Source organism: Flavobacterium covae, from assembly GCF_001534645.1.
GTDB classification, from domain to species: domain Bacteria; phylum Bacteroidota; class Bacteroidia; order Flavobacteriales; family Flavobacteriaceae; genus Flavobacterium; species Flavobacterium covae.
The window spans coordinates 2,530,825-2,761,510 of record NZ_CP013992.1; the positions used below are offsets into that span (position 1 = coordinate 2,530,825).

181 protein-coding genes, 11 tRNA genes and 1 riboswitch (2 of these 193 running past the window's edge) are annotated in these 230,686 nt (G+C 30.9%); of the genes, 70 read left to right on the forward strand and 122 right to left on the reverse strand.

Annotation, left to right across the window (positions count from 1 at the left end; translation table 11 throughout):
- Positions 1 to 1,009 carry the end of a hypothetical protein gene (locus tag AWN65_RS11205; protein WP_060383238.1) on the forward strand. Its footprint begins 1,040 nt before the window's first position, so 1,009 of the gene's 2,049 nt are visible here — the last part of the coding sequence; its start codon lies off the left edge, out of view; the stop codon is at positions 1,007 to 1,009.
- Here the strand turns inward: AWN65_RS11205 and AWN65_RS11210 are convergent.
- From AWN65_RS11210 to AWN65_RS11265, 12 genes are all read right to left on the reverse strand, one after another.
- A complete protein-coding gene (locus AWN65_RS11210) occupies positions 1,006 to 2,061 on the reverse strand; it encodes a DUF3871 family protein (protein WP_060383239.1) in 1,056 nt (351 codons plus the stop codon). The genes AWN65_RS11205 and AWN65_RS11210 overlap by 4 nt on opposite strands.
- Positions 2,039 to 2,905, reverse strand: coding sequence for an AAA family ATPase (locus AWN65_RS11215; RefSeq protein WP_060383240.1), 867 nt, complete (start codon positions 2,903 to 2,905; stop codon positions 2,039 to 2,041). The genes AWN65_RS11210 and AWN65_RS11215 overlap by 23 nt, the downstream gene beginning before the upstream one ends.
- A 142-nt stretch (positions 2,906 to 3,047) precedes the next feature.
- Positions 3,048 to 5,474 carry a DEAD/DEAH box helicase gene (locus AWN65_RS11220; RefSeq protein ID WP_060383241.1) on the reverse strand — a complete coding sequence of 809 codons (2,427 nt, stop codon included), beginning with the start codon at positions 5,472 to 5,474 and terminating at the stop codon, positions 3,048 to 3,050.
- Positions 5,475 to 5,517: 43 nt separating this feature from the next.
- Positions 5,518 to 6,717 carry a site-specific integrase gene (locus tag AWN65_RS11225; RefSeq protein WP_405510640.1) on the reverse strand — a complete coding sequence of 400 codons (1,200 nt, stop codon included), beginning with the start codon at positions 6,715 to 6,717 and terminating at the stop codon, positions 5,518 to 5,520.
- Between the two features lie 261 nt (positions 6,718 to 6,978).
- Positions 6,979 to 7,051: transfer RNA gene (locus AWN65_RS11230), tRNA-Met, on the reverse strand.
- A 36-nt stretch (positions 7,052 to 7,087) separates the two neighbouring features.
- Positions 7,088 to 7,160: transfer RNA gene (locus tag AWN65_RS11235), tRNA-Met, on the reverse strand.
- Positions 7,161 to 7,194: 34 nt separating this feature from the next.
- Positions 7,195 to 7,267 (reverse strand) — tRNA-Met (locus tag AWN65_RS11240).
- A gap of 88 nt (positions 7,268 to 7,355) precedes the next feature.
- Entirely contained in the window at positions 7,356 to 8,474 is a 1,119-nt protein-coding gene (locus AWN65_RS11245) for a histidine decarboxylase (RefSeq protein WP_060383243.1), read from the reverse strand.
- Positions 8,475 to 8,812: 338 nt separating this feature from the next.
- Complete coding sequence (locus AWN65_RS11250; protein ID WP_060383244.1) at positions 8,813 to 11,731, reverse strand: FAD-binding and (Fe-S)-binding domain-containing protein; 2,919 nt, start codon at positions 11,729 to 11,731, stop codon at positions 8,813 to 8,815.
- Positions 11,732 to 11,797: 66 nt separating this feature from the next.
- The gene (gene serA, locus AWN65_RS11255) at positions 11,798 to 13,690 is read right to left on the reverse strand and encodes a phosphoglycerate dehydrogenase (RefSeq protein WP_060383245.1); all 1,893 of its coding nucleotides are present in this window, start codon (positions 13,688 to 13,690) and stop codon (positions 11,798 to 11,800) included.
- Positions 13,691 to 13,740: 50 nt separating this feature from the next.
- The gene (locus tag AWN65_RS11260) at positions 13,741 to 15,105 is read right to left on the reverse strand and encodes a hypothetical protein (protein ID WP_060383246.1); all 1,365 of its coding nucleotides are present in this window, start codon (positions 15,103 to 15,105) and stop codon (positions 13,741 to 13,743) included.
- Between the two features lie 87 nt (positions 15,106 to 15,192).
- Positions 15,193 to 16,011, reverse strand: coding sequence for a DUF1338 domain-containing protein (locus tag AWN65_RS11265; protein WP_060383247.1), 819 nt, complete (start codon positions 16,009 to 16,011; stop codon positions 15,193 to 15,195).
- A 205-nt stretch (positions 16,012 to 16,216) separates the two neighbouring features.
- Here AWN65_RS11265 and AWN65_RS11270 point away from each other — a divergent pair, with 205 nt between their 5' ends.
- The 4 genes from AWN65_RS11270 to AWN65_RS11285 all read left to right on the forward strand — a co-directional run bounded on the left by AWN65_RS11270 (position 16,217) and on the right by AWN65_RS11285 (position 21,467).
- Positions 16,217 to 16,687 (forward strand): Lrp/AsnC family transcriptional regulator, encoded by a 471-nt coding sequence (locus AWN65_RS11270; protein ID WP_060383248.1) that lies wholly within the window; start codon positions 16,217 to 16,219, stop codon positions 16,685 to 16,687.
- Between the two features lie 441 nt (positions 16,688 to 17,128).
- Complete coding sequence (locus AWN65_RS11275; protein WP_060383249.1) at positions 17,129 to 17,989, forward strand: Rpn family recombination-promoting nuclease/putative transposase; 861 nt, start codon at positions 17,129 to 17,131, stop codon at positions 17,987 to 17,989.
- A 707-nt stretch (positions 17,990 to 18,696) separates the two neighbouring features.
- On the forward strand, positions 18,697 to 20,070 hold the full coding sequence (locus AWN65_RS11280) for a right-handed parallel beta-helix repeat-containing protein (protein ID WP_158447610.1): 1,374 nt from the start codon (positions 18,697 to 18,699) through the stop codon (positions 20,068 to 20,070).
- A gap of 251 nt (positions 20,071 to 20,321) precedes the next feature.
- Complete coding sequence (locus tag AWN65_RS11285) at positions 20,322 to 21,467, forward strand: 8-amino-7-oxononanoate synthase (protein ID WP_205729635.1); 1,146 nt, start codon at positions 20,322 to 20,324, stop codon at positions 21,465 to 21,467.
- A gap of 64 nt (positions 21,468 to 21,531) precedes the next feature.
- Here the strand turns inward: AWN65_RS11285 and AWN65_RS11290 are convergent, their stop codons facing one another.
- Positions 21,532 to 23,442 carry an ABC-F family ATP-binding cassette domain-containing protein gene (locus tag AWN65_RS11290; RefSeq protein WP_060383252.1) on the reverse strand — a complete coding sequence of 637 codons (1,911 nt, stop codon included), beginning with the start codon at positions 23,440 to 23,442 and terminating at the stop codon, positions 21,532 to 21,534.
- A gap of 66 nt (positions 23,443 to 23,508) precedes the next feature.
- Between AWN65_RS11290 and AWN65_RS11295 the strand changes: the two genes are divergently transcribed.
- Positions 23,509 to 23,901, forward strand: coding sequence for a DUF983 domain-containing protein (locus AWN65_RS11295; protein WP_060383890.1), 393 nt, complete (start codon positions 23,509 to 23,511; stop codon positions 23,899 to 23,901).
- 88 nt (positions 23,902 to 23,989) lie between these two features.
- Here the strand turns inward: AWN65_RS11295 and AWN65_RS11300 are convergent, their stop codons facing one another.
- The 12 genes from AWN65_RS11300 to topA all read right to left on the reverse strand — a co-directional run bounded on the left by AWN65_RS11300 (position 23,990) and on the right by topA (position 43,477).
- Positions 23,990 to 27,802 (reverse strand): DUF2194 domain-containing protein, encoded by a 3,813-nt coding sequence (locus tag AWN65_RS11300; RefSeq protein WP_060383253.1) that lies wholly within the window; start codon positions 27,800 to 27,802, stop codon positions 23,990 to 23,992.
- Entirely contained in the window at positions 27,750 to 29,693 is a 1,944-nt protein-coding gene (locus AWN65_RS11305; RefSeq protein ID WP_060383254.1) for a hypothetical protein, read from the reverse strand. The genes AWN65_RS11300 and AWN65_RS11305 overlap by 53 nt, the downstream gene beginning before the upstream one ends.
- A gap of 1 nt (position 29,694) precedes the next feature.
- Complete coding sequence (locus AWN65_RS11310) at positions 29,695 to 30,477, reverse strand: endo alpha-1,4 polygalactosaminidase (RefSeq protein WP_060383255.1); 783 nt, start codon at positions 30,475 to 30,477, stop codon at positions 29,695 to 29,697.
- On the reverse strand, positions 30,464 to 32,053 hold the full coding sequence (locus AWN65_RS11315; RefSeq protein WP_060383256.1) for a hypothetical protein: 1,590 nt from the start codon (positions 32,051 to 32,053) through the stop codon (positions 30,464 to 30,466). Before AWN65_RS11315 ends, AWN65_RS11310 begins: the two co-directional genes overlap by 14 nt.
- Complete coding sequence (gene pelF, locus AWN65_RS11320; protein ID WP_235588314.1) at positions 32,053 to 33,537, reverse strand: GT4 family glycosyltransferase PelF; 1,485 nt, start codon at positions 33,535 to 33,537, stop codon at positions 32,053 to 32,055. The genes AWN65_RS11315 and pelF overlap by 1 nt, the downstream gene beginning before the upstream one ends.
- A gap of 24 nt (positions 33,538 to 33,561) precedes the next feature.
- A complete protein-coding gene (locus tag AWN65_RS11325; RefSeq protein WP_060383258.1) occupies positions 33,562 to 34,617 on the reverse strand; it encodes an NAD(P)/FAD-dependent oxidoreductase in 1,056 nt (351 codons plus the stop codon).
- A gap of 394 nt (positions 34,618 to 35,011) precedes the next feature.
- Positions 35,012 to 36,007 carry a type IX secretion system ring subunit PorN/GldN gene (porN, locus tag AWN65_RS11330; protein ID WP_060383259.1) on the reverse strand — a complete coding sequence of 332 codons (996 nt, stop codon included), beginning with the start codon at positions 36,005 to 36,007 and terminating at the stop codon, positions 35,012 to 35,014.
- A gap of 48 nt (positions 36,008 to 36,055) precedes the next feature.
- The gene (gene porM / locus AWN65_RS11335) at positions 36,056 to 37,585 is read right to left on the reverse strand and encodes a type IX secretion system motor protein PorM/GldM (protein ID WP_060383260.1); all 1,530 of its coding nucleotides are present in this window, start codon (positions 37,583 to 37,585) and stop codon (positions 36,056 to 36,058) included.
- Between the two features lie 49 nt (positions 37,586 to 37,634).
- Complete coding sequence (gene porL / locus AWN65_RS11340; RefSeq protein WP_060383261.1) at positions 37,635 to 38,270, reverse strand: type IX secretion system motor protein PorL/GldL; 636 nt, start codon at positions 38,268 to 38,270, stop codon at positions 37,635 to 37,637.
- A 62-nt stretch (positions 38,271 to 38,332) separates the two neighbouring features.
- Entirely contained in the window at positions 38,333 to 39,718 is a 1,386-nt protein-coding gene (porK, locus tag AWN65_RS11345; protein ID WP_060383262.1) for a T9SS ring complex lipoprotein PorK/GldK, read from the reverse strand.
- A gap of 106 nt (positions 39,719 to 39,824) precedes the next feature.
- Positions 39,825 to 40,970 carry a formimidoylglutamase gene (locus tag AWN65_RS11350; protein WP_060383263.1) on the reverse strand — a complete coding sequence of 382 codons (1,146 nt, stop codon included), beginning with the start codon at positions 40,968 to 40,970 and terminating at the stop codon, positions 39,825 to 39,827.
- 2 nt (positions 40,971 to 40,972) lie between these two features.
- Positions 40,973 to 43,477 carry a type I DNA topoisomerase gene (gene topA, locus AWN65_RS11355; protein ID WP_060383264.1) on the reverse strand — a complete coding sequence of 835 codons (2,505 nt, stop codon included), beginning with the start codon at positions 43,475 to 43,477 and terminating at the stop codon, positions 40,973 to 40,975.
- Positions 43,478 to 43,722: 245 nt separating this feature from the next.
- Here topA and miaB point away from each other — a divergent pair, with 245 nt between their 5' ends.
- The 8 genes from miaB to groL all read left to right on the forward strand — a co-directional run bounded on the left by miaB (position 43,723) and on the right by groL (position 51,143).
- On the forward strand, positions 43,723 to 45,174 hold the full coding sequence (gene miaB / locus AWN65_RS11360) for a tRNA (N6-isopentenyl adenosine(37)-C2)-methylthiotransferase MiaB (RefSeq protein ID WP_060383265.1): 1,452 nt from the start codon (positions 43,723 to 43,725) through the stop codon (positions 45,172 to 45,174).
- Between the two features lie 15 nt (positions 45,175 to 45,189).
- The gene (locus AWN65_RS11365) at positions 45,190 to 45,561 is read left to right on the forward strand and encodes a hypothetical protein (protein WP_060383266.1); all 372 of its coding nucleotides are present in this window, start codon (positions 45,190 to 45,192) and stop codon (positions 45,559 to 45,561) included.
- A gap of 3 nt (positions 45,562 to 45,564) precedes the next feature.
- The gene (locus tag AWN65_RS11370; RefSeq protein ID WP_060383267.1) at positions 45,565 to 46,824 is read left to right on the forward strand and encodes a sigma-54 interaction domain-containing protein; all 1,260 of its coding nucleotides are present in this window, start codon (positions 45,565 to 45,567) and stop codon (positions 46,822 to 46,824) included.
- Between the two features lie 71 nt (positions 46,825 to 46,895).
- Positions 46,896 to 47,399: an LptE family protein gene (locus AWN65_RS11375; protein ID WP_060383268.1), complete on the forward strand. Its 504-nt coding sequence runs from the start codon at positions 46,896 to 46,898 to the stop codon at positions 47,397 to 47,399.
- Positions 47,400 to 47,402: 3 nt separating this feature from the next.
- Positions 47,403 to 48,629, forward strand: a complete 1,227-nt coding sequence (locus tag AWN65_RS11380; protein ID WP_060383269.1) for a tetratricopeptide repeat protein — start codon at positions 47,403 to 47,405, stop codon at positions 48,627 to 48,629.
- Between the two features lie 3 nt (positions 48,630 to 48,632).
- The gene (gene secG / locus AWN65_RS11385) at positions 48,633 to 48,995 is read left to right on the forward strand and encodes a preprotein translocase subunit SecG (RefSeq protein ID WP_060383270.1); all 363 of its coding nucleotides are present in this window, start codon (positions 48,633 to 48,635) and stop codon (positions 48,993 to 48,995) included.
- A gap of 149 nt (positions 48,996 to 49,144) precedes the next feature.
- Positions 49,145 to 49,420, forward strand: a complete 276-nt coding sequence (locus AWN65_RS11390; RefSeq protein ID WP_060383891.1) for a co-chaperone GroES — start codon at positions 49,145 to 49,147, stop codon at positions 49,418 to 49,420.
- 91 nt (positions 49,421 to 49,511) lie between these two features.
- A complete protein-coding gene (groL, locus tag AWN65_RS11395; RefSeq protein WP_060383271.1) occupies positions 49,512 to 51,143 on the forward strand; it encodes a chaperonin GroEL in 1,632 nt (543 codons plus the stop codon).
- A 642-nt stretch (positions 51,144 to 51,785) separates the two neighbouring features.
- Here the strand turns inward: groL and AWN65_RS11400 are convergent.
- The 15 genes from AWN65_RS11400 to mraZ form a co-directional block, all read right to left on the reverse strand.
- Positions 51,786 to 51,861 (reverse strand) — tRNA-Arg (locus AWN65_RS11400).
- A gap of 83 nt (positions 51,862 to 51,944) precedes the next feature.
- On the reverse strand, positions 51,945 to 52,394 hold the full coding sequence (locus tag AWN65_RS11405) for a GatB/YqeY domain-containing protein (RefSeq protein WP_060383272.1): 450 nt from the start codon (positions 52,392 to 52,394) through the stop codon (positions 51,945 to 51,947).
- Positions 52,395 to 52,542: 148 nt separating this feature from the next.
- Complete coding sequence (ftsZ, locus tag AWN65_RS11410) at positions 52,543 to 54,576, reverse strand: cell division protein FtsZ (protein ID WP_060383273.1); 2,034 nt, start codon at positions 54,574 to 54,576, stop codon at positions 52,543 to 52,545.
- A gap of 46 nt (positions 54,577 to 54,622) precedes the next feature.
- Entirely contained in the window at positions 54,623 to 55,999 is a 1,377-nt protein-coding gene (ftsA, locus tag AWN65_RS11415) for a cell division protein FtsA (protein ID WP_060383274.1), read from the reverse strand.
- Positions 56,000 to 56,005: 6 nt separating this feature from the next.
- Complete coding sequence (locus AWN65_RS11420; RefSeq protein ID WP_060383275.1) at positions 56,006 to 56,728, reverse strand: cell division protein FtsQ/DivIB; 723 nt, start codon at positions 56,726 to 56,728, stop codon at positions 56,006 to 56,008.
- On the reverse strand, positions 56,721 to 58,061 hold the full coding sequence (gene murC / locus AWN65_RS11425) for a UDP-N-acetylmuramate--L-alanine ligase (RefSeq protein ID WP_060383276.1): 1,341 nt from the start codon (positions 58,059 to 58,061) through the stop codon (positions 56,721 to 56,723). The genes AWN65_RS11420 and murC overlap by 8 nt, the downstream gene beginning before the upstream one ends.
- A 118-nt stretch (positions 58,062 to 58,179) precedes the next feature.
- A complete protein-coding gene (gene murG / locus AWN65_RS11430; RefSeq protein WP_081078481.1) occupies positions 58,180 to 59,274 on the reverse strand; it encodes an undecaprenyldiphospho-muramoylpentapeptide beta-N-acetylglucosaminyltransferase in 1,095 nt (364 codons plus the stop codon).
- Positions 59,275 to 59,277: 3 nt separating this feature from the next.
- On the reverse strand, positions 59,278 to 60,573 hold the full coding sequence (locus AWN65_RS11435) for an FtsW/RodA/SpoVE family cell cycle protein (RefSeq protein ID WP_060383278.1): 1,296 nt from the start codon (positions 60,571 to 60,573) through the stop codon (positions 59,278 to 59,280).
- A 51-nt stretch (positions 60,574 to 60,624) separates the two neighbouring features.
- Entirely contained in the window at positions 60,625 to 61,956 is a 1,332-nt protein-coding gene (murD, locus tag AWN65_RS11440) for a UDP-N-acetylmuramoyl-L-alanine--D-glutamate ligase (RefSeq protein WP_060383279.1), read from the reverse strand.
- A 3-nt stretch (positions 61,957 to 61,959) separates the two neighbouring features.
- A complete protein-coding gene (gene mraY / locus AWN65_RS11445) occupies positions 61,960 to 63,189 on the reverse strand; it encodes a phospho-N-acetylmuramoyl-pentapeptide-transferase (protein ID WP_060383280.1) in 1,230 nt (409 codons plus the stop codon).
- Between the two features lie 73 nt (positions 63,190 to 63,262).
- Positions 63,263 to 64,723 (reverse strand): UDP-N-acetylmuramoyl-L-alanyl-D-glutamate--2,6-diaminopimelate ligase, encoded by a 1,461-nt coding sequence (locus tag AWN65_RS11450; RefSeq protein ID WP_060383281.1) that lies wholly within the window; start codon positions 64,721 to 64,723, stop codon positions 63,263 to 63,265.
- A gap of 49 nt (positions 64,724 to 64,772) precedes the next feature.
- The gene (locus AWN65_RS11455; protein WP_060383282.1) at positions 64,773 to 66,773 is read right to left on the reverse strand and encodes a penicillin-binding protein; all 2,001 of its coding nucleotides are present in this window, start codon (positions 66,771 to 66,773) and stop codon (positions 64,773 to 64,775) included.
- Positions 66,764 to 67,105, reverse strand: a complete 342-nt coding sequence (locus tag AWN65_RS11460; protein ID WP_060383283.1) for an FtsL-like putative cell division protein — start codon at positions 67,103 to 67,105, stop codon at positions 66,764 to 66,766. Before AWN65_RS11460 ends, AWN65_RS11455 begins: the two co-directional genes overlap by 10 nt.
- Before the next feature lie 35 nt (positions 67,106 to 67,140).
- Positions 67,141 to 68,037, reverse strand: a complete 897-nt coding sequence (gene rsmH / locus AWN65_RS11465; protein WP_081078437.1) for a 16S rRNA (cytosine(1402)-N(4))-methyltransferase RsmH — start codon at positions 68,035 to 68,037, stop codon at positions 67,141 to 67,143.
- Positions 68,024 to 68,497: a division/cell wall cluster transcriptional repressor MraZ gene (gene mraZ, locus AWN65_RS11470; RefSeq protein ID WP_060383285.1), complete on the reverse strand. Its 474-nt coding sequence runs from the start codon at positions 68,495 to 68,497 to the stop codon at positions 68,024 to 68,026. Before mraZ ends, rsmH begins: the two co-directional genes overlap by 14 nt.
- Positions 68,498 to 69,100: 603 nt before the next feature.
- On the opposite strand from mraZ, the gene AWN65_RS11475 reads away from it, so the two are divergent.
- From AWN65_RS11475 to yihA, 4 genes are all read left to right on the forward strand, one after another.
- Positions 69,101 to 69,559, forward strand: a complete 459-nt coding sequence (locus AWN65_RS11475; protein WP_060383286.1) for a Fur family transcriptional regulator — start codon at positions 69,101 to 69,103, stop codon at positions 69,557 to 69,559.
- 19 nt (positions 69,560 to 69,578) lie between these two features.
- Positions 69,579 to 70,853: an adenylosuccinate synthase gene (locus AWN65_RS11480; RefSeq protein WP_060383892.1), complete on the forward strand. Its 1,275-nt coding sequence runs from the start codon at positions 69,579 to 69,581 to the stop codon at positions 70,851 to 70,853.
- Between the two features lie 598 nt (positions 70,854 to 71,451).
- Positions 71,452 to 72,219, forward strand: coding sequence for an alpha/beta fold hydrolase (locus AWN65_RS11485; protein ID WP_060383893.1), 768 nt, complete (start codon positions 71,452 to 71,454; stop codon positions 72,217 to 72,219).
- A gap of 39 nt (positions 72,220 to 72,258) precedes the next feature.
- Positions 72,259 to 72,882, forward strand: a complete 624-nt coding sequence (gene yihA / locus AWN65_RS11490) for a ribosome biogenesis GTP-binding protein YihA/YsxC (protein ID WP_060383287.1) — start codon at positions 72,259 to 72,261, stop codon at positions 72,880 to 72,882.
- 134 nt (positions 72,883 to 73,016) lie between these two features.
- Here yihA and AWN65_RS11495 read toward each other — a convergent pair whose 3' ends face one another.
- From AWN65_RS11495 to gldB, 3 genes are all read right to left on the reverse strand, one after another.
- Positions 73,017 to 73,616: a hypothetical protein gene (locus tag AWN65_RS11495; protein WP_060383288.1), complete on the reverse strand. Its 600-nt coding sequence runs from the start codon at positions 73,614 to 73,616 to the stop codon at positions 73,017 to 73,019.
- Positions 73,617 to 73,623: 7 nt separating this feature from the next.
- Positions 73,624 to 73,959, reverse strand: coding sequence for a gliding motility protein GldC (gldC, locus tag AWN65_RS11500; protein WP_060383289.1), 336 nt, complete (start codon positions 73,957 to 73,959; stop codon positions 73,624 to 73,626).
- 73 nt (positions 73,960 to 74,032) lie between these two features.
- Positions 74,033 to 74,998 carry a gliding motility lipoprotein GldB gene (gene gldB, locus AWN65_RS11505; RefSeq protein WP_060383290.1) on the reverse strand — a complete coding sequence of 322 codons (966 nt, stop codon included), beginning with the start codon at positions 74,996 to 74,998 and terminating at the stop codon, positions 74,033 to 74,035.
- A 95-nt stretch (positions 74,999 to 75,093) separates the two neighbouring features.
- On the opposite strand from gldB, the gene nadE reads away from it, so the two are divergent.
- From nadE to AWN65_RS11520, 3 genes are all read left to right on the forward strand, one after another.
- Entirely contained in the window at positions 75,094 to 75,900 is an 807-nt protein-coding gene (gene nadE / locus AWN65_RS11510) for an NAD(+) synthase (protein ID WP_060383291.1), read from the forward strand.
- A gap of 97 nt (positions 75,901 to 75,997) precedes the next feature.
- On the forward strand, positions 75,998 to 76,627 hold the full coding sequence (locus AWN65_RS11515) for a response regulator transcription factor (protein WP_060383292.1): 630 nt from the start codon (positions 75,998 to 76,000) through the stop codon (positions 76,625 to 76,627).
- A gap of 97 nt (positions 76,628 to 76,724) precedes the next feature.
- A complete protein-coding gene (locus AWN65_RS11520) occupies positions 76,725 to 77,669 on the forward strand; it encodes a hypothetical protein (RefSeq protein ID WP_060383293.1) in 945 nt (314 codons plus the stop codon).
- Positions 77,670 to 77,856: 187 nt separating this feature from the next.
- Here the strand turns inward: AWN65_RS11520 and dnaG are convergent, their stop codons facing one another.
- The 4 genes from dnaG to AWN65_RS11535 form a co-directional block, all read right to left on the reverse strand.
- Positions 77,857 to 79,836, reverse strand: a complete 1,980-nt coding sequence (dnaG, locus tag AWN65_RS11525) for a DNA primase (RefSeq protein ID WP_060383294.1) — start codon at positions 79,834 to 79,836, stop codon at positions 77,857 to 77,859.
- Positions 79,837 to 80,023: 187 nt separating this feature from the next.
- A complete protein-coding gene (locus AWN65_RS11530; RefSeq protein ID WP_060383295.1) occupies positions 80,024 to 81,262 on the reverse strand; it encodes a hypothetical protein in 1,239 nt (412 codons plus the stop codon).
- Positions 81,263 to 82,222: 960 nt separating this feature from the next.
- Complete coding sequence (locus AWN65_RS14930; protein WP_158447612.1) at positions 82,223 to 82,399, reverse strand: hypothetical protein; 177 nt, start codon at positions 82,397 to 82,399, stop codon at positions 82,223 to 82,225.
- Positions 82,400 to 82,535: 136 nt separating this feature from the next.
- Complete coding sequence (locus AWN65_RS11535; protein ID WP_060383296.1) at positions 82,536 to 83,516, reverse strand: polyprenyl synthetase family protein; 981 nt, start codon at positions 83,514 to 83,516, stop codon at positions 82,536 to 82,538.
- A 114-nt stretch (positions 83,517 to 83,630) separates the two neighbouring features.
- On the opposite strand from AWN65_RS11535, the gene AWN65_RS11540 reads away from it, so the two are divergent.
- Positions 83,631 to 84,491, forward strand: a complete 861-nt coding sequence (locus AWN65_RS11540) for a hypothetical protein (RefSeq protein WP_060383297.1) — start codon at positions 83,631 to 83,633, stop codon at positions 84,489 to 84,491.
- Between the two features lie 63 nt (positions 84,492 to 84,554).
- On the opposite strand, the gene metF is transcribed toward AWN65_RS11540, so the two are convergent.
- The 4 genes from metF to AWN65_RS11560 form a co-directional block, all read right to left on the reverse strand.
- The gene (gene metF / locus AWN65_RS11545) at positions 84,555 to 85,511 is read right to left on the reverse strand and encodes a methylenetetrahydrofolate reductase [NAD(P)H] (RefSeq protein WP_060383298.1); all 957 of its coding nucleotides are present in this window, start codon (positions 85,509 to 85,511) and stop codon (positions 84,555 to 84,557) included.
- A gap of 168 nt (positions 85,512 to 85,679) precedes the next feature.
- Complete coding sequence (locus tag AWN65_RS11550; protein WP_060383894.1) at positions 85,680 to 89,876, reverse strand: vitamin B12 dependent-methionine synthase activation domain-containing protein; 4,197 nt, start codon at positions 89,874 to 89,876, stop codon at positions 85,680 to 85,682.
- Between the two features lie 101 nt (positions 89,877 to 89,977).
- Positions 89,978 to 90,092: riboswitch (SAM riboswitch) on the reverse strand.
- 290 nt (positions 90,093 to 90,382) lie between these two features.
- Complete coding sequence (locus AWN65_RS11555; RefSeq protein ID WP_060383299.1) at positions 90,383 to 91,480, reverse strand: homoserine dehydrogenase family protein; 1,098 nt, start codon at positions 91,478 to 91,480, stop codon at positions 90,383 to 90,385.
- Positions 91,461 to 92,447 carry an alpha/beta fold hydrolase gene (locus tag AWN65_RS11560; RefSeq protein WP_060383300.1) on the reverse strand — a complete coding sequence of 329 codons (987 nt, stop codon included), beginning with the start codon at positions 92,445 to 92,447 and terminating at the stop codon, positions 91,461 to 91,463. The genes AWN65_RS11555 and AWN65_RS11560 overlap by 20 nt, the downstream gene beginning before the upstream one ends.
- Before the next feature lie 636 nt (positions 92,448 to 93,083).
- Here AWN65_RS11560 and dcm point away from each other — a divergent pair.
- Positions 93,084 to 94,316: a DNA (cytosine-5-)-methyltransferase gene (dcm, locus tag AWN65_RS11565; RefSeq protein WP_060383301.1), complete on the forward strand. Its 1,233-nt coding sequence runs from the start codon at positions 93,084 to 93,086 to the stop codon at positions 94,314 to 94,316.
- On the opposite strand, the gene AWN65_RS11570 is transcribed toward dcm, so the two are convergent.
- The 18 genes from AWN65_RS11570 to AWN65_RS11655 all read right to left on the reverse strand — a co-directional run bounded on the left by AWN65_RS11570 (position 94,292) and on the right by AWN65_RS11655 (position 118,020).
- On the reverse strand, positions 94,292 to 95,056 hold the full coding sequence (locus tag AWN65_RS11570) for an Eco47II family restriction endonuclease (RefSeq protein WP_060383302.1): 765 nt from the start codon (positions 95,054 to 95,056) through the stop codon (positions 94,292 to 94,294). The genes dcm and AWN65_RS11570 overlap by 25 nt on opposite strands.
- A gap of 97 nt (positions 95,057 to 95,153) precedes the next feature.
- Positions 95,154 to 96,638, reverse strand: a complete 1,485-nt coding sequence (locus AWN65_RS11575) for a TSUP family transporter (protein WP_060383303.1) — start codon at positions 96,636 to 96,638, stop codon at positions 95,154 to 95,156.
- A gap of 5 nt (positions 96,639 to 96,643) precedes the next feature.
- Positions 96,644 to 97,372 (reverse strand): DUF2490 domain-containing protein, encoded by a 729-nt coding sequence (locus AWN65_RS11580; RefSeq protein WP_060383304.1) that lies wholly within the window; start codon positions 97,370 to 97,372, stop codon positions 96,644 to 96,646.
- 51 nt (positions 97,373 to 97,423) lie between these two features.
- Positions 97,424 to 99,067 carry an NADPH-dependent assimilatory sulfite reductase hemoprotein subunit gene (locus AWN65_RS11585; RefSeq protein WP_060383305.1) on the reverse strand — a complete coding sequence of 548 codons (1,644 nt, stop codon included), beginning with the start codon at positions 99,065 to 99,067 and terminating at the stop codon, positions 97,424 to 97,426.
- A 104-nt stretch (positions 99,068 to 99,171) separates the two neighbouring features.
- Entirely contained in the window at positions 99,172 to 100,836 is a 1,665-nt protein-coding gene (locus AWN65_RS11590; protein ID WP_060383306.1) for a diflavin oxidoreductase, read from the reverse strand.
- The gene (cobA, locus tag AWN65_RS11595) at positions 100,826 to 101,647 is read right to left on the reverse strand and encodes a uroporphyrinogen-III C-methyltransferase (protein ID WP_060383307.1); all 822 of its coding nucleotides are present in this window, start codon (positions 101,645 to 101,647) and stop codon (positions 100,826 to 100,828) included. Before cobA ends, AWN65_RS11590 begins: the two co-directional genes overlap by 11 nt.
- 157 nt (positions 101,648 to 101,804) lie before the next feature.
- Positions 101,805 to 102,713: a cysteine synthase A gene (gene cysK, locus AWN65_RS11600; RefSeq protein ID WP_060383308.1), complete on the reverse strand. Its 909-nt coding sequence runs from the start codon at positions 102,711 to 102,713 to the stop codon at positions 101,805 to 101,807.
- 48 nt (positions 102,714 to 102,761) lie between these two features.
- Entirely contained in the window at positions 102,762 to 103,514 is a 753-nt protein-coding gene (gene epsC / locus AWN65_RS11605; RefSeq protein ID WP_235588315.1) for a serine O-acetyltransferase EpsC, read from the reverse strand.
- A 64-nt stretch (positions 103,515 to 103,578) separates the two neighbouring features.
- Positions 103,579 to 104,811 (reverse strand): sulfate adenylyltransferase subunit 1, encoded by a 1,233-nt coding sequence (locus AWN65_RS11610; protein WP_060383310.1) that lies wholly within the window; start codon positions 104,809 to 104,811, stop codon positions 103,579 to 103,581.
- 73 nt (positions 104,812 to 104,884) lie between these two features.
- Positions 104,885 to 105,790 carry a sulfate adenylyltransferase subunit CysD gene (cysD, locus tag AWN65_RS11615; RefSeq protein ID WP_060383311.1) on the reverse strand — a complete coding sequence of 302 codons (906 nt, stop codon included), beginning with the start codon at positions 105,788 to 105,790 and terminating at the stop codon, positions 104,885 to 104,887.
- Between the two features lie 154 nt (positions 105,791 to 105,944).
- Complete coding sequence (locus tag AWN65_RS11620) at positions 105,945 to 106,640, reverse strand: phosphoadenylyl-sulfate reductase (protein WP_060383312.1); 696 nt, start codon at positions 106,638 to 106,640, stop codon at positions 105,945 to 105,947.
- 454 nt (positions 106,641 to 107,094) lie between these two features.
- A complete protein-coding gene (locus AWN65_RS11625) occupies positions 107,095 to 107,646 on the reverse strand; it encodes a DUF1573 domain-containing protein (RefSeq protein WP_060383313.1) in 552 nt (183 codons plus the stop codon).
- Complete coding sequence (locus tag AWN65_RS11630) at positions 107,627 to 109,774, reverse strand: DUF4838 domain-containing protein (protein WP_081078440.1); 2,148 nt, start codon at positions 109,772 to 109,774, stop codon at positions 107,627 to 107,629. The genes AWN65_RS11625 and AWN65_RS11630 overlap by 20 nt, the downstream gene beginning before the upstream one ends.
- A 28-nt stretch (positions 109,775 to 109,802) precedes the next feature.
- Positions 109,803 to 112,568 (reverse strand): tetratricopeptide repeat protein, encoded by a 2,766-nt coding sequence (locus AWN65_RS11635; RefSeq protein ID WP_081078441.1) that lies wholly within the window; start codon positions 112,566 to 112,568, stop codon positions 109,803 to 109,805.
- Positions 112,569 to 112,583: 15 nt separating this feature from the next.
- Positions 112,584 to 114,026 carry a glycosyltransferase family 2 protein gene (locus AWN65_RS11640; RefSeq protein ID WP_060383316.1) on the reverse strand — a complete coding sequence of 481 codons (1,443 nt, stop codon included), beginning with the start codon at positions 114,024 to 114,026 and terminating at the stop codon, positions 112,584 to 112,586.
- 65 nt (positions 114,027 to 114,091) lie between these two features.
- The gene (locus AWN65_RS11645; protein WP_123861968.1) at positions 114,092 to 115,093 is read right to left on the reverse strand and encodes a hypothetical protein; all 1,002 of its coding nucleotides are present in this window, start codon (positions 115,091 to 115,093) and stop codon (positions 114,092 to 114,094) included.
- Between the two features lie 268 nt (positions 115,094 to 115,361).
- Positions 115,362 to 116,849 carry a PLP-dependent transferase gene (locus AWN65_RS11650; RefSeq protein ID WP_060383318.1) on the reverse strand — a complete coding sequence of 496 codons (1,488 nt, stop codon included), beginning with the start codon at positions 116,847 to 116,849 and terminating at the stop codon, positions 115,362 to 115,364.
- Complete coding sequence (locus AWN65_RS11655; protein WP_060383319.1) at positions 116,842 to 118,020, reverse strand: trans-sulfuration enzyme family protein; 1,179 nt, start codon at positions 118,018 to 118,020, stop codon at positions 116,842 to 116,844. The genes AWN65_RS11650 and AWN65_RS11655 overlap by 8 nt, the downstream gene beginning before the upstream one ends.
- A gap of 513 nt (positions 118,021 to 118,533) precedes the next feature.
- Here AWN65_RS11655 and metK point away from each other — a divergent pair.
- From metK to AWN65_RS11675, 4 genes are all read left to right on the forward strand, one after another.
- The gene (metK, locus tag AWN65_RS11660; RefSeq protein WP_060383320.1) at positions 118,534 to 119,808 is read left to right on the forward strand and encodes a methionine adenosyltransferase; all 1,275 of its coding nucleotides are present in this window, start codon (positions 118,534 to 118,536) and stop codon (positions 119,806 to 119,808) included.
- Between the two features lie 74 nt (positions 119,809 to 119,882).
- Complete coding sequence (locus AWN65_RS11665) at positions 119,883 to 120,674, forward strand: hypothetical protein (protein WP_060383321.1); 792 nt, start codon at positions 119,883 to 119,885, stop codon at positions 120,672 to 120,674.
- Positions 120,674 to 121,288 carry a deoxynucleoside kinase gene (locus AWN65_RS11670; RefSeq protein ID WP_060383322.1) on the forward strand — a complete coding sequence of 205 codons (615 nt, stop codon included), beginning with the start codon at positions 120,674 to 120,676 and terminating at the stop codon, positions 121,286 to 121,288. Before AWN65_RS11665 ends, AWN65_RS11670 begins: the two co-directional genes overlap by 1 nt.
- 166 nt (positions 121,289 to 121,454) lie before the next feature.
- Positions 121,455 to 122,462: an IS256 family transposase, variant Zn-binding type gene (locus AWN65_RS11675; RefSeq protein WP_424959246.1), complete on the forward strand. Its 1,008-nt coding sequence runs from the start codon at positions 121,455 to 121,457 to the stop codon at positions 122,460 to 122,462.
- A gap of 282 nt (positions 122,463 to 122,744) precedes the next feature.
- Here the strand turns inward: AWN65_RS11675 and AWN65_RS11680 are convergent, their stop codons facing one another.
- The 6 genes from AWN65_RS11680 to AWN65_RS11700 form a co-directional block, all read right to left on the reverse strand.
- Complete coding sequence (locus tag AWN65_RS11680) at positions 122,745 to 123,242, reverse strand: dihydrofolate reductase (RefSeq protein ID WP_060383323.1); 498 nt, start codon at positions 123,240 to 123,242, stop codon at positions 122,745 to 122,747.
- Between the two features lie 76 nt (positions 123,243 to 123,318).
- Entirely contained in the window at positions 123,319 to 123,561 is a 243-nt protein-coding gene (locus AWN65_RS14645) for a 2TM domain-containing protein (protein WP_235588317.1), read from the reverse strand.
- An 11-nt stretch (positions 123,562 to 123,572) separates the two neighbouring features.
- Positions 123,573 to 124,397, reverse strand: a complete 825-nt coding sequence (locus AWN65_RS11685; RefSeq protein WP_060383324.1) for a thymidylate synthase — start codon at positions 124,395 to 124,397, stop codon at positions 123,573 to 123,575.
- Positions 124,398 to 124,453: 56 nt separating this feature from the next.
- Entirely contained in the window at positions 124,454 to 125,071 is a 618-nt protein-coding gene (locus AWN65_RS11690; protein WP_060383325.1) for a bifunctional nuclease family protein, read from the reverse strand.
- A gap of 105 nt (positions 125,072 to 125,176) precedes the next feature.
- Positions 125,177 to 126,145 (reverse strand): electron transfer flavoprotein subunit alpha/FixB family protein, encoded by a 969-nt coding sequence (locus AWN65_RS11695; protein WP_060383326.1) that lies wholly within the window; start codon positions 126,143 to 126,145, stop codon positions 125,177 to 125,179.
- Positions 126,146 to 126,230: 85 nt separating this feature from the next.
- Positions 126,231 to 126,977, reverse strand: a complete 747-nt coding sequence (locus AWN65_RS11700; RefSeq protein ID WP_060383327.1) for an electron transfer flavoprotein subunit beta/FixA family protein — start codon at positions 126,975 to 126,977, stop codon at positions 126,231 to 126,233.
- A 180-nt stretch (positions 126,978 to 127,157) separates the two neighbouring features.
- Here AWN65_RS11700 and AWN65_RS11705 point away from each other — a divergent pair, with 180 nt between their 5' ends.
- From AWN65_RS11705 to AWN65_RS11785, 16 genes are all read left to right on the forward strand, one after another.
- On the forward strand, positions 127,158 to 128,138 hold the full coding sequence (locus tag AWN65_RS11705) for a pyruvate dehydrogenase complex E1 component subunit beta (protein ID WP_060383328.1): 981 nt from the start codon (positions 127,158 to 127,160) through the stop codon (positions 128,136 to 128,138).
- A gap of 90 nt (positions 128,139 to 128,228) precedes the next feature.
- Entirely contained in the window at positions 128,229 to 130,730 is a 2,502-nt protein-coding gene (locus AWN65_RS11710) for a DUF5686 family protein (RefSeq protein WP_060383329.1), read from the forward strand.
- A 996-nt stretch (positions 130,731 to 131,726) separates the two neighbouring features.
- Positions 131,727 to 132,257, forward strand: coding sequence for an inorganic diphosphatase (locus tag AWN65_RS11720; RefSeq protein WP_060383331.1), 531 nt, complete (start codon positions 131,727 to 131,729; stop codon positions 132,255 to 132,257).
- A 1,321-nt stretch (positions 132,258 to 133,578) separates the two neighbouring features.
- Positions 133,579 to 135,057, forward strand: coding sequence for a type VI secretion system Vgr family protein (locus AWN65_RS11725; protein WP_060383332.1), 1,479 nt, complete (start codon positions 133,579 to 133,581; stop codon positions 135,055 to 135,057).
- A 181-nt stretch (positions 135,058 to 135,238) separates the two neighbouring features.
- Positions 135,239 to 135,499, forward strand: a complete 261-nt coding sequence (locus AWN65_RS15275) for a hypothetical protein (RefSeq protein ID WP_060383333.1) — start codon at positions 135,239 to 135,241, stop codon at positions 135,497 to 135,499.
- A 2-nt stretch (positions 135,500 to 135,501) separates the two neighbouring features.
- A complete protein-coding gene (locus tag AWN65_RS11735) occupies positions 135,502 to 135,894 on the forward strand; it encodes a hypothetical protein (RefSeq protein ID WP_060383334.1) in 393 nt (130 codons plus the stop codon).
- A 164-nt stretch (positions 135,895 to 136,058) separates the two neighbouring features.
- Entirely contained in the window at positions 136,059 to 136,850 is a 792-nt protein-coding gene (locus tag AWN65_RS11740) for a hypothetical protein (protein ID WP_158447614.1), read from the forward strand.
- Positions 136,807 to 137,424 (forward strand): hypothetical protein, encoded by a 618-nt coding sequence (locus AWN65_RS11745; protein ID WP_138425104.1) that lies wholly within the window; start codon positions 136,807 to 136,809, stop codon positions 137,422 to 137,424. Before AWN65_RS11740 ends, AWN65_RS11745 begins: the two co-directional genes overlap by 44 nt.
- An 18-nt stretch (positions 137,425 to 137,442) precedes the next feature.
- Complete coding sequence (locus AWN65_RS11750; RefSeq protein WP_060383337.1) at positions 137,443 to 138,162, forward strand: phage baseplate assembly protein V; 720 nt, start codon at positions 137,443 to 137,445, stop codon at positions 138,160 to 138,162.
- Positions 138,163 to 138,164: 2 nt separating this feature from the next.
- On the forward strand, positions 138,165 to 139,796 hold the full coding sequence (locus AWN65_RS11755) for a zinc metalloprotease (protein ID WP_060383338.1): 1,632 nt from the start codon (positions 138,165 to 138,167) through the stop codon (positions 139,794 to 139,796).
- A gap of 3 nt (positions 139,797 to 139,799) precedes the next feature.
- Complete coding sequence (locus AWN65_RS11760; protein WP_060383339.1) at positions 139,800 to 140,222, forward strand: hypothetical protein; 423 nt, start codon at positions 139,800 to 139,802, stop codon at positions 140,220 to 140,222.
- Positions 140,219 to 140,887 carry a hypothetical protein gene (locus AWN65_RS11765; protein WP_060383340.1) on the forward strand — a complete coding sequence of 223 codons (669 nt, stop codon included), beginning with the start codon at positions 140,219 to 140,221 and terminating at the stop codon, positions 140,885 to 140,887. Before AWN65_RS11760 ends, AWN65_RS11765 begins: the two co-directional genes overlap by 4 nt.
- 78 nt (positions 140,888 to 140,965) lie before the next feature.
- Positions 140,966 to 141,235 carry a hypothetical protein gene (locus tag AWN65_RS11770; protein ID WP_060383341.1) on the forward strand — a complete coding sequence of 90 codons (270 nt, stop codon included), beginning with the start codon at positions 140,966 to 140,968 and terminating at the stop codon, positions 141,233 to 141,235.
- On the forward strand, positions 141,232 to 141,906 hold the full coding sequence (locus tag AWN65_RS11775; RefSeq protein ID WP_060383342.1) for a hypothetical protein: 675 nt from the start codon (positions 141,232 to 141,234) through the stop codon (positions 141,904 to 141,906). Before AWN65_RS11770 ends, AWN65_RS11775 begins: the two co-directional genes overlap by 4 nt.
- Before the next feature lie 78 nt (positions 141,907 to 141,984).
- The gene (locus AWN65_RS11780) at positions 141,985 to 142,251 is read left to right on the forward strand and encodes a hypothetical protein (protein ID WP_060383343.1); all 267 of its coding nucleotides are present in this window, start codon (positions 141,985 to 141,987) and stop codon (positions 142,249 to 142,251) included.
- Positions 142,251 to 142,496, forward strand: coding sequence for a hypothetical protein (locus AWN65_RS11785; protein WP_060383344.1), 246 nt, complete (start codon positions 142,251 to 142,253; stop codon positions 142,494 to 142,496). The genes AWN65_RS11780 and AWN65_RS11785 overlap by 1 nt, the downstream gene beginning before the upstream one ends.
- 150 nt (positions 142,497 to 142,646) lie before the next feature.
- On the opposite strand, the gene AWN65_RS11790 is transcribed toward AWN65_RS11785, so the two are convergent.
- Positions 142,647 to 143,531 carry an Rpn family recombination-promoting nuclease/putative transposase gene (locus AWN65_RS11790; protein WP_060383345.1) on the reverse strand — a complete coding sequence of 295 codons (885 nt, stop codon included), beginning with the start codon at positions 143,529 to 143,531 and terminating at the stop codon, positions 142,647 to 142,649.
- A 1,179-nt stretch (positions 143,532 to 144,710) separates the two neighbouring features.
- Positions 144,711 to 145,655: an Rpn family recombination-promoting nuclease/putative transposase gene (locus AWN65_RS11795; protein ID WP_060383346.1), complete on the reverse strand. Its 945-nt coding sequence runs from the start codon at positions 145,653 to 145,655 to the stop codon at positions 144,711 to 144,713.
- A gap of 968 nt (positions 145,656 to 146,623) precedes the next feature.
- Here AWN65_RS11795 and ubiE point away from each other — a divergent pair.
- Both ubiE and porT read left to right on the forward strand, forming a co-directional pair.
- Positions 146,624 to 147,355, forward strand: a complete 732-nt coding sequence (gene ubiE, locus AWN65_RS11800; protein WP_060383347.1) for a bifunctional demethylmenaquinone methyltransferase/2-methoxy-6-polyprenyl-1,4-benzoquinol methylase UbiE — start codon at positions 146,624 to 146,626, stop codon at positions 147,353 to 147,355.
- A 3-nt stretch (positions 147,356 to 147,358) separates the two neighbouring features.
- A complete protein-coding gene (gene porT / locus AWN65_RS11805; protein ID WP_060383348.1) occupies positions 147,359 to 148,063 on the forward strand; it encodes a type IX secretion/gliding motility protein PorT/SprT in 705 nt (234 codons plus the stop codon).
- On the opposite strand, the gene AWN65_RS11810 is transcribed toward porT, so the two are convergent.
- Positions 148,060 to 148,788, reverse strand: a complete 729-nt coding sequence (locus AWN65_RS11810) for a TrmH family RNA methyltransferase (protein WP_060383349.1) — start codon at positions 148,786 to 148,788, stop codon at positions 148,060 to 148,062. The genes porT and AWN65_RS11810 overlap by 4 nt on opposite strands.
- A gap of 29 nt (positions 148,789 to 148,817) precedes the next feature.
- Here AWN65_RS11810 and tamL point away from each other — a divergent pair, with 29 nt between their 5' ends.
- From tamL to accD, 3 genes are all read left to right on the forward strand, one after another.
- Positions 148,818 to 151,385 (forward strand): translocation and assembly module lipoprotein TamL, encoded by a 2,568-nt coding sequence (gene tamL, locus AWN65_RS11815; protein ID WP_060383350.1) that lies wholly within the window; start codon positions 148,818 to 148,820, stop codon positions 151,383 to 151,385.
- 41 nt (positions 151,386 to 151,426) lie between these two features.
- The gene (gene fbaA / locus AWN65_RS11820; protein ID WP_060383351.1) at positions 151,427 to 152,494 is read left to right on the forward strand and encodes a class II fructose-bisphosphate aldolase; all 1,068 of its coding nucleotides are present in this window, start codon (positions 151,427 to 151,429) and stop codon (positions 152,492 to 152,494) included.
- Positions 152,495 to 152,559: 65 nt separating this feature from the next.
- Positions 152,560 to 153,414 (forward strand): acetyl-CoA carboxylase, carboxyltransferase subunit beta, encoded by an 855-nt coding sequence (accD, locus tag AWN65_RS11825; protein WP_060383352.1) that lies wholly within the window; start codon positions 152,560 to 152,562, stop codon positions 153,412 to 153,414.
- Between the two features lie 676 nt (positions 153,415 to 154,090).
- On the opposite strand, the gene AWN65_RS11830 is transcribed toward accD, so the two are convergent.
- Entirely contained in the window at positions 154,091 to 155,347 is a 1,257-nt protein-coding gene (locus AWN65_RS11830; RefSeq protein WP_060383353.1) for an ABC transporter permease, read from the reverse strand.
- Positions 155,348 to 155,457: 110 nt separating this feature from the next.
- On the opposite strand from AWN65_RS11830, the gene purH reads away from it, so the two are divergent.
- The 8 genes from purH to rodA all read left to right on the forward strand — a co-directional run bounded on the left by purH (position 155,458) and on the right by rodA (position 165,508).
- Positions 155,458 to 156,990, forward strand: coding sequence for a bifunctional phosphoribosylaminoimidazolecarboxamide formyltransferase/IMP cyclohydrolase (gene purH, locus AWN65_RS11835; RefSeq protein WP_060383354.1), 1,533 nt, complete (start codon positions 155,458 to 155,460; stop codon positions 156,988 to 156,990).
- A 404-nt stretch (positions 156,991 to 157,394) separates the two neighbouring features.
- Positions 157,395 to 158,993, forward strand: coding sequence for a coiled-coil domain-containing protein (locus tag AWN65_RS15280; RefSeq protein WP_060383355.1), 1,599 nt, complete (start codon positions 157,395 to 157,397; stop codon positions 158,991 to 158,993).
- A 111-nt stretch (positions 158,994 to 159,104) separates the two neighbouring features.
- The gene (locus AWN65_RS11845) at positions 159,105 to 159,755 is read left to right on the forward strand and encodes a peroxiredoxin (protein ID WP_060383356.1); all 651 of its coding nucleotides are present in this window, start codon (positions 159,105 to 159,107) and stop codon (positions 159,753 to 159,755) included.
- A gap of 121 nt (positions 159,756 to 159,876) precedes the next feature.
- Positions 159,877 to 160,905 carry a rod shape-determining protein gene (locus AWN65_RS11850; protein WP_014164948.1) on the forward strand — a complete coding sequence of 343 codons (1,029 nt, stop codon included), beginning with the start codon at positions 159,877 to 159,879 and terminating at the stop codon, positions 160,903 to 160,905.
- 64 nt (positions 160,906 to 160,969) lie between these two features.
- Positions 160,970 to 161,800 (forward strand): rod shape-determining protein MreC, encoded by an 831-nt coding sequence (gene mreC, locus AWN65_RS11855; RefSeq protein ID WP_060383357.1) that lies wholly within the window; start codon positions 160,970 to 160,972, stop codon positions 161,798 to 161,800.
- The gene (locus tag AWN65_RS11860; protein WP_060383358.1) at positions 161,793 to 162,299 is read left to right on the forward strand and encodes a hypothetical protein; all 507 of its coding nucleotides are present in this window, start codon (positions 161,793 to 161,795) and stop codon (positions 162,297 to 162,299) included. The genes mreC and AWN65_RS11860 overlap by 8 nt, the downstream gene beginning before the upstream one ends.
- 3 nt (positions 162,300 to 162,302) lie before the next feature.
- The gene (mrdA, locus tag AWN65_RS11865) at positions 162,303 to 164,252 is read left to right on the forward strand and encodes a penicillin-binding protein 2 (RefSeq protein ID WP_060383359.1); all 1,950 of its coding nucleotides are present in this window, start codon (positions 162,303 to 162,305) and stop codon (positions 164,250 to 164,252) included.
- Entirely contained in the window at positions 164,252 to 165,508 is a 1,257-nt protein-coding gene (rodA, locus tag AWN65_RS11870; RefSeq protein WP_060383360.1) for a rod shape-determining protein RodA, read from the forward strand. Before mrdA ends, rodA begins: the two co-directional genes overlap by 1 nt.
- A 4-nt stretch (positions 165,509 to 165,512) precedes the next feature.
- Here rodA and AWN65_RS11875 read toward each other — a convergent pair whose 3' ends face one another.
- The gene (locus AWN65_RS11875; RefSeq protein ID WP_060383361.1) at positions 165,513 to 166,295 is read right to left on the reverse strand and encodes a DNA/RNA non-specific endonuclease; all 783 of its coding nucleotides are present in this window, start codon (positions 166,293 to 166,295) and stop codon (positions 165,513 to 165,515) included.
- 75 nt (positions 166,296 to 166,370) lie between these two features.
- Between AWN65_RS11875 and AWN65_RS11880 the strand changes: the two genes are divergently transcribed.
- Complete coding sequence (locus AWN65_RS11880) at positions 166,371 to 166,922, forward strand: hypothetical protein (RefSeq protein WP_060383362.1); 552 nt, start codon at positions 166,371 to 166,373, stop codon at positions 166,920 to 166,922.
- Here the strand turns inward: AWN65_RS11880 and AWN65_RS11885 are convergent.
- Positions 166,917 to 167,828: a GYDIA family GHMP kinase gene (locus tag AWN65_RS11885; RefSeq protein WP_060383363.1), complete on the reverse strand. Its 912-nt coding sequence runs from the start codon at positions 167,826 to 167,828 to the stop codon at positions 166,917 to 166,919. The two genes, AWN65_RS11880 and AWN65_RS11885, sit on opposite strands and share 6 nt — an antisense overlap.
- A gap of 21 nt (positions 167,829 to 167,849) precedes the next feature.
- On the reverse strand, positions 167,850 to 169,166 hold the full coding sequence (locus tag AWN65_RS11890) for a hydroxymethylglutaryl-CoA reductase, degradative (RefSeq protein WP_060383364.1): 1,317 nt from the start codon (positions 169,164 to 169,166) through the stop codon (positions 167,850 to 167,852).
- A gap of 472 nt (positions 169,167 to 169,638) precedes the next feature.
- On the opposite strand from AWN65_RS11890, the gene AWN65_RS11895 reads away from it, so the two are divergent.
- The 6 genes from AWN65_RS11895 (at position 169,639) to AWN65_RS11920 (ending at position 177,611) form a co-directional block, all read left to right on the forward strand.
- Positions 169,639 to 171,810, forward strand: a complete 2,172-nt coding sequence (locus tag AWN65_RS11895) for a S9 family peptidase (RefSeq protein ID WP_060383365.1) — start codon at positions 169,639 to 169,641, stop codon at positions 171,808 to 171,810.
- Positions 171,811 to 171,841: 31 nt separating this feature from the next.
- On the forward strand, positions 171,842 to 173,374 hold the full coding sequence (locus AWN65_RS11900; protein WP_060383366.1) for a peptide MFS transporter: 1,533 nt from the start codon (positions 171,842 to 171,844) through the stop codon (positions 173,372 to 173,374).
- A 70-nt stretch (positions 173,375 to 173,444) separates the two neighbouring features.
- The gene (locus AWN65_RS11905) at positions 173,445 to 175,097 is read left to right on the forward strand and encodes a peptide MFS transporter (protein WP_060383367.1); all 1,653 of its coding nucleotides are present in this window, start codon (positions 173,445 to 173,447) and stop codon (positions 175,095 to 175,097) included.
- 16 nt (positions 175,098 to 175,113) lie between these two features.
- Positions 175,114 to 176,592, forward strand: coding sequence for a peptide MFS transporter (locus AWN65_RS11910; protein ID WP_060383368.1), 1,479 nt, complete (start codon positions 175,114 to 175,116; stop codon positions 176,590 to 176,592).
- Between the two features lie 49 nt (positions 176,593 to 176,641).
- Positions 176,642 to 177,100 carry a thioredoxin family protein gene (locus AWN65_RS11915; protein ID WP_060383369.1) on the forward strand — a complete coding sequence of 153 codons (459 nt, stop codon included), beginning with the start codon at positions 176,642 to 176,644 and terminating at the stop codon, positions 177,098 to 177,100.
- A gap of 4 nt (positions 177,101 to 177,104) precedes the next feature.
- Entirely contained in the window at positions 177,105 to 177,611 is a 507-nt protein-coding gene (locus tag AWN65_RS11920; protein ID WP_060383370.1) for a thioredoxin family protein, read from the forward strand.
- A 4-nt stretch (positions 177,612 to 177,615) separates the two neighbouring features.
- Here the strand turns inward: AWN65_RS11920 and AWN65_RS11925 are convergent, their stop codons facing one another.
- From AWN65_RS11925 to surE, 4 genes are all read right to left on the reverse strand, one after another.
- Positions 177,616 to 179,655 carry a ComEC/Rec2 family competence protein gene (locus tag AWN65_RS11925; protein WP_060383371.1) on the reverse strand — a complete coding sequence of 680 codons (2,040 nt, stop codon included), beginning with the start codon at positions 179,653 to 179,655 and terminating at the stop codon, positions 177,616 to 177,618.
- A gap of 76 nt (positions 179,656 to 179,731) precedes the next feature.
- On the reverse strand, positions 179,732 to 180,850 hold the full coding sequence (gene lpxB / locus AWN65_RS11930) for a lipid-A-disaccharide synthase (RefSeq protein WP_060383372.1): 1,119 nt from the start codon (positions 180,848 to 180,850) through the stop codon (positions 179,732 to 179,734).
- Positions 180,851 to 181,123, reverse strand: a complete 273-nt coding sequence (locus tag AWN65_RS11935; RefSeq protein WP_060383373.1) for a hypothetical protein — start codon at positions 181,121 to 181,123, stop codon at positions 180,851 to 180,853.
- A complete protein-coding gene (gene surE, locus AWN65_RS11940; RefSeq protein ID WP_060383374.1) occupies positions 181,116 to 181,889 on the reverse strand; it encodes a 5'/3'-nucleotidase SurE in 774 nt (257 codons plus the stop codon). Before surE ends, AWN65_RS11935 begins: the two co-directional genes overlap by 8 nt.
- A 132-nt stretch (positions 181,890 to 182,021) precedes the next feature.
- Here surE and AWN65_RS11945 point away from each other — a divergent pair, with 132 nt between their 5' ends.
- Both AWN65_RS11945 and AWN65_RS11950 read left to right on the forward strand, forming a co-directional pair.
- The gene (locus AWN65_RS11945) at positions 182,022 to 184,193 is read left to right on the forward strand and encodes a carboxy terminal-processing peptidase (RefSeq protein ID WP_060383375.1); all 2,172 of its coding nucleotides are present in this window, start codon (positions 182,022 to 182,024) and stop codon (positions 184,191 to 184,193) included.
- A 1,182-nt stretch (positions 184,194 to 185,375) separates the two neighbouring features.
- Entirely contained in the window at positions 185,376 to 185,864 is a 489-nt protein-coding gene (locus AWN65_RS11950) for a hypothetical protein (protein ID WP_060383376.1), read from the forward strand.
- A gap of 157 nt (positions 185,865 to 186,021) precedes the next feature.
- Here AWN65_RS11950 and AWN65_RS11955 read toward each other — a convergent pair whose 3' ends face one another.
- The 5 genes from AWN65_RS11955 to AWN65_RS11975 form a co-directional block, all read right to left on the reverse strand.
- Positions 186,022 to 186,852 carry an IS982 family transposase gene (locus AWN65_RS11955; RefSeq protein WP_060383377.1) on the reverse strand — a complete coding sequence of 277 codons (831 nt, stop codon included), beginning with the start codon at positions 186,850 to 186,852 and terminating at the stop codon, positions 186,022 to 186,024.
- A 376-nt stretch (positions 186,853 to 187,228) separates the two neighbouring features.
- Positions 187,229 to 187,603, reverse strand: a complete 375-nt coding sequence (locus AWN65_RS11960) for a hypothetical protein (protein WP_060383378.1) — start codon at positions 187,601 to 187,603, stop codon at positions 187,229 to 187,231.
- A gap of 3 nt (positions 187,604 to 187,606) precedes the next feature.
- On the reverse strand, positions 187,607 to 188,197 hold the full coding sequence (locus AWN65_RS11965) for a hypothetical protein (protein ID WP_145902565.1): 591 nt from the start codon (positions 188,195 to 188,197) through the stop codon (positions 187,607 to 187,609).
- A gap of 1 nt (position 188,198) precedes the next feature.
- Positions 188,199 to 188,900, reverse strand: coding sequence for a hypothetical protein (locus AWN65_RS11970; protein ID WP_060383380.1), 702 nt, complete (start codon positions 188,898 to 188,900; stop codon positions 188,199 to 188,201).
- Between the two features lie 4 nt (positions 188,901 to 188,904).
- Positions 188,905 to 189,099, reverse strand: coding sequence for a hypothetical protein (locus AWN65_RS11975; protein WP_060383381.1), 195 nt, complete (start codon positions 189,097 to 189,099; stop codon positions 188,905 to 188,907).
- A 31-nt stretch (positions 189,100 to 189,130) separates the two neighbouring features.
- Here AWN65_RS11975 and AWN65_RS11980 point away from each other — a divergent pair, with 31 nt between their 5' ends.
- The gene (locus AWN65_RS11980; protein ID WP_060382253.1) at positions 189,131 to 190,228 is read left to right on the forward strand and encodes an IS481 family transposase; all 1,098 of its coding nucleotides are present in this window, start codon (positions 189,131 to 189,133) and stop codon (positions 190,226 to 190,228) included.
- A gap of 5 nt (positions 190,229 to 190,233) precedes the next feature.
- Here AWN65_RS11980 and AWN65_RS11985 read toward each other — a convergent pair whose 3' ends face one another.
- The 11 genes from AWN65_RS11985 to AWN65_RS12035 form a co-directional block, all read right to left on the reverse strand.
- On the reverse strand, positions 190,234 to 191,607 hold the full coding sequence (locus AWN65_RS11985) for a hypothetical protein (protein ID WP_145902566.1): 1,374 nt from the start codon (positions 191,605 to 191,607) through the stop codon (positions 190,234 to 190,236).
- Positions 191,608 to 191,991: 384 nt separating this feature from the next.
- The gene (locus AWN65_RS11990) at positions 191,992 to 192,354 is read right to left on the reverse strand and encodes a YARHG domain-containing protein (RefSeq protein ID WP_060383383.1); all 363 of its coding nucleotides are present in this window, start codon (positions 192,352 to 192,354) and stop codon (positions 191,992 to 191,994) included.
- A 1-nt stretch (position 192,355) separates the two neighbouring features.
- Positions 192,356 to 193,561, reverse strand: a complete 1,206-nt coding sequence (locus AWN65_RS11995) for a hypothetical protein (RefSeq protein ID WP_060383384.1) — start codon at positions 193,559 to 193,561, stop codon at positions 192,356 to 192,358.
- Entirely contained in the window at positions 193,542 to 194,924 is a 1,383-nt protein-coding gene (locus AWN65_RS12000) for a C40 family peptidase (RefSeq protein ID WP_060383385.1), read from the reverse strand. The genes AWN65_RS11995 and AWN65_RS12000 overlap by 20 nt, the downstream gene beginning before the upstream one ends.
- Positions 194,925 to 195,102: 178 nt before the next feature.
- The gene (locus AWN65_RS12005; protein WP_060383386.1) at positions 195,103 to 195,768 is read right to left on the reverse strand and encodes a hypothetical protein; all 666 of its coding nucleotides are present in this window, start codon (positions 195,766 to 195,768) and stop codon (positions 195,103 to 195,105) included.
- Between the two features lie 18 nt (positions 195,769 to 195,786).
- On the reverse strand, positions 195,787 to 196,182 hold the full coding sequence (locus tag AWN65_RS12010) for a PAAR-like protein (RefSeq protein ID WP_060383387.1): 396 nt from the start codon (positions 196,180 to 196,182) through the stop codon (positions 195,787 to 195,789).
- Positions 196,183 to 196,773: 591 nt separating this feature from the next.
- Positions 196,774 to 198,864 (reverse strand): peptidylprolyl isomerase, encoded by a 2,091-nt coding sequence (locus AWN65_RS12015; protein ID WP_060383388.1) that lies wholly within the window; start codon positions 198,862 to 198,864, stop codon positions 196,774 to 196,776.
- Between the two features lie 98 nt (positions 198,865 to 198,962).
- A complete protein-coding gene (locus AWN65_RS12020; RefSeq protein ID WP_060383389.1) occupies positions 198,963 to 199,154 on the reverse strand; it encodes a hypothetical protein in 192 nt (63 codons plus the stop codon).
- Positions 199,155 to 199,254: 100 nt separating this feature from the next.
- A complete protein-coding gene (gene lptC / locus AWN65_RS12025; protein ID WP_235588318.1) occupies positions 199,255 to 199,758 on the reverse strand; it encodes an LPS export ABC transporter periplasmic protein LptC in 504 nt (167 codons plus the stop codon).
- A gap of 43 nt (positions 199,759 to 199,801) precedes the next feature.
- The gene (locus AWN65_RS12030) at positions 199,802 to 201,025 is read right to left on the reverse strand and encodes a porin family protein (RefSeq protein ID WP_060383391.1); all 1,224 of its coding nucleotides are present in this window, start codon (positions 201,023 to 201,025) and stop codon (positions 199,802 to 199,804) included.
- A complete protein-coding gene (locus AWN65_RS12035; protein WP_060383392.1) occupies positions 201,010 to 201,750 on the reverse strand; it encodes a type III pantothenate kinase in 741 nt (246 codons plus the stop codon). Before AWN65_RS12035 ends, AWN65_RS12030 begins: the two co-directional genes overlap by 16 nt.
- Positions 201,751 to 201,869: 119 nt before the next feature.
- Between AWN65_RS12035 and AWN65_RS12040 the strand changes: the two genes are divergently transcribed.
- Together AWN65_RS12040 and AWN65_RS12045 are read left to right on the forward strand one after the other, a co-directional pair.
- Positions 201,870 to 201,942, forward strand: a tRNA-Phe gene (locus tag AWN65_RS12040).
- A 35-nt stretch (positions 201,943 to 201,977) separates the two neighbouring features.
- Positions 201,978 to 202,050, forward strand: a tRNA-Phe gene (locus AWN65_RS12045).
- A 65-nt stretch (positions 202,051 to 202,115) separates the two neighbouring features.
- Here AWN65_RS12045 and AWN65_RS12050 read toward each other — a convergent pair.
- From AWN65_RS12050 to AWN65_RS12095, 10 genes are all read right to left on the reverse strand, one after another.
- Positions 202,116 to 203,864: a DUF885 domain-containing protein gene (locus AWN65_RS12050; RefSeq protein ID WP_060383393.1), complete on the reverse strand. Its 1,749-nt coding sequence runs from the start codon at positions 203,862 to 203,864 to the stop codon at positions 202,116 to 202,118.
- Positions 203,865 to 203,908: 44 nt separating this feature from the next.
- Positions 203,909 to 206,617: an AsmA family protein gene (locus tag AWN65_RS12055; RefSeq protein WP_060383394.1), complete on the reverse strand. Its 2,709-nt coding sequence runs from the start codon at positions 206,615 to 206,617 to the stop codon at positions 203,909 to 203,911.
- 36 nt (positions 206,618 to 206,653) lie between these two features.
- Entirely contained in the window at positions 206,654 to 207,520 is an 867-nt protein-coding gene (locus AWN65_RS12060; RefSeq protein ID WP_060383395.1) for a pseudouridine synthase, read from the reverse strand.
- 67 nt (positions 207,521 to 207,587) lie between these two features.
- Positions 207,588 to 208,505, reverse strand: coding sequence for a geranylgeranylglycerol-phosphate geranylgeranyltransferase (locus tag AWN65_RS12065; protein WP_060383396.1), 918 nt, complete (start codon positions 208,503 to 208,505; stop codon positions 207,588 to 207,590).
- 68 nt (positions 208,506 to 208,573) lie between these two features.
- Positions 208,574 to 209,512, reverse strand: a complete 939-nt coding sequence (locus AWN65_RS12070; protein ID WP_060383397.1) for a mevalonate kinase family protein — start codon at positions 209,510 to 209,512, stop codon at positions 208,574 to 208,576.
- Between the two features lie 286 nt (positions 209,513 to 209,798).
- The gene (locus tag AWN65_RS12075) at positions 209,799 to 210,878 is read right to left on the reverse strand and encodes a diphosphomevalonate/mevalonate 3,5-bisphosphate decarboxylase family protein (protein ID WP_060383398.1); all 1,080 of its coding nucleotides are present in this window, start codon (positions 210,876 to 210,878) and stop codon (positions 209,799 to 209,801) included.
- 42 nt (positions 210,879 to 210,920) lie between these two features.
- Positions 210,921 to 212,135, reverse strand: coding sequence for a BaiN/RdsA family NAD(P)/FAD-dependent oxidoreductase (locus tag AWN65_RS12080; RefSeq protein ID WP_060383399.1), 1,215 nt, complete (start codon positions 212,133 to 212,135; stop codon positions 210,921 to 210,923).
- An 852-nt stretch (positions 212,136 to 212,987) separates the two neighbouring features.
- Entirely contained in the window at positions 212,988 to 214,001 is a 1,014-nt protein-coding gene (locus AWN65_RS12085) for an IS256 family transposase, variant Zn-binding type (protein ID WP_456236274.1), read from the reverse strand.
- A 115-nt stretch (positions 214,002 to 214,116) separates the two neighbouring features.
- Positions 214,117 to 215,520 carry an alpha-amylase family glycosyl hydrolase gene (locus AWN65_RS12090; protein ID WP_081078443.1) on the reverse strand — a complete coding sequence of 468 codons (1,404 nt, stop codon included), beginning with the start codon at positions 215,518 to 215,520 and terminating at the stop codon, positions 214,117 to 214,119.
- A gap of 220 nt (positions 215,521 to 215,740) precedes the next feature.
- Complete coding sequence (locus AWN65_RS12095; RefSeq protein WP_060383401.1) at positions 215,741 to 216,199, reverse strand: hypothetical protein; 459 nt, start codon at positions 216,197 to 216,199, stop codon at positions 215,741 to 215,743.
- Between the two features lie 133 nt (positions 216,200 to 216,332).
- Here AWN65_RS12095 and AWN65_RS12100 point away from each other — a divergent pair, with 133 nt between their 5' ends.
- The gene (locus AWN65_RS12100) at positions 216,333 to 220,358 is read left to right on the forward strand and encodes a LamG-like jellyroll fold domain-containing protein (RefSeq protein WP_060383402.1); all 4,026 of its coding nucleotides are present in this window, start codon (positions 216,333 to 216,335) and stop codon (positions 220,356 to 220,358) included.
- A 295-nt stretch (positions 220,359 to 220,653) separates the two neighbouring features.
- On the opposite strand, the gene AWN65_RS12105 is transcribed toward AWN65_RS12100, so the two are convergent.
- From AWN65_RS12105 to AWN65_RS12120, 4 genes are all read right to left on the reverse strand, one after another.
- Positions 220,654 to 224,058, reverse strand: coding sequence for a hypothetical protein (locus tag AWN65_RS12105; protein ID WP_060383403.1), 3,405 nt, complete (start codon positions 224,056 to 224,058; stop codon positions 220,654 to 220,656).
- Between the two features lie 368 nt (positions 224,059 to 224,426).
- The gene (locus AWN65_RS12110) at positions 224,427 to 225,680 is read right to left on the reverse strand and encodes an aspartate kinase (RefSeq protein WP_060383404.1); all 1,254 of its coding nucleotides are present in this window, start codon (positions 225,678 to 225,680) and stop codon (positions 224,427 to 224,429) included.
- 53 nt (positions 225,681 to 225,733) lie between these two features.
- Entirely contained in the window at positions 225,734 to 226,216 is a 483-nt protein-coding gene (locus AWN65_RS12115) for a GNAT family N-acetyltransferase (protein ID WP_060383405.1), read from the reverse strand.
- On the reverse strand, positions 226,216 to 227,040 hold the full coding sequence (locus tag AWN65_RS12120; RefSeq protein WP_060383406.1) for a M48 family metalloprotease: 825 nt from the start codon (positions 227,038 to 227,040) through the stop codon (positions 226,216 to 226,218). The genes AWN65_RS12115 and AWN65_RS12120 overlap by 1 nt, the downstream gene beginning before the upstream one ends.
- 295 nt (positions 227,041 to 227,335) lie before the next feature.
- Here AWN65_RS12120 and fbp point away from each other — a divergent pair, with 295 nt between their 5' ends.
- Entirely contained in the window at positions 227,336 to 228,343 is a 1,008-nt protein-coding gene (gene fbp, locus AWN65_RS12125; RefSeq protein ID WP_060383407.1) for a class 1 fructose-bisphosphatase, read from the forward strand.
- A gap of 740 nt (positions 228,344 to 229,083) precedes the next feature.
- Here the strand turns inward: fbp and AWN65_RS12130 are convergent.
- The 6 genes from AWN65_RS12130 to mutS all read right to left on the reverse strand — a co-directional run.
- Positions 229,084 to 229,167, reverse strand: a tRNA-Leu gene (locus tag AWN65_RS12130).
- 19 nt (positions 229,168 to 229,186) lie between these two features.
- Positions 229,187 to 229,259: transfer RNA gene (locus AWN65_RS12135), tRNA-Gly, on the reverse strand.
- A gap of 60 nt (positions 229,260 to 229,319) precedes the next feature.
- Positions 229,320 to 229,403: transfer RNA gene (locus AWN65_RS12140), tRNA-Leu, on the reverse strand.
- A gap of 93 nt (positions 229,404 to 229,496) precedes the next feature.
- Positions 229,497 to 229,580: transfer RNA gene (locus AWN65_RS12145), tRNA-Leu, on the reverse strand.
- 19 nt (positions 229,581 to 229,599) lie between these two features.
- Positions 229,600 to 229,672: transfer RNA gene (locus AWN65_RS12150), tRNA-Gly, on the reverse strand.
- 140 nt (positions 229,673 to 229,812) lie between these two features.
- Positions 229,813 to 230,686 carry the end of a DNA mismatch repair protein MutS gene (mutS, locus tag AWN65_RS12155; RefSeq protein ID WP_145902577.1) on the reverse strand. It continues 1,712 nt past the right edge of the window, so the window shows 874 of its 2,586 coding nt (coding positions 1,713-2,586); its start codon lies beyond the right edge, outside the window — the gene reads right to left on this strand; it ends in the stop codon at positions 229,813 to 229,815.

Below are 230,686 nucleotides of genomic sequence, written 5' to 3' on the forward strand. Positions count from 1 at the left end.
GTTTTCTTTATTAATAGAAGAACCTTCTGTAAATGAGCAAGATGTTGTTGATTTAAAAAAGAGAATAGATTCTTTACAAGATAAGACAGGTTTTGACAACTTTTTTGTAGATTTTAAATTTTTAAAATTTAATATAAAAAAACTTGATGAATTAATTACTTCAAGAGATGCTCTTGAAGTAAAATCGGAGATTAACACAAAAATTCATCTTATTAGAAGTTTAATTATTTCTTGTGAAAGAAAGATGAAATGGTCAGAAAACCATCATAATTTACTATACCAATTACCTTATGATGAATCATTGGTAAAGTATAACAATGAAGATTTTGATGAAGTATATTATGCTTCTTCTTTCCTATTACCACTCTCAATAGAACAAAAAGAAAAACAATTTTTAGATTTAAAATTAGAGTTTCAAGAAAAATACAATCATTATGAAATTTTAGGTGCATTAAATAAAGAATTTGCCATTATAAAAGAATTAAAAAATAATACAGAAAATTCAGACAAAAAATCAGTTGAAACATTAACAATTTTTACTGCTATTATTTCATTTATTGTTGGTACAATATCTGGATTCTCATTTATTGATTCTTTTATCAAAGCTATTATTTTCATACTTATTTTTTCCTTTTCTCTAATGTCATTTGTTATGCTTATATTTATTTCTACCAGAGGGATTGAAAAAATTAAAAATTACAAAAAAATAATTATATCAACTTATATAGGTTTTTTAATAGTTTTATCATTGTTGTTTTTGTATAAAAATTTTGTTGATGACAAAAATGAACTTGAAAAAATTAAAACTTCTAAAATCATCGACAACAAGAAATACATTGATTCAATTTACAAAATTCAACAAATTAATATAAAAAAAATTGAAGATGAAAACAAAAAAAATATAGATTCAATAAAAAAAGTTTTTGATTTAAAAATAGAAAGTTTTAAAATTGAACTCAATTATGAAAATAATAAAACCACTCTGAATAAACAGAGTGGTTCAAATTAACTCAAAAACCAATTGTAATCTCCATTACCAATCAGTGCTTTCTGAATACCATTTGTAAAATCATAGGCATTCACATTTCTATCAAGAAAAGTATCTATATAAGAAGATTTATTGGCTTGTGTAAAGAGATTATAAACATTCCAAAGGTTTATATCTCCTTGCTCATTTCTGCAAAAGCTATCATCTTCAAAATAATCTTTCACAATAGTGTTAATATGACCATCTGTGAAGTTTAAATTTGGAATCAATGCTTTATCCTTTTTGGGTAAATGTTGATATAACCTTGTTCTACCAATTAATTGAGCAAACTGAGTTTCTGTTAATGAATGTTTAGCAAACTCTTTCATTCCTAACAAATGCTTTTCAGCATTATAATTTTGAATTACTTCTATAATTTTGGTCTGTAATTCTTGATAAGAACTTACTTTCATATCATCAACAAAACCATCACTCCAAACACATAAATTGCAGCATACTTTATTCTGGAATCCAATAAAGAACTTGAATTTTTCAAAAGTCTTTTTATTGTACAAGTTTTCCAAATTATAGCTTCTAACCCCACCTATTGTAAGAGCAATTTCATTTCCATTTATTTTATCTACAATACTTGGAATCCTAATAATAAAAGCCATTCTTTCAAAATATTGTGTCCTCTCATGGTCTAACAGTTCTTTCACATTTTTATGAATTGCTTCTGGAGTTCTACCTTTAATTTGGTGTGATACTCTAATTTCAGGTTTCTCAAAAGTATGATGTGGAAATACTTTTAAAACTGCATTTTGTGCAATTTCTATAAATTCCTGGTGTGAAATTGTCCTTTCATTATCTTTACTAAACACAGGAATGACACAATCATTTTTCAAATTAGTCAAACTGATTTCTTGTGTATTTGCTTCAATAAATGGTTTGTTTGGAAATTTTAAAATACCAGGAGTTATAACATTATTAATCTGCAAAGTACCAGGATTCATACTATTATCAGTTTGCTTTACAGGAATTAATTTATGTGAATCCTGGTTTATTTTGGATTCAATGGTGAGAAGTGCTTCCATTTGTGCTGAATGTTTTTGGATTTAACAATATTTCTTTTGAATTAATGGTGTCTTTTTGAAGTTTAAAATCATATTCCAATAATTCTCTCCAATTACTGTATTGATTATAAAGAACTTTCAAATCTTCAACTGTTTTGGTTGCTTTAATCTTTTCTCTAGCATCTTGTAGATTAGTACCACTATTACACCATTCTAAAATTTTTCTCCCTGTGGTTGAATTAATAACAAATTCTGGTTTACCCATAAATAAGCCCGTTCTGTCCTTTGAACTTACTGCAAAATGTTTAATATCTACATCAAACACAATAGTAAATTCATAATCCAATCCATCTCTCTGAACTGCTTTTAATCCTACTTTTTCAGGAATAAATTTGCCATCTTTTTGATTTAAAACATAATCTTGTTTAGTTCTCATTGTAGCAATTACATGAGCATCACATTGCAGAATTTTATCCATAAAGGCTTTTTCTAAAGGCTTAATTTTTGCCCAATTGGTAAATGAATTTCCTGCTAATGAGCTATGATAATCTAATAGATAATCCCAACAATGGCTAATGCTGTCAATAATGATAACTTCAATACCTGCTTTCTCACATACATCAATTGCCTTAATGTAATTGTCAGGTGTAAATGGTGGTGTTAAAGTAAGTACATTGTAATTTCCTAAATGTGCATATAAGTCAGCACTTCCATTTTCTGTATCAATAATGGCAACTTTACTTAAATCACCATTAGTCAATCCTTGAGCAAGTAGCAAACTTGAATAAGTTTTTCCTGCACCTGCACTTCCTTGCAAAGCCATTTTTATCTTGGCTTTTCTTCTTTCTGATTGTCTTAATTGCATAGTTTATAATTTTAAATTGATTAATATTTTAGATTCCTGGTTTATACAAAACAAAAAACCAACCTCATTTGATTGAGATTGGTTTTGAGAAAAGTCACATATTTTCCTAAATTATATATATACTATAAGGAAAATGTGTGATTTAATTTATTAGTCTATTTCCAATTATTTCAGAATTACTAAATAGCATATTGACATAAAATTCTTTTTGAAAGTTTTCTATAGAAAATGATTCTTCAATTAGATGAAATCTAACCTTTTTGTCATTAACTATAATTTGTGATTTATTCTTGGATACTTTAAAAAATAAATCAATTAATAACTCATAAAAAGATTGGCTTGCCTCTGAGCTATTTGTATATCTTTTAAAAGTATCATAAAAGGGAAATAAATCAAGATTAATAACTGTATCTTCATTTATAAGTCTAATTAACTGATTGAACATATCAAGCTCATTGAATTTTTGAATAAAAAGACTTGTTGCTTGAGTATTAAGTACACTCCTTCTTCTTTTAATTTCAATACCTCTATTAATAATCTCAATTAATTCTATCCAATTTTTATAGTGATTAAAATAAAAATTTAACTGTTCATTTTCAAATGAAATTGTATCTACTGTTGAACTCAAATTTATTACCTGACTTAAACAAGATTTGAAATAAAGAGGTTTGATTAGTTTTCTATAGTCTCTTACTCTTTCTTCATATATATATTCTCCATAAGTTAACACATTAAGTAAATAATGCATTTTTAACTCTTTAATTTTAACTGAATCAATCAATATGTTATCCAAATAAACTTTTCTTTTGTTTAAAAATGAATCAAATATTGAAAAAAATTGATGCCCTGAATATGCCATTAAATTTGTTTGAGCTAAACTATTTTTGTAGGCTGAATTAGCTAATACGGTATAATGCTGTCTAATACTCTCAACCAAAGTTTCACTATAAAAATAAATATCAGGGTTGAAGTCAATAGTTTTTAATTTACAATTGGGGAGTTGATTTGTAATTGCTGTATAGAACATATAGGTAGATAAGTCTCCATTAAAGAAAATGCTATTAAGAAACTTTTCTCCTTTTTTTAAAATAAACTGTTCTTTTCTTAAATAGTTTAAAGAGTTTAATTCATTTCTATTGACCTCTTCAATATTTTTCTTTGCTTTTTTAATATTATGCGTATATTCTTTATAAGCATTAAATAAGTCAATTTTTTGAATATTAATATCATAATATTCTACTGAACCCAGAGTTTGAAATTTTTGAAATATTTCAATTATTCTGTTTTTATTTTCTATATAAGATGGTAAACTATTTTCTAAAATTCCAAAAGGTTCAGACATTACAATATAAATATCTCCAGTCTTTCTTAATCTTGCTATTGCTTGTAGAATTGACACATAACCTGAAGTAAAAACTCCTTTGTTGTTGAAGTATTTAATATTTGTTCTTGGAGGAAGTATTATAACAAGAGTATGATTTTCATTAGTAATATTAATACCAGTTGAAAAATTTGTTCCAATATTAATTTTACTTTTATTGTACTTTCTTATAAAATTAGGATTAAAAATATCATTATAACAAAAATTTAAAATTGACTTATTTATTCCATTAAAATAAGTCTTTTTCTGCATTTTTTTTAATTGACTTTTAGAATATACAATTACATCAAATTTTTTGTCTTCATAGAGTAATCTTTTAAATAGTCTTTTTAAATCATCATTTTCTACAATATCTTTATTATCTTGATGTAAAATTAAATGTAAGTCACCTTGCTTTTCAGGTATAATAATTCTTTCAGATTCAATGATTTTGATTCTATTATCTGTAAGTTCAGAAAGATATTTTATAATTTCTTTAGATGACTCATTATAAGTTGCACTAACAGCATAGTTTTTATGAACAACATTTTTAAACCTCCAAAGATTAAAAATATATTCTTCTTTAAAAGTGTGGATAGAATCATGTAATTCATCAAATATTAAAACTATTTTTTTATTATGAATTTCACAAAACCTAATTAACTCTTTGAAATAATCTCTTCTCCTTTGAGATTGGAATAAAGCATCTTCTCCTGGGTTTTCAAGTAAAGCGTAAACAGTTAAAATATGAATTTTAAATTGATTTATTTTTGAATTGTTAATAAAGTCTTCTTCATTAATAGCTCCAAAGACAAAATCTGTTTTGGTTTTTGGTTTATTAATATCTAAAAGACTGAAAATTTTATTTTCATCAATAATATTTTTGCATTCATAATAATATTGCTCAATCAAGTTATTGTAAGGCAATGCAAAAACAACAATATAATCCTCTTTATTGGCATATTCTGAGACAATATCAATAATGCATTTTGATTTTCCTTGACCTGTGCCTGCATTTATTACAGTAGTGTTTTTAATATCTAAATCTCTAATAAGAATAGGCATTAACTGTTCAGAAATATATCCAGTTTCAGGATTTGGACTTATGCATTCTTTGGTTGCATTATAGTAATTAGAATCAAAATCTTCTACATTTATTTTTTTGTATTCAACTGGTACATTTACTAAATCAAAATCTATTGCACTCATAAAACTTTTAATAAGACTGTGCTGTAAAGATATTACAACACAGTTAATTTAACTTCTTCTCAAGTTGTAAAATTTGCTCACTAACTTTTTTCTGAACCACTTTAGCATAATGGTCTTGAGTTGTGGAAATTTTAGAATGACCCAAAAGTTCTGAAACTACTTCAATTGGTACATCATTATAAAGTAATACAGTTGTTGCAAATGTTTTTCTTGCAATGTGGTGAGTCAATTTCTTTTCAATTCCAATAATCTCAGCTATTTCTTTGATATAAGAATTGAACTTTTGATTACTTATAATTGGTAATATACATTTAGAATCCTGGTATTTATCCAATATTGAGGTTGCCTTAGGAAGTAAAGGCACTGAAAATTGTTTTTTGGTTTTCTGCCTATACATATCTATCCAAAGTTTACCATCAAACTTTTTCACAATGTTCTTTTTTGTCAAACTTGACATTTCTTGATAGGGCAAACCTGTATAACAGCAGAAAACAAACATATCTCTCACTTGGTCTAATCTTGGTTGTGAAAAGCTATGATTTTCCAACTTAAACAATTCTTCTGTGGTTAAATATGTTACATTATTGATTACCTTTTTAGGTTTATAAAGTATAAAAGGATCTGTCATTAGAAATCCTTCTGAAATAGCCAATTTAATAATCTTCCTAACTCTTTGAATGCTTTTATTAATTGTAATCTGTTTAAATTTCTTTTCTGTTTTCAGATAGTAGTCAAGGTCATTTAAGAATTTCAAACTAATGTCCTCTAAAACTATGTTTCTCTTTTTGTATTTATGTAAAAGGAAATTTTCAATATGCTGTTTGGCTTCTATGAATTTTGAAAATGTTGATTTAGTATATTCAATACCAACTAACTTTTCCATTGCTGAATTATGTAGATTGAATACTTCAATCAAGGTTTTAGATGGTTTAATATCTTCTCCTTTGTATTTTAAATATATATCCTCTACATCAAATTGCTCTTTTTGAACTTGTAGAAATAAAAAAGCCTGATTAATTTCTTGTTTAATCAGGCTCAATTGAGTGTTTATTTGTTTGTGTTCTATATCTTCTGGAATAGCTTTTTGATTTGTATTGTTCCAATTTTCTGGGTTTATAAAAATTCCTGTAGCAAAAGGTTTTCTAATGCCTAAGTAAGTAATCCTACAAACTAATGGAACTAATCCTTTTTTGTTTATCCTGGTTGCAGAAATAACAAATAATATTTTTAATGGTTGTGTCATCATTAGTGTGAATATTAGAATATTGAGTAAATAAAAAATTGCAACCCAGCAAAAAATAGATTGCAACCTAAATGTTAGCCTTTTTGCAACCCATAATTAAAAAAGTTGCAACCTAAAAGTTAGCCTCTTGCAACCCAAATTGCAACCCAAAATATAACTGGTTTAAATTTTAATAGAGAAGTAGATTTAAAGAAAACCCTTGCAGAATAAGCAAGTTTATTCCATAAAAAAAGAGAACCTGTAATCAGATTCTCTTCTTAGTAGCGGGAACAGGACTCGAACCTGTGACCTTCGGGTTATGAGCCCGACGAGCTGCCTACTGCTCTATCCCGCGCTGTGCGATTTGTATTTTTAGTTTTTATAAACTTAGTAGCGGGAACAGGACTCGAACCTGTGACCTTCGGGTTATGAGCCCGACGAGCTGCCTACTGCTCTATCCCGCGCTGTGCGATTTGTATTTTCAGTTTTTCAACTTAGTAGCGGGAACAGGACTCGAACCTGTGACCTTCGGGTTATGAGCCCGACGAGCTGCCTACTGCTCTATCCCGCGCTGTTTCGAGTGCAAATATACAACGTTTATTGACATCTACAAGCACTTTTATCTTTTTTAATTTATTTTATTTTTAAAAAACTATAAATCAATCATTTAAACTTAACACATCTGAAATAAACTCGTCTATTTGCTCAAAAGTAACATTAGGCATACAAATAATATGAGATTGCCCTTTTTCCGTTGCTAGTTGCCATTTTGCTCGAACCTCAATAGAAGGAGACGAAAAAATCACTGTAATAGCATTAGGATTACGCCAAGCCTTTACGCCTATTTCATTTAATCTTTTCTCTGTATAAGCTGCCACTTGCAAACTATGTTGTGTACGTAAAGCAAAACCTTCAAGACCTAATTTTTTAATGGCATACCATAAAAACAAAGGACTATGCCCATTCCTAGATCCTGTAATCGTAGCATCTGAAGAACCTATATAGGCAATTTTTTTAGCTATTCTGTCACGATTCTCTTTTTTTACTACTACTACTCCTGAAGGCATAGGCGAACCAATAAATTTATGCCCACTTACGGATATACTATCACATCCATCTACAAAATCAAAAGCAGGACGAGGCTCTACGAAAGGAGCAAATCCACCCGCTAGAGCAGCATCAGCATGAACATAATGTTTTTCAATTGCCATATCTGTAACAATTTTCTTGATTGTTGGAATATGATCCTTAGCTTCTGTCATAGTAGTACCTATATTTGCTACTACTACTACAGGACGGTGTCTATTATAACGGATAGCTTCTTTTAAATCATTATAATCTATCTCTCCATTTTCTTGAGAACGTACAATAACATATTCCATATTAAGAAGCGTTACATTTTTTTGAATACTATAATGAGTATCTTCAGAAAAATAAACCATAGCATTAAGATACAATTCCCTGGCAACATACAAACCGTATAAATTACCTTCTGAACCTCCATTTGTCACATAACCCCAAACATTTTCAGGATTGGCTCTAAAAAGTTCTGCAAAAAAATGAACGACTTCTCGTTCCATCTCTCGTGAATCTACTTGGTAGGTTGATTTCACAAATGGATCGCCTAAATTGTTCATTGGAAATTGCAAAAAAGGAAGTAGTTCAGAATAATCAAAATCTTTAGAGACTGGATATCCTAAAAAATATTTTGTACGATCTTCTACTTGTGATAATAATTGTTGTAACTGCTGAGAGATTTCTAAATGGGGATTACTCATTGTGTTTATTTTTTAACAAAAATAATATTATCAGAATATTATATTATAAAAAAACCTATATTTAGAAATTAAATCTACCAAAACATTATTATACAAAAATAATCTCTAAATAACAAATAATTCAATAGGGTAAATCCTAATAAATTTCGACTCTCAAAAATAAGAAACCCAAATTAATTTTATTATTTAGATTAATTTGGGTTTCAACTTGTTTTATATATCGTTAAAATGATATTGTTTTCTTTTTTTCAAAAAAAGAGACTGTCCGAAAAGACCAAAATAACAAACCAAACGTTGATTTTTGGCTCCCTCCTCTTCATTTTATAATCGGTTTATTTTTACTTCAATGCTTTATATAAAATTTCTACTGGATGTTGTGCTTCTCTACCAGTTCCATCTGCAATTTGATGACGACAACTTGTTCCTGATGCCGAAATAATTGTTTCTTTTGATTCTTGACGAATAGTTGGAAACAAAACTAATTCTCCTATATTCATTGAAATTTCATAATGTTCCTTTTCATACCCAAATGAACCTGCCATACCACAGCAACCACTTGGTATATTTAAAACCGTATAATTTTTAGGTAATGACAATATTTGTTTCAAGGGCACTAAGGAAGATAAGGCTTTTTGAAAACAGTGTCCGTGCATACGTACACGTTCTTCTTTATCTGTAAAATGATCAGAAGTTATTTTTCCTTTTTCTATTTCTTGTGCTAAAAATTCTTCTATTAAAAAAGTTTTTTCAGCAATTTTCTTTGCTTTATTTTTTAAATCATTTCGACACAAATCGGGATATTCATCTCTAAAGGTTAAGATAGCAGATGGTTCTATTCCTATTAAAACAGCCTCTTTAGGCAGCAAATCGTATACTTTTTCTACATTTTTTTCGGCTATTTCTCGGGCAATTTTTACCATTCCTTTCGATAAATAGGTTCTACCGCTGATTCCTATTGATGGAACGTTAACTTTATAACCTAATTTATTTAATAATTTAACAGCTGTTTGCCCAATAGTTACATCAAAATAATTTAAAAATTCATCGCTATACAGATAAACTTCTCCGTTTTCAAAAGTTCCTTCTTGATTAAATTTAGCAATCCATTTTTCAAAGGTTATTTTATACATTTCAGGAAGAGAGCGTTCTGTAGCAAATCCTGTTGTTTTCTTTACTAGGGTTCCTAAAAATCCTTTGGTTGACAAATTATACAAAAAGGGTACTTGAGCAAACATTTTGTTTACTCGTGGTGTATGACCTATTAATTTAGAACGAAATTTTATTCCATTTTTATCATGATACTGTTGCAGGGCTTCTGCTTTTAACTTAGCCATATCTACATTTGAAGGACATTCTGATTTACATCCTTTACAACTCAAACACAAGTCTAAAACATCTATTATTTCTTCATGATCAAATGGGTTCATTTTTTTAGAGTGTGTGATGGTTTCTCGTAAAATATTGGCTCTTGCTCTTGTGGTATGTTTTTCGTTACGAGTAGCCATATAACTAGGACACATGGTCCCTCCGCTTTTCTCGGTTTTACGACAATCTCCAGAACCGTTACACATTTCTGCAGAACGTACAAATCCGTTTAACTCTGAAAAGTCAAAATATGTTTCTGGCATTGGTGTTACTTGTCCTGCTTGATAACGTAAGGAAGTATCCATAGGAGGAGTATTGACAATTTTACCTGGATTAAAAATTCCCCATGGGTCCCACGTATTTTTTACTTGGATAAACATTTGATAAATTTCTTCGCCTAACATGAATGGTATAAATTCGCCTCGTAAGCGTCCGTCTCCGTGTTCTCCACTTAATGAACCTTTGTATTTCTTCACTAAATGTGCAATATCTGTAGCAATCGTACGGAACATAGCCGTACCTTCTTTTGTTTTTAAATCAATTATAGGACGCAAGTGTAATTCTCCCGTAGCGGCATGTGCATAATGTACACAAAATAGATTTCTACTTTCTAAAATCTGATTGAAATCTTCAATAAAATCAGGTAGATCTTCTACAGCTACTGCTGTATCTTCTATTACGGCTACTGCTTTAGCGTCTCCTGGAATATTAGACAAAAGTCCTAAACCTGCTTTACGAAGATTCCATACTTTATTTGTATCTTCTCCGTAAACAATTGGAAAATGATAACCTAACCCTGCTGCTCGCATTTGCTCTTCCATTTTTTGAGCTGTTTCCTGAATTTCTTCTACTGTATCACGAAGAAATTCTATCACTAAAATAGCTTTAGGATCGCCTTGAACAAAGAAACGATTTTTACTTTGTTCTATATTTTCTTTAGTACAGTCTAGAATGTAATGATCTATTAATTCTACGCTATCTGGATTGTATTCTAATGCGATTAAATTAGCCTTTAAAGAAGCATTGACACTATCGCAGTGCACACACACTAAACCCGCTTTAGGTTTTAAGGCATTCACTAAGTTTAACTTGATTTCTGTAGCAAAAAATAGAGTTCCTTCCGAACCTGCAATAAGCTTACAGAAATTAAATTTTTCTTGAAAGTTTCCAAAAGGTGCTGTATCAGCTAATAAATCTAAAGCATATCCTGTATTACGCCTTGGAATTGTTTTTTTGGGATAATTGGCATTAAACAATTCTTGGTTTACGGGGTTAGATAGTATTTCTTTGGCTTGCAAATAAATTTTTTGTTCTAATTCACTTACAACATTTATACCTTGACACTTAGCTTCAAACTCTTCATTGGTTAATTCTCCAAAAGTAACCTCATTTCCATCTGCTAAATATCCTTTGATTTCTAATAAATGTTCACGAGTAGAACCATAGACAACTGAACGAGCACCACAAGCGTTATTCCCTACCATTCCTCCAATCATACAACGATTACTGGTGGATGTCTCGGGTCCAAAAAATAAACCGTATTTTTTTAGATCTAAATTAAGTTCATCTCGAATGACTCCTGGTTGTACCCAGGCTGATTTTTCTTCTTTATTGACACTTAAAATAGATGTAAATTTTTGGGATATATCTACAACAATACCTTGCCCAACGACTTGACCTGCTAAGGAAGTTCCTGCAGCGCGTGGTATAACACTTAGTTTATTTGTACGAGCAAAATCTATTATTTTCTTTATATCTTCTTTTGATTCTGGCACCGCAACAGCCATAGGCATTTCACGGTATGCACTAGCATCTGTGGCATACAGTGTACGCATGGTTGTATCATGGTATAACTTTCCTTGTAATGATTGTTCTAAAACATCTAATTTCATGCTCACTTTTTAATTCTTTTTAAACAGAAATTTTTAATTTCTTTTGATACGTTATGTTTTTAATGATTAATACAAAATTCTATATCGTATTGTATTGGGTATCATTTTTAATTGTTTTTCTAAATCTGGATCATAAAAACTATCTACATCTGTAATTACGTACCCTATTTGTTCATTTGTTTTTAAATATTGTCCTAAAATGTTGCAATTTGCATTGGAAAATATTGTATTAATTTGTGCCAATATTCCTTTGACGTTTTCGTGTATGTGCATTACTCGATGTGCATTATCAAATTCAGGTAATTGAATTTCGGGCAAATTAACGCTTCCAAAAGTAGTTCCTGTATTGATATACTGTATTATTTTTCTTGACACATAATTTCCTATATCGTGTTGGGCTTCTTCTGTACTACCTCCTATATGTGGTGTTAGTATGACATTATCTCTTCCACGCAGAGCGGAGAGGAATACCTCATCATTATTTTTAGGTTCATAAGGAAAAACATCTATAGCTGCCCCTCTTATCTTACCACTGTCTAAATTAACGATTAGTGCATCCATATCTACTATATGTCCGCGGGACAAATTTAAGAATACTACTCCATTTTTCATCGCACTAAATGTGTTTGCATCCATCAGTTGTTCATTACTTTCTCTTCCATCAACATGCAAAGACACTACATCTGCTACTGCTAATAGTTCTTGTAACGATGCGCATTTTTTAGCATTTCCTAAAGCTAGTTTATCTACCACATCATAAAAGTAGACTTGCATTCCTAGGGCTTCAGCTAAAATAGAAAGTTGAGATCCAATACTACCATATCCAACAATTCCTAATTTTTTCCCTCTAATTTCTACACTACCATTAGCCGACTTATCCCAAATTCCTTGGTGCATTTTTTGACTTTTTTCAAAAGTAGCACGCATTAGCATGATCATTTCTCCTATTGCTAGTTCTACGACTGAACGTGTATTACTATAAGGGGCATTAAAAACAGCTATTCCTTTTTGGCTACAAACTTGTAGATCTACTTGATTGGTTCCTATACAAAAAGTTCCAATTGTATGCAGTTTATGGGCGTTTTCTAAAACACGTGCTGATACGGTTGTCTTAGAACGAATTCCGAGTATGGATACCTCCTTAATCTGTTCACACAACTCCTCTTCTGATAGTGATCCTTTTAAACTTGTAACTTGATACCCTTCGCGTTCGAATTGAGCAACTGCGTCTGGGTGAATGTTTTCTAATAGTAAGACTTGTATTCTATTCTTAGGATAAGAAACGGACGCTTTTACGGACAAATCGTATAAGATCTCATCTAAAGAGGGAGCTACTTTTTCTGCTAAATCTAATACTACTTGACGTTTTATATTTTCGGTAAAAGCATAGAATTTAGATACTACTCCGTATTGTTTTGTTTCATAATCGGTATAGCCATCACCTATCATGATTACTTCACCTTCTAACTTTAAGGATTGTATTTTTAATGCTTTTCCTTTGTTTTCACATAGTTCTTCTTTTTCATCAAATCCTACTATATTTCCATGATGGTCAAAAACGAAGGTATTTGCTAATACATTTTCGGGTTTTATTCCAAACTCTTGGACAATAGGTACTATAATTTCTTTGAATCCGTTTGATATAACGTACACTTCTTCGCTGTGCAGTTTAAAGAAGTTTTTATTTTGAATAACAGATGTGGAAATTTTATCTTTTAATTTTTTTATTAATTCTTCTAGATGATCTCGATGTGCTTGTAATAAATGAATTCGTTTTGATAACGATTCTTTTAAGGTAATACTTCCTTCCATTCCTTGATTGGTTATTTCTTGAATGGTTTTTAGAACTGTTTCGGCTATAGGTGTTTCTCCATGAATAATAGTACACAATTCATCGAGTGCTTCTACTTGTATAAAAGTACTATCGAAATCGAAAATAAAGATTTTGCGTTGTGCCATAACAGATTTAGTGTATTTTAATAATTTGAAAACTAAATTAATAAAAGAATTTACTTGGCTACAGAAACGATCTGAATTAATTCATCTAAATGTTTTAATTCGTACTTTTTCAAGATTTGAGGGTCTATATCTAAGTATTTTAAGATTTGTTTATTTGCTTTATCCTTTTTATTGGATAACCGAACGCCTTTATTTTTTCTTTTGTCTTTTATGATGAATTGTTTAAAATCTAATGCAATATAAAATTTTTGATTTTCATATACTATTTTTCTAAATACAGACCAATCGGGTCTTAATTCTTGTGCACTTTGTATCGTTTCAAAAATTTCAAAAACATCTTTATTAACTACATCAAAAGCAATGTAGGCATTGGATTCGTAATGATTTTCTATAATTACTTTTTCATCATATTTTCCATGAATAACATAGGGTTTCAAATCCGTATCTAATGGTTTAAAGTAAATGTGTTGTTTACCAGTCTTAAAACTAGGGTCATCATTAAATCCTTTTACTAGATCAAAAGTCCCTATTCCCACAATATCTTCATGTCTACACAAGAAATATTCAGAACTTTTGTCAATATATTTCACTTCTTCATTTTGTTCTGAATCGGTCAAAACAGGGGAATAGTTCCTATTGATAAAATGTCCCAAATGATAATTCTGTTGAAAAGCCTTTGTCGCTAAAAATTGCATTATTACTTCTTTTGGCAGTGTGTCATATACATAATTCACACCGTTTCGAACGACTAATCGATCGATTTGCAAAGCTTCTGAAATCCTGAAGAAATCAGGATGTCCATAGGGAGCGGTATCTTCTATTGTGCAATAAGAAGCAATTAAATTACGATCTAAATCAAATAGGATGTATTTAATATAATTTAGTTGATAATTTTTACATTTTAGACTTTCTTGTTTCTGTTCAAAAAAACCAACTTTTTCTCCGTGAACGAGTAAGTCATTTGCTACGATTTTAAATTCTTTAGTACTTATGTTTTCTTCAATTGGTTTCGTTTCAATGGGTTCTAACTTTAATCTTTCTTCATCTATTGTAAAAAGACGTTCTAAATCAAGTCCTTTTTGATTCAATACATGGTACTGACATAGCATCTTGATAAATTCTCTGGAACGACTAAAGGATTCTTCTAAAACTTTTAATCTTTTTACATCTGAGTAGTTAGGGCTAATCAATTCAAATTGAATTTCATTTATTTCTTTACAACCTCTACAAGGTATCATTTTCGCATGAAGCATCAAATTATTATTCAGATCATATAGATCATATTTGAAGCGATTGGATATTACTTTTAGCTGAAGAACTGGAACGCCATCTATAGTTACTTTTTCGTTTTTTATTTGAATAGTTTGCGCGCCTGCTGTTAGAGAAATGAGCAATAGGAAAATTTTTTTAATCATGCTAGTTTCTTTTAATTTTTTGTTTTAAAACAAAAAGAGTTCTCTTATTTTCACAAGAGAACTCTGTATTATTTTTTATATAAAAACTTATTTTGCTTCATTTTGAAGTTTCACGTCTGTACTTTCAAAAATTTTATCTGCTGAAGCAGCTATAAATCCTGAATAAAGCTCTCCATTAGCCATTGGATAACGCAACGCAAATTCATAATAGCAAGAAGGTATCTCTTTAGCTCCTTCATCAAAGTTTACTGTATATAAATCAGCTAATGTACTTGATTGTTCTAGTAGCTCAGCAGGAGTTCCCTTAATTTCACCACCAGAAGTATTTAATTTCCAACCATTATCTTTTAAAAATTGGTTTAAAGACTGTAATGTTGGAAATTGGGTTAAGGCATTCACATTAATTGTAAAGTGATTAGCTCGGAAACCATAAATATACATCCACGCTGCATACTCTGACTCTTCCAATAAATTGGAATAGATTGCGTTAGAAGAATTATTCCATACAGCACCGCTTAAAATTAAATCTTCTTTTTCAAATACTGATTGGTCACAAGCATCTAAAGTTTCTTTTACTGTTTTTTGTAATGATTCCGAACATTTAGCTAATTCTAATTGTGAAATAAAAACGCGTGGCGCGCTTTTATCTGTAGCGTGTTCATAATGCTTTGCAAATAATTTTTTAGATTCAAAAACATATTCGCCTTTTGGCTCATAACCTGCTTTTATAAAAGGTTTTTCTAAAACCGAAATATCGACACGTTTATCATCGTATGTACGAATAGCTATATGATCATTTCCTATTATTTCTCCTTCAGCAGCTAATAATGCGTGAATTTTTTGAGCAGATGGAGTAATAGCGATGTATTGCTCCCATAATTTTGACAATAATTGATCTTTATCCATGGTGTTGTTTTCTTTTAATGTGACACAAAATTAGTGTATTTATAAGTATATTTACAACATCTAAGTAAATTTATTAAAATTTGACTTTTATAGATTCCTAATTATGTTAATTTAACATTTTAAAAACAATATAAAATAGGCAAAAAGATCAATATTATTTTTTTACTTATTTTCTCATTAATACCAAAGTTTAAAAAGGATAAAAATGTCACAAGGGTTAAATAAAATAATAGATTATATCAACAAAAAAATAATTCAAAAGCTAAGTTTAGATGGTCGTTTTGCCTATTCTGAATTGGCTAAGGAATTAAACATTTCTAATTCATTAGTTCACCAACGAATCAAGAAAATGCAAGAAGCAGGTATTATCAAAGGTTTTTCTATTAAGCTTGATGCAAAAGCTATGGGCTACGAAACTATTACCTATACAGGAATTGCTACTAAAGAAGCTCGTTATTCTTATTCTATTGCTGAAAGACTAAAAGAGATTCCAGAAGTTGTAGAATGTCATTTTGTGTCTGGCAAATATGCTTTATTTTTAAAAATTGTAGCTACTAACAATGAAGAGTTTAGGAAAATTTTATACGAAAAAATTCATATCATTGAAGGTGTTGGAAGTACTGATTCATTCATCTCTTTTGGCTCTGCATTTGAAAAAGAGATCCCTATACTTTAAGCTTATCATTTTTGTTTTTGTATATATTCTATAGTACTCAATTTTAAAAATGAATAGGCAAACTCCTTTTATCTATTGCTGTTATTTTACTAAAATCCTGAAATTACTCAAACCTACTTTAATAAGTAAAAAGAGCATCATATTCACTATATAACGCGTATAATTATTAAAAAATACTTACTGACTCAATAATGAAATACTCCATTCTAAAATTTAATAAATATAAAATAGACCTCTTGTTTGAGTAAATAAAGTTTTTATTTCTCCTTATTTTTTTCGACGTTTTTGTGATCATAATATTTATTTTTAGTATTTCTATTAAAAATAGTCTTTCATAAAACTACTGAAAATCTAGTTCTATTAGTCGTTTGTCTATATGACAGCTAAAAACACTCTGTCAAATATTTTTTGTAAATTTGAATCATCAAACCATTTGGAATCATGAAGGCTAAATACATCAATCCGTTTACCGACTTTGGATTTAAAAAAATATTTGGGGAAGAAGCCAGCAAAAATTTGCTTATAGACTTCCTTAACACACTATTGCCTGAACACGACCAAATTAAAGAACTTTCTTTTAAAAACACCGAGCAACTCGGAATTACCGACCTCGACAGAAAAGCCATATACGACATCTATTGCCAAAATGAAAAAGGCGAAAAATTCATCGTAGAACTACAAAAAGCAAAACAAAATTTCTTTAAAGAACGAACCATTTATTACGCCACTTTTCCTATCAGAGAACAAGCCGAAAAAGGAGAATGGAACTATAACCTCAAATCCGTTTACTGTATAGGTATTTTAGATTTTACTTTTGACGATTACGAATCTGAACCCGAAAAAAGCGAAGTCGTACATACCATTAAACTAAAAAACCAAAATGGAAAAGTTTTTTACGATAAACTAACCTATATTTATTTAGAAATGCCCAACTTTAAAAAACAGGAAACCGACTTAAACTCCCGTTTAGACAAGTGGTTGTATTTTATTAAAAACCTAGAAGACTTCCAAAATATACCTACCATTTTCAAAGATGAGGTTTTTACTCAAGCTTTTGAAAAAGCTGAATTAGCTAATTTTGGACAATGGGAATTAGATAAATACGAAAGTAGTTTAAAAGTGTACAGAGACCTAAAAAGTATTATTGATACAGCTTTTGATGACGGTAAAGAAGAAGGAAAGATTGAAGGAAAGATTGAAGGAAAAATTGAAATTGCTAAGCAAGCAAAAACAATGGGGCTTTCAATTCCTGATATAATAAAGCTAACAGGACTATCCGAAAAAGAAATCAACGAGTTATAAAAGTGTACCCAAATAGTATCTAACTATTTCGAGACAGTGCAATCTCTGGCACACATTTTTATTACAGGAGACATTACTCTTCTTATTATTATAAAATTTAAAATTATTTTATCTGTAAAATTTTCAATATATAATTGTTTTTATACCATTTAAACTTTGAAATTTACTCATAATACTATTTTTTTAACCTTGAAACTGTCCAAAAAGTTCGCAATCTTTCATTTCGACCAAAGGGAGAAATCACATAATGTTTGATTTAGAGACTATCCTACAAAAGCAATAGAAATTAGTATTGATTCTCGATGTGCTTCGCGCTCGAGCTAACGATCATTTCAATTATATACTCAACCGTTTGTTAGAGTTGTTTTAAAATAAAAAAGATCGAGAATTTCACTTTTTAATCCAGTATATTTTAAGTTTAAATGGTATTAAAACTTTTTTTTATTTTGTTTCTCTTATTTTTAAATATTTTTTGTGACCATACTAATCATTTTAATATTTTTACAAAATAACGTTTGATTCCCCTTCTAAAGTTTTGGTTAACAAATGTCTACTGGATTAAATTTCAGCTTAATTTAAAATTGATTTTTTACTTACAAACTACTATCTTTAATAAAAACAAAAGCTAATTGGTTCTGTCACCATCAATAAAATGACAGAACATGAATAAAGATCTAACAATATTTTTTCACCTTAAACAAAAAAAAATGAAAAGAATATCAATAACATTGTTTGCTCTAATAGTAATCATTTTTATTATTAATTATTTTTATCAAGTTAATTATTGTGCATCTCCAACTAACTACTATGTATCGCCAAGTGGCAATGATGCCAATCCTGGAACGAAGGATTTCCCTTGGAAAACGATTCAACATAGTTTAAATAATATGCCTGCTAATAGCACACTAAATGTTGGTAGTGGTGTTTACAATGAAAAAATTCAAATTCCAGTTAATAATATTACGATTAAAAATCAAACTTCTACTCTTCCTATTATTGATGCAACGGGTATTACCAATAAAAATTCTATCATTTCTATTTTAAACAAAAAACACATTACAATAGATGGTTTAGAATTAAGAAATAATATTCAAAATGATGCCCAAGGTATTTTAATAGAGGGTTTGTGCAATGAAATAACTATCAAAAATTGTATAATTCATGATATTCATTTTTCTTCAAATCCAAATGCTCCTGTAAATGCGTCGACTAATGCGCAAGGAATTATTGTTTATGGTACCAATCCTACTAAAGCAATACGTAATTTAGTTATAGAAAACAATCAATTATTCAATTGTAGGCTTGGTTATAGTGAGGGAATTGCTATTAATGGTAATGTTGATAATTTTAAAGTTATAAATAATACTGTTCATGATTTAACAAATATTGGAATTGACATAATTGGGTATGAAGGTACGTGTTCTTTTTCTAGGAATGATCAAGCAAGAAATGGTTTGGTAAAAAACAATACCATTTATAATTGTATTTCACCCTCTGCTAGATCTGGTGGAATTTATATAGATGGCGGCAAAAAAATCATCGTTGAAAATAATGAATCACATCATAATGGGTATGGTATTGAAATTGGTTGTGAAAATATTGGCAAAACTACTGATGGGATTATAATTCGTAATAATATATTCCATAACAATCAAGTTTGTGCAATTGCATTAGGAGGTTTTGATTATCCAAATGGATCTGGTAAGGTTACTAATTCAATCATTATAAATAACACTTGTTTTTCAAACGATTTTACCAGTTCTGGCAACGGAGAATTATATTTATCTTATAGTGAAAACTCTATCATAAAAAATAACATTTTTCACACAAATTCAAACAGTAATTTAGTTTATGCTGAATTAAGTCAACCAAATTTAAATTTTAATGATAATATATTTTATTGTCCAGACGGGATTGATAATCTATATGCTAATTGGAACGGATCAAGTTATACTGGCTATTTTTCATTTGTTATAGGGACTTCGTCTAATTTAAATTCTAAATTTGCTAATCCAAACTTTACTAAAACGGATATTACTTCTCCTTGTTTTAATTTATTATCAACTTCTTTAAACAATTAATATTTATTTTTACATTTTAAGGGTTCCTTTTAAAACTCAATTAAATATAAAATTTGAGTAGTTGGTTCTTTCTAGAGTTCTAAAAACTATTAATCATGGATATTTTTCTAAGCGTTTTTCCGTAATATATTTATATTTTTTATTAGTTTGTGTAGAATTTATCAAGTATATCATTATTTATATGCAACAATAAAACATTAACATTTATTTATAAAACAATCGCCTTATATTTAGGCGATTATTTTTTTATTTTGGAATCAATTACGTTTACTATACACGAGGCAATCCAAGATCTTCCTGTTACATGGAATACGATTGCGAAGGACAATGCTTTTTTACAAACGTCTTATTTATCTGTTTTAGGAGAGTCTTCTCCTGTTAATATGCAATGTTTTTATATTGCTATATATGAAAACAATAAACATATAGGTGTTGTCCTAGCTCAATATATCCAATCACAGCAATTATCTTCATTTGGCGATCGAGATAAATGTTTTAGAATTTACACAAGAAATTTTTTGCTTCGTCATTTTGCTTCTAATGTTCTATTTATTGGTAACAATATGATTACGGGACAAAATGGATATGCGTTTAACAAAGAGATGAATTTTTCTTGTATTAGTCAAATTTTACAAGAATGTAAGAATCATGTAATCTTACATTTAAAAAAACAAAATATCAATATACATATTATTGTTTTTAAAGATTTCTATGAGGGTAGCAGTAATGAATTGAAAAAATATTTTTTTAAGGATTTTTTTGAATTTAATATTCAACCTAACATGATTTTTGAGTTAAATCCAGAATGGAAAACGGAGGAGGATTACATGGCTGCTTTGTCAAAAAAATATCGAGATCAATACAAACGTTCTCATAAAAAATTTAGTGGTATTACTACCCGCGAATTATCTTTAGAAGAAATTAAAATATATGAAGAAAGAATATATGAACTTTATCATCATGTAGCTAAAAATGCTCCTTTTAATACCTTTTTCTTATCGAAACATCATTTTTATACTTTTAAAAAACAATGTGGTAATGGTTTTAAACTAACGGGATATTTTTTGAACGATGATTTAATTGGTTTTCATACCTTACTTTTAAATGGTGAATTATTAGAAACCTATTTTTTGGGATATGATGAATATGTACAAAAAGAAAAGATGTTGTATTTAAATATGTTGTACAACATGACTGAATTTGGCATTAAAAATCAGTTTAAGAAGATCATTTTTGGTCGAACAGCTTTAGAGATCAAAAGTTCTATAGGAGCAAAACCCGTTGTTATGTCTGGCTTTATTTATCATAGAAACGCGATTATCAATCGCTTTATCAATAAAATATTTGCTCGTTTAGAACCTCAAATTTCATGGCAAGAACGCCATCCTTTTAAATAATCTACAAGAGTAAGCAATATTTTTGTTATAAAAACAGCATATTGCTTACTAAAAATTTAAGGCACTATCTTTCTAGTTCTATTTGTATATTTTCCCAATTTTCCATTAGCATATCTAGTTCTTTTTTCTTGTTTTCATAAGCCGTAAAAAAGGAAGTGTCTTGTGATAATTTTTCATAATTTTCGGCTAGTGTAAGATCATCTTTTTGTATTTTTTTTTCTAATTCTTGTATTTGGCTTTCTATTTTTGACAGCTTATTTTGTAGTATTTTTTTTAGTTTTTGTTCTTCATAGCTCAAATTTTTAGTTTGAGTATTAAGACCTGAATCGGGTTTAATCTCATCTTTTTTCTCAACTTCACGAAAATTATCTACGTTGCGTTGTTCTAAAAAGAAATTAATATCGCCTAAATATTCTTTAATTTTTTGATCTTTGAACTCGTACACCGTATTTGCCATTCCTTGTAAAAAATCACGATCGTGGGAGACTAATAATAATGTTCCTTCAAACTTTTGTAAAGCTGCTTTTAGTACATTTTTAGACTTAATATCTAAATGATTTGTAGGTTCATCCATTACTAACACATTCAAAGGCTGTAACAATAGTTTACATAATGCTAATCTATTCCTTTCTCCTCCTGAAAGCACTTTTACTTTTTTTTCTACATCATCACCTCGAAATAAAAAGGCTCCTAGCATATCGCGTACTTTAGAACGGTTTGAGTCTGTAGCAGCATCAATCATAGTGTCTAAAAGTGTTTTTTCGCCATCTAAATAGTCTGCTTGGTTTTGGGCGAAATAACCTAATTGTACATTGTGTCCTAATTTAATTATTCCTTCATAAGGAAATTCATTGACAATTGCTTTTATAAAAGTGGATTTTCCTTGTCCATTTTGTCCAACAAATGCAATCTTACTTCCTCTTTCTATATTTAAGGAAATATCTTTTAGAATTGTTTTTTCGCCGTATGCTTTTGTAACTTTATCTGCTTCTATAACCACACGACCAGGAATTACTGAAATAGGAAATGAAATATTCATAACAGAGTTATCATCTTCATCTACCTCAATCACTTCCATTTTATCTAACTTTTTTATAAGAGATTGAGCCATTGATGCTTTAGTGGCTTTGGCACGGAATTTTTCAATTAATTTTTCTGTTTCTTCAACTTTTTTGAGTTGATTTTTTTGGGTTTGTAGTTGTTTTTCACGAATTTCTTCTCTAAGTTCTAAATACTGTGTATATGGCTTATTATAATCATATATTTTTCCTAGTGAAATTTCTATGGTTCTATTGGTTACATTATCTAAAAACATTTTATCATGTGACACGATAACGACTACACCTGGAAAAGTTTTCAGGAAACTTTCTAACCAGATGATACTTTCTATATCCAAATGGTTTGTAGGTTCGTCTAATAACAAAATATCATTGGTTTGTAACAATAATTTAGCTAATTCAATACGCATACGCCACCCTCCAGAAAAAGTATCCGTTTGACTATTAAAATCCTCTCGTTTAAAACCGAGTCCTAATAAAACTCTTTCTGCTTGTCCTACATAACTATATCCTCCTAAAATTTCATAGCGATGTTGAAAATCACTTAATCTTTCTATTAATTCAGTATAGGATTCTGTTTCGTAATCAGTACGAGTGGCTAGTTCTTGATTAATTCTATCAATTTCAAATTCTGCTCGTTTAATATCTTCAAAAGCCATATAAGCTTCTTCTAATACTGTTCTGCCTTTCACAAAATCAATATCTTGACGCAAAAAACCAATTTGTACGTCTTTTTCCGTTGCAATATCTCCAGAATCAGGTTTAAAATCTCCCGAAAGAATTTTTAACAGGGTGGACTTTCCTGCTCCATTTTTTCCTACTAGTCCAACGCGATCACCTGCGCCTAATCTAAAGGTTACTTCTTCAAATAAAAAAGTTCCTCCAAAAGAAATTGATAAATTGTGAATATTTAGCATAAAATGTTAATTAAATTATATATTCAAAAGCATAAAAAAACTACCTTTGATAAAAAATTTTTGCAAATGTTAAAAAAAGGATTGAAAATCAATAGCATTTTAACAGGAAGTTGTCCTAAATGTCAACAAGAAAGCATGTATAAATCAAGCAACCTGTTTAACCCAAAGTATACAATCAAAATGAATGAACATTGCTCACATTGTGGATTACAGTATTCAATGGAACCTTCATTTTTTTATGGTTCTATGTATGTTAGTTACGCCTTAGGTGTTGCGTTTGGTGTGGCTGCATTTATCATTTGTTATGTATTTTTAAAAACTAGCCTAAAAACAGCTTTTATAGGCATTAGTTTAACTCTTGTTATTTTTATGCCTGTTATCATGAGACTTTCTAGAAATATTTGGATTAGTTTCTTTGTTTCTTATGATAAAAATTGGCAATTAAATTCAAAAAAATAATCATTTATGAACGGTCCTAAAAAATTACAATCTAGCATTTGAGTAAAAAATTAAAAGCTAAATTATTTTTTTAGGACCGTTTCCTTTTTTAAAAGATATACTTATATCCCAATCCAAAGGTATTAAAGTTATATTTAGACTGAAAATTAATATCAGCTGAAACTTTTAAATAACTTTTTTTCATTACTTTATAATGAGAATTTACTCTGAAATTTATAAAGTTATTTTCAAAAGAATCAAAATAGTAAGCTCCCGAAGTATGCAATTTAAATTTAGAATAATCATCTCCTAGATTTGCTTCTACACCGGCACCTCCAAAGTATCTACTTTTTATCAAATAGACTGGTGATACTTTCACTTTCTCATCTATATTTGAAAACTGACATAAAACTTCTAAATAGGGGTTTATTTTAAAATTTTTTTCTCTATTTGAGGCTGTTTTTATTTTCGAACTTAATGTAAAATTTAAATTTGAAAGACTTGGATAGTAATCAGTTATAAAATAAGAATCTACTTCTAAAAATTTTAAATATCTATTATAAGTTCCATTCCATTGAAACTGATATATGTTTTCTTTGTAAGCTTCCAAAAAATTAGCTGGGATGTATTCTAAGTTTGTACTTAGATTGTATTTGCTTGTTATTAGATTAATGCCTCCTTTTGCATTATAATAGAGTTTGCCATTCCAATCTTTTTCTAATCCTAATCCGTAAGTATAGAAAAATTTATTAATCTGATCTGTTTGCTTTCTTTTAAACTCATAAGCCAGTTCTAGGATAGTCGCTAAATTATTAGATGTTTGATCTACACTATACAATTCTTTATGTTTAACATAGAAATCGTGAGAATTTCTTTGTTTGTCAAAATGAGCGTATTTTATATGGTTTTGAAAATTAGTTTTCTTATTTACAAAATAACTCAAGGTTGAATTTGCATCAAGATAATCTCCGTATAAATCTTTTAATTTCATTACAATTTTTTCTTTATTGATAGGTGTAAAAATGGTGGGATATTTACGGATTAATTCTTCTTGTGTTTCTATATCAAAATAAAGAATTTGTTCATTCAAATGTTCTTTTATTTCTTCAAATATTTTTTGATCTTTTATTTGTAACAATACTCCACACGCATCATCGTATTTTCCTAATATTTCATATATCTGAAACATTTTTTGTTTCATAGATTCATCATTTGGATTTTGACTTATGTATTTGCGATAATATTGTTCTAGTTCTACATATTGTCTTAATTCAAACATCCATGAAAGACGAGTATCTGCACTTATTAGGGATGTATACTCTGACCAATTAATAGCATTTTGATAATCTTCATTTTCGTTTACATAACTCCAACTAATATCTGAAACTAGATTTTCATTAAAATAAGAGGTTGCTGGGTCTAATGTTTCTAAATATTTAAAAGCTTCGTCCTTTGCATATACGAGGGCATGATAAAGATAGGCTTCTTGATTTTCACAATTAGGTTCTAATTGAAATATTTTGAATAGTACTTTTTTTATTTCATCATAATCTTCTGATGCTGTAATAATTGATAGATATTCTTTTAGTACTGATAGTTTTTCGTTATTCCACTGGTATTGATTGCATATCCATTTTGTATGTAATTCTTCCGAAGAATAACCTAATATATTAGATAATTCAAATGAATAATTGATATTATGTTTTGAAGGATATTTATCGCAGTGTTTTTCTAACAACTTCCAAACTTCATCTCCTTTACCGTCCCAAGACATATAAGTGGCATACTTATTCCATACAGCATAATTAATTTTTGGTTGACTTAGCATTAAAGCTAATAATCTTCGTTTTTCTTCTTCTAATTTTTTAAAATAGTCTTCAGCTCCTAATTTCCCAGATAAAAAGAGTTCTCTATTTTTCCCAAATTGGTTGTATTCTTCTAATACTTTTTTAAAAATTTGAGTTTCATCCATTATTTTTTTCTCAAGGGTAAATGACAATTTATTAGCTGATTTAAGAGATACTAATTTGCCTCCCATAAAATCTGTTATGCTATAGTTTTTAGATTGAGTTGCTAATTCTTCTTTGTTTTTTGGGGTTAATTCATCAAAATATACCCCCCAAGTATTTCCTTTTTCTGTAAATAAATCGGTTTCTTCTCTAACTATATATTTTTCACCTATTATTAAATGTTCGTATTTAGATTCTCTCCATTTCATAACTATAGGTGCAGCGTCTTTTACTGTATAAAATTCGCTTTGCGGATTAATTTCTTTGAACTCGGTCAAAAAATCATCAAAGCAGCTGTACAGTGTTTTTTTTCCTCTTTTCCAGTTTAGACCAAGATCATTTCTTAATTCATAATGGTATTTTTTCTTTTTCTTTTCTTTTTTATTACCAATTTGAAAAACATCATCTGGGTGAACAAAATGCGTCCAAACTCCTGTGTACAAATAAGTTGAATATATATTATAATATTTTTCATCGTTAAAATAAAATCCACTGGACACTCTGGGATAATCAAATAAATCCTTATGATATGGATCAAAATCAAATTCTCTATCTCCTCCTTCCTTTTTGTCTCCTAGGTACAAACTTGAAAAATATTTCAAAGATGACATTCCTCTTTTGAGTTCACTTATTCCATAAGGGTCTATATAATTAGAAGGGGGTACATAGGTAACTGGAAAATCTCCAAAGTCATTTACTAACCATTTTTTTTTAGTTGCTTTTAATGAGAAGAATATATCTTCAGGATCTTTCCATTCTTCTTTTAACAATGATACGTGGTTATAGCCATGAAATCCTAGTTCATGATTTTCTTTAAGTAAATCATGGGTTAAAAAATTAGAAGTTCCTCTTTTAGTATTGTCTTTTCCTTCCATTTTAGCAAAATCCCATTGTTTAAAAGAAAAAGGAGCATGTCTAATATCATCATAATCAAAAGCAAGTAGTGCCGTATATTTAATGTTATACTTTTGAGCTATTTTTTTCATATCGGGCCACCATTTTTTGTATACAAATTCATTCATTGTCAAATTGTATTCTGACCTGATAGGTTCTTGTTTTGAATCGTATAGCGGAGACGGAAAATCGTCTAAAAATACAGTACTTGTATTAGCTAAAGGATATGGTATACCTGAGAGTCCTCTTAAAAGAAATGTAAAAAGTAACCCTCTATCTCTTTTTTCAAACATTTTAGAGGAATTACAGCAAATTACTTTTCCCATACCTATATTATTTTCTATTAATATGGGCATAGTCATTTGATTATCTGACCATATTCCTATATTCAAATCTTTTCTAAAGTTTACTTTAGCAAAAGCAAAATGTTTGGTATCAGTATACAAATTAACTTGTCTCTTACCTCCTAAAGAAATGGTATTCAGACAGATTCCTTTAGATGTAATATCATAACTTAGATCTGAATCATAACGCATTCCCCAGAAAAACAGAAAACGTTGATCTTCTCCTATGTTTGGAAAAATTAAAGTTCCTCCTGTACTAACAAATTTTAGTAAAACAGGTATGGTTTGGTTATTTAATCTTTTTGTATCATTGATAATTAATATTCTGGCTGAACTTTCTATTTTTAATTGTTCATTAAATCTATCTACAATTTTAAAATTAAAAGGTATCTTAGTATAATCACATATCTTTCGAAAATGTTCATAATAGGTCACAGATAAATCGTCTTTAGAATCTAATATATATTCTACGACGGGTTTTTTACTCAGGCTTGATGATTCGTATGGAGATAAAAGATCATGCTGCTGTTTGTTTCTTAAATAATCATTTTTTAATCTGTAAAGCGAGTCAAGACTGTTACAACTAAAGAATATTGAAAAAGACAAACAAAACATTAGAATTTTAAAAAACCATATTGGAAATTTGACTTGAAAACGGTTTATTAATAATTTCATACACTTCTAATTGATTACTATCAAATATTTTTTTTATTTTTCTATTCCTCAATTTCAAACGTTCAATTCTATCTAATATTTCAACATTTAATTCTTTATATTCGTCAGCATTGTATTTGAAGACGAAAATACTTGAGGGTAAAATAAATTCTGGATGTTTAAATAAAAATTTATTTCTTTTTATATTTTTAGCGTAAATATAATCTACTTTCATATAATGGTCGGCAAGAAAATCTTTATAAGGAACAAAATAACGCCTTCCACTACTTAGATTAAAATATTCATCTTTATTGACTACTGCATACGTTCTATCTAGATAATTTCTAAGAATCATTTCATTGACTGCCAAAATATCTTGATGTAGTTTTTTAGTTTCATTCATTGGTAGAAACAATACTGCTTTTTGTAAATAAGCAAAAATAAAAATAGAAAAAACGACAACAGATGCTCCTTCGTATATATGGTATCTATTTTCTGAAAAAATTTTGAGAAAATCTAAAACAATTGCAATATTTATCCCCATTAAAATAGGGATAAAAATAGACAAGACTTTAAATAATAAATCTTTATCTATCCATTCGTTATCTATTTGAGTCAACAAATAGATAGCTGTTACAAACAAAAAAACTAGAATTTTTTTTCTCCAACCTTTTTTAAAAAAGATAGCTGATAATAAATTGAGTATAAAACCTACTATAAATATAATTTGATAATAAAATATTAATCTGTCTATTTCTATTCTTATAAAAGGATTTGAAAAGGATAGTTCTACATCAATTAGAGTTCTTCTAACAATATTTGATAACTTTTCTTGGTGCATAATCAAGAATGTTTTATAAATAAAAACAACTATAATTGATGAAAGGATATACATCTGAAGTACTACCGATGATTTGTTTTTTTTAAAATACACGATTACTAAAAAAAGCACTAAAAAAGGTAATAAGAAAAGAAACGCATATAAGTCTAACAAACCTATAGCGATGAAAGCTATTAAGAACTTAAAATATTGTTCGCTTCTTGTGTAAGGTAACATCTTTAGTTTTGTCATATAAATCACTAATGGTAGAATTAGTGTGAATGACAATAAAAGAGAGCAACTTTGATAAAAATTTGTAATATCTGAAGGAAGGAATGTAAATCCTAAAATATAGTAAACTGTTACAAATATTGGAATAATGATCATAGATTTTGTTATCTTTTGAATAAACCAAAAGACTACAATGGTCATTGATAACAACTGAAAAATAGAGTATACATAAATACTTATTTCTAGAGAAGAATTTGTTATATGAGAAAGAAAGCTTACAAAAGCATAAACTCCTTCTGGGTTTATTTCTTCGGTAAACCATTTATTCATGTCTTTTGCCTTTACTTTTTCGAGTGTATCAAACCAATTACTTGAAAAAAGATAATGATCAAACTTTATAAAGTAAAAGGAAATAAGACAAATTGAAAACAATAAGAATAAAAGAGACGATATAATATAAACGTTTCTTCTTTCTAATTTTAAATGGGCGTTAGATAGAACAAACTTCCAATTAAACTCGTTATTTTCTACTTTTTTTAATACTAAGAGTAAACGTCTTTTAAATTTATTAACAATTATACTTGGTAATTTTAAAGGATTTACAACCCGTAAATAATCACATAATCCAACAGCTACAAGTAAACCTGTAACAACCAAACCATCGTATATTCTTAAATTAATTGTTATAAATAGGATTACTATGAGTAAACTAAAGTACTCAAAATATTTTCTAATAATACAATCTAGTAAGTAATTAAAATCACGACGCAACAATAAGTACTTGCGTGTTGCAAATAAAATTATTAAAACAATGATTAAAATTTTTAGTATTCCTACCCCTATAGCTGTGTAAACATTCATACTAATCTTTTATTTTTTGCAAGGATATTTCTGATATACTGTAAGTTATATTTTGGGTTTTAATTCTTTTTCTTATTTTTTTTATTTGATTTTCATCAACTGCATATTCAAGTAACAAAGGCTTTATTTTGTATTTATCCATAGCTTTTTTTATACTACCTAAACGTTCTGAAAAACTTTCATTATTTCGTATTAAATATTTTTTTTCTCTAAAATCATAATCTGTATAGACTGACTCTACTAAGACATAATCTACTTCTCGATATAAGTTTTTTACTAAATCCAATCCTGCATTTTGGACTAATACTTTATTGGGATATTCTCTTTTAATATCTTTTACGAAGGCTATTAAATTATCTTGTAAATTACGTTGTACTCCATATTCTGTATAATTATCTATATTATCTAAAAAAAGACCATCATATCCCATATAAAAAATGTTTTGTATACGGCTTTTAAGAATTTTTTGAATTTTTGATGATCCAATATCTAAATAGTAACTATTCCAATCTGTATTTTTTTCACTTACAGCACTTTTAAGTAATTTATAGTCCCTTGCTCCTTCATTTATTTCTCCAAGGCTTATATAAGCAATTACTTTTTTATTATTTTTCTTTAAATAAGATACTTCATTGTATGTAAAATGAGCGGATTCAACAATGAGTAAATCATAACCAGAAACTTTTGTTACATCAAATTTCCCATAACAAACTAAAAATTTAGTCTTTGAATGAGAGTTCAAAGAAAAACAAAGAAACAACATAATGAGTTTAAAATGACGCATAATAATAATAATCCATTTTTTTAAAAAACTTGTACAAATGGTATGATGTAAATAACATAAAAAATATGTTTCCTACCAAAAATCCTACAACACTAAGATCATAAGAGAAAAATCTGCTAAAAAATAATCCAAAAATTAAATTAATTACAAAAGAATACAAAATACTTTTAAGTGGTATTTGTGGTTGTCCTAATGTAAAAAAATGTAAAACATTTAGCACAGAACATGAAAAGAAAAAATATCCTAAAGAACCTATAATACAAACTTGTTTATTAATGTTATTTAATTTAATTTCAAAAAAAGCATCATATCCGTGAGGGGAATAGAGTATAAATAATTCTATCACAAAAGCCACAAAACTTGTAATTAATAATAGCAAAAAATTCCCCAAATAGTTATCTATAAATCCTTTCCCGTAGTTTTCTATTCTATTAAGAGTTATCTCAGTCTGTAATCTATCCAGTAATTTTGCAAACCTAACAATCCCAAATTCAAAAACACCAGCTACTAAAAGGTAGGTAAGTAACGCTATATCCATGCCTATTTCATAATCTTTTTCGAAGAATATAAAGTATAAAAAACGTTCTTTTTCATGTACTGACCAAGCTATAATTCGATCTAAAAAAACGTATAGAAAAAACAACATTCCATAAAAAAAATATATGTAATTATTATAAATAATAAACTCTCTTTTTATATCTTTTGTTGTGTAACTTGGATCAAAGGCATTATGTTTCTTAAAAAACCTAACTAAGTATAACCATAAAATTAAAACTACAAAACCTAATCCTATCCAATGGGTAAAATAAATATAGAAAGGTGTAAAAACTTTTAACGCTAGAGAAAAAGCAGAACCTAGTATTATAACAACTGGAATTATAATTCTTTCTTTAAATACATATAAAGGTGCTATCATTAATAACATAGAACCGATAAAGATGGAATATATACCACTCAATATGGCCATCTGAAATGCAAAAAATTCTAATAAATAGGACAATAAAACAAATATAGCATTCACAAAAAATAGAAGTTTGAACCCCATTTTAATTAAATGGACAGTGGTTTGAAAAACCATTTTATTGTTTTTATGATTCCAGTAAAAAGAAATTTGTTTACTAATAACTGTTACAACTCCTCCTGTAAGCACCAAACTAGTTATAACTCCAATAACCACTGAAGTAGATTGTAAAATATTAAAATCTGAATATACCCACAAAGAATATCCAAAAACTATAACACAAAAGACTTGAAAAAAAATGGGAAATACATAAAATATTCCTATCAAATAGTCTTTAAAAAAATCTTTAATATCTTCTTTAGTCAATTTAATTGACAATATATCATTTTTTTCAACTTGTACTTTATCACTATATCTTTCTAAAATTTTGCTATACACTACTTTTGAAAGATTAGCTATTGAAGGAAATCCATAATCATTTTGAACATCTATTTCTCGAATTCCAAAAGATTCTATTATTGCTTGTGTAACATTTACACTCATAGGTTTCCCTACTCGTTTTTGAACTAAAAAAACCAGTTGTTCTACTTTATCACTTTTAACTCCTTCTTCCATTATTTCCTCATTTCTAATAGTTCTTCATATATTTCTTCGTATTGATCAATAAATTTGTCAATTGTAAAAAACTCTTCTACTCTTTTTCTACAAGCTATCTTCATTTTTCCTCTTAAAGTATGGTCTTGTAATAATTTAATAACGGCTCTCCCTATATCTTCAGGATCTTTAGGTTTGCATAATATACCACATTCTTCATTTAAGGCTTCTGCGACCCCACCTACGTCAGTGGATACAACAGGTATACCGCAACTCATTGATTCAATGATTGTATAAGGAAACCCTTCTGAAATAGAAGTTAAAATAGAAATATCTCCTTCACAAAATACAACCTCAGGTTTAGGATTAGGTCCTAAAAAGAAAAAATTCTCTTGAAGTCCTAATTCTTCTATTAGTTTTAAACATTTTGAAGTATATTCAGGTACTGCATCATTTTCGCCATGTATACGGTATTGCACATTGGGTAATACATCAGCTACAACTCTACAGGATCTAATCATTGTTAAAATATCTTTTAACTCGAAAATTCTAGCCATAGCAACCACAGTTGGAATCCCTTCAAATTCTTTTGGTTTTTCAAGAGGTTTAAAACGCAAATGATCGATTCCATTATAAACTACTCTTAATTTACTTTCTTCTGCACCATACATCAATTCCCATTTGAAATTAAATTTATTAACAGACATAATAATATCCGACTGATGATAAGAAGCTCTAGCGGAACATTCAGACAAACGGATTAGAAAATCTTTTAAAAAGTAAGAACTATCAGATTGGCTAATAGCTAAAATTCTTTCTCTTATGTAAACACCATGTTCTGTTAGTAAAATAGGAGTTCCATAGAGATATTTTTGTATGATAGCAGGTAAAACTATAAAGCTAGATATCGTTAAATGAATAATATCTGTTTTTGGAAAATCAATAGAAATAGGTAATAAAAAATGATATATCCAACGCATTGCATAGGTTAAATCTAAAAGAGAAATTTCTTTTATACCATAATATTCTGTATAAGTGATAATCTCTTTTTTAAATACATTCCATATACTTTCATCTTTAAATACAAGTTTGTAATCATTTTCTTGAAAAAAATACCACATTCCGATAAAAACTTCTATTAATTCATCTGCATCAATATGTTCTGAATAAATACATTTTAAAAGTCTTTTAAAAAGGGGAATAAACTTTGTTTCAAGGTCTTCTATAAAAAGAAACTCTTTTTTTATAATAAAATCATAATATGTATCATCAAACCTAATAACTTCTTTAGGTTCTAATGCGTACCAAATAGGCACTTGAACAACGCCTAAAACTGATTCATTAAGCACATATTTAGGTTTAGTTTCGTAGAAGGCATTTACAGAATAAATCTTAAAATTAAATTTATTGATTTTATTACATAATATATGCGCCCAAGTTGACACACCTCCACCATGAAAGGGATAAGTTCCCTCTAAAGCCATAAGGATACTTGATTTGGACATAAAAAAGTTTAGTTTGTTTTCAGGCTATGAAAGTAATTTTTTTTTATGAAATCTTTCTGTAGAAATATTTCTATCTAACTCTATTCCTTTTTCAAGAAAATTAAATAAATTATGTGCTAACCAAGGCCCTAACATAACACCTCTAGTACCTAATCCGTTTAATATATGTAATTTTTTATAAATACAATGGGTTCCTAACAAAGGTCTTCTATCCTTCACTGTAGGTCGAACACCCGCAAAATGTTCAACTATTTCAAAATCACAATCAATTAATTCTTTCAAATTTTCAACTAGTTCTTGTTTTGCGTCTTCTGTAGGAGTATCTGTTTTATCTTTCCAATTATAAGTAGCTCCTACCTTAAACAATTCATTCCCTATAGGTAAAATAAAAATGCTTGATTTTAAAACTACATCTAACTTTAGATTTGGAGCTTTAATTATTAGTAATTCTCCTTTAGTCCCATCTAAAGGGAGATTATTAAAATAAGGATTATTAATTAAACCATATCCCTCAGCAAAAATTATATTTTTATAAGAAATTCCTTTATAAATAACATATTCTTCTAAAATTTCAAGAGTATCATACTCAAATCGCTCATTAATAAAAGCATTTTCTTTTTTCAAATAATTTATGTAAGTGTCTATTAAAAGAGAAATTTCTACATAACCTGTATACAGCACTTCTCCAAAACCAAAGTCAGAAGTAATTTCTTCATATTCTTTATGAATAATTTTTGGAGAAAGAAAATAAGATAAATTAGGTTTATCACAAGCTTGAAACCAGTTATTTTGCTCCTCTATTGAAGCAAATTTTCTAAAAATTGGGATTGGAAAAACAAAATTTGTCTTTAGTTTAATTTCAAGAGTTTTTAAAAAAGGTAAACTAAAATCTATTTGTTCTTTTGCTTTCCAAACTTCGCTAAATCTTTTTAGTATAACAGGATTATAAAGTCCTCCTGCAATTCTAGAAGAATTGGTAGAAAAATCATCTAAAACTCGCACTGACTTTCCATTATTTCTTACTATTTCAGCAAAACTAATACCCGCTATACCAGAACCAACAATTAAATAATCAATCATGGCACAAAGATAAAAAAACTCTTTTTCTAAAAATAAGTTTTATTCATTTATATATATTATAACAGTATAGATTATTATTTTTTAATAAAAAAATAAATTTAACATATTTTTAAACAAAAAAACTAAAGAAAGCGCTCTTATGCAGGAATGAAAATAATTATCTAAACTCAGATTTTATGATGAAGATGAGAAAGACAGAGAAGTAAAACACAAGGATTCTTTTTAGTAGTTATAGTTTTACTTTATCGAATACAAAAAATGAAGTATTCTTTAAATTTAAAATCATTTTTATCTGTATTGAATTTTCAATTCGTAATTTAGTTTAAAATATAAAAAAACTCCTACCTTCTTATTTAAGGCAGGAGTTTTTTTATGTAATTGGAGAAATTTATAATTAATAAGTCCACATATCTTGTTCGAAGTCACGGATTTTATCTCTTACTCTTTGAGCTTCTATTAATTGCATTAAAGAATTATCTTTCATATACTTAGATATATCACGATCATTATAAATATTTTCTTCTTTATAAATAACTGAATTAAATCTTCTTGAATTTAATAAGTGATCAAATGATATTGGCATAGAGGTATTCTTTTCATTAAAAGCTTTCGCATCATGTAGGATTTCCCTTGCATCTGGATAGAATACCCAGAATAAATCAATATAATCTTTTTCTTCTTCTGATTTACCAATGGTGTAAACGTCTGGAATAACAGGACAAATTCCTAAAATACGATAACGCAAATCGGATTGTCTTTTATCAAAATACCACAATCCAACTATTCTATAATCAGAAACATCAATAGAAGCTAGATCTGTTTTATTGATATATTCAGGAGAAATGAACTTTGAAGCTGGGATTACTTTTGTTTCAACACCAACTTTTTTACGTTTTTTTCCTGTTCCTTCATATACAGGTACTTCTACAGTTCTACTTCTATAGGCATTGATATCTGAATTCATTTCTTCTCTACCTGCATCAGTAGTATCAATCTTAGTGAGCGATGCACTAATGTCTTTTAATGTTTTCTTTTCTCTAAAATAACTATCACCGTACACTTCAGTAATCTTACCTGATTTTATACCCTTTACTAATACATCGTAAAGAGATCGACGATCAGAACCTATACTGATTGTATCAATTGGATAGTATAAAGAAAAATTAATACGCTCATCTAAGTCAATTATCTCCCATACTTTCTTAGACATCAAGATATCTCTATCATCTACATAACCATAGTCTAAGGCCTTGTCATTATCCTTAGTTTGTTGAGCTGCAGATTTCAAACCTATTTGTTGAGGTTTTTTTGCATTCAACAAATTTGACTGAGCGAAAGTTGATATACTTCCACTAACAAAAAATGCTAATACTAAATTTCTCCAATTCATACTTTTCTATTTGAGGCGTTTAAAAATTAAACGAAATTTATGCAATTATTATTGTACTTCGTAGGTACAAGATGATACTCGTTTAGCAACTTGATCTATACCTGAGAAAGATGCTTTAATCTCAGAAATTACTACCACGTCACCTCTTTGTGCTTTTTGAATAGCTCCTTTTGCTCTAGCATCCATTTTATTACCAGTAACTACTATGGTTGGTTGGCCTGGAACTTTTACATTAAACTGTGTAACACGTACATCTACTGGAAAGTCAAAATCTTCCATTTCTGCAGTTACTGTACACACTTCTAAGTTAGACTTAGATCCTTTTGCAGAAACTTCTCCACGAACTTTTCCTGTAGGGGCAGGTAACCCTTTTATACGGAATTCTTTTTTATCAGAAACAACTTTGCCATCAGGTAATTTTGCACTTACATTAATCATTAATGATGCACCTGGACCTGGTTTTAATATATATTTACCATTTCCTGTTTTAGTCATACCTGGAGCTGATGCGTTTACACTATTATCAGCTACACCTGCAAAAGAGATTGAAATTGGATTAGGTACACCACGGTACACTACATTCATTTTGTCTGCAGATATTGTAGCGGAATTTGGGCGAGGTACTACTACATAAGAGCCTGCAAATTTTAATGGAATTGTTTTACCGTCTTCTAAGAATGTAAATTGTCCATTAATGTTTTGTTCTCCTACTCCACCTGCAGTGGTTGAAATAACAGCTTGTCCATTTTCTAAACGTCCAGGACCTTGGAATGATGTTGGTTTTGTATTTTCGTCATAACGACCTAATACTACTTTCCCTTTTACTTGTTCTCCTTGAAAATAAGCATTTTTTTCTAATACTACGATTGCTTGATAGTTGCTATAAGATGCTGCTTGTACGGCTGCTTTACCTAGTGCTGCACTAATTACATCAGATTCAGCCTTTTTAGCATCGTTTTGCCAAGCTGACAACTTAGCTAAGGATGCAATTGAAGGGAATCCTTTGAAATGATAGTTTAAAAATTTATCTTTTGATCCATCTGTTTTTACAACATCTTTAGTATCAAATTTGTTTAAAACTTCATTTAAGATATGCGCGTATTTCTTTTCAGATCCTAATGCGCTTTTTAATTCTGATTTATATGTTTCTATGGCATCTAATACGGCTTTTCCTTTAGCTGTATAATTTTCTCCTTGAAACCATGTTTCATCTAATTTATCACCTTTATCCATAGATTCATAAGGCAGCTTCCCATTTTCTAACTCAATATCTTTTGTTAGATCTGCTTTTATTCCATCTACGAAAGAATAAAACTTATTTGAGGCAGCTTCTACTTTATGAGCTGTTGCTGCTGCCATAGCAAATTCTCCTTTAGCTTCAGCTGCTTTCTGATCAAGAGAAGCTAACATTTGCTCATTAGTAGACTTTGCTGATTGATTAGATCCTTCAAATCTTTCATTCATTAAACCAAATGCTGAAAGGACCTCTTTTGACATATTCATTGCCAACATAGCGACGAAAACCAAATACATAAGGTTCACCATCTTCTGTCTAGGACTTAAATTACCTCCTGCCATTCTTTTAGAATTTTTTTAGTTATTAAATTTATTTAAAAAGACAAGAAGATTATCCTCTATTACTCATAGCTGACAACATACCTCCATAAACACTGTTTAATGTTGCAATATTAGTCGTCATAGATTGCATTTGTTCTTTTAATTTAGCTGCATTTTCTGCAATTTCTTGATTTGCTTCTGCATTACGTGAAGCACTTTCTAACTGTGACTTGTATAAATTATTTAAAGATGCCATATTATTAGCTGCAGCTAACATTTCATCTGCATATTTCTTTTGTCCTGCAATAGCATCTACAGTCGGTGCCATATTTTTAGCTGCTCCTTCAAAATTTTTAATACTATTCCCTAAGCTAGCCATTAATTCACCATCAATTTTTGCTTCTTTTAACATAGCATCTAATTTCTGAGATAGTATTCCTTGCGCTTCAACTGGTTCTTCTTTTCTAGCTTTTTTAGCAGTTGGTTGTCCTCCTGCTAATTCAGGATAAACTAGAGTCCAATCTAACTCCTGAGCTGGAGTTTCGAAAGCAGATAAACCGAAAATTAAAGCTTCTGTACCTAAACCAGCGATAAGCATAGCACTTGCTCCTGGCCAGTGCATTAATTTAAATAAAGCTCCAACGATTACTACTGCCGCACCAAACCCGTATGCGAAGTTCATTACTCTAGGTGATAAAATTGCCATAATAATAAATTTTTAGTTAAGTTAATAATTATGATTTGTTTAAAATATATATTTAAAAAATCTTATTTTGATACATTACCCGTTGTTTCTGTCCCCATATAATCTTGAATAGTACGGAACCCAATATAACTTCTAGCAGAATCTGCATATTCAAAATCACGAGTACTAACTTGCAAGAAATATGCTACGTCTTTCCAAGAACCACCACGTGTTACTTTACGCATATTTTTTTGGTCTGAAACATTTGGATTCATTGTTGACAAGAATTCATAAGCTGTTGGATCATAAGAAGAATCTGTCCACTCTGCTACATTACCTGCCATATTATACAGACCATAATCATTTGGTTCATAAGCGTCTACTTCTACTGTGTATAGTGCTTGATCTGCTGCATAATCTCCGCGAGAAGGTTTAAAATTAGCTAAATAGCAACCTCTATCATTTTTTGCATAAGGTCCTCCCCAAGGATATGTTCCTGATTCTAGACCTCCTCTTGCTGCATATTCCCACTCAGCTTCTGTTGGTAAACGATAAGCGTTTACGTTATCTTTATGAGATCTTTTTCTAGCTCCATTATGATACAATGTTCTCCACGCACAGAAAGCTTTTGCTTGTTTCCAAGAAACACCTACTACAGGATAATCTCCGTAAGCTTGATGCCAGAAATAATCATTGTGCATTGGTTCGTTGTAAGAATAAGCAAAATCCTTAATCCAAACTGTTGTATCTGGATAAACAGTAACTTCTTCTTGTTTGATAAATTCCTTACGTTTCCCTACTTTAGCTTTAGCAGCTGCTTGAATATCCATCCAAGTGTATTTAAACTTTAATTTTTCAGAGCGCAAAGTTCTCAATCCGTTGTACGCTTCTGCCGCAGGGATATACATAGAGTCCATTACTTCTGTATAATAAGCATCAGGATACTCACTTGTTTTCCATTTAATTGGAACTTTTTTGTTTAATTTTCTCCCTGAATATGGATCATCTCCTGTACCAATACTGTAATAATTATCATACATATACTTGTCATAAACTGACATTTTAGTTGTATCGGCATCTAAGAAAGCATAATCTGCTATGCTACCACCTTTTGAGGATTTTTTTGCGTCATTTTTTTGACCTAACTCATCAGCCGCTATTGCTAACTTTGTTCTAACAATAGAATCTCTCACCCAATGCACGAACTGACGATACTCACTGTTTGATATTTCAGTCTCATCCATATAAAATGAACGTACTGTCACTGTTTTAGTTGGTGCATCTTGAACATTAGCTAAATCATCATCTGATTTACCCATGATAAAAGAACCTCCAGGAACCAATGTCATTCCATAGGGCTTTTCAGGATGCCAAGCTTTTCCCTTAACACCAACAAGCTGGCCATTGTCTTTTGAACCGCAGCTGTATAAAAACATAACAAGTACTGCTGATAAAATGAACTTCTTCATATAAATTTGGGTTATGTATGTATTCACTTTTACTTTAAGAATGTAAACCTATTTATTTATTTCCTAATTACCAAAAAAACGTTAAAAAAACTTACAAAAAAAAATTCTACAACAAATTTTTACGTTGTGCTTTCCACCATCTTTCGGGCACTATACCTTCACAGGCATCTAAATAATCATCATAGGTACAAGGTAGTAACGTATTTTTTTTTAGTTTATTATAAGAATTTGACAAAAAAGGTATTTCTATCCACCAACGTCCTGTTTTATCGCTCTTATAGAAAATAAGTTCTTCTTCTAAAGGAACTATATATTTTATAAAATTGCTTTTGGTTCCAAAAGGATACTCGTTAGAGCGATAATGATATCCTTCTATGAAATACCAAATTACTTGGGCTATTAAAACGGATTCAGAAGCAGTGTATTTATGATTAAAAATCCCAAAAGTAGTTACCTTATCACTAAGCCCTGCATATCTTGAAAAAGCGCAAATTTCCTTTCCTGAAAATCCATTAGGCATAAAATCTACAAAGTTTCCCGAATTAGAGGACATAACAGATTTCATATCTATAGAAACTAAATCTGCATCTCTTAAAACAGGTTCCGTAATAGTAGGATCATGAGCTACTTCTCCTAGTCGATAGGAATCAAAATATAATTTTTCTATCAAATCAATTTCTTCTTGTGAATTAAAATAGGTTTGATAACCAATATTACTGTAATTGAATAGATTATTAGGCTCATCAACAATCATTTTGGTAAGGTAAGAATCTGCTAAAAGACCATTATCTCTAGCAAAATCAAACTGACTATCAATTGTTACAACATTAACCATTTGTTCTAAACGGTCATAACCTCTATAGATAGCATACGTTAAATCTTGAGACCCTCCTATGACTATTGGGATAATATTATTCTTTACCAATTGTTCTACTATTCCTTTTAGCACAAAATAGGTGTCTTCTAATTCTGCTCCTCCTATTATATCTCCTAGATCTACAATATTCACATTCCAATTCCCTGGATACAAAGAATATAGGGATTTTCTTATTAAAGACAAATCAAGGTTTGTATTATTTTTCCCTCCTCCTCTTTCTTCTAACACTCCTACGATAGCAATTGATACATTTCTTAAATCGGGAAATTCCTCATGTGTATTAAATTGGATTTTTCTTCCTAAAGAGGCTTCTGGAAAATTATAAACATCAATTAAAAAATCAACATCTAAGGGTTTTAAAAAATCAAACACCATTATTACTTATTTTTTTTGATAGTTGTCTTTTTAGGCGTTGCTTTTTTAGTAGCTGTTTTCTTTACTGGAGCTTTTGCTTCAATCATTTCTTGTACTTTTTCTAAAGTTAACTGAGCAGCATCAATATCCTTGCTCAATTCTATTTTGATCTTTCCTTTGAGAATCACGGAACGTCCCCACCTAGCCTTTTCTACTCGAATTCCTTCTGTTTCCCAATTATGAATTAATTTTTCACTTTCTTTTTTCAGTTTATCTTCTATTAATTCTGTAATATCCAAGGATGATAATTGATCAAAATTATATTTTTTATTAACATTTATAAATATTCCATTCCATTTAATAAAGGGGCCAAAACGTCCTACTCCTTTTTGAACATCTATTCCTTGATATTGGCCTATGGGTGCATCGGCTTTATTTTTATCATCTATTAATTGTTTTGCTCTTTCTAGCGTTACATCCAAAGGGTCTTCTCCTTTTGGCAAGGATATAAAAGTTTTACCAAATCTTACATAAGGTCCAAATCTACCATTATTTACCTCGACCTCTTCCCCATTATACTCTCCTAACATTTTAGGCAATAGAAATAAATCCAACGCTTCTTCTAGAGTAACAGTTCCTATATTTTGTTCTGTTCGTAAACTAGCAAATTGCTTTGCATCATCTTCTGCATTTCCTATTTGAACCATAGGACCAAATTTCCCTAAACGAACTGAAACTTGTTTGCCTGTTTTAGGATCAATTCCAAGTATTCGTTCACCGCTTTCTCGCTCTGCATTTTTTTCTACATTTTGAACATTTGGATGAAAATGTTTATAAAAATCATCCATCATGTTTTCCCATTCTTTATTACCTATTGCTATTTCATCAAAATCTTGCTCTACTTTTGCTGTAAAATTATAATCTAGAATAGTTTCAAAATTTTTAACTAAAAAATCATTTACGATTGTCCCTATATCGGTCGGCACTAGTTTTCCTTTATCTGATCCTACATTTTCAGACAATACTTCTGATTTTATTTGATTATTTTTTAAAACCAATTGGTTATATTTACGTTCAGCTCCTTCAAAATTTCCTTTTTCTACATAATTTCTATTTATGATGGTAGAAATAGTAGGAGCATAAGTAGAGGGACGACCAATCCCCAATTCTTCTAATTTTTTCACTAGGGATGCTTCTGTATAACGAGCTGATGGTCTTGAAAAACGCTCTGTGGCGGTAATATAATTATTCTTTAAAATTTCTTTTATTTTAAGAGCAGGCAACATTCCTTCTTCTTTTTCATCTTCGTCATCATTTCCTTCTAAATACACCTTTAGGAAGCCTTCAAACTTAATAACTTCTCCTGTTGCTCCAAAAATTTCTTTATGGGTATCTGCCTCTACCTTTACATTCGTTCGCTCTAATTGCGCATCACTCATTTGAGAAGCAATTGTACGTTTCCAGATCAAATCATACAAACGAGATTGATCTCTATCTAGCTGAACACTATGGCGTGACATATCTGTTGGACGAATTGCCTCATGCGCTTCTTGTGCTCCTTTAGATTTCGTTGCATAATTTCGTGGTTGGCTAAATTCTTTTCCGTAATAATTAGAAATTTCGTCTTGAGCTGCTATCATTGCTTCTTGAGACAAGTTTACACTATCTGTTCTCATGTAAGTAATTAACCCTGCTTCATATAAACGCTGCGCTACTTGCATAGTAATCCCTACTGGCATATACAATTTACGAGCTGCTTCTTGCTGTAAAGTAGATGTTGTAAAGGGAGCCGCGGGTGATTTCTTTGTTGGTTTCGTTTCTAAATCTGCCACCTTAAACGTAGCTCCTATATTTTGTTCTAGAAACTTTCCAGCCTCTTCTTTTGTAACAAAGTGTTTACCTAATTTAGCTCTGAATGTTCTTCCTGATTCATTAGAAAATTCAGCAGAAATACTATACGTTACTTCAGTTTTAAAGTTTTGAATCTCACGTTCACGCTCTACAATTAAACGTACTGAAACAGATTGAACTCTACCTGCTGATAAACCGCTTTTAACTTTTTTCCAAAGTACCGGTGATAATTCATATCCTACTAAACGATCTAGAACACGACGTGCCTGTTGCGCATTAACTAAGTCGTAATTAATGCTTCGTGGATTTTCAATAGCTTTCTGAATTGCTGTTTTAGTAATTTCATGAAAAACAATTCGTTTGGTCTTTGTACTATCTAATTTTAACTCTTCCGCTAAATGCCATGCTATAGCCTCTCCCTCGCGGTCTTCATCGGAAGCTAACCAAACCATTTCAGCGGTTTTAGACAAATCTTTTAGTTTTTTTACTAAAGCTTTTTTATCAGAAGAAACTTCATATTTAGGTTTGAATTTATTTTCTACATCCACCCCCATTTCTTTTGAGGGTAAATCAGCAATATGTCCAAAACTAGACTCCACCTGAAAATCTTTTCCTAAAAACTTCTCTATAGTTTTCGCCTTAGCAGGCGACTCTACGATTACTAAATTCTTTGCCATTTGTAACGTTTATTTCTTCGGCAAAAGTAGAAGTTTTTTTTGAAATCCAATTTTTATAGAATTATATATTACGTAAACTTTTTTCAAAAGCATTAGTAGTACTTCTATTCTTCAACTTTTATTTTAACATGAAAAACTTTTAAAAACATTACTATACAAACTTTTAAACAAACAAATATGACATCCTGTCAGAATAAAAAATTTAGTATTATCTTTGCTAACTGAAAAATACGAATGGCATTTTTATGGAAAAGGTAATTGACGAGAATAAACAGGGAACAAGCTTAATTTTAGAGCAAAATCAAAAAAATACAAAAAAGATGTTCATAGAGAGTTATGGATGTCAGATGAACTTTTCAGATAGTGAAATTGTAGCATCTATCTTAACTGAACAAGGTTACAATACTACGCAAAATCTTGAAGAAGCAGATTTAGTTTTAGTAAATACTTGCTCCATTAGAGATAAAGCGGAGCAAACCGTTCGTAAACGTTTAGAACAATATAATGCAATAAAAAAGATCAACCCTAGTATGAAAGTAGGTGTCTTAGGTTGTATGGCTGAACGTTTAAAAGAAAAGTTCTTAGAAGAAGAAAAAATCGTAGATCTTGTTGTAGGACCTGATGCTTATAAGGATATTCCTAATTTATTAAGTGAAGTAGAAGAAGGTCGTGATGCCATTAATGTTATACTTTCAAAGGAGGAAACCTATGGCGATATTCAACCTGTTCGTTTAAACAGTAATGGTGTAAATGCCTTTGTATCTATTACAAGAGGATGTGATAACATGTGTACATTTTGTGTTGTTCCTTTTACCCGTGGTCGCGAACGTAGTCGTGAACCACAAAGTATCATAGAAGAAATTCAAGATTTGTGGAACAAAGGCTATAAAGAAGTTACTTTATTAGGTCAAAATGTAGATAGTTACCTTTGGTATGGCGGAGGACTCAAAAAAGATTTTGTAAAAGCGAGTGAAATGCAAAAAGCAACCGCTGTAGATTTTGCTCAATTATTAGACCTATGTGCAACCAAGTTTCCTAAAATGCGTTTTCGCTTCTCTACTTCTAATCCACAAGATATGCACATAGAAGTAATTGACACAATGGCCAAACACCATAATATATGCAAATACATTCACTTACCAGTACAATCAGGAAGCACTCGCATATTAAAAGAAATGAATCGTCAGCATACACGTGAAGAATATTTAAAACTTGTTGATAAAATTTACGAAATCATTCCTGATATTTCACTTTCTCAAGATATGATAGCGGGTTTCCCAACTGAAACAGAAGAAGATCATAAAGACACCTTAAGCCTAATGGAACATTGTAAATATGACTTTGGATTCATGTTTGCATATTCTGAAAGACCAGGAACATTAGCCGCTCGAAAAATGGAAGATGATGTTCCTGAAGAAATCAAAAAACGTCGCTTAAACGAAATCATTGATTTACAACAAAAATTAGGCTTACAACGCACACAACGTTTTATTGGACAAACAGTAGAAGTTCTAGTTGAAAAAGACTCTAAACGTTCTAATCAGCACTGGAGTGGAAGAAACTCTCAAAACACAGTAGTAGTATTCCCTAAAGAAAATTATAAACCAGGTGATTTCGTGTTAGTAAAAATAACAGATTGTACTGCTGCCACCTTAATAGGCGAAGCAATCTCGTATTCTAATATTATGCAAGATTAAAAAACACATCCTTTTATGTTTCGATTGTTTCTACATATTCTTTTTTTCTCATTTGCTATAAATTCCTTTAGCCAAGAGAAACTATTTTTTAACACACAAGAAGAAAATTCAGATGTCTTTTTTGGTATGTTAACAAAAAAAAACAATCAATTTTATATAAAAAAATGTTCTATCATCAGTGAAGAAATGTTAATTGTTGATGAAAAAGGAGTTCAAAGTACTGAAATACTTTCAAGATTTAAAGAAATAATAAAAAAAGGATCGAAAATACAATTAGAAACAATAGCAACAGTAAAAGAAAACAAAGGCAATTTTTCAATTCATATCATTAAAATTAAAAACATCATCATCAACAAAAGTTGTTTATTATTAGATTCTTTAGATTAATTTATGGAAAATGTACAAAGCATAAAACAACGATTTGAAATCATCGGTAATGACCCGAAGTTAAATAGAGCTCTTGAAAAAGCAATTCAAGTAGCGCCTACAGACATTTCGGTTTTGGTTATTGGTGAAAGTGGTGTGGGAAAAGAAAGTATTCCTAAAATCATTCATTCTCTTTCACATCGTAAACATGGAAAATACATCGCAGTAAACTGCGGTGCAATTCCTGAAGGAACGATAGACTCTGAATTATTTGGTCATGAGAAAGGGGCTTTTACGGGGGCTACCAATACTCGTGAAGGCTATTTTGAGGTAGCTGACGGTGGAACTATTTTCTTAGACGAAGTAGGAGAACTTCCACTTACAACCCAAGTCCGTCTACTACGTGTCTTAGAAAACGGTGAGTTTATAAAAGTAGGATCCTCTCAGGTTCAAAAAACTAATGTACGTATTGTAGCTGCTACTAATGTTAATATGCAAGAAGCTATTTCTAAAGGTAAATTTAGAGAAGATCTTTATTATAGATTAAGTACCGTTGAAATAGCACTACCCGCTTTGCGCGAACGAAAAGATGATATTCATTTATTATTTAGAAAATTTGCCTCTGATTTTGCACAAAAATACAAAATGCCCCCTATAAAATTAGAAGATAGTGCTGTACAACACTTAATAAAATACAGATGGAGTGGTAACATACGTCAACTACGTAACGTAGCAGAACAAATATCCGTTTTAGAAACTAATCGTAATATTTCCACCAATACACTTATTTCCTATATCCCAAACGAAGGAAATAACCTACCTCAAATTGTAAGTCCAAAATCAGAAAACGATTTTTCATCAGAAAGAGAAATTCTATACAAAATCCTATTTGACATGAAAGCAGACTTAAACGACCTTAAAAAGTTAACTCTAGAACTCATGCAAAATGGTAGCACGAAAGTACAAGAAGCAAATAAAGGATTAATTCAAAGAATTTACGGACAAAAAGAGGAAAACAATCCTTATTTCCAAGAAGAAACAAGAGTACAAACCATCCCGAATACACCTCATATTCAAGAAGAATTCGATGACGATGATGACTCTGATTACATTTTTGCTCACACTATTGAAGAAGAAGAGGACTCTTTACGCCTAGATCAAAAAGAAATTGAGTTAATTAAAAAAGCTTTGGAAAGAAACAAAGGAAAAAGAAAAGCCGCAGCTGATGAATTAGGTATATCAGAAAGGACATTATACCGAAAAATAAAACAATTCGATTTATAATTTTCTATACTTTATCAAAAACGTTTATACAAAAACTTTATTTTTGAAAAAGGATATTCATTATCAACATTATGAAACAATTTAAACATATATTCTTTCTCTTTTCTTCATTAATACTATCTTCTTGTGGTGTCTATAACTTCACAGGTACAGGTAAAATAGAAGCAAAAACATTTCAAGTAAATACCTTTCAAAATGTTTCAGAACTTATTGAACCTGGGATTGAAAGAAAATTCACCTTACGATTACAAGATTTAATTCAAAATCAGACCAATTTAAATCTAACAAATACAAATGGAGACCTCGTATATGAAGGCGAAATAGTAGACTATCGCATTAGTCCTATGACGGCAACTGCTAATCTAACAGCTGCTCAAAATAGACTTTCAATTACTATTAACCTTCGCTTTTCAAATAAAAGCAAATCAGAAGAAAATTTTGAAAAGAAATTTTCTTTCTACTATGACTATCCAGCAGCAGAACAATTAACGGGAAGCAAATTACAAACAGCTTTAGACGAAATATTTGAACGAATTACACAAGATATGTTTAACGAGACCTTAGCTAAATGGTAGTCTATGAATACAACAGAACTTACCTCTTTACTAAAAAACCCTAATATAATCACTCATTCGCAATGTAGTGAGTTAGAATCTGTACTCAAAGAATACCCTTATTTTCAGAGTGCAAGAAGCTTATATTTGAAAGGGCTACATATACAAGACAGTTTTAAATACAACGCCGCTTTAAAACTGACAGCTGCTCACACTACCGATCGAACTATTCTTTTTGATTTCATTACCAATAAAAATTTTGCTCAAGAACGAAACTTTGAAGTGATTACGCCAACAATTCATTCAAAATTTTCTTCATCTGATAAAATTAATGAAGCTATAGAATCTGTCTCTCAAATAAACGAGGCATATACAAAAGAAGAACTCGAATTAACAAAAAAAAATACATCTTCAAACGATTCTATCAATTTAGAAACAGAAATACAAAATTCTAATGTTACAGATGAAGAAAAACTAGAACAATCTGTTTTAAATTCAATTATTATTGCCAATGAGACAATAGAAGATTCTAACAACAATACAATCACAGAAGAATCTATCTCATTAGAAAATCCTTTAGAAAAATCCATTTTGTCTTCTATATCCGAATCAGACCAATCCATAAACAATAAAATCGAAATACCTTCTTCTCATACACCTTCAATTAGAGAAAAAGTATCTTGGCTAGAAGATATTATTGATTTAGATCAAAAACATGAAATCGAAATCAATCTTAGCGAACCTATTATCCTTAACGACAACAAAACACTTTCCTTTCAAGAGTGGTTACTTCTATCCAAAACAACCCCTATTGAAAGACCCGAAAATATTATTACTGTAGAAAAAGAAGAGCCCATAACAAAACCAGCAGAAGAAAACATAACTAACAAAATTTCTATCTCAGACACTATTTCTAAAAATTCTACAACAAATGAAATTTCAAATACAACAAATAAAAAAGAAGATACTGAAGTAAATTCTAAAATGGATCTAATTGATAAATTTATTCATAACAACCCTAAAATTTCACCTCCAAAAGACAATATTCCAGCTCCAAACTATATTTCAAAAAAGAATGATAGCCCTTATTTAATGACTGAAACTCTGGCAAAAATTTATTTAGAGCAAAAAAAATACACAAAAGCAATACAAGCTTATGAAATTTTAATTTTGAAATATCCAGAAAAAAGTAGTTTATTTGCAGACAGAATTTTGGATATAAAAGATTTACAACAAAATAACAACAGATAAACAATGAGTACATTTACAATTTTCTTAGTATTAATCACTATAGTTTGTTTTTTATTAGTGGTAGTAATTATGGTGCAAAACCCTAAGGGAGGAGGATTATCTTCAACTTTTGGTAGTTCACAAATGATGGGAGGTGTTCAAAAAACAACAGATTTCTTAGATAAATCAACTTGGTATTTAGCAGGTGCTTTATTAGTGCTTATCTTATTATCTAGCTTAAGTTTCAATGGAACTAATAGTGATACAGGCTCTAAACTAATTAATGAATCAAATGCTCCAGCTACGGTTCCAGCGGCCTCAAACACTGATGCTAAAACAACTACTCCAGCTACTCCTACCAAACCAGCTATGGAAGAAAAAAAATAATTTTAAACAAAATACTCTAAAATGCCAGCTCTGACAAGCTGGCATTTTCATTTTTATCAAACCTTCCTTTTTTGACAGCTTTTATAAATTGGCATAATTTCTGCAAAAACACTACAGAATTTAATAACATTAAAAATCCAAAAATAATTATGGCATTAAACATTAAACCACTTTCAGACCGCGTTATCGTGGAGCCAGCCGCTGCTGAAACTCAAACAGCTTCTGGCATCATCATCCCTGATACAGCTAAAGAAAAACCTCAAAAAGGAATTGTGGTAGCTGTAGGAAACGGAAAAAAAGACCAACCTATGACTGTTCAAGTTGGCGATACTGTTTTATATGGAAAATATGCTGGAACTGATTTAAAATTTGAAAACAAAGATTATTTAATTATGCGTGAGGATGATATTCTTGCGATTATCTAAATGGAGTAAAAAGTAAAAAGTAAATAGTGAAAAGTAAAATTTAATATCTATTCACTAATTACTTACCACTAATCACTAAAAAAAAATTAAAATGGCAAAAGATATAAAATTTGATATTGAAGCACGTGACGGTTTAAAGCGTGGTGTAGACGCATTAGCAAATGCAGTAAAAGTAACTTTAGGACCTAAAGGTCGCAATGTAATTATATCTAAATCTTTTGGAGCACCTCACGTAACTAAGGACGGTGTTTCTGTAGCAAAAGAAGTAGAATTAAAAGACACTCTTGAAAACATGGGTGCGCAAATGGTAAAAGAAGTAGCTTCTAAAACCAATGATTTAGCAGGTGATGGTACTACTACTGCTACCGTATTAGCACAAGCAATCGTTAAGGAAGGTTTGAAAAACGTAGCTGCGGGCGCTAACCCTATGGATTTAAAACGTGGTATCGACAAAGCAGTTGAGGCTATCGTAACTGATTTAGGCAAGCAAGCAAAAGAAGTAGGTTCATCTACTGATAAAATCAAACAAGTAGCTTCTATTTCAGCTAATAACGATGAAGTTATTGGTGATTTAATTGCAACTGCTTTTGGTAAAGTAGGCAAAGAAGGAGTTATCACTGTAGAGGAAGCAAAAGGTACGGATACTTACGTAGACGTAGTAGAAGGTATGCAGTTTGACAGAGGGTATTTATCACCTTACTTCGTTACAAACACAGAAAAAATGGAGGTTGAATTAGAAAGACCTTACATTTTATTATACGACAAAAAAGTATCTTCTTTAAAAGAATTATTACCAATTTTAGAGCCTGTTGCGCAATCTTCTAAACCATTATTAATCATTGCGGAAGATGTAGATGGGGAAGCTTTATCTACTTTGGTCGTAAACAAATTACGTGGTGCTTTGAAAATTGCTGCGGTAAAAGCACCAGGTTTTGGTGACCGTAGAAAAGCTATGCTAGAAGACATTGCTATCTTAACTGGAGGTACCGTAATTTCAGAAGAAAGCGGGTACACTTTAGAAAACGCTACTTTAGAAATGTTAGGTACTGCTGAAAAAGTTTCTATTGATAAAGATAACACTACCATTGTAAACGGTGCAGGTGACAACGAAATGATTAAAAATCGTGTAAACCAAATCAAAGCACAAATGGAGTCAACAACTTCTGACTACGACCGTGAAAAATTACAAGAACGTTTGGCTAAATTAGCTGGTGGTGTAGCGGTATTATATGTGGGTGCTGCTTCTGAAGTAGAAATGAAAGAGAAGAAAGACCGTGTGGATGATGCGTTACACGCTACTCGTGCTGCGGTTGAAGAAGGTATTGTAGCTGGTGGTGGTGTAGCCTTATTAAGAGCCAAAGCGGTTTTAGCTGACATCAAAGCTGAAAATGGTGACGAAGCTACAGGAATTCAAATTGTTTCTCGTGCTATTGAAGCGCCATTACGTACTATAGTTGAAAATGCTGGTTTAGAAGGCTCTGTAATTGTGGCTAAAGTAGCGGAAGGCAAAGAAAACTTTGGATACAACGCTAAAACTGATGAATACGTAGACATGTTAGAAGCAGGAATCATTGACCCTAAAAAAGTAACACGTGTAGCTTTAGAAAACGCTGCTTCGGTTTCAGGAATGATTCTAACGACCGAGTGTGCTTTAATTGACATTAAGGAAGAAGTTCCTGCTGGTGGTATGCCAATGGGTGGCGGTATGCCAGGAATGATGTAATATCTAAAGATCTTTTTTAAAGATAACAAAGCACTTAAATAAGGCACTAAAGAGACTGTCCAAAATTTTAGACAAATTCAAACTTAATTTTTATAATAATGAGTTCGATATTTTATCGGGCTCATTTTTTTTATTAGACTTGATTCTTTCGATTTAAAGTTTAAACCCAGATTACGCATTAGAAAAAGATACTGTACAAAAAAAGTGTGTAAAGAATTTTTTGTACAGTATCTGCTTATTTTCTCTTATTCCACACTTTATCGTATTGAGGCTTTTGCAGGTTAGACAACGCTTTTTTTTGAAGTTTTCATGAAATAAAAAAAAATTTTGACTATTAAACCTAAATCAACTTGAATAGAAGGTTGAGTATATAATTGAAATCACCGTTAGTTCGAGCGCGAAGCGCATCGAGAACCAACACTAATTTTTATTGCTTTTGTAGGATAGTACCTAAATCAACATGCAGTTTATCACTCCGAAAGAGGAGTCTCATAATCAACATTATATAATTTCTCCCTTTGGTCGAAATGAACAAGGTTGCAAACTTTTTGGACAATCTCAAGGTTAAAAAAATAGTATTATGAGGAAATTTAAAAGTTTGAATGGTATAAAATCAACAATATGTACTATGTAAGTTAAAAATGGAGGCTCTATTGGGATTCGAACCCAAATCGTCAGAACCGGAATCTGATATTCTATCCAATTGAACTATAGAGCCAGTATAATTAAAAAAATTAAGGATTTTATTTATGCGATCAAACTAGAGAACTGGATAAAATCCTTAATTATGTTTCACTTATTTTAAGCTAAAAGTTTTTTCACAATATTTGAAATAGTTTTCCCATCTGCTTGTCCTGCTAAAACTTTAGAAGCTTGTGCCATTACTTGTCCCATAGCAGCCATTCCTGAGAAACCTCCTTCTGCAATAATTTTAGCTACTTCTGCTTCTACTTCTACTTCTGATAATTGAGCAGGTAAAAACTTTTCGATTACTGTTACTTGTGCTAATTCAGGTTCAGCTAAATCTGCTCGATTTTGCTCAACATAAATAGCCGCAGAATCCTTGCGTTGTTTAACTAGACGTTGTAATAATTTTATTTCATCATCAGCTGAAATTTCTTCCTTAGCTCCACTTTCTGTCTGCGCTAATAAAATAGCTGACTTAATAGCTCTTAAAGCCTCTAATGCTACTGAATCTTTAGCTTTCATAGCATTTTTCATTTCATCCATAATTTTTGCTGATAAACTCATAATGATTTTATATTAGATTATTGAAATTTTAGATTTGTTTGACTTTTTTATGTAAAAATAAAAAGGTTTCTTTCGAGACGCGAAATTAAAAAAATAACCCGAAAAATCATCATATTTTTCGGGTAAGATAAAAGCAATTTTATTTTAGCTAATCTACATTATCATGTAAAAAAGAATTATTAGAACGCAATTGTATTTCATCATTATTGTCTAAACCTAAAGACATTCTTGATTGATTATTTTGAATAGGGTTATTAGTTACATCCAATCCCATTCTTTTATATGCAGGTACTTTTTCGTATTCTTCTACACGGGATGCGTTGTTATGAAATTTATAATTAAATTCTTTCATTTTTCGACGGCGTTCTTCTGCTCTTAAACGCAACGATTCTTCAATAGACATTTCTACTGGTGAAATTTCGTTAGAACTTAAGCCATAATTTTGCTCTACTACTGTTTCTTCTGTTTGTTTGATTGTAATATTTAATTCCTCTGGAATCTTTTCTACTACAGGTTCCGTTTTTTTGGTCTGGAAAAATGGATTTTCATTTTCCATATATTCTTCTAGAGAATGACGAATAATTCCATCTTGTGAAACTTCTGTCATAGGTACGAGTTGAACTGCTTGATTAACTTTTATATCTTTAATTTCATCTGTTAGTTCAAAAACATTTTTCTCAGGCGTTATTGCTTCTTTTCTGGCTACTGGCAAATCAAAAGTAAATGCCATGGGATTGGAAACAGAAATCACTTCAGGTGCTACTACTTCCATTGCCTTAACTTCAGGTGTTGTTATAAAAAATTCATTTGCTACGATTTCTTTAGGTGGAACAATTTCAAAAGTAACATTTAAATTTTTAATAAATTCAGAAGTAGGAACTAAATCTAAACCTGACATAACAGCATTATTTACAGCTGTTTGATGTACTACAGGTTCTTGAAAATCTACTTCTAGAGAAGCTGTTGATATAGGATTATTAGGAGTTTCATCTTCTAAATTATACACTATTCTTGAATCTACAGGGGGTATAGGTGTAACTGGAGGTACTGAAACAACAGGTTCAGTAGGGGTAATGATTGTATTAAAATCAAAACCTTGCGCTTCAAATTTTTGAGTTAAATTTTGCACTAATTTTTGCTCATCTTCTAAAGCATGAATTATTTTTTTAGGTTCTGTATTTACAAAACCCGCTTGTTGTTCTATACAAAATCCAGTTGCAATAACTGTTACTGAAATTTTATCTCCAAGTTCTTCATCTTCTCCTACTCCCATGATAATATTAGCATTATAACCTGCTTCTTCTTGGATATAATCATTAATTTCACCTATTTCATCAATAGTAATTTCATTAGCACCTGAAACGATAAGCAACAAAACGTTTTTAGCACCTGTAATCTTATTATCATTTAACAATGGGGAGTCTAGAGCTGCTACAATGGCTTCTTTAGCTCTGTGTTCACCTTCTGCTGTAGCCGATCCCATTATAGCGGTACCACTATTAGATAGAACTGTTTTAGCATCTTTCAAGTCTATATTTTGGGTATAGTGATGGGTAATTACTTCTGCAATACCTCTTGAAGCTGTAGCTAAGACTTCATCAGCTTTAGAAAATCCTGCTTTAAAACCTAAATTACCGTATACTTCACGGAGTTTATTGTTATTAATAACAATCAACGAATCTACTTGTTTTCTTAATTTTTCAACTCCTAGTAAAGCTTGTTCTGAACGAACTTTCCCTTCAAATTGAAAAGGAATTGTTACAATACCAACGGTTAAGATGTCTTTTTCTTTAGCTAATTGGGCTATTACTGGTGCAGCACCTGTACCTGTACCTCCGCCCATACCTGCTGTGATAAAAACCATCTTAGTGTTTGTATCTAACATTTTTTCTATATCTTCTATACTTTCTAAAGCTGCTTGATGTCCTACTTCTGGGTTTGCTCCAGCACCTAGTCCTTCTGTTAAATTAGCTCCTAATTGAATACGATGTGGAACATTACTATTTTGCAAAGCTTGAGAATCTGTATTACACACAATAAAATCAACACCTTTGATTCCTTGTTTATACATGTGATTGATAGCGTTGCTACCACCACCTCCAACACCAATTACTTTTATTACATTGGTTTGCGTTTTAGGCAAATCAAATGATATACTTCCAAATCCTGAGTTGCTTTCCATACTATTTGGTATTTATATTTTCTTCTTTTATTATTGATAACGAAGATTACTCAGCGTTATCTAAAAAATCTTTAATTCTATCTATATACTTATCAAAAAAGGAACGACGAATCGTTTTTTCAGTTGATTTTGATTCAGGGATTTGGGCTTCCTCAATTTCTTTTTTCAACTCCTCTTCTATCATTTTTTGTTCTGCTTCAGTAGGCTTTTGAACTAAAATAGGTTCTGGCACGTAATCTTCTTGAGGGATTGCACTCATTGTATTGTTACGAATACTATTCATAACGAGCCCTACTGCTGTAGCATATAAGGGGCTTGAAATTTCTTCGCCGGAACTACCTGCTAAATGTTCGTTTGGATAACCTATACGGGTATCCATTCCTGTTATATATTCTACTAATTGTTTGATATGTTTTAACTGAGCTCCTCCTCCTGTCAATACAATTCCTGCAATTAATTTTTTTCTTGGATCGTCATGTCCATACGATCTGATTTCACTATAAATTTGCTCTATAATTTCTACTACGCGTGCATGAATAATTTTAGAAAGATTCTTTAATGAAATTTCTTTTGGCTCACGTCCTCTTAATCCTGGAATAGATACTATTTCGTTATCTTTATTTTCTCCTGGCCAAGCAGAACCAAATTTTGTTTTTAATAATTCGGCTTGTTTTTCAATAATTGAGCAACCTTCTTTTATATCTTCTGTTATTACATTACCTCCAAATGGCACGACAGCTGTATGACGAATAATACCGTCTTTAAAAATAGCTAAATCTGTTGTACCTCCTCCAATATCTATTAGAGCAACTCCTGCTTCTTTTTCTTCTTGGCTTAAAACAGCATCAGCCGAAGCTAACGGTTCTAATGTTAATCCCGACAGATCTAGTCCTGCACTTTTTATACAACGTCCTACATTACGAATAGAAGATGCTTGTCCTAGTACAACATGAAAACTCGCTTCTAAACGTCCTCCATACATACCTATAGGTTCCTTTATTCCTTCTTGTCCATCAATTTTAAATTCTTGAGGTAATACATGTATTATCTCTTCACCTGGTAACATCGGTAATTTTTGAACCTGTCCAATAAGCATATTAATGTCTTTTTCACTAATTACTTCTTCGGCATTAGGTCTTGATATATAATCGCTGTGTTGGATACTTCGAATGTGTTGTCCTGCAATACCCACCACCACATCTTTTATTTTATAGCCTGAATCTTTTTCTGCTAAGGAAACAGCTTCTTGTATAGACTGGATGGTTTGAGTTATATTATTTACTACCCCACGAGCCACACCGAGACTTTTAGACTTTCCTACGCCTAAAATTTCAAGCTTACCATATTCATTTTTCTTGCCTAACATGGCTACGATTTTAGTCGTACCTATATCAAGCCCTACTGCTATATTATCTCTTTCCATACTCTTCTATTTTGTGCATACTACTTGTTTGATAAATTTTAGGTTAATGGTTTTGTATGAACCTAAAATTGTATCCTGCACTGCTTTTTGAAAAAAAGCTTTATAATTATTAAATTTTCGTTCCATATAAATGGTTCTTCCAAAAATTATATCATAACCATAATTTCTATTTTTCATTATTACACTTCCATCTGGTTTTATTTTCATTCCTATGATATTTTTTTTCAAAAATTCATCATCATGAATTATTTTTAATAGTGTTACAAAATCCTTACTATAGGAATTTTTCGTAGCACCATAAACTAATGGTACACGCGCACTAAAATTATCAGACAAAGGCATTCTACCACCCTTATAATCAATATAATAAGAGTCGTCATGATTAAAAACTCGAGCAATTGGGGTCTTTTGAGTAACTATAACTTTAAGCTTTCCATCTACGCTTACATAAACTTCTGATTTTTCAACTAGTTTATGTTTGTTTATAGAAGCCTCTATAGCGTTCAAATCTAGCTCTTCTTTTGTAACGGAAAAAGAGCCTCCAAAATTTTCTATTAACAAGTTATTAACCGTTTCGGGTGTTAAAAAGGGGTTATTTTTATCCACAATTTCCACTTGAGTTTTTGCTATTTTCCTAGATTTATTTCTTTTTGAAGCAAAAGAATACAAGAAAATTACAATTCCAAAAATGATTATTAATTGAATGTTTTCTAACCTATTTTTACGCATTTAATGCTTTTTTTATTTTCGGAACCATCTCTCCTATATCACCTGCTCCAATTGTAACAATTATTGGGGCATCTGACAATTTTAATAGATTTATTAGTTCTTCTTTTTGTACTAATTTTTTATTTTCATTTTTTATTTTATCCAACAACCATTGCGATGTAACTCCTTGCATAGGCAATTCACGTGCTGGATAAATTTCCATCAGGTAGATTTCATCAAATTGTGCTAAACTTTCAGCAAAATCTTCTACAAAATCTTTGGTTCTACTGAACAAATGTGGCTGAAATATAGCCAGTACTTTTTTATTTGGATACAATTCTCTTACTGCCTGATGTACGGCATTTATTTCAGTAGGATGATGTGCATAATCGTCTATGTACACAAAATCAGGTTTACGAATTTGAAATGAAAAACGACGTTTTACTCCTTTAAACGTAGCTAGTGCATTTACAATAGACTTCACAGGGGTACCATAAGTACGTGCCATAGCTAAAGCTAATAGAGCATTTGTTAAATTATGTTTTCCTGGCAATCCAAATCTCACGTCTTTAATTTCTTCTTTTGGTGTTTTTACGTCAAAAACATACCATCCATCAACAATTCTTACATTATATGCTACAAATTGAGAATTATCATTAACTCCTACTGTTACTCCTTCTAAAGATAAACCATTGATTACAAATAACTTATTCTTATCTTCAATTTTTGTTGCAAATTCATTAAATGAAGCTTTTATTGCTTCATCATCTCCATAAATATCTAAATGATCTGCATCCATTGATGTTATACAGGCAATATTCGGGTGCAAATGTAAAAAAGATCTATCAAATTCATCTGCTTCTACAACAGTTATTGTCTTTCCTGAACCAATTAAATTAGAATTATAATTTTCTACTATACCTCCTAAAAAGGCGGTTACGTCTAATCCACTTTCATGCAAAATGTGTCCTAAAATACTAGAGGTCGTGGTTTTACCATGAGTCCCTGCTACTGCGAAGCAAAATGTATCTTTTGTTATTATTCCTAAAACTTCAGCCCTTTTTTTTATAGTAAATCCTTTTTCTTTAAAATAATCCCATTCTGAAAGTTGTTTTATAGCGGGTGTATAAACTACTAGGGTATTTTCTGGCGTACAATAATCTGGAATATAATTAGTATTGTCCTCAAAATGAATAGCAATTCCACTTGTGATTAAATCGTTAGTTAGCATAGTAGGTGTCTTATCGTATCCTATTACTTGCTTACCTATATTTTTAAAGTAGCGTGCTAAAGCACTCATTCCGATACCTCCTATACCTATAAAATAAACATTATGTATTTGATTTATATTCATTTTAATCTTTATTTTCAATGTTCAATGGTAATTTCAATATTCAATGGTAATTTCAGCAACCATGTTTATTGATATTTTTTATGTCTTCTAATAATTATTTTTTATTGTTGCTCATCTTTTATTTGACTCTCTTCATTATTTCTTCTACAATTTGTTTTGTTGCATTAGGCAATGCTAATGCTTTTATATTTTTCCCTAGATTTTCTTGTTTTTCTTTGTCATTAAGAAGTGTTGCAAAAACGGGTTCAAATGTATTATCTAATTCAGTTTCTTTTAAAAGTATAGCTCCTTGTTTTTCTACTACGGCTAGTGCATTTTTGGTTTGATGATCTTCCGCTACATTAGGTGACGGGATAAAAATAACAGGTTTGCCAACTAAACATAATTCGGAAACAGACGAAGCTCCTGAGCGGGAAATTATGAAATCGGCTGCTGCATATACGAAATCCATTCTGTCTATAAAAGAAAAGACTTGTACTCCTTTTTTGTCACTAAAGTGTTTATATTCTTCAAAATATAATTTTCCACACTGCCATATTATCTGAATATCTTGTTCTAATAACCAATTGATTTCTTTTGCTATTAATTGATTAATTCTTCTTGCTCCTAAACTACCTCCAAGTATTAGTAGTCTTTTTTTTGAAGGATCTAACTTAAAATAAGTTAAGGCTTCTTCTTTTTTATTTTCAACAGAGATTATATCTTGACGAACTGGATTTCCTGTAAGAATTATATTTTCTTTTGGAAAAAATTGTTCTAAATTTTCATACGCTACACAAATTTTTTGGGCTTTTTTACTTAATATTTTATTTGTAATTCCTGGATATGAATTTTGTTCTTGAATTATTGTTGGAATCCCTAATATAGAAGCTATTTTTAATACTGCTCCACTAGCGAAACCTCCTGTACCCACGACTACATCTGGATTAAATTTTTTGATAATTTGAAATGACTTTAGTAAACTTGATATTAACTTTAAGGGGAACATAATGTTTTGTAAAGTTAATTTTCTTTGAATTCCTGCAATCCATAATCCTTTTATAGGATAACCTGCTTGAGGAACTTTTTGCATTTCCATCTTATCACGGGCTCCTACAAACAAAATATCAGCTTGTGGATAACGTGATTTAATCTCGTTTGCAATTGCAATAGCAGGATAAATATGACCTCCTGTACCGCCTCCACTAATTATTATTTTGGGATTTTGCTTCATCATTTATTTATTTAAAACAGCATTCATAGGATTATCTTTATCTTCTATTGAATAATCTTGTTCTAGTTCCGTATCTATTTTATTTTGTTCTTCAATTTCTCTGTCTATAATACGCTGTAAAGCAGCTTCTCTTTCTTCTTTTTCTTCTTTTTCTTTTACGATTTCCTCTTCTTTTTTTGTTACATTAAGGATGATACCAATGGCTGCGCAGGTCATCCAAATAGAAGTACCTCCGCTACTTATCAATGGTAAAGTTTGTCCTGTAGTGGGCAATAATTCTACTGCTACTCCCATATTAATAAAAGCTTGGAAGATGATTGGAAATCCTAAACCTGCTACTATAAGTTTACCAAATAATGTGGGTGCTTTATAGGATGCTATTACAAAACGTACAAATAACATGAGGTATAGAAAAATAATCGCAAAACCTCCTATTAATCCAAACTCTTCAATAATAATCGCAAAAATAAAATCGGAAGAGGATTGCGGAAGGAAATTTCGTTGTACGCTTTTACCTGGTCCTAATCCGTAAATCCCACCTGTTGCTATAGCCGTTTTTGCTTTTTCAATTTGGTAATCTTCATCTGGATCTGATTTGTCTGATATAAAATTTTCAATACGACTCATCCAGGTATCTACACGATTAGGGAAGGCATCTGGAAAAGCTTTAACCAACAAAATAAAAAACAGTGCTGCTCCTATTCCCATTCCAATAATTATACCACTATTTTTTATAGGATATTGTCCTACAAAAGTGATCATTAAAACCATTGAAAAAATAAGTGCTGCCGTAGAGAAATTGGCTGGAAATATTAGTCCTACGGTAACAAAAACGGGTATCCATAAAGACACAAATGATTTTTGAAAAGTCATTTCTTCTGTATCTGTCTTAGACAAATAGCGTGCTACATACATATATAAGACCATAGCTGCTAAAGCGGATGGTTGAAATGATATACCTCCTGGCAATTGTATCCATCTACTGGCATTAGCACCGTCTATTACAGTTCCTTTAAATAAGGTATAAAGTAACATTAACCATACAAAAGGCAGCAAAACCATTGATAGGTTTCTAAAATAATGATACGGTACTTTATGCGAACCATACATGATGGCAAAACCCAGTCCTAAGTGCATAAAATGTTTGAGTAAATACCCTAATGTATTCCCTGTTCCTCTACCTAGATAAGCTAAATTACTACTTGCGCTGTATACGGGCATAAAGGAAAATAACGCCAGTAGCGCAACAAATGCCCAGATGACTTTATCTCCTTTTAGATTATGTAGTAATTTTTTCATATTTTGTATTAAAGTTTAAGAATTTAGGTTTTATACTTTAAATCCTAGATTTTATAAATTTTGAACTGCTAGTTTAAACTGTCGTCCTCTGTCTTCGTAATTTTGAAATAAATCAAAACTTGCGCAAGCAGGTGACAATAAAACGGTATCTCCTTTTTCGGCTAGGCGATAAGCTTGTTTTACTGCTTCTGCCATTGAGCTAGCTTCTATCATTTCATCTACAATACCTCCAAACGATTCCATTATCTTTTTATTATCTATTCCTAAACAAATAATTGCTTTTACTTTTTCGTTTACCAACGGTAAAAGTTCTGTATAATCATTCCCTTTATCAACTCCTCCTACAATCCATACAGTTGGTGTAGACATACTGTCTAGGGCAAAAAATGCAGCATTTACATTCGTTGCTTTAGAATCATTTATATATTGAACATTGTTTATTTTTAATACTTTTTCAAGACGATGTTCAACCGCTTGAAAGTCTGACAAACTTTCTCTAATGGTTGCTTTTCTTATTTTTAACAATTGTGCAACTGTTGCTGCTGCCATAGCGTTTTTTACATTATGTTTTCCTTCTAAAGATATTTCGTTGGTTGGCATATCAAATACTTCGTTTGTTATATTGAATTTTATTGTATCTTTTTCTAAATAAACTCCAAAATCTAATTTTTTAGAAATGGAGAAGGGTATTAATTTCGCTTTGGTTGTATTTTGACTCAACCAATTATTTATATCTTGATCATCTGCATCGTAAATCAAAAAATCTTCTGTTGTTTGATTCATTGTTATTCTAAACTTTGAAGCAATATAATTTTCGTATTTATATTCATACCGATCTAAATGATCTGGACTAATATTGGTTATAATAGCAATATGTGGTTTATATTTTTCAACTCCATCTAGTTGAAAGCTACTTAATTCTAAAACATAAGTATCAAACTTATCATCTGCTACTTGCCATGCAAAACTCTTTCCTATATTTCCTGCAAGTCCTACATTTAATCCTCCTTGCTTTAAAAGGTGGTAGGTTAGCATAGTGGTCGTAGTCTTTCCATTACTACCTGTTATCCCTACCGTTACCGCATCTGTAAACTTGTTGGTAAATTCAATTTCGGAGAGTATTGGTATTTTTTTTTCTATTATTTTTTTTACAATAGGTGCTTTATCTGGAATACCTGGGCTTTTCATTACCATATCTGCATTCAAGATAAATTCTTCCGTGTGTTTTTCGTCTTCAAATTTAATTTTGTGTAGCAATAATATCTCTTTATATGTATCTTTTATTTTCCCAAAATCAGACACGAATACTTCATATCCTTTTTTCTTTCCAAGGATAGCGGTACCTACACCGCTTTCTCCTCCTCCTAAAACAACTAACTTCATAGATTATCTTAATTTTAGAGTTACAACCGAAACAATAGTTAATAAAATTCCTACAATCCAGAAACGAGTAACTATTTTACTTTCGTGGTATCCTTTCTTTTGATAGTGATGGTGTAATGGTGACATTAAGAAAATACGACGTCCTTCTCCGTATTTCTTTTTTGTATATTTAAAATAGGCTACTTGTAATACTACTGAGAGATTTTCGGCTAAAAATATTCCACAAATAACTGGAATTAGCATTTCTTTACGAACGGCAATTGCCAATACGGCAATCACACCTCCTATGGTTAAACTTCCTGTATCTCCCATAAAAACAGCAGCGGGAAAACTATTATACCATAAAAAACCGACTAATGATCCTATGAAAGCTGCTATAAAAACGGTCATCTCTCCTGAGTGTGGAATGAACATTATGTTTAAATATTTAGAAAAAATAATATTTCCTGAAACAAATGTAAATACTCCCAACCCTATTACTGATATAGCGGAGGTTCCTGCCGCCAGCCCATCAATACCATCAGTAAGATTGGCTCCATTTGAAACCGCTGTAATAATAAAAATAACTACTGGTATAAAAATTAACCAAGCATAATTTTCATATCCTTCTCCCATGAAAGATAATACTTCGGCATAATCAAACTCATTATTTTTGAAAAAAGGTATTGTAGTGGCTGTTGATTTTTCTTCAATCATCATGGGTTTAATTGTATTTTGAGAAGCATCTATTTCAATTTTTGTATGGGCCATCTCTTTACGTACAGTTACTTGTGGATGAAAATATAAAACTGATCCAACAAATAACCCTAATCCTACTTGACCTATCACTTTAAAGATTCCTTTTAGTCCTTCTTTGTCTTTTTTGAATACCTTTATATAATCATCTAAAAAGCCTATTAATCCCATCCATAACATAGATATTATTAATAATATTACATAAATATTATCTAATCTTGCAAATAATAAAACTGGTATTAGAGTAGAAAATATAATGATAATTCCTCCCATAGTTGGCGTTCCTGCTTTTTGAGTTTGTCCTTCTAAGCCTAATTCACGAACTGTCTCACCTATTTGCAAACGTCTTAGATAGCTTATTACTTTTTTTCCGTAAATAGTAGACAATAATAATGACATAATGATGGCCAATGCAGATCGGAAGGTGATGTATTGAAAAACGCCTGTTCCAGGAACGTCCTGAACTTTATCTAAATATTCAAATAGGTAGTATAACATACTTTATAAGATTTTGGATTTTTATTTTAGATTTTTTAGTTTGAAACCATAAATCTATCTTCTAAATCAATTATTATTTGTTTAATTGTTTTAATAATTCTTGTACTATTTTCATATCATCAAAATCGTGACGTATTCCATTGACTTCTTGATAGGTTTCATGTCCTTTGCCAGCGATCAAAATTATATCTCCGTTTTCAGCTATTTGACAAGCTGTTTTTATAGCTTGCTTACGATCTATAATGGACACGTATTTTTTAAAATTTTCTGCCGTAATTCCTGCTTCCATTTCTTCAATAATAGCTTGAGGATTTTCTGTGCGGGGATTATCCGAAGTCAAAATTACTTTTGAACTCATTTCTGTTGCAATTCGCGCCATAACAGGTCGCTTTGTTCTGTCTCTATCTCCTCCACATCCTACAATCGTGATTAATTGTTCGTTTTTAGTACGGATATCATTAATAGTGTTTAATACATTTTCTAGGGCATCGGGGGTGTGTGCATAATCTACTATGGTCGTAATTTTTTCTTTGGAAACTATAAACTGAAATCTACCCGACACACTTTCTAACTCTGACAACAAACGAAGGGCTTCTATTTTATCTATTCCTAATTCAACTGCTACAGCGTAAATAGCTAATAGATTGTAAGCATTAAAAGTACCTATTAATCGTGTCCAAACATCTTGTTCATTAATTTTTAACTGAAGTCCAGACAGTTGATTTTCTAATATAACGGCTTTGTAATCAGCATAGGTTTTTAGAGCATAGGTTTTTTTTCTTGCTTGTGTGTTCTGCAACATGACAGAACCATTTTTATCATCAATATTGGTTAATGCAAAAGCAGTTTTGGGTAAATGATCAAAAAACATCTTTTTTACATCACGGTATTCTGCAAATGTTGGGTGATAATCTAAATGATCGTGTGATAAGTTGGTAAACACTCCTCCTGCAAAAAATAAACCTTCGGTGCGTTTTTGATGTACTCCATGAGAACTTACTTCCATAAAGCAATATTCACAACCTTCTTGAACCATTTGATTTAAAAAATAATTGATAGTTAAAGAATCGGGTGTTGTATGAGTGGCTTTGTATTCTGTTGTGTTTACCATTATTTTCACGGTTGATAATAATCCAACTTTATAGCCTGCTCTTTTAAACATTTGATATAGTAGAGATGCAATTGTGGTCTTACCATTTGTACCTGTGACTCCAACTAATATTAATTTATTAGATGGTTTTTCATAAAAATTATTAGCTAATTGTGCTAAAGCTGTATTTGTATCTTGTACTTTTATATAGGTAATATTTTTTAAGCAAGTCTTAGGAAGTTGTTCACAAATTATAGTTGTAGCGCCTAAACTTATTGCTTTTTCAATATACTGATGCCCATCGGACAGAGTTCCTCGGATTGCTACAAAAATATCATTTGTTTCGATTTTACGAGAATCGAAATGAATTTGATTCACGGTTTTTGTAGTAGATCCCTGAACCTCTTCTATGGGTACTTTGTATAATAAATCTTTTAAATTCATTCTTTTTTATTCCTTTTAATTGAAAGATAAAATACTTGTATTATTTTGTTTATGATAGTTCTAAAACTATAGTTGTATTTTTTCTTATAATTTCTCCTGCTTGAACAGACTGTTTTTTTACTTTACCAAATCCGTTTACTTGTACTTTCATACCTAAATTTTCTAACAAGGCTACTGCATCCATTCCTGGCATTCCTTTTGTATTTGGCACATATAATGGTTTTTTATTTAGTTTTTCATTATAGGTCAAATAACTTTTTTCTTGTTTGTTAACTCTTCTTTTTAATGATTTTATTTCATCTGTAGAAGGAACATCTGTAAAAACTTTTTGTGCAATTCTTTTAAAAACAGGACCTGCTACATCAGCACCGTAATAATTATTACTGGAGGTATTGGGTTTATGAATGACCACTATACAGGAATATTGCGGATCTTCTGCTGGAAAATAGCCTGCAAAGGAAGAGGCATAATACATTTGTGTGTCTCCTTTATGATAATCTATTTGTGCGGTTCCTGTTTTTCCTGCCATAGAAAAATCTTTTGAATATAATTTAGATGCGGTTCCTCTTTTAACAACATTTTTCAACATGGCTTTTATTTTCAAGAGCGTAGCATTAGAACAAATTCTAGAGTTAATTACTTCTGTATCAAATTTTTTTATGACTTTATTCCATTCTTTTACCTCTTGAACAAACTTAGGTTTAACCATTACACCATTATTAGCTATTGCATTGTATAATGTAAGTGTCTGTAATGGCGTAACTGAAACACCATAACCAAAGGCCATCCATGGGAGCGAGATACGACTCCAATTTCCTTTTCTTGGTTGAGGTATTCTAGGTTTTCCTTCTCCTTTAAAAGGTAGTCCTAAAGGTGCGTTTAGTCCTAAATAGTTGATATGGTCTACAAACTCTTGAGGGTTTTCTTTATAATTTTCATACACTGCTTGAACTAATACTGTATTAGAAGAAAGTTCAAATCCTCTAGCAAATGAGATTTTACCATATCCTCCCTCATGAGAGTCTTTTACTTTTCGTCCTCTATATACAACTACTCCTCCATGTGTATTGTAAATTTTATTAGTATCAATTTTTTTATCTTCTAATAGTGCTAAAACATCTACTAATTTAAAGGTGGAACCTGGTTCATGTGATTCTGCAACGGCGTAATTAATAGTTTCATAATAGGATCCATCCTTAGCTCTCCCCAAGTTAGAAATGGCCTTAATATCGCCTGTTTTGGTTTCCATGACTACTGCGCAACCGTGTTCTGCTTCATATAGTTCTAACTGTTTAAGCAATGCGTGATGTGCAATATCTTGTATATAAACGTCAATCGTAGATACTATATCATAGCCATCTATCGGTTCTACTTCATTATTATCTCGAATAGGTTTCCATTGTCCTTTTGCTATTTTTTGCTTTAAGACTTGTCCATTTTTTCCTTTCAAATACTTTCCAAAAGCACCTTCGATTCCTACTCGGGTCAAACTTCCTTCATCATTAAAACGTTCATAACCTATTGTTCTTTCTGCTATTTTTCCTATTGGATGTTCTCTTACTGTTTGCTGTTCTATAATGATTCCTCCTTTATAAGCACCTAGGTTTAGTAAAGGAAATTTTTTAATTCTAGCATGCTCTGTATAACTTAACTTGCGTGCAACTAACATATAACGATTTTTATTTGCTCTTGCTTTTCTAAAATCGTTTAGTAAAAAACTGCTTGTTTTTTTTAGCATAGGTGCTAATGAATCTGCAAGCGATTTTATATGTTTATCAAAATTTTCTTGCGAAGGTGCTAATGCGTCGAAACGGATTGTATATTCAGGAATGGAAGTTGCTAAAAGACTTCCATCTGATGAATAAACATTTCCTCTATTGGCAGGGATTACAAAATTTTTAATTGTACGTTCTTTGGCTAATTGTCTATAATAAGTTCCTTCAACCCATTGAATATTACTTAATTTTACAGCAACAGCAGATGACATTACAAGTATAAGTAATGCCACTCCATAAATACGATTTAATATGTTTCTATTTATTATTGCCATAGCTTTTCCCAAGCTGTCTTTTCTTTTGCTACTTTAATTTTTTTAGGAGGAACGGAAGAGGGTACAATGTCTAATATTGCCATCTGAGCTGCTACGTTTGACTCCATTTTTATTTTCATTAGTTCTGATCTTCGGTCTACAAATTCTGATCGTAATTCTTTTACTTCATTGTTTAATTCGGCTATACGAAAAACTTTTTTCTCATAACTATGTGTATTTGCTATCATTACGATAGCTAGTACTAATAAGAAAAGGATAAAAATCCAATTCTTTGCGGCATCTTCGTTAAGAAGATAGCGTGCTTTTAGTATATTAAAGATTTTGTTTTTCATTTTTTATTTAGAGATCCTAAAGACAATATTTATTGTTATTTTTTTTCAGCTATACGAAGCTTTGCACTTCGAGCTCTATTATTTAGTTTTATTTCTTCATCTGTTGGCACAATAAGTTTATCAATAGCTTTCATGGGTACTTCAAACCTGCCAAATATATCTCGTTCTGGTTCTCCCTCAAACATTCCATTTTTTATAAATCGTTTTACCAAACGGTCTTCTAAAGAATGGTACGAAATAACGCTTAACCTCCCTCCTATATTCAAGATTTCTAATGATTGTTCTAGAAATTCTTTTAAGACTTCCATCTCTTGATTTACTTCAATACGTATAGCTTGATAAATTTGAGCTAAAATTTTATTGGCTTTATGACCTGGTAAATGTTTTTTTAAAACTTGTTTTAAATCTTCTGTATTAACAATATGTTCTGTTTCTCTAGCTTCTATTATTGTCCTAGCTAAAGCTGCTGCATTTTTCAGTTCTCCATATTCTAAAAAAATACGACGTAGATTTATATCATCATACTCATTAACTACAGTGTAAGCACTCAATTCATTTTTTTGACTCATTCTCATATCAAGCGCCCCATCAAAACGAGTAGAAAAGCCTCGTTCTGGCACATCAAATTGATGAGAGGAAACCCCTAAATCTGCCAAAATCCCATCAACTTTTCGAACGTTATGAAAACGCAAAAAGTTTTTGATGTACCTAAAATTTTCTTTTATTAATACAAATCGTTTGTCTTCTATTACATTTGCCCAAGCATCTTCATCTTGATCAAAAGCAAATAACTTTCCATTAGGTCCTAATCGAGCTATTATTTCTCTTGAATGACCTCCGCCTCCAAAAGTTACATCTACATATATGCCATCCGGTTTGATATTCAAACCATCCACTGTTTCTTTTAATAAAACCGGATTATGATATTCCATTGTCATCAAAATTTAAATCTCCCATTACTTCTTCAGCTAAATCAGCAAAATCCATTACTGAATCATCAATAGCTTTTTCATATAATTCTTTATCCCAAATTTCTAATATAGTTACCGCCGAAGACAATACTATATTATTGGTAATATTTGCAAAAACAGCCAAATCTTTGGGTATTAATAGACGTCCCGTAGCATCAATCTCTACCACTTTTACTCCCGCAGTAAATCGACGAATAAAATCATTATTCTTCTTTACAAAACGATTTAATTTGTTGATTTTTTGCATCATAACATTCCATTCACTCATTGGATACAACTCTAAACATGGTTGAAAAACAGAACGTTTTAATACAAACCCTTCCTGTAAAGAAGTAGCCAATTGGCTCTTTAAGGCAACTGGTAACATCAACCTGCCCTTAGCATCCGCTTTACATTCATATGTTCCAACAATGGTATTCAAGGAGTTACGCTTTGTACTGTACAAAGACAAAGATAGAAATATTTTTACCACATTTTACCACAAAATACCACTTTGTTTATAAATTTTAATTTTATAAGAAATACATGACAAAACTCGAAAGCTATAATTTTTATAATCTCAGATTTGCCATTAGACTTTTATCACAGACAAAAAGAACTTTGAATCTGAAAGGTGCTCTATTTTTCATCTCCAATTTGGCAAAACTTCATATACGCGATTTTTTTACACCTTTTATATTATTTATACTTTTATTTTTCATCGCAAAATCTCAAGCATCTCAAAAAACAACCTTCTTAATTAACATTCATCTATTTGTTTTTTTAGTATATTGCCATTTGACATGGTAGAGCTTAAGACATTTTGAATGAATAAAAATTTTTCAAAAAAACGGATAAGTATCACCATAGCAAAAGAGAGTCAAAAAAACTGGAAGTAAGCCTTCTATTCGTTTTTACATAAACAGCATTTTTATTTTAAGAGTAGACAAAACCGTCTGTGTATTTTTATTATAGACCAATACTTATAAAAGTAAAAAACCATTATTATCTACAATATGAATAAAAATTTTATCTTTGTGACGTTATGACACAAGTTACATCTGACAACAATAGCCATCAAGAAACGGTAAAAAATGTTTTTACTAGTTATTTAGAAAAAAATGGACATCGAAAGACACCAGAACGATATGCAATCCTTCAGGAAATATATGATAATTCAGAACATTTTGATATAGAAAATCTTTACATCAAAATGAAAAATAAAAATTACCGAGTGTCTCGTGCCACACTCTACAATACTATTGAATTATTATTAGATTGTGGTTTAGTTCGTAAACATCAGTTTGGTCAGAATCAAGCACACTATGAGAAATCTTATTTTGACAAACAACATGACCATATTATTATGACTGATACTGGGGAAGTAATTGAGTTTTGCGACCCAAGAATACAAACGATCAAACAAACTATGGAGGATTTATTTGGAATTGAAATCCAAAATCATTCATTATATTTCTACGCTACTAAAAAGAATAATTCTTAAAATTACAAACAACAACACAATGACTGTAGACTTACTACTAGGATTACAATGGGGAGATGAAGGCAAAGGAAAAATTGTCGATGTATTAACCTCTAAATATGACATTATAGCTCGTTTTCAAGGAGGCCCTAATGCTGGACACACACTTGAATTTGATGGAATAAAACACGTTTTACGTACAATCCCATCTGGTATTTTTCACAAAAACTCGATAAATATCATAGGAAATGGTGTTGTTATCGACCCAGTTGTTTTTCAAAAAGAAATTGAAGGACTTGAAAAATTCAATATGAATATCAAGTCAAAATTATTAATTTCAAGAAAAGCTCATCTTATTTTACCAACCCATCGTTTGCTAGACGCAGCTTCTGAAACAGCTAAAGGTAAAGCCAAAATAGGTTCCACTCTAAAAGGTATTGGTCCTACTTATATGGACAAAACAGGTCGTAATGGCTTAAGAGTTGGAGATATTGAAATGTCTGATTTCATTGAAAAGTATCGTTCTCTAGCTAATAAGCACGAGGAGATGATTAAATTCTACGATGTAAACATTCAATACAATCTTCCTGAAATGGAAAAAGAGTTTTTTGAAGCTATAGAAGAGTTAAAAAAACTAACTTTTATTGACAGTGAAGATTTTTTAGCTAAAGCTCAAAAAGAAGGCAAATCTATTCTTTGTGAAGGAGCTCAAGGTTCTTTATTAGATGTTGACTTTGGAACTTACCCTTTCGTTACGTCTTCTAACACCACCGCTGCAGGAGCCTGTACAGGTCTAGGAATTGCTCCCAATAAAATAAAAGATGTTTTTGGGATTTTTAAAGCCTACACTACTCGCGTAGGCTCTGGTCCATTCCCTACAGAAGATTTCGGTACAGATGGAGAAACAATGGCAAAAGTAGGAAATGAGTTTGGATCTGTCACAGGACGCGCTAGACGTTGTGGATGGTTAGATTTAGTAGCTTTAAAATACGCTATTCAAATTAATGGAGTAACCCAGTTAATGATGATGAAAGGAGATGTCCTTTCTGGTTTTGAAACACTAAAAGTTTGTAACGCTTACAACTACAAAGGAGAAACAATAAAACATCTACCCTTTTCTATTGAAGAAGAAAACCTTACTCCTATTTACACTGAGTTTAAAGGTTGGAAGGCAGACCTAACAAATATGAGCACTTTCGAGGAGCTCCCTATAGAATTAAAAAACTATATTCAGTTTATCGAAGAAGAACTAGAAGTGCCTATTATGATTATATCTGTAGGTCCTGACAGAAAACAAACAATTATTAAATCTTAAAATAAAAGAATAGATATCTAAAAAATAAAATTCAACATCTAGTTTATCATTTCAAGCATAGGAGAAGCCATATTATCAACATTATATGACTTCTCCTTTTCGATTAAATCATTATTTGCTTCATTATAAAAATCATTCTGATACCATTTAAACTTAAAATACACTGGATTAAAAAGTAAAATTCTCGATCTGTTTTTTTCACTTTAAAACAACTCGAACAAACGATTGAGTATATAATTAAAATCATCGTTAGTTCGAACCCAAAGCATATCGAGAACCAACACTAATTTTTATTGCTTTTGTAGGATAGTGTCTAAATCAACATGCAGTTTATCACTCCGATAAGGAGGAATCTCATAATCAACATTATGTAATTTCTCCCTCTGGTCGAAATGAAAATATTGCGAACTTTTTAGACAGCCTCAAGGCTGAAAAAATAGTATTTATGAGGAACTTTCAAAGTTTAAATGGTACATTTTTTTATTTTTTCCTCTATACACTATTAATCCACCAAGTTAGTTCCTCTACAAAAGATTAATAAAAATTATTTTTTCATTTTTAACCACTATATTTGTCGTATAAAAAACAAGTTAATAAAGTGGAGCACTTAATAGAAGACGGCAAGTATAAATATTTTGAAGCAGGGGAAGGGACTCCAATTGTAATCTTACATGGATTAATGGGAGGTCTTAGTAATTTTGGTGGAGTTGCCGAATACTTTCCTAACAAAGGTTATAAAGTGGTAATACCTGAATTGCCTCTATATACCCAAAATATATTAAAAACAAATGTAAAAGCATTTGCAGTATATCTTAAGAACTTTATAAATTACAAAGGTTTTGACCGAGTTGTCCTTGTTGGCAATTCTTTAGGAGGGCATATTGCCTTATATTTCACAAAACTTTTTCCTGAAAAAGTTTCTGGTCTAGTCATTACAGGAAGTTCTGGTTTATATGAAAGTGCTATGGGAGAAAGCTATCCCAAGCGAGGCGATTATGAATACATTAAAAAAAAATCAGAGGATGTTTTTTACGATCCTGCTGTTGCTACAAAAGAAATTGTTGATGAGGTATATGCAACAGTAAACGATCGCATTAAACTTTTAAAAACACTTACAATTGCCAAAAGTGCCATACGTCATAACATGGCTAAAGATTTACCTAAAATGCACGTTCCTACAGGAATTATATGGGGTAAACAAGATAAAGTAACACCTCCAGAAGTAGCAGAAGAATTTCACAGACTACTTCCTAATTCTACTTTATACTGGATAGACCAATGTGGACATGCTGCAATGATGGAACATCCTAAAGAATTTAACAAAATTCTAGAAGAATGGCTAGAAACAAAAGCAGAGCATAAATAATAACTTTCCCCTTCGTATAAGGGGATTTATTTTGTATATATGAAAATTAATACCGCTGAATTTATCATAAGTAACTCGATTGTTAGTAAATGTCCACAGGAACGTTTACCTGAATATGCTTTTATAGGAAGATCTAACGTAGGAAAATCTTCTTTAATAAACATGTTAACCAATCATAAAAATCTAGCAAAAACATCTTCAAAACCAGGCAAAACCCAACTAATTAATCATTTTAAAATTAACAACAATTGGTTTTTAGTTGACTTACCTGGATATGGTTATGCAAAAGTTTCTAAAAAAACAAAAGAAGTCTTTCAAAAATTCATTACAGATTATTTTGAAAAACGAGAGCAATTAGTTTGCGCTTTTGTATTAATAGATATACGTCATGAGGCTCAGAAAATAGATTTAGAATTTATTACATATCTTGGCGAAATTGGAATCCCTTTTTGTATTATTTTTACAAAAGCTGATAAAATAAGCAAAGGTAAAACCGAACAAAATGTTGCTGCTTATCGCAAGGCATTATTAGCTAACAATTGGGAAGAAATGCCACAACATTTTATAACATCATCATTAGATACAATAGGTCGGGACGATGTTCTAGAGTTTATAGACAACGTAAATCAGGAAATCTTTAAAAACAATGATAATTTTATCTAATAGAAAAGAGATCCAAAAAATCGAAACTCAACATCTAGCCTATCTCTTCTAAAATAGGAGAAATCACATAATATAGATATGTGATTTCTCCCTTTTACCGACACAACAGTATTTTTATCTTTCAGATCGTTTTTTTATTTAAATGACTTAAGCTCCATCTTAAAGAATCCTGTATCTTCATAAACATTACCAATATCATCGTTCCAAAAAACATAAGAATCATTAATAGCTGTTGTTGTGGAAAACTTAAATACTTTACAATGAAATGTTCCTGCTGGCACCGTAATCACAGAATCTAGATCTATAACTTTATGTGTTACAACCGCTTTATCCGATCTAGTATATTTCCATTCTTCATTTAACTTAGCATTTTTTTTATAGTTTTTCGAAAAATAATCTTTATCATTATTAGAATCAATCAAAAGAAAATCACCTTCTTGTTTCATTAAATCTACACTAGACCTATGTAATTTACCAAATGTGTCATAAAATCCTCTTGTAACCAAAAACCCTTCTCCATTACAATTACCAAAAGTCATTTTCATTGTTCCTGAATTTATTCCAAATTGAAAAAAATCAAATACAAGTTCTTTTCCCGTTTTCAAAAAAGGTATTGACGACTCACAATTTCCATTACTACTATCAGGTGCTACACCTATATTATTTTCTTTACTACAAGAAACTAAAAACAAACAGATGTAAAATAAGGATAACTTTCTTTTCAAGATTTTCATAATTTTCCTATTTATTTAATTCTAATTTTTCAGCAAAATAATCACAAAAATCGCGCATCGTTGCACTCATTTTTTCATCAGCGGTTGCACGTTCAAAAGTATCTGCCATAGCTACCAATGTCTGATGAAAGAATATCTTCATTTCATCTACAGGCATATCTTTTGTCCACAAATCAATACGCATTGTTTCTTTTACATTGCTGTCCCAAATATTCAGCATGAATGCTTTTGCTTCTTGCTTTTCCACTCCTCCATCTTTTGCTGTCCAATGCAATTTTTCAGGAATATGATTTTCATCTAACGAAATTTCAAACTTAATATCGGATGTTTTTGTTATTGGCATTTTAAATTTTAGAATTTTAGAATTTAATTAACTAAATTCTTATTAAACATTTCATTAAATAATGAGTTAACGACTAACTCTTTACAGGTTTATATTTCGACTTTTTAAAAAGTTCTTTTGCATCTAAAACAAGCATCTTTTGCAGAGGAGTGTCATTCTGATCCATATAAGTACGAACAATCTGCCAACCAATCCACGCTCCTATACGGGCAGGGGTTTGATTATCACTTTCTAGTCCAAATTTAGAAAAGGGTCCTGGCGTTATTAATTTCTGAACTAACATAGGGTTTGTATCATATAACATTTTTTGTTCTATCATAAATCGCCAAATATTTTCATCATTTTCCTCACACCATTTTAACTCTTCTGTAGTATATGCAATTTTATCTTCATCTAAGGTTGTAGGTAACAAAACATCTTTTAAATAAAGTTTCTTTCCTTCATAAATCATTTGTGACAAAAAATCACGATCAGTAGGTGGTTTAACTTTATATAGAGCAAATGCGTCTACTATATCAGGCATCATTTGTAAGGGTTCAAATCTTCTTTTTAAGAATTCAGGGTATTCATAAAAACGATGTGATTTACCTAAATATAATTCTAAAGAAATAATTAACATATTCTTATCGGGAGCATAAATAACTTTATAATCAGGATCCATGTCTTGAATAACTGTATATACTTTAGGTATTCTGGTTTTTGGAAAATAATATTTTATATATTTAAAAAGAGTTTCTATATTTTTCTTTTCAAGATCAAAATTATCGTATCTCTTTTCCACTTCCTTATATAGTGCTCTCCATTGTGGGTTTACCATCTTTTCGGCTAAAAATTGTTCATCAACTTGAGGAGGAAAGAAAAAAGGATATTTTTGTTTTAAATTGGGTAAATCAGAGGGTTTTGATTCAAAAAAGGCTTTATCATAACGATCTACCACAACATTTACATTCATTTCTTCTGCTTGATCTTTTACTTTTTCGTTTTTTTTACAAGAAAAAAGGGAAAGGATTATAAAAGTTAATGCTATATGTTTCTTCATTTTACTATAATTGTATTAAGATCACCTCAAAACGGTTTATGACGTAATTTTATTATTTTTGCAAATATACATTCGTTTTTAATACTATCCTCACTATGCAAAAAATAAGCACTCTAAATGTAGAAAAAGTAAACACATATATCGTAAATTGGTTAAAAGAATATGCTGAAAAAGCAGGAGTAAAAGGCTTTGTTGTAGGTATATCAGGCGGAATAGATTCTGCTCTAACTTCTACATTATGTGCTCAAACAGGACTTACCACCTTATGTGTAGAAATGCCTATACATCAAACTGAAAGCCATGTAAGTAGAGCATACGAGCATATTCATTTATTAAAATCAAGATTTTCAAACGTATCCGATACACGAATAAACTTGACTCCTATTTTTGAGACATTTCAAAAAGAGGTTCCTACATCGGAAATCGAAGACAAGCTTTATTTGGCTTTAGCAAATACCCGCTCACGTTTACGAATGGTGTCTTTGTATTACTTAGCAGGTTTAAACAGTTTATTAGTCGCAGGAACAGGAAATAAAGTAGAAGATTTTGGGGTAGGTTTTTTTACAAAGTATGGAGATGGAGGTGTAGACATCAGTCCTATAGCAGACTTACTAAAAAGTGATGTTCGCGCTCTAGCAACTTATCTAGAAATACCGGCATCTATCTTAAATGCAAAACCTACTGATGGGTTATTTGGTGATGACAGAAGTGATGAAGATCAATTAGGAGCCAATTATGACGAATTAGAATGGGCTATGGAACAATTAGAGAACGGAAAAACGAGTAATGATTTTGAAGGCAGAGAAAAAGAGGTTTTTAATATTTACTTACGCTTAAACACCATTAATCAACATAAAATAAATCCAATACCTGTATGTGTAATTCCTAAACAATTCAAATAATTTCTACAAAAGTGTAAAATATTTTCTACAACTGATAATCAAGCCTTTATATTTTTATTTGTAATTTTGTACTTACACAATTTTAAACGAATAATGTATGATAAAGATAGGTCTTGCGGATAATCATCCAGTGGTTCATTATGGTATTAAATCATATTTCAAAGAACATTCTGATATTACATTAGTAGGAATCGTGGATAACTTTGACATGATTGAAGAGATGTTAAAACGAAAAGAGGTAGACATCTTAGTCATGGATATGGAGCTAAATGGGTTAAACAGTATTAATAATATTAAAAACTTATTACAAAATTACCGAAAACTTAAAGTTGTTTTATTTTCTAATTTAAACGAACAAATATATGCTCCCAATGCTATAAAAGCAGGAGTTTCATCATTTGTTGAAAAATCAGAAAAACTAGAAAATCTTGCCTCAACAATCATAAAGGTTAACAGAGGATCTGTTGTTTTTAGCGATGCCGTAAAACGCAATATTGCTTTAATATCAAAGCAATCTAAACCAGAACAACTCTACAGAAAATTATCAAGTCGAGAAATCGAAGTATTACGTTATCTATCCAATGGTAAAAAAAACAAAGAAGTAGCAGAGGCTTTGAATTTAAACGAAAAAACGATTAGCACTTATAAACTCCGTTTATTAGCCAAGTTAAATGTAACCAATCTTGTAGACCTTGTCAATAAAGCTAAAACTTTAGAAATTGTCTAATTCTAAAAATTGGACTTTTAGAATAACTTTTTGAACGATCACAAAAAACTTACAAAAACTCTTATTCATAAATTTGTCTTAACAAAAATAGATAATTATGAAAAAGAGTTTTTTACTTTCTTCTCTTATAGGAAGTACTTTATTAATAGGTTGTTCAAAAGATAACAATACTCCAAGCCCTAGTAGCAACGAAATTACATTTCCAACAGGAAAATTAGCAGTAGAGTTAGGCCATCCTGAAAGCGTTCTTTTTGATGGCAAACAATATTTTTATATTTCAGATATCGGAACACAATTAGCTCCTCACGTAAAAGACGGAGATGGAATGATTACAAAAGTAGATATCAACGGTAAACTAATTTCTAAAAATATTAGTAAAGTTTCTTTAAACGCTCCAAAAGGCAGTGTTCTTATAGGCAATACATTATGGATAAACGACATAGATGAGCTAAAAGGAATAGATATTAATACAGGAGAACTTACCGATCGAATTTCTTTTAATGATCTAGGAATTGACTTAACAATAAAAGGAGGCACAGGATTAAATGATCTTGTTAAAGGAAATGACAATAATACTTTATATGCAAGTATTACCAATAATGGCGGTATTTACAAAGTTAATTTAAAAGAAAAAAGCAAAGAAAAAATAGGTGAAAGCAACTTTGTAAATGGCTTATTTTTAACGGATAATACACTATGGAATTGTGCCTTTGCAAACGGATTGTCATTAAAAAAGTTAGATCTAAATTCTAAAAACAATACTGATGCTCTTAACAGCCCAAATGCTTCAGGAGGTTTAGATGGCATAACTCTTATCAATAATGAATTATATATATCTGATTGGGGTAAAGATTACAATGGATCAAATGAAGTAGGATCTATCTTTAAATATAATCCAACAACACAAAAGAGCGAATTAATAGATCTTACTAATAAAATAGGAAAAAAATACCTTAATGGCCCTGCGGATATTAGCAGTTATAACAACTATTTATTTATACCTGCAATGGGAGAAGGAGCTGTTTATATTGTTAAAATTTAAAATTCCCCGATAAAGGAAAATGTTCGAAAAGTCTAAAATTTCATATTTTATTTTATCCTTTTAATCTCACTAATTAAAATAAAATTTGCCATTTTTGTTTAAATAGACTAAGCTTGCTATTTATTACTTTAAATTAAAAATAAACAAAATAATATTTTTACTTTTCGGACGTTTCCTTCTTAAAAAATTAAGAATAACGAGACATAACACGTCCTAATTTACTAGAAAAGTTACCTACTAATTTAGAATAATCCATTACCGTATATAAAATTTCAGAGTTATCAGCCTGTGGATCAGGCGATAATTGTCCTTTTACTTCTTCTATAATTTTATTTACTAAAAACCATCGTAAACTCAAAATTGTTTCGGTTACATATTGTCCAATTGTTTGATCTTTTAATTTTACATAAATCAATTTAACTTCCCAATTATGCAAACTCATTTTTTCATCTTCCATTAAAATAGAAGTTACCTCTTGTGCTAATTCTGGTGTTAGTTGCATCAAGAAATGCTCAATTTCAAATTTTTCATTTTGATGATAATAATTCATCACTTCATTGTAGATTGCTCTAAATAAAGGATTTGCTAACTCTACTTCGTCTTCTTGAAGGCTTAAATAAATTCGCTGGTAAACTTTGTATTTGCTAAACTCTTTTATTTCTTTTAACTCTCCTTCTGGAGTGGCTTTATAGAGATAATCCGCAAATTCTTCTTCTGCATTTCCGTAGAGCAAAAGAATTTCTATTATTTTGCGTTCTAGCTGGTATTGAACATCTACTTTTGTTTTGGTTTGCTGATCTTCATTTTTTACAACCGTAAATGCTTTTTGTTCTTGTTTTATTTTTTTATTTGATTCTGTAATATCTTTTTGAATCAATTGTGCTAATGTATTAAATAATACTTCTTCTGAAATATCCATAATACGCGAACATTCTTTTATGTATACTTCTCTTTTAATTCGATCTGGTATCTTGGCTATACTAATAATCATATCACGAATTAAGTCTGCTTTTTTAATAGGATCATTTTTGGCTTCTTTCATAAGAAGAGAGGCTTTAAACTGTATAAAATCCATAGCATTTTCATCTAGATAGCGCAATAAATCATCATGAGGTGTTTTTCTTGCAAAACTATCGGGATCATCTCCATCTGGGAAAGTGCATACTTTTACGTTCATTCCTTCCTCTAGTATTAAATCAATTCCTCTGATCGAAGCTCTTAGCCCTGCTGCATCTCCATCAAAAAGAACAGTAACGTTTTTGGTCAAACGATTAATCAAACGAATTTGATCTGGAGTTAGAGCAGTACCAGATGAGGCTACTACATTTTCTATACCTGCTTGATGCATTTGAATTACATCCGTATATCCTTCACATAAATAACAATTATCTTGCTTAGCTATAGCTTGCTTAGCATAATAGATTCCGTATAAGACTTTGGACTTATGATAAATTTCACTTTCTGGGGAATTGACATATTTAGCTACTTTTTTATCGTTAGTTAAAATACGCCCACCAAAACCTAAAACACGACCGGACATACTTTGTATTGGAAACATAACACGTCCTTTAAAACGATCAAAATGTCTACCATCTTCTTTTGTTATTGTCAACCCCGTTTTGTCTAAAAATTCTAATTTATACCCTTTTTCTAAAGCTTCTTTTGTAAAAACATCCCAGCCTTCTGGTGAAAATCCTAAACCAAATTTTTTAATTGTTTCTAATGTAAATCCTCTTTCTTTAAAATAAGAGAGTCCTATTGCTTGTCCTTCATTGGTATTAAACATTGTTTCTTGAAAAAATTTTTGAGCAAATTCAGACACGAGATACATACTTTCCTTTTCATTTGCTACCGCTACTTCTTCTGTAGATTGCTCCGTTTCTTCAATTTCTATATTGTACTTTTTTGCTAGATACCTAATGGCTTCTGGGTAAGAAAAATGCTCATGTTCCATTAAAAAAGTGACTGCATTTCCTCCTTTTCCTGAGCTAAAATCTTTCCAAATTTGTTTTACTGGAGACACCATAAAAGACGGTGATTTTTCATCTGAAAAAGGGCTTAAACCTTTTAAATTGGTACCTGCTCTTTTTAGTTGCACAAAGTCCCCTATAACCTCTTCTACTCTAGCGGTTTCAAAAACAGTTTCTATTGTATTTTTGGAAATCACGATTAATGTTTTAAAAAAGGTTCAAATATACAATTTTAAAAAAGATCGTCTTATTATATAATAAAACGAATCTATATAAAAAAGAAAACCTTGTTTTTGGATATCGTTTATATAAAAAACCGTTTCTAATAATACCTAAGTATTTTTAACAAAAAAAGGTGTCCTTTTTTTCCGGACACCTTTTTTGTTACTTTAATCTAAAATCTGGTTTTTTTCGCACATCATTACTTTTAAACATATTGATATTACTAATTTTTGTAATACTATTTACTTTGTCCTTTTGCGTAAACCAATCTGATGGTGTTTCTGCTTTTACCAAATTTTCATTCGTAATAACTTCAGTACAATTATTTATAACTGAATTGACTATTTTTATTTGTTTATAATTTTCTTTTTCTAAATATTTATCGTCCATAGCAACAACGCTTGCAAAACCAGAAATGACACATTTATTCATTTCAACAAATGAATCTGTTTTTACGGAAATAGCTTCTTTTACTAATCCCATAGCGTTATCCTCGTTGCTAACCATTGTTACATTATTGAGTTTGATAACTGTTTTTTTACGAGTGGGATCAAAATTTTCTAGTTTATCATAAGTATCTATTTCCATAACTCTTGAACGAGTATTATCTGAAATATAAGGATTTCGTATGGCTATTGAATTACTCATTGTACAAATAGCCCCCATAGAAAAGTCAAAATCATCATCTGCATTTTGAAATGAGATAATATTATTCATATCAAAGGTTCCGCCCACAACTTCTAATCCATCATCCTTAGCCATACTAATTTGGATGTTTTCTATTTTAGTCTTTTTTCCTACGGCTCCTAAAGTCAAACCATTTAACATGGTTTTTTCATTTAATTTTTTTCCTGCAAATTCTATACGTACATATTTCAAAACACCTGAATCACTATTTTCGTTATTCCCTCCAAAAAGATTATATTTAGGGTTTGGATCATAAATAGAAGAAACTATACCTCCATAACGATTAACGGGTGCATCTCCATAAATAATAATACCTCCCCAATCTCCTGATTTTCTATCTGAAGTTCCTTTACTTGATGTAAACACAATAGGATCTGTTTCAGTTCCTTCTGCCTTTATTTTTGATCCTTTAGTAACAATTAAAGTTCCATTAGAGTCAAAATCACCACGCATCACTACACCTGGCTCTAAGGTTAGAGTTGCTCCATTAACTACATATACAGACCCCATTATTAGATAAGTCCCTTTTTTAAGAGTTGTATTTTCCCCTATCTCTCCATTTAATATTCTACTAGGTGCTGCATAATCTTGTGTCTTAGGCTTAAAATTTGTCCAATTATTAAACCAATTGAAATCACCATAAACTCCTTGTACATTTTGTGCTTGACTGGAAGCAAATACTAATAATAGTACACTTAATAACTTTTTTTTCATTTTTTGGGGTTTTATCTATAAAAAATAGTGACAAAACTACTTTTTAGTTTATTAATAAACAACCCTTCTATTAACAAAAAATTGTTAAATAATAATTTAAAAATGTTTTATCTATGAAAAATTATCAATAATTATACCAAATAAGCTAAATTTAATTTAAATCAAATCTTAATACTAAGGAAATATTATTCTGATTAATCATGTTATTCTTAAATGAAGGCGTTATATCATGTTTTAGATATAAACTAATTTCTTTGTAACCTATATAAGTTCCTAAACTATAAACAAATTTATTTACATTAAAACTGCCTTTCTCTTCTAAAATACAGTTATGGTTATTTTCTTTATATCCTATGTTTTGTTTTTAAATTAAATCTTAAAAATCCTCCTATTTCAAAACGAAAACTTTTTTATGTGTTAAAAATATTTTTTCCATTTATTATGGGTGATTTTGAAAAATCTAACTCTAAATATAGAGGAAAAACTAAATTTACGACTTTAAATCTTGAGTCATCTACTGGTTTAGAAAAGTTATCCAGAAACGTTTGATGCTCTCCTTCTATAAAAAACGATTATTTGTTGGTCTTAAATTATTGTACTGAACTGAAAAACCATATTTAAAATGTAATAAATTATACCATTTAAACTTAAGATATACTGGATTAAAAAGTAAAGTTCTCGATCTGTTTTTTTTCATTTTAAAACAACTCTAACAAACGGTTGAGTATTAATTGGATTCATCGTTAGCTCGAACGCGAAGCGCATCAAGAACCAACACTTATTTTTATTGCTTTTGTAGGATAGTCTCTAAATCAACATGCAGTTTGTCACTACGTAAGGAGGAGCCTCATAATCAAGATTATGTGATTTCTCCCTTTGATCAAAATAAACACAGTTTATTTTGATCATCTCATGTAATCTCTAGCATTTGGGCTATTTCCTGATGTTCATATCCGTCTATCACATAAAGATTAAAACCATCTGTATCCTAATGGTAATTTGTCTATCAAAAACTTGAATAGCTCCTACAGATAATTTGCTTTCAATATCATTGTATGTATCTTCTATTATAGCTTCATCTTCTAGAAATACGACCTCTTTTTTTACTCTGAGAAAAGAAACACATTCATTAACCATTATTTTTCTTATTTAACCTCCAAAACTCCCTTTATGTTCATTTTTTTTAAGATTCATAAAAGCGGTAATGATTCAATTATCGTCTATTTATAATGAGGACAAAAAATTGAAAAAGTTTGTATTGTATTTTAAAAAATTATTTTTTTCTTTCAATTACATAATTAACCATTAAGATCAAGGCTTTTTTGTAATCTGATTCAGGGAAGTCAGCAAGCAACATTAATGCTTCCTCTTGAAATTCAATCATTTTTTTTTCAGCGTATGCAAGTCCATTATTTTCTTTCACGAATGTTATAACTTCTTTTACACGCTTTTTATTTTTGTTATGGTTTTTTATAGAATTAATTAACCATTTTTTTTCTTTGGAACTACATGTATTAAGAACATAAATGAGCGGAAGTGTCATTTTTTGTTCTTTTATATCAATTCCTGTTGGTTTGCCTATAGCTTCTTCTGAATAATCAAAAAGGTCATCTTTTATTTGAAATGCCATCCCTATAAGCTCTCCAAATTTCCTCATTTTTTCTATTAATACAGAGTCATCAGGTCTAACGGAACACGCCGCTAAAGAACAACAGGCCGCAATTAGAGTTGCTGTTTTTTGCCTAATAATTTCATAATATATTTCCTCTGTTATATCTAAGCGACGAGCTTTTTCTATTTGAAGTAATTCTCCTTCGCTCATTTCACGAACCGCAACTGAAATGATTTTTAACAAATCAAAATCTCCGTTATCTATTGAAAGTAACAACCCTTTTGACAATAAGTAATCTCCTACTAAAACTGCTATTTTATTTTTCCAAAGTGCGTTTATAGAGAAAAAACCACGACGGCGATTACTATCATCTACCACATCATCATGAACTAAAGTAGCGGTATGTATCAATTCTATTACTAATGCTCCTCGATAAGTTCGATCTAAAACCCCTTCTTCTGAAATCATCTTAGCAGTAAGAAAAACAAACATAGGACGCATCTGTTTTCCTTTCCTATTTACAATATAGTAAGTAATTCTGTTTAATAATGCTACTTTAGAAGACATAGAGGAATGAAACTTTTTTTCAAAAAGCTCCATTTCCTTAAGTATCGGTTGTTTTATTTGAGAAGTAATATCCATTTAAGGTTTCAAAATTAAAATAATTTCGGTATATAAAAAAGATTTTTTATTAGACTATAATTAAACCTTTTTTTAGTAATTTGGTCTAACCTATAAAACCTAAAACTTTTGATTATGAGAACTAAAAATTTTATCATTGCCTTATTTAGTGCTTTTACTGTACTAATGAGTTGCAACAAAGAAGAAAATGAAAATTTATACAGCCCAGAGGTTACTGAGGATGATATGTCTGCTTCAGCAAAAACAGATGCAGCTGTTGAAGATCTTTCAAGTGTTGTACTTGAACAATTGGGAGAACTCAATCTAGCAGCAAGAACAATATCAACAGAAAGACAAACCCCTGCTTGTGCTATAATAAGCGTATCTCCTCAAGCTCCCTACACTCCTGGGCAAGTAATTACCAAAACCGTTGATTTTGGGACAGTAGGTTGCACTATGCCAAATAACAACGTATTAAAAGGGAAAATCATCATTAAATTTACCTATCAGCCTAAATCAACTTCTCATACACTTACCTATTCCTTTGAGAATTTTTATCATAATGGTATAAAAGTAGAAGGTACCAGAACGATTACAATAACAAGAGGTACCTCAACAGCCAATCCTAACGAACACTTAATTTTTAAAATTGACTTAAACCTAACAGTTACTTTAGAAAATGGTAAAACTTTAAAAATAACAGGAACTAAAACAAGAGAAATTATTGAAGGACAAGGTACACCCGAATTATCCGATAATGTTTACCAAATTACGGGTAACTGGGAAACTGTGTTTCCTAGCGGGACAGTAAGAATAGCCAATATAACTTCTCCTTTAATTGTAAAATTAAATTGTCAATATATTGTAAAAGGAATTATTTCTTATTCAAAATTAGACAAAATAGCTGCTACTCTAGATTTTGGAAACGGAGAGTGTGATAATAAAGCTTCCTTAACAATCAATGGTGTAAATTATCAAATCACTCTTAGAAAATAATCATGTACCATAAAAGGATAGATTATTAATTATAATCTATCCTTTTTCTTTTTATCCTAAAAATTAAAAAACCTCCTTAGCAATTGCCTTAATATTTTCAGCTTTACCCATAGAATAATAGTGTAATACTGGAATTCCAGCTTTTACGAGCTCTTTACTTTGAGCAATACACCACTCAATACCAATTTGTTTAACCGCTTCATTGTCTTTTGCTTTCACGACCGCCATGATTAAATCATCAGGCAATTCCAAACTAAAACGATGCGGGATAAGATTCAATTGTTTTTTTGTAGCAATAGGTTTTAGCCCTGGAATAATAGGAACATTGATTCCTGCTTTTCTACATTTTGACACAAAATCAAAAAACTTTTTATTATCAAAAAACATCTGAGTGATGATATAATCTGCCCCATTTGCAATTTTTTGTTTTAAAAAATGAATATCACTATCTAAACTAGGAGCTTCCATGTGTTTTTCAGGATATCCCGCCACTCCTATACAAAAATCTGTGGCATTTGTATTTTGTAAATCAGCATCGAGATACTTTCCATTATTCAAATCACTGATTTGTTTTACCAATTCTGATGCGTATTCGTTTCCTTCTTTTTCTGGTTTAAAATAAATTTCGCTTTTCACGGCATCGCCACGTAACGCTACTACATTATCAATTCCTAAAAAATCAAGGTCAATCAATAAATTTTCTGTATCTTCTTTTGTAAAACCACCACATAAAATATGCGGTATAGCATCTACATTATATTTGTTTTGTATGCCAGCACAAATCCCTACAGTTCCTGGACGTTTTTTTACAATTTTCTTTTGCAACAAACCATTACCTAACTCCTTATATTCATATTCTTCGCGATGATAGGTAACATCAATAAAAGGTGGATTAAATTCCATTAACGGATCAATCCCATCAAAGATACATTGAATGTTTTGTCCTTTTAATGGCGGTAAAATTTCAAAGGAAAATTGCGTTTTCCCACTCGCTTTTGCTATATGTTCTGTTACTTTCATAAGTCAGCCCCCTAACCCCCAAAGGGGGAACTCCTATCAGGGGTCAATAGGATTTCATATCTACTAATTTTTATTCTTAATCCCTCCTAAAGAGGGATGACTGAAGTGGGCAATCAGTTTTGCGTTTATAAATTTTTTAAGGTCTTGGGTTCCTCCCCTTTGGGGAGGTTAGGAGGGGCTTATATTAGGTGCCAACCATTTCGTTGCTTCTTCGACTGAAATCCCTCGGCGTTTAGCATAATCGCATACTTGGTCTTCTTTTATTTTACCAAGCCCAAAATACTTACTTTGTGGGTTTGCAAAATAATAGCCTGAAACGGATGCAGCAGGCCACATTGCCATACTTTCTGTGAGTTTAACCCCTATGGTTTCTTCTACTTTTAACAACTCCCAAATGATAGGCTTTTCGAGATGATCTGGACAGGCAGGATATCCAGGTGCTGGTCGAATTCCTTTATAATTTTCTTTGATTAATTCGTCATTAGTCAAATTTTCATTTGCATCATAGCCCCAAATTTCTTTACGAACTTTCAAATGAAGATATTCTGCAAAAGCCTCGGCAAAACGATCACCTAACGCTTTAACTAAAATGGCATTATAATCATCTAATTCCTTTTCAAATTCGGCTGCTTTTTCATCAACACCAAAACCCGTAGTTACACAAAAACACCCTATATAATCTTGAATTTCTTCAATTGGCGCTATAAAATCAGCTAAGGCTATATTAGGAGCCCCAACCGTTTTTTGTGATTGCTGGCGAAGGGTTAAAAATTGAACCAATGGTGCCCCTTTTTCATCAGACACTAAAATATCGTCATCATTGATTTGATTTGCGGGATAAATTCCCAAAATTCCTTTAGCAACAAACCATTTTTCCTTTACAATTTGGGATAGCATTTCTTGTGCATCAGCAAACAATGCTGTAGCTTGTTCTCCCACTACTTCATCTTTTAATATTGCTGGAAACTTACCATACAATTCCCAAGATTGAAAAAACGGTGTCCAGTCGATAAAATCAACTAATTCTGCTAAATCCACTTCAATGGTTTTATTACCTATAAAGTTTGGTTTAACAGGTTCATACACTTTCCAATCGATTTTCAATTTATTTTTACGAGCTTCTTCAATGGAAAGAAAATTCTTTTCTCTACTTCTATTTAAATAACCATCACGTAAAGCATCATACTCTTCACGCAATGCTCTTGCATATTCATCTTTCACCTCTTCCTGCAACAAATTAGAAGCTACCGTTACGGCTCTTGATGCATCGTTAACATGAACAACTGTAGATTGATATTCAGGTGCAATTTTCACAGCGGTGTGTGCTCGTGATGTAGTTGCCCCTCCAATCATCACTGGAATTTTGATATTTAATTTATCTAATTCTTTTGCTAAATACACCATTTCGTCAAGCGAAGGTGTAATCAATCCGCTTAACCCAATAATATCTACCTTTTCTTTGATAGCGGTATCAATAATTTTTTCAGGCGGCACCATAACCCCTAAATCGATTATTTCAAAATTATTACAAGCCAACACCACTGCTACAATATTTTTACCTATATCGTGTACATCGCCTTTTACTGTTGCCATCAAAATCTTACCAGCCCCCCCCGCCCCCGAAGGGGGAGCTCCTAACTGTGTGTTCAATTCTTTACCTATAATTTCAATAGTTTGAAAAAGATTTCTTAAAACCTCATCATTTTTAAACCTTATAACCTTGAAACCTTTTGATTCAAGCCACTCGGTTCTAAATCTATCGTGTTCAATTTGTTCCTTATTATTATGCACAGCTCCATCTACCTCAATAACTAATTGATTTTCAAGGCATACAAAATCAACAATATATTCACCAATAATATGTTGTCTTCTAAATTTAAAACCATCAATCCCTTTGTTTGAAAGCACATTCCACAGCATTTTCTCCGCGTCTGTTGGGTTATTGCGCATTGTCTTCGCCCTTTCTTTCAACTTAGCATATAAAGTTGGACTGGCAGTTTTCCATGTTTGCTTGTCAACTCCCCCTTTGGGGGTTGGGGGGCTTATATACGGCATTAAATAGGCAACGGCTTTTTTCATTACACGAGCTGATTTTACTACTTGTGGTAAAAACATTTTTCCGCTTCCAAATAAATCACCCACTACATTCATTCCGTTCATCAAGTGATTTTCAATCACTTCAATAGGACGAGTTACAGTCAAACGAGCTTCTTCAACATCAATCTCTATAAATTCATCTACACCTTTGACTAATGAGTGTGTTAAACGTTCCTGAACGGAACCTTGTCGCCATAGAGCCTCTCCCCCAGCCCCTCTCCGAAGGAGAGGGGAGCCGTCGCCTTTAATACGTTCCGCATATTCTAATAATCTTTCAGTAGCGTCATCACGTCTATCTAATAAAACATCCTCAACATGTTCTAACAATTCCTTATCAATCTCATCATAAATCTCAAGCATTTCTGGATTTACAATTCCCATCGTCATTCCGTGATTGATGGCGTGATATAAGAATGCTGAATGCATGGCTTCACGCACTTTGTCATTTCCTCTAAATGAAAACGAAACATTACTCACCCCGCCCGAAATATTTGCATACGGAAGATTTTCACGAATCCATTTAGTAGCTAAAAAGAAATCAATGGCATTACGGCGATGCTCTTCCATTCCAGTTGCTACAGGAAAAATGTTTGGGTCAAAAATGATATCTTCAGCAGGAAAACCTACCTTTTGAACTAAAACATCATAAGACCGCTTACAAATTTCGATACGACGCTCATAAGTATCAGCTTGACCAACCTCATCAAAGGCCATTACAATAACAGCTGCCCCATAGCGTTTAATCAGCTTAGCGTGATGTATAAATGTTTCCTCTCCTTCTTTCAAAGAAATTGAATTCACCACACCTTTCCCTTGAATCACCTTAAGACCCGCTTCAATAATTTCCCATTTAGAACTATCAATCATTACTGGAACACGGGCAATGTCAGGTTCGGCAGCAATAAGATTTAGGAATTTAGTCATAGCAAACACGCCATCTAACATCCCTTCATCCATATTCACATCAATAATTTGCGCTCCACCTTCTACTTGTGCACGTGCAATATCAAGTGCTTCATCGTACTTTTCTTCTTTAATTAACCGAAGAAATTTACGAGAACCCGTAACATTGGTACGCTCACCTACATTTACAAAAAGGCTTCTAGCCTCCCCACCCCATCCAAAGGAGGGGCTTACTGACGTGTCTCCACTTAACGTTAAATCATTCCCTTGATTTTCTATGGTTGAAGGAGTAATTTTCAAGGGTTCAAGTCCTGATAGTGTCAATACTTTTTTAGGCGGAGCTACAACTCCCCCGTTGGGGGTTAGGGGGGCAACTGCCTCAGCAATTAATTTAATATGTTCAGGTGTTGTTCCACAACAACCTCCAATAATATTCACTAAATTCTCATCTAAATACTCCCTTATGAGTTGTTGCATTTCTTCTGCTGTTTGGTCATATTGTCCAAATGCATTCGGCAACCCCGCATTTGGGTGTGCTGAAATATTAAGTTGGGTATTATGCGCTAATCTTTTCAAATAAGGCTTCAATTGGTCAGCTCCTAAAGCACAATTGAAACCAATACTTAATAAAGGAATGTGCTGAATGGAGATTAAAAAAGCCTCTACGGTTTGCCCAGACAAGGTTCTTCCAGAAGCATCTGTAATTGTACCAGAAACCATCACTGGAATATCCAACCCTCTATCTTCCTTAACTTCTTCAATAGCAAACAAAGCCGCTTTTGCATTTAACGTATCGAAAATAGTTTCCACCAAAAGTATATCAGCTCCACCATCAATTAATGCTTCTACTTGTTGACGATAGGCAATTTTTAAATCATCAAAAGTTACGGCTCTATACCCTGGGTCATTGACATCAGGTGACATAGATGCCGTTCTGTTTGTTGGCCCAATTGAACCCGCTACAAAACGAGGTTTATCTGTAAACTCATCGGCTACTTCGCGAGCAATTTTAGCCGATTGAAAATTTAATTCATAGACCAAATCCTCCATGTGGTAATCAGCCATTCCAATGGTAGTTCCTGAAAACGTATTGGTTTCAACAATATCGGCACCAGCTTGAAAATACAAACGATGCACCTCTTTTACGGCCTCAGGTTGTGTGAGGGACAATAAATCATTGTTCCCTTTTAAAGGATGCGGAAAATCTTTGAAGCGTTCACCTCTAAAATCTTCCTCCTCAAATTTATAGCGTTGCAACATGGTTCCCATTGCGCCATCGAGCACAAGGATGCGTTGCTTTAAAATATCTTGAAGGAGCCCCCTAGCCCCCAATGGGGGAACAGCGTCTTGTTGAAAATTACTCATATTCTTTCTTATCATTCTAGTTGAATGGTATACCATTGAAATTTTTACTATAAAAAATGCTCATGAAAGATGTTATCCTGAAGTGGGAGGAAAAAAAACAAAAGTTATCTTTTCTATATATCAAATCAACTATATAGATAGAATGTAGCACCTTTCCAAATTGGGAGGTTGCTAAGCGTTCGTTGGGTCTATTCCCTCCCGCTTTCTTGATAACAACAATAAACTTATGAACAGGACAAAGATAACTAGTACAATTTTAAAAAGAAAATTATTCCGAATTTTACTAATTATGCTTAAATTTAATTATATATTTTCTAATAAATCAATTTATAACAAAATAATTTTTAGTATTAAAAAACAAACATGGATTATTTACAGCAAAAACACCGTAAGCGTTTCATGTTTAAAAGTTAATTAAAACACAAATTGACTTTCTTTTTTACGAATCAGTATTCCTAAATCATTAAATCTTCATTCACTTTCACTTTGAAATTGAAACCATAAAACTAAACCTCAACGCCCTCTCTTACTTTGAGTTGTTCGGCTACTTTAAGTACATCAGCTAAAACACCACGAGCAGTTACTTGCTTACCAGCACCAGCACCTTGTATGACCATAGGAATAGCTCCATACGAATCCGAATAGATTTCGATTAAATTATCAGCACCTCGCAATTGCCCCAAAGCAGAACTGGCTGGAACCGAAACTAATTTGACCGACAATTCTTTTTTCAAAACATCAAAATCACCCACATACCGTAGCACATTCCCTTCTTTTTGTACAATTTTTTTATTTTCAAATACTGCATCCAAAAGCACTTTTGATTTATTATAATGCTTTACAGGTAAAATTGCCATCTCCTCCGATACAAGCGATTGAATTTTAATATCTGAAAATTCAAAATCATAGCCCAACTCACGAGCAAGAATGAGAAGTTTACGAGCGACATCATTTCCACTCAAATCCTCACGAGAATCAGGTTCTGTCAAGCCAGCTTGTTCAGCGTCTATTAAAATTTTCGAAAAAGAACGGTCTTCCACTCCAAAACGATTAAAAACATAGCTAATTGTCCCCGAAAAAACGCCTCTGATTTTAGTAATTTTTTCTCCAGCTAAATGCAAATCTTGAATCGTTTGAACGACTGGTAAACCAGCTCCTACATTGGTTTCATAAAGAAAAAGTCTATCAAATTTCTTTAATTGACGACGTAATTCTTTATAAAAATCAAAATGAATTGTATTTGCCTTTTTATTAGCAGAAACTATGTGAAATCCATTTTGAACCAAAGGAATATAACGCTTTATAATATCTGAACTTGCGGTTGCGTCTACTACAATTAAGTTTTCCAATTCATTATTTATCACATAATCAAAAATAGCATCCAAATGAAAAGGGACTGCATTCTTAGAAAAGTCGGCTTCCCATTGATTTCTAACTCCTTCTTTTTCATAAAAAGCAACTGTAGAATTCGTAATTATAGGAATCCGTAAATCGATATTACGTTGTTGTAGAAAAAACTGCTGACTTTCTAAAACTTGCTGGATGAATGTGCTTCCTACATTTCCTATTCCAAACAAAATAACATTAACTCTGATAACTGACATTTTTAGTTGTTTTTAAATTAAAAATTGGCAATAAAAGTTGCCCCAATTGTTCATATTCTATCAAAAAAGCATCATGCCCATGAACGGAATTAAGGGTATGAAGAAAAAGCTTTTCATATTTTGTACTAAAGCGCTGATGCAAATTCATATTTTCATAAGCCATAAAAAGCCCATCAGAATCAATAGTTATTTGATGAATCACTGCAGTGGTTTCATTAAAAAAAGATTCAAGAGCAACATCGTCAACAAATTGCCCAATCGTTTTCAACAAATGATTCATTAATTTATAAGCCGAGAGGGGAAAACGCATTTCTAATGTTTGTCCATGAAAATCCAACCACTTTTCGACAGCATACGTCCCTTTAATTTGTTCTTTTTGAAATTTCAAATCGATAGCTAGCGGGCTACGATAAAGCATCATAGCCAGTTTACGAGCATCTTCAACAGGAAAAGCAGAATGGTTTAATATATCATCTTGAATTTTCACCTGAGCGATTAACCAATCATTAGCTTTATAATTAGATGCAATAGGAATTACATATTTTATAGCCTTAGGCCTCAAAAAAGCCATTTCCCATACAATACCACCTCCTAAACTCCCACCTATAAGCGCATAAACTTCATGAACACCTATCGACTCTAAACCCTCCCAAAATAATTTTGCAATATCCTGAGTAGTAAAATCTTTATAATTTTGAATCAAACTCCCTCCCTGATACCCATTACCAATTATATTAAAAGCAACAATAGAAAAAAATTGAGTATCGATGGCTTTATCTAGTCCTACTAATGACTTCCACCATCCTTGTTCACCAGCAACATTTGAATTCCCCGTTAATGCGTGATTGACCACCACAACGGGCGCTGTACCAAGTGGCTGACCAAAAACCTGATAGGATAATTTTAGAAACGGGATAGTTTTCCCAATTCCTAATTTATAATTAAAGACATCAATTTCATTTAACATTTGACTAATCGTTTTACGTTTAAATAATACACTACTTACGGATAAAAAAAAGCCCTTTTGGAAGTATTACCAAAAGGACTTATAAACACAAACAACCAAGATTTAAGTCTTTATATACTGGTAATAACTAGGTGGTGCACAACAGCACATCATATAGTAGCAACACATCGCTTTTTTTATTGTTAACATCTCTTATTCTTTTAAATTAGGCACAAAAAAACCTCTGCGAGGCAGAGGTTATAGAAATCACAAATACTTATGCAATACTCACCCCTGCGGAAACTTCCACATCATAAAATCCATATTGCAAATTGTTGTACTCATTTTATTTTTTGCTTTTTTACACAGGACAAACTTAGACGCTTTTTCTGTATAAATAAAATTTTCAGATTATTTTTCTAAATTTTGTTAAAAAAAATCATTAAAATAGATTTACTTGCTCAAAAAAGAAATAAAGAGCATTTAAAAAACTAGAAAATAGAATTGTTATAGAATTTGGTTTAAAAGTCATATAAATTTTTAAAAAAATAAAACTGAACTTTTAAATCTACGCAAAAAAACTCTAAAAAAGACATACTAGAAACGAAAATAAAAGCATACATTTGTAACCATTGTCTAACGTTGTACAACTTGGTTATGAGCGAATACCTAACTATTTCAGAAACAGCAAAATTACTTAACAAAAGCACCAAAACTTTACGTCGCTGGGACGAAGAAGGGAAATTGTCAGCGGTACGAGAACCCATTAGCAATTATAGAGTATATCGAAAATCTGATGTTTTAGAATTATTCTCAAATTTTGTTGACCCCAATGATGACACTTCAAATTTTGTTGAAGCTGATAACGAATATAAAGTTTTAGAACTTTTTGCAGGTGCTGGCGGTCTAGCAGTAGGTTTGGAAAAAGCAGGTTTAAAATGTATTGCACTTAACGAAATAGACAAATACGCTTGTCAAACTTTAAGAAAAAACAGACCAAAATGGAATGTTTTAGAAGGAGATATTAAAAATTTTGATTTCTCTAAATTCGAAGGTAAAGCAGACATCGTTACGGGCGGTTTTCCATGCCAAGCTTTCAGCTATGCAGGAAAAAAGCTTGGTTTAGCAGATGCTCGTGGCACCTTGTTCTACGAATTTGCAAGAGTTGTTAAAGAGGTAAATCCTTTGATTTGTATAGGCGAAAATGTTCGTGGATTACTTTCACATGACAAAGGAAAAACACTCGAAGGGATGATTTCTATTTTAGACGAAATAGGCTACAACGTAGTTCCAGTTGAAGTATTAAAAGCTATTCATTATAAAGTACCGCAAAAAAGAGAACGATTAATTCTAGTTGGCATCAGGAAAGACATCACCATCAAATACGACTATCCCAAACCATACAACAAGATATACAACTTAGAAGACGCTCTAAAAAGAGGAGAATTATTTGATTGCAATGTCCCTAAATCTAATGGAGCAAAATATCCTCAAAGCAAAAAAGAAGTCTTAGACCTTGTTCCTCCTAAAGGCTATTGGCGTGATTTGCCCCTAGAAATCCAAAAGGAATTTATGGGGGGTAGCTTTCATTTGGGAGGTGGAAAAACAGGAATTGCGAGAAGAATAGGTTGGGACGAACCCTGCCTGACCTTAACCTGTAGCCCCGCACAAAAACAAACAGAAAGATGTCATCCAGATGAAACCCGACCTTTCACAGTTAGAGAATATGCTAGAATACAAACATTCCCTGATGACTGGGAATTTTCTGGTTCATTAGCACAACAATACAAACAAATTGGCAATGCAGTACCCGTTAATTTAGGTCAGGAAATAGGGTATTCACTAATAAAATTCCTAAATCAATATTATAAGTTTTCGAAGCCTGAATAATACCCATAATTATCAAATGTTATTTGGTCCAAAATAGTTCGATTAGAATGTTCGGTTGCGGAAGTTATTTCTTCTAAAGCCGAATTTTCTTTTATAACACTTGTAGCTTGAACCGACTTCAAATAATCATCTATAGCGCTAGGTAAAACTTTGTACAAGGCAAAAAAAGCATCTTCTTGACCAGTTACTAAAGCATAAAACTTATCACCTGAAATCTTATAAACTCTTGAATGGCTATATTCTTTACCGTTTATATCGCCCTTCCACAATTCATTAAAACTTCCTTTAGCTAAAATTTGAACCCAATAACACTTTGCATTTTTATAATCATCTGCATATCGAGCTAATTTTTGAAATAAAGCTTCAGATGAACTACTATTCATAGTATTGTGCTTATTCTTAATATCTGCAAAAAGTGTGTTATCTGAAGCCTTAATATCAAAACCACTTAAATTTCCCATTTCAAAACCTTTAACACCTCCTAATATTTGTTCATGAAAAGTTCCAATGGAGTTATTAATAGATTTATCAATTTGTCGCAAAATTTCCGACTGAATTAAAAGCTCTTCTTCTATTGCATTAAACTTAGAATCAAAAGTTAATTTAATAGTATCGACTTTATTAGTATAAAAGCTTTTCTTTGAGATATTATTTTTAGCTTTCAGATATGCTTTATGCAGGTTTTCAATACAATTCAATAAATGTTCATCCGAGATAAAATTGACATACTTATGAGTCATGTGTCTTACAAAAAAAGTTCGGATTAAAGTTACTATTTTTAATGAGATTCAAAAACAAAAACAAAACCTACTCTCAACTTTATTTTTTTAAGAAACACTAATACAATTTCAAAATCTCCAAAACATGTACTTTAGAAATCATAATTTTCAAACTCCACACGATAACCAATAAAGCCACTAATAGCAAAGCTGTTCGTTGCGGAATTTTCCCTACAAGCTTGGCCGCCAATGGTGCAGCTAGAGAACCACCAAGAATTAACCCTGCTATAATAAACCAATGACTAACCCCTATAGAGATGAAAAATGTTACTGATGCTGCAAGTGTAACAAAAAACTCGGCTAAACTGACTGTTCCTACTACATATCTTGATTTTTTTCCTAAAGATAATAATGTGGTAGTCACAATAGGTCCCCAACCACCACCACCAAATGAATCTAAAAAACCGCCAAAAAAACCTAAATAGCCAGTGGCAGCACTTTTTTTACGATTTAGCGTTTTTTTACGCAAAGCCAATCGAAATAGGTTTATTCCCATAATTAAGGTATATATCGAGAGTAACAAGTACGTTTCTTTTTCATACGCATCACCTAAATAGACTAATAGCAAAGCTCCTCCTATAGCTCCAATCACTCCTGGAACAGCTAACCAGAATAATAATTTTTTATTTACATTCCCAAATCGATAATGTGAAAACCCACTAATGCCACTGGAAAACATTTCGGCAGTATGAATACTTCCACTAATGGCTTTTGGACTAATCCCAAAAAGCATCATACTCGTCGAACAAGTTAACCCGTAACCCAATCCTACCGCACCATCAACTAACTGCGCCACGAAACCAACTGCCAACATGATGTAAAAAGCAGAAGGTATTTGACTGGTAAAATCAAGCATTTGATTAATAGACACTATACCTGAGAATCCGTACCCTAAAAATATGGCAAAAAACACGATAGAGAGCTGAAACGCTAGTCGCTGGTATTTTTTTGTAGCCTTTTTATCTTTTTTAGGATCTAAAGCTTTTGTTGCGGCATTTAAGACTTCCAATTTTTGCTGAAAATCACCTTTAATTGAACCCCGTAACGCATTTAAACTATCTAAATTTTCTTCTATAGAATCTGGAATAACATCGGTAAAAAACTCACGCATTCTACGAGCTAACACAGGCGATTTCCCATTAGTAGAAATCGCTATTTTCATATTCCCTTTATTGACTATCGACCCTAAATAAAAGTCGCATAAATCAGGTTGGTCAGCAGCATTGACTAAAATTTGTCTTTGATTTGCCAACTTTTTAATGCTTGCATTCACTTCTTTATCATTAGTAGCTGCAATGACAAAATCGATATTTTCTAAATCAGTCTCTTGAAAACTTCTTTCTTCAAATTGAACAGAAGGTTCATTTCTAAGTTTTAGTAACGTAGTATCAAAAATTTCTTTTCCCACTAATTTGATAGAAACATTTGGATTTTGTTTTAATAATGTTTCCATTTTTTCTAACGCTACATTACCACCGCCCACGATGAGAAATCGTTTACTCTCTGTTTTTAAAAAAACGGGAAAAAGTGTGTTAGTATCCATAATTATTAGTTGCTTAAATCGATGTTATGAAAAATAGAAAAACGAATAATACTCCTATCATAGAATTCGTCCCCCGATGTTTTTTGTTGGAACCAATTCATATACCCTACCTCCACAGCAAAATTTTTATTTAGTTTATAATTCAAAGCGGTATAAAATCTATTTTGGTCAAAAACATTTTTTACAATTTTATTTCCCAAATTAAACATTACTTCATCTTTGATTTTAAAAGTCAGTTTTTCTTCATTTTCTTTTTTAACCAATGGAAAATCAAATCCTAATTGGTATCTAAATCTAAAATTAGAAAATACAAATCCACCTCTAAGTTGGTCATTTTCGGTTTGATGAAAAAATCTCGCTTCTAGTTTATACCGATGGTTAATCGAAAAGAAGTTATATTTTTTCTTAGCATTAAATCCGATATCTGGTCGTAATTCAGGTACAATCAATTTACTAGTTGATTCGGGGTCATTCGGACTTTGTAAAAATAGAACCATTCCCATCGAAGCATTGATATTATCAATTAATTTTCTATCCAAATTCGTTCTAAACACTAATTGATGTTGCGCCGCTGGATTGTAAAATTGTCTTTCTTGTATTTCCGAATGGAGTACCCAATTAGCATTGAATTTCAATTGGTTACAATACCCATACCACAACAACTGTTGGCTTTCTACTTTCTTTTGCGCAAAAGTGAAGGTGGATATAAGTAGTAGTATTATAATCTTTTTCATTTTTAAATTTTAGACCTAACAGGTTTTGAAAACCTGTTAGGTCGATCATCTCTAATTTAATATCACTCGGTTAGCGTAATCACCAAAGGTTTCCCCTTCTTGTTTTTCTTGGGTATAACGTCCTAACAAAACATCTATTTCTGCTAAGATTTGCGCTTCAGTTTGTTTTTCTTTATATAGTTTATTTAATCGTAAACCGTATCTATCACCACCCAGCATAAAGTTATATTGTTCAGGACCGGTGCCTATGAAACCTAATTCGGCTACATAAGGGCGACCACAACCATTAGGACAGCCTGTCATACGTATGGTCAATGCATCTTCCGATAAGCCATGTTTTGCCAAAAGCGGTTCAATTTTAGTAACTAATACCGGTAAATAACGTTGTGCTTCGGCTAAGGCTAACGGACAAGTAGGCATTGCCACACACGCCATGGAACTTTTACGAATGTTACTTACGTTTTTCTCTATATCGTATTTGGTCAATAAAGCTTCAACTTTTGCTTTGTTTTTCGTTGAAATTTCGCCTAATAACAAGTTTTGGTTACCTGTAAAAATGAAATTATTTATATTCAATTGTGCCAATTCATACAAAAAGGCTTTTTGCTCAGGTTTTACTACGCCGTGTTCTACAAAAAGGGTATAATACCATTGCTCGTCGGCGCTTTGTTCCCAACCGTAACGGTCATTACGCTCGGTAAACGTGTAAGGACGTGCAGGTTCTAATTGAAATCCGATGCGTTTTTCTAGTTCCGCTTTAAAACCTTCTACTGTCATTTTATCGACAGTATATTTTAAACGAGATAATTTACGTTCTACACGGTTTCCAAAATCACGTTGCACCGTTAATACTTCATACACCGCTTTTAAGGTTTTCTCCTCAGTATCTGTAAACCCTAATACATCACCTAAACGTGGATACGTCGAAGCATTTCCGTGGGTTGTTCCTAAACCACCACCCACTACAATATTGAAACCTTTTAATTCGTTGTTTTCGATAATGGCAATTAGTCCCAAATCGTTTGTAAACAAATCGACATCGTTACTTGGCGGAATTGCAATGGCAATTTTGAATTTACGAGGCAGATATCTGTTTTCATATAACGGATCAGCTTCTGCCGAACGCTCATAAATTTTTTCTCCGTCGATAAATACTTCGTAATATGCTTGTGTTTTAGGTAACAAAAGGGTTGAAATTTTATCGGCATACGCGTGAATTTGTGCGTGTAACGGAGACAACTGCGGATGCGAACTAGCAATTACATTTCGGTTTACGTCGCCACACGCTGCAATAGAATCTAATTGTGCCAAATTAAATCCTTGAATCGTTGGGCGCAATTCGTGTTTTAATAATCCGTGTAACTGCACTGTTTGACGAGTTGTAATTTTTAAGGTTCCTGTTCCGTACTGTTCTGATATATTATGTAAGGCAATCCATTTTTCGGCATTGATAACACCGCCTGGAATACGCAAACGAATCATAAACGAATATAATTTGTCTAATTTTTTCGCTGCTCTTTCGGCTCTACGATCACGGTCATCTTGTACATACATTCCGTGAAACTTTACTAGTGTTTCATCGTCTGGTCGTACATTTCCGGTGTGGTTATCGATATCGATACTTTCTTTTAGCGTCCCTCTTAATCCGTCGCTATTGATTTTTATATATTCTACTGGTGATAATTTGTCGCTCATTGTTATTTTTATTAGCCCCCTAACCCCCAAAGGGGGAATAAGGATTATGAATAATTTACACTACGTTTCGAGGCACCCCTCCTTTGGAGGGGTCGGGGGAGGCTCTAATACACGTCTTTTTGATATTTTCCTTGTTCTTCTAATTGTTCTAAAACTTCTTTTGCTTTTTCAACCGATATGTTTCGTTGGGAAGCGATTACTTCTATAATCGTATTTTCGACATCTTTACTCATAGGATCTTTTTGTCCGCAGATGTAAATAGAAGCACCATTTTCTAACCATTCGTTGAACTGGCTTGCATTTTCTTTGATGCGATCTTGTACGTAAATTTTACGCTCTTGATCTCTGGAAAATGCTGTACTTAACTTAGTTAGCACCCCTGTAGATAACCATTCCTGAATTTCGGTTTGGTAATAAAAATCTAAGGCAAAATGTTGTTCACCAAAGAATAACCAGTTTTTACCTTCAGCTCCTGTGGCATCGCGTTGTGCTAAGAAACTTCTGAAAGGCGCAATACCTGTTCCTGGACCAATTAAAATAATATCAGCATCGTCAGCAGGTAAACGGAAATTATTGTTTTTGTGGATATAGAAATCATAATCGGTATCCAAAGGATAATCAGCTAAAAACTGAGAAGTCAATCCTGTTTTTATAGTATCACCTACTTTAAAACTATTTAGGTTTACCGTTAAATGCACTTGTCCGTCGTGTGCTTCGGCAGCGGAAGAAATAGAATACAAACGAGGCGCAATAGGATGTAATAGAGCTACCACTTCTTCCAAAGTGCCTTTTTTAGGTTGGTATTTTTGGATAATATCTACTAAATCGGCTTTTTCTTCTGTAATTTCGATATCTAAAACTTTAGCTACATTTTCTAAGGATTTTTTAGATAAACCACGAATATTTTTATCCTGAAGTGTAGCCACATCGATTACATTAAAATAAGCAGCAATACTTTGTAATTCCGTTTCGTTATTTTTTGGAATTAAACCTAAAGCATCTCCAGGTTCATAAGCTACTTCTTCATTAGGTGTAATTTCGATATGATAGGTTTCTTTATTCGAACCTCTATCATTCAGGATAACTTTATGTGAAATTTGCCCGGTAAAATTCTGCTTGTGCGATGTTGTTGCTACTGTCGATTTTGCTACAGTTGGAGTTGCCGTTGAAGCATTTCCGAATGCATTTTGTAAATCGGTTTCCCAAGTTGGAATTAAACTGGCATAATCCACATCGGCCTTCACCAATGGCAGTAAACGTGTTGCTCCTTTTTCGGCTAAAACCTCATCTAATAATACACCTGCATTACAGAATAAAGGATACGAAGAATCACCTAAACCGAAAACCGCAAACGATAATTTATCTAATTTCCCATTAAATGCTTTGATGGCTTCGTAAAAACCAACGGCATTTTGCGGGAATTCGCCTTCGCCTTGTGTACTTACCACAAATAACACCAAGGTTTCTTTTTGGAGTTTAACCAAATCAAATTGGGCAACATCCACACTTTTAGCTTGAATTTTATTCTTTTTGAAAGTGGCTTGAATTTGTGAAGCTACTTTTTTAGAATTACCTGTTTCGGTACCATATACAATTAATGGTTTTACGGCTATAGCTGCACTTTGAGCAGGAGGAATTACCCCTGTTGCTTGAATTCCGAAATTCTTGGCTAAATATCCTGCCAAATAACCATTGGCATAAATCAGCTCTTCATTAGTGGCGTTCTGCACCAATTGTTGTAATAAGATATTTTTAGTTTCAGATAGCATTTTGATAAATAGTTTTATGATTATCGAAATAAGATTCAGTATTAGATTTTTCGGCAAACCAAGCATATTGTTGGTGAAGTCCCACCACTTTACCCACCACAATTAATGTAGGCACATATTCAAATTCAGGCAACGGTTTTGAAGCAATATCCTCAAAACTAAACACCTTTGTTTTTTGATTAGGCGTAGTGGCTTGTTGAATGACTGCGACACCTTTTTCAGCATCGATATTTTGTTCGATTAATTTTTGTGCCAACACTTTTAGTTTTTGACCACTCATATAAAACACCAACGTATCACTCGTCGTTGCCCAGTCGGTCCATTGTTGACTTTCCACATTTTCCAACTCATACAAAGTCAAGAAACGAAGTCCGCGGGAATATCCTCTTGCTGTTAAAGGCATTCCAGTATAAGCAGCAGCACCAAAAGCGGCAGAAACCCCAGGAATAATTTCATACGGAATTTTATTGGCAACCAATACTTGCAACTCATCTAAAATATTAGAGAACAAGGTCGAATCGCCACCTTTTAAACGAAGTACTAATTTTCCTTGTTGGGCAAAAAGCACAATTAACTCGTTTATGTCCTGCTGTGGTGTCCAAACGCCTTTAGAACATTGCTTGCCTACATAGACAATTTCTGCCTCTTTACGTGCATATTCCTCAATAAGTTCAGGCGAAACTAGTCGATCAGTTAAGACTACATCAGCCTTTTGCAAGTATTTCAAAGCTTTTAAACTAATGAGCTCTGGATCCCCTGGTCCTGCTCCCGCTAAGATTACTTTTCCTATATTTTTTATACTTCTTTCCATTGTTTTAGGTATGAGTTATCCCTATCGAGGCAAATTTGCCTCGATGAGAGTTACTTTCTGTTGTTTGTCACTCCGACAAAGGAGGAGTCACATAATTGATTTACGTTATGTGATTTCTCCCGCTGGTCGAAATGACAACTTTGTAAAATTTTATTGATTAAAACAATCCTTCAATTGAAAGGTATCGTTCTCCGGTATCGTAATTAAAAGTTAATATGGTTGCATCGTCTGGTAATGTGGCTACTTTTTTAGCTACTGCGGCTAAAGAGGCGCCTGTAGAAATTCCTACCAAAATTCCTTCATTTTTAGCGATGTTTCTAGCGTATTCAAAAGCCTCGTCTTTGCTTACTTGAATTACCTCATCAATTAAACCTGCTTGGTAAATTTCTGGAACAAAACCAGCTCCAATACCTTGTAGCGGGTGTGGAGAAGGACTACCACCACTTAAAACAGGTGATAATTCAGGCTCAACTGCAATTACTTTTAGGTTAGGAAATTTTTCTTTTAGTACCTCAGCCACTCCTGTAATATGTCCACCTGTTCCTACTCCTGTGATGATATAATCTAATCCGTCAGGGAAATCGGCTAAAATTTCTTGAGCTGTAGTACGCTTGTGTACTTCAACATTCGCTTGGTTGTTAAATTGTGAAGGCGACCAAGCGTTTGGAGTAGTAGCAACCAACTCGGCAGCACGCTCAATAGCGCCTTTCATTCCTTTTTCGCGAGGAGTTAAATCGAAGGTAGCACCATAGATTTCCATTAATTTTCTACGCTCTACACTCATGGATTCAGGCATTACCAAAATTACTTTGTATCCTTTTACTGCTGCTACTAATGCTAAACCAATTCCTGTATTTCCTGAAGTAGGCTCAATGATTACGCTATCTGGGTTTAATAATCCTTTTGCTTCCGCATCTTCAATCATTGCTAAAGCAATACGATCTTTAATACTGTTACCTGGATTGGTTCTTTCTAATTTGATATATACGTTTTTGTTTTCGTATAATTTATTAATTCTTACTACTGGGGTATTTCCTATAGTTTCTAAAATGGTATTTGCTTTCATTTTCTGAGTTATAAGTTGTGAGTTATGAGTTATGAGTTTTTCTAATTTTTAAATCACGTAATTCAAAGGCTCTGGAAATTCACTTTTTTTCTTGATTTCTATTTCGCTTTTATGATAGACCAAAGAATTTTCTGGCACTGAATGAGTTAACCAAACATTTCCACCAATAATCGAATTTGCCCCGATAGTTGTGTTTCCTCCTAAGATCGTTGCATTCGCATAAATGGTCACATTGTTTTCTATCGTTGGATGACGTTTTTCCGAAGCACTTTCTTTAGAAACCGATAAAGCTCCTAAAGTCACTCCTTGATAAATTTTTACGTTGTTACCAATTTTAGAAGTCTCCCCAATAACAATTCCAGTTCCATGATCGATAAAGAATTTTTCACCAATTTCTGCTCCTGGATGAATATCGATTCCTGTTTTTGCGTGTACATATTCCGAAATTATTCTCGGAATTACTGGCACATTTAATTTCCAAAATACATTCGCTATCCTATACGCCGTGATGGCAAAAAAACCTGGATAAGCAATTAAAACTTCTTCTTTAGATTTAGCCGCAGGGTCAAAATTCACTATGGTTTCTAAATCATTATCCAAAACATAATGCAATTGTTCGATCTGTTCAAAAAAATAATTGGAATACACTACTATTTGATTTGTTTCCTCTACAGTTTTTGCTAGAATATCTTGCAACTTTATTTGGAGTAACTTTTCTTTGTTTTGAAAAAATCGATAATTATGGTACTCCTGATCGATATCAAACAACCAATTAATCAATTCATCTATCCAATCTTCCACATTTTTCTTGTTAATTGGATTTCTGGTTCTTTCCTGATTTTTTAAATAAATTGAGTACGACATATTACAAAAACATTAAAGCTCCAACAGTATTATAACTTGTTTCATCGATTAAAATCGCATTTCCTGATTTTGCATTTTTATCAAAAGCATCATAAAATAAGGGCTGATTGGTTTTTAGGGTAACCTGTGCGATATCATTTAACTGAATCGAGTCTCCTTCGGTAAACTGCCATTGATTAATATTCCATTTGTTATTAACCTCTTGCACTTTTACTCTAACATTTTTAAAACGGTGTTGTAATAAATATGTTTTACCTACTTGTAGAGACGCATTATCCAACCATGAAATCCATGTTTTGATTAAGCTCGACTCTGTTGGTAATTCCTGACTAAGTACCACAGTGTCTCCTCGGCTAATATCAATATTGTTATCAAAATGCAACACCACATTATCGCCTGCTACAACATGATTTACTTCTTCTTGGTTTCTTTCTATTTTAACAATAGTAGTTTCTATTCGAGCTGGCAATATGGTTACATTATCGCCTACTTTATAACTTCCACTTAGCACAGGACCTGCATAACCACGATAATCATGATTCGCCTCGTCTTTAGGTCGGATTACCCATTGTACTTGAAAACGTGACTCTAGACTTTCTGCCGTTTCAACTTCAATACTTTCCAAAGTTTCCAAGATGGATTTTCCGTTATACCAAGGCGTATTTTCAGATGTATTTACTACATTATCTCCAACCAAAGCGCTTACGGGGATGTAGATAATTTCGTTATAATGTAATTCTGATTTAATTTGCTCAAAATCCGATTGAATTTGATTAAAAACAGATTCCGAATAATTCACTAGGTCAATTTTGTTGATGGCAATAATTGCCTTTTTGATTCCCATTAGCGACCCCACACTTGCGTGACGTTTTGTTTGCTCTGTTATTCCTTTTCGTGCATCAACTAAAATAATAATCAAATCAGAGTTAGACGCTCCCGTAATCATATTACGAGTATATTGCTCGTGGCCAGGTGCATCAGCTATAATAAATTTTCTTTTTGAAGTGGAGAAATATTTATACGCAACATCAATAGTGATTCCTTGCTCTCTTTCGGCACGAAGTCCATCAGTGATTAAAGACAAATCGATGTCAACTCCTTCTTGTTTGGTTTGTTTTTGTAAAATCCCTAATTGGTCTGTATGTATACTATCAGAATCATATAAAAGTCTCCCTATTAAAGTACTCTTACCGTCATCTACATTTCCTGCTGTTATAAATCGTAATGTGTTCATTGTTTTATGTCTTAAAGTTTTAAAGTCGAAAGTCAAAAGTCTTGCAATTATCCTCTATATTCTATTCTCTTCTTTAAAAGTATCCTTGCTTTTTTCTGTCTTCCATGGCCGCTTCTGAGAGTTGGTCGTCCAATCTAGTTTGTCCTCTTTCGCTGATTCTGGTTTGGATAATATCATTAATGATATCATCAATAGTTGCTGCTTGCGATGGTACTGCTGCGGTACACGTCATATCTCCCACAGTTCTATAACGTACTTTTTCAACGACTACGGTATCACCTTCTTGTGGTTGGATAAACTGAGAAGTAGCTACTAATTTATCCTGATGAAGAATGCATTCTCTATCGTGAGCAAAATACAAACTCGGCAATTCAATATTATATTTTTTGATATAGTTCCACACATCGAGCTCAGTCCAATTACTAATAGGAAATACCCTTACATTGTGACCTTTTTGAATTTTTCCGTTTAAGATATTCCACAATTCAGGTCTTTGTAATTTAGGATCCCAGGCTCCGAAATCGTCACGAACAGAAAATATCCTTTCCTTTGCTCTAGCTTTTTCTTCATCACGACGCGCACCACCTATACACGCATCAAATTCATTTTCTTGAATAGTATCTAATAAAGTATAGGTTTGTAAAGCATTACGAGATGGGAATCTACCTGCAGTTTCTTTTAAATTGTATTTCTTGATGCTTTCTTCTACATTACCTACGATTAGTTTTTCTCCAATTTGGTTTACTAATTTATCTCTGAATTCAATAGCCTCAGGAAAATTATGCCCAGTATCAATATGCACTAGCGGAAAAGGAAATTTTCCCGGTCTAAATGCTTTTAATGCTAGATGAATTAATACGATTGAATCCTTTCCACCAGAGAATAATAAGGCTGGTTTTTCAAACTGCGCGGCTGTTTCACGAAGAATGTAAATTGCCTCGTTTTCTAATTGTTCTAAGTAATCTATATCTTTTTTCATTTATTTTTTTGTTTAAGGTTTAAGGTTTGTTACACAGAGTTTCACTAAGTAAAGCACTAAGTTTCACAAAGATTTTAACTTCTATAATCGCAAAGGTTTTACGCAAGGTTCGCAAAGTTGAACATTTCTAAATTCTGATTTCTAACTTCTAATTTTATCTATGTAATCCACATTCTTTTTTCGATTGGTCTTCCCACCACCAGCGTCCTGCTCTAAAATCTTCTCCCTCTTTAATTGCTCGGGTACACGGTGCACAACCTATACTTACATAACCTTTGTCGTGTAGTGTATTGTAAGGGACTCCATTTAGTTTTAAATAACTTACTACTTCTTCTAATGTCCAATTAAGTAGCGGATTGTATTTATAAAGTTTGAAGTTTTGATCCCATTCTAACAGTTGTACATTTTGACGGTTTTGTGATTGCTCAGCTCTTAGTCCAGTTATCCAAAGATTAGCTCCTTCCAAAGCCCTATTTAAAGGTTCAACCTTTCGGATATGACAACATTCTTTTCTATTTTCAACACTGGCATAAAAACCATTGATTCCGTTTTGATTCACATATTTTTCAAGTTTAGAAGCTTGCGGATAATATGCTTTTATTTGATTTCCATATTGCAGAGTGGTTTTATCCCAAACCGAATATGTTTCAGCAAATAATCTACCTGTATCTAGTGTAAATACTTCAATATTATTTAATTTATTAGTAAAAATTTCATTAGTAATTACTTGGTCTTCTATACCGAAACTAGTCGAAAAAACTATCTTCCCTGTAAAATTTTCACTCAAAAAACGAAGACTTTCAGTTAAGTTATTCGAATAATTTAAAAAGTTTTTTATTTGTTCTGTCATAACATTTTTTTTAAATAAAAAGGCCTCTTGAAATTCAAGAGGCCCGCACAATTATATATATAACCAAAGATTAATAAATAGTACACACGACCTCCCACCGAAGTTGGCAACAACAACAGCAAGAAGCGTTTGCATTAAATTTTACTACTATTTTATTATTTTTTTTCATTTTAAATTTTCTAAATTTTGGATATAAAAAAACTCCCCACGAAGTGAGGAGTTTTAGTTATTGCTTTTATCTTTTTTAAATATACAACAATTCTACTCCTCAAGATTTTGAGCAGCAGATACAACAGTTGATATTTTTAATATTTGTTTTCATAATTGTAGGGCAAATATAAGACCTTATTTTTTAAGTTAAAACATTAAATCTTATTTCCATAATCTTTAAAGGTATTAAACTATTTTCATTATTTATTATCTATAAATAAATTAGTTTACCGAAAAAATTACATTATTCTTCGGGTTTATCGCCTGTATAATAATTCTTTTGTTTCTCTAACCCATAGTTTGTCTTTTCTATATCTAATTCAGAATCTTGAATTTCTTTATAAATTTCCTCGTAGTCTTTTGAATGTAAACTATTTGGTACTACATGGGTATCAAAATTTAGTTCTATTTTATACTTTGGGAGAAAATTACCATATACATAAATCTGATGTTGTACATATCCTGTATTTTTATTGGTATCATATTCAAAATGCAAATAGCCTGTAGATTGTGGCACTATGTTTTTTATATTGGAATCATCTGCTATAATACATCCACATGAGGTTTGGATTTCTTTTATTTCTAACAAATTCTTTCCTATATTTTTGATAGGGTATATAATATGGAGTTTTTCTCCTTGTGCGACTGGGAAATAATGTCGTTGAGGGTCTTTTACTTCAATAGTTGTAATTTGCCCTTCTTCTTCACAGCTAATAAAGACTAATAGGAATAAAAAAATTAGTAGTTTTTTTTGAAATAAACACGTTTTTAAGAGATTAAAATAATTGTATTTCATCGCAAGCTGTCTTTTTGTTTTTAGCATTAGTTATTACTTTTATCATTACATCATCTTTTTTCTGAATCGATATTTTTGTTTTAAAAACCCCAATTCTTTTTTCGTTTTTAGATTCTGAATCGTCTGTTAATTCGGTATATAAGTTTCCATTTTTATAAATTTGAATTTTTGTTGGGAGGAATATCTTAAGACTTGGATTATTTAAAAAATTTATTTTTAAAGTGGCGTTAGAAACTTCTATACTTGGAAGTCTTACTACTAAATCTTCTTGACTTGTCAAAAACCATCCATGATGATAATCAGAGATGAAGCCAATTGTATTATCTGTTAGCATATTAATGTTGGTATAATCTTCATCTAAGGTTGATAGTACTTCAATTTTTTTACCTAATAATTTATTTAATGGTTGTTTGTTTTTTATAATTTTTTCTTCAAATTCTTTTAAGAAATCTTGAATAGCTCCATCTTGTTCTTTAAAGTTTTTTAAGCCTTCATAGTTTGTGTATTTTTTCAAACGATTGTATGCTTGTATTACTTCTGGTTTTATAGTAATTGTATTCTCTTCTATTATGTAGTAACCGTTTTGTTCGTTTTCTAATAAAAGTTCTAGATAGGTAAAACTTAAGGTGGTTATTAATTCTTTTATTTTTGATTTTTCTTTAGGTTGACTAGAGTTTATTGCTTGGTTTAATTGATTGTAAAAATTAAAAAATTTTGATGCGTTTATATTTTTACTTCCTTTTTCATAAGGAGAGCAAGGGAGGTTTTCTTTTTCTGCTGATTTTTCAAAATCTATATAATATTCTGATAGTAACTGGTGATTTTGAGGAAATTCTTGTTTAAAGTATTTTTTTATTAAATCTTCTACTTTTAGATCATAGTTCATGAGTAATGAAGAGATAACAAATGTTTTTAATCCTTGAAAACTGGTATAATCATAACCGCTTCCATTTATAAAAACACCTTTTATACCCATTTTTTTGAAATACTCTAGTTGTTTTTGTAATCTGTAAAGAAGTGGATATGGTGTTAGGTAATCATCAAAATTAGAAGCATAGTCCCATAAATAGACTTTATTTACTTTATTTTTCCATTTTAATATTTTTTCTTCAAACGGGTTTACTTGCGTTTTGTTTTCAAAATATACATTTTTTGGAAAATTAATGGTACTGATCATTACTCCTGTGTTTTTGGGAAGTTCTTTTTCTGGGGGTGTTTCTGTTGTAAGATAAGCAGTAGTAAAAAAATTATACTGTGGAAATTCTTTTGCTAATTTTTCCATTAGATATACAACAGAAGGTGTTGCATTTGAAAGGGTATTCCCTAATCGTTTGCATTTGGGATCCAAACAAACTAGCTTGTTATCATTGGGAACCAGCATAAATGAATATTTTTTATGTGTATTAATACCAAAATTATCTATTATATAATTTTTTATATAATTATAGGTTGCTTCTGAAGAGAAACAGAGTTGTGTGGTATTTCTTTTATTTTCTACTAAGGCAAATGTTTGAATATTTCCTTCATTGGCTAGTAATTTCCCTAAATTATGTCCCCAAATTCCCCAATCATTTTCAATGTTATTAGAATTATAGAGTACATCTGCATTGGGTTGTAAAACAGGACTAAAATGAGGTTCTCTGTATTCAAAAGGAAAACTAACGGTGCTTTCTTTTATGGTTATAATAGCGGGTAATAAATCTTGTGTTTTGATTCTATCATCTTGGATGCTTAGTTTTTTTAAAAACTGATTAAATAGCCATTTTAGATTTTTTTCTGAGTTTGCAATTAATTGAATTTCTTTTTTTTCTTCTATTTTTATCTGATAATCAAATATTTGTTGTGAAGATAGTATTACTCTTATTAGTAATCCTTCTTTGTTTTCATCTTTAGATATTATTTCTGGGGTTGAAGATCTTGTCTTTAATTCATTGTAGAAATAATCTTTTTCTAGATTTTCTAATTTAGTTTTATAATCAAAGATTATTTTGTATTTATCAGAATATAATTTTACATCTTCTAAATCCGTATAAGGTTTTAAAGAACAACTACATAATACAAAAAAGAAAATTATTGCTAAACAGAGTTTAGATAGGGCAATATAAAAGGAAAATATTTCTCTCATCATATTAATAGAGGATTATATAAATAGTGATTTAAAACGAAATTTGGGTTTGAAAATATAAGTTATACATATTGGTATATTTATTTTCCGTTATTTTTATTGTATTCCAGCTTCCGAGAAACCCAACTGTAAAATGTGAATTTATCATATATTTAGGTCCTGCTCCTACCATTGTATTAAAAGCATTCCAAGTATTGTATAAATTAAAATTTAGTGTTTGTAAGTCTGAAACTGTCCCTACGGCTCCTACTACTTGTATACAACTTTTTTTTTCGTTAAAGACATAAAACCTAGTGTCTGTACTGACGTTATAGAACATTGTATTATCTATAGAAAAGATTCCTGCTTTTATATTCCACCCAATAGTTTGCTCATTTTTTGATAAGCCTAAAATTCCTTGAATCATATTAACCTGGCTTGGTAATTGTCTAAAACCTATACCTAATTCTACCTCGTAGTCGTTACCAAAGGCTTTGTATAGTGATATTTGTGTTTGAATTTTAGAAAAATATTTTGTTCCGTATCCTACATTTAATCTAACATAAAATTTATCACTAAAGGGATGGTACCACTCAACTATGGGTTGGATCCCTGTTCCTTCTTCTCGACCGGAATAATTCAATTGAAAAGTATAGGTGTTTTTATTTTCTTTATGAGCGTATTCTATTGTAGAAATAGATGAATATTCTTGGCTTCCTTGAATTCTGCTTCTCAAATGATATATTCCTATTTCATTTTTAAAGGTTTTATTTTTTAATGCTTCTAAATGTTTTTTGAAATCTGAGAATTCCATAAGAGAAGGCTCGTATTGTTTTTGATAATAATAAGCTGAATCAAAAACTTTTTTTGTTTCTAGCAATACTCCTTTATCAAATTTTAAATCTTTATTATTTTTATCAAAATACAGAGCGGAATTTATTAATTGTAACGCGTCATTGTGTTGTTTTTTCTTAACTAGTTCTTTGGTTTTAATGCGTGCATTTTCTGTATATACATTTACCAGTGATTTATTACGTGGAAATTTTTCTAAAAGGGGTAAAGTAAGGGCAATAGCTTTATCATATTCTTTTTGCGCTGTATAGGATTCTGCTAATTTTACTTTAAATGGCAAGTTATCTGGATATATTGTTGTAGCTTGTTTTGCGGCATCTAACATAGCTAAATGGTCTTCCATTTGATAAGCAAGACTGATTGCGTATTGTAATCCTAATTTACTAGTAGGCTTTACTAGCAGTATTTTTTTGACTACTTCGTATGCTTCTTCTATATTTTGCTCTTCTATTGCTTTTTTTATGAATGTTAATGCTTCCTCTTCGAAACCATTTGCATATATCGTTTTTTTAGGTTCGGAAGATTTTTCTATTAGTTGTAGGTACATATCAAACGCATTTGTATAATCTTCAGAGGCTACTAAAGCATTTATTTTTTTTAAATTTCTAGCATCATCATTTGGTTTTTCTTTTAAAAATTCATTGATAATAAGAAGGGCTTGATCATGTAAACCTGTTTTCAGGTAACATTGAAATAGACCTAATTTTGCGGGTTCATAATAATCATTTTGTTTTCTTTGATTTGAAACAGTGCGTAATAAGTCAATAGCCTCTAAATAGCTTCCCTCTAGCATGAGTTGTTTGGCTGTTTTATACTGAAATGCTTTAAAATCATCTCTAATATCGGAATCATTAGGGAATTTTGAATGCAATTTTTGTAGTATTTGATTTGATTTTGATTCGTTTCCTAATTGTTTGTAAACAAAATATTCTTTTGATAAAATTTCTTTTATATCTCCTTTTATTTTTTTTGCTTTAGATATAAAATCAAGTGCATCATTATAATATCCTTTACTTATTGCGTTATTTAAGAGATATATTAGTGCTTCTTCGTCCTTTGGGTTTTTTTCTAAAATTTTACCATATAATGTGTACGGATCATTATTACTTTGGATTCTTGCTGATTCTACTATTAATTCGTCATAACTTTTCTGAAGTTGAGAATCATTTTTTTTTGACATCTTTCTTTTTAAAAACTCTAATGCTTCTGCATTTCTATTCATTTCAGATAAGATAGCAACTTTTTTGGTTATATAGATTTTATTTTCTGGAAATTTTTGAGTTCCTTTTTCAGCATACAAAAGGGCCTTTTCTTTGTCTCCAGCTGTTAATAAGCTATTTATTATATCTACATAAATATCAACTTGTTGGTTATCTATTTTTGCTAATTCTTCTGCTAGAGTAACGGCTTCATTCAGTTTTCCTTCTTTTTTAAGGCGTGCTATTTCTTGTTGTGTATTGTATATATAATCTTTTTGAACAGTCGCATCTTCTGGATATATCTGATTTAATCTTTTCAGCATTCGAGTTGTTTCAGTAAGATTGCCTTGTAATCTGTATATTTCTATTTTTTTTATCCATAATTGTTTCCAATAGGGATTTACTTCTAATAATTCATTTATGTAACAAATGGCACTAGAATAGTGTTTAGAGTTCATTTCTACATTTACAAGCAATTGTTTTGCATCGAAATTTGTTTTATCGTATTGCAAGGATTTAACTAAATGATATCTTGCATTTTGAAAGTCTTTTTTAATATAGTAATACCTTCCTAAAAGCATTCTGAGATTAGAATCTGTTTCGTCTTGTTTTAAGCCTTCATCTATAATGTCTTTGGCTTTTTGCCATTCTTGTTTTTTAAAATATTTTTTAGCCATAATGGCATAATCTTCCATTGTATCTTGGGCATTTAAGGAGCATATTGATAGGAAAAGAACTAGTAATAAGTGGTAATTTTTTGAAATCATTTTTTATTAATACAATTATTCAACTTCTTGATTTTCTAGAGCAGTAGGTGTTGTTTTATTTTGTGCAAAACCTTGACGGGTCATTTGCCCCCACTCGAATTTTTTACGTGATAAAAAATCTACGTATCCTTTTAAGCTATAAAAAACGATAAGTGGATGATATATAAAAGGTTCTACTAAAGTAAAAAAACATAGTTTTAAATATTCATTAAAGGTTCTGTATTGTTCTTGTACTAATTTATCTAAATAAATGGTTATTAATGAAAGACAAATTCCAAACAAGTAAACAAAGGTTAACATTATACTTGCTGTATAAAAATTTATTCCTCTTGTTATTAATAAATATATGGTGTATAAATATCCTATTAGTTCTATAAGTGGTGCTGAAAATTCGAAAAATAGAGTATATGGTAAGGTAATCATTCCTAATTGTTTATATTTAGGATTGAAAAGGTATTTTCTGTGAACTGTAAAAATTTGCAATAACCCACGAGCCCATCTTGTCCTTTGTCTATTTAATATTTTAATATTAGGAGGTCCTTCTGTCCAACAGCAAGTATCGGGTATTTGAACAATTTTATAATCTTTATTAAAATTACACATATATCCTATGATACGGGTAGTTAAGTCCATATCTTCTGCATGTGATGAAGGGTCATATCCTCCAGCGGCAATAACTACGGATTTATCAAACATACCTAATCCTCCTGATATATTGCCTATGGCATTTATTCTTGACCATCCCATTTTTCCGATTAGATAACTTCTTAAATATTCCACTTCTTGAAAAAGGGGAATAATTCTATTAGGGACTTTAACTTGTGTAACTACCCCATTTTGAATTACACAACTGTTAGCCATACGCAAAGTGGCTCCTACTCCTATTACTTGTGTTTTATTAATTAAGATGGGTTTAATCATTTTTATAAGTGCATCACGAGATAATATACAATCTACATCAGTACATAGGAAATAAGGATAACTAGACGCATTTATTCCCGCATTAGAGGCATCTGCTTTGGTACCTCCATTTACTTTATCTACAACCGTCAACTTAGAATAAGCTGGATTCGTGGATTTTAAAATCCTTTTTAAGGGTTTTGTTTTTATTTTTTCTACGTAAGCAAATGGTGTTTCAACTAGCTCGAAATTTTCTATTAATAATTCTAATGTACTATCCTTACTCCCATCATTAACAATAACTACTTCAAATTTTGGATAATTTAAAGTAAGCATGGAGTGTACATTGTCAATTATAGTCATTTCTTCATTATATGCTGGGGCTACAATCGAAATTCCTGGAGCAAAGGGCGTTTTTAAAAAGTTTTCATCCATTTCTTTACTCTGATTCTCTTTATACTTTTTTATTTCTTTATAACCATAAATAATGAGCATAAAATAAATAATGGTGAGCATTGAGGCGTAAAGAAAAATTACATTTTGAAAGATATCTGCCATGTTAGTAGTTGTAGTTTCCGTAGTTTTTTGACATACAGTTAGTTGTTATAAGATATTTTATTTTTTTAAACTTTTATTAGTGGGTTTTTGATGTGCTTAAATATTAAATTTTCAAAACCATCTTCAATTTTAGACTCCATTTCATTAATTAAATTCACTCCTTCGTTATCATAATTGTAAATAGCACGTCCTATTCTAATTTTCAAACTAGTATCAAATGTTTTATAAAAAGCTGATTTTAAAAACTCTAATCCTTTCTCAGGTTTTGTTTCTGTTACTGTTTTTATAATACTATGTTGAACTGATATAGGTTCAAAGTCATAGTTTGCAATTAATGCGTCTTCTATATTGTTATTTTGAAGAATTCCTATTGCCTCTATAAGGGCTTTTCTAACTTTAGAATGGGTAGTTTGCGTTAGAAGCGTTAATAAAAAGGGAAGATTTTCATGTTGTTTATAGAAAGATGTTTCGTATATAAAGAAACATTTTAAGTCTATATTTTCTGTTCTCGTAATCCATTGAGCAAAATTAGGAATAAACTCTTTTGATCTTTTTAAAAGAATTTCATGAATTTGAATTTTATCCCATTCTGTAAATTCACTATCAAAATCTTCATTAAAAAAACGAAAGGGATCATGTTTACTTAAATAAATATATGCTTTTCTTGCTTTTTTACGCAATGCTTCATTTTTATCATAAACTAATGATATTATAACGGATTCCGATATTGTTAATCGTAATTTTATAATTTGTGATAATCCTTCTAATTTTGTCTTGAGATTTCCTTTTAATAATCTTTCTTCCCAAAAAGATTTTAAATCAAAAAAGTACAAAATTTCATTAAAATTATGTAAATCATATACCTCATCTTCGTCTATTAACTCAATAATAGTTTCTGTAATTAGTAGTTTGTGTGTCTTTTTAAAATCTTTTTTATTTTCAAAAACAAGCTTAATATCTTCCAATGTGTAATCTTTAGGCGAATAAACTATTTCCTTTATTTTTTGTAAATAAATTAGATTAAGCGTCTTTTTTTGAATTGCAACTGATTTTTTCTCCCAATTCAAATAAATTAAATTGAGAAACGTCACAAAGTATACACATATAAATACGAAACTCAAAATTATTGCCAATTGTAACACAGGAGGCAATTCTGAAATTGAAAAATAAAAATCTTTTAAAACAAAAATAATTTTACCCATTTACCAAAGTATTTTACTTTATTTGCAATACAGCTCATAAAAAACCACAACACCACAAAGTGTTATAATTTGACTGCCAAGAAAACGCTTATTAAAGGGATATATTTTTTAATAACGTTATTTTAACGTTATTTTAACAATTATGTGTGAATATTTTTTTAAATTTAACAAGTATATCCTGAACTGATTCTAATCCGACTGAAATACGTAACATTTCACTCTCTAAACCATTCACTTCCAAATATTTTTGCCCTTCTTTTGTTTTTAATAAATCGTAATGCGCTAAATAAACATAAGGCATTACTAAAGTAAATTCCGTTCCTAAACTAGGTCCTTTAGCCAATTCTAGACAATCATAATAATTTGATAATCTTCTGTTAAACACTACAGATACCAATGCTGGAATGTTATTGGAACAAGTTATCTTTTTATAATTCTCGTATGCTTTTCCACTATTAACACTTAAAACTTGTTTGATTTGAGGCTCATTAGAAAAAAAATCTATTACAGCCTGTGTGGATGAAGACATTTTTTCGATTCTTTCCTGATATTGTAATATTTGAAATCCTAATCGCTCTATCTCTCCTACAAAAGGTTTTATTATGTATTTTTTTACTTCTTTCAACAATTTTAAATCTCTAGAAACAATTCCTCCCATCAATAGATCTCCATTTCCACAAGCAAACTTTGATAAACTTTCGACTGCTATATCACAGTATTCTAAAACATTTAGATTAAAAGGTGTAATAAGTGTAACATCTAGTAATAATTTAACCTTATATCTTTTACATATAGAATAAAGTTTTTTAACATCTACACAATCTAACTTAGGGTTAGACACTACCTCTGTTACTAACAATGAAATATTTTGATGATTTTCTTTTAACCAAAGTTCTAAGTTTTCTAAATCATACACATCTACTTGCCAATAATTATTTGGACTTCTTTTTTGAATTACTTCCATTGTATCTAGATACAACCAACCTAATTGTACAACTCCGTTTTTCCCTTCTAAAATGCCTTTTTGAATAATAGCTTCACAAACTGCAAAAAGGGCATTAGCTCCAGAGTTCGTTAAAACAATACAATCTGAATTCACTCTATACGCTTTACTTAAGATTTCATAAATATTTTCATTTGCTTGAAATAATTCCTTTTTTTCTTCTTTATATATATGTGTAATCAAACCTAAATCAAATAATATTTTTTCAGCTTTTCTAGAACTCATAATAAGTCCTGTATTTCGGATATAAGCATGAATTGTTTTTAACAAATAATGATCTGATTTTATTTTCAAAAAAACACAATCTAATAATGGTATAAAATCCAATCTTATATGGATCATCTTGCAAAGAATTTCGTATGCTTTTTGAGAAGAGAGAGGCAAAATCAAATATTCTTCCGTTAGTTCATTTTTTTTTTGAACATAATCAACTAGTCGTTGTACTAATCTATTTCGAAAAAAACGAGGGTACCCAGATTCCATCTTTTCAATAATATTTTCATCTCCTTCTTCATACCCTACAACATCATCAATAGTAGGTAAACTAACTGAAACAGCATGTGGATTATCGTACGGTATTGATTTCCCACAAGAAATAGGTTTTAAATAATTATACATGACCAATATTTTTTAAAGTTGGGCAAGCAATTGCTTGTTTTATATCTTGAATTAAATCTTTTGTATTTTCTAAACCAATCGAAAATCGTACCGTATTTTTGGTTAAACCTATGGCTTGCAAAGCTGATTCTGAAAAAGTTGCATGACTCATTTTAGAAGGAATTTCTACTCTTGAATCTGTTGTTCCAAATGAAACTTTTTCGCCAAATAATTTTGTATTTTCAATTACTGATTGAGTTATAAATTCATTTTCAAAATCAACTGTTAAAATAGCTGGTATTATTTTCATTTGCTTTTTAACTAAATTATGTTGCGGATGTGTTTTTAACCCAGGAAATCTAACCGATTTTACCTCTGGGCACTTTAATAACTCTTCAACTATCTGAAAAGCACTTTGTTCTTGTGCTTTCATTCTATAAGTTAGTGTAGGTAACCCTAAAGAAACTAAAAAAACATCAAAAGGGCTTTGCGCACGACCTTGTGCATTAGAATAATAATGAACTTTTTTATACCAAAATTCTTCTTTTACAACAATTGCACCAGCCACACAAGCTCCGTGACCTGATACATACTTAGTGGCCGAAAAAACTGAAAAATCAGCACCTAAATCTAATGGTTTTTGACAAGCAAATGTTGCCATACTGTTATCTACTGCAAAAACGCATTTATATTTTTTAGATAAATTAGCAATAGAATTTATATCTACAATTTTTAATCCAGGGTTCGTGGGAGATTCACATAATATTAACTTTATATCATTGTGTTTTAGAATAAATTCTACTTCATTTTGATTCGTAAAATCCGCATAAAAAACGCTGATATTATTTTTTTCAAATAAAATATTTAACACCCTATAAGTACCTCCATAACAATCTTTTTCTACCAACACCCTATCTCCTGTCTTTAAAACAGTTTCAAACAATAAAGCTATAGCTGCAATACCTGTATTTGTACAAATACACCCAAAACCATTTTCCGCTTTAGCAAAAATAGCTTCCAACGCATTGCGCGTAGGATTATCTGTTCGTGAATAATCGTATAAAAAATCAGAATCTTGCTGACGCTTATAATCAAAGGTAGCCGTGTTATATATGGGCAAATGGGTAGCACCATAAGCATCTTTGATACCACTGTGCTGGGTTAAATTAGCTAAAAGAGTTTCTATTTTCATGTCGTATATATAATAATCATATTGTAAAAAATTAATTCAAAAAAAAAACCTCTGCAAATGCAGAGGCACTCTCATAAATGTGGATAACACTATATAATAGTAACTCTGGAGAAAGTTATTCTCATCATATTCATCATCTTCTTAAAATATCTTTTCATCTCAAATCAAAAACAAAGCAAAATTAGATTAATATTCTATAAAATTAAAATAAATAATTTATTTTTCTGTTTTTTATTAATAAAACATATTTATATAAAAACAAAATCTAATTAAAATTAAATAAGCCAATTAAAAATCTGAAAAACAACAAAATCTCAAAACCATAGTTTATCCAAAAAAAAGTTAATAATCATTTAGAATTCAATTTCCTTTTATACATTTGTACCAAGTTTACAAGAGGAAAAATTTGAACTGATTGCAACCTCATAAAAAAATGCTAAAGCAGTAACTACTACTCTTTAGGCAATCGCTACAAAATTTTCCTCACGAATTATTACAAAAAAAAACTAGTATATGGCCTATTTATTTACCTCAGAATCAGTGAGTGAAGGACACCCTGATAAGGTAGCTGATCAAATCAGTGACGCATTAATTGATAACTTTTTAGCATTTGACCCTACCTCTAAAGTAGCTTGTGAAACCTTAGTAACTACTGGTCAAGTAATTTTAGCAGGAGAAGTAAAATCAAAAACATATTTAGATGTTCAAAATATTGCTCGAGAAGTAATTAAAAAAATTGGTTACACGAAGAGCGAGTATATGTTTGAGGCTAATTCTTGTGGTGTTTTATCAGCCATTCATGAACAATCTGACGACATCAATCGTGGGGTAGATAGAATTACTGCTGAAGCTGATTTTGAAACTAAAGCGAACGCACAAGGGGCTGGCGACCAAGGTATCATGTTTGGTTATGCCACGAATGAAACAGAAGATTTCATGCCATTAGCACTTGACTTATCACACAAATTATTACAAGAATTAGCCGAATTACGTAGAGAAAATTCAGCGATTACTTACTTACGTCCAGACGCTAAGTCGCAAGTAACTTTAGAATATGACGACAACAACAAACCGGTTCGAATTGATGCTATCGTAATTTCTACACAACATGATGATTTTGCTGAAGAAACAGAAATGTTAGCTAAAATCAAGAAAGATATTATTGAGATTTTAATTCCTAGAATTATTACTAAATATCCGCAATATGCTCATTTATTCAATGATAAAATTGAGTATCATATTAATCCTACTGGAAAATTCGTGATTGGAGGTCCTCACGGAGATACTGGTTTAACTGGAAGAAAAATCATCGTAGATACTTATGGTGGTAAAGGTGCTCATGGTGGTGGTGCTTTTTCTGGCAAAGACCCTTCAAAGGTTGACCGTTCTGCTGCTTATGCCACTCGTCATATTGCTAAAAACTTAGTAGCTGCTGGTGTAGCTGACGAAGTTTTAGTGCAAGTTTCTTACGCTATTGGAGTAGCTAAACCATGCAATGTGTACATTAATACTTACGGAACAGCTAAAAATGGTTTAACTGATGTTCAGATTTCTGAAAAAGTTAATGAGTTGTTTGATTTAAGACCGTATGCGATTGAGCAACGTTTAAAATTAAGAACTCCTATTTATAGCGAAACAGCTGCTTACGGACACATGGGACGTAAAAACGAAATAATTACTAAACGTTTCACATCGCCAACTGGCGAAATTAAAGAAGTAGAAGTTGAGTTATTTACTTGGGAAAAATTAGATTTCGTTGATAAAATTAAAACTGCTTTTAATTTATAATAACCTAAATACAAAATTAGACAGCCTTGCAAATTACAGTTGTAAGGCTGTTTATTTTTATATATCTTTCTAGTATGAAAAAACTGCTATGTATAACACTATTATTATCAAATATTTTCACTTTTACACAATCTTCAAAAATCACTGTATCATTAATAAATTCTAAATTAATTGAAGCAGAAGAATATATCGGCGAAGACAATACAGGCTTTTTATACTTTATTAAAGACAACACCTTATTTAAGATAAAAGATTCAGAAAAATACCAATACAAAAACATAACATTAGGAAAAATATCTAAAGTTGACTTACAAAATCCTTTAAAAATTCTTATTTTTTTTGAAAACTTTAATACCATTATTGCTTTAGACAATCAATTTAATGAAGTACTAAAATCAGACTTTAACAATATTAATAACACAATTACCTTACAAGCCATTGGTATCTCCAGTCTAAATAATTATTGGCTTTTTAACCAAAACAATCAACAGTTATTACGCTACAACTATACTACAAACACAACGCAAACAATTGGTGTAATTTTTGAAAAACCAATCAAAAATTATTTTTCTACTTATAATCTCTTTTTCTGGATAGACACAGAAAATAATTTTTATCAATGCAACATTTTTGGAAAGAAAACATTTTTAAGCAAATTACCTGAATATGATAAAATTTCAATCAGTGATGAAAAAATAATTCTATATCAAATAAATAAAAAACTTTTTCTTTTTGACATTAAACAACAAAAAACAATTCCGATTGAAAATATCCAAAATTCATTCATAAGTTTTTATTACAAAAACCAAAAATTAGCTATTTTTACAGCTCAAGGAATTACCAATTATAAAATCATTTTACCCTAATGCATATAGCAGTTGCTGGAAATATAGGAGCTGGAAAAACCACATTAACCAGACTTCTATCTAAACATTTTAAGTGGGAACCCCATTTTGAAGATGTAGATGAAAACCCTTACCTAGACGACTTTTATCACTCTATGGACAGATGGAGTTTTAATCTTCAAATTTATTTTTTAAATAGCCGTTTTCGACAAATTTTAAAGATCAGGGAAAGTGGTAAAAAAATCATTCAAGATAGAACCATTTATGAGGATGCCCATATATTTGCTCCCAATTTACATGCCATGGGACTCATGAGTAATCGTGATTTCGAAAATTACACTTCTTTGTTTGAATTAATGGAAAATTTAGTAGGTCCTCCAGATTTGTTAATCTATTTAAGAAGCTCTATTCCTAATTTAGTTGGACAAATTCACAAGCGCGGACGTGATTACGAAAATTCAATTTCTATTGATTATTTAAGTAGATTGAATGAACGTTATGAAGCTTGGATTCAAACTTACAATAAAGGAAATTTATTAATCATTGACGTTGACAATATTAATTTCGTTGATAATCCTGAAGACTTAGGAATGATTATCAATAAAATTGATGCTAAAATTAACGGCTTATTTTAGTTCTAAAACGCATCATATCAAAAACTAACATCTTTTACAAGCAATTAAAAATCAGAATAGAATTATGTTTTTTATTCTGATTTTTTATAAGGTTTAATAGTCAAAAATGGTTGGTAAAAATGCTGTAAAGCATTATAAAATATGATATTGACGAAAGTTTATTGAAATTAGTTTCAATAAACTTTTTTTATTTCATGAAAACTTCAAAAAAAAGCGTTGTCCAACCTGTAAAAGCCTCAATACGATAAAGTGGGGAATAAGAGAAAATAAGCAACGATTTAAGTGTAATGATTGTGGTCAATTATTTACTTCAAATAATAAATCAGTTTCAGATTCTAATAAAGAGATTTGGTTTAAAAACTGGATAATCGGTAAAGATATTTTTGATAAAATTTCACTTGAATCTGGTTACAGTAAAAGTACTTTACAACGTTATTTTTCTAAAATGTTATCTAAAGCTCCTGTTTTAGAGTTTAGCTCCACTGATGATGTTTATCTTATGATTGATGGAACTTATTTTCCTAATGATATTTGTCTAGTAGTTTATAGAAATTTTCATTTAAAATCTACTCAACTTTATAGAATAACTGATAACGAAAATTATGAAGAAGTTGCAGAAGATTTACAAAATTTATTAAATCTTGGGATTACTATAAAATGTATTACTTCTGATGGTGATAAATCTGTATTAAAAGCGATACAAAATATTTGCCCTGACATAGCTTTTCAAAGGTGTTTAGTACATATTTCAAGAATGTGTAAAATATGGCTCACGGCCAATCCAAAACACAAATCAGGCTTTGAATTAAAGCAAATTATAATTAAAATCCATCAGATTAATTCTGAATACAAAAGACAATTATGGTTAATAGAGCTTATACATTGGGAAGAAAAATATAGAGACTATCTTAATGAAAGATCATATAAAATCGAAAGTAAAAAATATTGGTATACTCATAAAATGGTTAGAAGATCATTTACTGTAATTAAAAAAGCATTACCACATATGTTTACCTATCTTAAAGATGATAAAATACCAAATTCAACTAATGCTCTTGAATCATTTTTTGGACATTTGAAAGACAATCTAAATATTCATAGAGGATTAAGTATAAAAAACAGGAAGAACTTTTTAAGATGGTATTTATACTATAAAAATCAAATTGAAAAATAGGTTTTTTCAGCCATATTTGATTACCGATAATTAAAAAAGGATAGATTAAAACCTATCCTTTAATTATCGTATAATCATCAAACTTATTGCTGGTTGGTTGCTCCTCAGCAGAGCCAACTTCCTCTTCAATTTGATGTTGTAATATAAGCAATTTAAAATCAAAAATTACCAACCATTTTTGACCACATTACCTTTTATAAAAACGGTTTAATTCAACCCTTTTATAGATAATTGCACAACAACAAAATATAAAACGTTTTCAAAAAAAGAATCAAAGTAAATTCAAATCCTAATATACTTTTCAAAAGAAAAAGAATACAAATGCTTTTCATCTTTAGGATGAAGAACAGACTCTTTAAGTTCCCATTTATCTTGATCTATTTCTGGAAAAAACGTATCTGCCTCTAAAAAATGACTATGCACCCTTGTTAACTCTATTTCATCTGCCAATTCTATAAATTGTTTATAAATCTCACCTCCTCCTATTACATATACGTCTTGATCTATAGAACAAGTTTTTAATGCTTCTTCAACATGATTTACAACAATACATTCTTCTGAAACAATATATTCTTTATTTCGAGTGATAATAATATGGGTTCTATTAGGAAGTGGCTTAGGAAAACTTTCAAAAGTTTTACGTCCCATAATAATATAATGACCACTTGTTAACCCTTTAAAATGCTTAAAATCATCTGGCAAATGCCAAAGTAAACTATTATTTTTTCCTAATTCGTTTTTTTCTCCTGCTGCTGCAATTAATATAATTTTTTTAGGCATTCTTTTGAATCTCTTTTTGAAGTTGTTCTAACTTTCGCTGTTGTTTAAAAACTAATTTTTCAATTTGCTCTCGTTCCTATTTTTTATTCATAAAACGCTCTGTTATAAAGACACGAATAAAATGTAAGACTAAGAAAAAAGTCCAAATAACTATAATCCAAAAGACTTTATTAGGATTGGAAAATGTATTTAATATGTAACTAATAAACAATAAAAACAAACTAACCGTGAACCATATTACAAAATGAATATATAAGCGTTTTTTTTGTTTGATTCTCAAACGAGCATATTCATATAGTTCATACTGATTAACATCCATCTGTTATTATCTTAAATTGCTACCTGTCCTTTAATATGTGGGTGTGGATTATAATCTACCAAAGTAAAATCTTCTAATTTAAAATCAAAAATGCTATTAATTTCTGGATTCAAAATCATTTTAGGCAATGAACGTGGTTCTCTGGAAAGTTGTAGCTCTAACTGTTCTAAATGATTATTATATATATGAGCATCTCCAAAGGTATGAATAAAATCACCAACCTGTAAGTTACATACTTGCGCAATCATCATAGTTAGCAAAGCATAGGATGCAATATTAAAAGGTACTCCTAAAAAGATATCTGCACTTCTTTGATATAACTGGCAAGACAACTTACCATCAGCTACATAAAACTGAAAAAAAGCATGACAAGGAGGCAAGGCCGCTTTTCCGCATGAAACATTTTCAGCAAAGTTTTTTTTATCATCAGGCAAAACTGAAGGATTCCAAGCTGATACTAACATTCTCCTACTATTAGGATTTTTCTTTAAAGTTTCTATCAACTCTGTTATCTGATCTATTTCTTCATTATTCCAATTGCGCCATTGATGACCGTATATGGGACCCAAATTACCTTTTTCATCTGCCCATTCATCCCAAATACGCACCCCATTTTCTTTTAGGTATTGAATATTTGTATCCCCTTTTAAAAACCAAAGGAGTTCATAAATTATAGATTTTAGATGTAGTTTTTTTGTTGTTACCATAGGAAATCCTTCATTTAAATCGAAACGCATCTGATAACCAAAAACACTTTTTGTACCTGTTCCTGTTCTATCTCCTTTTTGATTCCCGTTTTCTAAAACATGTTTAACTAAATCTAAATATTGTTTCATTTTTGATTTATTTATACTTTTATTAGTCTAATTCACATAAATGAATCTCTTTTTATTTAAGATTCTCTTTTATTTATTTCATCACGAATTTTAGCTGCTTTTTCATAATCTTCATCTTGAACAGCTTCTTCCATCAGATCATTTAGCTCCGCTAAACTCAACTTTGAATAAGCAGATGTTCTATCCTCTTCTTGTGAAGCTCCAAAAGTTTCAGGTGTTGAAAGCACATCTTCATCTGTTGCCATATTTTCCTCCGAAGAAGTACTCAAATAAATCCCTGCTTTGTCTAAAATATTTTTATAAGTAAAAATTGGGGCATCAAATCGCAATGCTAATGCTATAGCATCAGAAGTTCTGGCATCTATAATTTCTTCAATTTTATCACGTTCACAAATCATACTTGAGTAAAAAACCCCATCTACTAATTTATGTATAATTACTTGTTTGACGATTATATCAAACCGATCTGCGAAATTTTTAAACAAATCATGGGTAAGAGGTCTTGGAGGCCGAATCTCTTTTTCTAAAGCTATAGCAATTGACTGTGCTTCAAAAGCTCCTATAACGATAGGCAATTTTCGATCTCCTTCTACTTCATTTAAAATCAAGGCATAAGCTCCATTTTGTGTTTGGCTATATGAAATTCCTTTAATAGATAGTCTAACTAAACTCATTTTTTTGGCTGTGAATATATCTTGCAAAGTAACAAAAAACTTTGTACTGTTAATAAAAAAAGAGCCATAATATGGCTCTTTTAAAGATTATTTTAAATGACCTAACTATGAATTTTGAGCTTTAAATGCTTTTAATTTTTCAATTAAAGCGGGAACTACTTGAAAAGCATCTCCAACAACTCCATAATCTGCAACTTTAAAGAAAGGAGCTTCTGGATCTGAGTTAATTGCTACTTTTACTTTAGAAGAGTTAACTCCTGCAATGTGTTGAATTGCTCCTGAAATACCAACGGCAATATATAGGTTAGTAGCTACAGGTTTACCTGTTTGTCCAACGTGTTCACTATGAGGTCTCCAACCCAAATCAGAAACAGGTTTAGAACATGCAGTTGCAGCTCCTAAAATGGTTGCTAATTCTTCAATCATTCCCCAATTTTCTGGTCCTTTTAATCCACGACCTCCTGAAACTACTACGTCCGCATCTGCAATAGTAACTTTTCCCGATCCTTTTTCTACTGATTGAGTTTGTACTCCAAAATCTGCATCAGAAATAACTGGAGCAAAATCTTCATCTGTAGCAGAACCCGCTAACTCTACTAATCCAAAGCTATTTTTTGCAATAGCTAATACTTTTACATCGGTATCAATTTGTGTTACATTAAAGGCTTTGTTAGAAAAAGCATTTCTTTTTACCTGAAATGGAGATGTGTTTACAGGTAGAGCCACTACATTAGAAGCGTAACCAGCACTTAGGTTTACTGCCACAAGAGGTGCTAAATACAAAGAATCTGTAGTAGAAGACAATACTACTACACTAGAAGTCTCTTTTACCGCTGCTTGTTTAATTACATCTGCATAAACTTTAGCATTAAAATTATTTAATTTATCATTAGATACTTTCAATACTTTATCTACACCATATTTACCTAATTCTGAAACATCTCCTGCGTTAATTGTTAAGGCCGTCACTGTTGTCCCAGTAGATTCTGCTATTTTCTTTGCGTATGAAGCTAATTCAAATGCTACTTTTTTGAATTTCCCTTCAGCTGATTCTGCATATATTAAAATTGACATAATATTTTACTATTTTATTTGAACGTTGAATTATAAATTTTAAATACACCATTATAAAGTACTATTTAAAATTCAAAATTTAAAATTAGATAACTTTAGCTTCGTTGTGTAATAGATTAATAAGTTCATCTAAATTATCTGGACTTACTAGTTTTACTTCTTGTTTTGGTGCTGGTTTTTCAAACTTCACTGCTTTTGTTGCAACATCTGCTCCTACAGGTTCTACAACGCTAAGAGGTTTTGTTCTGGCAGTCATAATTCCACGCATATTAGGAATACGTAAATCTTTTTCTTCTACTAATCCTTTTTGTCCTCCCACAATAAGGGGTAATGATGTAGTAACTACTTCTTTTCCTCCATCAATTTCGCGAGCGGCTGTTACTGCATTACCTTCAATTTTTAGGTCAATACATGAATTAATAAAATTATATCCTAATAGGCCAGCTGTCATACCAGGAACCATTCCTCCGTTGTAGTCTAATGATTCTTTCCCTGCAATTATTAAGTCAAAACCACCATTTTTAATTACTTCTGCCAATTGTTTTGCAACAAACAAACCATCTGTAGGATTTGCGTTCACACGAATTGCATCATTTGCTCCAATGGCTAATGCTTTTCTTAAAGTTGGCTCTGTATCAGCTTCACCTACATTTACCACCGTAACTGTAGCACCTTGTTGTTCTTGAAACATTACCGCTCTAGTTAATCCAAATTCATCATTTGGATTAATTACATATTGTACCCCATTAGTATCAAATTCTGAATCACCATTGGTAAAATTAATTTTTGAAGTAGTATCAGGTACGTGACTGATGCAAACTAATATTTTCATTGTTAATCAAATTGGTTTAAAATTTATAGAATTACAAATATAACTAAAATATAGATACAAATATTATGCGTGCATAATATTTTTTTATGATTTTTTCGATAGTTTCTCTTTTAATTTCATTGATGATGGTCTAAAATTTCATACTTTTGCGATTCATTTTGTAGAATCTAATAAAATTTTATGAGAACGATACAGTTTAGAGAAGCCATTTGTGAAGCTATGAGCGAGGAAATGCGTCGTGATGAGTCGGTATATTTAATGGGTGAAGAAGTGGCTGAATATAATGGTGCATATAAGGCATCAAAAGGAATGTTAGACGAGTTTGGTTCTAGACGCGTTATAGACACACCAATTGCTGAAATGGGATTTTCAGGCATAGCGGTTGGTAGTGCTATGAACGGTTGCCGACCAATTGTAGAATATATGACATTTAACTTTTGTCTTGTTGGAGGTATAGATCAGGTTATTAACAATGCCGCAAAAATGAGACAAATGAGTGCAGGGCAATTTCCTATGCCAATGGTTTTTAGAGGACCATCTGCTTCGGCAGGTCAGTTAGCTGCCACACACTCACAAGCTTTTGAAAACTGGTTTGCCAACTGCCCAGGTTTAAAGGTTATTGTTCCCTCTACCCCTTATGACGCTAAAGGTCTTTTAAAATCGGCTATTCGTGATAATGATCCTGTTATTTTCATGGAATCAGAACAAATGTACGGAGATAAAGGCGAAGTACCCGAAGGAGAATATACAATTCCTATTGGAGTAGCTGACATCAAACGCGAGGGCACGGATGTTACGATAGTATCATTCGGAAAAATCATCAAAGAAGCTTATACAGCTGCTGACGAACTAGCAAAAGAAGGTATTTCTGTTGAAATTATTGATTTACGCACAGTTCGCCCTATGGATTATGATACAATTTTAAGCTCTATCAAAAAAACAAACAGATTAGTGGTACTAGAAGAAGCTTGGCCTTTTGCATCAGTAGCTTCTGAAATTACTTATATAGTTCAAGAAAGAGCTTTTGATTATCTAGACGCGCCTATTCAAAGAATTACTACAGCAGACACACCTGCTCCTTACTCACCAACTTTGTTAAAAGAATGGTTACCAAACGCTCAGGACGTGATCAAAGCAGTTAAGAAAGTATTATATAAATAATAACTATATATACATGTTACACATTATAAAGCTCCATCTTTGAAAAAATGATGGAGCTTTATTTTTACATATATATTAATTTTAAAAAATATGCAAAAAAAAGTTAGTTTTTTTATAATATTGTTTTTTACATTATTTACAAACGCTCAAACCAAAGTTAGCGGCATAGTATATGATGACCAAAACTTACCATTACCGTTTGCCAACATTTATTTTAAAGGCAATAAAACGGGTATTTCTTCTGACGTAAATGGGAGTTTCAATATTGAATCCCCAAACGATTATAAAACAATTATTATTAAATATGCAGGCTTTGAAGATAAAGAGGTAGAATTAAACACAGCCATTATAACCAACTTAAAGGTGGTCATGTCTACAACTAAACAATTAAAGGAAGTTGTTGTAGTTGCTAAACCTAAAAAACATTTAAAAAAAGAAGAAAATCCTGCCTATAAAATCTTACAACAAATCTGGAAAAACAAAAAGAAAAACGGTTTAGTATCTTCTAAATCTTATCAATACACTAAATATACTTCAATAGCAAATGGTTTAAGCAATTTAGACAGTGTCTTTTTAAAAAGAGTCTTGGGAAATCATTATGACAGTGTCATAAAAATTGCTGAACAAAAAAGAAATCAAACAAACTACATAATCCCCACTTATTTAAAGGAAACAAATGAGAAGGTTTATGGCGACAATATTAACAGTAGGTATAAAGAAGTTATCGAAGGAGAACGAACTACTGGATTAGCAGACAAAGGTTTTATGATGGAAAAAATAGGCAATTTTATAAAACCCTTTGACGTATATGATGATGATGTAGTAATACTAAACAAGGTATTCATGAGTCCTTTATCAGTACGCGGATACAGCCAATATGAATATGTTTTAAAAGATAGCATCCAAGATGGAAACAAAAAAATATATGAAATTTTTTATTTCCCTAAAAACAATCAAGATTTGCTTTTTCAAGGATCTTTTAAAGTAAGCGATAAGAATTTTGCAATCACAGAAATCTACCTACGTAATAATCCTAAAGTAAATTTAAATTTCGTGAGAAACCTTTCTATCGAAAAAATTTATTCCATACAAGATAATGACGTGTACCTTCCTGAACGCGAAACTTATGAAGGTGATTTTACTTTTTTCTCTAAAGAAGATGGAGAAAAAGGTATGTATTTGAAAAAAAATATACTCTACTCTGACTATATATTTAATCAAGAATTAACAACTAGTTTCTACGATCAAGTTGAAGTTCAAACAGTAGCCAATCAATTTGAAAAAGAAGATGACTATTGGAAAAAACTTACTACTCGTGAAGCTGGAATAAACAATACAAGAAAAATCATTACAGATTTAGGAAATAACAAAAGAATAAGAAGAGTTACCAATCTAATTACAATACTTACCTCCGGTTACTTTACTGTTTTCAGAAATATACAATACGGCTCTCTATACCAAACTTTTTCAAACAACAACATAGAAGGTTTTAGATTGAAAGCTGGCTTTAGAACATTTACAAGCCCTAATGATCTCTTTAGAGTAAACGGCTATATGGCGTACGGAACACTAGATCACGCTTTAAAATTCGGTCTTAGCACACGTTATCTACTTAACAGTAGTCCTCGTATTACATTAGGATTAGGCTTCCTAAAAGACAACCTACAACTAAGCAGTGTTGGCTTAGAAGAGTCCGAACTTATTGCAACAGGTCCTAGCACAAATGTAATTATTGCAAGAGGTGAAAATTACAGTCTAACAAATATTGAAAAAAGCGTAATAAGTACTGATTATCAACCTCATAATAACTTAAAATTCAACTTAAGTTTGGTGCATCGTTTCATGAAATCTGCCAATATTAATAGATTTTCATTAGCATACGATTACAATGGCGAAATCAAAAACACATTAACTGATTTTGCTATCACCTGTGGTCTTTTTTATACACCTAAACGAGATGTTTATGGTTTTGGGGTAGACCAAACTTATACAGGAAAACTATATAGCACATTTGCTCTTAAATATACTCATGGTCTAAAAGGAGTATTTAACGGACAATATAATTATGACAAAATTCAGTTATTATACGAAAAACCCTTACAATTAAGTAATTTTGGAGTACTGAGAACCACATTAGAAGGAGCTAAAGTTTTTCAAAAACTACCTCTTAATCTACTAACGCCCATTGTTGTTAATCAAGCATATTCCATTTCTCCTAACTCATTTTCTTTATTAGATTATTATGATTTAGTTACAGACCAGTATTTTTCTTTACGTTTTGAACATCATTTTAACGGTTATCTATTCAATCGAATTCCATTGCTTAAAAAACTAAAATTAAGAGAAGTTTTATTTTACAAAACGATTTGGGGAAGTATTTCACAAAGCAACAAATCGATCAATCAATCATCTATAAACTACAATGCTCCAACTAACGGGTATTCAGAATATGGTTTTGGAATTGAAAATATTGGCTTAGGAAATTTTAAACCTATCCGAATTGATTTTATTTGGCGTTCAGCATTTACAGATATTAATGGTAACACTCCTCCTACTTTTGGGGTACGTTTTGGATTCTTTCCTGAATTTTAATAGCTTTCGCTTTTAAATATTTACAAAAAAAGACGTTATTTTTAGGCAAATCACAAACCAATATGGTTTGCCTAAATTAACGCCTTCCCGACCTCCCCAATTTAAAACATTTGTTATCTTAGTATTAGAACAACAAATATCTATTGATGCTGCAAAAGCCACTTTTTTTGCGATTAAAAAAACTTTCAGAAAAATCATACCATTTAAACTTAAAATATACTGGATTAAAAAGTAAAATTCTCGATCTGTTTTTTTCCATTTTTAAAACAACTCGAACAAACGGTTGGTATATAATCGAAATCGTCGTTAGTTCCAGCACGAAGCGCATCGAGAACCAACACCAATTTTTATTGCTTTTGTAAGATCGTGTCTAAATCAACATTATATAATTTTTCCTTTTAGTCGAAATGAAAAGATTGCGAACTTTTTGAACAGTCTCAAGGTTAAAAAAATAGTATTATGAGGAAATTTCAAAGTTTAATTGGTATTACTCCAGAAAATTTATCAAAAATTTCAGAAATTGCCATATCAGCAAACAAAAATCAAAATACATCAAACATTTAGCAGGAGTCTTTATAAATAAAAAATAATACAACAACATTAGCATCCAAATCAACAAAAGATATTAGAAAAGAACTGATTCAGTTAAAGGAATTTAATTATTGGACTATTGTATTTACCTGATATTTTACCTCAACAATCTAAATCTTTTACCTTTGGAAAACATCGTCATTCTAAAAACCCTTAAAGTATTGAACTTAGAAACAAAAGAAAAAATAATCGTATATACTCAAAATGATTTCCTTATAAAAGTTATATCTCTTTTTTATATGGTCTTATTATCTTCAAAAACGTAAAATAAAAACCACATATCAACACTAATTAACTCGTTTTCAAGACAAACAAGATACTATTTATTGAAAAACTAGTATTTCCAATTTCTATATTCCAAATTTTAACGTACCTTTGCACCCTCAAAATTAAATATATAAAATAATGACTACTGATAAAATCACTACATTTGACGTGTTAGTCGAAATTCCTAGAGGAAGCCGTAATAAATATGAGTATGATTTCGATTTAAAAAGAATGCGTTTTGATCGTATGCTGTACTCTTCTATGATGTATCCAGCAGATTATGGTTTTATTCCTGAAACTCTAGCTTTAGATGGTGATCCTCTAGATGTTTTAGTTTTAGTTACTAAACCTACTTTTCCAGGTTGTGTCGTAGAAGTAAAGCCTATTGGTGTTTTCAACATGGCGGACGATAAAGGATCGGACGAAAAAATTATTTGTGTACCTATTTCTGACCCTATTTGGAACAAATTAAATGATTTGTCTGACATAAATCCACATTTATTAAAAGAAATCGAACATTTCTTTGAGGTTTACAAAGATCTAGAAAACAAAGAAGTAGATGTGCAAGGATGGGGTGATATCAATGATGCTCAAAAACTTATAAAAGAATGTATTGATCGTTTTAATGCTTTAGAAAATAAACCTGATGGATTATTTAGCATAAAATAGTTTTTATCTCTTAATTAAACTATAAACTTTTCATTACAAATAGTTAAATATTTTAAAAACTATCCAAAAAAGGAATACTTTAACATTCAGTTTTACTTCTATAAGACGATAAATTACGCTATCAGCGTTCTATCACTTTTTTAATTGAATCTGTTCAACGAAGTCAAATAAAATGTTTACCTCCTTTTTTTGGGTAGTTTTTTTCAAATTCAATTCTCTTTAAATCCTAAATTATACCATTTAAACTTAAAACATACTGGATTAAAAAATAAAATTCTCGATCTGTTTTTTTCATTTTAAAACAACTCGAACAAAGGGTTGAGTATATAATTGAAATCATCGTTAGTTCGAGCGTGGAGCGCATCGAGAACCAACACCCATTTTTATTGATTTTGTAGGATAGTGTCTAAATCAACATGCAGTTTGTCTCTCTGGTAAGAAGGAGTCTCATCAGAATTAAAAAACGTTATGTTACGCTCTTTATGCGATCCCTCCTTACGTCGGGATGACAAGAACCCGAAGTAAAATGCCTCTTGATTATTCCTCCGAATGTCACACACTTTATGAGATCCTTCCTAAGATCGGGATGACTAGAACCCGAAGTAAAATGCCTCTTGATTATTCCTCCGAATGTCACGCATTTTATGAGATCCTTCCTAAGATCGGGATAACAAGAACCCGAAGTAAAATGCCTCTTGATTATTCCTCCGAATGTCACACATTTTATGAGATCCTTCCTAAGATCGGGATGACAAGAACCCGAAGTAAAATGCCTCTTGATTATTCCTCCAAATGTCACACACTTTATGAGATCCTTCCTAAGATCGGGATGACAAGAACCCGAAGTAAAATGCCTCTTGATTATTCCTCCGAATGTCACACACTTTATGAGATCCTTCCTAAGATCGGGATGACAAGAACCCGAAGTAAAATGCCTCTTGATTATTCCTCCAAATGTCACACACTTTATGAGATCCTTCCTAAGATCGGGATGACAAGAACCCGAAGTAAAATGCCTCTTGATTATTCCTCCGAATGTCACACACTTTATGAGATCCTTCCTAAGATCGGGATGACAAGAACCCGAAGTAAAATGCCTCTTGATTATTCCTCCAAATGTCACACACTTTATGAGATCCTTCCTAAGATCGGGATGACAAGAACCCGAAGTAAAAAAATGCTATAAAAAAAGGAATCTACGTCTATTAAAAATAAAAAAAATCAAATATTATATGTTTTTTATATATTTGAATAATGAAAAAATAACATAAATATTACAAAAAAAACAAATTAAATAAATTGTAACAAATAACTAAACTATATGGATACTTATAACAGTGACTACGGAAGACTCAATCATCCTGATGATATAGCACAATACGCCTCATTACGTTCCTTTAAAGACTTTTTAGCCGACAAATCCAGTCCATTAGTCTACTGCACCCTTACCATAGAAGGCAAATCCTTCCTAGAAAAATCCCATTTTAACCTACAATTCCATCAAAAAACCAACGAACACGACACCTTTACCCTAGATACTCGTGCCGATTCCCTAGACAATGAAGAAGCCTACATCATGGAAAATTCTAAAAATTATCTAGGAAAAACCATACACATCCACCTGCACCGATTTGGAGAAATAAAACAAACCTTTACAGGCATTATAACCCATTTAAACCTTTTAAAAAAAGACGGTTACGGCAGGCTATATATTACAGGACACGCTCCTACCATTATGTTAGAACAAGGACTTGAATCCCAAAGTTTTGAAAACAAAACCCTAGAAGAAATCTTTCAAGACATAACCGCCCAATACCCCAAAGACACCCTTCATACCATTGTCCGAAACAACAACACCCAAAATGTGTTGCCTTACACCGTACAATACAACCAAACAGATTATCAATTTTTACAACAACTTGCCATACGCTATGGCGAATACCTGTATTACAACGGACAGAGCCTAGTGTTAGGCAACAAAGTAGGCCCTAAAATCATAAACCTAGACGAAAGTGTAGACCTAGTACATGTATCCTTTGAAATATCAGTAAAACCACAACAATTTACCTACACCACCTACGATGTAGAATCAGGCACCAGCCTACAACGAGATAGCGCCTCGGCTCAATTACAAAATAAAGTCAACCCCTATCAACAAGTAGCCCTAAAAGCCTCAAAAAACGTATTCCATAAAAAACCCAACAAACTCCACAACCCCACGGGTATCAACAACCGAACCGATAGAGAGTTACAAGATGCCGTACGAAAACAAAAAGAACTCAGAGAAAACCTGATGATCGTAAAAGGCAAAAGCAAAGACCCCCAACTCAAACAAGGCGATCTAACCAAACTAGTTGATATAAACGACCGCCCTATGGAAACCTATCGCATCATAGAAATTCAACATTTTCATGATGGCAATAGCTATTACAACGAGTTCGTAGCCATTCCCGATTTATGGACCCCTCCTTATTTTGACGACAACACCTATCCTAATTGCGAAGAACAAACCGCACGGGTAGTAGACAACAACGATCCTATGAGCATGGGGCGTATACGCGTACAATTTCCATGGCAAGAAAGAAAAAACCAAAAAACCCCATGGATTCGCCTAATACAACCCCACTCAGGAGCAGGCAAAGGATTTCATTTTATCCCCGAAATAGGCGAAGAAGTCCTTGTAGGTTTTGAAAGCGGCAATGCAGAAAAACCTTTTGTACTAGGCACTCATTATAACGGAAGCGAAACCAGTGGGTACCATACTAGCGGCAATGATGTAAAAGCCATAAAAAACCCGTAGCGGTATAGAAACCCTTGCAAACGATGCCGAAGGAAGCTGGAAACAAAGCACCCCAGATGGTAACTACTTACAATTTGATGGACAAGGCAATGCTACACTTAATATCCCTAAAAACTTTAATATACTCGTAGGCGAAGACTTTACTATCAATGTAGGAGGTAATTTATATAAGCTCGTAGCTATGAACGAAAACAGTGCTATAGGCGCCACATCGACTGAAAGCGTAGGAGGAGTTAAAAATTTGAGCATAGGAATGGATATGCTTACAAATGTGACAGGAAAATTAGTTGAAATAATTCACGGTGATGTGCATAGTGAAACAAAAAACGAACGTAAAGAAACATCTGAAAAGCCAATAATTATATTAAGCAACGAATCTATTTTTAAAAATTCTGATAAAAAAATATTCATAACTAGTTCTGAAAACACAAACATTTTTTAAATATGAGTAGAACAAGAATTATTGGAGGAAAATACACTAAAATGATAGGTGGAAATTATTATATCAACTCAAATGAAAATATAAGTCTAATTTCAGGAAATAAAGTTTTTTTAAATGCAAAAGGGGGTGTTCATCGTAAAGATTTAGAAATTGAGGAAGACTCAAATATGAAACAAATATTAAGTGCTGAATGGATACCAAATACTTCAAATGAAAAATTAATTGAAATTGGTGACAAAGTATCCATTTTAGTTAAAACAAGAAACTATAAAAAAGATGAAATTATTAAAATTTCAATAAAGAATACTTTTAATAATGATGATATTTTTATAAATGGTAAAGTTGATGAAAAAGGAGAAGTTTTAGTTCAAAATATCTATTTAAATTTGATATAAATATGGGTAAAATCAAATTTTATTTTTCACAAATTGAAGACAGTAAGAAATTTCAAAATAAAGAATTAAATGTAAAACTTAAAACAAACATTTTAATTTGTTTTGAAAATCTATCATATACTCAATTTTCAGACACAATACAATTTAATTGGGAAATTAGACGCTTGAATCATATTAGTGATTTAAAAAATATATTAAATGAATTTGAAGAAATTAATAATATTGCTTTGATTCATCATGGTGGTTTGTATTCATCAATAATTACTAATGATATAGAAAAAATCAAACTAAACGAGAAGATGATTTGCGAATATATTCCTAATGTATTTGATGCATTATCAAATGATGAAAAATCTTTAGATATTGAAATAGTCGCAGATATTATGCATGAACGTTCTAAATTTCTTTATAAAAATGGTATTGAAAGGAAATATTTTATAGGATATTTATATTTAAAAAAAATGATTTCGTCTATTTCAGATAATGGGAATTATTTCTCAATCGCCTGTGATGAGGCCGATACTGATGAAACTCTGAAAGCATTAGGCAATTTAACAGAAAAAAAAATAAAATTTTTTGGAAATACTAATTTAACTACTATTGGGTATTCAATTACATACAAATATCAAGGTATCGATGTTTCAGGTGTTGGTTCAATATTAAATATACCGTTAACAGACTCATGGGATAACAAACTGGGTTGGAAATATTTTGATACAGCAGAAAAAAAAGTTGTTATTACAAATAAGGATTTGGTTTTAAAAGGCACTGGTAAAACTCCTTATAAACTAATAGAGAGAAATTTTTATACAAAAGGTCAAGATTATATATATGTAATACTGTATTATTCAAAAAAAGTTAAAAATTGGTTTTTAAAAAACAGTAATGAAATTGAATATAAAAATTGGAAAAATGAAATTAAAAAAAATTATCATAATAAGCTTATTAACGATTAATATAAGCTATGTTTTTAGTCAAAACTTAAATTCAATTCAATCAAAATATTGTAAAAAGGAATATAAAAAATTGCACAATAAAATACTATTTAAAAAGAATGATAAATTTAAATTTCCTACAAACTTTAAAAGCACAAAAACTTTTAAAATGTTTAATATTCCAGCAAACATTAGGTTGAATCTATTTCCTTTTAAACAATATGATTCTATTTTTATTGCAATACCAAAACATCAAGAGGACGTAACGGATGACTATTTTTCGGATGAAAAAAATTATTTAAAAAAACAGTTGCTAACTCAAGAACAAAAGAACTATGTTTCCGATATATTATTTAATTATTACAGAGATAAAAGTCAAGGTATATTCACAATAGAATCAGTAACATGTAAAAACAACTTACATGATGTATATTTAATTTTACTTTTTAAAAAAAATAACAATCTAATATATATAGCACTTAACGAAAAAGGTTATTCTAAAGATAATTTTTTAAGAGAAGAGAGTTTTGAATTGGATATAAATGAGTTTAAAACTAATAACCTTTTCAAATATTTTAATTTTTATTTGCAGTAAGTAAACATTAATCCTTGTTTGATACACTATCCGCTAGACTCGTTAAGAATCCAAAGACTAGGAAGAGTAAATCTTGGGAACGTTTGGAAAACAACCTCATATTTATGTGTGACTAATTCGCACGTAGGCTCGGGCAAAGGATTTCATTTTATCCCCGAAATAGGCGAAGAAGTCCTTGTAGGTTTTGAAAGCGGCAATGCAGAAAAACCTTTTGTACTAGGCACTCATTATAACGGAAGCGAAACCAGTGGGTACCATACTAGCGGCAATGATGTAAAAGCCATAAAAACCCGTAGCGGTATAGAAACCCTTGCAAACGATGCCGAAGGAAGCTGGAAACAAAGCACCCCAGATGGTAACTACTTACAATTTGATGGACAAGGCAATGCTACACTTAATATCCCTAAAAACTTTAATATAATGGTAGGTAATGATGTTACGATAACTATAGGAGGGAATTTGTATAAACTGGTAGCATTGAACGAAAATGATACCATAAGTGGTACATCTACAGAAAGTATAGGAGGTCTAAAAAACACGTATATAGGAATGGATATGATGACTCATGTAACGGGTAAATTAGTAGAGGTCATTCAAGGAAATGTGCATACCGAATCTAAAAAGGAAAGAAATGAAGTAGCGGCAGGAAAAGCAATAAGTAAAAGCGAACAAAACACGGAACTACACAGCGACGCTGGGTTAAGAAAGAATGCTGCTGAAAAAACCAATACCCATTAATTATGTCAAGAACAAGAATTGTAGGCGGTAATCTAATTAAGATTACGGGCGGCACCTATAGGATATTTGCAAAAGAAGGTATAGAGTTTCACTCTAACGGTAAAATTATAGAAAACGCAAAAGAAGGTACAGTATATGGAGACCCCCAACAACCTCCTAAATTAGAAATAGAATCCAGTATATTTCCTGCTTGTATACATTTTTACCGTTCAAAACTGCATTCAGAGGGAAAATATGGCAACAAAGACTTGTTTTATAAAGGAGAATTTGGCTTTGACAAATTTGAGAGCCAAGTATGTGCAGAGGGTACTTATTCAGACTATCAGCCTTTACTACATACTGTTCCTAAAGAGGAACTTGTAAAAGACGAAAAAATACACCTGAGTGCCTACGCCAGTATGTATCCGCCAGGTGTAGAAGGCAATCAAGACAACAAAAAAAGTACGATAACTGTATATGTACTAGCAAAAGAATCCAAAACAAAACTAAAAAATGCTAGCAAAGTACGCTTTAGCAGTTCAAACCCTACTGCCATAAAAATAGTAGGAAATGATACCCTGACCCTTACAATAAATGATGTTAGCCCACAAGCCTTAACGCTTGAGTGTTTACAACCTTTTGATAAAGATGTGGTTATCACGGCTATTGCAGAAGGCGATGTTTTTGTATTAGGGCAGTTAATTATAAAGGCAAATGCTAAACGGTATAGTACCATTATACAACCTGTAGAAATTGTTTTTTCAAGCCAAGAAAATCTAAATGTTGTTAGCATACCCAATGCCCCACTTTTTAAAGAACTGGAAAAAAAGTTTAACAACAACTCTTTTAACCAAGCTTATATTTATGGCGAGTTGGCCCCCAAAACCCAAAAAATTATAGTTAACAAAAAGGATTTTATGGATAAAGGGCATTTGTTTGAATTGAATGATTTGATGTATGTAAAAAAGAAAAAAAAGGATGATGATTCAACCAAAGATTTTAACAAATTAATCGAATCAAAATATACCTATGCTTTAAAAAAAATGGGAGCAGGTAATCCAGCTGAATTAGAAATACAAATAAAACGGCAGGAACAAAAATTATTAGCAACTTTTGATAAAGAATTTGATTATAAATTAGGCAAAGATTTAGTGTATGCACAAAAAAAACACCAAGAAAAAATTGTTACTAAGGCTTGGAACCACCCTAAGGTACAAGCTGAGTATAGTAAGTATCTAGAACTAAAACAACAATACAAGCAAAATGGTGGAACGTTACCCCTTAACAAACACAATACCCTTCATTTGTTTTATAGTAAGGATATACACGGCGGGGGAGATAACAGCACAGCAGAGGCTGATAGTTCAGGGCAAATGATTATCGATACCGTTCATGCGTATTCAGCACTTGGTTCAGGAGTGTGTTATATTTTTGATTCAGGACTTAAAGCCGCTGATAATATTACGACGATACTGCACGAGCTAGGACATAGTTTAGGATTGGAACATTCGTTTGAAGAATTACTTGGCAAATATGAAAAAAGAATCAAGAATAAACGGTATAAAGAAGATATTGAAACTGAAATTAAAGAGTTAGAAAAAAAAATAAGTAGCAAAGATGAACCTCAACCTATACAAAGTGGAACTAACGCATAACATTTGTATAATTCGATTAAAAGAGCTATTGAATATAATCGCCCAGGAGAATTTTTTGAAAATTTCTTTCTAAATGCCATTTTAGGGAATTTGCAAACACAAGGCGCATTAATATCCGAAGAAAAGTATCAGTTTTATTTAGACTCAAATCAAGAATTGAGTGCAACACAAGCGCAAACCAAAGAGGAGTTAAAAAATAAACTTAAAGTCTTAAAAACAGAAAAAGAAACGGCTGATGGTTTAGTCGTTTATCCTAACTGGAAAACCCAATCAGAAACCTTAGACAACTATATGGATTATTACCAAAAAGCAAATTCATCGGATATTAACCCCGATTTTGAACGCAAATCCTATACCCAAAAACAATGGCGCATCATGCAAGAAAAAGGAGAACGTATTACGGTTTTAAAAACTATAACACAATGAGAAAAATTATTGCATTACTAACGTTTAGTATCTTATTGTCTTGTGGCAAAAGCACATATTATGTATATGAAAAATACAAATATGATCCAGATTTTAGAATAAACTACTTAGATAGTTATTGCGCCCTAGAAATCACACCTAAAAAAGAGGTGATTTTTAGAGGCGCATCTAATGAGTATTATATTTATGATAAACAAACCACTTATTTTGATGATAATAGCAGTGAATATATATATATATATAGCGATAAAGAAGCATCTTATATAAGTGAATATGGTATAGATTTTTGTAGAAGACCTTCTTATTGTGATTATTTTTCACCTAGTGTTTATGAAATAGAAACGAATAAATACGTATTTAAACCAGGACCTATTAACGAATTTTATAATTCAAAAAATTGGGATAAAGAATATATATCTTATATGTATAGAGATGCTAAAACGGATACCCTTTTTGCATTAAATAATAATATGATGAAAAATTTTATTAAAGAAGATATAGGTTTTAAATACGCTAACATCCCTTGGTTTCCACCTTATTTAGTGAAAGTAAAAAAGATAGACTATAATAAATTTAAAAGGAAATGTCGTAGGTTAAAATACGCACATTTTAAAGATCCTAGAAAATTTGGGGGCAAAATATTACACGTTGATAAACCGTATTAACCTTAAAAAAACCCTAAAAATGAAGGCGCATTAATATCCGAAGAAAACCATCAGTTTTATTTAGACTCAAATCAAGAATTGAGTGCAACACAAGCGCAAACCAAAGAAGAGTTAAAAAATAAACTTAAAGTTTTAAAAACAGAAAAAGAAACGGCTGATGGTTTAGTCGTTTATCCCAACTGGAAAACCCAATCAGAAACCTTAGACAACTATATGCATTATTACCAAAAAGCAAATTCATCGGATATTAACCCCGATTTTGAACGCAAATCCTATACCCAAAAACAATGGCGCATCATGCAAGAAAAAGGAGAACGTATTACGGTTTTAAAAACTATAACACAATGAGAAAAATTGTTGTATTACTTACTTTTATGACATTAATAGCTTGTGGCAAAAGCACGTATTATGTATATGAAAAATACAAATATGATCCAGATTTTAGAATAAACTATTTACATAGTTATTGCGCCCTAGAAATCACACCTAAAAAAGAGGTGATTTTTAGAGGCGCATCTAATGAGTATTATATTTATAATAAAAAAACCACTTATTTTGATGATAATAGCAGTGAATATATATATATATATATATATAGCGATAAAGAAGCATCTTATATAAGTGAATATGGTATAGATTTTTGTAGAAGACCTTCTTATTGTGATTATTTTTCACCTAGTGTTTATGAAATAGAAACGAATAAATACGTATTTAAACCAGGACCTATTAACGAATTTTATAATTCAAAAAATTGGGATAAAGAATATATATCTTATATGTATAGAGATGCTAAAACGGATACCCTTTTTGCATTAAATAATAATATGATGAAAAATTTTATTAAAGAAGATATAGGTTTTAAATACGCTAACATCCCTTGGTTTCCACCTTATTTAGTGAAAGTAAAAAAGATAGACTATAATAAATTTAAAAGGAAATGTCGTAGGTTAAAATACGCACATTTTAAAGATCCTAGAAAATTTGGGGGCAAAATATTACACGTTGATAAACCGTATTAACCTTAAAAAAACCCTAAAAATGAAGGCGCATTAATATCCGAAGAAAACCATCAGTTTTATTTAGACTCAAATCAAGAATTGAGTGCAACACAAGCGCAAACCAAAGAAGAGTTAAAAAATAAACTTAAAGTTTTAAAAACAGAAAAAGAAACGGCTGATGGTTTAGTCGTTTATCCCAACTGGAAAACCCAATCAGAAACCTTAGACAACTATATGGATTATTACCAAAAAGCAAATTCATCGGATATTAACCCCGATTTTGAACGCAAATCCTATACCCAAAAACAATGGAACATCATGCAAGAAAAAGGAGAACGTATTACGGTTTTAAAAACTATACAATAATGAAAAGAATTATTATTTTACTCATTTTCACAGTGTTAATATCCTGTAGCAAAAGCACGTATTATGCCTTTGAAGAGTATGATTACGATCCAGATTATAAATATAACTATTTATATAGTTATTGTGCTTTAGAAATCACACCTAAAAAAGAGGTGATTTTTAGAGGATCATCTAGACGATATGTAATTAAAGATAAAAAAACCACTTATTTTGATGATAACAGTAGTGAATATATTTTAGTTTGAAATCCCCATAGTGGGCGGAAGTGTAAGCAGTTGCGTTCAACACGGGTTTACTTCACTTTGTTTTTATTTGTTTTTTTGTGTTCAGTGATTACAATTCATTATTGGTTCTTCGAGCCCAACGAAACCTTAGCTGTTAGCGGTAGTGCCTTATTATAATTTGTTGATTTCTTCTTTGGTTAAGCCTGTTGCCTGCGTAATGATTTCTACTGAAACACCTAATCTTTTTAAGGATTTAGCCGTTTCAATTTTTCCTTTTATTTCTCCTTCAATTAATCCTTCCATCTTTCCTTCCATCTTTCCTTCCATCTTTCCTTCGTCGAAAGCAGTGTCGATAACGCCTTTTAGATCTCGGTAAACTTTAAGGCTGCTCTCGTATTTGTCTAAATCTAATTGCCCGAAATTTGCCAATTCTGCTTTTTCAAAGGCTTGGGTAAATACTTCGTCTTTGAAAATTGTAGGAATATTTTGAAAATCTTCCAAGTTTTTGATGAAATATAACCATTTGTCTAAACGGGAATTTAATTGGTTTTCCTGTTTGTTAAAATTGGGCATTTCTAAGTAGATATAAGTCAGTTTATCGTAAAATACTTTTCCGTTTTGGTTTTTTAGTTTGATGGTATGCACTACTTCGCTTCTTTCGGGTTCTGTTTCGTAATCGTCGAAGGTGAAATCTAAAACACCTACGCAATAAACCGCTTTCAAGTTATAGTTCCATTCTCCTTTTTCGGCTTGTTCTCTAATGGGAAATGTGGAGTAATAGATGGTTCTTTCTTTGAAGTAGTTTTGCTTGGCTTTTTGGAGTTCTACGATGAATTTTTCGCCTTTTTCATTTTCGCAATAGATGTCGTAAATGGCTTTTCTGTCGAGGTCGCTCTGCCCGAGTTGCTCGGTGTTTTTAAAAGAAAGTTCTTTGATCTGGTCATATTCTGGCAACAAGGCATTGAGGAAGTCGATAAGCAGGTTTTTACTGGCTTCTTCCCCAAATATCTTCTTAAACCCAAAATCCGTAAAGGGATTGATGTATTTTGCCTTCATGTTCTCAACTTGTTTTCTTTGTCAAATTTACAAAAAATAATCTTTGATGTTGATCTTAAATTTCGGAGGATTCTGGTTGAGTATATAATTGAAATCATCGTTAGTTCGAGCGTGAAGCGCATCGAGAATCAAGACTAATTTTTATTGCTTTTGTAGGATAGTGTCTAAATTAACATGCGGTTTGTTACTCCGACGTAAGGAGGAGTTTTATAATCAATACTATGTGATTTCTCCCTTTGGTCGAAATGACAAGATTGCAAATTTTTTGGGCAGTCTCAAGGTTAAAAAAATAGTATTATGAGGAAATTTCAAAGTTAGATGGTATAAATCAACATGCGGTTTGTTTCTCCTGCGTAATCCTGCGTGAGGAGGAGTCTTATAATCAACATTATGTGATTTCTCCCTTTGGTCGAAATGACAAGATTGTCAGCTTTTTGGGCAGTCTCTAGGTTAAAAAAATAGTATTATAAGTAAATTTCAAAGTTAGATGGTATAAATCAACATGCGGTTTGTTTCTCCTGCGTAATCCTGCGTGAGGAGGAGTCTTATAATCAATACTATGTGATTTCTCCCTTTGGTCGAAATGACAAGATTGCAAATTTTTTGGGCAGTCTCAAGGTTAAAAAAATAGTATTATGAGGAAATTTCAAAGTTAGATGGTATAAATCAACATGCGGTTTGTTTCTCCTGCGTAATCCTGCGTGAGGAGGAGTCTTATAATCAACATTATGTGATTTCTCCCTTTGGTCGAAATGACAAGATTGTCAGCTTTTTGGGCAGTCTCAGGGGTAAAAAAATAGTATTATAAGGAAATTTCAAAGTTTAAATGGTATAAATAAACATGCGGTTTCTTTCTCCTGCGTAATCCTGCGTGAGGAGGAGTCTTATAATCAACATTATGTGATTTCTCCTTTTGGTCGAAATGACAAGATTGCGAATTTTTTGGGCAGTCTCTAGGTTAAAAAAATAGTATTATGAGGAAATTTCAAAGTTAGATGGTGTAAAAAAACAAAATAAAATAACTTCAAAAAAAGAGGCGTTTATGCCTCTTGTATATTCTTAAATTTTTACCTATAAATCCCCATAGTGAGCGAAAGTGTAAGCAGTTGCTTTCAACACGAGTTTGATTGTTAGCTCTTCGAGCCCAACGAAACCTTAGCTGTTGGCGGTAGTGCCTTATTATAATTTGTTGATTTCTTCTTTGGTTAAGCCTGTTGCCTGCGTAATGATTTCTACTGAAACACCTAATCTTTTTAAGGATTTAGCCGTTTCAATTTTTCCTTCAATTTTTCCTTCAATTTTTCCTTCAATTTTTCCTTCAATTTTTCCTTTTATTTCTCCTTTTATTTCTCCTTCAATTAATCCTTCCATCTTTCCTTCAATTAATCCTTCCATCTTTCCTTCGTCGAAAGCAGTGTCGATAACGCCTTTTAGATCTCGGTAAACTTTAAGGCTGCTCTCGTATTTGTCTAAATCTAATTGCCCGAAATTTGCCAATTCTGCTTTTTCAAAGGCTTGGGTAAATACTTCGTCTTTGAAAATTGTGGGAATATTTTGAAAATCTTCCAAGTTTTTGATGAAATATAACCATTTGTCTAAACGGGAATTTAATTGGTTTTCCTGTTTGTCAAAATTGGGCATTTCTAAGTAGATATAGGTCAGTTTATCGTAAAATACTTTTCCGTTTTGGTTTTTTAGTTTGATGGTATGCACTACTTCGCTTCTTTCGGGTTCTGTTTCGTAATCGTCGAAGGTGAAATCTAAAACACCTACGCAATAAACCGCTTTCAAATTATAGTTCCATTCGCCTTTTTCGGCTTGTTCTCTAATGGGAAATGTGGAGTAATAGATGGTTCTTTCTTTGAAGTAGTTTTGCTTGGCTTTTTGGAGTTCTACGATGAATTTTTCGCCTTTTTCGTTTTCGCAATAGATGTCGTAGATGGCTTTTCTATCGAGGTCACTCTGCCCGAGTTGCTCGGTGTTTTTAAAAGAAAGTTCTTTGATCTGGTCATATTCTGGCAACAAGGCATTGAGGAAGTCGATAAGTAGGTTTTTACTGGCTTCTTCCCCAAATATCTTCTTAAACCCAAAATCCGTAAAGGGATTGATGTATTTTGCCTTCATGTTCTCAACTTGTTTTCTTTGTCAAATTTACAAAAAATAATCTTTGATGTTGATCTTAAATTTCGGAGGATTCTGGTTGAGTATATAATTAAAATCATCGTTCGTTCGAGCGTGAAGCGCATCGAGAATCAAGACTAATTTTTATTGCTTTTGTAGGATAGTGTCTAAATTAACATGCGGTTTGTTACTCCGACGTGAGGAGGAGTCTTATAATCAACATTGTGTGATTTCTCCCTTTGGTCGAAATGACAAGATTGTCAGCTTTTTGGGCAGTTTCAGGGTTAAAAAAATAGTATGATGAGGAAATTTCAAAGTTTAAATAGTATAAATCAACATGCGGTTTGTCACTCCTGCGTAATCCTGCGTGAGGAGGAGTCTCATAATCAATATTATGTGATTTCTCCCTTTGGTCGAAATGACAAGATTGTCAGCTTTTTGGGCAGTCTCAGGGGTAAAAAAGTATTATGAGGAAATTTCAAAGTTAGATGGTATAAATCAACATGCGGTTTGTCACTCCTGCGTAAGGAGGAGTTTGATAATCAATATTATGTGATTTCTCCCTTTGGTCGAAATGACAAGATTGCAAATTTTTTGGGCAGTCTCAAGGTTAAAAAAATAGTATTATGAGGAAATTTCAAAGTTAGATGGTATTAGGTGATAAAAATTTATCACAAACAAAAAATTTTTGAACCTAAAAAGCACTCTTATTTTTATCCTTAGTATAATAAAACCACATCTACAAAAGAAAAATTTCCTTCATTTTATTTTCCCCCTTCTTTACTCATAATTTAGGTTAAATATGTATTATTTCAAAATAACATTAATTGAGTTTAACATTTCAAAAAACTTTTCTTCTCCAAAAGAACACAACAATAAATAAGCCTCAATTTTCACGCCTCTTATTTATCAATCAACAACCTTATTCCTCATTCAAAATTAAATTTTATATTTGCTTCAAATATTTTCTTATGTCAATTAGTACAAAACCTTATAAAAATTCTGACTCAAGCAAAAAAGAACAAGTATCTAAAATGTTTGATACGATATCTCATGAATACGACAGCTTAAATCGCGTGATCTCATTCGGGATAGATGTGCAGTGGCGAAAAAATATTGTAAAATTAGTAAGCACTATTCGTCCTAAAAAAATACTAGATATAGCTACAGGAACAGGGGATTTAGCCATCTTAATGAAAGATACAAAAGCTGAAAAAATTATAGGTTTAGATATTTCTGCAGGAATGCTAGAAGTTGGTCGAGAAAAAATAAACAAAAAGGGGTTATCTAATCAAATTGAACTCATATTAGGCGATTCTGAAAATATTCCTTTCGAGGAGAACAGCTTTGATGCTATAACAGTAAGTTTTGGCATTCGAAATTTTGAGAATTTAGAAAAAGGTCTTTCCGAAATTTACAGGGTATTAAAACCAGAAGGTATTTTTGTTATTCTAGAAACTTCTGTCCCTGAAAAATTCCCTTTTAAACAAGGTTATCATTTTTACACTCAAACGATTATGCCTTTAATAGGAAAAATATTCTCTAAAGACAAAGTAGCTTATCGTTATCTAGCAGATTCAGCATCTATTTTTCCTTATGGAGAAACGTTAAACAATATTTTACAAAAAATTGGGTTTATAGATGTAAAGCATGCTCCACAAACTATGGGAGTTGCGACAATTTATTCTGCTTCAAAAAAATAAAAAATGAAACAATATTTAATATTATTACTATTTGCATTTCCTGTTTTAGGTCAATCTCCTTTTACCAAACACATGTTTGCAAAAAAACCATTAATCAATCTAGCTAATTTTGATAAACAGCGAATTCATTTTGGTTTTTTCTTAGGATTTAATAATTATGATTTTAAAATCAGCAAAAAGCAAAATGGACAAGATGTTATTGTAGATAGTCAAACAGGTTTTAATGTAGGACTAATAGCCAACCTAAGGCTACACGAACATATTGATTTACGTTTTGAACCAGGATTACATTACGGACAAAGAAATCTTCATTTTCCTAATATGAAAGAAAGTCGAGATGAACTCAGAGAAGCAAAATCAACTTACATTCATTTCCCCCTTCTTTTGAAATTTTCATCAAAACGTACAGGAAATATCAAACCTTATATAGTAGGCGGTATTTCTAGATCTATCAATTTATCTAGCAACGCTGAATCTCTAGATGATAATTTTGCTAACCGCTTTAGAATGATTAAACAGAGTAATAACTATGAGTTAGGAGCTGGTATTGACATTTATCTTGAATATTTTAAATTTTCACCTTCTATAAGAGGCATTTTCGGGTTTAATAATGAAATAATCCCTGACAACAATCCTAATAGTCCATGGACTGGAAATATTGATAGTATGAATACAAGGGGTATTTTCATAAATTTTGCTTTTCATTAAAAAGTCCTCTTAAACTCACTTAAAACTATTGCAGTAGCTGTAGCTACATTCAAACTTTCCGTTTTTTGTAAATCGCCAAATTGAGGTATTGCTATTTTATGCGAAACTTTATTTTCTATTTTTTTGGAAATACCGTTTGCTTCATTACCTAAAACAATTATACCTTGCTTAGAAAGCTCTTCTTTATATATATTATTACCCTCCATAAAAGCCCCATAAATAGGAAGTTTTGTTGTACTCAAAAATGATTCTAAATCAATATAATGAACATCAACTCTAGCTATAGATCCCATGGTGGCCTGTACCACTTTTGGATTATATAAATCTACCGTTTCTTTAGTACATACAATCTGAGCAACACCAAACCAATCACAAAGTCTAATTATCGTACCCAAGTTACCTGGATCTCTAATATCATCCAGTGCTACTATAAGTCCTGTTTCTTTCAACAATTGATCTTTTGGAATTCTAAATAAAGCTAAACAATTATTTGCTGTACTTAAAGCACTCATTTTATTTAATTCAGCAACAGACACTAACATTTTAAATTTAGCAGGCAATTCTTCAAATAAATTTTCTGTCATATACAAATACTCTAGCTCAAACTTAGATTCTAAAAGTTCACGAATAACCTTGATTCCTTCCGCTAAAAACAAGCCGTATTCTTTCCTGTATTTTTTTTGTTGTAAACTAGAGACAAGTTTTATTTGGTTTTTGCTAAGCATAAATGTATTTTTGAATTAATTTTTTTGATTTGAACAAAATCCCTACAAAAATATCAATAATTATTGTATTAGCAGTACTTTATACCGCATGTAGCACGGTAAAAAAAGTTCCTGCTAAAAGACATTTATTAATTAAGAACACTTTAGAAGTTGATGGTATCAAATTCAAAACTAATGAAGATGGAATTATTGAACAAATAAATCAACAACCTAACAGCTTTATTTTAGGTTTTAATTTAAGATTACATCTATATAATTTAGCAAAGGAACATACAGACTCTCTTTTTAAAAAAAATACATTAGATAATCCAAAAAAATACAAAAGATTATCCAAATGGCTATCCGAAAAGCAGGTTCATAGACTAGGAAAATCTTTTTTTTATTCTGGGATTCATAATTTTCTTAAAAAAACAGGAGAGCCTCCTTTTTTGGTAGATTCTCTTAAAACAATTAGAAATGCAAAAAACATAGAAGCTTGGTATCAAAACCAAGGTTATCTGCGCGCCAAATCTTCCTATAAAATTAATTATCTAAAAAACAAAAAAGCAACTATTGAATATTCCGTAAAAAAGGGCAGACCTTATATTTTAGATACAATCCATACAAACATAATCAATAAATCTATTGACTCTTTATATAAAAAAACAACACAAAAATCCTATACTAAACAAAAAAAACAGTATAAAGAAAGTGATTTTAGCAATGAAATAAATAGGCTCACTCAGTACTTCAAAAACAATGGCATATATGATTTTCAACAACAAAATATTGAATTTGAAATTGACACAGCTGATTACAAAGTACCTGTAACAATAAAAATAACCGATCGAAAAGTAAAAAAAGGAGATTCTACAATTACAAAACCTTATGAAATAAAAAAAATAGGAAATATAAAAATCAATATAATTAACAAACCTAAAAAAGGTTTTTTTATAAAGGAGATCAAAGACAGTCTAACCTATAAAAGTTACAATTTTTATAGTAACGAAAAAATTAGACATAGAGCCAAAGCTATAACAGATGCTATTTTCATACAAAAAGATAGTGTTTTTAGCGATTTTAATAGAACACAAACATTACGTTCTTTAAGCAATCTACGTGTATTTAATTTCCCTAATATCATCTTTACAGAAAATTCTAAAGATAAAACTCTTACAACTAACATTACACTTATCCCTAAAGAACGATTTAGTTTTAGAGCAAGTGCTGATTTTACTCATTCTAACATACAAGATTTTGGTATTACAGGAAACACATCTGTTCTTATAAATAATATTTTTAGAGGGGCTGAAATTTTAGAAATTGGAATAAAAGGAAATCTAGGATCATCTAAAGATTTTGCAAATCCAAAAAAATTATTTTTCAATATTCAAGAATATGGAGCAGATTTAAAATTATCATTTCCTAGAATATTTTTTCCTCTTAACACAAAATCCATTATCCCTAAATCTATGTTTCCTAGTACTCTTATAAGTGCTGGTTTTTCAAAACAACTTAATATTGGTTTGGATAAAGAAAGTGTTACAGGAACTATAAATTACAGTTGGACTCCTTCTCCTAAAACTAATTTTAAATTAGATTTAGCGAATTTACAATATATAAAAAACGTTAACATCAATAATTACTTCAATGTATACACATCAAGTTATGAACAACTCAATCAGCTTGCTAAACGATACAATCATTATCCAGAAATAGTCGACGATCAAAATAATTTATCAATAGAAAATGGAGGACCTGATTTATTCATGAAATATGTTTTTGAAGGGCTTTATCCTGAACTAAATGAAAATATTCAAGACTTACGAACAATTCAAAGTATTCTAGAAAGAAAAAAAAGATTAACCGAAAACAATCTCATTCTGTCTAGTAGCATCAGTTACAACAAAACCTCCCAAACAGATATTTCTGATAAAGAGTTTTACAGTATTAAGACAAAACTGGAATCAACAGGAAATATTATGTCCTTCATAGCTGACATAAGTAAAAGACCTAAAAATGCTAATGGACATCGAAATATATTAGGACTTGAATACTCACAATATATAAAAGGAGAATTAGAATATATTAAACACTGGGATTTAAGAAATAATGTATATATAGCTTTCAGAGCCTTTGGAGGACTTGCAATACCCTATGGAAATTCAAACTCTATCCCTTTTACTCGAAGTTATTTTGCAGGAGGTGCTAATGATAATCGCGCTTGGCAATCATATAGTTTAGGCCCAGGAATATCAAACACAATAAATGATTTCAACGAAGCAAATATGAAATTAGCATTTAACACTGAAATCCGTTTTAACATTTTAGGTCAGCATCATGCCGCTTTATTTGCTGACTGCGGCAACATCTGGAATGCCAATATTGGAAAAGCATACGAAATAGACGAAGAAAAAGTATTTAAAAATATTAAATCTTTAGAAGGTCTTGCATTAGGAACAGGAATAGGCTATCGCTATGATTTTAATTTTTTCATACTACGATTAGATTGGGGATTCAAAACATATTCACCCAATCTTAATCAAGGAAGTCGTTGGTTAACAGAATTCAACATAAATAAATCTCAATTTAATATAGGCATTAATTATCCATTCTAAATAAATTTGTAATTTTGTCCATCTTTTAAAAAAACAAACAAATGACACACAACATAAAATCAGGTGTAGCAACTGGTGATCAAGTACAAGAAATTTTTAACTATGCAAAAGAAAAAGGGTTTGCTTTACCCGCGGTGAATGTAGTAGGTTCTAGTACTATTAATGGAACTATAGAAACAGCCGCAAAATTAAAAGCCCCTGTAATTATTCAATTCTCTAATGGAGGTGCTGCTTATAACGCAGGAAAAGGTCTTTCTAATGACGGACAACAAGCCGCTATTTTAGGCGCAGTAGCTGGAGCAAAACACATCCACACTTTAGCAGAAGCTTACGGAGCTACCGTTATATTACATACGGATCATTGCGCTAAAAATTTACTTCCTTGGATTGATGGTTTATTAGACGCTTCTGAAAAACATTTTGCAGAAACAGGTAAACCTTTATTTTCTTCACACATGATTGACCTATCAGAAGAACCTATAGAAGAAAATATAGAAATATGCAAAGAATATTTAGCTAGAATGAGCAAAATGGGCATGACTCTTGAAATAGAATTAGGTATTACAGGTGGTGAAGAAGATGGCGTAGACAATTCGCATGTGGATAGCTCAAAACTTTATACACAACCAGAAGAGGTAGCTTATGCGTATGAAGAATTAATGAAAATATCGCCCCGCTTTACAATTGCTGCTGCTTTTGGAAATGTACATGGTGTATATAAACCTGGAAATGTAAAGCTAACTCCTAAAATACTTAAAAATTCACAAGAATACGTTCAAAACAAATTCAATACAGGAAATAACCCTGTAGACTTTGTTTTCCATGGAGGATCAGGTTCTACACTTGAAGAAATAAGAGAAGCTATTTCTTATGGGGTAATTAAAATGAATATCGATACTGATTTACAATTTGCATTCACCGAAGGAATACGCGACTATGTAATTTCTAAAATTGACTATTTGCGAACTCAAATTGGTAATCCAGAAGGTACTGATGCTCCAAATAAAAAGCACTATGACCCTCGTAAATGGGTTCGTGAAGGCGAAATAACTTTCAATAAAAGATTAGAACAGGCTTTTGCCGACTTAAATAACATAAATACTCTTTAATTATCAGTTATAGTTATGAATTAAACCAACAATTCAAACTTATAACTTTAAACTCATAACTAATTATGGCTTGGTTTAAAAGAAAAGAAAAAGGAATTACGACTCCTACTGAGGCAAAAATGGATGTGCCTAAAGGTTTATGGTACAAATCGCCTACAGGAAAAATTGTAGACGCTGATGAGTTAGCCAGAAATTTATGGGTAAGTCCTGAAGATGATTTCCACGTACGTATAGGAAGTGCTGAATATTTCCAGATACTATTTGACAACAATCAATTTACTGAGTTAGATGCTAATATGACAGCTAAAGACCCTTTAAACTTTGTCGATTCTAAAAAATATTCTGATCGTTTAGTTGATACCATTAAAAAAACGCAACTTAAAGATGCTGTACGCACAGGAGTAGGAAAATCAAAAGGAAAGGATCTTGTGGTTTGTTGTATGGACTTTGCCTTTATTGGTGGATCTATGGGAGCTGTTGTGGGCGAAAAAATTGCACGTGGTATTGACCATGCTATCAAAAACAGAATCCCTTTTGTCATGATTTCAAAATCAGGAGGAGCGCGCATGATGGAGGCTGCTTATTCACTTATGCAATTAGCCAAAACATCTGCTAAATTAGCTCAATTGGCAGACGCAAAAATCCCTTACATTTCATTATGTACAGACCCTACAACAGGTGGAACCACTGCATCATACGCCATGTTAGGAGATATTAACATAGCTGAACCTGGAGCGTTAATAGGTTTTGCTGGACCTCGTGTAGTACGAGACACTACAGGAAAAGATTTACCTGAAGGATTTCAAACATCTGAATTTGTACTAGACCATGGATTTTTAGATTTTATTTCACATAGAAAAGATCTTAAAAACAAAATAAATCTATATATTGATTTGATTTTAAATCAAGAAATACGATAATTAAAGAAGTTATCCAAAAAGCAGTTTAACATTTTTAATTACATCTTCAATAATCAAAAGAAGGTTCATTATCAACATTCTGTTTTTTGCTTCACCTCTATTACTTCGTTTGAATCTCTATCTATAAAAAGAATCAAACGAAGTATTTTTTTTAACGACAATTCTTCTTTTAAAGATATCTGTGTTTCCCTACTCTAATTCTAATACCATTTAAACTTAAAATATACTAGATTAAAAAATAAAATTCTCGATATGTTTTTTTCATTTTAAAACAACCCTAACAAACGATTGAGTATATAATTGAAATCATCATTAGTTCGAGTGCGAAGCGCATCGAGAATCAACACTAATTCTTATTGCTTTTGTAGGATAGTACCTAAATCAACATGCAGTTTGTTACTCCTACGTAAGGAGGAGTCCCACAATCAACATTATGTAATTTCTCCTTTTGGGCGAAAGATTGCGAACTTTTTAGACAGTCCCAAGGTTAAAAAAATAATATTATAAGGGTATTTCAAAGTTTAAATGGTATAAAAACACCTTTATTTCTTCAAATATATTAAAGCTACGGTAATACATACTGCTGACCCTCGACAATATATTTTTTTTAAATAACTAATTTCAATATAAACTTGATGTAAAACAAGATTTAAGAATCAACCAAATCTAAGAAAAACTACATTCCACTTCTAATTGCCTCTACAGGATCTAATTTTGAGGCCGAAATAGCGGGTAATATCCCAGCTATTAAACCAATAATAATAGCTAAAAATGTTCCAAATAAGATATTTGAGAAACTCAGAACAAAATCAAAATCTAATACCTGTGTCAACCCTAAAGTAACTAACCAAACAAATATAATCCCTATTACACCTCCAATTAAACATAAAACAATTGCTTCAAACAAAAATTGCAGTAAAATAAAACGATTTTTAGCTCCCAAGGATTTCTGTATTCCTATTAAATTTGTACGTTCCTTTACCGATACAAACATAATATTAGCAATACCAAAACCACCAACTAGTAAAGAAAAACCAGCTATTATCCAACCTATCAAATTCATCTGCGAAATTAACCCATCCAACATATCAGTTGCTCCTTTTATAAAATTCAAAAAGAAATTATTGATTTGCCCGTGACTTAACCCTCTGTAAGTTCTCATTTTTTGAACAATTTCACCTTTCACTTCCGCTTCACTTACTCCTTCAAGGGGTTTAATAATAATAACAGGCATAAACTTTTCATTATTATCACTATAAAGAGCTCGTACTTTATTTAAATTAAGATATACACTCCCATCTGGATTTTCCCCAAAATTAATCATACGATTCCCTACTTTTCTTAAAACCCCAAACACTTTAAAACGCTGTCCGTATATTCTAATTTCTTTCCCTATTGCTGACATACCATCAAAAAGAGTTTGTGCTACTTCAGCTCCAATTACCACACCACCAGTACTCGAATTAGACTCTTGTTCATTAAAGAACCGTCCTTCTAAAAAATCTAATTTGTTAATATCTATATACTCATAAGTACAAGGTACAATTCCTACGTTAGTCATTGTTTTATCCTCAAACTTCACAGTTTCACGTTTGGTAAAATACTGATAACAAATCCCTTCTATTTTAGAGGTATTCTCTTTCAAATAACGATATTCATCATAGGTAACTTTAGGAAATTGCTCTATTTTCCAATCAGGAACATCCGTAGGTGAAAAAGAATACTTAAATAAATACACTGCACTATTATCTAAACTCCCCACATCCTTTTTAATTTTCTGATCCAATGAATCTACAGCTGATAAAATAGTTATAATAGAAAAAATTCCAATGGTAACACCTAATAAAGAAAGTAATGTTCTTAACTTATTATTGCGCAACGCATTCACAGCAAAACTAAAGCTCTCTTGAAGCAATCGTAGGTATATGATCATAACGTTTTTATTTATTGGTACTAAATTATTCTCTTTTGTTACAATTCTAAAATCTAATTTTGAATAGCTCTCAAAAAAAACTATTTTTGTCCTTTAATCACAACAACACAATGAATACTACTAAAACAATTCAATCGGCATTGATTTCAGTGTTCGACAAGACGGGTCTTGAACCTATCGTAAAAAAATTACACGAACAAAATGTTACAATTTACTCTACAGGAGGAACTGAAGAATTTATCTTAAATTTAGGAATACCTGTTGTACCTGTAGAAGAAATAACTCAGTACCCTTCTATCTTGGGAGGTCGTGTTAAAACTTTACATCCTAAAGTTTTTGGAGGTATCTTAAACCGTCAAGAAAACGAGAATGATGTAGCACAAATGCAAGAGTATGCAATTCCTCAAATTGACTTAGTAATAGTAGATCTCTATCCTTTTGAAAAAACCGTTGCTTCAAAAGCTAGTGAAGCTGAGATAATTGAAAAAATAGATATTGGTGGAATTTCTCTAATAAGAGCAGCTGCTAAAAACTTCAAAGATACAGTTATCATTCCTTCTATTAGCGAATACAATTTATTATTAGAACTTATTAGTAATCAAAACGGAGCAACCACTTTAGAACAACGCAAAAAATTTGCTATTAAAGCCTTTAATATTTCTTCTCATTATGATTCGGTTATTTTTAATTATTTTAACCAAAATCTCGAAGAACCTGTTTTAAAAATTAGTGACACCAAAGGAGAAGTTCTTCGTTATGGGGAAAACCCTCATCAAAAAGGATTTTTCTTTGGCGACTTAAACAAAATGTTTAACAAATTAAATGGCAAAGAATTATCATATAACAATTTATTAGATATTGATGCAGCAGTAAATCTAATAAGTGAATTTAAAAATGACGCTCCTACATTTGCCATCTTAAAACACAACAATGCTTGCGGCATAGCTACTCGCACAACTATAAAAGAAGCTTATTTAGATGCTTTGGCTGGCGACCCTACCTCTGCTTTTGGAGGCGTTCTAATAGCCAACAACACAATTGACGTAGTAACTGCAAACGAAATCAATAAACTATTCTGCGAAGTAATCATAGCCCCTGCTTACAACAATGAGGCAATAGAAATACTAAAAGAAAAGAAAAACAGAATCATATTAATACAAAATCCTGTTGATTTACCCAAAACTAATGTAAGAAGCTGTTTAAATGGCACCTTAGTTCAAGAAAAAGATTTAATAACAGATTCTAAAGAATTTTTAAAAACAGTAACAACATCTATTCCTACAGAAAAAGAAATAGAAGACTTATTATTTGCTTCGAAAATCTGTAAACACACCAAATCAAACACTATTGTTTTAACTAAAAACAAACAATTATATGCCTCAGGCACAGGACAAACTTCACGTGTAGATGCCTTATGCCAAGCAATAGAAAAAGCAAAATCATTTAATTTTAATTTACAAGGTGCTGTTATGGCAAGTGATGCGTTCTTTCCTTTTCCTGACTGTGTTGAAATTGCCCATAAAGCAGGTATTACATCCGTAATCCAACCAGGCGGATCAATAAAAGATGAATTAAGCATAGCATACTGCAATGAAAACAAAATGTCCATGGTCTTTACAGGCACGAGACATTTTAAACATTAAAAATAATTTTTAAAACAAACATCCTACCCTTGTCAATTTAAATTGACAAGGGTTTTAAAAAAAAATAACATTTTTAACTTTTTACTAACAATATATATATCCATAAATAACCGTTATTTCCTCTATATAACTTATTTTTGCAACGCCCTTAAATACCTCAAATGATTTTTACATTGAAATTTGTCTAATACAATTTCTAAACACGTGTATACACTAGCATCAATATCACAATACTCGTTTGTATAACTTAAAAATCACAAAAAAATCCTTAAAAAAGAGGAAAAATTCCAAACAAAACCAACCATTGTAGCTAAAGAACAATACTAAACATTTTAAAAATCTAATTATCAAAATCTAGATCAAACAAAAAACATAATACTTTTTAAACAAAACAAATCATTATAATGAGAAATTCATTACTCCTTCTTTTTACATTATTTATTTGTAATAACACAAACGCTCAAAACATTTTTCCTACTTCAGGAAATACCGGAATTGGAACGCTAACTCCTTCTCAAAAACTTGAGGTTAATGGAAATGCTATTTTTGACAATCAGTCATCCAATCATACACATATAAAAATTGGTCATGATGCAAATGACAATATCATTTCTGACAATTCAAATGAAAAACACTATGGCGGAGGATATTTCTTTAGAGTACACAACGAAACAATACCACACAAATATATAGATGCTTTACTAATAAGTGAAAATGGTAATATAGGAATAGGTACAGCAACTCCTTCCAATGATCAAGGCTGGGCTAGAGTACTTGATGTAGCAGGCAATGATCATTCTAAAATATTAGTTACCAACTCGAATGCTACATACAAAACAGGAATCTTTTCACACAATAACTGGCATGGAGGAGGAGGCTTCTTAGGAACCGAAAGTAACCACAACCTTCATTTAATAACAGGCTATACGCCCAGAATATCCATACTTACAAATGGAGATACTGGAATTGGAACACTAACTCCTTCTAATGATCAAGGCTGGGCTAGAGTACTTGATGTAGCAGGCAATGATCATTCTAAAATATTAGCTACCAACTCGAATGCTACATACAAAACAGGAATCTTTTCACACAATAACTGGCATGGAGGAGGAGGCTTCTTAGGAACCGAAAGTAACCACAACCTCCATTTAATAACAGGCTACACTCCCAGAATATCCATACTTACAAATGGAGATACCGGAATTGGAACACTAACTCCTTCTCAAAAACTTGAGGTTAATGGAAATATTATTTTTGACAATCAGTCATCCAATCATACACATATAAAAATTGGTCATAATGCAAATGACAATATCATTTCTGACAATTCAAATGAAAAACACTATGGTGGAGGGTATTTCTTTAGAGTACACAACGAAACAATACCACACAAATATATAGATGCTTTACTAATAGGTGAAAATGGTAATGTAGGAATTGGTGGCAAATCATCAAATAATAAATTTGAAGTTTATGGAAACACATCTATAGGAGGAGCTGATTTAAAATTAGGAATGAGTGACGGTCAGGATCAAGGTAAAATATTAGATCAAAGAGCTTTGGTACATGGGAATAACGATGAATTATGGGTTAATTACATGAGCGATTTTGAAGGAGGAACAAGAATAGGTAAAAGCGCAATAATACGAAACAACGGAGACACTGCCTTACAAGGTAGACTTGAAGTAAAAGAAATAAAAATAACAACTACTCCTACAGCGGACTTTGTATTTGAGGAAAATTATAATCTCCCTAAATTAGAAGAAGTAGAAAAACATATTAAAACAAAAAAACATCTACCCGAAATAGCCTCTGCAAATCAAATGCAACAAGAAGGAGTAAATATAGGCGAATTTCAAATAAAACTTCTTCAAAAAATTGAAGAGTTAACTCTTTATTCTATTGAACAAAACAAGAAAATTGAAAAACAAAGCAAGAAAATTGAAGAACAAAACAAAAGAATAATAGATTTAGAAAAACGAATAAACAGCACAAATAAATAACCCCCACAATAAACATCATCATTAATATTAGATATACTAATAAAAAATATCACAAATTTAAGATTTAAAAAAAACAATATTCACATTTTTAAACATTAAAACTAGATCAATATGATATTAATTGACAAAGAATTCCCTAGTATTTCCGTAAAAACAATTCAAAAAAACAAAGGTGTTTCAGAAGTAAACCTTTTTGAATTAGCAAAAAAAGAAAACAAAAAAATATTATTATTTTTCTATCCAAAAGATTTCACATACGTATGCCCTACTGAGTTATTTGCTTTTCAAGAAATCTCAAAAGAACTTGAAGAAAGAAATGTACTATTATTTGGAGCTTCATGCGACACTGTAGAAACACATGATGCTTGGCTACAAACCGATGCGTCTGAAGGAGGAATCAAAGGAATTACATATCCTTTAATCTCTGATTCAAATAGAAATCTTTCTAATATATTAGGTATATTAGATGGAAATAAAAGCATGGAAAATAACCATGAGATCATCATTAATGACAATATAAGTTACAGAGCTACTTATTTAATCAACGAAAAAGGCATTGTATTTCACCAAAGTTTAAACAACATGTCTCTGGGAAGAAATGTATTAGAATTCATGAGATTAATAGAAGGCTATACAAGCATACAAGAAACAGGAGAAGTTTGTCCTGCTAACTGGGAAAAAGGAAAAGAAACTTTTAAAAACGACAGAATCAGTACGGCAAAGTATCTATCCCGATTGTTAAGCAAACAATTCTCTAATTAAAAATAAAAATTGCGTTAAAAAAAATTTTAACGCAATTTTTATTTTCGTATTAACCAAAATATTTTCATACTTTTGCAACTTAGTATATTTTATAAAAACTAAGTAACCCTTAAAAGGAAATATGGGATTTTTTGATTTTATGACCGAGGACATTGCAATTGACCTTGGTACCGCAAACACTCTAATTATACACAACGACAAAGTTGTTATCGATAGCCCTTCCATAGTAGCACGTGACCGTATATCTGGCAAAATTATTGCCGTAGGCAAAGAAGCTAATATGATGCAAGGGAAAACCCACGAAAACATAAAAACAATCCGTCCTTTAAAAGATGGAGTTATTGCAGATTTTGATGCTTCTGAACAAATGATCAAAATGCTTATTAGAAGTATTCCTGCATTGCAAAAAAAATTATTCACTCCTGCTTTACGTATGGTAATTTGCATTCCATCAGGAATAACAGAAGTAGAGATGCGTGCAGTAAAAGAATCCGCAGAACGTGTAAACGGCAAAGAAGTGTACTTAATTCATGAACCAATGGCAGCCGCTATAGGTATTGGTCTAGACATTATGCAACCAAAAGGGAACATGATTGTAGACATAGGTGGAGGTACTACCGAAATTGCCGTAATTGCATTAGGAGGAATTGTTTGTGACAAATCAGTAAAAATTGCTGGTGATGTGTTTACAAATGACATCATTTATTACATGCGTACACAACACAACTTGTTTGTAGGAGAAACAACAGCCGAAAAAATAAAAATCGAAATAGGAGCAGCAATCGAAAATCTAGACTCTCCTCCAGACGATATGTCGGTTCAAGGTCGTGACCTTTTAACAGGTAAACCTAAACAAGTAGAAGTATCATATCGCGAAATAGCCAAAGCCCTAGATAAATCTATTCAACGTATTGAAGATGCCATCATGGAAACTTTATCCCAAACTCCTCCTGAATTAGCAGCAGATATATACAACACAGGTATTTATTTAGCAGGTGGAGGATCAATGTTAAGAGGTTTAGACAAACGTATCTCTCAAAAAACAGACCTCCCTGTTTTTATTGCAGAAGATCCTTTAAGAGCTGTCGTTAGAGGGACAGGAATGACCCTTAAAAACTTAAATAGATTCCGTAGCATTTTAATAAAATAAGATTACGTAATCTTATTTTATTAAAAACACAACATAGTATAACAACCTTTACTATTATTTTACGATGCAGCAAATTCTAAATTTCATTATAAAAAACAGCACTCGATTGCTGTTTTTGCTGCTTTTGGTAATTTCGTTAACACTTACCATTCAGTCCCACTCTTACCATAGAAGTCAGATGGTAAATTCAGCAAATGCCGTTACAGGAAGTGTATACGAAAAAGTAAATGAAGTAGAAACCTACTTTAGTCTACAAAATCAAAATGACAAATTAGCAAAGGAAAATGCTTATTTAAGAAAACTCCTTTTCAATAAAAAAGATAGCGTTTCAATCCTACCAAAAGATTCTATTAAAGGATATGACAAACTAGAGGTAATAAATTCTAGAGTTATTAATAATTCATACAACAAAACTGAAAATTATCTAACCATAAGTTCTGGTTCAACAAAAGGAATAAAACCAGACATGGGAGTAATTAGCAATGAAGGCATAGTAGGAGTTATTGAAAAAACTTCTCCCAATTACTCAACCGTAATTAGTGTATTGAATTTAAAATCTAAAATAAACGCCAAAGTTAAAAGAACGAACCATTTCGGTTCTTTAATTTGGAAAGCAAAAAATGCTGGTTATGCACAACTTATTGAAATACCTAGATTAGCAAGTGTTAAAAAAGGTGACACAATAGTAACAGGTGGTCGTTCAACTATTTTTCCTGAAAACATACCAGTAGGTATTATTGACCGTATCTATATGGATACAGAAACTAATTATTACACCTTAGACGTTCGTTTATTTACAGATATGACGAACCTAAACCACGTATATATAATTAAGAATAAAGATGCTACTGAAATCAATAAACTGGAAGCTGAAACAGTAAAAAAAGATGAATAATACTCTTATATCAAATATAGTTCGTTTTGTACTGCTAGTTGCGGTTCAGGTAATCATTTTCAACAAAATAAACCTATTTGGTTTTGTAAACCCTTTTCCATATATTCTTTTTATACTTTTATATCCTGTCAATACAAATCAAGCAGGATTATTAATAAGTAGTTTTTTATTAGGCCTTTCTATTGATTATTTTGAAAATTCAGGAGGTGTTCATGCTACAGCTTGTTTAATACTCGCCTATTTGAGACCTAGCTTTTTTAAATTTGCTTTTGGATTAAGTTATGAATACCAAACAATACGAATAAATGATCGCCTATCACCCGAACGATTTACTTTTATACTGATTTCAATCATAACGCATCATATTATTCTTTTTACACTTGAATTTTTTAAATTCATATTTATGTTAGATGCTCTGATTCGCACCCTTTTTGCTTCCCTATTTACATTAATAGTAAGCATTATATTTATTTATTTATTTAAGCCTAGTAAACGTTAAAAAATGAGAAAGCTTCTTTTACCTGGTATGATTATAGTTTCTGCTATTCTAATCATAGCAAGGCTTTTTTATTTACAAGTAATAGATGATGAACTAAAACTAAAATCAGAAAACATCTCTATTAAAATAAAATATGACTATCCCGAAAGAGGATATATATATGATCGTAATGGCAACTTACTAGTAGCCAACCAACCCTCTTATGACATTATGGTCGTACCCAGAGAAGTAAAAAAACTGGACACGATTGAATTTTGCAAACTATTAAATATCACTAAAAAAGATTTTTTAAAACGTTTAGAAAAAGCGGTCGTTTATTCTCCTCTACTACCTTCTGTTTTTATGGGACAATTAAATAAGATGGAGTATGCTGCTTTTCAAGAAAAAGAGCGCAAATTTGATGGTTTTTATATTCAAAAACGTTCCTTACGAGATTATCAATTTCATCATGGAGCTAATATTTTTGGATTTATAACACAAGCAAATGAAGCTACAATTACCAAAAACCCTTATTATAAAAGCGGTGACTTACTGGGCAAACAAGGAGTAGAAGAAATGTATGAGGAAATACTAAGAGGTCAAAAAGGAGTAAAGCATATCCAACGCGATCGTTTTAATCGCGAAATTGGACTTTATAAAGAAGGCAAATACGATACAATTGCCATTCAAGGTAAAGACATCACCTTAACCATTGATTCCAAACTACAGGAATATGGTGAATTATTAATGAAAAACAAAAGAGGAGGAATTATTGCTATTGAACCTAAAACAGGCGAAATACTATGCTTAGTAACAGCTCCTACTTACGACCCTGCTATCTTAGTAGGTCGTCAGCGTTCAAAAAACTACACTAAATTATACAATGATTCTTTAGCAAAACCTTTGTACGACAGAGGTTTATTAGCTGAATACCCTCCAGGATCTCCTTTTAAAATCCTAACTGCTCTAGTTGGACTTCAATCTGGCGCAATAAATACTGAAACAGCTGTAGGCTGTCATCATGGATTTAGTTATGGTCGACGATTTATGCGGTGTCACTGTGGAGGTGGTATTCGAAAATTACACATGGGTATTGCTAAATCCTGTAATGCTTACTTTGGAACAACTTATCTAAGAACCCTTGGTATGTTCCCTAATGCCTCTAAAGGAGTTGATTCGTGGAGTGATCATTTAAAGAGTTTTGGATTAGGACAATTTATGGGATATGATTTACCTACGGGAAGAAAAGGTAATATCCCTACCTCTAAAACATACGAACGTTATTACCCTAATGGCAGCTTAAAATCAACCATGATAGTTTCTAATTCTATTGGGCAAGGCGAGATACTTATGACCCCAATTCAATTAGCAAACATGATGGCAACCGTTGCCAATAAAGGCTATTATTATACACCTCATATTATTAAAAAAATTAAAGGCCGACCAATTGACGCTAAATTCAGAACCAAACATACTACTACCATAAACAAAAAACATTTCCCTCCAGTAATTGAGGGATTGGCAGAGGTTTTTAAAACAGGAACTGCTTATTTTTTAGGCGTAGAAGGTATTGAAATATGCGGAAAAACAGGTACCGCAGAAAATTTTGCAAGAATAAACGGGAAAAAAGTCCAATTAGAAGACCATTCTATATTTGTAGCTTTTGCTCCTAAAAACAACCCTAAAATAGCCATGGCTGTTTTTGTTGAAAACGGAGGCTATGGAGCTACCATTGCAGGCCCTATTACCTCATTAATGATTGAAAAATATCTAAAAGGAAAGATTACTAATAAATTTAGAGAAGAAAACATTATAAACAGAAGTCTTCAACATCAATATAATAAATTTACTAGAAAATACATAGACTCCATGTACAGAATTAAGTTACGCAAAGATTCTTTAAATAGAGTCAAAGCAAAACAAAAGCTGGATTCATTAGAAAAAAATACTAACTCAGTTACAAAAACAAATTAATGAGAAATCAAAGTATTGGAAAAAATATTGACTGGATTACAGTATTAATTTATATTCTATTAGTACTAATAGGTTGGGCCAACATCTATTCAGCTGATGTAACACCTGATTCAAGTTATATTTTTGACATTAAACAAAATTATGGAAAACAATTAATTTTCATCTCCTTTACCGTACTAGTAATCATAGTTGTACTTTCTATTGAAGCTAAATTTTACGAACGCTTTTCGAGTGTACTTTATGGGATTTCATTACTTTCCTTAATTGGGTTATTTATAGCTGGTAAAACCATTGCTGGACAAAGATGTTGGTATGCCATAGGGTCTTTTACATTACAACCCTCCGAATTTGCTAAGTCAGCAACAGCTTTGGCTCTTGCAAAATTTTTAAGTGATAGTCAGATTAATTTAAAAAACTTTAATCATCAAGTATTAGGACTTGCTATCCTTTTTATACCCATAGGTCTCATTATGCTACAACCAGATGCGGGTAGTGCACTTATATTCATTACCATGATTTTTGTCCTTAATAGAGAAGGTCTACCCTCTTGGTACCTATGGACAGGCATAGGAGCTATTGTTTTATTTATCATGTCTTTATTATTAAAACCACAATACGTGGTACTCATTGTGTTAATAGGTGTAACGCTACATTTCTACAAATCAAAACCAGTGAGAAGAAATATAGTTGCCAGTTCCATTGTTTTTCTACTAATGTCAGGTTTTAGTATTTCTGTAAATTATGTTTTTGAAAATGTATTTCAACAACATCATAGAGATCGTTTTAATATCCTTTTAGGAAAAGAAGTTGATTTAGCAGGAATAGGTTACAACACCAATCAATCTGAAATAGCTATTGGATCAGGCGGATTATTAGGAAAAGGCTGGTTAGAAGGCACTCAAACTAAAGGAAATTTTGTACCCGAACAACATACAGATTATATTTTTACAACTGTTGGGGAAGAATGGGGTTTTCTAGGATCGACTGTGGTAGTATTATTATTTGCAGGATTATTACTTCGTATTTTATATTTAGCCGAAAATCAACGTACAAAATTTAGTCGAATTTACGGATACGGCGTTGCCTCTGTTTTATTTACTCATTATTTTGTAAACATTGCCATGGTTATAGGTATCTTTCCTACTATTGGAGTTCCATTGCCTTTTCTTTCTTATGGTGGGTCTAGCTTATGGTCTTTTACCATTTTACTTTTTATCTTTTTAAAAATGGACGCAAATAAAGTAAACGAGTGGTAGTGCTTCAAAAACTCCACTCTTTATAATTTTTATTTCTTTCTAAGGTATTTTCTATATCATCAGAAAGTTTAGAAAAAAAATCAATTCCAGTTATTTGCTCTATTTCATCTATTGACACAGTAAATTCATAAAGCGGGCGATTTGAATCTTCATGAGGTATTAAAAAAGCAATTCCTTTATATTTACCCTCTTTTTTATTTAATAATATTTTATAAAAATACTCAGGTACTGTAACTTTTTCTCTCCCTATATGTTTTAATTTTCCAGATAAGATTCCTCCTGTAACTACATATAATCCATTATATTTCTTTGCCCAATATCGTATCTTTTGTTCTAAACGATTCCATATTCCTGCATTAAAATCATTTCTTTGTGGTGTTATATTAGAGGTATAAAACGTTTCATCAAAAGCTTTTTTAGAAAATCGCCTATCCGCTGCGGGGCATAAATGACCACGATCATATCCTGAACGAATATAGTTTTTCCAACTAGCTGATCCACTTTCAACCATTGGATCATCTATAAAATAGGGTCTTTTATGATGTATATATACAATTTCGTTCCTATTTAGTTGATATGCCACCCATTCCGCTTGTTCATCTTTTTCGCTATAAGAAAGCGTATAATACAAATGACGCACCACTTGCCCCGTTTTAGATGTGGGCAATAAAAAATCAGAATTAATTTCTTCTGATACAAAATCATGTTTCTTTATTTCTTCATTCTTCTTACAACTTAAAACAAACCATGATAATAATACAGAATGAATAAAAAATAATCTCTTCATAATTTATTAAAAATAATATTTGTAAATTTAGTAACCTCAAACAGAAAAGTATGAGCTAATTTTAAAAAAAATATTATGAATTTAAAATTTATTTACTCAGGAGTATTTATGCTTATTTCTATAGGAATACAAGCACAAGAAAATACACTTTCTGAATCTGAAAAACAATTAATCATTAAGAAAGAAGATTCTATTGCTAAAATAAAATTAAGTGAAGTACGCGCTCAAAAAGAAGCTAAAAAAATAGCAAAAGAAAAGGAGAAAGCACTAAAAACAGAAAAAGCGCTTAAAGAAGCAGAAGCTGACCGAATTAAAGAAGAACAACGCCGGATAGAACAATTAGAGAAAGACAAAAAAAGAATGGAAAAACAGCTTGAAAAAGCTGAAAAAGAACGCAAAAAAATAGAAGAAGCCAAAAAGGATTTAGCAAAAGCACGTAACAAACAAGAAGAGATCAATCAAGATATTGAGAAAGAACAGAAAAAATTTGACAAACTCAACCAAAAAGGAAAGCTATCTCCTCTAGACATTGAAAAGTGGAATAAAAAAATAGAAAAAATGCGTGAAAAAGCTACTACCCAAGACAAAAAAGTAAAAAAAGCGGAACGTGAATTAGAAAAATTATAAAATAATATCTTTGTAAGATAAAATTACGGTATACCCTTTATCTAAAAAATAGGATAAAGGGTTTTCCTTTGAAACAACCATAACAAAATCCCCTCCCCAAGCTCCTAAACTTTTAACCACACCATTAAAATCCGTAAAAAGTGTCTCTTTTACAGTTTGCTTCTCCAAAATCGTACTCATTTCGATTTCGTGTAATTCTAATGCTTTAGAAAAACTTTCTATTTCAGTTGCATTTATAACTTGTTGAGTAAGTGTATTAATCCTTGGAATTATGGTTTTTATATCAGCTTTCTTTTCATTATATCTCTTAATTGCAGTTCGACTATTTTGTTTTTGATTTAAATAAACAAAATATATCTGATCTATAAAATCTGGAAAAAAATCAGTTTCTATAGTATGGGGTTTTCCATCAATAAGTTGATAAATTATTGGAGAAGAATATTTCGCACATGCAATATCATATCCACTACCTCCAAAACTATTTTTAAGCAATGTAAAAGCATCAATCTCTAACCATTGAGCAATATTATTTATTAGTGTTGAAGAAGTCCCTAAACCCCAAGTTTTTGGAAAAGTTAGTTCTGTTTTTATTTTGTATCCTGAATGTTTTTTAAAAAAATCTTTATTTAACAAGTATCCGTGGTATAGTATTTCCACTAATGTTGTTTTTATCTTATCCTCTTTAAATTCTTTTTTAGCTAGAACCTCTTGCAAACTAAAAGAACTCTCAAACCAGATACTACCATCACTATCGTAACTAGTCCACTCAAAAGTATTAGACAATCCCTCTTCAATTATCAAATTTTGTCCAAACTTTGTAGGCAACGCTAAAGCTTGAGCACCATCTAAAACTACATATTCTCCTGTAATCAATAGCTTACCGTTGCTATAAAAAGTTTGTTTCATAGTTATTTATAAAAAAGTTTTTTACTTTCTAATTTCAGCTAGATAATCTACAACGGCGCTATGTGAAACCGTATTTTTCTCAAAGTATTTCACCACTTTTTTTCGTTCCTCTTCAGTAGCTTGAAATTGGTTTAAAATATTCATCAAGTGCATTTTCATGTGTCCTTGCTGAATGCCTGTGGTAGTTAAGCTACGCAATGCAGCAAAATTTTGAGCTAAACCAGCCACTGCTATCACTTGCATTAATTCTTGGGCGGATGGTTTTTCTAACATTTCTAGGGCTATTTTGACTAAAGGATGCAAAGTAGTTAATCCTCCTACTGTACCTAATGCTAAAGGAATTTCCATCCAGAAAGTAAAGATTCCGTTTTCTATTTTAGCATGAGACAAACTAGAATATCTGCCTTCTTTTGAAGCATAAGCATGAACTCCTGCTTCTATTGCTCTAAAATCATTACCTGTAGCAATTACTACAGCATCTATTCCATTCATGATGCCTTTATTATGTGTAACGGCACGATAGGGTTCTATCTCTGCTATACGAACTGCCTGTACAAATTTTTCGGCGAACTCTTGTGGATTTTCAATATGTTTTTCAGCTAATTCTTCTACTTCACAAGAAACTTCTGCACGAACTAAACAATTTGGAACATAATTAGATAAAATACTCATCACTATTGTGATGTTTTTTTCTTCTTCTGAAAATATTTCAAATACTTGTGCTTCCTTTTTTAATGTTTTCGCAAATTGCTCTAAACATGAATTAATAAAGTTAGCTCCCATTGAATCTTTTGTTTCAAAAGTGGCGTGTAATTGATAATAGTTTTCTAAATCCGTTGTTTTATCACGAAGTATAATATCTAAAATTCCTCCTCCGCGTTTTTGCATATTCTTAGTAATACTTTCCGTTTCGAGAAAAAATTTCGATTTAATTGCATCAAAAAAAGTTTCTAATTTTTGTTTATCTCCTTGGTAAATAAAATGGACTTGTCCTATTTTTTCAGTATTAATAACAGTTGTTTTAAATCCACCACGATCTGACCAAAATTTAGCAGACTTACTGGCAGCAGCCACTACACTACTCTCTTCTACAGCAAAAGGAATAGTATAATTCTTCCCATTAATTATAAAATTGGGTGCTACACCTAATGGTAAATAGAAATTGGTAATTGTATTTTCAATAAATTCATCATGCAATTTTTGTAAAATTGTATCATTATTCCAATATTGTTTAATGATGTCTTTTGCTTCTTCTACATTTGAAAAATGGGTTTCAACTATCCAATTGATTTTTTCTTCTTTTGATAATTTTGAAAATCCGCTAACTGCTTTAACCATTTTATTTTTTAAAATTTTTCTTATTTTTTCTACCTTTGTAATTATAACAATTACTTTGCGTTAGTATTTAACTAAATATCCTTTTAGAAAGTCTTTTACAAAGATTATTTTTATATCATTTAGGATTACAAAAAACAATAATCTATTTAAGTCTAAAATTTTTATTTTCAGACTTCTAATATTCTTTTCATTCTATATTATTTCTCTTAAAAAAACATATAATTCATCAATACCATAAAATCTATTTCTTAACTTCATTGAAGTTTTTTAGAGTTGCCATATAGACATGATTTGAAATCATTGTTGTTGATCACTGGCGAACTATTTGAGGTAACAAAAGTAATCATTTTACACAATAAAGCTACATGTAATCATACTCCTCATACAATCAAAATTAGCTTTTAATAAAAAAATACGTTATTATTTAGTTTTTTTTCACTAAAATTGGGCAATTTTTTACATCAACTAAAAAATGAAAAACAAAATTACATCCGTTTTAGTATTGTTTTGGGTATCATTTTCAGCGATAGCTCAAAAACAAATATCTTTAGAAGAGATTTGGTCTGGCGCTTTTAGAGCGCAAAGCATGACTGCTTTAGAAGCCATGAAAAACACGAATCAATATACTGTTTTGGATTTTGATCGAACCACTAGATCTTCGCAAATTAATTTATATGACTTTGCTACTTTGAGTAAAGTGGCCACATTAATTAACAGCAATGATTTTACTCAATTAGAAGGAATTGACACCTATACTTTTAGCAAAGATGAAAAAAAGGTTTTAATTGCAAATAATAGTGAACAAATTTTTCGTCACTCCTTTCTAGCTGATTATTTTATTTATGACACTACAAACAAAACATTAACTAAACTAGCTGATTATAAAGTACAAGAACCTACTTTTTCTCCTGATGGCTCAAAAATAACCTATGTTTACCAAAACAATTTATATGTTTATGATATAGCGTCAAAAAAGCACGTACAAATTACAAACGATGGCAAGAAAAATAGCGTTATTAACGGTGTAACTGATTGGGTATACGAAGAAGAATTTTCGTTTGTAAGAGCTTATGATTGGAATTTAAATTCTGATAAAATAGGTTTTATCCGTTTTGATGAAACGAATGTCCCCCAATTTTCAATGGATTTATATAATGAAGGTCTATATCCACTACAATCTGTTTTTAAGTACCCCAAAGCAGGTGAAAAAAACGCTATAGCTTCTTTACATATCTATGACATAAAAACAGGAATAACAAAAAAAATTAATTTAGATAATTATAATGATTTTTATATTGCTCGTATAAAATGGACTAATGACCCTAACACGTTAAGTGCGCAAATTTTAAATCGCCATCAAAATAATTTAGACCTATTATTTGTAGATGGAAATTCGGGAACCTCTAAAGTTGTTCTTAACGAAAAAGATAAGGCTTACATAGATGTAACTGATAATTTAACATTTTTAAAAGATAATAGTTTTATTTGGACTTCCGAAAAAGATGGTTTTAATCATATTTATCATTATGACAAAACAGGTAAGTTAAAAACACAAATAACAAAAGGCTCTTGGGAAATAACTCATTATTATGGATTTGATGAAAAAAACAGCATGATTTATTATCAGTCTGTTGAAAATGGTTCTATCAATCGTGATGTATATGCTATAAAAATTGATGGTAGTTCTAAAAAACGTTTAACATCTCAAATAGGAACCAATGCAGCCACTTTTAGTCCTAACTTTCAATATTTTATAAACTCCTATTCTAGTGCTAAAAACGCACCAAAGTACACCCTAAACGATTCTAAAACAGGAAAAGAAATAAAAGTGATTTCTTCTAACGAAAAACTAGAAGAGAAATTAGCAGATTACAACTTACCTTCAAAAGAATTCTTTGAACTCATAACAGAGAAAGGACATAAGTTAAATACTTGGATGATTAAACCAAATAATTTTGACTCTACAAAAAAATACCCTGTATTTATGTTTCAATATTCAGGACCTGGTTCACAACAAGTAGCCAACAGATGGAATAACAATGATGATTACTGGTTCAAAATGTTAGCACAAGATGGCTATATAGTAGTTTGTGTAGACGGACGTGGAACAGGTTTTAAAGGAGCTGAATTTAAAAAATGCACTTATAAAGAATTAGGAAAATATGAAGTAATAGACCAAATAGACGCGGCAAAAGTAATAGGTAATTATTCTTACGTAGATAAAACTAGAATTGGTATATTTGGCTGGTCGTTTGGAGGATTTATGGCATCTAATTGCATTTTTCAAGGAGCCGATGTATTTAAAACGGCCATAGCAGTTGCACCTGTAACTTCTTGGAGGTATTATGATAGTATTTATACAGAGCGTTATATGCAAACACCTCAGGAAAACGCAGAGGGCTATGATAATAATTCGCCCATTACACACGTAAATAAATTAAAAGGAAACTTTTTATTAATTCATGGCACAGCTGATGATAATGTACACGTACAAAACACAATGAAAATGATAGAAGCTTTGGTACAGGCTAATAAGCAGTTTGAATGGGCCATTTATCCAGATAAGAACCATGGTATTTATGGAGGTAAAACACGTTTACAGTTGTATACTAAGATGACCCATTTCATAAAAGAAAAACTATAATTTACATATTTTACTAACCAAAAACTATAAAATGAGCGAAACAGCAAAACAAGGACATCCTAAAGGACTGTATTTCTTGTTCTTTACAGAAATGTGGGAACGATTCAGTTACTACGGAATGAGAGCTATTTTCATTCTATTCATGACCAAAATCTTATTAATGAAAGACGCGGAAGCATCTGAAATTTATGGAAGTTATACAGGACTTGTATATCTAACTCCTCTTTTAGGAGGATATCTTTGTGATAAATTTTTAGGAAACAGAAGAAGTATCATGATTGGAGGATTACTAATGTCTATTGGTCAGTTCTTCATGTTTTTAAGTGCCACAACTGGTGCTAATGGAGGCGTTGCATTAATGTGGTTAGGACTTACTGCTATTATTATTGGTAACGGTTTTTTTAAACCTAACATTTCAACTATGGTAGGTCAGTTATATCCCGCAAATGATCGTCGTATTGATAGTGCTTTTACCATTTTTTATATGGGTATCAACCTAGGAGCATTCTTTTCTCCTTTAGTGTGTGGTTCGATGGATTTCAAATGGGGATTCTTAGCTGCTTGTATTGGTATGTTTATGAGTTTAATATTTTTTGCATTATTTCAAAAAAAATATTTAGTCTCTGAAGAAGGAAAAGAAATAGGTCTACCTGTTAAGCCATTAGATTTAAAAAATATCTTATATATAATAGGATCGATTGGTATTGTTTTTTTCATGCTTAACTTCAAGCAATTGTTTAATACAGATACAGATGTCATTGGATATTTTATTTATGGTTCAATGATTGTAATGCCTTTAATTATTTTAACAGATAAAAGCTTAACAAGTGTAGAGAGAAATAGAATCTTAGTGATTTTTATCTTAGCCTTCTTTGTAATCTTTTTTTGGGGTGCTTTTGAACAAGCAGGAGCTTCTTTAACTCTTTTTGCTGATAGACAAACTAACCGAAATTTGTTAGGATGGGAGATGCCAGCATCTTATTTTCAATCTGTAAATCCTCTAGCTGTAATCTTATTAGCTCCAATAATGTCAATCGTATGGGGATTTTTATACAAACGCAATGCAGAACCTTCTTCACCAAAAAAAATGGCATTAGGTTTAACATTAGTAGCTATAGGTTATGGTGTAATTGCTATAGCTGTTAAAGGTCTTGGAATGGATGAAAAAGTTTCTATGTGGTGGCTAATTGGTTTATACATCATTCACTCAATTGGTGAATTATGTCTTTCTCCAATCGGTTTATCTATGGTATCTAAATTAGCTCCTTTAAGATTATCTTCTTTATTAATGGGAACTTGGTTTTTGGCAAATGCTGCTGCAAATAAGTTTGCTGGTACTTTATCTTCGTTAATTCCACCGTCTCCTGAAGCTGGATCAACAGAACCATTAGTCTATCCTTCATTCTTAGGATTTCAAATTACAAGCCTGTATGAATTCTTCATGTTATTTATTATTATGACAGGTGTAGCAGCAGGTATTTTATTTATTTTAAGTTCTTGGTTACAAAAAATGATGCAAGAAGATCATAAAGACGAGATTGACTTATCTGTAGAAAATAGATAATTTATTAAAATATTTTATATCTTTCAAGCCTGTAACAAAATTGTTGCGGGCTTTTTAAATACTAATTCACATGAAAAATAAACACCCTAAAGGATTATTATTTTTGTTTTTTACTGAAATGTGGGAACGTTTTGGTTATTATCTGATTATTGGCATCTTTGTCTTATACATGATTGATCCAACGACTACAGGAGGATTAGCTTTTAGTGACAAACAAGCAGATGACATATTTGGTAGTTTTATAGCTTTAACTTATTTAACTCCTTTTTTAGGAGGCTATATGGCCGATCGTTATTTAGGTTATTTTAAATCTGTTTATCTAGGAGGTACCTTAATGGGACTAGGATACATAGGATTGGGTTTTCACAACCTAACTACTTTTTATATTTCAATGGCATTAATTGTTATTGGAAACGGATTCTTTAAACCAAGTATTTCTACTTTGGTTGGAAACTTATATACTGATGAAAAATATATAGCTAACAAAGATGCTGGATATAATATTTTTTACATGGGAATAAATATAGGTGCCTTTTTATGTAACATCATAGCTGCTTTCATGCGTAATCAATATGGATGGAGTGCTGCTTTTATAACAGCTGGTATAGGAATGTTTTTAGGTATGATTATTTTTACTTTAGGGAGAAAACACCTAGAGCATGCTAACATTACTAAACCTGTTCAAGAAGGTGATATATCATTAGGCAGTATCTTAAGTAAGGTATTCTTACCAGCTATTATATGTGGAGCAATAGGCTGGATGATTCCGGGTAATATTTTTAAATCAGATTCTACAGATGCTTTTATTTTTGCTTGTATACCTGTTATTATCTTTTATGTTAGTTTGTATCTAAAAGCTAACTCTGAAGACAAGCACCCTTTAGGTGCCTTACTTGCCATTTTTGCCGTAGGTATGCTATTTTGGGCTGTCTTTAAACAAAATGGAACAGCCTTAACACGTTGGGCAAATTATTATACTGATAGACAAGTTACAGGTTCTACTGAAAAAGTCTTATCTTCTATTTATCTAGTAGATCAAAAAGATTTTGCTACAAAAGAAGTTCAAAAATACGATCATCAATTTCAAACTGAAAAAGATGAAAATGGAGAACCTATTAAAACGGAAGGAAAAGATGTTTATTTTCAAAACGAAGCTCCAGAAAAGCTAGCTAAATTAGAAGAAAATCCTAATCAAAAAATCTCCCTTATTAACACTGAATTATTTCAATCCATAAATCCTGGATGGATTATCTTACTTACTCCAGTAGTAGTTGGTTTTTTTGTTATGCTACGTCGTAAAAACAGAGAACCAAGCACTCCTTCTAAAATTGTATTAGGATTATTTATTTCAGCTCTTTCTTGCCTTGTTATGACAGCTGCTGTATATGCTGGAAGTAATGGTTCTATAAAAGTATCTCCTTTATGGCTAGTAGGCACTTATGGTGTTATTACCATCGGTGAACTTTGTCTATCTCCTATGGGATTATCCATTGTTTCTAAATTAGCTCCACCAAGACTTACAGCCCTAATGATGGGAGGATTCTTCTTATCTATTTCTATTGGCAACAAACTTTCAGGTGTGTTAGCTAGTATGTGGTATGATTATGAAAACAAAGCTAATTTCTTTATTGTAAATATGTTATTATTATTATTTGCAACTATATTAGGGCTATCCATCCTAAAAAAATTAAATGCTGTTATGAAAGAAAAAGGAATGAACTAATTACAATCTTATAATTATGTCAACAACGATAGAAGAAATTCAGAATTTTGAAGGAAAATACCCAAAACAGTTATGGTATTTATTCACAGTAGAAATGTGGGAACGTTTTTGTTTTTATGGTATGAGAGGTGTACTTACTTTTTTTATGGTAGACCAACTATTACTTAAAGATCATGCCGCCAACTTACAATATGGTGCTATCCAAGCCTTTGTTTATGCCTTTACTTTTATTGGAGGAATTTTTGCAGATAAAATTTTGGGCTTCAAAAAATCTCTTTTCTTTGGAGGTATTGTAATGATTTTAGGAAATTTACTCATTGCTTTTTCTCCTCAACAAATGTTTTATTATGGCATTACTTTTTCTATTATAGGAACTGGTTTTTTTAAACCCAACATCTCTTCTATGGTTGGAGAATTATATGATGAAAAAGATCCTAGAAGAGATGCTGGATATGGTATGTTCTATGCTGGAATTAACATTGGCGGTCTTCTAGGAGGTGCTCTTTGTATTTATTTAGGTAAATATCATTCTTGGACACTTTGTTTTTTAGCAGCAGCCATTGTAATGACAGCTGGTTTAATTACCTTTTTATTCACAAAAAAACATTTAGGTCCTATTGGTGATTCTCCACTAATAGGATTACCTAATAACAAAAGGAAAATACGCGAAATATCCGTATATTTAGGTTCACTACTTAGTATCCCTTTTATATACAGTATGGTTATTAATACAGACTATACTGATTATTTTATGTACACTATTGGAATTATTGCCGTTGGATATTTTGTATATGAATTAATAAAACTGGGCGATTCCAGTTCACAAAAAAAATTAATAGCTGCTTTTTCATTTATTTTCTTCTATTTTCTTTTCAATGCAATCTATGAACAAAGCGGTGGATCATTATCTTTATTTGCCAAAGACAATTTAAACAACAACCTACTTGGTTTTACGATAGATCCTAATGTGGTAAATAACAGTTCAAACACTTTTTTTGTTATTCTTTTGAGTCCACTTATTGGACTCTTATGGTTAGGACTGGCCAAAAGAAAATTAGAACCTAACACGCTCATCAAATTTGGTATTGGTTTTCTATTTCTTTCAGCTTCTTTCTACCTTTTTTATTCAACGAAGTTTTTTGCAAACTCTAATGGTGTTACTTCATTAAATGTATTTACTTTTGCCTATTTTATTACAACTATAGGGGAACTATGTTTAGGTCCAATAGGCATGTCTATCATTACAAAATTATCCCCTAAAAGATTATTTGGTATGATGATGGGATTATGGTTTTTAGCTAGTGCTTTTGGGCAGTTAGCAGCGGGAAAACTAGGTGCTGAAATTTCGCAATCGAATACAGGAAGCACATTAGTTTCTAAATTACAATCTTATACAGATGGATATTATACATTAGCTTTATATGCTTTAATAGCAGGTTTAATTTTAATAGCCATTTCACCATTAATTAAAAAATTAATGCAAAATGTGAAATAATTTTACGTATTCGGCATTATTTTTGTGGTCGAGAATCTAAAAAACAAACATGAAGAGAACTTTACTCATATTATTATTCATCATAGGCAATTTTAGTTTATACGCTCAAGATATCAATTGGTTATCTCTTGACGATGCTTTATCAAAACAAAAAAGAATGCCTAAACCTATTCTTTTAAATGTTTATACGGATTGGCATGCCCCATGTAAAATGATGGATAAAGGTACTTTTCAAGATGCTGATGTAGTGGAACATATTAATCGAATTTATTATCCTGTTAAATTTAATGCCGAAGGAAATTCAAGAGTAAACTATATGGGAAATTCTTTTGATAATCCAAATTATGATCCCGAGCGAAAAGGACGTAATAGCACCCACGAATTGACTAAATATCTTAAAGTTCCTAGCTATCCTACTATTTACATACTAGATACTCGAGGAAATGTAAAAGAAGTAATTGAAGGCCCTAAAGACCCTACTGAATTATTACGAATTTTAAAAAATTAACACTATGAAAATTACAAAAATAATATTTGCTACCTTTTTATCATTTTTCATCATGAGTTTTGTCCTAAAACCAACAGAGGATAAAAATCTAAAATGGCATACTGATGTAAAAAAAGCAGTAGCATTAGCAAAAAAACAAGACAAACCCTTATTTTTCTTTTTTACAGGTAGCGATTGGTGTGGGTGGTGTATTCGTTTGCAAAAAGAAGTTTTCAAAACCCCTGAATTTGAAAAATGGGCAAAAGAAAATGTCATTTTAGTAGAATTAGACTTCCCAAGAAGAACAGAACAAACACCTGAATTAAAAGCTCAAAACACACAATTACAACAACTCTTTCAAGTTCAAGGATACCCAACTGTATGGTTTGTACAAGCACAAGAAAAAGAAGGTAAAATAAATTTTCAACAATTAGGTAGTACGGGTTATGTAGCTGGAGGTCCAGTAGTATGGATAGAGAGTGCAAATAAAATTATAACGAATTACATATCTAATAAAAAACAGAAAAAATAATTTTTTATTCAATCACATAAAATCCCTTTTCAAACGTATTATGAAAAGGGATTTTTCTTTTCAAACATGTATTCTCAAAACGTTTTATATATGTTTTAAAATTAGACCCATCCGAAATTACCATTTGAGGTTTATATTTAGCTATTATACGCTCTAAATTTATTTTAGGAGAATTGGATAATACCAAAAAATCTACTATTACATTATCTAGAATAAAATTATCTGAATCAATAAGTAATATTTTTTTACCTGAAATCCAAAAAACATTTTGTTTCTTGTTAGTCTTTATTATTTTACTAAATGTATGAACTTGATAATCTATTAAAACACGGTCTAAATAACTCCCTTCATTTATTAGACTATCAGTATATATCATTGTTGTTCCTTTTTTAGTAGTCCCAATTATTTTTTGCTTAGGTACATGAAAAACAACAAATTTTTCTTCATTATAAGCTTCTCTATTTCTAAATAATAAAATTATTTGAAACAATAATAAAAAACCACACAAAATCATTATAATCTTAAATCTAGGTTTTTGTATCCAAATAAAGAACAATATAATAATAAGATAACTAACAAACATCAAATCCAAAGTAAAAGGAATTTCTTTCCACACAAATCCTTCAAAAGAAGCAATCCATTTTATTATAAAATTCATCCATTGAATCATTTTAATCATACTCCAAATAATTCCATCAAACATGCAATTAAAATAAGCCAATAACACAACCAAGACCCCTAAAGGCATAATTATGTATTCTAAAAAAGGGATTACTAAAAGATTTGCAATAAAAAACAAACCTGGTATTTGATGAAAGTAATATAAACTTAATGGCAAAGTTCCTATTTGTGCCACAAAAGATACCACAAACAGTTTCCAAAAAAACAACACAATCTTATTTTTAGGATTCCATAATCTTAACACAATAGGCTGCATGCTTACAATAGAAAGTACTGCCAAATAACTAAGTTGAAATCCAATATCGAAAAGAAAAGCAGGTTGTACAATTAAAATAAGTAATACAGAAGCTGCAAGAGTATTATATATATTAACTTGTTTTTTAAAGCTTGCTCCAATTGCTATCATGCTAAACATAACTGTTGATCGTAAGACAGGTGCTACTAAACCGGCAATACAGGCAAATGTCCACAATCCTAACAAGATACAAAACATTTTTAATAAATTATACTTCCTATCCTTTAGAAAAAAGGTAAAGATCAAATCTAATAAGAGATAAAGAATCCCTACATGCAAACCTGATATTGAAAGTATATGTATAACTCCGGCATATTGGTAAACTTTTATTAAGTGGTCATCTACTTCTTGTTGTTGACCTATAATTAAAGCAGTTAGAACAGCTAATTCTTTTTCAGGAAAACCATTATCCCGTAAGTTTTTTATAATTCTATCTCTAAATCGAGCTGTATAATAGCGAATAGATTTTACATTTTCTTTTAATTTCTTAAAATCTTGATTTTTAATATATAGTTGACCGTATATATTTTTTGTTTTAAGATAAGAAGCATGATCAAATTGCCCTAAATTGCCTGCTGACTGAATTGGATGTATAACTCCTTTTATCAATAAGATAGAACCTATAACTAATTCAGAGTCATTTTGTTTCTCTTTCCCTATATTCAAAATTACTTTTCCTGAGTGTTTTTTCTGATTTATAGTTTGTATAGAAATTATGTATCGGTTTTTATTATGAGTACTTTTTAAACGCTCATAAACCTCTGCTTTTATATAACTTTTTTTATCGTAATTTTTAAGATGAGTAAAATGATTTGATTTAAAAGTATCCTGATGAAGCATTGCAATTAAAACACCACTCATAGTAAAAACTAACGAAATAAGAGCAGATTCTCCTAACTGTATTATTGAATTTCTAGATGATATAGAAGAAAAAACAAAACTGATAAAAACAAGAAGGCTCCAAAGACAAAAAAATATAGGAAAATGAAACGAAAAAAAATGAAACAATATAATTCCTATAACAAACCAACATACCGATTTAATTAATGGAAATTGATATAGTTTCATTTCAAACAATGTTTTTTTATCTAAGATACAACAATATTGTATTTTTAGGTTTTTTTATAAAATTTAATTACAAAACTTATTTCTTTGAAATATTTTGTATTATTAACTGGGCTGTTTTTAAACTAGCTCCACTACCTCCTAAAATCGTTTCTAATTGTTTATAAGATGTTAGCATTTTTTTTCGCCCGTCACCATCTAAGATTTTCTCTAATTCTTCCTTAATTCTATCCGAATTACATTCTTCTTGTATTAATTCTGTTACTATAGGTGCATCCATAATCAGGTTTACCAAGGATATATATTTTAACGTAATGATACGTTTTGCAATTTGATAAGAAATAGCATTTCCCTTATACAAAACCACTTCTGGCACTTTAAACAAAGCTGTTTCTAAAGTAGCCGTTCCTGAGGTTACTAAAGCGGCGTGTGAAACACTTAACAAATCATAGGTTCTATTAGAAATAAACTGAATAGATTCTCCGTCTATAAATTTTTCATAAAATGAAAACTCTTGACTGGGTGCTCCTGCAATTATGAATTGGTAATCTGGAAAATATTTTACTACTTTTAACATCTCGGAAAGCATCTTATCAATTTCTTGTTTTCTACTTCCTGGTAATAATGCTATAATTGGTTTAGATGATAGTTTAAACTCTTCTCGAAATAAAAGTTCATTCGTTTCTGATCTATTTTTAATTGCATCTAAAAGAGGATGTCCTACAAAATGGACTTTATAATTGTGCTTTTTTTCGTAAAAATCTTTTTCAAAAGGCAATATTACGTACATTTGATCTACATCTCTTTTTATGGCATGAATTCTATTTTCTTTCCAAGCCCAAATTTGAGGTGAGATATAGTAATGAGTAGTTATACCTAAATTCTTAGCCCATTTGGCAATTCTCATGTTAAACCCTGGATAATCAATAAAAATGATAACATCGGGTCTAAAATTAGAAATATCTGTTTTACAAAACTTAAGATTTTTGAGTATTGTGTTCAAATTCATTACCACTTCTATAAAGCCCATAAAGGCTAAATCACGATAATGTTTTACTAAAATTCCTCCAGCCTTTTGCATTAAGTCACCTCCCCAAAAACGGATTTCAGCGTTTAAATCTTCCTTATAAAGTGATTTAATCAAATTAGCTCCATGTAAATCTCCAGAAGCTTCTCCTGCTATAATATAATACTTCATCTATATAAAAAGTGTAATAATGGCTAAAATTAAGGTAGCTAACACCACGCCTCTAGCCATTAATTCTTTATTTAATTTTAATAATCCAAAAAAAACCACCATATTAAGCATAGCTCCTAGAGTAATTATTTTACCTAGGTATCCTAATGATTTCATTTGAGCGATTCCTTCCGTAAAACTATAATTAGTAAAAAGTTTAAAAAATAAAACAATTCCCAATAAGGTAGCTAAAAAACCTATTAGAGTACCTTTCAACAATTCAAATTTACTCATCCCACTTCCAATTATTGAGTTCTTGAATAGCGTGATAAGCTGTTAAATCAAATTGAATTGGCACAATAGATACATATCCATTTGCCAGTGCCCATTCATCTGTATCCTTTCCTATATCTTCACAAATAAATTCACCTGCTAACCAGTAATAATCTTTTCCAAAAGGAGATTGTCTTTTATCAAATTTTTCAACCCATTTAGCTTTCGCTTGGCGTCCTATCTTAATTCCTTTTATATCAGGAGTTGATAGTTTAGGAAAATTAACATTTAAAACAACTCCTTTAGGCAATCCATTATATAAAACTTGTTGAATAATTTTCAGTACGTAAGGTCTAACGGCACTAAAATCAGCATCCCAAGAAAAATCACACAAAGAAAAACCAATCGAGGGAATTCCTTCTATACCTGCTTCTATTACCGCACTCATTGTTCCAGAATAAATAACATTGATAGAAGAATTAGATCCATGATTAATTCCAGACACACACAAATCAATCGTATCATTAATTATTTCATTTTTCGCCATCTTAACACAATCTGAAGGTGTTCCAGAAGTTGTATACTCTAACACTTCTGCACCTTCTACAGAAATCTTATTCAAATGCAAAGTACTATTAACCGTAATTGCGTGCCCCATTCCACTCTGAGGACTATCAGGAGCTACTACGACTACATTTCCAATTTCTTTAACTATTTCTACTAAATTTCGTATGCCAGGAGCTGTAATCCCATCATCATTAGTTACTAATATAAGCGGTTTTTTCATTTAATTCAAACATAAAAAAGTCTTGCTAAAATAAGGAATTTAAATTGTTCCAACTAATTTTGTAGCTTTAACAAAAAATTATACGATCAATTTTATATTAGCATAATTTTTTATGTACTTTAGTAATTAGATATGGATACAATCTGGACATTTATGAAAAAGAATTACAAATTATTACTGCTTGCTGTAGCAGTATCAGCTGTATTATGGAGTTTTAAACCAAAATTCAAGACTGAAGACCCAGAAAAAGATCGCGTTCTACTAGATGCCATCGTTAGCGTATTAGAAGTCTACCATTACACTCCTGCCACCATCAATGACAATTTTTCAAAAAATGTATTTGAAAATTTTATTGATGCACTAGATCCCTCTAAACGCTTTTTTATTGAATCAGACATTCGTGAGTTTAAAAATTTCGAATATGAAATTGATGATATGATACACGCTCGAAATCTAAGTTTTTTTAATCTTACGTATGAAAGACTTCAAAAAAGAATGAATGAAGCTAAGGTAATTTACAGAGCATTAAATGATAAACCCTTCAATTTTAACATAGATGAATCTATAAACATTGATTCGGATAAAATTGAATTTTCAAAAAACTATAATGAGCTAAAAAATAGATGGCGATTACAAATCAAGCTTTCTACTCTAGCTTCTATAGTTGACAAACAAAAATTAGAAGATGAAAAAAAGGCTAAAGACCCTAATTATTCCGTTAAAACATTTGAACAATTAGAAAAAGAATCAAGAGAAGCCGCTATAAAAAACCTAGATGATTATTTTGATTTTATAAGTGACTTAGATCGAGAAGATTGGTTTGAAGTATACTTAAATTCAATCGTAACACAGTTTGATCCCCATACTTTTTACTTTGCTCCAGATGAAAAAGAAAAATTTGACATAAGTATGAGCGGTAAGTTAGAAGGCATTGGTGCTCGTTTACAAAAAAAGAACGATAATACTGAAATTTCAGAATTAATATCGGGAGGACCTGCATGGAAAAACAAAGAATTAGAACCTGGTGACATCGTGTTAAAAGTAGCACAAGGTAACGGTGAACCCGTAGACGTAGTTGGAATGCGTCTTGATGATGTAGTAAAAAAAATAAAAGGTCCAAAAGGAACAGAAGTGCGTTTGACCGTAAAAAAGACAGACGGCACGATAAAAGTAATACGTCTAATACGTGATGTAGTTGAAATAGAAGAAACATACGCTAAATCGAGTATCATCGAAAAAAACGGAAGAAAATTCGGTTTAATTCACTTACCTAAATTCTACATTGATTTTGAAAATGATGATAATCGTGATGCTGCTAAAGATGTGGAAACAGAGGTTTTAAAACTCAAAAAAGCAGGTGTCGAAGGTATTGTTATGGATTTACGAGATAATGGAGGAGGTTCTCTAAAAACAGTTGTAGATATAACAGGATTATTTATTGATCAAGGTCCTGTAGTACAAGTTAAATCATCTGGACATAAAAAAGATGTTTTATCTGATCACAACAACAAAGTTCAATGGAATGGTCCATTAGTAGTTCTTCAAAACAATTTTTCAGCTTCTGCTTCAGAAATATTTGCAGCAGCAATACAAGATTACAAAAGAGGTGTAATTCTAGGTAGCAAACAATCTTTTGGTAAAGGAACTGTTCAAAATGTTTTTGATCTAAATCAATTAAAAACAAAGTTTAACTTCAATTTTAATATGGGAGCACTCAAAACTACTACTCAAAAATTCTATCGAGTAAATGGCGGTTCTACCCAGTTAGAAGGCGTTACAAGTGATGTTGTATTTCCTGATCGCTATACTTACATTAAAATAGGAGAAAGAGATGAGAAAAAAGCATTACAATGGGATAAAATTGACCCAGCTAATTACCAAGTAACAAACAGTATAAGTAATTTTAGCTCTGTAATAGCTAATAGTCAAAAAAGAGTAGTAGAAAACCCCCAATTTAAGCTAATAGATCAAAATGCAAAATGGATCAATGAACGAAAAGACGAAAGCACAGTTAGCCTTAAAATGGATAAATTTATTACAGAACAAAAAAACATAGAAGAAGCAACAAAAAAATTCAAAGAAATCACAAAATACAAAAACACCTTAAGTATAAATCATTTAGGTGATGAAAATGAATTAATGAAAAAAGATCCTAATTTTGCTCAGAAACGAAAAGATTGGTTTGAAGCCATTTCAAGAGATGCTTATATAGATGAGGCTGTCAACGTTTTAAGCGAAATTAAAAGTCCATCATTTACCAAAACATCTCCTACAAAAAAAACAAAATTAGTTGTAAAATCATAACAAGATTTTTTCACATAAAGAAAGAGGTCGCTTAAGCGACCTCTTTCTTTATGTGAAAAAATCAAAAATATACTTTAAAACGTTTTTAAAACACAATCCTATAATAATACCATTAAAACTTTGAAATTTTCTCATAATACTATTTTTCTAACCTAGAGATTGCCCAAAAAGTTCGCAATCTTATCATTTCGACCAAAGGGAGAAATCACATAATATTGATTATGAGACTCCTTCTTACGTTCGAATTGCTTTAAAATAAAAAAACAGATCGAGAATTTTACTTTTTAATCCACTATATTTTAAGTTTAAATGGCATATCTTTTTGTTTTTATTCTTTTTAGCACAATTCATAAAACCATCTTTTTACATAATTCTTCCGTTAACTTCGACATTAAACACTTTTACAATATTTAAAAATATAAATCCTTATATAACAAAAAAACTTAGGTTATATAAGTAAATCCATTAGAAATCATTTTATAATAATTTCAAAATGTATTATATAATATCGTTTCTATATCTAGATATTTTAATAAATAACCTAAAATATAAATAAAGAAGAGTATTAATAAAAGTGCTAAATAAGAGCTAATACAAAATTATTAGAGAACAAAAGACATTATTTTTTACTCAAACCACTCTTTTTGTTTTCTTTTCGCGAGCTAGAATATTTTCATATTTCATAAAAAAGAGTTAAAATTACAAATTGCGTTAATTACACCATTAAACATAAGACACTGAAATATAACAACTTAAAAAAAACCGACCCTAATAATAAAATTCAGTTTTTAACTTACTTTTTTATAAGGATTTATATTTTTAATAAAGCTTAAAGAATAAAAAAAACAATAATGTTAAAAAACTAATATAATTTTAAAAAATAAACATTTGAAGTTACAAATAAACAGAGTTATATACTTTTTTTCTTTTTAACATTTTATTAAAACAATAACTATATATATTTGTAAAACAGATAACAAGGAAGTTATTTAAAACTTAAAAACGGGAGGAACTAGGAAATGTAGTAAAATCATGATGATGACCTTCAAAATTATCTTTTTAAATTTTATAAAAAATAAAGCAATAGGTTATTTCTTTTTTTATAAATATATTTTTTAGAAACACCCTTTATAGAAATAAGCTTCCTTTAAAATTACTTATTATTAATTTAATTTCAAAAAAATGAAAAAAATTTTTTTAACTTTAGTAGTAGTTTCTTCATTATTTTCATGTTCAAAAGATGAAGTAAACGAACCGAAATCAGTTCAATCGGTAAAAGTAAATTCACAAAGATTGATAAATGATCCTCTATTTGGCAAGGTCTTTTATAATCAAGAAGGAGATCTAAAATTAAGAATACAGATACTTCCTGGAAACCCTAAAAAAATAAGCATAGCTTCTGCTGAAGATAGTAAAGATTATTTTATTCTTAAAGATGCTGAAGCAATGTTTTTACCAGTTGATCCAAAATTTGACGTCTATTATTTATCTAAAGCTGAAAAATTTATGAATACTGCTGAAAAAACTCCGTTTATTAAAAAATTCAACGATATATTGATACCAGCAACTAATCAAAGTGGTTATGGAGCTGCTAGATTAGATATAGCAAAAGATTTATCTTCTGTTGTATTGAAAGGTGAAGAAGGTTCAATTACATTCACAAAATTATAATTAATTATTTTTAACAATTAATATATCTTATTCTATTTTAAGGTAAAAAACAATAAGTTATAATTCAATTTAAGCACCTCTAAGAACTTTTCTTCTTAAAAAATAAAAAGTTCTTAGAGGTTTTTCACATATTCTTTAAGTTACCTAATTCAAGTTGCTAGTTAATTGATTTATTTAATTGCAAGCCAAAGACAAATAATGTAAGTTTTATTAGAAAACCTTCTAAAGTTATTGCATGTATAGTTCTTGGAAACATTTTTTTAATATCGCTTATTGTTGTTTCTACCCTTTTTCTCATTTTTAGTTTTTCATTTTTTTGTTCTAAAGTATCCATTCTTTTAGCATTTGATTTACGCTGAATTTTTAATGAAATACATCTTCTTTCATATACAGCATCCTCTAAACTATAATCAGTATAAGCACTATCTCCATATATTGAAGCCTCTACTGGTAATTTGTCAATCATTTTTCCTAGTGCTTTTGCATCTGCTGTTTTTCCTGGTGTAAAATGAAAAGCTATTGGGATTCCATTTTTTGTGGTAAGTAATTGTACTTTAACTCCATAAAAATAATTTCGCATACTTGCTGTGTAATCTCGCCATTTTTCTTCTTTGAGGATTTTGCAGTTCGAAATCCTCATATTATTGCAAACAGCAACTGGAAATGAATCTATGATATACTGCATCTCACAGCATAAATCTTTAAAATATGAACTTATTATTTCAAATAACTCATAAAGCAAACTTCCAATTTTATGTAATCTTCTATTAAATCTACTCTTGTCAAGCATCTTTGGTATAAATCCATATTGTTTCATAAACTTTATAGCTGAACTATGATTTCCATAAAAGCTTGTTGATGACACAATCGCAGTTAAAATAATTTCACTATCACTAACCTGTCTTCTTATATCTTCTGGATGTTCGATTCCTTTTAAAATATCATCAATTAAACAAAAAATTGATATAATTTTGTCTTTGCAAAGCATTGGTGTTGTTTTTTGGTTCACAAAACAAAATTACTTAACCTTTGCTTTGTCTTTTATAAATATCAACTAACAACTTGAATTAATTAATCTCAAAGAAAATCTTTCAAACTTAAAAGTTTGTTTCTTTTTTCCCAATAAATGTATTTTTCATATTCGTGCTTCAGATTATTCTCTTTGCTACATGCGTTTATACTTATCTAGTTCCTATTCAATTTCAAATACTGCTTACTTATCCTTTTTTTTCAATAGGTTGGGGATGATAACTTAGTCTACTTTTATGTGTTGATATTGACAAATTTTAAACATTATCTATTTTACATAAAACATCATTTCATTCATTTTACAAGATAGTTCTATACAACCTTCTTTTTAAAATTTATTTTCGTATGAACTCTGTAACTTCTAACCAATCTTTATTTACAAAAGATTTAGATCTTATAAAAATTTTATTTCTAACTTTTTTTATAAAAATATCATTATCGGGGTTTTCATCAGAACAAGGTCCTGTGCCTTGAAATATATCGCCCCTCTTTTTTAATATATAAACTCCTTCGCACCAATAATCCATTACATCTTTTGATTTTATACTGACAATCATTTTATTAGGTCTAAATGATAAGTAGTAAGTAAGTTTTATGTTCTTTTGTTCACTTTTAACTTCGGTGGTAATTTCATATCTACCAGTTATAACATTGTTTTGTTGAAAGTAGAAAGAAAATAATAATAAAAATTTTAGTAATAATAATTTCATAATTTAGTCAAATATATTTAAGTCAATTAATAGCATATTTCCCTCTTTCCATTTAACAAATCCTTCCAGATCTTTATTGGAACCACAGCAACCTGTAGAAGTACTCTTTAACCACATAGTGTCTTCTTCAATTTTTTCAACTTTAAAGGCTTCGTTTATAGAGTCATAGCTTTTATAAAAATTATCATCTGATTTTACTATTAATGGATTATTAGGTAAAATACCTATATATTCATTTGATATAAATTCTGACCAAGGTTGAAAAGTAAAATCATATTGATTTTTCTTTATTTTTTTTTGTTCATTATTTACATATATATAGATATACTCATCCTCTTCATTAAATTGATTACAATCAAATAGAGTATAGAAAAAATCATGATTAGGCACGAATCTCCTAGCTATTATCTTGTCATTATTATACATCATTGTATAGCTGTCGTCTAATAATTTAAAAATTTCATATTCTGAACCATCAAGATTATAAATTATTAGAGGTTCATTTTCATTCAGAAAAATACCAATTACACCGTTACCATTAATTTTATTTTCAGAATAAGATTCAATTATGCTATCTGAATAAATTAACTTCATATTAATCACAATTATAAAATTCAACATTCATTATGTTATTATTTCTCCATTTTATCTCTTTTTCAATCTTATCTTTAGAAGAGATTTTTTCACCGCCACAATCTTCAATGTTTATTGTTTTTGCTAATACAGTGTTTGCATCAATTATTTTTAATACTTTAAAAATATTTGCATTGTCATCAAAACATTTAAAATTTGATTTCATGATATATTCATTCCATGAAATAAAACCATAATCAATATCTGCTTTTTTTATATTTTTAGGTTCTTTATTTATAAAAATAGTTATAAAATCGTCTGTCTTGTCAGGGTTTTCTGCATCAAATTCAAATTGATCAAAATCAGGAACTATATATCTAGCAACAATTTTTCTTGGAAGTTTAAAATCATATCCTAAATCATCTTGGTTTAAAATAGTACCAAATAAAGTTTTGTCCAAATTATATATTTTCAGTTCGTTTTCAAAAGACAGTTCTACTACCCCATCTCCTCTAGTTGTGTTTTCTTGATAAACTTCAATATTATTATTTGAATATAACAGTTTATCTTTAATGACTGGATTTTTTTGGTTATCTTTTACTTCTGTATTTATTGACTTTATTGAATCTGTTTTGAGTTTTACTGTACTGACTTTTTCATTATTTTCTTTGCAAGAAAATATCATTGTTAGTATAATTACACTAATTATTTTTTTACTTTTCATAGTTTTATTCTTTTGTTTCTTTATATTTAGGATTATAACCTGCTTTATTTAAATGTATATGATTATGATGACCTTCTAATGGAGTACATTTTTTAAGAATGAAATTTTTGCCATCTAGGGTTATATTATAACTTAAGAAAGTAGAATAACCAAACTTTACTAATGTGTAATAGTTAATATTTAATCTGACAGTTACCAATTAAAGTATTAATTTTAAACAAAGATTAAATATGACAACAAATCAAAAAATAATAGGTAATAAAATTGGACTATTAAACTTAGCAAACAAATTAAAAAATGTATCAGAAGCTTGTAGGATTATGGGCTACAGTCGTGATAGTTTTTATCGTTTTCAAGAATTATATGAAACAGGAGGCGAATTAGCACTTCAAGAAATAAGTCGAAGCAAACCCATTATTAAAAATCGTGTTGAACCCTACATTGAGCAAAAAGTAGTAAGCATTGCTACAGATAATCCAGCTCTAGGTCAGCAAAGAGTGAGTAATGAATTGCGTAAAGAAGGCATTGTACTTTCTCCTGGAGGAGTTCGTTCGATTTGGCTTCGTAATGATTTAGAGACCTTTAAAAAGCGATTAAAAGCCTTAGAGACAAAAGTAGCAAAAGAAGGTTTGATTCTTACTGAATCACAAGTCGTAGCCATTGAAAAAGCTAAAGAAGAAAAAGAAGCTCACGGAGAAATAGAAACCGCTCATCCAGGTTATTTGGGAGCACAAGACACCTATTATGTTGGCACAATTAAAGGAGTAGGAAGAATTTACCAACAAACTTTCATAGACACTTATTCTAAAGTTGCTTTTGCAAAACTATACGACCAAAAAAATTCACTCGTAGCAGCAGATATGCTCAATGATAAAGTGCTCCCATTTTATCAAGAACAAGATGTTTCTTTACTTAGAATACTTACCGATAGAGGAACAGAGTATTGTGGTTCACAAGATCACGATTTTCAACTTTATCTAGCTATTGAAGACATAGATCATACTAAAACCAAAGCTAGAAGTCCTCAGACTAATGGTATTTGCGAACGTTTTCATAGAACTATACAAAATGAATTTTATGCCATAGCTTTTAGAAAAAAAGTTTATAACTCAATTGAACAACTTCAAATAGACCTTGACCTTTGGCTTATAGAATACAATCAAAACAGACCCCATTCTGGTAAGTTTTGTTATGGACAAACTCCTTTAAAAACTTTTTTAGATACCAAATATTTGGCAGATGAAAAAAACTTGAATAAATTGCATCAGAATCATTTTTTTCTTTCATCTGAAAAAGCCCCGCAGGAATTGAAAAAACAAACAATCTGACAAACTTAATTTAACTTACAACTGTCAGGTAAAGTAGTGGCTATTACAACTAATGCTTCAATAAATTTTTCTTGTCTTGTGACATCTAATTCCGTTGGGTTATTGTTAATTTCTAAGCCAATAAGTTTTTTGTCTTTTCTTAAATACCTGAAGTCTCCAGCTGTACCATTTATATGGGATACACTTGGTGCTCCAGTACCATCTGAAGTTGTAAATCCATTCATTTGTACATCATCAAATGCACACTCAGCTAATGCTCCTATAATGGATGCAAAAACTTTAGGATTTACATATTCTCTTGTAGTATTGTCAGCTAGTTTAATTTTTACCTTTCCTTCTGTGTAATTTAGCGGTAATTTCATTTTTAGTAATTCAACTGTACCGTTTCCTTTTTTGAAATATCTTGTTTTACCCTCAGCAATTCTTTTCTCCCATACTCCAGTTTTGGTTTTAGTCTTTTTCCCTTTTTCCCAAACTCCAGCAGTAATAAAATCAAAAATGCAGATTTCATGCTCTGTTCCGTCCTCATCATGGTAAACGTATCTATATTTTCTCTCATAACCAGATTTTATTTGCTTGGGTATTTGCTTTTCTATCCTTCCTTCTTTAAAAATATGATAGGTTGTAATACCTTTAGAGTCAGTTTTAATTGTTGGAGTTGATATACAAGTAAAATTATTTTCTTTGTTTGACTGTCCTAAACTATAACTGGATTTATATCTACCTAAAATTTCCTTTCTTTGTATTTTACCATCACTATTATTTTCGGTATCAATACTTATATTTGATTCATATTCATCTGTTCCTTCTCTATAAAGAATAAAATCATCTCCTTTTGCTACTCCTTTAGGAGCAAAAACGTGTAAGTATATATCTTCCGCTGATTTGAATTTTTTATGCGCATCTCCAAGTTCAAAATATTTCTTTACATAGTCAAGCTGAACTAATTCAGACATTTTTGCAAATTTGAGTTTAACACGATTTAATTCATCAAAACGTTCTTCAACTGATAAACTTTTATTGCTTTTATATTCACCTAAAGCCACTAAAGCATCTTGTGTAAATTGTATTAATCCAACTGCTCTTGAAGATTTTCTTTTACCATTTTTTCGGAAATGTTTAATCTCCATATCTTCTTTGGGAATTAATGATTTATAACCTTCAAGTTGATTTGCTTTAAATGTTTCTCTTGTTTCAACTCTCATCACCGCCATTAACCCATTAGCCATTTCAATTTTCTTACTTTCTCCCCATAATTCTACACAAATTTGAACAACTTTCTTTCTAAAATCACAACTTACTTTATTACCCCATATCAAATCATACTGTTTACAAATACAATGGGTTTTTGTATTGTTTTTCGGATATTCCACCTTCATTTTTCCTATAACAGCGGGGCTTTTTCCTTCGGGGATTTCAATGGTGTGGGGTTTGTCTCTTTGAGCGATTCCTTGGGTTTCTGCCCAATCCCATATTTCGTCTATGGTTTCTGAAATGCTTCTAAATACTCCTTTCTCTTCTTTTTTACTCCTTGGTTTGTGCTCTGCCGGAAAATCTTTACTTTTTTATTTCTACGTTTGAGGTTGTGTGTATTGGTTTTGTAATATCGCTCCTTTTTCTGTACAAATCCTTGTCTTCTTTCTAAGGTTATATACCTGTGGGGCAAGGAAAATGTTACCATTTTCCTTCTTCTATCTCAGTTATGTCCCCAATTGGTTTTTAGTTTGTAAAGGAGTGTTTGAATTAAAAATATAAATTTTATTTTATTCGAAATTTTCGATAATAAATGAAATATTTCTTCTTTCTATTTTAGCCAATTTACTTGTAACATCTTTGTAAAGAGGTTTATACCATTTTTGTTTACCAAAATAAGTTGCTAAATCTTTACTTTTAAAAATGTATCCGTGTCTAGCGAAAATTTCATTTTTAATAATTCTTATTTCAAATGCTGTAAACTTTTGGAGTTCTGAGAATATTAATTCTCTTTCTGATCCCTCAGGGTATTTTCCTTGTCCTTCAGCATAAAAATCCTTTTGCTCAGATTTTAAAATATTGCTTTCTGAGTCAAACGAATAGTTTGAAATAATTACTACGAAAAAAGATATATGTAAAAATAATGTTTTCATATTACTCAATATTTCCTGGATAAGCTACTCCGTCTCCATCAATTTTCGATTCTTCCCATTGTTTTTTAAAGTCTTTTAAATTATAAAAATTATGTTTTATAAATTCTTTTGAATATTTTCCTTCAGTTTTTCTACCTCCATCAAAGTTTTGTGCAAAAAAACCCATATTCGAAAATGGATCATAATCATTAGTGTTTAAGGCTATAAAATTTAAAATATTGGCAATTATCTCTGCTTTTTCAGAAATAGGCAACTCACTTTTGTCTATATATCTTAAGTATTCATCGTTTAAAAAATTAAAATATTCTTTTTTATTTTCTTTTTCATTAATTATGTCTAGAGTTTCTTTATGAAAAACTAATTTTTCATCACAGGTTTTATGCCATAATAATTTATTAATTTCTTCAATATTTGAATTTTTTATGATTTTTTGGTTGTCAAAAACAAATTCTAACAGTTGTTTGTCTTTTACATATCCGAAAGTTTTTACTAAAGATTCTAAAAAGTATTTATCGTTTTTTTGTAACCATACAAATGATTCACTATTGTCATTGAATAAATATTTATTTCTTTCAATTGTCAATTTTATATTTCTATTTCTTTTAGAGGATAAATCTTTAATTTCCTTCCAACGGCTTATTTCAATTTCAACTCCTTCAACTTCATCTTTAACTCGAATGGGGTTTTCTTCTATTTGATTGGAATTAGGGAATTCTTTTTGATAATCAATAATTTCCGGTAGTGCATAAAAATTTGTTATAAAGAATTCGTCCTTCAATATAAAAAAACCATTATTATCTGGATTATTTCTTTTAAAATTTAAATTTCTATTACAACTTTCAAAAAAATTCACAAACAGATATCTAGTATTTAAATTTGGATCTATAACTCGGGCAAAAAATTGCTTTATCTTTTCTCTAAATAAATTTGAATCTATGATTTTATAATCATTTTTTTTTAAAATTCCCTTCAATATTGGTATTGTTACATCTAAATCCTCTTCAGAATATTCATAAGGATATTCAAACGAAGCTCCTCCCTCTAACTGATTTTTTAATACTTTATTCATATTATTTTTTTCTAAATTTGAGATGCTTAAATCATTACTTTTTATTTCAGTACTTATATTATTTTCTTTTTTACATGAATTTAGAATAAATGATGATATTATTAAAATAAATAAATATTTACCTTGAACTTTCCCCATTTTTATTAGATTTTATATTAATACTTAACTGTTCATTTGCTGAATCTGCTGAACTAAAATTATCATCATCTGTTAATTTATCTATATCTTTTATTGTATATTCCGTTGGTTTATAAAAACCTCTAAAAACTTTATAATGTTTATTTCCTTTTTTATCCTGCCATGATAGAAAAACATTTCCACTACAATCATACTTAGAGACTTTAAGCATATCTCCTTGATTACCACCCAAACAGACATATTTATTATCAGAAATTTTACCATAGATAAAAGTTGCATGCCCAGAGGTTTGAATATTTTTCCCAGTTGAATCACAATCAGAAAAAATAGCTATTGCTCCATAAAAAACATCACACTTCTCTACACTTTTACTAGTAAGAAACATTCTTGAACCAGCAGAATGAGGTGATTTGTAGTCTTTTTGTTCTAAACACCAACATACAAATGAAGAACACCAAGCAACATCATGATTCCCTTCATATCCACTTCCTTCTTTATGATAAGTTTTTATTCTCGAATCAATTGTTTTCTCTTTCTTCCCTCCATAATTTTTTGCTTCTTGAATGACTGTTTCCATCCATGGAGTCCTTTTATTGTTAATAGGAATTATTTCTTTTTCATCAATACATTTTCCTTTAAAAATATGATTTTTACCTAAATAAAATCCTTCATCTTTTAAAACCTGTTCAATTTCTTTTATTGTTGTTTTTCCTCCTATAAAACCAGGTCTACTTTCATACTTTTGTCTAGTGTAAACCCATTTTTTCCGTTTTTCTTTTTCTCCTTTTTCTGTTAAAAATTTTGGATTTGATGAATATCCATACTTAGTTACCCAAGGTTCTCTATTTATATTTATTTGGCGCTGCGCTGCATTTGTTTTACTACCATCTCCATCAGGAACACTTATGCTTTCATCAAAAACAGCATAATTAGGATCATTACCTTTTCCCACAGCACTTGGTTTCATTACTAATAAATACATATCTGTCATAGTATTTAGCTCATCTTTTCTTTTCATAAAGTAAGCTTTTACATAATCCATTTGTTTTATAAAAGTCATCTTCTTTAATTCAGCCCTTGTTGTACCTACTCCCTTAGCTGCTGCATCATTAAATTGAATTAAGCCTGAGAAACCTATACCATTATCAGCTGAGGGGCTAAATGTTTTATTTGTCTCAATGTACATTATAGACATTAGCTGGCTCGCTTTTTCTTTTTTATTTTTTTCTCCCCAAAGTTCTTGACAAACTTCAAGCACTTTTTTTCTTTGGTCACAAGTTAATTTATCACTCCAATAAAATTGGTTCTCTTCTTGTTTACAAAAGCACCCTCCTTTCTTTTCCTCTTTTTTCTCCACCTTCATTTTTCCTATAACAGCGGGGCTTTTTCCTTCGGGGATTTCAATGGTGTGGGGTTTGTCTCTTTGAGCGGTTCCTTGGGTTTCTGCCCAATCCCATATTTCGTCTATGGTTTCTGAAATGCTTCTAAATACTCCTTTCTCTTCTTTTTTACTCCTTGGTTTGTGCTCTGCCGGAAAATCTTTACTTTTTTATTTCTACGTTTGAGGTTGTGTGTTTTTTGGTTTTGTAATATTCTACTGTTACATAAAATTCTAGTTCTCGTATGTCTGTCTCGCCTTCCATGGCTTTTTTCATTAATGCTTTGGTTAGCATAAAGTCTACTTCTGCATCTCCGTATAGGTCTACTTTTGCTTTTTTGGTATCAATGAGTTGGTTGGTTGTATTGTGTCCGCTGCCTTTTGCATCGTCTTCCCATAAGGTAAATAGGACTTCTTTGTTAAACATATTTATGCAATGGGCTTTGGCTCGTAGTTTTTCTGTAAAACTAAAAACGCTGCCTTTGCTATCGTCTACGTAGTTTAGGTCTACTTTGCAGATTTTCGGGATTTTGCTGGCTTTGGGGGTTATGATTAATCCGCCTCCTTCGGGTTGGTATAAATATCCTTCTAATCGGTAGGTCTCTCCTACTGAGGATTCGCCAAAGGTAAAACTGCTGTCTCCTTTTTTCTTAATATGGGTGGTGGTAAATCTACCATCGCTTCTTTTTTTGAATAATTCCCAGGTAACCTTTGCTTGTTCTCTTTCGGATATCGGGGTATTAGGGTACCATTCGGATATGTGATAGGTGTATTTTTCGCCTACTGTCGGCGAGGTTACTCCTGATATTGCGGATATGCCTTTTTTCATTATAAATCTGTGTTTTTATTACCAAGCTTCGTTGTTTTTACTGCTGATTTCTTCTTGAAATTCTTCAAAATTCATAATGGGGTTGTATAAATGTTGTTCTCGTGGATTGGCTTTTTTTACTCGGCTTTTACTGCTTTGACTTTGTTGTCCGTGTTTTAAAATCGTTATTTTACCTCCTGTACTGCACTTTAATTCGGATATTTGGGTAACGCATTTTTTGTCTAAAATTTTTACTTTGTCGTAGGTTTTACTCCATTTTCCGGCTGCTACTTCTGTCTCTAATAAGTCTTCTAAAGGGCAATATAGGTTGTGAAATGCTCGAAGATGGGCTTCGTCTTTTGTAGCAAATTTTTCAGCTAGGGAGTTTAGCGTGTCTCCTTTTTGTACTACGTGTACAGACCGACTGATGTTCATAAGTTTAAAAATACAAAAACAGAATATAATAACATTTACTTATTTATTTTACTAACAATTTTACAATAATTACACTAAACTATAATATTCTTGTTATTTTATTAAATGCAATTTAATTATTATTTTTTTATTTACAAATGTGTTTTTTACAAATTCATTCAGCCGATATATAACAATTTATAATTTAAAAAAATTATATGAAAATAAAAAGTAATCAATGAGCTTTTATGACAATGGAGTTTATTTTTTTATCGTTTTAGATGTTTTTTAGCATATCTTATAATAAATTTTCTTAAAATCAGAACTTATACTATTTAAACTTTAAAAACACTTTAAAAAACATTTGTATAAAATTCATAAGCTATAATTATGGCACAGCTTAATTTTCTGGGTATTAAGCTGTATTAAAGTAATTTTCTATCCGATTTTCAAGCGTTTTATATTCATTTTTATCACAAAGTCTAATTGTTATTTCAATTTCTAAAATCGAGGGCATAAAAATCAGTATAGTAGTATAATTTTATGATTTGTAATAATACAAAAGAGGTTACCTAAAGGTAACCTCTTTTATGTGTAATAGTTTTAAGACTATTAGTTAAATTGTGCTCTATTATCTTCAATTTTAGCATCACGTTTTAACAAGTAAATTAATCTACTTGCTGAAGCCCCTTTAGATTGACTTCCTAAACGTGCTATAACTTCTTTAAAATCTTTAGATGGTGCTGCCTTTTTAGCTGCTTTTACTTTTATTTTAAAAACACCTGAATTACCTGTAATCAATGGCGATACTACACCTGTTTTTAATGAAAATGCTGCTCCTACTACTTTAGGTTCAGGTCCTACTGATTCAATAAAAGATCCTGCTGCTGATACGTCTTTTGCTTCTTTTACTGGCGAGCCTGTTGCTTTAGCGACAGCTTCTAAAGTAGCACCTTTCATTTTTTCTTCAATTAATTTGGCTTTTTTCTCATTTCTTAATTTATATCCAAAAGCATTTTTTGCTTCTTCAATAGACATTAACCCTGAGTCATTAATTGATTTTATTTTTGCAATAACATGTGCATTTGGTGTTTGAAAACGTTTAACATCATCTTTATCTGCTGTAAATGCCCAACGTACAATCTCTCTCTGTGGTCCTACTCCTGGAATGTTTTCATCCAAAGCAAATACTCTTGCTGCTGGTGCTACTGTTAATTTTTCTGCTTTTACTGCTGTATCAAATCCTTTTTCATTTGCTAATATTTCAAATTTAGATGCTTTTGTAAACGCTTCATCACTTGTAGCTTCAGAAGGCAGAATTTTTTGAGCTATGGTTGCTAAACGGATTCCATCTTGTTTATCTGTTACTTGAATTATGTGGTATCCAAATTCAGTTTCTACTAACCCTATTTTGCCTACAGGATTTCCAAACACAAAATTTTCAAAGTTTTTAGTCATTTGTCCCTTAGAGAAATACCCTAAGTCTCCTCCTTGTTGTTTAGAGTTATCATCTGAATTAGTCATTGCTAACATAGGAAAAGAACTTGGATTAGCTTGTACTTGTGCTAATAAAGCTGTTGCCTTTGCTTTTGCTTCTTCTTTTGTTCTATTTGCTTGAGGACCAGCTGATCCTTTAAATGATAATAATATATGACTAGCCTTGGCATTAATTCCTGCTTTCTTACCCATTGACTTAGAAATACAATAATACTGACCAAAAATATAAGGTCCGTAAGTTGCACCAGAAGCTATATTAAATAGGGCTTCTGCATGATCTACTGGTAAATCTTTTTTAGCAATGTAAGTAGAGTCATATTTAATATCTGAATTGGCATTTACAAACTCAATTACGTTTGATGTATTACGGAATCCAGCTAGTGTGTCATTTTTACCAGTCTTCGCGTTATATACAACAGATGCGTTCATTAAAGCGTTTACCTTGTCTTTAACTGCTTTTTCATCAGCTACTGATGGTTTATCTTCTATTACAACATATTCTAATTCACGAGAAGGTTCTGCTTGGTACTTTTTCTCGTTTTTCTTCATATAAGAAACAATTTCATCATCCGTCAATTCAACTTTCTTATCTTCTATTGTTGAATAAGGAACAGAAACTAAATCAAAAGTAACTTTATTATTTTCTAATTCATAATTAAATTTACCTTCTGCTTGTGTAGTATAATAAGCTCCTTTGATCATTGAATTATACATTTGCTCTTTTGCAAATTGAGCTACTGATTTTTCATAATTCAACCACTGATTCCATGATTCAGGTTGTTTTTTCATGGAGTTTAAGAACTCATTAAATTTTGCTTTATCAAATTTACCAGCTGCATTCAAAAACTGTGGGTTTTGTGAAAATTGAGGATCTTCTTTAATTACATTAATTAATTGATCGTCACCAATTCTTAAACCTGTTTTTTCAAACTGATCTTCTAATAAAACTCTTCTAATTTCTTGTTCCCAAATACTATTACCCGCTTGTGTAAAAGAAACTCCTTGCTGACTTTTTTGTAAAGCATCAACTTTATTTCTAAAATCCTCAAAAGTAATATCTACACCATTAATAGTACCTGCATTTCTTGAATTGAACATAGAAGTCCCATTTTCAATTAAGGCACCTATTACGAATGCAAATAATGACAAACCTACAATACCGGCTACCAATAGAGAACGCTGTCTAATTTTTGATAAAACTGCCATTTTATATCTTAATTTTTTAATTCAGTTGGCGAAAATACAACTATCTATGAAATAATAAAATAAGTTCGCTTTTATTTTAGGTTAAAGTTTATTTTTTTCTAGTTATTATCTCTATTCTCAAATTTCTTAGCAAAATTTCTTCTAAAGAAAAACATTGCAATGGCACCTAGTCCTAAAAAAAGGGTTAGATAAGACATATCATTACCTGAATTTATTTTTGTAAAAGCATCATATAATAAGAAAGCTGCTGCTACTAAATAGGCGTATTGGGTGTATTTCATATATTTCATAAGTTCTATATTTATTTTATGATACAAAAATTGATTTTGTCTTTACTATTATTATTTCAGTATATTTTTTTATACTATCTATTTTTTACTTTTTTTTGAACTATAAGCTATAGGTTCCTTGTATATTTTGTGTATCTAAGAAACTAAAATCTTTACTAAAATCAATACCTACTCCATTAATTGCACTTCCATTATTAGTAAATTTAAATGGTTTTTGGGTAAAAAACCATTCATTTTTTTGATCATAGTACAATTGTTCTGTTTCTAAACGTTTTCCATCATGAGTTGTAATAATTACATTCTTATTTAATTCTATCAGATCTGTTTTACTATAGATTATAGCATATTTAGAGGTCACTAAACTCTTGTTTCCTTTCTCATCATAAACTTCTAAATTCAATCCATCAGGAAATTCATTAAATGGAAATTCGGCTGTAGTATAGTCTACCATTTTTGGTGAGATTAAAACAGCTTTAATCTTGCCTGAATCAGTATATTTTAAATTAAATTTTTCAATTTCTCCTATAGGATTAATTGATGTAACGCCTATTTTACGAACTTCTTTAATACTATTCTCGCAAGACATAAAAAAAAGTGAAGCCATTAAAAATAGCGACACTTTAAGCTTTCTTTTTTTTGGCAAAAGATTAATCATATTTACGTTTTACAAACCATCTATCATTAAACGAAAATCCTATAGAAAAATTCATATAATTTTCCTTAATAAGATTGGATCTTGTTGTTCCTTTTTGCCCATATTCAAATCCTATATTAACATTAGAAAAAGTACCTCCTAATGGCAAGCCTACGCCTAAAGTTATAGCTTTATCTTTTATAGATTCTCCTTGAGCTAAAATACCTATATTTTCATAACGAAGTCCTCCTCTATACACTACTCTATTTAAATACCCAGAAAAAGCGTTGTATTTAGGTATATAATATCCTCCTAATGCTATTTTAGCTTTTCCTTCTCCTTCAAGTGCTTTATTATTATCTAATTCTATATCACCTTTTGTGGCAAACGAGGATTCAAAGCCAATAGCCCATTTTTTGTCTATCCCAAAAGTTGATCCGAATGTAAACTGATTACGATTATTTCTAAATGAACTTTTTTGCTCTGTACCAAAATTAATTTCAGCTCCCGTGACTGTGTAGATCAATCCTTTATTTTTTAGATCTTCAACTTTTAATCCTAAAGGCAAATCAACAGTTCCTGAAGTAACAAAATCATATTTTGCTATTTTTGTTTTATAATACCCTCCTAATCTAATATTTCCTCCTCTAACTTCATACTTTGAGCGTTCAAACGTAGCGTTAGCATCAGTATCATAGATAGATATAATATTTTTTTGAATTATCCCAAAATCGTAATCAAATTCCACTCCTAAACCAAGTTTAGATGTTACTTTGTATCCTATTGAAAGATAAGCTCTATTCATTCCGCCTAATCCTTCTGAATTACGAGTATTTAGTCCTTCTTTAGAATTAATTTTATATCCTACATAAGAATTAGCGTACAATCCTACTCCAACACCTAATTTATTGGTTAAAGGAAAAGCCGCTGTAAGATAATCAAAAGTAACGCGCTGTGCTTTTTCTTCGAGCAAAGTATTTTTAAATTTCATTGATGAAAAAGCCCCCCCCATAGATAAAGTGGTTAGTTTTATATTGGATAAACTTGCAGGGTTTTGAAAATTTACATGAATACTATCCATCATCACTCCCATTCCTGCCATTGAGCGATTTTCGACTGAGTTAGCAAATTTAGTCTCACCAAGACCATAAGATGAATAAAATGAGGCTGAACCTGTTTGAGCAGTATTCTGTAAAGTAAAAAGGACAAAAGTTCCTAAAATTATTTTTCTAAACATTGTATTTGGTATTGGTATATACGATTCAAACTTTCTAATAAAAAATTTGGATTCGCAAATATGGTATTTTTTAATCGTTTAGCCAAAAAATTAGCATCTCCACCCGTTAAAATTATGATAATTTTTTCTTTATCTCTTATCATCTCATCAATATAGCCATCTATTTCAAAACATAATCCATTAACAACTCCTGAGTGCATAGATTGAGCGGTTGAATTTCCTATTAGTCTTTCAGGTTCTTCTAAATCTAATAATGGTAACTTGGCGGTGTAATCATACATGGAGGTGTAACGAAGTTTTAAACCAGGGGAAATTGCTCCTCCATGATATTTATTTTCTTTATCTACAAAATCGTATGTAACACAAGTTCCTACATCTATAATTAACCTATTTTTAGATGGAAATTGCAAAACAGCACCTGCTGCCAAAACCATACGATCAATCCCTAACGTACTAGGTGTTGCATATTGATTAATAAAAGGAAACTTACTTTCTCTTGAAATCTGTATTACTTTCCATCTTTTTTGAAGCCATTCAATCTGTTCTTTTTTTAGTTTTCCAACCGAAGAGAGGATCAAATTCTGACATAACGGATATTTTTTATTTTTTTTTTCCATTTCACACAAGAAATTTTCGAGTAAAAAAGATTCTGACTCTAAAAACATATCTTTCTCAAAAACAGCTACTTTAACTCTTGTATTACCAACATCAACTGTTAAAACCATGGTATCTTTTTAATTATTCACAAAGATATAAATAGATTTTTTTAAAAAATGTTTTGCAGAAATGAAAAAAGCTACTATATTTGCATCCGCATTCGAGAAGCAATAACGCTTTAAGAAATGGTACCTTAGCTCAGTTGGTAGAGCAACGGACTGAAAATCCGTGTGTCCCTGGTTCGATTCCTGGAGGTACCACAAATCAGAAGATGATTGACGTTCAAAAGATTATTGGTACCTTAGCTCAGTTGGTAGAGCAACGGACTGAAAATCCGTGTGTCCCTGGTTCGATTCCTGGAGGTACCACTTTAAAACCACTAATGTTAGTGGTTTTTTTATACAATAAAGCCAGCAAATGCTGGCTTTATTGTTTATTGTTCAATCCATTTTTGAATTTTAGCTTCTAATAGATCTAACGGCAAAACTCCTGATTCTAGAATTTTTTGATGAAAAACTTTAATTTCAAATTTATTTTTTAATTTATCTTCTGCTTTTTTCCTTAATTCTAAAATTTTTAATTGTCCCACTTTATAAGATAGTGCTTGTCCAGGAACTGCCATATAACGTTCTATTTCAGAAATAATACTTGCTTTACTTTCTGCTTCGTTTTCTAATGAGTATTGAATAGCTTGTTCACGAGTCCATCCTTTATAATGTAATCCTGTATCTACAACTAAGCGAATAGCGCGATGTATTTCATTTCCTAACATGCCAAAATATTGATACGGATCTTGATATAATCCTAAATCTCGACCTAAACTTTCAGCGTATAAAGCCCACCCTTCTCCATAAGCTCCAAACCAATTAAAACGTCTAAATTCAGGAAGTTTTGTATTTTCTTGTTGTAAAGCTACTTGAAAATGATGGTCTGGTATTGCTTCGTGCAAGAATAAATCTTCATCTCCATAATAATTATATTTCATTACATCAGGAATGGGTACATAAAAAACCCCTGGACGCGAGCCATCTATGGCTCCTTGTACATATTCCGCACTAGCTGTTTTTTCTCTAAAGGCCTCTACTCTTCTAACTTCAAAAGGTGTTTTAGGTTGTAATGAAAATAATTTATTTATGTTTGGTTTTATTTTTTTATGAATTGCTTTAAAATTCATAATTACTTGCTCTGGCCTTACAAACGGCATTAATTCTTTTTTGTTTCGTACATGATCAAAAAAGGCGAGCATATTTCCTTTAAAACCTACTTGCTTTTTTATTTTTTCCATTTCTTTTTTTATCCTTGCTACTTCTGACAAACCTAGTTGATGTATTATTTCTGGTGATTTATTTGTTGTTGTCCACATTTTAGTGTATACTCTGTATAGTTTATCGCCATTAGGCAAACTTCCTATTCCACTACTATTTCTTGACGCAGGCAGATATTCATTACGTAAAAAATGAACCATTTTTCTATACTGTGGAATTAATTTATTTTGAACCGATGAACTAAAATCTTTCTGTAATTGTTTTTTTACATTTATAGACAAATCATCTGGCATTTTTTGCACAGAGGAGTAAAAGATATTATCTTGTACCTTATTAGTAATTTGTTCTTCAAATTGGGGAATAACTTTAAGTGTTAATGCCTTAGGCAATACCGTTTTTTCTTTTATTCCTTTTCGCATATATACAATGGCCGAGTCAATCCAAATGCTATAATGATCTATCCGTCTTAAGAAATTTCTATAATCTTTTTCATTTTTAAAAGGCTGGGCGGCTGTTCCGCTTGCAAATTGAGTCATTGTTAGGTGGGTTCCAAAAAACTGATGCAAAGGCATTAGGTTTGCAGGGGTTTTCAGTAGCTCGTTCAAAATGCCTATTTCCCATTTTATAATATCATAACTAAGTTGATCTTCTTCTTCTAATGATTCGTAACGAATTAATTTTAATTCTTTTTTATATTTATTTACAAAATCAGTTTGTTTTTTACGGTAAGAATCTGTCATTTCAAAAACAAATTGATCATTATATTGTTTTTGTCCATTTAATGTAGCATTCAAAGGTTCTAACTCATTTTTATCTTGAAAATAAGTTTCTACTAGTTTATTAAAATTCTTTTCATCATTTGATTTACAACTAAAAAGGAAAAACAAGCATCCTAAAAAAAGAATATTTTTTTTCATTAAATTGATTTTTAAGTTATTGTGAATATAATAAAAAAGAGGAATTATTCCCCCTCTTCTTTGTACTGTTCATTTTCTAATCCATTTACTTTAGATCCTAATCTTATCTTAGGTTTATCTTTCGTTCCTTCTATTTTTAAAGGAATTCCAATAATCCCCATTGGAGGTAATCCAAGACGCATTTTTATAGCAAGCCTACCATCTAAACTAGTAGTTCCTTCTATACGTGGACGAAATCCTGCAATTTTAAATTTAAAACGATCTATTTCCATTAAGTTGTTTTGGATACATGTTTTTATTTCAAAGTCATTTACTTCTCCTGAATCAATACCACTATGTCCTGTTGAGTTACTAACAGCTTTAAGCAATTTGAATCCATTTAGTTTTACTTTTTTAACCCCTACAATACCTCCTCCTTGTAAAGAAGGAAAGACGGGAAACATATCATCATTTAAAATTCCTTTTAATTGATATTTTAAAGAAATAATTCCTTCAGCATTAGCCGCTGCTGTTGCCATTTCTCTAAATAACTTAATTTCTTTGTAAGCTTTTTTAACATCTAGTTCCTCTACTGACAGGTCCATTCCAAACGCAGCTTTTTTAGACGTTTTTGCTTTATAATTACCTGCAAATAGGATTGGGCTATCTATTATCTGACAAGAACCATTGGCAATTGTAATTTCTCCATTTTTTAGCTTTGTTTTTCCTTGTAAACAGTTAATATTTAGATCATCAAATAAAATCCTATCTACTGAGGTTTCAAAATCTAGGTCTAAATTTTTAGGAAGCATTACAACTCCTTTTGCATCTTTTGTTTTATTAGGTGTAGCACTTACTATGGGCATCATCCATTCATTAACGTTTAGATAGGGTGTTTGTAACTGAAACTGTCCTTTTAAGATGCCTTTATTGTGTGTTAGAAAATTCACAACATTTTGCACATATCCGTTAAATTTCAACTGACTATGTCCGTATTTAGCGTTAAAGTTTGTAAACCGTAGCTGATCATTATTAAAAGCAAAAAGACCTTTTGTTATGTAAAATGGCAATGGGAGGTATTCTGAAGTCGTTTTTACATTTCTTAAATAAAATTGTCCTTTATTTATCAACTTATTATAACGTCCTGCTTGTGCATCGCTTTGTTTTCCTTTTAAATAAATGGCTCCTTGAGCAAACCCTTCAATTGCATGACCTTTTACACCTAATACTTGATATATTTTCCCAAAGTTAATTCCTCCATTAGCACTTACTTGGTATTTAGCATTAGTCAGATCAAGGATATTGGCTTTTAAGGTCAATGGTTGTCCTTCAAAGAAGAAACGCAAAGGTTTTATGATTACTTGTGTTGTTTGTAGATTTTTCTTAACATTTAAATCTATTATAGCGTCTATTTTTTCAATAGGATTTGGATAGAATGGTGTTTTTAGATAGCCTTTTTTTAACTTACAAGACACTTTAGTTAAGGGGAGTTTATTTTGCTTTGTATCTAATACACCTTGTATATTTAGGTGTGTCTTAAGATCTCCTTTTAATTCGTAATTAGGCAAAAAACCAACTGCTTGATTTAAATATCTCAAATCTAAATCAGCATTTAAATGAGCATTTATCTTAGGCTTAGAAAGTCCTTTTGTTTCTAGTTTTCCTTTTAAATAACCTTTTCCTATTCCAAAACGAAGTACGGGAATTTTAACAGACAATCGTTCTGGATTTAATTGAGGTAATTCAATATGTAAATCGGTATTAAATTCTTTTAAAGGAAAAGGAGCTCCGTCATATTGAATGAATCCTTTTTTTAGATTCAAATCAAGCTTCATATCTGGTTTTTTATTTTGATCTGTTATAAAATCACCTTTCAAAGAAAGTACTGCATTGGTAATTCCTTTTAGAGTTGTTTTTTCCATCCAGGTAATTAATTTAGGTGGCAATGCGGTAAAAATATCTTCTAAATTACTATTTTGAGTTTTAATCAAAAAATTCATTCTATAACCGTTCGGTAAAAAATCAAAATTACCTGTAAAATCTACGGGTAATTTATTAATCATCAAATTATCTTGTTGAAAAACAAATGCTAATGACTGTGTATTTACTTTAGTAATTAAATCTGCATCTACTTTTTTGTTTTTGAGATATTGTTCTCCTTTAAAGACAAAATCAAAAGCTTCAATGCTTGCCTTTGTTTTTATTTCGAATATTTTATTTTTAAGGCTTCCATTTCCAAAATAATCAAAACCTAACGCATCAACAATTACTTTAGCTGAAGCATCATTATATTTTATATGGGCATTTTTGATGGCTATTTGTTTTAATTCAATAGACGTATCTTCTTCTTTTTTTACGGGATCATTTTTTTTACTTTCGTACACATTGTAATTAGCATGACCATTCTTATCAACTAAAATATTTATTTCTGCATTGTCTAAAAATAATTTATTGATATGTATTTTTCCTTTAAAAAGTTCTTGAACATCAATACCAAAAGCTATTTCTTCTGATTTGATTAAATTATTTTTTTCAAATGGTGTTGCGCCTGTTAATTGAAAATCATCAAATGATAAAGTTAATGCAGGAAAATGCTCAATAATAGAAAGATGTGCATCAGAGAAATTGATATTTCCTTTTATATGCTCGTTTGCATAATCTTTTACTTTTTGGGTGATAAAATTAGGAAATAAAAAAGGCAGACTAATGATTCCTAAAACAATGAATAATCCTCCTATAATTACCCATTTTATCTTTTTAATATAGTGTAACATATATTTATTCAAAAAGCCTCTAAAAGAGGCTTTGGTTTACATATTCTTTAAATTAATTATTTCTTGATTGGTTAAAAATCTCCAATTTCCACGTGGTAAATTCTTTTTTGTTAATCCAGCAAACACTACGCGATCTACTTTTAAAACATTATATTCTAACGATTCAAATATAGAGCGGACAATTTTCACGTTAGCTGTTTTTATTTGCAAACCAACTTCTGATTTTGGGGCATTCTCTACATAAGACACCTCATCTACCATTATTTTATGTTCATTTATATATAATCCTTTTTGGATTTTTTCTAAATCTTCGTATTTTAGGTTGCGATCTAAAGTAACTTGATAAATTTTAGGAGAACGCTGATTGGGTTGTGTGAATTTACGAACCATATCGGTATCATTTGTAAACAATAATAACCCTGTAGTCGTTTTATCCATACGTCCAACAGCTTGTAACTTGGCTTTAGTAACACCTCTTACTAGATCTAGAACGTTGTTAGCGTGTAAATCTTCTTCTTTTGAGGTAGTAAATCCTTTTGGTTTGTTTAACAAAATGTATTCTTTTTTTTCTGGAGACACCACATTTCCGTCAAAATTTACAATATCATTTACTTTTACCTTATATCCCATTTCTGTTATTACCTCTCCATTTACCTTTACATTTCCTGATTTTATATAAATATCAGCATCTCGTCGTGAACAAATTCCTGAATTAGAAATATATTTATTTAAACGAATCTCTTCCTCTTCTAATGAAACAACAGGTTTTGGTTTACGTTCAAATTTAGGTTTGCCATTTGTAAAACTTGATTTATTAAAATTAGGTTTAGCATTTCCGCCTTCTCGTTTACCAAAGGTAGGTTTCGTATTCGATCTTTTGTTATTTCCTCTTCCTTTTATCATCGCGACTATATTTTTTTTGCAAAGATAGTCAGTAAATTAGAATTTTAAATTCTGTAAACAGAAATATTTAATGATTAAATATTTCTTTACTATGAACTAAAACTAGTGGATCTATTAAAGTGATGCTAAAAACACCTGTTACAATTAAAATTTTCATAATAGTATGTAAATAAAGGTAATCAGAATGGCTAAAAGATTTCCATAATTTTAGAACGAAAGCTATCAAGACAATCATGCTTACGTAGAAATAAATTTCCATGTAACCTACATTAAACTTTTCAATTAAAACATAGATTGGTATAATTGTAAGAAAGCTTAATATCGTAATTATATATTTTGCTGTTTTTTCTCCAAATCGAACTGGAATTGTTTGATAATTAGTAGCAAAATCACCTTTTATATTTTCTAGATCTTTTATTATTTCTCTAATCAAAATTAACAATGATAAGAAAGAGGCATGAGCAAATATAACGGCATAAAAGTTTTTAAAATAAAGTAGGATTCCAAAAAAAGGAAGTACGGTTAGTAGAGATGCAGTTAGGTTGCCAACAATAGAGTAGCGTTTGAGTTTATGGGAATAAAACCAGATTAAGAAAATATAAACTGCATAAAAAAAAGAGGCGCGCCAAGAAATGATGAGAGCAAATCCTGTTGCTAAGAAATTTAGCACAAAATAAACGTATAGTTTTGTTTTTTGACTTACTAATCGATCTAACATAGATTTGGTAGGTCTATTTATTAAGTCTTTTTCTGAATCGTAAAAATTATTAATGATATAACCTGAAGCAATGACTAAGGCGGATGCAAAAACTAACACAAACAAACGCCAATCTAATAAAACGTCTAAAGCTCTTTTTTCAGGTGCTAAGATAAAAATAGACGCGAGATATTGTGCCAAAACAATGATGGTTATATTATAGCCACGAACAACTGAGATGAGACTTATAATTTTTGATAGAAAAAGTTTTGTTTTACGCGTTAACATGTGTTTTGTTTGAGCATTGAGTTGCTAAAAGTCTTGGGGGTTTATTTACTTCTAACCAAAATATCAAACTAAAATTGATAAACGACTTCTAGTTTATAATCTTTCAATGCTGATTTTGCTTTTTCAAGGTCTTGGGTAAAGCCTAGTATGTAACCTCCTCCTCCAGATCCACATAATTTTAGATAATAATCGTTGGTTTCTATTCCTTTTTGCCAAACTGTATGAAATTGTTCTGGAATCATAGGTTTAAAATTGTTTAACACTATTTTAGACAACTCTTTTGTGTTGGTAAAAAGTGATTTCACATCTCCTTTTAAGAAATTTTCAACGCAGGCATCTGTATATTTAATAAACTGTGATTTCAGCATTTTACGAAAACCTTCTTCTTTTAGTTTTTCCATAAAAATACTTACCATAGGTGCTGTTTCTCCTACTATTCCTGAATCTAACAAAAATACGGCACCTTTACCTGTAACACTTTGTGTAGGAATGCCTGTTGCTTCTATATGATCTTTTGAATTAATTAATATAGGCAGACTCAAATAACTATTTAAAGGATCTAAACCCGAACTTTTTCCGTGAAAGAAGGATTCCATTTGAGAAAAAATAGTTTTAAGTTCTAATAATTTTTCTCTTGTTAAATTTTCTAAAACGGTTATCTTATTGTATGCGTATTTGTCATAAATAGCTGCCACTAAAGCACCACTACTACCCACTCCATATCCTTGTGGAATACTGGAATCAAAATACATACCTTTCATAACATCTTGTTTCAAGGCATCATTATTGAATGCAACCAAATGAGGTTGTTCTTCTGCCAACTCTTTTAGATAAACTGCAAATTTTTTCAAACTTTCATTGGATTGCAGCGCTTCTGAAGATACATTACCGTCTATCTTAAGTGCTCCATTATAAAAATTATAAGGAATGGCTAATCCTTTTGAATCTTTAATAATTCCGTATTCACCGAATAATAAAATTTTTGAGTAAAAAAGGGGTCCTTTCATATTTGGCCTATCTTATTTTTTATTGTATTTGTTTTCTATTGTAGTGCTATATCGTTTTCTCTATTAGCATCTAATTCTTTGTATTTGATTTCCTGGTAAAAAAATCAACTTACCTATTATAGAACTAAAAATTATTACGAACTTCCTTAGAGAAAATATTTTTATTAGTTCTATATATCATTTCAACAAATATAACTTACTTTAAAACAACACATTAATATCTTTTATTTTTTTATAAATTATATTTTCAAACTATTGTTTGTAAAATAGATTATAAAGGTACGAATTAAATTGATATACTGCCTATACCTATTTCATCGCAAATATATTGTTCATTTTGACAATATCTAACCAATTCATTGTTAATAAATTCTAAAACTTGTTCTTTTACGTGTATAGGATACAGTAGATGCACATTTGCTCCTGCGTCGAGTGTGAAACAAACGGGAATATGGGTATTAGCTCTAAAACTCCAGATTTTATTAATTATTTCTAATGTATTAGGTTTCATTAAAATAAAATAAGGCATAGAAGTCATCATCATAGCGTGTAGGGTTAGTGCTTCACTTTCAACAATTTCAATGAATTTTTCTATATTTCCAGTAGCTAATGCTTCTTTAATTGCTGTCAAATTTTGATGGGCTTGGGCAAAACGTTGGACAGCAAAAGGATGTCCGTGCATTAAATCATGTCCTACTGTACTGGATACTTGTTTTTCTCCTTTATCAACTAACAGTATGGTATCTTGATAATTATTAAAGTTTTTATGTAAGGTATTGTATTCAATGCCGTATAAATTTGAACTTCTTTCTGTATCTGTGTGTTCACCCCAAATAACTACTTTTCCTTTTATACTTCTACAAGCACTTCCAGATCCTAATCTAGCTAAAAAAGAGGCTTTTTTAAAAAAGTATTCATCTGTTATAGAGGGATATATTAATTTTTCTAAGCTCATAATATTCATAGCTAATGCTGCCATTCCTGATGCAGAAGAGGCAATACCTGAACTATGAGGAAATGTGTTTGTGGTATCTATCGTAAAATGAAATTCTTTTAAATAAGGGCAATATTCTAAAATTCTTTCAAAAAACTTTTGAATCTTGGGTTTAAATGTTTCTTTAGAATTTCCTTCAAAAAAGAAATCGAAGGAAACGTTTTCGGTATTTTCTTTTTTAACAAAGGAAAGTTTCGTAATCGTTTTACAATTATTAAGTGTAAAACTTACAGATGGATTAGCTGGCATTTGCTTTCCTAGCTTACCCCAATACTTTACTAATGCTATATTGCTTGGAGCACTCCATTGAAAATCTCCTTCGGTAAATGATATCGTATAATCCGATACAAGAAAATCCTTTTCAGAAAACATATTTTTATTTTTTTGGGAGCAAAGATACGTTTTATCTATAAACTAAAATTTTAAATTTTTAGCAATAATAAATCCTCCTGTCCAAGCATTTTGAAAATTAAATCCTCCTGTTATGGCATCTATATTTAAAATTTCGCCAGCAAAATAAAGATTTTTAAAGCGTTTGCTTTCCATAGTTTTAAAATTAACTTCTTTCAGATCAATTCCTCCTGCGGTTACAAATTCTTCTTTAAAAGTACTTTTACCATTGACCAAAAATTCTGCTTGGGTAAGTTGTTTTACTAAATCTATTAATTGTTTTTTAGATAGATCAGCCCATTTAGTATCAGGTTGAATATGAGATGCCTTTAACAAGCTTTCCCATAATCTTTTGGGAAAGTCAAAAGGGCAGAATTTATTTATTAATCGTTTTAAATTTTGTTCTTTAATTTCTTTTAGGTCTTCCATGACTGTATCAAAATCTAAATCATTTAACCAATTGACTTGTAATATAAAACGGTATTTTAAATCAAATAAATCTCTTGCTCCCCAAGCTGATAGGCGCAGTATTCCTGGACCGCTTAACCCCCAATGAGTTATTAATAATGGTCCTGATGCTTTAAGTTTTGTTTCTTTTACTCGTACTGAAGCACGAGCTGAAACTCCCATTAAATCTTTAATACGTTCATCTTTTATATTAAAAGTAAACAAGGAAGGAACTGGGTTTATGATAGTATGTCCTAAATTTTGGAGTAGATCCCACATTTTGGGATTACTTCCTGTAGTCATGATTATCTTGATTGTTTTAAATACTTGTTGATTAGTTGTTATTTTCCAATAGTCTTCTCCTTGAAAAATATCTTGTACGCTATGTCCTGTAAATACATCTATTTTATTTTTTTTTGCAGCAGATAGAAAACAATCTATTATAGTTTGTGAGCTATCTGTTATGGGAAACATTCTACCATCTTCTTCTATCTTTAACGTCACGCCATGTTTTTCAAACCACTCAATAGTATCACCACTACAAAACTGGTTAAAGGGCCCTTTTAACTCTTTTTCTCCACGAGGATAATACTTGACTAGATCATTGGGTACAAAACAAGCATGGGTTACATTACAACGTCCTCCTCCTGAAACACGAACTTTAGACAATACTTCTTTTCCTCTTTCTAAAATAGCTATTTTTAATTGGGGGAAGTTTTCAGCTATGTTGATTGCTGAAAAAAAACCAGAGGCACCACCTCCTATTACTATTATATCGTAATTTACTATCATATCTATCAGGGTAGTGGGTAATAACTACCTCAACTCTTGCTTTTTTTTTACAAAAATAGTATCTTCTAGAGAATTTATGGTATAGGGATGAATCTGAATTTTATAATCATATATTAATTCTTACAAATTAATTATCTTCTGTTTAAAAGATGAATTACCTTAAAAGCATTTTTCTTAGTGCATACTCTTAATAAATATAAACTGCTTAATTTATAATGTATACAAACAATAAATGGAGAGATTTAGTATATCAAGTCTATTCTTTTTATTTTCAATAAAAACTCATTCCATTTAAACTTAAGATATACTGGATTAAAAAGTAAAATTCTCGATCTGTTTTTTCATTTTAAAACTACTCGAAAAAACGGTTGAGTATATAATTAAAACATCGTCAGTTCGAGCACGAAGCGCATCAAGAATCAATACTAATTTTTATTGCTTTTGTAGGATAGTGTCTAAATCAACATGCAGTTTACCACTCCTACGTAAAGAGGAGTATCATAATCAACATTATGTGATTTCTTCCTTTGATCGAAATGACAAGATTGCAAACTTTTTGAGCAGTTTCAAGGTTAAAAAAATAGTATTATAAGGAAATTTCAAAGTTTAGATGGTATCAATTATTTTTCCCCTATATTTTCTTTGTTTCTATATAATTGTGGTAATGTGGTCAAAAATGGTTGGTAATTTTTGATTTTAAATTGCTTATATTACAACATCAAATTGAAGAGGAAGTTGGCTCTGCTGAGGAGCAACCAACCAGCAATAAGTTTGATGATTATACGATAATTAAAGGATAGGTTTTAATCTATCCTTTTTTAATTATCGGTAATCAAATATGGCTGAAAAAACCTATTTTTCAATTTGATTTTTATAGTATAAATACCATCTTAAAAAGTTCTTCCTGTTTTTTATACTTAATCCTCTATGAATATTTAGATTGTCTTTCAAATGTCCAAAAAATGATTCAAGAGCATTAGTTGAATTTGGTATTTTATCATCTTTAAGATAGGTAAACATATGTGGTAATGCTTTTTTAATTACAGTAAATGATCTTCTAACCATTTTATGAGTATACCAATATTTTTTACTTTCGATTTTATATGATCTTTCATTAAGATAGTCTCTATATTTTTCTTCCCAATGTATAAGCTCTATTAACCATAATTGTCTTTTGTATTCAGAATTAATCTGATGGATTTTAATTATAATTTGCTTTAATTCAAAGCCTGATTTGTGTTTTGGATTGGCCGTGAGCCATATTTTACACATTCTTGAAATATGTACTAAACACCTTTGAAAAGCTATGTCAGGGCAAATATTTTGTATCGCTTTTAATACAGATTTATCACCATCAGAAGTAATACATTTTATAGTAATCCCAAGATTTAATAAATTTTGTAAATCTTCTGCAACTTCTTCATAATTTTCGTTATCAGTTATTCTATAAAGTTGAGTAGATTTTAAATGAAATTTTCTATAAACTACTAGACAAATATCATTAGGAAAATAAGTTCCATCAATCATAAGATAAACATCATCAGTGGAGCTAAACTCTAAAACAGGAGCTTTAGATAACATTTTAGAAAAATAACGTTGTAAAGTACTTTTACTGTAACCAGATTCAAGTGAAATTTTATCAAAAATATCTTTACCGATTATCCAGTTTTTAAACCAAATCTCTTTATTAGAATCTGAAACTGATTTATTATTTGAAGTAAATAATTGACCACAATCATTACACTTAAATCGTTGCTTATTTTCTCTTATTCCCCACTTTATCGTATTGAGGCTTTTACAGGTTGGACAACGCTTTTTTTTGAAGTTTTCATGAAATAAAAAAAGTTTATTGAAACTAATTTCAATAAACTTTCGTCAATATCATATTTTATAATGCTTTACAGCATTTTTACCAACCATTTTTGACTATTAAACCATAATTGTTTTTGAGGAAAAAACATAATTTAAATATTCATGAATTTTATTGGTTTAATAAGATTTTATACTCCCAAGGTTTAAAATCACATTCTGATTTGTTTTTAATATCTATTGATTTCTTTTTTAAAAATTCTTTAAAATGTCCAGAAATGGGCCATTTTAATTTTTGTTTTTTATTAGATAAATTAGCTATAAAAAAGAGTTCTTGACGATTTTTTTCTCTTTTACACATCCAAAAAACACGATCATCATTTGTGGTAATTCTATGGTAAGAAGCTGGTTTTTTTCCTGTATGCAAAAAGGAGTTTGTTTTTTTTAAATCTTTTAGTCTTTTGTATAGGGGCATCATTTTTCCTTCTTGATGCAATAATGTATCTTTTTGATAAGCACGAAAACGCTTATGTGAATCGTATTCTTGACCGTTATATATTAATGGAACTCCATTAAGAATATACGTAACTATTGTCATTACTTCTACAGCTTGTCCCATTCTTTGATACTCAGTATCGTTCCATATATTTTCATCATAATTACTGATAAAATGTAATCGCATTTTATCTTTCGGGAAGTTTTTTACTTCTTTTTCTAGATAACGATCAAGATCTAATACATTCATTTTAGACTGTGCGATGCTATTTAAAATATGGTGTACTTCCCAACCATATTCTATATCGAAAGCGTTTTCTAGCAAGCTTTCTTTTTCTGCCTCAGCAATCATTAAAATAGGTTTTATTTTTTTCAATTCTTTTACAGCTCGTTCCCAAAAAAGAGTCGGTACTTCGGATGCTACTTGACAACGAAATCCATCTATATTAAATTTTTGTACCCAATATTTCATTTCATCTATCATAGCAAAATGCAAATCAACAGAAGCATAATTTAGCTGGGCAACATCTATCCAATTATAAGGAGCAATAGGAGTTCCTTTTTTATTTTTCGTATACCATTCGGGATGTGTAACAATCCAACTGTGATCCCAAGCTGTATGATTAGCAACCCAATCTAAAACGACATACATTCCGTTAGCATGGGCTGTTTTAATTAGTTTTTTTAAATCAAAATCTGAACCATAATCGGGATGTATTTTCTTATATTCTTTTATAGCATAGGGATTTCCTTTTGTTATTTCTTTAGTGAAAGTATTTTTTATTTCCTCAACAGTAGTGGTATGAGTAATTCTTCTTCTTAATCTACCTATTTCTTGTATAGGCATTAACCAGATAATTTTAATCCCAATTACTTTCAACTTAGGAATATCTTTAGTAAAGGCATCAAAGGTTCCTTCTGCGGAGTAGTTTCTAATATTTACTTGATAAACAATTGCATCTTGAGTAATTTTGGGATCTAAATAGGTTATTCTTTTTTTAGGTATAATTATCTTTTGAGCCTCTTGATTACAAGCTATTAATAAAAAGAGTATTCCTAAATAAACCACAATTTTTTTCATTCTCACAATACCCAACAATCTGAATTCATCAAGTTAAAACATTGCAAAATTAAACATAGAAAATAAATATATTTGATTTATCGAAAAATTTCTATAAATAATCTATCAAATAAAGTATCCTAAAAGCAAAAAGCATTCTTTAGTTGATCTTTTCAACGTTATAAAAGGATACTCTAAATCAAAACAAGAAGATTTCTTCTTTTAGGACGCTTTTTATTTCTTATTTTACTTGATCATTGTCTATATAAGTTTTATTCCCATTTTTATTAATATAATAGGTACCTCCTTTAGGTCCTTGATATACTTGACGATCTTTGTATTTTCCTATGACTTTATCTTTTGCATTGGAATTTGCTTTTTCAGTTGTTTCTCTTTCTTTTTTAGCTGGTTTTGAGATCGTTTCTTCTATTTTATCTTTTACCTTTTTGGTCTTAGACTTCGTTTTATTCTCTTCATCTCTTACTTTTGTATCCAGCTTATTTGCTTCCACCTTTGCTTTCCCTTCTACAGATTTCAGATTTCCTTTTGCAGAGGTTTTACTTTCTTTTTCAGCTTTTACTTTATCTAATTTTTCAGTTATAACTTTAGATTTGTTCAACTTTTTACTTTTTACCTCTGTTTTCTGAGCGAATGTGTTTGACAATACAAACATCAAGCATAACATCACTATTTTTTTCATAACACTTAATTTAATATTTACAAGCAATATAAATAATTATTTTTTAACAAAACTTTAATTTTTTCTTAATTTTGCATTAAGATTTTTTTATTTACAAAAAAACATTTTAAAAACACCCAAATTCACAAAAACTATGAAACAAAAATTACATTTAATCTTATTTTTCATTTTGGTGAATTTAAGCTATTCTCAAAAAGGCAACTTTTATGAGCCCAAGCCTAAATTTCCACATTTGTTCAAATCCTTAATCCCTATACAAAAAGATGATCCAAAATGGGTACATCTCATGTACGGAGAAACTCCTAACGTATACGAAATAGAAAAGGAGTACAATCTATACTATCAAAAACATGACTTTATAAAGACGATACATACTCAAAATTATAAATTTTTTATTAACTACGTATATACCAACAACTGGATAAATGACAAAGGAGATATAATCAAGAAAGACTATGTAAGTGAATATAGTAAAGAAAGGATAAGTACTCCTAAAAAAAGCATAAATTCTAGTAATTGGACTCCTATAGGTCCCATAAATACCTATAATAATGGCGGAACTAGAACTGAATCACATCAAGCAAATGTATATTCTGTTGCACAATCTGTTTCAAATCCTAATGTTCTATTTTGTGTCACAGAAACAAGCGGCACATTTAAAAGCAATGATAAAGGAGAGAATTGGTTTTTAGTAGGTGGAGATTATTTTAACGATGATACATCGTGTGTTGAAATTGATCCCACTAATGAAAACAATGTCTTTGTGGCTTCCAGCTCAAGAATATACCGATCAACTGACGGAGGTAATTCTTGGATTTCTGTTCTAAACACTAATGGCTTAAACATTTACGAATTTGCTATTAACCCACAAAATAACCAATTAATTTTTGCTGCGGGAAATAAAGGTTTGTACAAATCAACAAATGGAGGAACAACTTGGTCACAAGTTTTTACCGAAACCTGTTGGGATGTAAAATTTAAGACTAATGACCCTAATACCCTATTCTTATTAAAATCAAACAATACATTAAAATTAACCGAATTCTACAAATCTACCGATGCAGGAAACACTTTTTCGCTCAAAAGCCAAGGTTGGTTTATTCCTACACCAACAAGTAGTATCGGCGGGGCTCGTATGGGAGTTACAAACGCAGATGGAGACAAAATATATGTAGCTATGTTAGGGAATGTAGAAAACTATGCAACAGATGTTAATTTTATAGGTGTATACAGAAGTGATAACGCAGGAGAAAGCTGGTCTTTACCTTATGATCAAAACAATGATGGTGTACCTAACAATAACCCAGGAGGTCCTTATAACTCTGACCACTGGTGTTTTTCTAGTTTTGGAACCAATGGAGGTTCTTATGATCAAGGTTTCTATAATTTAGCAATAGATGTATCTGATACAGACCCCAATAAGTTTTTAATGGGTATGCTTAACCTTTTCAAAAGTGAAAATGGAGGAAAAACGTACACTCGATGGGGAGGATATGCCTGCGACAACTGTACATCTTACTATCGTCATCCCGATCATCAAGATATTTTAATAAATGGAAATGATGTGTTTGTAGCCACAGATGGAGGAGTAGACTTATATGACGCTAATCTAAACATATTGAAAGGATTAAACAAAGGAATCATTTCTTCAGATAACTGGGGATTTGGACAAGGATGGAATGAAGATGTGGTAACTGCTGGTCGTTATCATAACGGAAATGCCGTATATCATGCTAATTATGGAGATGGGAAATTTATTTCGCTAGGAGGAGGTGAATCTTCAACAGGTTATGTTGCATTAGGAGATAATTTAAAAGTTTATCATTCTGACATTGCAGCTTATAAAATATCCAAAGATTTTTCAACCCCTGTACAATGGACGAACGGATTGAGTATGTTTCCTAATGAATCTGTTTTTCCTGACGTAAGAGGTCAAATAACCTATGACCCTAGATATTACAATCATTTATATCTAACAAAAGATAACAAATTATGGAAAAGTACAGATACTGGTGCCTCTTTTACACTACTTAAAGAATTTGGAAGCAGTACTGATAAAGTGTACATGGTCGAAGTATCTAGATTAGACCCTAACATTATTTTTGTAGTAAATAGATCAGGTTCTACAACTAAACTATGGAAAACGTTAGACGGTGGAAAAAATTGGATCCAAATAAATCTTCCTAATACAGATGCTCGTTTATATTTTGGCATCAATGAAAATAACACTCTTTTCATAGGATTTGGTGGTGGAACTGGAAAAGCGTTCAAATCAATAGACTTAGGAAATACTTGGATTAACCTAACCACTTCTACTATTCAAAATTTAGGTTGTTATACCATAGCTCCTCAATTAGGCACTAATGATGGCGTATATTACGCAGTAGCAGGCACAAACAAAATCTACTATAGAAATTCTACCATGTCTGATTGGGAATTATATAATACAGGATTACCACTTGGTTTAAGACTAATAGGTGTCAAGCCTTTTTATAAAAATAGCGAAGTACGAATTAGTTCTAGACGTGGTTTTTGGAAATCACCTCTTTTTGAAAAAAGTTTACCTGTTGCACAACCTATGGTAGCAAAACAATCTGTAGATTGCAGTAGAACAGCCATCCAATTTGATGATTATTCAGTCTTAAATCATACAGCTGCTAAATGGGATTGGAACTTTCCAGGCGCAAGTAGTATTTCTTCCACTTCTATCCGAAACCCTCTAGTAACATATTCAACACCTGGTCTTTATAATGTTACTCTTACCATAACTGATGCTGATGGACGTACAAGTACGAAAACAGTACAAAATATGATAGAAGTTTTACCTTCTTCTTGTAACATAGAAAGTGCATCTAAACAGGTTTTAGAAATGACTACCAACACAGAATCTATTTCTTCTAATGAAATGAATTACGGCAATACAACCGATTTAACTTTTACTGGTTGGATAAAACCAAATGGCACGCAAGTATCTTGGGCTGGAATTGCTTGTTTTGGAGACAAACAAAAAACATTACTAAACTTTAGAAGTGCTAATAATGAAATAGGATTTCATTTTAAAGATGGATATTATAATTATGCTACAGGATTGTATGCTCCTGCTGATCAATGGAGTTTTGTAGCTTTTAGGATTACACCTACTAAAATAACATTATTTTTAAACGATAAAAGTTGGTCCCTTGCAGGTAATTTTAGTGCTATCATTTTAAATAAATTAATCTTAGGAAAAGATTATGGTAGAAACGATAGAACTTTTAAAGGACAAATGGAAGAATTTACCTTGTGGAATAGAGCATTAACTGATGATGAAATCTATTTAAGTAGACATTTAATTAAGCAAAACATAACAGATACGAACTTAATTGCTTATTATCAGTTTAATAATATTACAAATAATGGATTAGTTTATAATAAAGTTAATTCTAACGATTTAAATATTTCTACCTCTATAACATTTCCTACATCTACTGCTCCAATAGCCACTGGTACTAGTCAATTATTAAAAATCAACACCACTGGTCTTTATAATTTTGAGTCTGTAAACACCGCTCTTAACTTTACAGGATCAGTTCCTAATGGAAAAGTTGTTGTATCTCAATTAAATACTCTACCCAATGAATCCCCTTCTACGGGATCAGTTGGAAACGAATATTGGATTTTAGATAATTATGGAACCAATACATCATTTTCTGGACTTTCATCTATAAATCTAATTCCTACTTATGATGCTTCTAATGCTAATTTGTCTAATTTCACTCTTTTTAAAAGAAGTAACAATGAACACTTACAATCAAGTTGGACACAAAGCGGAATAGCCACCGCCATAAATGGAAAAACAATAAGTTTCCCTGGAACATCTATAAATCAATCCAACCAATTGTATATACAAAATTCTGCACCTACAGAAACTAACAATACTTATTTGCAGAGAAGTCTAACAGTTTATCCTAACCCAATAGTTATAGGAGAACAATTAGTGATTGATGGAATTAATTCAGAACTGACATTTACACTGTATGACTCTAGTGGAAAATTAGTATTTAAAAAACAAGTTGATGACAATAAAATCAATCTAAATGATTCTATTAAAAAAGGAATCTATTTTTATAGAATAGAAACAAGTGATAAAATTTATAACAGTAAATTAATCATTAATTAGTTTCAATAAGGTTCCGAAAGCAAATTATAATTTATAATCTAAGGTTGTCCTAAAAGTTTGCAATCTTTTCATTTCGACCAAAGGGAGAAATCACATAATATTGATTATGAGACTCCTCCCTACGTCGGAGTGACAAACTGCATGTTGATTTATTACTTTTAGGACAGCCTCTTTTTTGATAAAGAAACATTACAACACTTATTTAAATTGATTTTAGTATGTGTACTTTTCAGAAAACTACAACAACTTTGATTCTAAAAAAACACTCCTTTTTTTCATTCTCTATATAAAAATATTAAAAGAAAGCCCGCAATTGAACATTACCAGTATGTATAGTTTCTGAAGTTTCACTTTTTCTTCCTTGATAATTAAAATTGACATCCAAGTACTCTGTAAGTTTTTTTTGAAGTAACATACGCCAAGTCATGTTATTATTAACCTGTAATCCTTCTAACATCTGAAAACTTACTGGTGAAAAAGCATTTCCTTCAAAACGATTATTTATGTAAGCAAACTCTCCATTTAATACAAATTCTTTTGAGGTTACTACATTAAAGGAAATCCCTAAACGATTTTGAGATAACTTTTCGAATGCTCCTATTTTATTATTTTTTTTCTGAAATTCATAAAACAGATCTAAAGTGGTATTTTTTGAAAATAAATACCCTACTCTTGCTTCTAACTGATTTTCTCTAAGCTGAAAATTCTTACTCAAATAGCTAACCGAATATACATTGTTTTGAGATATACTTCCGTTAAGAGTAATCAACCAATACTTATTTAATAAATGGGTATACGATAATTGATGACTTGTGTTTGTATTTTTTAATTCGTCTGCTACGAGTAAACTCTTTAATTCATTAATAATAACATTGTATACAACAGAATGGCTTTGCTTTCCTCTATTATAAAACAAGCTATTTCTTATACTGGAAGTCAGTCCCAACAACTGATCTTTTGAATTTATAAAAGGATTTAAATCAAATTGTTCTCCTTCCTTTTTAATTTTTTTATCAATTAAAAAACTCGTTTGGTTATAAAAATAAGATATAATTTTTCGATACCCTTTTTTATCTATCCAAAGAAAAGGATTTAGTGTAACTGATTGTGAAAACTTGTTTTGATGTGTTTTTACAAAATTTTGGTTTGGTAAAAAAACCTTTATATATTTTGCTTGATCTGGAAATTGTGCTATTTCAAACTCTTGAAGTTCTTGAATCCCATTTTTATTATAATCGTTCCAAGCATAAATCCCCTTTGTAGCTTCTACTTCTACAAAATTAAATTCTTGTTGTGGAATACTTCCTGAAAGAGTTTCATAACTCAATCCGTATTGAAAAAAACCTTTGAAGAAACGCTGATTATAAAGCAATCTAGAATTTAAAGATGATTCATTTTTCTTATTACTTTCAAATAATAATTGGCGATAATTAACAAAAACCGATAAATCAGCTTGATTATTTTGAATTAGTTTAGAATTTAGATAATAGGAAATAGATCTATTTACTCGTTTTAAGGTAATTCCTTGCAAAGAGTCATTTAACCTATAAGATAGACCTGTTTCTCCATAAACCTTCGTTGAATCGCCTCTTCCTATAAACATTCCCCATTCTGTAAAACGCTGACTCAAATTAGTTAGCTTAAAAGTTGATTTTATCCTCTCTTGATTATCCTCCAATCGCTGGTTAACTCCCACCCAATTTTTATAAAATTTATATTTCAAATGAAACTGATTTCTAAAAAATTGAGACTTCATCTCATTGCTTTCGCTATTCATCAGGCTTACTTGTTGTTTAGCAAACCATTTAGTAGACTCATGAATTACTGAAAAAAGATGCTTATTTCCTTTAAACCGCTCCGAAAAAGTTAAATTTTCAAATTGATATTTTCCTCTTATTTTTTTTGACCAACCAAACTGTAAGGCTGATGATATGAGTCGCTGGTTACCTATTGTTTCTTTTAAATTCCAATCGCGATCAAACTCAACAGCAAATAAACGTTCTATAGGCTTATATTCTTTTTGAATAAATTGTAAATCATTTAATGAAATGAGTTCCCAATTTTTTTTAGACGCTATTTTTTGACGAATATTGAGTTTTCCTGCCATCCCTTTATTATTTTCATCGTCTAAATCAGAAAACAAATTCAAATCATGATTACTTATCGCTAATTCAAAATCTACTATTGTTTTTTCTGAGGGTTTATAACCTCCTAATAAGGTTGCTATTTGTAATTTAGAAGGTGCTATTAATCTAATAATGGGTTCATATTCGCCTTGTTTTATACCTGCAAGAGCTGGCACATATTCATAAATTCGACCATTAGCAACTGTTGACTTTACAATATAATCTCCTTTATTTTTACCTACTAAGGAAAACTTAACTTGATATAACTCTTCTTTTGAATCATTAGAATACACATATACAACAGCAGTTCCTATGCTTGTCTTTTTATACAAAATTTTCTTATCAGTATAAGGCTCTATAACGGCAGAAGGAGCGTTCAATAATCCAGTATTATCTCCTGCTTCTGATAAAATCTTAATTTGATCCGAAGATAAACTTTGTTGAAGAGGCTGATTTTTAACATCATTTTCAGAATAAACAAATCCACCTAAATGCCATTTATCCTCTTGATGAATAGTTCCACCGTAAGTAACAAAACGGTTAAAACTTCTTTCAGAAAACTGATATTCTACCACAATTCTCATCTCTGAATTAACCGGAAACAAAGAGGTAAAAGTCAATTCACCCGCATTATAATCTATTACATATTGGTTATTTTCTCCTCTTTCCAATAAATTTCCGTTTACATATACTCGTTCAGATCCTGAAATAACCAAGACATATAACTCTCCATTAGGTCCACGAAGTTTATAAGGTCCTTGATTTCCTTCCTGTCCTATGAGAGTACTTTTTGCATACTGTCCTCGTACAACTGCTCCAGAAAGCGTTATTTCTGTACTAACAGGAGATGTTCCTAAATTAACTCGCGCTAAAACACCTTGTACCTTTTTATTAAAATTTAAAAAACGAGATTTTCGATTTTCTAAAAACAAATCACCTCCACGGACAGACCATCGGTCTGAAAATAATTCAACAAAAACTTGATCAAATTCGTCTAATCTTTGTGAATATCCTCCATTTTGCAACGGAATATTATGGTCTTGCAAGGAAGCCCTAATACTTACTTTATCTGACAACTTACCTATTACTTGCAAATCTAAATTAGAATTTACTGCTGCATTTTGGTTATTGCCTATACTAAGCCCACGTGTAATACTCCCAGATGTTTCTAGCCCTTCAAAAGGCTTGAATATGTTTACTAAACGGTTTTCTGTTTTATAAATATTTCCAGAATTTGTAGAAGACACTAATCTATTAACATCATAGAAAGAATAACTTTTTGTAAGAAAACTCGGGTATTTCAAATAATAAACATGAATAGTATCTTTTTTTTTAAGGGTAGAATCTAATTTTATTGTTGCTTTCACAAAATCAACTTGATACAACGTTGAATCAATTTTAATTTTGTTTTTATCATATAACGCAAAATGCGAAGGATTGATACTGATACTGTCTATATGAATTAAATCTTTTGTAAAGGGTATTTTTTTATGCTGATACAACGTTTCCTGTGCTTTCAATAGGGTAGGAAAGCATAACATACAGATAAGAAAGCGAATTTGATTTTGCAGCATATTCTATTAACTCGAATAGGTCAAAGATATTGCAATTATTGAAATACTATTACATAAAAAGCCATGTGTAATTATCTCTAATAATGGAGCCAATCACATAGTAGCTAGAATTTCATTTTCTTTATTGTTATAGTGACAACTGTACAGCTAATAAAGTAATAACTTAACGTTTTGCCTGTTTACTTCAATAACAGAAGAAGTCAGATTATTAGTACTATGTAATTGGCTTTGCCTATTCATCTCATTCGAGTCTCTCTTTAATTTCAGTAATAAGATTGCTAAGTTTTAGAGCTCTCTCTTTGAAAAGTCTTTTTTTCATTATATTTATTCCTTCCTTGTTTTAAAAAAGGATATTGTATTAGAGTTAATTACTCTTTAGTAACCACTTGTAACGTTTCTCGACTCATCTGTCTAACCAAAACCATTTTATCCTTTTCTACTGTATTTATAGCATTTTGATCAAAATGTCTTACAGTATACAAGGAAACATTTTCGTTATATGTCACTTTAAATTTTTTAGAAAGGACTTTTACTATTTCCTGAAAATGATTGTATTTATCTTCTACACAAACTGAAAAACTAATAGCAGAATTTTGAATTAGACTTACTTTGAGTTTGTATTTATGAAGTAATGCAAAAACTTCACTAATATTTTCTTCCATTATAAAAGAAAAATCTATTGAAGATAACGAAAGTAAAATTTGATCTTTTTTTACTATAAAACAAGGCATTTTGGGCTCTAAATCTTGTCCTTTTGCTACACTGGTTCCTGCCAATAATGGATTAACAAACGATTTAACATACAAAGGAATTTCTTTTCGTTGTAGCGGTTGTAAAGTTTTAGGATGAATGACACTTGCTCCATAAAACGCTAATTCAATAGCTTCTCTGTAAGAAATTTGATTTAATAAATTTGCGTTTTCAAAATAACGAGGATCGGCATTCATTACTCCAGGAACATCTTTCCAAATAGTAACACTTTCTGCATTTAAACAATAGGCAAAGATAGCGGCTGTATAATCAGATCCTTCACGACCTAAAGTAGTTGTAAATCCGTTTTCATCAGATCCTAAAAAACCTTGCGTAACAAACAATTGTTTCTTTTTAGCTATTTTAGAAATGGCTTTTTGTGTTTTTTCCCAGTCAACATTTGCATCTCGATAATTAGCGTCTGTTTTAATATAATTACGCACATCTATCCACTGTGATTGAATGTTTCTAAAATTCATATAATGCGATACAATTGTAGTGGAAATAATCTCACCAAAACTTACAATTTGATCATAAACGAAACTATAATTTGGCGATTTATTACTTCTTAAAAAATATTCAAAATCAGCAAAATGTTCATTAATATCATAAAAAACTTCATGATTTTCATCATCAAATAAATCTAAAATAATTTGATTATGATATTTTTTAACTTCTTGAATTGAGGCATTTAGCTGAGGTGATTTTTCAAAATAATTCTTTATAACTTCTTCTAAGGCATTGGTTGTCTTTCCCATAGCTGACACTACAAGTAGAACCTCTTCGTACCCCACTTTTTGAAGTACATCAAACACATTTTTTATGCCCGCTGCATCTTTAACAGAGGCACCACCAAACTTGAATATTTTCATATCACATTTTTTTTCAAAACTCAAACTATTATTTTTTTGAATCTTGACTTTGATTATTTGTTATTTAAAAATTCTTCTAATCCTTTTTCATCCATCTGAACAACACGCCAGTCATCTAATACTTTTGCTCCTGACTTTTCATAAAATTTAATAGCATTGGTATTCCAATCTAAAACATTCCATTCAATACGTCTAACACCATCTAAGGCTCCTTGTTTCATAATTTCTTTATACAAGGCTATGCCTATGCCTGTTCCTCGCATATTTTGTGTAACAATTAGATCTTCTAAATGAATTGTTTTTCCTTTCCAAGTAGAATAACGATAATAATAAAGTGCTACTCCAACTATTACTCCATCTATTTCGGCTAAAAAAGTATGAAACAAGGGGTTTGATCCAAAACCATCTCGAATCAAATCTTCTTCAGTTATTACTACTGCTTCTGGTTCTTTTTCAAATAGTGCTAATTCTTTTATAAGTAATAGCACTTGTGCCATATCATACGAGGTACCTCTACGAATCGTAAAATTTTTCATTATTTTTTCTTCTTAGCGGGTGTAGATGTCTTTTTTAACTGACGAGTATACGGTTTATAGATCCCTTCTGATTCTGCTCTTTGTTTCGCTTTTGCTGCACGATCTTTAGGATCTGGATGTGAGCTTAAAATCCTTGACATAAAACCCGAATCAGCACCTTGACTTAAGCTCGCTAATACTGTAAAGGCAGATTCAACAGCATTAACATTATATCCGTGTTTTTTCATAAAATCATACGAAAACATATCTGCTTCTGATTCTTGTTTTTGACTATGGCGACTGTCTACTATTGCACTTCCTATTTTCCCTAAAGCACTTTCGCTAACCGCTGCAACTCCCTTTACTTGTGATCCTACAGCATCTACCAAAGCTTCTTTCTGATAAGCTGCACGGATAGCATCTCTTGTATCATGATTTACAACGTGCCCTATTTCATGGCCTATAACCGCAAGTACTTCATTATCATCCATAACATCTAATAACCCTTGAAAAACACGAACACTCCCATCAGCACAAGCAAAAGCATTTACTTCTTTTACTTTATAAACTTTAAAATTAAGCGTTACACCACTTTCTGTCTTATGTTTACCAAAAAGCTTATTTAATCTTAATGTATAAGGATCTTTAGGACCCGCAATAGGGTTTTCTTTATCCATTTTCTCAACAGAAGCCTTAGATAATTGAGCAGCATCCTCATCAGAAAAGGTAAAACTTGCCACTCCTTTTTGTAAAGCTCCTAACGCTTTTTCACCTAAATTAATTTGTGCATTCATTGTAAAAGGCATAAGAGCCAATAAACCTACTGCTAATTGTATTTTTTTCATTTTGTTTTTATTTAGTTACCGCAAATACAGATATGAACAAAGATAAGAGAAGTATAATTTATTTTAAACAACTTCACAGAATAAAAGTTTTCTACAATTTTTAAAACAAAACACATATCTAAAATATACATTTTTTGATCAAACATTAAAAAAAGAATCTAATCGCTATTCTGTACGCACCATCTAATGTATATTTTAAACCTATTTTATTCAAACATTACAACTTACAGACTTCCTGTTACTTTATTTTTAAAAAAATAAATCTCATCTTTGCATTACTAACTGCATAAAAATTATGGAAGAACGCAACAGAACCCTTGGCGAATTTATAATAGAAAAACAAAATGATTTTCAATATTCTTCAGGCGAACTATCAAGAATTATCAACTCAATACGCCTAGCGGCTAAAGTTGTTAATCATAAAGTAACACAAGCTGGACTTGTAGACATTGTAGGAGCAGCAGGAGAAACGAATATACAAGGAGAAGACCAACAAAAACTAGATGTATACGCTAACGAAGTTTTCATACAAACCTTAATCAACAGAGAAATTGTTTGTGGTATTGCCAGTGAAGAAAACGATGATTTCATTACTATTTCAGGAGCTGACAATAGTCATAATAACAAGTATGTTGTATTAATGGATCCTCTTGATGGCTCTTCTAATATAGATGTAAATGTATCTGTTGGAACTATTTTTTCTGTATACAGAAGAATTACACCAGTAGGCAGTCCTGTTCAGCTAGAAGACTTCCTACAACCTGGCACAAACCAAGTAGCTGCAGGATATGTTATTTACGGAACCTCTACTATGCTTGTATACACTACAGGAAATGGTGTAAATGGCTTTACATTAAACCCTGCAATAGGTACTTTTTATCTTTCGCATCCTAATATGCAATTCTCAAAAGACGGAAAGATATATTCTATTAACGAAGGGAATTATGTCCACTTTCCTCAAGGTGTAAAAGACTATTTAAAATACTGTCAAAAAGAAGAGGGAGATCGTCCTTATACTTCTCGCTATATTGGTAGTTTAGTTGCTGATTTTCATAGAAACATGATAAAAGGAGGTATTTATATGTACCCTCCTAGCTCTAAAGCTCCCAAAGGAAAACTAAGACTACTATACGAATGCAACCCTATGGCATTTATAACAGAACAGGCAGGCGGAAAGGCTTCTGATGGTTATAAAAGAATCATGGAGATAAAACCTACTGAATTACACCAAAGAGTTCCTTTCTTTTGTGGAAGTTATAATATGGTCAATAAGGCAGAAGAATTTATGACAGCAAATCAATAACAAGAAAGAGGCTATTTAGAAAAAGTGTTCAACATTCTAGTTACTCACTTTCAGTGATAGGAGAAGCTACATTAACATTATATAGTTTCTCCTTTGAGGGTCTACTAAAAATAAAAGCGACAAAACGAAGTCAAACAACACACAATTACATTTTTTTAAACAGCCTCTTATTTTCAAAATTCACTTAAAACCACGTTGTATAATTAGACTGTAGCTGTCTGCATCTAATTTCCTTCCTATCCAGAAGAGTATCTCTCACTACTTAAACCGTAAAAAAGCTAGATAAGTATCATAAAACAACATGAATTATTCTAGCTGAATTATACTTATATCCCTTATTCAGTTGGGACAACAAAAAACATTCCGTTTTTTATACCATTTAAACTTAAAACATACTGGATTAAAAGAAAAATTCTTGATCTGTTTTATTTATTTTAGAAATAACTCGAACAAACCGTTGAGTATATAATTAGAATCATCATTAGTTCGAGCGCGAAGCTCATCGAGAATCAACACTAATTCTTATTGCTTTTCTAAGATAGTGTCTAAATCAACATTATGTGATTTCTCCCTTTGGTCGAAATGAACAAGATTGTGAATTTTTTGGACAGTCTCAGGGTTAAAAAATATTATCATGTGGAAATTTCAAAGTTTAAATGATATAAGATTCTTCTCCAATAGGTATCCAAATATTGTGTAAATAAAAAAGGCTGTCCAAAAGATTTAGGACAGCCTGTTTGTACTCAAGGCGGGACTTGAACCCGCACGAACTAATGTTCACTGGATTTTAAGTCCAGCGTGTCTACCAATTCCACCACTCGAGCATTGTTATTTTAGTAACAGAGCGAAAAACGGGGTTCGAACCCGCGACCTCAACCTTGGCAAGGTTGCGCTCTACCAACTGAGCTATTTTCGCAAATTTAATCAATATTACAAGTTACAAATTGTTTTTTTTAAAATACTTCTAAAAAATTAGTACTCAAGGCGGGACTTGAACCCGCACGAACTAATGTTCACTGGATTTTAAGTCCAGCGTGTCTACCAATTCCACCACTCGAGCGTATATTTTTTTTAAAAAAACTTATGTAACTATGAACGTATATAAAGTAATTAAATTACTTCTTTCCTTTTCTTATTTTGAAAGGATTTTTTGTACTCAAGGCGGGACTTGAACCCGCACGAACTAATGTTCACTGGATTTTAAGTCCAGCGTGTCTACCAATTCCACCACTCGAGCATTGTTATTCTAGTAACAGAGCGAAAAACGGGGTTCGAACCCGCGACCTCAACCTTGGCAAGGTTGCGCTCTACCAACTGAGCTATTTTCGCATTTAGCTTAAAGAACATTGCCTTACTTCCGTATTGCGAGTGCAAATATACAACAAGAATCAGTATTTGCAAGCACTTGAATAAAAAAAATCAAAATTTTTTTTTAAATATTTCAGATTCAATTCTTTAAATTTCTAAAACTATTTTTTTGTTAGCATACGCTTGATTTCATTTAGTTTCATTAAAGCTTCTACTGGAGTCAATGTATTAATATCTAAATTCTGAATTTCTTCTTTTATTTCTTGCAACAAAGGATCATCTAAATTAAAAAAACTTAATTGCATTTCTTCTTCTTGATCACCTAAGTTTCCTTGTGATGTTTTGCCGTTTAAAACTTCCGAAGAATGATTTTTTTCTAATTTTTTTAGAATCTTACCAGCTCTTTGTATAACTGTTTGCGGCATTCCTGCCATTTTCGCCACGTGAATACCAAAACTATGCGCACTTCCTCCTTTTTCTAATTTACGGATAAACAACACATTGTCTTTTAATTCTTTTACAGACACATTATAGTTTTGAATTCGAGTTAATGTTTCTGTCATCTCATTAAGTTCATGATAATGAGTAGCAAAAAGTGTTTTGGGTTGTGCTGGATTTTCATGCAAAAACTCTGCAATAGCCCATGCAATAGATACACCGTCATACGTACTCGTTCCCCTCCCTATTTCATCTAACAAGACTAAACTTCTATTGGATATATTATTTAGGATTGATGCGGTTTCATTCATTTCTACCATAAAGGTTGATTCTCCCATAGATATATTATCACTAGCTCCCACACGCGTAAATATCTTATCAACCACCCCCATCGTTACAGCTTCAGCAGGCACAAAACTTCCCATTTGTGCCAATAAAACAATAAGTGCCGTTTGTCTTAGTATAGCTGATTTACCTGACATATTAGGCCCTGTAATCATGACCACTTGTTGGAAATCTCGATCAAGATACACATCATTGGCTATATATGGCACTCCTATAGGCAATTGTTTTTCAATAACTGGATGGCGTCCGTTT

Bases quoted from the DNA above. Each gene is read 5' to 3' on its own strand.
- AWN65_RS11895 (WP_060383365.1), top strand. From the start codon at position 169,639: ATGAAAAACAAAATTACATCCGTTTTAGTATTGTTTTGGGTATCATTT.
- gldB (WP_060383290.1), bottom strand. From the start codon at position 74,998: ATGAAGAAACATATAGCATTAACTTTTATAATCCTTTCCCTTTTTTCT.
- AWN65_RS11875 (WP_060383361.1), bottom strand. From the start codon at position 166,295: ATGAAGAGATTATTTTTTATTCATTCTGTATTATTATCATGGTTTGTT.
- AWN65_RS11745 (WP_138425104.1), top strand. From the start codon at position 136,807: ATGAAATTAAAAAAAATTATCATAATAAGCTTATTAACGATTAATATA.
- AWN65_RS11580 (WP_060383304.1), bottom strand. From the start codon at position 97,372: ATGAAAAAGATTATAATACTACTACTTATATCCACCTTCACTTTTGCG.
- AWN65_RS11655 (WP_060383319.1), bottom strand. From the start codon at position 118,020: ATGAAAATAGAAACTCTTTTAGCTAATTTAACCCAGCACAGTGGTATC.
- AWN65_RS11640 (WP_060383316.1), bottom strand. From the start codon at position 114,026: ATGGCAGATATCTTTCAAAATGTAATTTTTCTTTACGCCTCAATGCTC.
- AWN65_RS11680 (WP_060383323.1), bottom strand. From the start codon at position 123,242: ATGCCTAAAAAAATTATATTAATTGCAGCAGCAGGAGAAAAAAACGAA.
- porL (WP_060383261.1), bottom strand. From the start codon at position 38,270: ATGGCAATTTTATCACCTAGAGTAATGAACTTCGCATACGGGTTTGGT.
- AWN65_RS11370 (WP_060383267.1), top strand. From the start codon at position 45,565: ATGGAAAATGTACAAAGCATAAAACAACGATTTGAAATCATCGGTAAT.
- nadE (WP_060383291.1), top strand. From the start codon at position 75,094: ATGCAAAAAATAAGCACTCTAAATGTAGAAAAAGTAAACACATATATC.
- AWN65_RS11845 (WP_060383356.1), top strand. From the start codon at position 159,105: ATGATATTAATTGACAAAGAATTCCCTAGTATTTCCGTAAAAACAATT.
- AWN65_RS11965 (WP_145902565.1), bottom strand. From the start codon at position 188,197: ATGAAGTTAATTTATTCAGATAGCATAATTGAATCTTATTCTGAAAAT.
- ubiE (WP_060383347.1), top strand. From the start codon at position 146,624: ATGTCAATTAGTACAAAACCTTATAAAAATTCTGACTCAAGCAAAAAA.
- AWN65_RS11985 (WP_145902566.1), bottom strand. From the start codon at position 191,607: ATGAAGGTGGAATATCCGAAAAACAATACAAAAACCCATTGTATTTGT.
- AWN65_RS11610 (WP_060383310.1), bottom strand. From the start codon at position 104,811: ATGAACACATTACGATTTATAACAGCAGGAAATGTAGATGACGGTAAG.
- metK (WP_060383320.1), top strand. From the start codon at position 118,534: ATGGCCTATTTATTTACCTCAGAATCAGTGAGTGAAGGACACCCTGAT.
- murD (WP_060383279.1), bottom strand. From the start codon at position 61,956: ATGAAGTTAGTTGTTTTAGGAGGAGGAGAAAGCGGTGTAGGTACCGCT.
- AWN65_RS11290 (WP_060383252.1), bottom strand. From the start codon at position 23,442: ATGCTAAATATTCACAATTTATCAATTTCTTTTGGAGGAACTTTTTTA.
- AWN65_RS11570 (WP_060383302.1), bottom strand. From the start codon at position 95,056: ATGACTCATAAGTATGTCAATTTTATCTCGGATGAACATTTATTGAAT.
- AWN65_RS11560 (WP_060383300.1), bottom strand. From the start codon at position 92,447: ATGTTAAATGAAATTGATGTCTTTAATTATAAATTAGGAATTGGGAAA.
- AWN65_RS11405 (WP_060383272.1), bottom strand. From the start codon at position 52,394: ATGAGTTTATCAGCAAAAATTATGGATGAAATGAAAAATGCTATGAAA.
- AWN65_RS11520 (WP_060383293.1), top strand. From the start codon at position 76,725: ATGAAAAAGAGTTTTTTACTTTCTTCTCTTATAGGAAGTACTTTATTA.
- AWN65_RS11795 (WP_060383346.1), bottom strand. From the start codon at position 145,655: ATGAAGGCAAAATACATCAATCCCTTTACGGATTTTGGGTTTAAGAAG.
- AWN65_RS11890 (WP_060383364.1), bottom strand. From the start codon at position 169,166: ATGGTTAAAGCAGTTAGCGGATTTTCAAAATTATCAAAAGAAGAAAAA.
- AWN65_RS12010 (WP_060383387.1), bottom strand. From the start codon at position 196,182: ATGAACATCAGTCGGTCTGTACACGTAGTACAAAAAGGAGACACGCTA.
- porK (WP_060383262.1), bottom strand. From the start codon at position 39,718: ATGAAGAAGTTCATTTTATCAGCAGTACTTGTTATGTTTTTATACAGC.
- murC (WP_060383276.1), bottom strand. From the start codon at position 58,061: ATGAATATAAATCAAATACATAATGTTTATTTTATAGGTATAGGAGGT.
- lpxB (WP_060383372.1), bottom strand. From the start codon at position 180,850: ATGAAGTATTATATTATAGCAGGAGAAGCTTCTGGAGATTTACATGGA.
- AWN65_RS11585 (WP_060383305.1), bottom strand. From the start codon at position 99,067: ATGAGCGACAAATTATCACCAGTAGAATATATAAAAATCAATAGCGAC.
- AWN65_RS11480 (WP_060383892.1), top strand. From the start codon at position 69,579: ATGACTGTAGACTTACTACTAGGATTACAATGGGGAGATGAAGGCAAA.
- AWN65_RS11625 (WP_060383313.1), bottom strand. From the start codon at position 107,646: ATGAAATACAATTATTTTAATCTCTTAAAAACGTGTTTATTTCAAAAA.
- AWN65_RS11275 (WP_060383249.1), top strand. From the start codon at position 17,129: ATGAAGGCTAAATACATCAATCCGTTTACCGACTTTGGATTTAAAAAA.
- AWN65_RS11690 (WP_060383325.1), bottom strand. From the start codon at position 125,071: ATGAGTTTAGTTAGACTATCTATTAAAGGAATTTCATATAGCCAAACA.
- AWN65_RS11980 (WP_060382253.1), top strand. From the start codon at position 189,131: ATGACAACAAATCAAAAAATAATAGGTAATAAAATTGGACTATTAAAC.
- AWN65_RS11220 (WP_060383241.1), bottom strand. From the start codon at position 5,474: ATGAGTGCAATAGATTTTGATTTAGTAAATGTACCAGTTGAATACAAA.
- topA (WP_060383264.1), bottom strand. From the start codon at position 43,477: ATGGCAAAGAATTTAGTAATCGTAGAGTCGCCTGCTAAGGCGAAAACT.
- accD (WP_060383352.1), top strand. From the start codon at position 152,560: ATGGCTTGGTTTAAAAGAAAAGAAAAAGGAATTACGACTCCTACTGAG.
- AWN65_RS11775 (WP_060383342.1), top strand. From the start codon at position 141,232: ATGAGAAAAATTGTTGTATTACTTACTTTTATGACATTAATAGCTTGT.
- AWN65_RS12075 (WP_060383398.1), bottom strand. From the start codon at position 210,878: ATGTTTTCTGAAAAGGATTTTCTTGTATCGGATTATACGATATCATTT.
- AWN65_RS11705 (WP_060383328.1), top strand. From the start codon at position 127,158: ATGAGAACGATACAGTTTAGAGAAGCCATTTGTGAAGCTATGAGCGAG.
- secG (WP_060383270.1), top strand. From the start codon at position 48,633: ATGAGTACATTTACAATTTTCTTAGTATTAATCACTATAGTTTGTTTT.
- AWN65_RS11880 (WP_060383362.1), top strand. From the start codon at position 166,371: ATGAATTTAAAATTTATTTACTCAGGAGTATTTATGCTTATTTCTATA.
- groL (WP_060383271.1), top strand. From the start codon at position 49,512: ATGGCAAAAGATATAAAATTTGATATTGAAGCACGTGACGGTTTAAAG.
- AWN65_RS15275 (WP_060383333.1), top strand. From the start codon at position 135,239: ATGAACGAAAACAGTGCTATAGGCGCCACATCGACTGAAAGCGTAGGA.
- AWN65_RS11885 (WP_060383363.1), bottom strand. From the start codon at position 167,828: ATGAAACAAACTTTTTATAGCAACGGTAAGCTATTGATTACAGGAGAA.
- AWN65_RS11455 (WP_060383282.1), bottom strand. From the start codon at position 66,773: ATGGCAATAATAAATAGAAACATATTAAATCGTATTTATGGAGTGGCA.
- rodA (WP_060383360.1), top strand. From the start codon at position 164,252: ATGAGAAATCAAAGTATTGGAAAAAATATTGACTGGATTACAGTATTA.
- AWN65_RS11460 (WP_060383283.1), bottom strand. From the start codon at position 67,105: ATGAAAAACAAAATCTTTAATATACTAAAAGCACGCTATCTTCTTAAC.
- AWN65_RS11725 (WP_060383332.1), top strand. From the start codon at position 133,579: ATGGATACTTATAACAGTGACTACGGAAGACTCAATCATCCTGATGAT.
- AWN65_RS11265 (WP_060383247.1), bottom strand. From the start codon at position 16,011: ATGGATAAAGATCAATTATTGTCAAAATTATGGGAGCAATACATCGCT.
- AWN65_RS11350 (WP_060383263.1), bottom strand. From the start codon at position 40,970: ATGGTGTTTGATTTTTTAAAACCCTTAGATGTTGATTTTTTAATTGAT.
- AWN65_RS11635 (WP_081078441.1), bottom strand. From the start codon at position 112,568: ATGATTTCAAAAAATTACCACTTATTACTAGTTCTTTTCCTATCAATA.
- AWN65_RS11365 (WP_060383266.1), top strand. From the start codon at position 45,190: ATGTTTCGATTGTTTCTACATATTCTTTTTTTCTCATTTGCTATAAAT.
- AWN65_RS12035 (WP_060383392.1), bottom strand. From the start codon at position 201,750: ATGGTTTTAACAGTTGATGTTGGTAATACAAGAGTTAAAGTAGCTGTT.
- AWN65_RS11540 (WP_060383297.1), top strand. From the start codon at position 83,631: ATGAGAACTAAAAATTTTATCATTGCCTTATTTAGTGCTTTTACTGTA.
- AWN65_RS11575 (WP_060383303.1), bottom strand. From the start codon at position 96,638: ATGGATACTAACACACTTTTTCCCGTTTTTTTAAAAACAGAGAGTAAA.
- AWN65_RS11300 (WP_060383253.1), bottom strand. From the start codon at position 27,802: ATGAAATTATTAATAAACCGTTTTCAAGTCAAATTTCCAATATGGTTT.
- AWN65_RS11790 (WP_060383345.1), bottom strand. From the start codon at position 143,531: ATGAAGGCAAAATACATCAATCCCTTTACGGATTTTGGGTTTAAGAAG.
- AWN65_RS11990 (WP_060383383.1), bottom strand. From the start codon at position 192,354: ATGAAAACATTATTTTTACATATATCTTTTTTCGTAGTAATTATTTCA.
- AWN65_RS11755 (WP_060383338.1), top strand. From the start codon at position 138,165: ATGTCAAGAACAAGAATTGTAGGCGGTAATCTAATTAAGATTACGGGC.
- AWN65_RS11735 (WP_060383334.1), top strand. From the start codon at position 135,502: ATGAGTAGAACAAGAATTATTGGAGGAAAATACACTAAAATGATAGGT.
- AWN65_RS14645 (WP_235588317.1), bottom strand. From the start codon at position 123,561: ATGGATGTTAATCAGTATGAACTATATGAATATGCTCGTTTGAGAATC.
- AWN65_RS11315 (WP_060383256.1), bottom strand. From the start codon at position 32,053: ATGGAAGAAGGAGTTAAAAGTGATAAAGTAGAACAACTGGTTTTTTTA.
- AWN65_RS11250 (WP_060383244.1), bottom strand. From the start codon at position 11,731: ATGAAATTAGATGTTTTAGAACAATCATTACAAGGAAAGTTATACCAT.
- AWN65_RS11830 (WP_060383353.1), bottom strand. From the start codon at position 155,347: ATGATCATATACCTACGATTGCTTCAAGAGAGCTTTAGTTTTGCTGTG.
- AWN65_RS14930 (WP_158447612.1), bottom strand. From the start codon at position 82,399: ATGGTTAATGAATGTGTTTCTTTTCTCAGAGTAAAAAAAGAGGTCGTA.
- AWN65_RS12090 (WP_081078443.1), bottom strand. From the start codon at position 215,520: ATGAAAAAAATTGTGGTTTATTTAGGAATACTCTTTTTATTAATAGCT.
- AWN65_RS11710 (WP_060383329.1), top strand. From the start codon at position 128,229: ATGCAAAAAAAAGTTAGTTTTTTTATAATATTGTTTTTTACATTATTT.
- fbp (WP_060383407.1), top strand. From the start codon at position 227,336: ATGGAAGAACGCAACAGAACCCTTGGCGAATTTATAATAGAAAAACAA.
- AWN65_RS11435 (WP_060383278.1), bottom strand. From the start codon at position 60,573: ATGAAAAAATTACTACATAATCTAAAAGGAGATAAAGTCATCTGGGCA.
- AWN65_RS11630 (WP_081078440.1), bottom strand. From the start codon at position 109,774: ATGATGAGAGAAATATTTTCCTTTTATATTGCCCTATCTAAACTCTGT.
- purH (WP_060383354.1), top strand. From the start codon at position 155,458: ATGAATACTACTAAAACAATTCAATCGGCATTGATTTCAGTGTTCGAC.
- AWN65_RS11670 (WP_060383322.1), top strand. From the start codon at position 120,674: ATGCATATAGCAGTTGCTGGAAATATAGGAGCTGGAAAAACCACATTA.
- AWN65_RS15280 (WP_060383355.1), top strand. From the start codon at position 157,395: ATGAGAAATTCATTACTCCTTCTTTTTACATTATTTATTTGTAATAAC.
- AWN65_RS12120 (WP_060383406.1), bottom strand. From the start codon at position 227,040: ATGAAAAAAATACAATTAGCAGTAGGTTTATTGGCTCTTATGCCTTTT.
- AWN65_RS11620 (WP_060383312.1), bottom strand. From the start codon at position 106,640: ATGACAGAACAAATAAAAAACTTTTTAAATTATTCGAATAACTTAACT.
- AWN65_RS11700 (WP_060383327.1), bottom strand. From the start codon at position 126,977: ATGAAAATATTAGTTTGCATCAGTCACGTACCTGATACTACTTCAAAA.
- porT (WP_060383348.1), top strand. From the start codon at position 147,359: ATGAAACAATATTTAATATTATTACTATTTGCATTTCCTGTTTTAGGT.
- AWN65_RS11225 (WP_405510640.1), bottom strand. From the start codon at position 6,717: ATGACACAACCATTAAAAATATTATTTGTTATTTCTGCAACCAGGATA.
- AWN65_RS12065 (WP_060383396.1), bottom strand. From the start codon at position 208,505: ATGTTAACGCGTAAAACAAAACTTTTTCTATCAAAAATTATAAGTCTC.
- lptC (WP_235588318.1), bottom strand. From the start codon at position 199,758: ATGGCTTCACTTTTTTTTATGTCTTGCGAGAATAGTATTAAAGAAGTT.
- cysK (WP_060383308.1), bottom strand. From the start codon at position 102,713: ATGAAAGCAAATACCATTTTAGAAACTATAGGAAATACCCCAGTAGTA.
- AWN65_RS12060 (WP_060383395.1), bottom strand. From the start codon at position 207,520: ATGATAAAAGGAAGAGGAAATAACAAAAGATCGAATACGAAACCTACC.
- AWN65_RS11910 (WP_060383368.1), top strand. From the start codon at position 175,114: ATGTCAACAACGATAGAAGAAATTCAGAATTTTGAAGGAAAATACCCA.
- AWN65_RS11900 (WP_060383366.1), top strand. From the start codon at position 171,842: ATGAGCGAAACAGCAAAACAAGGACATCCTAAAGGACTGTATTTCTTG.
- AWN65_RS11390 (WP_060383891.1), top strand. From the start codon at position 49,145: ATGGCATTAAACATTAAACCACTTTCAGACCGCGTTATCGTGGAGCCA.
- ftsZ (WP_060383273.1), bottom strand. From the start codon at position 54,576: ATGGAAAGCAACTCAGGATTTGGAAGTATATCATTTGATTTGCCTAAA.
- mrdA (WP_060383359.1), top strand. From the start codon at position 162,303: ATGAGAAAGCTTCTTTTACCTGGTATGATTATAGTTTCTGCTATTCTA.
- AWN65_RS11475 (WP_060383286.1), top strand. From the start codon at position 69,101: ATGACACAAGTTACATCTGACAACAATAGCCATCAAGAAACGGTAAAA.
- AWN65_RS11550 (WP_060383894.1), bottom strand. From the start codon at position 89,876: ATGAGTAATTTTCAACAAGACGCTGTTCCCCCATTGGGGGCTAGGGGG.
- AWN65_RS12070 (WP_060383397.1), bottom strand. From the start codon at position 209,512: ATGAAAGGACCCCTTTTTTACTCAAAAATTTTATTATTCGGTGAATAC.
- AWN65_RS11380 (WP_060383269.1), top strand. From the start codon at position 47,403: ATGAATACAACAGAACTTACCTCTTTACTAAAAAACCCTAATATAATC.
- AWN65_RS12005 (WP_060383386.1), bottom strand. From the start codon at position 195,768: ATGAAAAAAGGCATATCCGCAATATCAGGAGTAACCTCGCCGACAGTA.
- gldC (WP_060383289.1), bottom strand. From the start codon at position 73,959: ATGCCAATAACAAAAACATCCGATATTAAGTTTGAAATTTCGTTAGAT.
- mraY (WP_060383280.1), bottom strand. From the start codon at position 63,189: ATGTTATACTACCTATTTGAATATTTAGATAAAGTTCAGGACGTTCCT.
- AWN65_RS12020 (WP_060383389.1), bottom strand. From the start codon at position 199,154: ATGAAATATATGAAATACACCCAATACGCCTATTTAGTAGCAGCAGCT.
- AWN65_RS11920 (WP_060383370.1), top strand. From the start codon at position 177,105: ATGAAAATTACAAAAATAATATTTGCTACCTTTTTATCATTTTTCATC.
- AWN65_RS11420 (WP_060383275.1), bottom strand. From the start codon at position 56,728: ATGCGTAAAAATAGGTTAGAAAACATTCAATTAATAATCATTTTTGGA.
- AWN65_RS11950 (WP_060383376.1), top strand. From the start codon at position 185,376: ATGAAAAAAATTTTTTTAACTTTAGTAGTAGTTTCTTCATTATTTTCA.
- AWN65_RS12095 (WP_060383401.1), bottom strand. From the start codon at position 216,199: ATGAAAAAAATAGTGATGTTATGCTTGATGTTTGTATTGTCAAACACA.
- ftsA (WP_060383274.1), bottom strand. From the start codon at position 55,999: ATGGAAAGAGATAATATAGCAGTAGGGCTTGATATAGGTACGACTAAA.
- AWN65_RS12030 (WP_060383391.1), bottom strand. From the start codon at position 201,025: ATGTTTAGAAAAATAATTTTAGGAACTTTTGTCCTTTTTACTTTACAG.
- AWN65_RS11280 (WP_158447610.1), top strand. From the start codon at position 18,697: ATGAAAAGAATATCAATAACATTGTTTGCTCTAATAGTAATCATTTTT.
- AWN65_RS11970 (WP_060383380.1), bottom strand. From the start codon at position 188,900: ATGAAAAGTAAAAAAATAATTAGTGTAATTATACTAACAATGATATTT.
- AWN65_RS11305 (WP_060383254.1), bottom strand. From the start codon at position 29,693: ATGAATGTTTACACAGCTATAGGGGTAGGAATACTAAAAATTTTAATC.
- AWN65_RS12000 (WP_060383385.1), bottom strand. From the start codon at position 194,924: ATGAAGGTGGAGAAAAAAGAGGAAAAGAAAGGAGGGTGCTTTTGTAAA.
- AWN65_RS12050 (WP_060383393.1), bottom strand. From the start codon at position 203,864: ATGAAAAAAAATATTCTTTTTTTAGGATGCTTGTTTTTCCTTTTTAGT.
- AWN65_RS12115 (WP_060383405.1), bottom strand. From the start codon at position 226,216: ATGAAAAATTTTACGATTCGTAGAGGTACCTCGTATGATATGGCACAA.
- AWN65_RS11295 (WP_060383890.1), top strand. From the start codon at position 23,509: ATGTTAAAAAAAGGATTGAAAATCAATAGCATTTTAACAGGAAGTTGT.
- AWN65_RS11915 (WP_060383369.1), top strand. From the start codon at position 176,642: ATGAAGAGAACTTTACTCATATTATTATTCATCATAGGCAATTTTAGT.
- AWN65_RS11245 (WP_060383243.1), bottom strand. From the start codon at position 8,474: ATGAGTAATCCCCATTTAGAAATCTCTCAGCAGTTACAACAATTATTA.
- AWN65_RS11665 (WP_060383321.1), top strand. From the start codon at position 119,883: ATGAAAAAACTGCTATGTATAACACTATTATTATCAAATATTTTCACT.
- cysD (WP_060383311.1), bottom strand. From the start codon at position 105,790: ATGAAAAAAGATATAGATTACTTAGAACAATTAGAAAACGAGGCAATT.
- AWN65_RS11905 (WP_060383367.1), top strand. From the start codon at position 173,445: ATGAAAAATAAACACCCTAAAGGATTATTATTTTTGTTTTTTACTGAA.
- AWN65_RS12105 (WP_060383403.1), bottom strand. From the start codon at position 224,058: ATGCTGCAAAATCAAATTCGCTTTCTTATCTGTATGTTATGCTTTCCT.
- dcm (WP_060383301.1), top strand. From the start codon at position 93,084: ATGAGCGAATACCTAACTATTTCAGAAACAGCAAAATTACTTAACAAA.
- fbaA (WP_060383351.1), top strand. From the start codon at position 151,427: ATGACACACAACATAAAATCAGGTGTAGCAACTGGTGATCAAGTACAA.
- AWN65_RS12080 (WP_060383399.1), bottom strand. From the start codon at position 212,135: ATGATAGTAAATTACGATATAATAGTAATAGGAGGTGGTGCCTCTGGT.
- AWN65_RS11590 (WP_060383306.1), bottom strand. From the start codon at position 100,836: ATGCTATCTGAAACTAAAAATATCTTATTACAACAATTGGTGCAGAAC.
- AWN65_RS12015 (WP_060383388.1), bottom strand. From the start codon at position 198,864: ATGGCAGTTTTATCAAAAATTAGACAGCGTTCTCTATTGGTAGCCGGT.
- miaB (WP_060383265.1), top strand. From the start codon at position 43,723: ATGGAAAAGGTAATTGACGAGAATAAACAGGGAACAAGCTTAATTTTA.
- AWN65_RS11375 (WP_060383268.1), top strand. From the start codon at position 46,896: ATGAAACAATTTAAACATATATTCTTTCTCTTTTCTTCATTAATACTA.
- metF (WP_060383298.1), bottom strand. From the start codon at position 85,511: ATGAAAGTAACAGAACATATAGCAAAAGCGAGTGGGAAAACGCAATTT.
- AWN65_RS11945 (WP_060383375.1), top strand. From the start codon at position 182,022: ATGGATACAATCTGGACATTTATGAAAAAGAATTACAAATTATTACTG.
- cobA (WP_060383307.1), bottom strand. From the start codon at position 101,647: ATGGAAAGAAGTATAAAAAATATAGGAAAAGTAATCTTAGCGGGAGCA.
- AWN65_RS11685 (WP_060383324.1), bottom strand. From the start codon at position 124,397: ATGAAACAATATTTAGATTTAGTTAAACATGTTTTAGAAAACGGGAAT.
- AWN65_RS11960 (WP_060383378.1), bottom strand. From the start codon at position 187,603: ATGAAATTATTATTACTAAAATTTTTATTATTATTTTCTTTCTACTTT.
- AWN65_RS11555 (WP_060383299.1), bottom strand. From the start codon at position 91,480: ATGTCAGTTATCAGAGTTAATGTTATTTTGTTTGGAATAGGAAATGTA.
- AWN65_RS11995 (WP_060383384.1), bottom strand. From the start codon at position 193,561: ATGGGGAAAGTTCAAGGTAAATATTTATTTATTTTAATAATATCATCA.
- AWN65_RS11450 (WP_060383281.1), bottom strand. From the start codon at position 64,723: ATGAATTTAAAAGATTTATTATACAAAGTACCCATAGAAGAGGTTCAG.
- AWN65_RS11720 (WP_060383331.1), top strand. From the start codon at position 131,727: ATGACTACTGATAAAATCACTACATTTGACGTGTTAGTCGAAATTCCT.
- AWN65_RS11810 (WP_060383349.1), bottom strand. From the start codon at position 148,788: ATGCTTAGCAAAAACCAAATAAAACTTGTCTCTAGTTTACAACAAAAA.
- AWN65_RS12055 (WP_060383394.1), bottom strand. From the start codon at position 206,617: ATGTTACACTATATTAAAAAGATAAAATGGGTAATTATAGGAGGATTA.
- AWN65_RS11210 (WP_060383239.1), bottom strand. From the start codon at position 2,061: ATGGAAGCACTTCTCACCATTGAATCCAAAATAAACCAGGATTCACAT.
- murG (WP_081078481.1), bottom strand. From the start codon at position 59,274: ATGAAGCAAAATCCCAAAATAATAATTAGTGGAGGCGGTACAGGAGGT.
- AWN65_RS12110 (WP_060383404.1), bottom strand. From the start codon at position 225,680: ATGAAAATATTCAAGTTTGGTGGTGCCTCTGTTAAAGATGCAGCGGGC.
- AWN65_RS11955 (WP_060383377.1), bottom strand. From the start codon at position 186,852: ATGCTTTGCAAAGACAAAATTATATCAATTTTTTGTTTAATTGATGAT.
- AWN65_RS11495 (WP_060383288.1), bottom strand. From the start codon at position 73,616: ATGAAAATCTTGAAAAGAAAGTTATCCTTATTTTACATCTGTTTGTTT.
- pelF (WP_235588314.1), bottom strand. From the start codon at position 33,537: ATGTCCAAATCAAGTATCCTTATGGCTTTAGAGGGAACTTATCCCTTT.
- porM (WP_060383260.1), bottom strand. From the start codon at position 37,585: ATGGCAGGAGGTAATTTAAGTCCTAGACAGAAGATGGTGAACCTTATG.
- AWN65_RS11860 (WP_060383358.1), top strand. From the start codon at position 161,793: ATGAATAATACTCTTATATCAAATATAGTTCGTTTTGTACTGCTAGTT.
- AWN65_RS11695 (WP_060383326.1), bottom strand. From the start codon at position 126,145: ATGTCAATTTTAATATATGCAGAATCAGCTGAAGGGAAATTCAAAAAA.
- AWN65_RS11650 (WP_060383318.1), bottom strand. From the start codon at position 116,849: ATGTATAATTATTTAAAACCTATTTCTTGTGGGAAATCAATACCGTAC.
- AWN65_RS11515 (WP_060383292.1), top strand. From the start codon at position 75,998: ATGATAAAGATAGGTCTTGCGGATAATCATCCAGTGGTTCATTATGGT.
- AWN65_RS11765 (WP_060383340.1), top strand. From the start codon at position 140,219: ATGAGAAAAATTATTGCATTACTAACGTTTAGTATCTTATTGTCTTGT.
- yihA (WP_060383287.1), top strand. From the start codon at position 72,259: ATGAAAATTAATACCGCTGAATTTATCATAAGTAACTCGATTGTTAGT.
- AWN65_RS11215 (WP_060383240.1), bottom strand. From the start codon at position 2,905: ATGCAATTAAGACAATCAGAAAGAAGAAAAGCCAAGATAAAAATGGCT.
- AWN65_RS11850 (WP_014164948.1), top strand. From the start codon at position 159,877: ATGGGATTTTTTGATTTTATGACCGAGGACATTGCAATTGACCTTGGT.
- AWN65_RS11270 (WP_060383248.1), top strand. From the start codon at position 16,217: ATGTCACAAGGGTTAAATAAAATAATAGATTATATCAACAAAAAAATA.
- AWN65_RS11260 (WP_060383246.1), bottom strand. From the start codon at position 15,105: ATGATTAAAAAAATTTTCCTATTGCTCATTTCTCTAACAGCAGGCGCG.
- serA (WP_060383245.1), bottom strand. From the start codon at position 13,690: ATGGCACAACGCAAAATCTTTATTTTCGATTTCGATAGTACTTTTATA.
- AWN65_RS12100 (WP_060383402.1), top strand. From the start codon at position 216,333: ATGAAACAAAAATTACATTTAATCTTATTTTTCATTTTGGTGAATTTA.
- AWN65_RS11325 (WP_060383258.1), bottom strand. From the start codon at position 34,617: ATGATTGATTATTTAATTGTTGGTTCTGGTATAGCGGGTATTAGTTTT.
- surE (WP_060383374.1), bottom strand. From the start codon at position 181,889: ATGAAAAAACCGCTTATATTAGTAACTAATGATGATGGGATTACAGCT.
- rsmH (WP_081078437.1), bottom strand. From the start codon at position 68,037: ATGGAATATCATAATCCGGTTTTATTAAAAGAAACAGTGGATGGTTTG.
- AWN65_RS11925 (WP_060383371.1), bottom strand. From the start codon at position 179,655: ATGAAACTATATCAATTTCCATTAATTAAATCGGTATGTTGGTTTGTT.
- porN (WP_060383259.1), bottom strand. From the start codon at position 36,007: ATGAATTGGAGAAATTTAGTATTAGCATTTTTTGTTAGTGGAAGTATA.
- AWN65_RS11535 (WP_060383296.1), bottom strand. From the start codon at position 83,516: ATGGATATTACTTCTCAAATAAAACAACCGATACTTAAGGAAATGGAG.
- AWN65_RS11310 (WP_060383255.1), bottom strand. From the start codon at position 30,477: ATGCGTCATTTTAAACTCATTATGTTGTTTCTTTGTTTTTCTTTGAAC.
- AWN65_RS11530 (WP_060383295.1), bottom strand. From the start codon at position 81,262: ATGAAAAAAAAGTTATTAAGTGTACTATTATTAGTATTTGCTTCCAGT.
- mreC (WP_060383357.1), top strand. From the start codon at position 160,970: ATGCAGCAAATTCTAAATTTCATTATAAAAAACAGCACTCGATTGCTG.
- AWN65_RS11785 (WP_060383344.1), top strand. From the start codon at position 142,251: ATGAAAAGAATTATTATTTTACTCATTTTCACAGTGTTAATATCCTGT.
- AWN65_RS11935 (WP_060383373.1), bottom strand. From the start codon at position 181,123: ATGAGTAAATTTGAATTGTTGAAAGGTACTCTAATAGGTTTTTTAGCT.